Consider the following 221,210-nt stretch of genomic DNA (forward strand, 5'->3'; position numbering starts at 1 on the left):
CTGGCTAAGATACGGGAGGGGTCGGTTCCCCAAGGTGTCTCAAATGTAGTGGCCAATTACACCGGTATTGACCCGGCAATCAACATATGGTAGCCTCCCTGGCAGGACACCCAAAACTTGGGGTGTCCCGGCCGCGATGCCAGGCCGACAGGCCTGGACGCCTTCTGGCGGTGGGGGAAGTCCGGTGCAAGTCCGGCGCTGTCCCGCAACGGTAACCGGCCCCGTCCGGAAGCCCGAGTACCCGCTTCGCGGCCTTACCCCGTAGCCCTCGAGGCAAGGGTGAAGGTGGTGATGCCTGTGGGACCCTAGACCCTTAACCCCCTCACAAACTGTGGCCCAGAGCCGTGGGGCCAAGCGGCTATCGGCGTAAGGCAACAGGGGTTTGCCCTTCCCTGGCGAAAGGGGGTCATCCCTTCCAGAGAAGGATGCGGGGAGTTTCGCATGAAGGAAACGCGCATGGTGCATACCGTTTTCCCTGGGGAAACCAACCATTACGGAACCCTTTTTGGCGGCACCGCCTTGGCCTGGATGGACCAAGCGGCCTTCGTGGCCGCCACCCGCCATGCCCGGCGGAAGGTGGTAACCGTTCACTCGGATGCGGTGGACTTTAAGCGCCCGGTGCCCTTGGGCTCCATCGTGGAGCTCAGGGCCCGGGTGGTAGAGGTGGGCCACACCTCCATGCGGGTGGAGGTAGAGATGTGGGTAGAGCCCATAGAAGCGGGTAAAGAAGCCTATCTGGCGGCCAGGGGAGGCTTCGTGCTGGTGGCGGTGGACGAAAGGGGGCGTCCCGTTCCTGTGCCCCCCTTGGGAGGGGAGAGATGATCCGCACCCTGGGCTTTGGTCTACCCCGCCTGGGCCCTAACCTGGAGTACAAAAGGCTCCTGGAGGGTTTCTGGTCGGGGCTCCTCTCGCAAGAAAAGCTCCTAGCAGGCTTGCAGGAGCTGGAGGGCCTAAGGGCAACCGCCTATCGGGAGGCGGTGGACCTCCACCCCGCAGGGGAGCTCAGCCTCTACGACCCCATGCTGGACCTGGCGGTGGCCTTGGGCCTCTATGCGGCGCCCGCGGGGGACCTCGAGGCCTACTACGCCCTAGCCCGGGGCAATGGGGCTCTTCCCTTAAGGAAGTGGTTCGGCACCAACTACCACTACCTGGTGCCCCGCCTCCCAGAGAGGCCCCAGTACGCGCCAAGGCCAGGCTGGTTTCCCTACCCCATAGGTGCCCCTCAAGAAGAGGGGCTTCCCACCCTGATCGGCCCCTACACCTTGGTGCGGCTGGCGCAAAACCCGCCCGCCTCCCCCATGGAGGTTCAAGCCCACCTCGAGGCCCTAGGAGAGGCCTACGGGGAGCTCCTGGGGTGGGCCGGGGGCCGCACCGTCCTCCTACAGGAACCGGCCTTGGGGCTGGACGGCGCGGGGGACCACCTGTCCTGGCTGTTGCCGGTTTACCGCACCCTGGCGGAACGAACCCCCTTGGTCCTCCTCACCTACTACCTGCCCCTGGAGCCAGGGGTGGCTGAGGCCCTAGCCCAGTTGCCCCTGAAAGGGCTAGGCCTGGTGTACCAGCCGGGAAGCCCCCTGCCCCACCCCGCCCCGGGTACGGCCCTGGTCCTGGGGGTGGTAGAGGGGAACGGGGTGTGGCGTACGGACCTGGCCGCCCTCCAGGAGGCCCTAACTCCCGTGGTGGAGGCCGGGCAGGAGGTCTGGCTCACCAGCAAAGCTCCCCTCTTCCACCTGCCCTGGCGGGTGGCCGAACCCTTGCCCCCTGGGCTAGAGGGCCGGCTGGCCTTTGCCGTGGAACGGCTGAAGGAGCTCTCCCTCCTCAAGGGGCTTCTTCTGGGAGAGGGCAACCCTGAGGCCCAAGCCTGGCACACTCCCCCCCTCCCCTGGGACCGGGTTCCTTCCCCTATCCCCCCTTCCCGTCCCTCCCGGCAGGTTCGGCGCCAAGGGCAAAAGGACCTGGGCCTTCCCCCCTTTCCCACCACCACCATCGGCAGCTTTCCCCAGACCCAGGAACTGAGGGCGCTCCGCCGGCGCCTGCGCTCAGGGCAGCTGGACCCCGCGGCCTACCGGGCAAGGATACAGGAGGCCATCCGGGAGAACATCCGCCTTCAGGAGGAGCTGGGCTTGGACGTTCTGGTCCACGGGGAGCCAGAACGAAGCGACATGGTGGAGTTTTTTGCGGAGCGCTTGGAGGGCTTCCACACCACCCAGGGGGGTTTTGTCCTCTCCTACGGGAGCCGGGTCTGGCGCCCCCCCATCCTCTTTGCCCCGCCCAAGCGCCGGGGATCCTTGGTCCTGGAGGAAACCCTCTACGCCCAAAGCCTCACCCCCAAGCCGGTAAAGGCCATCCTCACAGGCCCCATCACCCTGGCCGCCTGGAGCTACCTGCCCCAGGGGGTAGGGTTCCGGGAAACCGTCTTGGCCCTGGCGGAGGCCCTGCGGGAAGAGGTGAAGGAGGTGGCCGCCCAAGGGATCCGCATGGTGCAGGTGGACGAACCCGCCCTGCTGGAAAAGCTCCCCTTGCGGGAGAGGGAAAGGCCCGGCTACCTAGAGGTGGTGAGGGAGGCCTTCTTGCGGGTGGTGGGGGATCTGCCTCCCGGGGTGCAGGTGCACCTCCACCTCTGCTACTCCGACTACGCCGCCTTAAGGCCCTTCCTGGAGGCCATGGACCCGGACGTGGTGAGCCTCGAGGGGGCCAGGCAGGACCCGAGCTTCCTGGAGGCCCTAGCGGACCTTCCCGTGGACCTGGGCCCCGGGGCCTTTGACGTCCACTCCCCCCTGGAGGCCAGGGTGGAGGAGATCCTAGCCCGGCTCCAGGGTTACCTGCGGCACCTGCCCCCGGAGCGCCTATGGGTGAATCCCGACTGCGGCCTCAAAACCCGGAAGCCGGAGGAGGCCGTGGCCAACCTCAGGAACATGGTGGAGGCCACCAAAAAGCTAAGGGAGCGCATGGGAGGAAAGGATGCTGACAGAACCTAGACCCCACTACCGCCCCTACGAGTACCCCAGGCTTCTGGACTATCGGGACGCCATCCGGCACAGCTACTGGCTCCACACGGAGTTTAGCTACACCGCCGACGTGCAGGACTACGCCCTCGCCCCCAAGGAGGTGCGCTCCCTGGTGGAGCGCTCTCTCCTCGCCATCGCCCAAGTGGAGCTTTCCGTGAAGCTCTTCTGGGCCAGGGTTTACGAGGTCTTCCCCAAACCCGAGGTGGCGGAGGTGGGCATGACCTTCGCCGAAAGCGAGGTGCGCCATGCCAACGCCTACGCCCACCTCCTGGACCTCCTGGGCCTCGAGGACCGCTTCCAAGAAGCCCTGGAAAGGGAAACCGCCCTCCGGGAAAGGCACCGCCGGTTGGGAGAGGTGCTGGCCCATGCCCACAAGGGTAGCCTTAGGGACTACGCCCTGGCCCTCCTCCTCTTTTCCGCCTTCACCGAGCACGCCTCCTTGTTCTCCCAGTTCTATGTGCTCATGGCCTTGAACAAGCGCCTAGGCCGGTTCAAGGGGATCTCCAACGCCATAGAAGCCACCAGCAAGGAGGAAAACCTCCACGGACTCTTTGGGGTGGAGCTCCTTCGCATCCTTAAGGAGGAGAGGCCCGACCTCTTCGGGCCCACCTTTGCCCAGGAGGTATGGGACCGGGTCCAGGCCTTCTTCCGGGCGGAGGAGGCCCTCCTGGACTGGATCTTCGCCCAAGGAGACGTGGCGGCGGTGGCAAGGGATGAGGTTCTGGAGTTCTTGAAGTGGCGGTACAACCAGACCCTCTCCCTCCATGGCCTCCCCGCCCCCTTCTCCGTGCAAAGGGATCTCCTGAAGGACACGGAGTGGTTTGACCTGGAGCTGTTGGCGGACAAGGAGGTGGACTTCTTCAACAAGAGAAGCGTGGCCTACGCCCGCAGGGTGCAGAGCTACGATCCGGAAAGCCTGTTTTGAGGGAGGGTAAGGATGCTAAAGACCAAGAGGGAGTACAAACCCTGGTACTGGGCCAACGAGTGGACCCGCCTCTACATGAGCCGGGGCTATCTCCTCCCCGGGGTGACCGTGGAGGAGCGTGTAACCCAGATCGCCGACCGGGCGGAGGCCCTTACGGGGATTGAGGGGTTTTCCCGCAAGTTCCAGGAGTACATGGCTAAGGGCTGGTACTCCTTGGCCACCCCCATCTGGGCCAACTACGGCCTCAGGCGGGGCCTACCCATCTCCTGCTACGGCACCTATGTGGAGGACGATACCGCCTCCATTCTCAAGGCGGTGGCCGAGATCGGCATGATGAGCAAGCAGGGCGGGGGAACCTCCGTCTACCTGGGCACCTTGCGACCCAGGGGGGCCCCCATTCGCGACAACGGGGAGAGCAACGGCTCCTACGCCTTTGCCTCCCTCTTTGACCGGGTGATTGAGGTCTTCAACCAGGGTTCCACCCGCCGCGGCCAGTGCGCCGCCTACATCCCCATAGAGCACCCTGATTTTGAAGAGTGGCTGAAGGTCCAACGGGAAGGAGGGGAGATCCAGTCCCTCTTCTGGGGGGTTTCCGTGGGGGACGTCTGGCTGGAAGCCATGGTGGCCGGGGATAGGGAAAAGCGGGAAAGATGGGCCAAGGTGCTCAAAAGCCGGGCCGAGGTGGGCATCCCCTACCTCTTCTTCCGGGACAACGCCAACCGCCAGGCCCCGGAGGTGTTCAGGAAGCTGGGGAAGACCATCCACGCCTCCAACCTCTGCACCGAGATCATGCTCCCCTCCGGCCCCGAGGAGAGCTTCGTCTGCTGCCTTTCCTCCTTAAACCTTCTCCACTTTGACGAGTGGAAGGACACGGATGCCGTGGAAACCCTCACCGTCTTCCTGGACTCGGTGCTGGACGATTTCATTGAAAAGGCGGAGGGCATCCCCTACATGGAACGCGCCGTGCGCTTTGCCAAGCGGTATAGGGCCATCGGCATCGGAGTCCTGGGCTGGCACAGTTACCTGCAGTCCAAGGGGATCCCCCTGGAGAGTCCCGAGGCCCTGTTCCTCAACAACCTCATCTTCAAGACCATCCGCGAGAAGGCGGAGGAGGCAAGCCGCTGGCTGAGAAAGCGCCACCCTGAGGACGAGCTGGCCCAGGTCATGGAAAGGCGAAACGCCACCCTTCTGGCCATCGCGCCCACCAAGAGCAGCTCCTTCATTCTGGGCCAGGTATCCCCTTCCATTGAACCCTACACCAGCAACTACTACCTCAAGGACCTGCAAAAGGCCCGGGTACCCTTCAAAAACCCCTTTCTGGAAGAGCTGCTTCGGCAAAAGGGCAAGGACGAGGAACGGGTGTGGCGGAGCATCCTGGAAAGGAATGGCTCCGTGCAGCACCTGGACTTCCTTACGGACGAGGAGAAGGACGTCTTCAAGACCTTCGCCGAGGTGTCGCAAAAGACCCTTATCAACCTAGCAGCCGCCCGGCAGAAGCACATTGACCAAGGCCAGTCCCTAAACCTGGTAATCCACCCCGAGGCACCCCCCAAGGACGTGAACGAGCTCTACCTGCACGCCTGGCGGAGTGGGCTTAAGGCGCTTTACTACCAGTTCAGCTCCAGCGCCGCCCAGGCCTATAGCCGCGACCTCCTCCTCTCCTGCCGGGCCTGCGAGGGCTAGCCCTTGAAAACCCCAAGGCGGTGGTAGAGGAGGGTGGCCCCCAGGGCTCCCAGAAGGGGGAAGAGGGCCGGGACCAGAAGATAGGGGCTAGCGGCTCCCTCTACCCCCAAAAGGCCCGCCAGAAGCCTGGGGGAAAGGTCCCGGGCAGGGTTGAGGGCAAAGCCGCCAGGCCCTCCCAGACCATAGCCCACCGCCGCCACGGTGAGGCCCAGAAAGAGGGGAAGAAGCCGGGTGTCCCGTGCGGCTACCAGGATGACGGCCATGAGGGCGAAGGTGCCCAGGGCCTCGGCCACCGCCGGGCCGGTCCAGCCATAAAGGGCCTCGGGCGCGGTGCGCAGGAAGCCCGGCCCCGTGGAGAACACGTTGGGCATCCCTTGGGCAATAAGCCCCTCCCGGTAGGCCAGGAAGGCCCCCAAAGCGCCCAGGAAACCCCCGGTAAATGCCCTATCAGGTAAAGGGGAACCAGGCGCCAGGGAAAGAGGCCAAAAGCCGCTAGGGCCAAGGTCACCGCCGGGTTCAAGTGAGCCCCGGAAAGGGGCCGACTGGCCAGAACCCCCACCAGCACCGCCAGCCCCGATCCCAAGGCGATGGCGTCATAGCCATAGGCACCCGGGGAGAGCCGGGGCTCCAGCAGCGCATCGGCCGCACTGCCCACCGTCAGAAGGACCAGGAGAAAGGTTCCAAGGAGCTCACCAATGAAAGCCTTTGTCACGCGCATCACCTCCTGTCGCTATAACCCACTCATACTAGCGGCCTTTCGTCAGGTAATGGTCAAAGAGAGGAAAGAGGGTTAAGCTTAAGAGGGTGCGGGTGGTCAGCCTGGTGCCCTCGGGAACCCTCCTCCTAAGGGCCTTGGGCCTCGAGCCCGTAGGGGTAAGCCACAGCTGTCCTAATCCCCAGGGCGTTCCCGTGGTGACGGAAGGCCTTATCCCCAAGGGCCTCCCCCAGGAGGAGATCGACCGGCGGGTGCGGGAGGCCCACGGGAGGGGGGAGCCCCTCTACAAGATCCGGGGGGAGGTGCTGGCAGCCTTAGAGGCAGACCTGCTGGTCAGCCAAGGGGTCTGCCAGGTGTGCGCGGTCACCCCCCAGCAGGCGGCCCTGGCCACCGCCTTCTTCCCAAGGCCCCCCAGGGTGTTGGAACTCCGGGGCACCCAGCTGGAAGGGCTCTTCCTGGATATATGGGCCCTGGCCCAAGCCCTGGACGTGGAGGAGAGGGGAAGGCATCTGGCTCAGGAGATTCGGGAAGGGCTTTCCCGTCTGCCCCCGCCTCCCCCTAGGCGTCCCTCCGTGGCCTTTCTGGAGTGGCTGGACCCCCCCTACCTGGGCGGGCACTGGGTACCGGAGCTGGTGGCCCTGGCTGGGGGCCGGTACCTGGGGCCTAAGCCGGGTACGCCCAGCCTGCGGGTGGACCCCATGGACCTTCCGGAAGCGGAGGTGGTCTTTATGGCCTTCTGCGGCTACAGCCTCGAGGAGGCCCTGGCCGCAGTGGCGGACCACCGGGCAAGAGGAGGGTATTTGGACCGCTATCTTCGGGGACGGCAGGCCTACCTTCTGGACGCTGGGCCCTTCCAGGCCCTGACCCACCGGGTGGCAGAGGGGGTCTGGACGTTGGCCCACCTTCTACGAGGGAAGGGGGTTTCGCCTCATCTAGCCAGGCCTCTTTGAGGGGTAGGCAAAAAGGGGGGTAGCCCAAGGGCTGCCCCCCCTACCCCGGGTCCTACGAGGTTCGGAAACGGCCGTTTAGGCCTTGGGGGAAGAATCCACCCATGCTGACGCCGGTGTTGCCGGTGAGGTAGACGATCCTAAGCACCTCGCTCACCGTGCGCCCGAAGGCCACCCCATTGGCATCCGCGGGGACCAGGTTGGCCTTCTTCATGGGATATCTCCTCCCTTTCCCATCTCCTACCGCACTTGGATTTGCCCCCGCAGCTCCCCGGCACGGAAGGCGGCGGTGTGGATGTCCAGGTAGAGCTCTCCCCGGAAAAGCCGGGAGCGGTCCTCGAGGCCAAGCTCAATCCGGTCCAAAAAGGTGGCGCTCCTCCCATCCGGTGCGGGGTTGACCCGCAGAGCCTGAATCAAGGGTCCGTTCTGTCCCCGGGGGCCCCGGTGGAGGTGAACGGCGCTGATGAGCCGAGCGTTGAGGGCAGGATCGTCCACCGGGTCCCGGGTGTAGTCGCGGAAGGAGCCGGCCAGGTTGGCCACCGCCCCCTGGAGCAGAAGGCTTGGCCCCTGCACCTCCACCCTCACCACCGCCAGGGCCGGGGTGTCCACGGGATTAGGCACCACCTCCGCCCCCGTCATGAGGACGGCCCGGACCAAGCCCCCCTGGGCCTGCGCCGAGTCCAGAAAGACCGCCACCCAGCCTGCTCCCAGTAGACCGGCCAGGGTCAGCGCGTCCCTACGGTTCACCCTACCCCCTATTTGCGGATGAAGCCCTGAACCGCCTTGGTGGCTTCCTCCGGGGTGATGGCCTTGGCGAAGGCCCGGCCCACGGGGGTCTGGGGACCCTCCACCTTACTCCCTAGCTCAAGCACGGCATCCCGGGCCAACGCCAGGTGGGCCTCCTCGTTCATGGCTATGCTGGCCGCCGCCGAAAGAACCGCCTTGTTCTGGATCAGGGGAATGGCCCCTAGATAAGCCCCGGTGAAGGCGGTTTCCAAGGCGATCAGGGTTTCCAAAACCTTAAGCCGGCTAGCCGCATCAAAGCGGAGGTCCCCATAGGTGAACTGGGGCCGGGCCACCGGGGTGGCCTTGAAGGGTCCCGCTATGGTGTCCCTCAGCGCCTGCACATGGGCCTCCTCGTGCTTGAGGGCCTCGGCCAGGTAGTCGCGGATATCCCCCGGGAAGGGAACCATCAAGGCCCGGGTGTAGAAGTCGCTGGCCAGGTACTCCGCGGTGAGGGCCAGGTTGAGGATGTCCAGGTCGCCGATCCCCTTGGACTGGGCCAAGGCCTGGCCAAGGAACCCCTTGGCAAAGGCCGCGGAGAGCCCGGCTGCGGTCAACACCTTCACAAACTGCCTGCGCACCATGGTTTTCTCCTGCATAACCTCACCTCCCTTGAGAAGGCCTCTTCGCCCCCTCGCTCTGCCCTTCGCAGGGAGGTGGGGTTTTGGACTTAGCGGGGAAGACCAAACAGGATGGTGGGCTTGGGGCTTCCCCCAGGTGGCTCCAGGGAAACCGCAACCGCGAGGGCTTCTGGTGGCAGGCGAAGGCTTTTTAGGGGCAGACGGAAGGTGGATAGGGGCGTGGGTTCGCCGTGGCCAAGACCCCAAGCTTGGAACACCCTTCCCTTGGGGGAAGACCGGTTCAACAGAACCAGGGCGGTCCGGTCAGCCTTTAGGATTACCCGGCCCACCATCTCCCCTTGAGGACTCACCAGGGCGAAGACCTGGGTAGCGGGTTCCCGCAGGGCCAAGAGCCAGGTTCCCCCCAGGAAGGCCCCATACCCCAGGGCTAGAAGCAGAAGGGCTGCCGCCACCCGCCCCAGCCAAGCCCAGGGAAAGGAACGGTGGGCACGGATGCGCCTCATGACCTTGGCTTCCAGCCCCGGGGGAACGGGTGCGGGCGGATCCCCCTCAGCCAGGTGAGCGGCAACCTCCATCAGGGCCTTGGCCTCAGGCCAAAGCTCGGGGTAACGGGCCAAGGCCTCCTCCACCCGGGAGCGCTCCTCCGGGGAAAGGGCGCCTAGGGCATAGAGGGGTAGGAGTTCGCGCACCTCCTCAGGGCTCACGGAGCACCTCCTTCAAGCGCAATAGGGCGCGCCTAAACCGGGTCTTTAGGGTGCCCAGGGGGATCCCCAAAAGCCTGGCCGCTTCCTGGTGGGAGTGGCCGTGGTAGTAGAGAAGCCGGATCGCCTCTCGCTCTTCCGGATCAAGGCGCCTCAGGGCCCCTTGGAGACGGATGCGGTCCAGATGGCCCTCCTCGTTCAGGCCGTCCCCCGGAAGGTCGAAGGCCTCCTCCGCCTCGTCCACCTGAGGCTCCAGGGGCTTAGGACGGGCCTGCAGACGGCGGACGAAGTCCACAGCGGTGTGGTGGCCGACGGCCAGGAGCCACGCCCGTGCCGGGGCCCGCCGGGGGTCAAACTGGCGAGCGTTCTTCCACACCCTGAAAAAGGCCTCCTGCACCACATCCTCCTGGGCGTTGGCGTCTAAGCCCATCCTCCTGGCTAGGGCCAAAAACGCTCCTGCATAGCGCCGGAAGAGCCACCGGAGGGCTTCCTCCTCGCCCCTAGCCACCAGGGCTAGGAGGGCTTCATCGGAGAGACCCTCGAGGCTCATCCTTCGCCCATCCTATCCTACGCACACCCCCTGGGGGTTGGTTTTAGCGCCCTTCCCGAAGCCAGCTGGCTCTAGAATACCATTCACTTCCTGCTCTCAAGAGCTCCTTGAACTTCTGCAAAGCTCTAGCCCGGCCATCCCGGCTTCCGAGTCGGGCTCCGGCGAACACCCTTAGGCCCTGTCTCCCTCCTGGAGGCCCGCAGCCGGTTCCACCGCCCACCCCCAGGGGAGGAGGCCCGCTACACCTTCCCGGTCCTCGCCCCCCAGGACCCCAGGCACTACGTGCGCCTGGCGAGCCGGATGGGGTACCGGAGGAGAGGGCACCTGGACTATCCCTCCCATGCGACCCGAGGGGATCCTCGCCTAACGCCAGGCACCCATTCCTGCGGCGTGGGGCCAGACCTTGGTCCACCGCCATTTCCCAGCCACCCCCCTTCCCTACCCGAGATCGTCGCCCCGCCTAAGATGCCCTCAGGAACCCCGCCCTACCATGGGGTTATGTTGGACGACGTCTTGAAGCCCATCCATGGCGGTCCCGACGGAGGGCCTGAACCCCTTTACGACTTCTCCACCAACGCCAACGCCCTGGGCCCCAACCCCGTGATCCTGGAGTACCTGGAGGCGAAGGACCCAAGCCGCTATCCCGACCCCCTTTACCGGAACCTTCGGCAAATGCTGGCGGAAGCCCACGGGGTCACCATGGAACAGGTGGCGGTGGGCACGGGCAGCAGCGAGCTCATCCACCGCCTGGCCCGCTGGAACTACCTAAGGGGCCCCATCCTCCTCCTGAAGCCCACCTTCAGCGAGTACGCCCGGGCCGCTAGGGCCCTGGACCTACCCCTTTGGGAGGCGGAAACCCCGGAGGACTTCCTAAGGCTTCTTCCGCGAAGCTCCCTGGCCTTTCTTTGCGTGCCCAACAACCCCACAGGGGAGGTTTACCCCTTTTTGGAGGAAGCGGCCGAAAGGGCGGGCGGAGCCTTGGTCCTGGACCTGGCCTATTATCCCCTCCTGGAGGGCCCTCCTCCCCTGCCCCAGGAAGCCTGGCTCCTCTTTGGCCCCAACAAGGCCCATGGCCTTACGGGGTTGCGGGCCGGGTACCTGGTAGCCCCCTTGGACCTCACCTATTTCCAGCACCTGGCCCCTTCCTGGCCGGTTTCCGTGTACGGGGAAGCCCTCCTGGAAGGCCAACTGGACCCCAGGGCCCAGGCGTGGCTGGAGGAGAGTAAAAGGGAGCTCCAAAGGCTTAGGCGCCTTCTGGCCCAGGGCCTGAGGGGCCTGGGCCTCGAGGTGCGGGAAAGCCCCGCCAACTTCCTCCTGGTGCGGGTGGGTCGGGCCACGGAGGTGGCAAGAGCCCTCCGAAAAGGGGGCATCCGAGTGCGGGACGCCACCAGCTTTGGCTTAGGGGAGTGGCTCAGGCTTTCCGCCCAAAGGGAGGAGGCCATCCAGGCCCTTTTGCAAGCCCTAAAGGAGGTCTTGGCCCGGGTACACTGAGGGGATGAAGGACCTAGCCCCTTGCCTCAAGGAGACAACTTGCCTATGGGAGGCCCTCTATCCCTTCGGCCCCCATGCCCACCCTTGAACCGGGGACGTTGCTGGGTCCCCACGGGGGTACGATGAGGGCCAAGGCGCTTGCCATCTGGGGCACGGGAAGCGGCGTGGGGAAAAGCCTCCTCACGGCAGGACTCCTCCGCCACTTCCGGCGCCTGGGCCTAAGGGTAGCCCCCTTCAAGGCCCAGAACATGTCCAACCACGCCCGGGTGGTGGCGGGGGGGGAGATGGCCAGCGCCCAGTGGCTCCAGGCCATGGCGGCGGGCGTTCCCCCTGAACCCCGCATGAACCCCGTGCTCCTGAAGCCCATGGGGGAAAGGGGTTCCCAGGTCATCCTCCTGGGCCGGGCCAGCCCGGAGCTGTCCCGCCTGTCCTGGCAGGAACGGCGGGCCCATCTGGATGGGACGGTGCGGGAGGCCCTAGAAGGGCTTCTCCAGGAGTACGACCTGGTGGTGATGGAAGGGGCGGGAAGCCCCGTGGAACGAAACCTTTGGCCCGACCTTCCCAACCTGAAGGTGGCCGAGTGGGCGGGGGCCAAGGCCCTGCTGGTGGCGGATGTGGACCAGGGGGGCGCCTTGGCCGCCCTTTACGGCACCTGGGCCCTCCTTGGGGAACACCGGAAGCGGCTACTGGGGTTCGTGCTCAACAAGTTCCGGGGAGACCTGGAGCTTCTAAAGCCCGCCTACGGGCTTCTGGAGGGGTGGACCGGGGTACCCGTTCTGGGAACCCTACCCATGCTGGGGCTGGAGCTTCCCGAGGAGGATGGGTTCCGCCATCGGCCAAGGCCGGGCCTGGGCCCCAAGGTGGCGGTGCTCCGTTACCCCCATGCCTCCAACCTGGATGAGTTCTGGCCCCTAAGCGAGTTGGCCCAACTGGTCCACGCCCGCACCCCCGAGGAGGCGGAAGGAGCCTGGCTCCTCATCCTTCCGGGAAGCCGGCTACCCGCAGAGGACCTCCCCTGGCTAAGGGGCTTCCTACCCCTGATCCAAGGCCACCTGGCCCAGAACAAGCCGGTGCTGGCGGTCTGCGGCGGAGCGGAGATGCTTTCCGAGGCCATCTGGGACGAGGAGGGGGTGGAGAAACGCGGCCACTTCCCTGGGCTTGGCCTACTCCCCTTCCAGGTGCGGCTGGAAAGGCCCAAGACGGTGAAGGAGAGGCGCATCCGCCTGGAGGGCTTGCGGGGCTTTTGGAGCAGCCTGAATGGCCTCGAGGTGGAGGGGTACGAGATCCACCACGGCCAGGGCCTGCCCCTCCTCCACCAGGAAGGCTCCCTCCTCGCCACCTGGCTCCACGGCCTCTTGGAAAACCCCGGGGTGCAACGGGCCCTCTTCGGTAAGGAGGCCAAGGGGCTGGAGGATTCCTTGGAGGAGCTGGCCCAAGCCCTGGAGAACCACCTGGACCTGAAGGCCCTTCACCGGGCCCTGGGGCTTGGGGGAAAACCCCAGTCCCTCGCCTCTTGGCCAAAGACCCCAGACCCTCCCCCTAGCCCCGGCCTCCTCCTTCTCCTAGGCGGGGCGAAAAGCGGCAAAAGCCGCCACGCCCAACGCCTGGCCGGGCCCTTGGCCACCCTCATCGCCACCGCGGAGGCCCGGGACGAGGAGATGGCGGCCAGGATCGCCCGCCACCAGGCCGAGCGCCCCCCCACCTGGCAAACCCTGGAGGAACCCCTGAACCTGGTGGAAGCCCTGGCCAAGGCCCACCACCCCACGGTGGTGGTGGATTGCCTGACCCTCTGGGTGGCCAACCTTCTGGAAAGGGGCCTGGATCCCTTGCAGGAGGCCAGGCGGTTCCTGGAAACCCTACGCCATAGCGGCAAGCGGGTCATCGCCGTGAGCAACGAGGTGGGCATGGGGATCGTGCCCGCCCACCCCTTGGCCCGGCGCTACCGGGACCTCTTGGGGGAGGTGAATGCCCTTTTCGCCCGGGAGGCGGAGGAGGTTTACCTCATGGTGGCGGGCCGGGCCCTTAGGCTTTAGTGCTCTATCCCCCTTTGCGCCGGAACCCCTTGGTCAAAGGCGTGCTTGACCTTGCGCATCTCCGTGACCGTGTCGGCCACGTCCAGCAGGGCCTCCGGGGCAAGCCGGCCCGTCACCACCACGTGCACGTGGGAGGGCCGGTGCTTTAGGACATCCACGAACTCCTCCAGGGAAACCCATCCGTAGCGCAAGGGATAGGTGGCCTCGTCCAGGACCACCAGGTCCCACTCCCCCGAGAGGATGGCCTTCTTGGCCCGCTCCCAGCCCTCTTGGGCCAGGGCCTTGGAGGCCTCCAGGTCCCGGCTTTTCCAGGTGAAGCCATCCCCCAGGCCCTCTATGGGGATGCCCAGCCGGGCCAGGGCCCGGTGCTCCCCAAAGCGGGCGCCTTGGTGCTTAAGGAACTGGAAGATGCGAACGTTTAGGCCCCGGCCATGGGCCCTGAGGGCCAGGCCGAAGGCGGCGGTGCTTTTGCCCTTGCCGTCCCCCGTGTAGACCAAAAGGAGGCCCCGCCGCTCCCCCCTGGGCTTCACCCGCTTAGGCTCTTCCATAGGGCATAGCCTAACAAGCCCCCAAGCTCCGAGAGGGCGATCATGGCCCCGAGGATATCCCCGTTGATCCCCCCCAGGCGGGCCACCGCGAAGCGGGCCACCCCATAAGCGGTGCCCAAGGCCAAAAGGGCCGGCCAGGGGTAGAGGATGGGGAAGGGAAGGGCAAGGAGGAAGGCCCCGAAGACCGGCCCCCCACGGATGAGGCTGGCCATCCCCGGGTGCAAGAGGGGATACCGGTTCAGGAAGGGCAGGATGGCGAAGCGGGCGAAGCCGGGGAGGAGAAGGAGGAAAAGGGGTTCGGGCCCCAGGGCCAAGGCCTGCCAAAGGAGGAGGAGGTAAAGCCCCCCCACCCCAAAGGCGAAAGGACCCAGGTGGGGGTCCTTGAGGATGCGAAGCCTTTCCTCCTTGGACCTCGAGGCCAAAAGGGCATCGGCGGAGTCCAGAAGCCCGTCCAGGTGCAAAAACCCCGTGAGGCCCAAAAGGCAGGCGAGCATCAAGGCCGCCAAAAACCCCTGGGGAAGGGGGAGAAGGGCCAAGAGGGATAGGGGAAGCCCCAGGGCATAGCCCGCCAGGGGGAAAAACAGGGTACTTCGCCGAAAGTCCTCCGGACTGGTCCCCTGGGGGGCCAGGGGATACACGGTGAGAAGGCCCAAGGCCAGGCGCAGGGCGCGGAGCATGGGCCTAGGCGCGGTCGGAAACCCCCGCCTCCTCGAAGGTGGCCATGTGCAGAATGCGGGCCGCCGCCCGCAGCAAAGGCATGGCCAGCACCGCCCCTGTTCCTTCCCCCAGGGCCAGGTCCAGGTCCAATAGGGGCCTTAGGCCCAGGGCCTCGAGGATGTACCGGTGCCCGGGCTCCCGGCTCTTGTGCCCAGCGAAAAAGTGGCCCCTGATCTGGGGGTTCAGCCTAAAGGCCAAAAGGGCCCCTGCGGAAACGGGAAAGCCATCCAAAAGGAGGGGAAGGCCCCTTTCGTACCCTTCCAGATAGATCCCCGCTATGGCCAAAAGCTCCAGCCCTCCCACCTCCGCCGCCACCTGCAAGGGTTCCATCCCCGGGCGTAGGCGGGACAGGGCCCTGGCCACCGCCTCCCGCTTCCGCCTAAGCCCCTCCTCCCCCACCCCGGTGCCCGGGCCCACCACCGCCTCCGGAGGAAGGCCCAAGAGGGCAGCGGTGAGGGCGCTGGCTGCCGTGGTGTTGCCGATGCCCATGTCCCCAGCCGCCAGCACCGTGGCCCCCCGGTCCACGGCCCACCAGGCCGCCTCCCTCCCCGCCCCCAAGGCCTTTTCCGCCTCCAGGAGGGTCATGGCGGGCTCCTTGCTCAGGTTCCCGGTCCCCGGGCGCACCTTGCGCTTAAGCAATCCGGGGTGGTCGGGTAACTCCCCCTTCACCCCCACGTCCAGGACGTAAACCTGGCAGTCCGCTGCCTGGGCCAGCTGGTTGATGGCCGCCCCTCCCCTTAGAAAGTTCAGGACCATCTGGTGGGTAACCTCTTGCGGGTAGGCGGAGACCCCTTCCGCCACCACCCCATGGTCGGCGGCGGCCACCACCACCGCCCCCGGGCCCAGCTCTGGCCTAAGCCGCCCCTGGATGGCGGCCAGGCGTACCGCCACCTCCTCCAGGTAGCCCAGGGACCTGGGAGGCTTGGTGAGCCGTTCCATGCGCCCCTTGGCTGCCTGCAAAACCTCCTGGTATCCCATATGGTAGGAAGTATAAGCTCTGGAGCATGGAGCTTTGGCTGGTGCGCCACGGCGAAACCCTCTGGAACCGGGAACACCGCCTCCTGGGATGGACCGACCTGCCCCTCACCCCCACAGGAGAGGCCCAGGCCCTAAGCCTCAGGGGAAGGCTCCCCTCCCTCCCCGGCTACAGCTCGGACCTTCAGCGGGCCCTTAAAACCGCCTCCCTGGCTGGCATCCCCTCCTTCCCCACCCCCGCCCTGCGGGAGATCCACTTTGGCGCCCTGGAGGGAGCCCGTTGGGAGGAGTTGGAACCCAGGTACCAGGAGGCCCTCCTCCGGTTCCAGGGCTTTCAAGCCCCTGGTGGGGAGAGCCTCGAGGCCTTCTTGGAAAGAGTTTTCCGCTTTCTGGAAGGGCTTAGAGGCCCCGCCCTTCTCTTTACCCACGGAGGGGTGATCCGGGCCGTGCTCCGGACCCTGGGGGAGGACGCCCTCCTCCCCCCCGGTAGCGCCGTGGTCCTGGACTGGCCCAGGCGGGTTTTGGACCGATTGGAAGGGGGCTCGTGAGCCTCCTTTTGGCCCTCCTTTTGGACGCCCTTTTCGGGGAACCCCCGGCCCGCCTCCACCCCGTGGTCCTCATGGGCCGGTACCTGGCCTGGGCCTGGCCCCGGGTGCAAGGCTTTTGGGGAGGAGCTTTCTACTGGTCCCTTGGCGCCTTCCTCTTCACCCTACCTGCCCTTCTTCTGGACCTCCTCCTTAGACCCATGGCCTGGGGCTTCCTGCTCCTAGGCCCTCTCCTCAAGCCCCTCTTCAGCCTAAGGATGCTCCTGGAAGAGGTGTGGGGGGTGGAAGCCTCCTTGGGCCGGGACCTGGAGGAAGCCAGGGCCAGGCTTTCCCGCATCGTGAGCCGGCCCACAGAGGACCTCTCCCCGGAGGAGGTGCGGGAGGCGGCCTTGGAAAGCCTGGCGGAAAACCTCTCGGATAGCCTCCTGGCCCCCCTCCTCTACTACGCCCTCTTTGGGCTTGCGGGAGCTACCCTTTACCGCTATGCCAACACCGCAGACGCCATGTGGGGCTACCGGGAGCATGGGAAAAGAGGTGCCTTCGCCGCAAGGGCCGACGACCTCTTGAACCTGGTCCCGGCGCGGATCACCGGCCTTCTCCTCTGCCCTCCCCGGCTTTGGTCCCGGCTTCTGGTGGAGGCCAAAAAGACCCCTTCCCCCAACGCCGGCTTCCCCATGGCCGCCTTGGCCTTAAGGCTTGGGGTACGCCTGCGCAAACGAGGGGCCTACGCCTTAAACGGACAGGCCCCCTCCCCCACCCACGAGAGCATGCCCAGGGCGCTGTTCCTGGTGGGTTCGCTGGGCTACGGGGTGGGGGTGGCGCTGGGACTCCTCCTATGATACCACCCCACCCTGGCTTGCGCCAGGGTGGGGGCCCCGGAAAGGGCCTTCGGTAGGCGTCATCTCGTTTGGGCTTAGAGAACGAAACAGGAGGAAAGGATATGAGGACCTTAGGGCATACCCTCTGGGGGATCCGCCTCCACCAGGCGGTGGACCACCACCGCCGCCCGAGCGCGGAGGTGTAGGTTCTCCCCGGCGTACAGCCTTCTTGGCGAACCTCACCTTAGGGCCAACCTGGAGCCCAAACGGTTCAGCCCAACCCCCCTTGCAGGCGGGCCAGCCCCTTGGCCCGCACCCCGGGTCTGAAGGAAAGGAGTCTCAAAACCTGCACCTCCCGCCCATCCTGCATAAACACGAGCTCCCTGCTCCCCTACCCGGGGGCCACCAGCCCAGCCAGCAAGGGACGAGCCCTGCACCCCGCCTCTCCCGCTAGGTCAGCCTCTCCTCTTCCCTCGCCGCCCGCACCCAGTGCGCCAGCAGGTAGGCCAGGAGGGAAGGCGCCAAAAACCGGTGCACCCCAGGAGGGCTCCGCCTGAGGTCCCCAAGACGCTTTCCCTCCCCTGTCCTTCGGTCCCACCAGGCCCATCCCCCTGACCCCCGCCAGGAAGGGGAGGGTGGCGAAGGCGGCAGAGGAGTATAGGTGCAAGTTTTGCGGCAACCGACTTCCCACCAGGCCAGGCCTGCTACCGGCCCAGATGGACCAGGTAGCGGAAGCCCAGGGGGGGTATGGTGACCTCTTTGCGATAGGTCCGCCCCTCCAGAGGATCCCGCCAGCCACCCGGGGGCAAGGGCAGGAGGGTGGCCTCGAGGCCGCTGTTAAAGACGGCAAGCACCTCCCCCTCTCCCGGCTCCCCCCGTAAGAAAGCCAGCAGGTGGCCCTCGCCGAAGTAGGTGCGGAACACCGCACTCCTCAAGGCGGGAAGCTCCCGGCGCAACCCGGCCAGAGCCTGGTAGAAGGCCAGGGTTTCCCCGTGGCACCTCTCCCACTGGAAGGGGTAGCGGTTGAGCTCGTGGGGGGGCTCGGCTGGCCTTTCCCCGGTAAAACCGCACTCGTCTCCTTGGAAGGTTACGGGAATCCCGGGAAGGGCATAGAGCATGGCTGCCGCCAGCCGCCCCCGGGCCCTGGCTTCCGGACTGGGGACATCCCTCAGGCCCCCACCCCCGAGCTCGGTGAGGAGGCGGGCGGTGTCGTGGGAAGTGATGAGGTTAAAGCCCATGCCCGCCACCGCCTCAGGGTAAAGGGCATAAACCCGGGCCAGGTCCGAAAGGACCCGGCGGCCGTTGTACAGGGCCAGGTTTCCCCCCTTGGCATAACGCAGGAGAATATCCCTCCCGATGGCGTAGTTCATAAGGGAGTCAAACTCGTCCCCCTTTAGCCAGCTTGGGTCCCTCTGCCATACCTCCGCCACCAGGTAGGCATCGGGCTTGATGGCCTTCAGTTCGGCCCGCATCTCCTTAAAGAAGGCGTGGGGGTTGAGCACATCCCCGGGCACATCCACCCGCACGCCGTCAAACCCGAACCGGATCCAGTACTTGGCCACCTCCATTAGGTAGCGCTTGACCCCTGGGTTGGCGGTGTTCAGCTTGGGCAGGCTTCCCAACCCCCACCACCCCTCGTAGGCCGATCCATCGCCCGGCAGGAAGGGCCACCGTTTGACAAAGTACCAGTTCCAGTACGGGGAGCGTGGACCCCGCTTCACCACGTCTTGGAAAGCCCAAAAGCCCAAACCGGTGTGGTTGGGCACGAAGTCAAAGATCACCCGCATGCCCAGGCGGTGGGCCTCGTCCAGGACCTTGCGCAAAAGGGCCTTGTCACCAAACTTGGGCGAAACCTTCAGGTAGTCGTGGGTGTCGTAACCGTGGGCTGAGCCCGAGTCAAAAAGAGGGTTGAAGTAGATCAGGGTCACCCCCAGGCTGTGGAGGTAAGGAAGCTTCAACAGGACCCCGGCGAGATCCCCACCGAAGTACTGGTGGCAGCAGTGCAAGGGCGAAGGGGGGTCGGTCCAACGGGAAAGATGGGGTTTGGGCCCCGAAGAGCGCTGCCATACCTGGTTGAAGCGGTACTCATCGGTTTCCAGGGCCAGGGCGTCGTTACCGAGGTCGCCATTGTAGAAGCGCTCCGGGAAAATCTGGTAACCCACCCCCTCGCCCACCCAAGCCACCTCGGCGAAGGGGCTTCCCGGAGGTTCAAAGGGGCCGAACACCTCCTCCTTCCCATCCTGGGTCCGCACCCGGATGCGGTAGGCCCCCAGGCCCTTGGCCAGGGTTCCACGCCAAACCTCGCTTCCCGGGAAACCCAGTTGAAGGTGCATGGGCAACCTCTCCCCTCCCACCTCCACCCAAGCAGCGGCCACCGCTCCCTCCCCTGCCCGAAAACGCAGGGACAGCTTGCCATCGGCAAAGGACACATACTGGGCGTCCGCTGGATCGTGGACGAAGTCCAGGGCTACAGGCCCCAGAGGAGGAGCGGAAGCCACCGGGGCTTGGACCACGATCAGGGCATTCTGACCCCCGAAGCCATCGTCCACACAGCCCGCCGCCATGGGGTCCACCATGGGGGTGCCGAAGGTGGGGTCGTGGCACATGTCCTTGGGCCACTGGCCGTTGATGAAGAACTTGTACTGGTGCTCCCCGGGGTCCAGGTCCACGGTCACCGCCCAGGACCCGTTCTCCTTCTGCATGGGGGTTTCCCCCCAGCCGTTGAAGGAACCCCGCAGGCTCACCGACCGCACCTCGAGCCCGGAGGGAGGGGTGTAGCGGAAGGTAACCGGTACCGCCAGGGCTAGGCTAAGCCATACCCATACCGCCAGGATCCTGCCCATACTGCCTCCTTTGTCGCCCCTGCATAGAAGCGCTTCCATCATACTGCCTCCACCCCCGTGGGCAACCCTTCACCTGGCGTAGCATGAAGCCATGCGCCTCATCGGCATCGCCACCCAGTACCGCACGGCCGAGGGCCTTATGGCGAAAAGGTTCTGGGGCCTTTTGGAGTTCTATCTGGAAGCCCTGTCCTCCCAAGGCCTGGCCTATGTGCTCCTCCCGCCCCAGGGCCCCGAGGCCCTGGAGAGGATCCTCCCCCACCTGGATGGGCTCCTCCTTCCCGGAGGGGGCGACGTGGATCCCCATCGCTACGGGGAGGAACCCCACCCCCGGCTGGGCGAGGTCAGCCCCGAGCGGGACGCACACGAGTTCCTTCTGGCCCGCTACGGAGCGGAGAAAGGGCTTCCCACCTTGGGGATATGCCGGGGAATCCAGGTGATGAACGTGGCCCTGGGCGGCACCCTTTACCAGGACCTCGAGTCCCAGGGCTATCACGGAGTCCAGCACTTCCAGAAAAGCCCACCCCCTGCCCTGGCCCACGGGGTGACCCTGGTGGCGGAAAGCCCCCTCTCCCGCCTCTTCCCCCCCAGTTTCCGAGTGAACTCCTACCACCACCAGGGGATCAAGGACCTGGGACGGGGCCTAAAGCCCCTGGCCGTGGCCCCGGACGGCCTGGTGGAGGCGGTGGCCCTGGAAGGCCACCCCTTTTTCCTGGGGGTCCAGTGGCACCCGGAGCTCCTTAAGGAACACTGGCCCCTGTTTGGCCTTCTCCAACCCTAGACCGTTCACCTTCCGTTCATAGAACCAGGCTCCCACCTTCACCTGACCAGGCCTACCCTTAAGCCGACCCTGGGTGAGGAAGCCGGGGTCGGAAAGGAGGAGGATCATGAAAGGCAAAGCTTGGATCGCTCTTGTAGGGCTTGCGGCGGTAGGGTTGGCGCTGGCCTACGGGCCCAGGGGAGGCTTGGGAGGTCCCAATATGCCGGGAGCTGGTGTAGGGGCTCCACAGCTTGGGGTGACGGCGGGACTTGCAGGTACCCTGCACGATGAGGTGGCCGCCCTTTTGGGCGTAACCCCGGAGGAGCTCATCGCCCTGCACCGGCAGGGGAAAACCCTGGCCCAGATCGCACAGGAGCTGGGAGTGGACCCCGCCAAGCTGGAAGCCCAGCTGGTGGAGATCCGTAACGCCGCCATAGACGAGGCGGTGAAGTCCGGAGCCCTTACCGAGGCCCAGGCCGCCCTGATGAAGACCCGCACCCAGGCGGTGGTACGGGCCATGCTCCAGCGGGAAATCGGACCCAATGCGGGCTTCGTCTACGGCCCCGCGTTTGGAGCCCAGGCCTACGGCCGCCGCACGGGCCAGCCCGTGGGCCCCGGCGCACCCCAAGGCCCAGGCTACCCCACCTGCCCCTATTTCCCTCAAGGGGGTAGCTTCGGCCCCTGGTGGGGTAGGTAAGCCAAAACCCAAGGGGCTCCCCCACGGTGGGGGAGCCCCTTCGCATAAGCTATGGGCATGCCCGGCGAACTGGTTTTGGTGGTGGAAGACGAGCCCCAGATCGCCGACACCCTGGAGCGCTACCTGAGGGCCAATGGCTTTCGGACCGAACGGGCGGGGGACGGAGAGAGGGCCCTGGAGCTCTGGCGGCGCGCGCGGCCCGACCTGATCCTCCTGGATCTCATGCTCCCCAAGGTGGATGGCCTCGAGGTCCTCAAGCGCATCCGACAGGAGGACCGCACCCCCATCATCGTCCTCACTGCCAAGGCGGAGGAGGTGGACCGACTCCTGGGTCTCGAGCTGGGAGCGGACGACTACGTGGTCAAGCCCTTTAGCCCCCGCGAGGTGGTGGCCCGGGTGAAGGCGGTCCTACGCCGGGCCCAGGGCCTGGTACGCTTACCCAGCCACGTACAGATAGGCCCTTTGCAAGTTGACCTGGAGGCTTTTCGCGTGCGGTGCCACGGACAGGAGCTTGCCCTAACTCCCTTTCAAGTGCGCCTCCTTTACCTGTTGGCCAGCCGGGCGGGAAAGGCCCTGACCCGAGAGGAGCTGCTTTCAGGGCTGGGTACCGAGGCCGACGAACGCACCGTGGACGCCCATGTGAAGAACCTGCGGGCCCGTTTAGGCCCCTGCGCCACCATGGTGGAAACCATCCGGGGCTACGGGTACCGCCTGAGGGAGACGCCATGAGCCTCACCACACGCCTCGCCCTATCCATGGCCCTGATAGCCCTCCTGGTGGCGGGTTTCTCAGGCTTCCTAGCCTACAGGATTGCCTCGAGCCACCTGGAAAGGGCCCTGGCCCTGGGTGCTCCGGGCAATCCCTTGGCTCCCCGTCAAGGGCTACGCCAGGGCAGGATGCTGGCCGAACTCAGGTCCTCCATCGCCCTCTCAGCGGGAGCCGCTTTGCTCCTCGGCTTGGGGACGGGGACCCTTTTGGCCTTTAGCCTAGTCCGACCGGTGCGGGAGCTTTCCCGGACTGCCGAGGCCTACCGTCAGGGGAACCGGGCCCGCCGGGCCCAGGTGAAGGGGCAGGACGAGCTGGCCCAGCTGGCCCAAGGGTTTAACCAACTCCTGGAGGAGCTGGCTCAGAAGGAAGCCCAGGAAAAGCAACTCCTCTCGGACATCGCCCACGACCTCCGCACCCCCCTCACCGTGTTGCAGGCGGACCTTGAGGCCCTAGAGGATGGCCTTCTTCCCTGCACACCCGAACACCTTAGGCGGCTACAGAGAGAGGTCCGCCTCCTCTCCCGTCTGGTGGAGGATATCCGCCTCTTGAGCCTGGCCGAAACTGGGGGGCTGCGCCTCTCCCTAGAGCCCTTGCATCCTGGGACCCTGGCCCAGGAAGTCCTTCAGGCCCATGCCTCCCGGGCCAAGGCCAAAGGGGTGCACCTGGCCTTGAAAGGGGAGGCTCCCCTTATCCGGGCCGATAGGGAGGCCCTCCTACGGATCCTCAACAACCTCCTGGACAACGCTCTCCGCTATACCCCGGAAGGCGGTGCGGTCACCCTGGAGCTTTGGCAGGAAGGGGGCTGGGTAAGCCTGGCCGTCCGGGATACGGGGCCTGGGCTGAAGCCCGGAGAGGAGGAGGCGGTGTTCCGCCGCTTTTACCGGGGTGATCCCGCCCGCACCCGGGGGGGAAGCGGGCTCGGCCTGGCCATCGCCAAGGCCCTGGTGGAGGCCATGGGAGGGCGAATCCAAGCGGGGAGCCATCCTGAAGGCGGAGCCGTGTTTACCCTCAGGCTCCCGCAGGCCTAGGCTGTTTACGCTCCGTTTACGGGAAGGGAGTAGGGTGCATCCCGGAGGTGGAGCATGGCAAAGAAAGCGCCTTCTTCTCGGCTGGTGTGGCTGGCGCTGGGTCTAGCCATCCTGGCCTCCTGCCAGATGAATCCCTCGGGGTCCACTCCCCAGGCGATCCAGGTGGCGGGAGTGGTGGGGGGCACGGAAACCAACCCTACCCTTCTGGGCAAGCCCTTGGACCTGCAAGGGGCATCCCTGACCCGGGAGGGGGAACCCTATAGCGGCCCGATTCTGCCGGGCATGGTGGTGGTGGCTCAAGGGACCGACCAAGGAAGTGCCCTCCGCCTCCAGAGCCTGGAGGTCCAGGTGGAGCTCAAGGGCCCCATAGCCGCCCTGGACGTGAACACCGGAACCCTCACGGTCCTCGGGCAGCAGGTCTTCACCGATGCCAACACCCAGATTTACGAAAAGGTAGGGGGTTCCTACCGCACCCTGTTACTTTCTGATCTGAGGGTGGGCGATTGGGTGGAGGTCCAGGGAACTGCCACCCAAACTGGCATCCTCGCCACCTACATCGAGCGCTACTCGGCCCAGGACTCCCAGGTGGAGCTGGAAGGCCGGGCCACGAACCTGGACCAGGCCGCCATGCGCTTCACCTTGAACGGCTACACGGTGGACTACGCCCAGGCCCAGGTGGTGGGAACCCCCACGGAGGGGGTGTGGGTGGAGGTGAAGGGAACCCTTTCCGGGACCACGGTCCTGGCCACCAAGGTGGTGTTCAAGACCTCGAGGAACAACGGGTATGGAGCCTCGAGGCGGGTGGAACTGGAGGGTCCCATCCTTGGCCTTGACCCCACCAACAAAACCTTCCAGCTCCTAGGCTACACCGTGGACTATAGCCAAGCCCAGGTGGTGGGTACCCTGACGGACGGGGTCTACGTGGAGGCCAAAGGGCAGGTGGACGCCAACAACCCCACCCTTTTCCACGCCCAGCTGGTAAAGGTGAAGTATCCCAAAAGCTACCCGGCCAAGGCCGAGGCCAAGGGGATGGTGAGCGCCCTTGACCCCAACCAGGGTACCTTCACCATAGGCAACATGGGCTTCTACGTGGACGGGAATACCCTTCTCAAGCGGGACGGTCCCGATGGGCCCATCGCCTTTGCCGAGATCCGGGTGGGGGATTATGTGGAGGTGCGGTACGATCCCACCCAAACGGATGCCGATGGCCGGTACTACGCCTTGAAGGTGGAGGTGAAGGGCCAGGGGGCGGGGGAAGCCCGGGAATGGGAGGGTGCGGTCTTTGCGGTGGACAGAACCGCCTACACCTTCCAGCTTTTGGGCTACACGGTGACCACTAGCCCCGCTACCCGCTTTGAGTGGCGCGACCAGGAATACACCCAGCAAGGCTTTTTCGCCCTTCTGCAAGATGGCGACCGGGTGGAGGTAAAAGGCGCCCTTTCCGGGACCACCATCACCGCCACCCAGGTGGAGCTCAAGCGCCGCTAGATGGGTGCCCATGGGGGCGGGGTTCTAGGGCCCCGCCCCTTGCTTACGCTCCGTTTACGCCATGGCTCCAAGCTATAGGGAGGAGGGTAAGCCATGAGGCGAGGACTCGGAGTTTCGTTCCTAATCGGCTGGGCCCTGGCCGCCAGCTTCCAGGTAAACGGGGAGGCCACCTACGAGGCTCGAGCCCCCTTGGGCGCCTGGCGCGGGGTTAACCCCACCCTCGAGGGCCAGGTGGTCTTTGAACCCAACCAGGGCCTGCTCCAGGGAAAGGTTTGCCTGGACCTTTCCGCTTGGGATTCCAAGGAGCCCCTACGGGACCGGCACACTCGGGACATGTTCCAGGTGGACCGCTACCCCAAGGCCTGTCTGGACATTCAGGCCTTTGAACCTGGAAAGAGCCTGGTCCAGGGAACCCTGAGCCTTCACGGCGTGGAGCGCAAGATAGCGGTTCCTGTCCGCTACACCTTGGAACAAGGGGGGAAAACCCTGCGCTTTGAGGCCGAGTTTGAGCTCCTCCTCAGTGACTATGGACTCAAGGCCCCCAGCTTCATGGGTATGCGGGTGCAAGACCGGGTGATGGTGCGGGTCAGGGGGCAGGGGGTGGCAAGGTGAAGCGGCTTTGGCCCCTCCTCCTTTTGGGCCTGGCCTTGGCCAGCGGGGGGGAGCGCTACCTCTATGTGCGCTGGGATGCGGATAAGGCCCGGGCATTCCTCTCGGATGGTTCCCCCCTGCCTCCAGAGCTCGCCGTCATTCCCGGGCAGTACGTGGAGGTGGAAGGAGGGCGTCTGAAGCCTAAAAAGCAGTGGCAACCCCCCCAGGACCTGGTGAAGGTTTATCAACCTACGGAGATAAGCCGGGTGGTCTTCAGCCATGAGCGCCACTTTGCCGCCCTTGGGGCCAAGGGAAGTTCCTGCGAAACCTGCCACAACGCCCTGGACGAGAACAAGACCTGGCGGAGCCTGGCGCCAAGCCCGGCCCTCGAGCCCCACGGGGCCACCTCCTTAGGCCGCTTCTGCGCCACCTGCCACGACGGCAAAACCCGCCCGAGCAAAATCCAGGGAAGCCAAAGCCCCCTCAAGGACCCCCTCTTCACCGCTTTCGGGCGCAAGGGGGATGCCTCCTGTGGCCAGTGCCACGCCCCCAAGGACCACGGACAAAACTTCACCTCAGGCCATGGGGACAGGGCGGAACACGGCGGGGCCAGGGAGTGTGCCGCCTGCCACCGGGGTGCCTTGGGCATCTCCCCAGGGGAAATCGCCCAGGTCCAGGCCTTCCAAAGGGCCCAGCTGGCCTTGATCCGAAACCCCGAGGACGAAAGGGCCTTCAACGCCGTCCTCCCCCCCAACTTCTGCGCCTACTGCCACGGGCTGGACGGAAAGGCCTGGAATAGGGAAAACTAAAGGAGGTGCCCATGCGCGAGGTTTTGGAGAAGCGCTTTCCCGAGCTGGTAACCCTCTTCACCGCCTTCGGTTGCCTAACCCTCCTGGCTGAGCTCCTCCTCACCGGCCACACCGAAGGCATCCAGGCCCTGGCCCCCTTGGCGGCGGGCCTGGGGGCCCTGGCTGCCCTTGCGGGCCTTGGAATGAGGGCAGGGCGGCCTTGGGCCATAGGCCTCCTCCTCCTCGTGGGAGGAATGGGGCTTGTGGGCCTTGTCCAGCATATGGAGGAGGCCCTGGAGACCGGGGTGCCAGCCACGGTCCAGCTGGTGGACGAGGAAGGGAGGGAGTACCCCGCCTACCCTGGGCTAGGGGAACCGGGGGAAAAGGAAACCCCTCCCCCGCCCCTGGCTCCCCTAGCCCTAAGCGGCCTCGGTCTCCTTGGAGCCCTAGCCCTTTACGTGCGCAGGCCATGAGGGTCTTGGTGGTAGAGGACGAGCTGGGCATTCTGGAACCCATCCTGGCCCTTCTCAAGCGGGAGCGGTACGAGGCCCTGGCAGCCAGGAACCTCGAGGCGGCCTGGAAAGCCTTCCTCGAGGGCGAGCCCGATGTGGTGGTCCTAGACGTCATGCTGCCCGAAGGGGAGGATGCAGGGTTCCGTTTCGCCATGGACCTCCGCCAAGGCGGCTTTCGCGGGGGCATCCTGTTCCTCACCGCCAGGGATAGCCTACGGGATCGGATCCACGGACTGGAACTGGGCGGGGACGACTATCTGGTGAAGCCCTTTCACCTGGAGGAACTCCTGGCCCGGGTCAAGGCCCTCGCCCGCAGGAATGCCGACTTCAAAGGGCGCCTGCTGCAAAGGGGCCCCCTCGAGGTGGACCTGGTGGCCAGGCGGGTTACCTTTGCCGGAAAAGAGATCGTCCTTTCCCCCAAGGCCTTTGCCCTTTTGGAACTCCTGGCGCAAAATCCCGACAAAACCTTCAGCCGTGAGGAGCTCCTAGAGAGGCTTTTCCCGGGAGCCGAGAGCGAGGCGGTGCTCCGGGTGTACGTGCAAAAGCTTCGCCAAAGCCTGGCCCCTTGGGTGGTGGAACGGGTCCCTGGGGGTTACCGTCTGGGGAAACCATGAGCCTACGGGCACGCTTGGCCTACGCATTTTTTCTTCTTTCCGCGGGCATCGGCCTTCTCTCCCTCCTTTCGGGCTACCTGGTCTTCCGCAACCTGGTGGAACGGGATATCGCCCTAGACCTGGCAGAGGTAACGGGCCGGGTGCTCAGGGCCTTGGAGATGACTGAAACCGGTCCTAGGCTCAGACAGGCCGATGTCTTTTTGGGTACCCATTATGTTTTCGGATTCCGCCTCCTTCAAGAAGGCGCGCCCATCCTGGAGGGAGGCTTCGTCCCTTTAGAAGGGGAGGCCTGGCGCACGTCCACCCTCCCTTGGGGAGAGTATCGCCTGGAGGTCCACCTCCGGGTGGAGGAGTACCAGAGGGCCCTCTCCACCTATCTGCGGGCAAGCCTGACCCTTCTCCTACCCCTACTGGTCCTGGCAGCTCTCCTTGGCTTCTACTTCGCCGGCCTCCTCTCACGACCCCTTCAGGAGCTGGCCCAAGCGGTGGAAAGCCTCTCCGCTCTCCGCTTTCCCAAACCCTTGGCCCCTGCCCGGGAAAGGGAGCTCGCCCGGGTGATCCAAGGTTTCAACCGCTTGGTGGAGGCCGTGCGGCGCGCCTTGGAACGGGAAAGGTTCTTCACCCGTTACGCCTCCCATGAGCTCCGTAGCCCCCTGGCCGTGTTGCGAAGCCAGTTGGAGGCGGTGTACGGGGGGCTATTGACCCTAGAACAGGCCCGGGCGCACCTGGAGGAGGCCCTGGCCCGCATGGAAAGGACCCTCGAGGGGCTCCTCACCTTAAGCCGGGCGGAAGCCGACCTGGAGGTGGACCTGGTGCCCCTAGACCTGCGGCGCTTTTTGGCCGAATACGTGAAGCAACAGGAAGGGCTATGGCTCCATCCCTCCCCTAAGGGCCCCTTGGGGGAAGAGCCCGTCTGGGCCTTGGCCCACCCCCTTGTTCTGGAAAGGATTCTGGACAATCTCGTAGAAAACGCTTTCCGCCACGGGGCACCCCCCGTGGAGGTGCACTGGGGCGTGGAGGGGGCCGAGGTGGTCCTGGAGGTAAGGGACCATGGACCTGGGGCGGACGAGGGGGCATTGGATCACCTTACCCAGCCCTTTTTCCGAAAGCAGAAGGGCCAGGAGGGGCTGGGCCTCGGCCTCGCCTTGGTAGAGCAGGCGGTGAGGCGCCTGGGCGGAAAACTGGAACTGGCCAACGCCGACCCAGGGCTACGGGTGCGCATAAGGCTACCGAGGTGGCAGCATGCAGCGGCGAACCCTTCTAGTTAAGCTTTTCCTCCTCCTGAAGATGGCCCTCTTGGCTTCCGCCTGGGGGGAAGAGGCGGGGAAAAAAGAAGAGGAACAGAAAAGGGAGGGGAGGAAGAAAAAGGAGGAGAAGGGGGATGGCAAAAAAGGAGAAGACCGCTCCGCCATCCGCTACTACGGGCAAGTGGAAGGGGTGGAGGACAACACCCTTTGGATGGGGGGCCGGGCTCTTTGGGTCCAGGCACCCCTCCTACCCTACCTGGCCCCCGGCATGGTGGTGGAGGTGGCACCCGAAGGGATTACCGTGCTGAGCCCCTCTTCCTGGGCCTATTACCAGGGTAGCGGAAGCCCTTTGGGGCTGGGGCAGGGGTGGGTGCGGATCTGGTGGAAGGAAGGGGGGGTTCCCTGGCGGGTTCTTTCCGGGAATCGCGGGCAGGCCTTGTTGGTAGCCCGTTACCAACAAGGAGTCTGGCAAGCGGTGCCCACGGGGTTTACCCTGCCCCGCCCTCCCCAAGAAGGCTGGTGGCTTTTGGCCATGGACGGGAAGGTGGGACGGCTGATCCAGCGTCTTGAGTGAGGGTAGCACTCCTCTCCTTCCCAAAGCCTCTCCCAGGACTCCCCTGCCCCGGAGCACTTCCCATGTTTCCCCGGTCCAGAGAAGTTCCAAGGACCTTGAGGTGTCCAGGTAGGTTAGGCTCATGCTGATACCGTAAGCGCCCGCCTCGAGGATGGCCAAGGCCTCCCCCTCCCGGGGCACGGGAAGGAGCACGTCCCGGGCCATGATGTCCCCAGCCTCGCAGGCGGGACCCGCCAGGTCGAACCTCCCCTCCTCCCGGCCTTCCCGAGGGTACAGGGGCAGAACGGGGTGGCGGGCACCGTAAAGGGCAGGCCGAATGAGGCTGGTCATCCCAGCGTCCAGGAGCACATAGCGCCTGCGGGTTTCCTTAAGGCCCACCACCCGGGATACGAGGACCCCGGCCTCGGCCACCAGGTACCTTCCCGGCTCCAGCCAGACCTGGGCCCCGTAGAGCTGGGCAAGGTCCTCCATGGGCTCCCCCAAGGCCTTAAGGTCCAGGTCCAAGCCAAACCCACCCCCTAGGTCCAGCACGGAAACGGGACCCACTTGGGAGTACAAAGCCCGCAACACCCGGTAGCCTTCCAGGAAATCCTCCACCCGGCTCAGGGCCGAGCCCAGGTGTAGGTGGAGGCCCAGAAAGCGTAACCCCCGCTCTCGGATCGCCCTCACCAGCCCCGGCACCGCCTCCGGCAACACCCCAAACTGGCTCTCCCCCCTCCCCGTGGCCAGGTGAGCATGGGTGTGCACCGGGAGATCTGGGTTCACCCGCAGCAAAACCCTGGCCTCGGGAAAGTACCGGGCCACCCGCCCCAGATCCCCTTCCGAGTCCAGCACCACAAGGGGTGCCCGCCCTTTAAGGTGGGAAAGGGCCTCCGGGGTCTTGACCGGGCCGTTCCACACCACCTCCTCCGGGCCAAAGCCTGCCCGGTAGGCCCGGAGTGCCTCCCCCAAGGACACCACCTCCGCCCCCAAGCCAAGGGCCCTGAGACGCCGAAGAAGCCCAAGGCGGGGGTTGGCCTTCAGAGCGTAGAAAAGGCGGGCAAAGGGAAAGGCCTCCCTGAGGTGCCCCAGTCGGGCCTGAACCCGCCCCCAGTCATAGGCATAAAAGGGGGTGGGATACCGATCCAGGGCCTCCCGCAAGGCGCTTTCAAAGGCGGGCTCCAGCATGCTACCCCTTCAGGCTCCCCAAGGTCAGGCCCTGGATGAAGTAGCGCTGGGCTAGAAGGAAAACCAGAATGGGCGGGATGGTGCCCAGGGTAAGCCCGGCCATGAGCACCGTCCATTCCGTGGAAAACTGCCCCTGGAAGACGGCCAAGCCCACGGTCAAGGGGCGCATCTCCAGGGAGTGGGTGACGATGAGGGGCCAGAGGAAGCTGTTCCAGCCCGCCAAAAAGGTGAAGGTCCCCAGGGTCGCCAAGGCGGGGGTCGCCAGGGGCAAGGCCACCTTCCAGTACACCTGCCAGGGGCTTGCGCCGTCCATGATGGCCGCCTCCTCCAGCTCCTTGGGCAGGTGCAGGAAGTGCTGGCGCATGAGGAAGATGGCGAAGGCATCAAAGAGGCCGGGAAGGATGAGGGCATAGAAGGTGTCCACCCAGCCCAGGTTCCGCATGAGGATGAAAAGGGGGATGATGAGCACGTGCACGGGGATCATCAGGGTGGCCAGGAAAAGGAGGAATAAGGCCCCTTGCCCCCTGAAGCGGAAACGGGCGAAGGCGTAGCCCGCCATGGCCCCGCTGGTGAGGTTCAGGAAGGTAAGGCCCAAGGCCACCCCCAGGGAGTTCAGGTACCAGCGGCCAAAGGGCACGCTGGTGAGGACCCGCTGGTAGTTCTCCCAGTGCAGTTCCTTGGGCCACACCTCCACCGGGAGGTCAAACACCGCCCCCGGTGCCTTGAGGCTGGTGGAGACCATCCAGAAGAAGGGGACCAGCATGCTGAGCCCCCCGGCCAAGAGGACCAGATAGACAAAGTAGTCCCAGAGCCTACCCAAAAGCCTCATACTTCCTCCACCACCCAGCGTTTGCGCAGGGTCCACTGCAGATAGGTGAGGGCAAACAGGATGAGGAAGAGAACCCAGGCGATGGCCGAAGCATACCCCATCTCAAAGGGAAAGACGCCAAAGGCTTTGCGGTACAGGTAGAGCATCAGCACGTTGGTGGAATCCAAGGGCCCTCCCCCGGTCATGGTGTACACGAGGCCGAACATCTGGAAACCCCCGATCATGGCGAGAAGGGTGTTCAGGAAAACCGTCGGGGAAAGGAGGGGCAAGACCACATACGCAAAGCGCTGCAGGCTGTTGGCCCCATCCAGGCTGGCCGCCTCCAGGTACTCCTTGTTGATGTTCTGCAGTCCCGCCAGGAAGATGAGCATCCTTAACCCCACACCGGCCCACACCGAAGCCAGGATCACCCCCCACATGGCCCAGGCGGGGTCGGAAAGCCATCCGGGCCCCTCCTTGGCCAGCCATCCCACCCAGGGGGGAGGGGTTATCCCCAAAAGGCCATAGACACCCTGGATCCTCTCCCCCACCCAGCGCAGGGAGAGGTTCACCGGCCCCACGGTGGGGTTTAGGACCCAACGCCAAAGCAGGCCCACCGCCACCACGCTGGTCACCGTGGGCAGGAGGTACAAGGTGCGCAGAAGCCGCACCCCAGGCAAGGGGCGGTTCAAACCCAGTGCCAGGAGCAAGGCCACAAGGATCTCCAGGGGAACCGCCACCCCCACGTAAAAGAGGGTATTGATGAAGGCCTTGTGGAAGACGGGGTCCTCGAGGAGCCGGCGGTAGTTCTCCAGACCTACCCAGTTTTCCCGGAAGGTGGCCAGGGTGAGGGGCCTGAGACCATCGTAGGAGATAAAGGAGAGAAGGAGGCTGGCCAGGATAGGCCCCAGGTTAAAGGCCAGGAAGCCCACCAGGGAAGGCAGGAGGAAGAGGAGGGGAAAGCGATAGTAGGCGCGCACTGGGCCTCCTGGCCTAAGGCCTTACCGCCTCTTCTTCCGCTCCGCCTGGACCTCGTCCAGAATCTTCTGCACCTGGGGGGCCACGCCATCCAGGGCCGCCTTCAGCTCCGCCTTACCCTGCCACACGGGTTCCAAGGCCTTGTTGATGAGCTGCAGGGCCTCGTTCCAGCGCTCAAAGGTTTCCGTGGGCCTTGCCGTGCGGTTTACCGTAAGGAAGTACTGCTGGTTCTTGGGGGGCGGGGGCACGAAGAAATCCCGCAGGTTCTGGATGCTCCGGTCCACGTTCCTCACATCCACCCCCCGGGCGGGGATGATGAGCCCGGTCCTGGTGAAGATGCGGCTGGCCTCGGGGCCGGCCAGGAAGGAGAGGAGCTTCCAGGCGGCCTCCGGGTTCCTGGTCCCGGCGGCCATCACCCAGCCGGAACCGTCGATGTCCACGATGCTCCCCGCCTTACCCCGAGGGAAGGGCACCACGTCGAAGTCGAACTTGGCCCGGGCCTTAAGGGTGGGCACCCGCCAGCGCCCGTCCACGATCATCCCCGTCTGCCCGTTTAGGAACATGGTGAAGGCCCCGCGGTCCTGGGCCTCCTCGGGGGTGGGGGCCACGTGGTGCCGGTAGCGGAGGTCCAGATAGAACTGCAAGCCCTCCAGGGAGGCTGGGCTATTCAGCAGGAACCGGCTGTGGTCAGGCGCATAAAACCGCCCACCTGCACTCCAGACCCAGGGTTGCCAGAAGAGGTAGAAGGTCTGGAAGGACACCCCCCACTGGACCCTCTTGCCATCCTTTTCCACGGTAAGGGCTTTGGCGTAGCCCAGGAAGTCCTCCCAGGTCCAGTCGGGCTTGGGGTCGGGAAGGCCCGCCCGTTTCAGAAGGTCCCGGTTATAGAAGACCACCAGGTTGGACACATCCCGGGGCAGGCCGTACTGTTTCCCCTCCCACTGGAAGGCCTTGAGGATGCCGGGGAAGATGTCGGCGGTGGGGTACCTGTCCCGCCCGATGAAGGCGTCCAGGGGAGCCAGAACGCCCCTGGAGGCCATCCCCGGGAAGTCGATGTTGTTGAGGAAAAAGACATCCGGCGGGGTGCCGGCCGCCATCATGGCGGTGATCTTGGCCAGGTACTCCCCGGAGGGGATGTTGATGTACTCCACCTGGATGCCCGGATTCCTCTCCTGGAAGACTTTGAGCACTTCCTGGTATGCCTTGATCTCCTCCTGGCTTCCCCAGCTGGCCAGGACCAGCCTCTGAGCGGAAGCCAGCCCCAGCAAGACCACCAAAAGCCCAATCCACCACCTCTTCATGGTTCACCTCCGTACACCCATTGCCCCGTGGGGGTGTAGACCCCCGCCAGGGCCTCCAACACGGCCCGGACCTGGACCGCGCGGTAGCCGTGGGTTGCCAGGTAGCCCGCAGGCCTCCCGGGGAGGAAGCGAAGATCGTCAGGATTGCCCAAGGCTACCAGGTAAAGGGGTTTGCCAAGGGCCAAAAGCTCCTTAACCAAGGCCCTTTGCCCCTCCTTGGATCCTCCACCAAGCCAGCGGTAGGTGGAGACCACCAGGCGCTCCGCCTTCCTGGCCTCCGTCAAGGCCTTTTGCATCTCCGCCGGGGTGGGGTCCTCGGAAAGGTTGAGCCCCCGGCTTCCGGGAAGGTGCTGGGGGGCAAGGTCCGCCAAGGTGGGCTCCGCCCCGTAGCGGTCGGAGATCCTCAGGCCCAAGACCAAAGTCCCCTGCCCGGGTATAGGCAGGGGGCCAAAGCGGTGCACCACACCCCGCCGGGCCGCCTCGAGGGCCAAAGCCTCCTCCTCCTTCGGGGTGAAGGGGCATTCCCCCTGGCCCGCCTTAAGGGCCTGGGCTCGCTTCCTGGCCTCCTCAGCCCGGGCAAAGGGGATCTCCTTGCCCAGGGCCTTGGCCATACGGGCATGCACTTGCCGAATGACCCCCTCGTCGGGTTCCAAAAGGAGGAGGTCCGCCCCCGCCTTCACGGCCAGGACCGCCGCTTCCCCCGCCCCGAAGTGGCGCCGGATGGCCCCCATGGCCAGGTCATCGGTAAGGATTGATCCAGAAAAGCCCATTTCCTTTCGGAGCAAGCCCGTGAGGATCCTGGCCGAAAGGGTGGCGGGGTATTTAGGGTCCAAGGCGGGAAAGAGGATGTGGGCAGTCATGAGGGCCGGCATCCCCGCGGCCACATAGCGGCGGAAGGGAAGGAGCTCTACCCCCTCCAAGGCCTCCTTGGGCTTGTCCACCCGGGGCAGGTCCAGGTGGGAGTCCACCCCTGTGTCCCCATGCCCGGGGAAGTGCTTGCCCACGGGCTTGGCCCCGGAGCGCAGCACCCCCCGGGCAAAGGCCAAACCCATGCGGGCCACCCGCTCGGGGTCAGCGCCGAAGGAGCGAAGGCCGATGATGGGGTTATTAGGGTTGGTGTTCACGTCCAGAACCGGCGCCAAGTTCACATCCGCCCCAAGCCGCCGCACCTGGCACCCCAAGGCCCATCCCACCCGCTGCACCAAGCCCTCATCTCCACTGGCGGAAAGGGCCATAGCCGAGGGAAAGCGCACCACCCCCTCCCGGTAGGAGGTAAAGGGTCCTCCCTCCTGGTCCACCAGGAGAAGCAAGTTGGGATCCAGGGCCCTGAGCCGGGCCACCACCCCCTGGGAATCCCGGCGGAGGTTGGAGGGGTAAAGGATGACCCCAGCGGGCCGGATTTCCTTGAGAAGGGCCACCGGCACCTCTTCCCCTTTGAAGCTCACGATGAGAAAGTTTCCCGCCTGAGCCACCGCTATGCCCATACCGGCCAAGAGGGCCAAAGGCCTCACCTCCCCACCTCCGCCAGCGCCCCTCGGACCCCCTTTTCCTCCAGCAAGGCCAGGGCCTTTTGGGGCTCTACTCCCAAGGCCACCAGGGCCGCCAGGGCCGGGTCGGGGTAGGCCTCGAGGAGGGCCCTTGCCTCCATCTCCCCTACCCCTGCCATCTCCCGTACCATGGCCACCCCCCGCTCCCAGAGCTTTTGGTTCTGCACCCGCATGCGGGCCATGCGGTTTCCGTACACCCTACCCAAGAGCACCATGACCAAGGTGGAGAAGAGGTTGAGGGCCGCCTTTTGGGCGGTGCCGGCCCCAAGCCGGGTGCTTCCCGCAATGGGCTCGGGGCCCGTGTCCAGGAGGACGGGGTGGCGCGCCTCGGCAAGCAAAGGAGTTCCAGGGTTGTTGGCGAAGGCCACGGTAAGGGCCCCTCCCTCCTTGGCCCCCCTTAGGGCCCCCAGGGTGAAGGGGGTTTGGCCGCTCGCCGCCACCGCCACCAAGACGTCCTTCCTCCCCAGGCTTCTGCCCTGGGCTAGGCCTTCCTCATACCGGTCCTCAGCCCCCTCCACCGCCTTAAAAAGGGCCTCATCTCCTCCCGCCAGCAGGAAGTGCACCCGGGAAAAACCAAAGGTGGGCCACAGCTCCACCCCGTCCAGCACGGCCAGCCGTCCACTGGTCCCGGCCCCGGCATAGGCCAAAAAGCCTCCCGCCCGAAGCCGCTTTGCCGCAGCCGCCGCTCCTTCCTTTAGGGCGGGGAGGGCTGGCCTCAAGGCGGCGATGGCCCGGAGCTGGGCCTCAAAAAGGGCCTCGAGGACCTCCTCCGCCGGCCATAGGTCCAGGTCCTGGTACCGCCGGGCCACCCTCTCCGTCATCTCGTCACCTCCGCCGCCAAGGCATTCCCCACCGCCCGGCGCAAGGGGGCGAGGGAAGGGCGGTGGCGGGTGGGGTGGATGGCGTTGGTGAGGAGGGCCCAAGCATACCCCCGCTCAGGGTCTACCCACACCCCCACCCCGGTGAAGCCCGTGTGGCCAAAGGCCCTTTCCGACGCTAGGCTTCCCCCATGCCAACCAGGCCGTTTCCTCTCCCAGCCCAGAAGCCGCTCCCCATGGGGCCTTTGCATTTCCTCCAAGGCGGCCCGGGAAAGCCAGGTGCCCTGGAGAATGGCTGCGAGCTGGTCCAAAACGCCCTCCAGGGTGCCGAAAAGCCCCGCATGGCCCGCTGTACCCCCCAAGGCAAAGGCGTTTTCGTCGTGCACCTCCCCCCGGAGCACCCGCTTCCTCCAAGGGCAAAGCTCCGTGGCCACGCTCCGTTCAGGAGGCGGGGAGAAGCTAAGGCCCTGGGGTAAAGGAAAAGCCGCAAGGGGCTTGCCCCGCAGACGTTCCAGGAGAAGACCCAGGAGGATGTAGCCGATGTCCGAGTACCCCGGTTCTCCCAGGGGCCAAGGATGCTGGAGCACCCGGGCCTTTAAACCCTCCCCTGTCCCCCAGGTGTACAAGGCCTCCCAGGCCGGGAGGCCCGCCGCATGGGCTAAGAGCGCCCGCACGCTCACCCCCTTGAGGGGGTGGTCCTTAAGCCAGAGCATCTCGGGAAGGTGCTGGGAGAGGGGGTCATCCAGATCCAAAAGGCCCTCCTCCACCGCCCGCAACACCTCCCGCAAGGTGAAAAGCGGCTTGGTAAGGCTCGCCAAGTCAAAATAGAAACCCTCTTCCAAGGGAACCGGCTCAGGTACCCTTTGGGCCCACCCCAGGTGGAGGACCTCCCTGCGGCCATCCCCATGAACCACCCCGAGGGCCGCCCCAGGAACCATACCCCTGGCTACCGCTTCCTCCACGAGGGCCTTGGCCAGCATAGCCCCAAGTGTATAACGGTCCGCTATTGGTAGGCAAGTGGTACAATGCGACCATGGCCCACGGTCCCCTGTACCTGGAACTGGCCCGGCGGCTAAGGGAAGGTATCCTTCAGGGCAACTTCCAGGATGCCCTTCCCCCAGAACGGGCCCTGTCCGAGGCCTTCGGGGTTTCCCGGGATAGCGTGCGCAAAGCCTTGGACCTTCTGGAGGAGGAAGGCTTGGTGGTGCGCCGGCAGGGGAGCGGTACCTTCGTGGCCAAAAGGGCCACCTTCCGCACCCGTCTTCGGGGTTTTAGCGAGGAGATGGAGGCCTTGGGCATGAAGCCCAGCACCAAGGTCCTGGGGGTGGAAAAGGGTCCTGCGGCCCCGGAAGAGGCCATGGCCCTGGGGCTTTCCCCGGGGGAGGAGGTGCTCCGCCTCCTCCGCCTGAGGCTTGCGGACGGGGAACCCATGGCCCTGGAGCGGGCCACCTTGCCCGCCTGGGCCCTGGCGGAACCGCCTGAGGGCTCCCTATACCGGGCCCTCGAGGCCAAGGGCCTAAGGCCGGTGCGCGCCTTGCAACGGCTCCGGGCCGTGGCCGCCCGGGAGGAGGCCAGGCCCTTAGGGGTGGAACCAGGAAGCCCCCTCCTCCATCTGGAGAGGATCAGCTATCTGCAGGATGGCCGGCCCATCGAGTGGGTGAAAAGCTGGTACCGCGCCGACCGGTACGAGCTTCTGGTGGAGCTCGCATGAGGGTCTTGGGTCTCATGTCCGGCACCAGCGCCGACGGGGTGGACCTGGTCCTGGCGGAGTTTTCCGGCCGCCCCCCCCACCTTTCCCACCGGGTATTGGAGCACCGGGAGGTGCCGTATCCAGAGGGGCTACGGGGGCGGGTGCTTAAGGCCATGCGCCAGGCCGACACCCGGGAGATCGCCCTTCTTCACCACGACCTGGGCCGGTTCTACCGGGATGCCGCCCTTCCCTTTCGGGGTAGGGCCGAGCTGGTAACCCTCTCGGGCCAGACCGTGTGGCACGAGCCCCCGAGGGCCACCTTCCAGCTGGGGGAGCCCAGCTACCTGGCCCTGGGCCTAGGGGTGCCCGTGGTCTTTGGCTTCCGGGCCGTGGACCTGGCGGCCGGGGGCCAGGGGGCCCCCCTGGTGGCCTACCCGGACCTTCTCCTCTACGGGGAGGCAGGCAAGCGCAAGGCCGTTCACAACCTTGGGGGCATCTCCAATCTGACCTACTTCCAGGGGGTAGATCCAGGCTCCCTGGTGGCCTTTGACACCGGGCCTGGGGTTTGCCTTTTTGACGAGGCGGTCCAGGCCCTGGGGCTCACCTGGGAAGAGGCCACGGCCTTGGCGGAGGAGGCTAGGCCCGATGAGGAGGCCCTTAAGGCCTGGCTTTCCCATCCTTACTTCCGGATCTCCCCACCCAAGACCACGGGACGGGAGGTGTGGCGGCTGGAAAACCTGCCCTCCCGGCCAGAGGAACCCGGCCGCCTCCTCCGCTCCCTCTTGGAACTCACCGCAAGGAGCATCCTCGAGGCCTACCGGCGCTTCGTGGGCCCGGTGGACCAGGTTCTCCTGGCCGGGGGTGGGGCGAGAAACCGGGTTCTGGTAGCCCTTCTTTCTCAAGGTCTTCCCGTGTCCGTGATGGAGAACCCTAAGGTGCGGGAAGCCCTGGCCTTCGCCATCCTGGGATACCTGTACGCCCTTGGGGAGGCCAATGTACTGGGCCGGGCCACGGGAGGCCAGGACCTAAGGGCAGGCCAAGTGGTACACCCAGGTTAGGAGGGAAGCATGCTTTTAGGCCGCATTCTCACCCCCCATGGCTTCCTGCGGGGCCGCCTCCACTTCTCCGAGCGCGTTGAGGCCATTGAGGAAGCCCCCGTGGATGGCCCCTACATCCTCCCCGGCTTCCTGGACCTCCACGTGCACGGGGGAGGAGGCAGGGAGGTGATGGAGGGCCAGGAGGGCGTGGAGGCCACCGTGCGCTTCCACCTCCGCCACGGCACCACCGGCCTCCTGGCCACCACCGTCACCGCCCCCCTGGACCAACTGGAAAGGGCCCTCCAAGGAATCCGGAGGGCCATGGAAGGCCCCTGGGGTAAGGCCCTCCTGGGTGTGCACCTGGAAGGCCCCTTCCTCAGCCCACACCGCCTGGGGGCCCAGCCCCCCTTTCCCCTCCCCCCGGACCCGGAGGTGGCCGAGCGCCTCCTCTCCCTGGCCCCCGTGCGGGTGGTCACCCTGGCCCCCGAGCTTCCCGGGGCCTTGGAGCTCATCCGCTTCCTGGCGGAGAGGGGGGTGCGGGTCCAGCTGGGGCACACGGAGGCGGGGTATGAGGAGGCCCGTGCGGCCCTGGAGACAGGAGCCGTGGGCTTCACCCATCTCTTCAACGCCATGACCGGCCTCCACCACCGGGCCCCCGGGGTGGTGGGCCTGGCCCTGGAGCGGGGGGCGTGGGCGGAGATCATCCCCGATGGCCTCCACGTGCACCCCGCCGCCATCCGCCTGGCCTTGAAGGCCATCCCCGGGCTTTACCCTGTGAGCGACGCCGTGGCGGCGGCGGGGATGCCGGATGGGGTCTACCCCTTGGGGGCCCACCGGGTGGAGAAGCGGAGGGAGGGGGTGTGGCTGGGGGAGTCCCTGGCGGGGAGCACCCTCACCCTGGACCAGGCCCTAAGGAACCTGGTGGCCTGGGGGGTACCCCTGGAGGAGGCCGCCCGGAGGCTATCCTTGTACCCAGCCCGTTACCTGGGCCTTTCCGACCGCGGGGAGATCGCCCCCGGCAAGCGGGCGGACCTGGTGGCGTTGGACGAGGCCCTGAGGGTGGTAGAGGTGTACCTGGAAGGGGAACGGGTGGCCTAGCGTCCCCGGGGATCCCACACGTCCCTTAGCCCATCCCCCAGGAGGTTGAAGGCTAGAACCGTGAGCAGGATCCCCACCGCCGGGGCCGTGGCCGCCCAGGGAGCCTCGTCCATGGACCACCCAGCTCCCGTCAACATCCGGACGTAAAATGGGGCCTGGAGGAAACCGTGAGCGAGGGGCCGAAGGAGCTAGCCCGGAGCTTTTTCTCCCGCCACGCCCAGGAGTATGCCCGAAGCAGCAGCCATGCTGGCGGCCCCGATCTGAAGAGGTTGCTGGAGCTTTTGGAACCCAGATCCTCGGAAAAAGTCCTGGATGTGGCCACGGGCCCGGGCCACACGGCTTTAGCGTTGGCCCCTTTTGTAAGGGAAGCTATCGGGATCGACCTAACTCCAGAAATGGCCATCCCCTTTGCCCAAGCCGCCTGCGAACGGGGCCTCCCCAATGTCCGCTTCCTGGTGGGGGACGCGGAGTCCCTGCCCTTCCCTGACCAGGAGTTCGATTTGGTTACCAGCCGGCGGGCCGCCCATCATTTCCCCCACATCACCAAGGCCCTGGCCGAGATGGCCAGGGTTCTGAAGCCTGGAGGCCGTCTGGGCATCGCCGACATGGTGGCCCCCGCAAACCCGGAGGCCGCCCGCCTCTTCAATGCCCTCGAGGCAGCCCGGGACAACTCCCATGTACGGTCGTACACCGTAGAGGAGTGGCGAAGGCTCGTTGCGGATACGGGCCTCAACCTCCTCCACCTAGAGGAGTTCGCAGAGGAGCTTCCCTGGTCCCGGTGGCTCTACCCCCTTGACCCGGAAGGTACGGAAGCCATGCGGGTAGAGGAGGTCTTGGCCCAGGCTTCCCCCGGCGTCCGCTCCCTGGTGGTGAAGGAAGAACCTGGAGGCCGCATCCTCATCAAGCATCGGATAGTCCTGGTGGCTATCAAGGGTTAGGGTTGGGAGCGCCCTAAAGGGGCGGGGTGAACCGCCCGTCCACCGCTGTCCAACCTCCATCCACCAAAAACAGGGTACCCGTCACGTAGCTAGAGGCCGGCGAGGCCAGGAACACCACCGCCATGGCCACCTCCTCGGGCCTTCCCCAGCGCTTAAGGGCGGTCTTCTCCCCATAGGCCCGGTACCAATCGGGGTGAGCCTTGATGGGGGCGGTGAGGGGAGTTTCTATGGGCCCAGGGGCCACAGCGTTGGCCCGAACCCCAAAGGGCCCGAGCTCTGCAGCCAGGGTACGCATGATCTGAAGAATCCCTGCCTTGGTGGCGGCGTAGACCCCTTGGCCTGGCTCCACCACCAGGGCCCGGATGGAAGCAAAGGCAATGAGGCTCCCCCCACCCTGTTCCCGCATTACCCTCCCCCCGGCCCTTAAAAGGCGCAGGGTTCCCTTCAGGTTGAGGTCTACCACCCGGTCGATCTCCTCATCGGTGTAGTACAGAAGGGGTTTGCGCACGTTGATGGCCGGGGTGGAAACCAGGGTGTCCAGCCGACCATGGACCCGGTATACCTCTTCCACCAGCCCCTCGGCCTTTCCCCTTTCCGCCAGATCAAGGAGGTGGGCCTCCGCCATCCCTCCTTGCCCACGGATAGCCTCGAGGGCTTCCTCCAGACCCTTTTCATCCCGGTCCGCCAGCACCACCTTGGCCCCAAAGGCCGCCAGGGCCTCCGCCGAGGCCCGCCCGATCCCCGAGGCCGCTCCCACCACCAAGGCCACCTGCCCCTCGAGGTTAAAGAGGTCCCGGTAGTCCTTCATGCTCTCCTCCTTTCCTTGGCCCCAGCATACCGCGGTATAATCAGCCCGAAGCCTATGGAAAAGGCCCTCCTGGCGGCGGAAGCGGTGGACGAAAGGGAGGTGGTGGAGCTCCTAAGGGCCATGGTCCGGATCCCAAGCCACTATCCTGGACCCGGGGAAGAGGGAGTGGTGGCCTTCCTGGAGGAGTACCTAAGGGAGCGGGGCCTCCGCCCCTTTCGGCAGGAAGCAGCCCCTGGCCGGCCTAACTTGATGGCCGATCTAGGGGAGGGAGAAGGGGGGTTGATCCTCGAGGGGCACACCGACGTGGTCACCCCCGGGGACGAAGATCTCTGGCGTTACCCCCCCTACGAAGGGGTGGTGGAAGGGAGGCGGCTGTACGGCCGGGGAGCCTGCGACATGAAGGGAGGTCTGGCTGCCCTGGTGGCCGCCCTGTTGGCCGTGAAACGGACCCTAGGCCGCCCCCGGCGTACCCTGCGCCTGGCCGCCTTGGCCGACGAGGAGGGGTTGATGCTGGGAGTGAAGGCCTTCATAAAGGGAGGGTTCGCCCAGGGCTTCCGGGGAGCCGTGGTGGCCGAACCCGAGGAGATGGAGATTTGCCTTTGGCAGAAGGGGGCCCTGCGCCTCCAACTCCGTTTCCCAGGAAAGATGGCCCATGGGGCCATGCCCTACGCCGGGGAGAACCCTATCCCCAAGGCCGCCCGCTTGGTACTGGAACTGGAGAGAATCCAAAAGGAGCTCCAGGAAACGCTTCCTCATCCCTTACTGGGTCCTCCCTACCTCACCCCTACCCGGCTCGTAGCCAGTGCGGGGGAGGGGCAGATGAACGTGATCCCCGCCCATGCCGAACTGGCCCTGGACGTGCGCACCGTGCCCGGGTTGGACCACCGGGAGTTGGTAGACCGCATCCAGACCCTGGCGGGAATCCAGGTGGAGGTCCTGGAGGACCGCCCCCCCGTGGAAACCCCCCGGGAGGATCCCCTGGTGCGGGCAGCAGAGAACGCCTTGGGGCTTCTCGGCCTCCCCGTACGCTTTGGCGGCGTGCCAGGGGCCACAGACGGTACCTTCCTCCGGGCCTGGGCAGGCCTTCCTGTGGTGGTCATGGGACCTGGCGGGAAAACCCTGCCCCATCAGGTGGACGAGTGGGTGGACCTGGAGGAGGTGGTCCAAGCCGCCCAGGTCTACGCCGCCTTGGCGGTGCTCTATCTGGAGTAGATGCCTCGGGCATGGGAGCCCCCAGGCATAGTATGGGGAAAGGGAGGGAAGATATGGGAAAGCGGTTAGGCTTGTTCCTTCTGGTTAGCCTAGGCCTGGCCTTGGCCCAGCCGAGAGGGGGGGAGCTTCGGGTGGCCATCCTGGCCGAGCCTCCCGTCTTAGACCCCACGGCCTCCACCAGCCAGGAGATCCCCCGCATGCTCTACGACAACGTCCTCCAGGGCCTAGTCAAGTTCAACGAGAAGGGGGAGAGCGTCCCCGCCTTGGCGGAGCGCTGGCAGGGAAGCCCCTCCAGCCTCACCTGGACCTTTTACTTGCGCCGGGGGGTGCGCTTCCATAACGGCGCCCCCTTCACCGCTGAGGACGTGATCTTCAAGTTTAACCGCGCCCGGGATCCCAAGTCCGGCCACACCCATCCCGAGTACTACCAGGACATCCAGAGCGTGGAGGCCAAGGACCCCTACACCGTGGTCTTCCGCCTGCGCCAGCCCAACCAGGACTTCCTCTTCAACCTGGCCCGGCCTGACTCGGTGATCGGACCCAAAGGCCGGGTGGAGGAGCAGAAGACCCAGCCCATCGGTACCGGGCCCTTCCGCTTCGTGGCCTGGGAGCGGGGCGTAGGGGTGAGGCTGGAGCGGTTTGAAGGGTACTACGAGCCCGGCCTACCCTATCTGGACCGGGTCTTCTTCCGCTTCCTGCCGGATCCAAACGCCCAGCTCGCCGCCCTCCGGGCAGGTGACATCCAGGTGATCGGCCTGGGGGTGAGCCCGGAAAACGCCCTGGTGCTCAGGCGGGACCCCAACTTCAAGGTGGTCACTGGCTTCACCACCACGGAGATCACTGTGGGGATGAACAATAGCCGCCCCCCCTTCAACGATCTCCGGGTGCGGCGGGCCATCCAGCACGCCGTGGACAAGAAGGCCCTGGTGGAAGGGGTGATGCTGGGCTTTGGCACCCCCATCGGTAGCCACCGCTCCCCCGGGGAGAGGTGCTACGAAGACCTCTCCGGCTATTACCCCTACGACCCTGCCCGGGCCCGGGCCCTTCTGCAAGAGGCGGGGTATGGACCCAACAATCCCCTGCGCTTCACCTTCACCCTGGCCGCTCCCTACCCTTACGAGAGGCGGCTTGGCGAGGCCATCGCCGCCCAGCTTGCCCAGATGGGAGTCCAGGCCCGGCTGGAGGTGGTGGAGTGGGCCACCTGGCTTTCTCGGGTCTTCCGGGGGGCCGACTACCAGATGACCATCATCGGTCACTCCGAGCCCCACGATATCGGCATCTACGCCAACCCGAACTACTATTTCCGCTACGATTCCCCCCGTTTCCGGGAGCTTTACACCCGCTACCTGCGCACCCCCGACCCCCAGCAGGCCTGCGAGATTATGAAGGAAATGCAACGCCTCCTGGCCCAGGATGCGGTGAACCTTTGGGTGATGAACGCCCCCTACATCGCCGCCATGCGCAAGGAGGTCATGGGCTGGTGGCAGAACCAGCCCACCCCGAGCCTCAACGTAACCCGGGTGTACTTAAGCCGCTAGATGCGAAGCTTTCTCCTGAGGCGGGTCCTCCTGGCCCTGGCCACCCTGTGGCTGGCCTCCAGCCTGGTCTTCGTCTTTCTCCTCCTCCTCCCGGGGGACCCGGTACAGGCCATCCTGGGCCTCGAGGCGTCTCCAGCCGCTCGGCAGGCCCTGGAACGGGCCCTCGGCCTGGACAAACCTCCCTGGGAACGCTATGCGGACTGGCTCACCCGCACCCTCCGCCTAGACCTGGGGGAGTCCATCCGCTACGGAAAGCCCGTGGGCGAACTCCTGGGCGAGCGGATCTCCCTCACTCTGGCCCTCGTCCTCCTAGGGCTTGGCGGCGCCCTTTTCCTGGCCCTACCCCTGGCCCTCCTAGCCCTTAGGTTTCCCATGTGGGACCTGGCCCTGAGTGGCCTTATGGCCCTTTTGCAATCCGTACCCACCTTCTTCCTGGGGGTGGTCCTCCTCTACGCCCTGGCGGTGCACCTGCCCCTCTTCCCCGCCAGCGGCTTCCCAGGGTTCTCCAGTCCATGGGAAGCCCTGCGCCACCTTTTCCTCCCCGCCCTCACCCTGGCCCTTTCCCGGGCGGCCATCCTCTTTCGCATGGCCCGGGGGAGCCTGCTGGAGGTGATGGGCCAGGACTACATCCGCACCGCCCGGGCCAAGGGAGTCCCCGAGACCTGGGTGCTCCTCAAGCACGCCCTAAAGCCGGCAAGCCTTCCCCTGATCACCGTGCTGGGCCTGGAAGGAGGGTTCCTCCTCACCGGGGCGGTGGTGGTGGAGGCGGTCTTCGCCCTACCGGGGATGGGAAGCCTGGCCCTCACCGCCCTCGAGGCCCGCGACTACCCCCTTCTCCAGGGCCTGGTTCTGGTCATGGCGGCCCTCATCGTCCTCTTCAACCTCCTGGTGGACCTCCTCTACGGCCTCTTGGACCCACGGGTGGCGTATGCGTAGCCCAAGCCTCCTCCTGGGAAGCCTCTTGGTGGGCCTCTTCCTCCTCATGGCCCTGGCCTCCTTCCTCTACCCCGTGGACCCCAACGCCCCCGACTTCCTCCACCGCCTTGCTCCCCCCTCCCCCAGCCATCCCCTGGGCACCGACCCCCTGGGCCGGGACCTTCTGGCCCGCCTCCTCCACGGGGCGAGGAATGCCCTACTGGTGGGAAGCATCGCTGTCTCCGTGGGTTTTACCCTGGGCGTGGCCACAGGCCTACTTGCCGGATACCTGGGCCGGCACTGGGACGGCCTCTTAAGCCTCCTCATGGAGGCCCTCTATGCCCTCCCTGGCTTGCTCCTGGCCCTCCTCTTCGCCGCCCTCATGGGGCCTGGCACGGTGAGCAGCATGCTGGCGGTGGGGCTTTCCATGGTGCCCGCCTTCTTCCGGGTGACCCGGGCTGGGGCCATGAGCTTGAAAACCACCCCCTTCGTAGAGGCCGCCTTGGCCCTGGGAGCCAGTCCAGGACGGGTGGTCTTCCGCCATCTCCTTCCCAACCTCCTAGGACCCCTCCTGGTCCAGGCCAGCCTGGCCTTCGCCGCTGCCTTGTTGGCCGAGGCCGCCCTTTCCTACCTGGGCCTAGGCGTCCAACCCCCTAATCCCAGCCTGGGCCGCATGCTGAGGGAGGCGCAGAGCTTCCTCCCCCTTTCCCCATACCCCGCCCTGGTCCCGGGGGTGGCCCTTTCCTTGGCCATCCTGGGCTTTAACCTCCTGGGGGACGGCCTCCGCGACCGCCTGGACCCCCGGCGCTAGGGCTTGCATACCTTTGCAGTCCCGTGGTAGCTTGCCCTAACAAGGGAGGAAACCATGTGTGCCCCTCTGGTGATGGAGGAAGTGGCCAAGCAGATCTCCCGCAGGGCCCTGTTGGGCGCGGGTTTAGGGCTTCTGGCAACCCGGGCCATGGCCCAGGTCCAGGTACCGGGGAAGGCCTTTAGCCGGGCGGTGGACCTCACCCACGAGCTTTCCCCGGAGATCCCTCTCTTCCCCGGGGCCGAGCCCATGCGCATCACCACCCTGGTCACGGTGCGGCAGAACGGCTACTACGGGAACCGCATTGACCTCTGGGAGCACTCGGGAACCCATATGGATGCCCCCGCCCACTTTGCGGAAGGGGGGCTTACCGCGGAGAAGCTACCCGTAGAGACCCTCATCGCCCCCCTGGCGGTGATCCACATCCACGAGAGGGCTGCCCGGGACCCCGATGCCCAGGTGACCGTGGACGACATCCTGGCCTACGAGCGCCAGCACGGCCGCCTGCCCAAAGGGGCCCTGGTGGCCATGCACTCGGGCTGGGAAGCCCGTTGGCGTGAACCTAAGGCCTTCTTAAACCAAGACGCCGCAGGGACCCTCCATTTCCCCGGCTTCTCCCCGGAAGCCGCTGAGTTCCTGGTGCGGGAGCGGGAGATCGTGGGGGTGGGGGTGGATACCCTGTCCTTAGATCACGGCCCCTCCAAAGAATTTAAGGCCCACGTGACCCTCCTAGGCGCCGGGAAATATGGCCTGGAAAACCTGGCCAACCTGGCCCAGGTGCCCCCCGCCGGAGCCCTCATCTTCGTGGGAGCCCCGAAGCATCGGGGGGCCTCTGGGGGCCCCATACGGGCGGTGGCGGTATGGTGATCTCCTGGCTCCGCGTCCCGGGGAATGAGGAGCTGAGCCCGGAGGTCCGGGAGCTTTTCGCCCGGTTCCAGGAGAAGATGGGTTTTGTCCCCAACGTGGCCCGGGCGACGATCGACCTAAAGCGCACCTACACCAACGAGTTCGTGGACCGGGTGCCCAAGCGGTAGAATGGGCTAGGAGGTGCATAGATATGCGGACCCTTTTGGCAGGCTTAGTCCTATTGGCCGTAGCGGCCCAGGCCCAGAGCTGGAACATGGCTACCCCGTATCCACCGGCCAACTTCCACACGCAAAACATCCAGCAGTTCGTCAAGGAGGTGGAGGAGGCCACGGGGGGCCGGCTCAGGATCACCGTGCACCCCGGGGGCTCCCTCTTCCCCCATCCCCAGATCCTGCCCGCGGTGAGGAACGGGCAGGTGCAGATGGGGGAGGTGCTCATGTCCCTTCTGGCCAACGAGAACCCCCTCTTCAACCTGGACTCCATCCCCTTCGTGGCCACCAGCTACGAGGAGGCCCGTAGGCTTTACCAGGCCCAGCGCCCCGAGGTGGAAAAGTGGCTGGCCCAACGGGGCGTGGTCTTTCTTTACGCGGTGCCCTGGCCACCCCAGGGGCTCTACACCAAACGGCCTGTAGGCTCAGGGGCAGATCTGAAAGGCCTGCGCTTCCGGGCCTACAACCCCGCCACCGCCCGGCTGGCGGAGCTTCTTGGCATGAACCCGGTGCAGGTGGAGGCTGCCGACATCCCCCAGGCCTTCGCCACCGGGATCGTGGAGGCCATGGTCACCTCCCCGGTAACAGGGGTAGACAGCCAAGCCTGGGACTTCGCCCGCTACTTCTACGATGTAAAGGCCTGGATTCCCAAAAACATGGTGGTCATTGGCCGGCGGGCCTTTGAAAGCCTCTCCTCGCAGGACCGGGAAGCCCTGTTGCAGGCGGCCAAGCGGGCGGAGGAGCGGGGCTGGCGGCTAAGCCAGGAGCAGGAGGAAAAGGCCCTCCAGACCCTGGCAAGCCGGGGCATGCAGGTGGTCAAGCCCTCCCCTGCCCTGCTGGCCGACCTCAAGAAGGTGGGACAGACCATGATCCTAGAGTGGCAAAAGCAAGCTGGGGCCACCGGGGTGAAGGTCTACCGGCAGTACCTGGGGCGATGAGGCTTCTAGGGAGGACCCTCGAGGGCCTTTTCCGCCTATCCGAGCTCCTGGCGGCCCTCATGGGTCTTTTCATCCTCCTGGTGATCCTGGCCCAGGTGGCGGGGCGGTATCTGGGCTTCGTGGTGCCCTCGGCCTTGGAGATGGCAGGGTTTGCCACCGCCGGGCTCATCTTCCTGGGGCTGGCCCCCACCCTCAGGGCCGGGGGGCACATCCGGGTACGGCTTTTGCTGGGGAAGCTTCCTCCCGGTGCCAGGCGCCCCCTGGAAACCTTCGCCCTGGGGCTCGGATTCCTAGCCACCCTGTATGCTTCCATTCAAGCGTGGCTAAAAGTGGCGGAGGGCTTCCGCTATGGAGACCTGGCTCCCGGGCTTCTCCCCCTTCCCCTCTGGCTTCCCCAGAGCTTTCTGGCGGTGGGCCTTAGCGTCTTCGCCCTGGCCCTCCTCGAGGCGGGCCTGAAAGCCTGGCAGGGAGGGGAGGAATGAGCCTCCTCTGGGAAAGCCTTATCCTGGTGGGCCTCCTTTTCCTCCTCCTGGCCCTGGGGGTTTACGTGGGCCTGGCCCTCCTCCTGGTGGGCCTGGCCGGCCTGGCTTTCTTTACCTCCGCCCCTCCAGGACCTAACCTGGCCACTGCCCTTTGGACCTCCACCTCGGGCTGGAGCCTGGCCGCTTTACCCCTTTTCGTCTGGATGGGGGAGATCCTCTACCGCTCCCGGCTGGCCCAGGGGCTTTTCCAGGGGCTTAGCCCCCTTCTTTCGCGTCTCCCAGGAGGGCTTCTCCACGTGAACGTGGTGGCCAGCGCCCTCTTCGCCGCCGTTATCGGCTCCTCCGCCGCCACCACCGCCACCGTGGGCCGCTTCACCCTGCCCGAGCTGCTGCGCCGGGGCTACCCCAAACCCCTGGCCCTGGGCTCCTTAGCCGGGGCCGGTACCTTGGGCTTCCTTATCCCTCCCAGCGTCATCATGATCGTCTACGGGGTCATGGCAGAGGTATCGGTGGCCCGGCTCTTCATGGCGGGGGTGGTGCCGGGAGTGGTCCTGACCCTCCTCTTCATGCTCCTGGTGGCCCTTTTGGCCTTTCTCTACCGGAAGGAGCTTCCCCAGGAGCCCAGAAAGCCCCTGCGCGAGACCCTGGCAGGCCTCTTGGCCATCCTCCCTGTCCTCTTCCTCATCCTCCTGGTCCTAGGCTCCATCTACCTTGGGGTGGCTACCCCCACGGAGGCGGCCGCCATAGGGGTAGCGGGAGCGCTTTTTCTGGCGGGCCTCAACCGGGAGCTTTCCCCCAGGATGTTCTGGGAAAGCCTCATGGGGGCCATCCGCACCACCAGCATGATCGGCCTGATCCTGGCAGGGGCCGGGGTTTTGACCTTGGCCATGGGGTTCACCGGCATCCCCCGGGCCTTGGCCGCTTGGGCGGTGGAGGCGGGGATTACCCCTGTGGCCCTCATCTTCTTCCTGAGCCTGGTCTACGTCATTCTGGGCTGGTTTCTGGATGGTATCTCCATCGTGGTCCTCACCATCAGCGTGATCCTGCCGGTGGTGAAGGCCATTGGAGTGGATCCCTTGTGGTTTGGGGTGTACCTGGTAATCATGGTAGAACTGGCCCAGATCACCCCCCCTGTGGGCTTCAACCTCTTCGTCATCCAGTCCCTGACTGGGGAGGACCTGTTCCACATCGCCCGTTACGCCTCTCCCTTTCTGGGAATACTCCTTTTCATGGTGGTTCTCCTCATGCTGTTCCCGGAAATGGCCACGTGGCTACCCCGCACCATGACGGGGGGATAACCTGGGGAAAGGAGGTGGCTATGACCGTAGACCTCAACGCCGATGCCGGGGAATCCTACGGGACTTTCTCTTACGGGCACGACCGGGAGATCTTCCCCTATGTAACCTCGGTCAACCTGGCCTGCGGCTTTCATGGGGGAAGCCCCTCCCGCATTAAAGCGGCGGTGGCCCTGGCCAAGGCCCACGGGGTGGCGGTGGGGGCCCACCCGGGCTTCCCTGATCTGGTGGGTTTTGGCCGTAGGGAGATGGCCCTAAGCCCTGAGGAGGTCTATGCCGACGTGCTCTACCAGATAGGAGCCCTCTACGCCTTCCTAAAGGCGGAAGGGCTACGCCTCCACCACGTTAAACCCCATGGGGCCCTATACCTCAAGGCCTGCCGGGACCGGGAAACCGCCCGGGCCATCGCCGAGGCGGTCAAAGCCTTTGACCCCGAGGTTCCCCTGGTGGTGCTCCCCGGCACGGTGTACGAGGAGGAGGCCCGGAGGGCAGGGCTCAGGGTGGTCCTCGAGGCTTTCCCCGAACGGGCGTACCTTAAAAATGGCCAGCTGGCCCCCCGCTCCCTGCCAGGAAGCTGGATCAGCGACCCAGGGGAGGCTGCCCGTCGCGCCCTAAGGATGGTTCTGGAGGGAAAAGTGGAGGCCTTGGACGGCGGGGAAGTAGAGGTCAAGGCCCAAACCCTCTGCATCCACGGGGACAACCCCAATGCTCCCGAGGTGGTACGGGCGGTGCGGAGGGCCCTAGAGGAGGCGGGGGTAGAGGTTAGGGCCTTCTGACACCAGCGAACTCCCCCAGGCCCAACCGCTATTGGGCAAACGCCTCACTGGCCTCGGCCCTCGAGGCCCAAAGCCCCGCCTGGGCCGCGGCCAGGCGGGCCGTGAGCACACGGAAGGGGCTCGCCGAGGTATAGTCCAGAAGCCCCGCCACAAAGGCCACGCTGCGGGCCTCCCCCCCGTGCTCCCCGCAAAGCCCCACCTTCAGCTGGGGATTGGCCCGCCTTCCCTCCTCCACGGCCATCCTTATCAGCCTTCCCACCCCCTTTTCGTCCAGGCGCTCCGTGGGGTCAAAGGGAAACAGGCCTGCTTCCACGTACTGGGGTAGGAACTTGCCGGCATCGTCCCGGGAAAGGCCAAAGGCCATCTGGGTGAGGTCGTTGGTGCCGAAGCTGAAGAAGTCCACCAAGGGAGCGATCTCCGAGGCCAGGAGGGCAGCCCTTGGGGTCTCGATCATGGTGCCGAAGGGGATGGGGCCGTACTCCTGGAAAAGCTCGTCTGCCAAGGCCCTGGCCCGCTCCACCTCCTTGGGATCCGCCACCAAGGGAACCATGACCTCGGGACGGGGGTCAAAACCCTCCTTCTTTAGCTCCTTGGCCGCCTCCAGGAGGGCCTTGAGCTGCATACGGAAGATACCCGGTCTGAGGAGCAAGAGCCGGATTCCCCGGAAGCCCAGCATGGGGTTCTGCTCGGAAAGGGTCTTGGCCCGTTCCCATAGGGCCTTAGCCTCCTCATCCCCCGCTGCGGCCTTTTCCCGAAGCTCTTCCAAAGGTGGCAGGAACTCGTGGAGGGGGGGGTCCAGAAGGCGCACGGTCACGGGCAGGCCATCCATGGCCCTCAAGATGGCCTTAAAATCTTCCTTCTGGAAGGCATAAAGCCTCTCTAGGGCCTCGGCCTCCTCCTCGGGGGTTTGGGCCAGGATCAGCCGCCTGACCCAAGGGAGGCGCTCCTCCTGGAAGAACATGTGCTCGGTACGGCAGAGCCCGATGCCCTCAGCCCCAAATGCCCTGGCCCTCTCGGCGTCCAAAGGGGTGTCGGCGTTGGCCCTAACCCCCAAGAGGCGGTGAGGCTCGGCCCAGGAAAGGAGCTTCTGCAAAAGTTCCTCACCCGCCGCCTCCGCCAAGGGCACCGCCCCCAGGAAGACCTCCCCGGTGCTCCCGTCCAGGGTGAGGAGGTCCCCCTCCCGGATTTCCAGGATTTCCAAACCGTCCACCCAGGCCCGGCCCTCCTCAGGGGCCACCCTCAGGGCCTCCGCCCCCACCACCGCCGGCACTCCCAGGCCCCGGGCCACCACCGCCGCATGGGAGGTCAAGCCCCCCCGGGCGGTGAGGATTCCCCGGGAAAGGTACATGCCGGTGATGTCCTCGGGGGTGGTTTCCGGGCGCACCAGGATGGCGGGCAACCCCTGGGCCGCATAGCGCTCTGCCCCTTCGTTGCTGAAAACCACATGTCCCACCGCGGCCCCAGGGCTGGCGGGAAGCCCCTTTAGGATAGGCTCTGGGGCTTTACTCCGGTCCACCGCAGGCCTGAGGAGGCCAGGGAGGGCATTGGCCTCCACCCTAAGCACGGCCTCTTCCCTGCTGATGAGACCCTCCTCCGCCATCTCCACGGCGATGCGCACTGCCGCCTGGGCCGTGCGCTTGCCCGAGCGGGTCTGGAGAAGGTACAGGCGCCCACGCTCCACCGTGAACTCGAAGTCCTGCATGTCCCGGAAATGGCGCTCCAAAAGATCCGCTACCCTTTCGATCTCCTGGTAGAGCTCGGGGGCGTACTCCCTCAGGCGGCTAAGGGGCTCGGGGGTGCGGATGCCCGCCACCACGTCCTCCCCCTGGGCGTTCCTCAGGTACTCCCCGTAGAGGCCCTTCTCCCCGGTGGCGGGGTTGCGGGTAAAGCCCACCCCGGTCCCCGAGTCCTCCCCCAGGTTCCCGTAAACCATGGCCTGGACCACCACCGCCGTGCCCAGGTCCTCCGGAATGCCGTAGATGCGCCGGTAGGCTTTGGCCCTGGGGTTTAGCCAGCTACGGAAGACCGCCTGGATAGCCCCTTGCAGCTGGAGCCAGGGGTCCATGGGGAAGGGGGTACCCCGTTCCTCCAGGTGGCGAAGGTAGTGGAAGGAAAGGGCCTCGAGGTCCTCGGCGGTAAGCTCGGTGTCGCTTTGCACGCCCCGCTTCTCCTTTAAGGCGGAAAGCAGGCCCTCAAACACCTCGGCCCTTTCCCCCAAGACCACCTCCCCATACATGGCAAGAAGCCGCCGGAAGGTGTCCCAGGCGAAGCGGGGGTTCCCTGAGGCCCGGGCCAGGCTTTCCACCCCCTCCAGGGTCAGGCCCAGGTTGAGGATGGTGTCCATCATCCCGGGCATGGACACCGGGGCCCCGCTCCGCACGGAAACCAGAAGGGGAGGGGTATTCCCCTCCCCTTTGCCAAAGCGTTTGCCTACTAGCCCCTCGAGGGCCGCCATTTTGGCCTGGACCTCCTCCCATAAACCTGGCACCTCCCCCTCCCTGAGAAAGCGGCGGCATGCCGCCGTGGTGATGATGAGAGCCGGGGGAACGGGAAGCCCCGCCCGGGCCATCTCCACCAGCCCAAACCCCTTGCCGCCCAAGAGGTCCCGGGAAAGACCCCGGGCCTCAGAAAGGAGATACACCTGCGTATCCGTGCCCACATCCCCAGTTTTCCCCGGGGTATGGAAACGTGGAAAGGTGTAAGGCCCGAAGGTCTACACTGCCTTGGGCCCTACCCACCCTCGCCCGGTTACGGGTAGGCTTTCCCCTTGGAGCATCTATCTCCCCCTGGGGATGGGGCGGGCCCTTTTCCCAGGGGCCAGCAAGGTCCTGGTCCTCTCCCTGGCCCGGGGAACCTCGAGGGGCTGGCCGCGGGCCCTTTCCGTGCCCGGGGGAAGCGGCCTAGCCGGGGGTTCCCTGACCTTCTTTTATGCCATCCTCCCCAACCGCGGCCTCGCCTTTGCCGCCACCCTCCCTCTCCTCACAGGCCTCATGGGCCTTTCCGCCTGGCTGGTGCGGGCCCGGTAGGAAACTGCCCCCCACGCGAGCTTCAAGCAGGGAAAGAGATGCTTTCAGTCCTTAAAGCCCCCATGGGCCTTCCACCTCTCCCGTAACCGGGCAAAGAGGCCCTCCACCTTGGCCTTGGGCAGGATCACCTGCTCCGTGCGCCCCCGGCCGATCAGGTCCCCCAGCTGGTTGTAGGCCTCCATGCTGGCGTAGACCCGGTTCCCCTCCGTGCGCTCGTGGCGGGCCACGATCCGCACCCGCATTCCCGGAAGGGCGGAGGCCAGGTGGTGCACCTCCACGTAGCTGCCGATCCCCTCCTCTCCCTCCTCCAGGAAAGGAAGGATGATCTTCCGCCCCGCCAGCTCCATGTGCTTGGCCATCCAGTAGGTGGCGTACACGGGATGGACCGGGCCCAGCTCCTCAAAGTTCACGGTCATCTCCGGGGTAACCACGGTCTCAAACACCGCCTCAAAACCGATGGGGATGGGGCGCATGGCCTACTTCCTCAGGTCCAAAACCCGCCGCAGCTTCCCCCCCTCGCTCCTGGGGGCCTCCCCGGGGGCCAGGAGGGTTACCTTCATGCTCACCCCGATGGTGTCCTTAATCTTGTGGGCCACCTTCTCCCTAAGGGCATGGAGGCGGTGGTCGGCCTCAATGACCTCATCGGAAAGGGCCTTGCGGCCAATCTCCTGGAAAAAGGCTAGGGAAACCTCCACCTTGAGCTCGGCCTCGTCCAAGGTTCCTTCCCTACGAACCACGATCTGGTAATAGGGTTCTACCTCGGGGATCCCTAGGAGCACCGCCTCCACCTGGGTGGGATAGACGTTCACCCCGCGGATGATGAGCATATCGTCGGTGCGGCCCAGGATGGGGCCCATCCGCACGTGGGTCCGGCCGCAAGCACAGGGCTCGTAGGTGAGGAAGGTGAGGTCCCCCGTCCAGTAGCGCAGGAGGGGCATGGCCTCCTTGGTGAGGGTGGTGAAGACCAGAACCCCCACTTGGCCCTCGGGAAGGGGCTCGCCGGTGGTAGGGTCCACCACCTCGGGAAGGAAATGGTCCTCCCAGATATGGCTTCCCTGGCGCTCCTCCACGCACTCGTTGGAAACCCCCGGACCGATGATCTCGGATAGCCCGTAGATGTTGGTACTCCGCACCCCCAGGCCCTCGTCCACCTGCTTTCTGATGGCCTCGGTCCAGGGCTCAGCCCCCAGCACGGCGTAGTCCAGGGAAAGCTCCTCCGGGGAAACCCCCCGCTTCCTGAACTCCTCCGCCAGGGTCTGGGCGTAGGAGGGGGTACAGGAGATCACCTCCGGGCGGAAGTCCTGAATCAGCATGAGCTGCCGCTCGGTCATGCCCCCGGAAACGGGGACCACGGTCATCCCCAAGGCCTCGGCCCCGGCGTGAAGGCCCAGGCCCCCAGTAAAGAGGCCATAGCCATAGGCGTTGTGGAGCATCATGCCCGGCTTGGCCCCGGCGGCGGCCAGGGAGCGGGCCACCACCTCGGCGAAGACCTGCAGGTCTTTCTTGGTGTAGCCCACCACCGTGGGCTTGCCCGTGGTGCCGCTGCTGGCATGGATGCGGGCCACCTCTTCCCGGGGCACGGCGAAGAGGCCAAAGGGGTAGTTTTCCCGGAGGTGGTCCTTCCTGGTGAAGGGGAGTTTGGGAAGGTCCTCGAGGGTCCTTATTCCCTTCGGGTCCACCCCCGCCTCATCCAGAAGCCGCCGGTAGAAGGGCACCCTCTCGTGCACGTAGGCCACCACGGCCCCAAGCCTTTCCTCCTGCAAGGTCCTAAGCTTTTCCCTGGACAGGGTTTCCAGTTCCGGCTGAAACATCATGCTGCCTCACCTCCCAGGCGAAACACCGTTCCCGTAAACAGGGCCACCAGCCTGCCCTCGGAGACCACCTCCACCCGGTAAGTGGCGGTGCGCCGGGAAAGGTTCACCTCATGGGCCACCGCCTCCACCCGGGCTCCCAGGGAAAGGGGCCGGAAGTAGTCCATACGGCAAGAAAGGGCCACCGCCGGACCCCGGGTGTTGCTGGCCAAGGCAAAGGCGCTATCCGCCAAGGCATAAAGGAAGGCGCCTTGAGCGGTGCCGTGGAGGTTCAGGTGCCCCTCCCCCACCACCCCGGCCACCACCGCCTCCCCCGGGTCTAGGCGCCGAACCTGGAGGCCCAAGGTGCGCATGAAGGGATCCTCCCGGATCACCCCTCCACCTCCCGGGATAGCCCCAAATAGGCCTCCACCACCCTGGGGTCCTGCCTCAAGGCCTCCGCCGGCCCCTCGAGGACCACCTCCCCCGCCTCCAGCACCAGCCCCCGGTCCGCCAGGGCCAAGGCCACCTTGGCGTTTTGCTCCACCAGAAGGAGGGTGGTCCCCTCGCCCTTAAGCTCCCCCAGGATGCGGTAGATCTCCCGCACCATCAGGGGAGCCAGGCCCAAGGAGGGCTCGTCCAGAAGGAGGAGCCGGGGCCTGGCCATGAGGGCGCGGCCGATGGCCAGCATCTGCTGCTCCCCACCGGAAAGGGTACCGGCGGGCTGCCTTCTCCTCTCCAAAAGCCGGGGGAAAAGGGCGTAGACCCTCTCCAGGTCGGGTCTGAGGTTCTCCCGCCGGCGGAAACGGGTAAACCCCCCCAGGAGGAGGTTGTCCTCCACGGAAAGCCCGGGAAAAAGGGCCCGGCCCTCCGGCACCAGAACGAGGCCCCGGGCAAGAAGGGCCTCCGGGCTTCTTAGCCGTACCTCCTCCCCATCCAGGAACACCTTCCCCTCCGCCTGGGCTAGGCCCAAAAGCCCCCTTAGCACGCTGGTCTTCCCCGCCCCATTGGGGCCGATGAGGGTGAGGGCCTCCCCTTGCTTCAGGGAAAAGGTTACCTCCCGGACCGCCTCCAGGGGCCCGTAGCGCACGGCAAGACCCTGAACGGAAAGGAGACTCATGCCACCTCCTCCTCTCCCAAGTAGGCCGCCCGCACCAAGGGGTTCCGCTGGACCTCCTTGGGCATGCCCTCAGCGATCTTCTCCCCGTAGTTCATCACCACCACCCGGTCCGCCAGGCCCATGATGAGGTCCATGTCGTGGTCCACGATCAGGACCGTATAGCCCTCCCTGGCCAGGGAACGGAGAAGGGAGGCAAGCTCCCTTTTCTCCTGGGCCCGCAGCCCCGCCCCCGGCTCGTCCAAAAGGAGCACCTCCGCCCCCGAGGCCAGGACCCGGGCGATCTCCAGAAGGCGCTGTTGGCCCACGGAAAGGCGCTCCGCCTTTTCCAAAGCCAAGGACTCCAGCCCCACCCGCTTCAGGGCCCGGTACGCGGTGGCCAAGGCCCGCTCCTCCTCCTTGCGGGATAGGCCCAAAAGGGCCTGCAAAAAGCCGGCCCGGGTACGGCTGTACGTGCCCAAAGCGGCGTTTTCCAGCACCGTTAGCTCCGGGAAGAGGTGCGGGTGCTGGAAGGTGCGGCCTAGGCCCAGGGCATGGACCCGGTGGGGGGGTAGCCCCGTGATCTCCTGGCCGAAGAGGTACACCTGGCCCCGGTCGGGGAGCAGGGCCCCGGCCACCAGGTTGAAGGTGGTGCTCTTCCCCGCCCCGTTGGGCCCGATCAGGGCCAGGATCTCCCCCCGCTTCAGGGAGAAGGAAACCCCAGCCACCGCCAAAAGCCCCCCGAAGGACTTCTGCAGGCCCTGGACTTCCAAAACCACCTCACCCCGGGGGCCCTCAGGGCTCCGGAGGGAGAGGGGTTCCGCCTTGGGCACCCCTGGTTCCCTGGTCGGCAGGTACCGCTCCACCAGGGGCCAGAGGCCCTTGGGAGCCAGGATAAGGATCAGGGCCAGGATCAGGCCATAGCCGATGGTCTCGTAGTTCCCCTGCCGCCCCAGGAAGAGGGGCAGGAGGTCCTTCAGCCAGTCCTCGAGGCCGGTGAAGAAGGCCGCCCCCAGGATCACCCCGGGAATGCTCCCCACCCCTCCCGCCACGGCCATCACCAGATACTTGATGGAGGCCTCCAGGGAAAAGGGCGTGGGGTTGACAAAGCGCAGGAAGTGGGCGTAAAGAAAACCGGCCAGGCCAGCGATGGTCCCGGAGAGCAAAAAGGCCTTGAGCTTGAGAGCTGCCGGATCCACCCCGAAGCTGGCCGCCGCCAGGGCATCCCCCCTAAGGGCCAAAAGGGCCCGGCCTATGCGGCTATGGCGCAGGTTATAAAGGGCTAGGATCAGGAGGGCCAAGAGGAAAAGGGTAAGGAAGGCGTAGCGAAAGCCCGTGTCCAGGGGGATACCGAAGAGGCCAAGCGGGGGGAGATCGGTAAGCCCGGTGTGCCCCCCCGTAAGCCCCACCAGGTTCCCCGCCAGGATGTACAGGGCCACCTGCCAGGCGATGGTGGAAAGGGGGAGAAAATGCCCCTTCAGCCGCACCGTAAGCCCCCCCAGGACCAAAGCCAGCAGGAACGCCGACATAAGCCCCGCCAGAAGCCCCATCCAGGGAGAAAGCCCCAGCTTAAGGGTAAAAAGGGCTGTGGCATAGGCCCCCATGCCCATGAAGGCTGCCTGGGCGAAGCTGGTCATCCCCGCCAGGCCCGTGAGCACGTAAAGGGAAAGGGCCACCATGGCGGAGAGGGCGAAAAAGTTCAGCAGGGTGAGGTAGTAGGGAAAGGGCGAGAGTAGCAAGGGCAAAAGGAGCAACAAAAACCAAAGGTAGCGCATCACTCCTCCACCGTCCTAGCCCTCAGGCTCTGGTAGAAAAGGGCGGGCACCAGGAGTAGGAAGACCAAGGCCTCCTTGTAGGCGCTGGCGTAGAAGCTGGTAAAGCTTTCAAATAGTCCCACGAGAAGCGCCCCCAAGAAGGCCACCGGGTAACTGGCAAGCCCCCCCAGGATGGCGGCCACGAATCCTTTAAGCCCCAGCATAAAGCCCATGAAATAGGCGGCATTGATGAGGGGGGCCAAAAGAAGCCCGGACAGGGCCGCCAGCAGGCTAGCGATGCTGAAGGCCACCATCCCCGCCTCCTCCGGGCCTATTCCCGAGAGCCTGGCCCCAAGCCGATTCTCCGCCGCCGCCAAAAGCGCCTTGCCGAAAAGGGAAAAACGGAAGAAGAGGTAAAGGCCCGCCAGGCTCGAGGCGGCGAAGAGGAGGACCAAGACCCCCTGCCAGGAAAGGCCCACCATAACCTCCCCAGAAAGGAAGGGAGCGGGACGGAACTGCTCGGGGCCGAAGAAGACGAGGCCAAGCCCCTGGTAGGCCACGTGGAGGCCCACGGCCATGATGAGGAAGGAAAGCACCGTGGCCCCCCGCATGGGCTGGAAGAAGACCCGGTAGGTGGCCACCCCCAGGTAGACCACCAGGAGCACCGCCGCCACGTAGGCCAGGGGCGGAGCCTCTTTAGCCAGAAGGAAGAGGAGGAAAAGCCCCACCCCGCCCAAAAGGGGCAGAAGGCCCCCCCGGCCCCGGGCCATCAGGGCCCAGGCCCCCCCCAGGGCCAGGGCCAGCCACAGGGTACCGGGAAGCTTCCCTTCCAAAAGCCACACCAGGGAGAGGGGGGCGAACATGAGAAGCTCCCCGATGGGCACCAGGATCACCCGGGTAACGGCGAAAACCAGCACCAGGGAGAGGGCCAGAAGCCCGTAGACCACCCCGTTTTGCAACCCGTCCAGGAGTAGGAAGCTGAGGATGGTGGCGTCCATGGCTTAGCGGAAGGTGCGCTCCAGCTTCCAGCGGCCTCCCTCAATGCGGACCATCACCGCAGCGTCCTCAAAGCGCAGGCCCAGGTGGTCCTCCTTGCTGAAGGTGAAGACCCCGTGGGTGGCCACCAGGTTCCGGGTAGCCTCGATCTCGTCCCGCAGGGCTGCCCGGAAGGCGGCCAGGTCCTTGGCGGGATCCGCCCGCTTTAAGGCCCGCTCCAGGGCCGGCTTCAGGATCAGCCAGGCATCCCAGGCATGGGCCCCGAAGGTGGAATAGCTGCCGATGCCGTACTTGGCCTCGTAGCGCTGGATGTAGTCCAGGGCCACCCGCTTGCTGGGGAAAGTGCTGGGAAGCTGCTCCGCCACCAGGATGGGGCCGGCGGGAAGGAGGGTGCCCTCCACGTCCTTACCCCCTACCCGCAGGAAGTCGGGGTTGGCCACCCCGTGGGTCTGGTAGATGAGGCCTGCGTACCCCCGTTCCCTCAGGGTGCGCTGGGGCAGCACCGCAGGGGTGCCGCTTGCCCCGATGAGAACGGCATCGGGCCGGCGGGCGATGATCCTGAGCACCTGGCCGGTCACCGAGGTGTCGGTACGGGCATACCGCTCGCTGGCCACCACCTGGAGGCCTTTACCCTTGGCCTCCGCCTCAAAGAAGCGGGCCCAGCCCTCCCCGTAGGCGTCGTTGAAGCCGATGTAGGCCACGGTCTTTATCCCGCGGGCCACCATGTCCGCCACGATGGCCCGGGCCATGAGCTCCTCCGTCTGCGGGGTCTTGAAAACCCAGAAGCGCTGGGCGTCCACCGGGTGGATGATGTCCTTGCTGGCCGCCAAGGAGATCATGGGCACCTTGGCCTCGGCCACCACGGGGATCATGCCCAAGGAGGCCGGGGTGGTGGTAGTGCCGATGATGGCCACCACCCCTTCCTCCACCAGGCGGCGGGTGTTGCGCACCGCCTGGGTGGTGTCCGAGGCGTCGTCCAGGATGACGAACTGCACCTTGCGCCCAGCCACCCCCCCCGTGCGGTCCAGCATCTCCTGGAGCATGAGGAAGGTGTTGCGCTCGGGAATCCCCAAGGAGGCGGCAGGACCGGTGGCGGAGACCACCACGCCCACCTTCAGAACCTCCTGGGCCACGGCCGAAAGGGCTAACACCAACAGGGCTACCAACCAGCGTTTCATGTGTTTCCCTCCTTGTCCTTTTCCCACCGGGCAAGACCCGGATTGGGTCTAACTAACGACCGTTTGCCTTCCAGTTTAACCAGGGACAACTGTCCCGTCAAGCTAGGTCACGTGCTCGGGGATGCCGGCCATGGGCGAAGGCCGCGTAGGCACGGGCTTCCCCTCGAGGTCCAGCAAGAGGCTTCCCTCCAGGAACCAGCTCCTTGGGGTCCTGTGCCCCCAGAGGGTCTGGCGCCTGGGGTCGTTCAGGCTCCAGCGCACCGGGGGCAGATCGGGGTCCACGGTGAGGTAGTCGGAGGTATAGAGCTCTATACGGTGCCCATCCGGGTCCTTAAGGTAGAGGAACATGGCGTTGGATATCCCATGACGCCCCGGGCCCCTTTCGATCTGGTCCGTCCTCCTGGCCCCCGCCAGGATGTCCGCCGCCTTAAGGATGGCCATGGGGTCGGGGAGCCAGTAGGCGAAGTGGTGGAGCCTAGGGCCTTCCCCATTGGTGAAGGCCACGTCGTGGACGTTTCCCTTGCGGTGGAGCCAGCTGGCCCAAAGCCTTCCCTCCTCGTCCTCCGTGTACTCGGTGAGGCGGAAGCCCAGGATCTCCTGGTAATAGCGGGTGGCCCTTTCCACCTCCGGGGAGAAGAGGTTCAGGTGGTCGATGCGCAAAATCCCCGGCCCGCGGTACAGGTGGTAGTCCTGAAGGACACGGGGAAGCTTCTCCGCCCCCGAGTAGAAGACCAGGGGATACCCGAAGGGGTCCTGGACGCGGAGCATCCTGAGCCTTCCCCAGTCGGTTTCCAAGCGGTGGGGAAGCCCCTCCTGTTCCGCCCAGGCCAGGGCTTGGTCCATCCCCTCTTCGTCCACCTTAAAGCCCAGGCTGCGCACGGCGGGGAGGCCCCCCTGGGTAAGCTTCAGGCTCCACTCCAGCTCCTCATAGCCCCGCAGGTAGGCGCTTCTTCCCTCCCTGTGCTCCAGGCGGAAGCCCAAAAGCCCCTGGTAAAACTCCAGGCTCCTCTCCAGGTCCTTAACCCAAAGCTCGATGAACCCCACCCTCACGATGGCCATACCAACCTCCTGTAGCCACGGCCGAAGTACACCAGGGGAAGGCCCGGTTCCCCCAGCTCAATGACCTCCACAAGGCCCACCACCAGGCGGTGGTCCCCTCCGGGGTAGACCGCCGCCAACCGGCAACGCAAAACCGCCAAGGCCCCTTCCACCCTCCCCTCCACCAGGACCACCCCCTCCTGGGGCTTCCCGGCAAAGTGCTGGGAAACCGCCTCCTGTTCCTCCCTGAGGAAGCTTACGGTGAAGGCCCGGGAGGCCTCCAAGATGGGCAGAAGCCTCGCCTTTTCCTGGATGCCCAAGGCCACCAGGGGAGGCTCGAGGCTCAAGGACATGAAGGCGGTGGCGGTCATGCCCCTCTCCTCTTCCCCCAACCGGGCGGACACCACCGTCACCCCGGCGGCGAAGCGACTTAAGGCCTCCCGGAACGCCTCTTGAAGGGCCTTCTCGGGCGTAGGCAAACCGCTGGATTCCTCGGGAAAGGCACCCGTCACGCCTCCACCTCTCTAAGCACGGAAAGCGCCCCCTTGAGGTAGGTGCGGATCCGCTCCTTGTAGGGTTCCTTATCGTAGACGCTAAAGAGGGTCTGGTACATGCGCACCGGATCCCCGAAGAAAAAGCGCTCGTAAAGCTCCTGCCGCGCCCCAAACCCCGAGAGGGTCATGTCCCAGGCCAGGCGGAAGAGGGCCACCCGCTCTTTAGCCTCCAAGCTGGCCCCTTGCAGGTACTTCTCCAACAGGGGAGCCAAGGGTCCCTTAAAGTCCCGTTCCGAGGGCAGGGTGATGAGGCCGCTGGCCCCGATCTGCTCCAGGATCTCCCTGAGGCGGGGGTAAAGCCTAGGGTAGAGGTTCCTGGCCCCATCCAACGCCCCCCGGTCGGGCACCAGGAGGCCAAAGGCGTTCTCCTTGGCCTCCTCCTCCGCCCGGGTCCAGAAGGCCCGCATGGCCTCCAGATAGACGATGATCTCGGCGATCTTCTCCTGCACGTGGCCGTAGGCATCGGCCCCGATCCCCTCGGCCATCAGGGCCGCCACCCCCAAAAAGGCCTCGGTCTTGGCGGTCTTCAGGGCCACCACCTGGTGGGCCATGTGGTTAAGGGCCCCCGTGGCGGCGTAGGCGTTGTTGCAAAGCTCCACGTTTCCCAGGATGAAGACCCGCTCCCAAGGGACCAGGACGTCGTCAAAGACCACCAGGCAGTCCATCTCCTCGAGGCGGCTACTAAGGGGATAGTCAAAGGGGCTATCCCCCCCCACCAAGGCCTCGCGGCAGAGGAAGTGGAGGCCCGGCGTGGAGGTGGGCAGGGCGAAGGCGATGGCGTACTTCTCGCTCCCCGGCCCCTCCTTAAGCAGGGTGGAAGGGAAGATAAGAACCTCGTCCGCCAGGGGAAAGGTGGCGGTCATGCGGGCTCCTCGCACCACGATGCCCTTTTCCGTCTGCCGCACCACCCCCACGGGGATATAGGGGTCGGGCTGGGCCGAGGGCGGCTTGGCCCGGTTCACCTGGGGGTTGGTGAGGGCGTGGGTGGTGGCCAGGTCATGGTCGCGGAGGTAGCGGTAATAGTTTCGCACGTTGTCGGCGAACTCGCCAAAGTACTCGGCGCTGGCGGCATAGGCCATGACCACGGCATTCAGGTAATCCGGGCTACGGCCCATCATCCCCAGGTTCTGATCCGCCCAAAGCTTGTAGGCCTGGCCCCGGCGCTTTAGGTCCTCCTTGGTCTTGGGGATGAGGAAGCTCATCCCGTGCCGCTTCCCCTCCTCCTCGTAGGTGAGGGCCTCGCGGTAGCGGGGGTCGTGCTGCAGGTCGTATAGGGCCGCCATGGTGCGCACGATTCCCCGGAAAACCGGGTGCGTGGTGGGATCCTCCACCTTTTCCCCCTTGTACCAGAGGTTAGGGGGGCGCTCCTTTAGGGCCTCCAGGTACTCCGCTCCTGTTCTTGCCATCCTCTCACCTCTTTCCGAACTTAGGCACGTGGGGGGGCCTTAGGGGAAGCCCCACGGCCTTGAGGTCGGTGTAAAACTCCAGGGCGTACAACCCCCCTTCCCGCCGGTCCCCGCTCTCCTTAACCCCGCCAAAGGGGGTGGGCAGGTGGCGCACGTTGTGGCTGTTCAGGTAGATGAGGCCCGCTTGCAGCTCTAGGGCCAGGCGGTGGGCCCTTTCCAGGTCCTTGGTGAAGACGTAGGCCGCCAGGCCGTACCTGGAATCGTTGGCCTTCCTAAGGGCCTCCTCCTCGTCCTTGAAGGGGATGGCCACCAAAACGGGACCGAAGATTTCCTCCTGGGCGATTTTCATGTGGTTTTCGCCCACGAACAGGGTGGGCTCCACGTAGTTCCCCCGGGAAAGGTCTTCCCCGCGGAAGGAGGTGCTGGCCTTCCTTCCTCCCACCAGAAGCCTTGCCCCCTCCCTAAGGCCCGCTTCCACATACCCCAACACCCTCTTTAGGTGCTCGGGGTGGATGAGGGGCCCCACCTCGGTCTCGGGGTCCAGGGGGTGGCCCACCCGGATGGCCCGGGCCCTTTCCGCCACCCTCCCCACGAAGTCCTCAAAGAGGCTCTCCTCCACCAACAGGCGGGAGCTGGCCGTGCACCGTTCCCCATTGAAGGAGTAAATCTGGAACACAACCGCATCCAAAGCCCGCTCCAGATCGGCATCGGCAAAGACCAAAGCGGGGCTCTTCCCGCCAAGCTCCAAAGAAAGCCGTTTCAGGTGCTTAGCGGCGTTTTGCATCACGATCTTCCCGGTTTCCGTCTCCCCGGTGAGGGTGATGAGGGGAACCAGGGGATGGGCCACCAGGGCGGCTCCCGCCTCCTCGCCAAACCCCTGCACCAGGTTGAAGACCCCAGGGGGGAGGTCCGCCTCCTGCACGATCTCCGCCAGTTTGCTGGCGGTTAAGGGGCTCCACTCCGCAGGCTTCAGGACCACCGTGTCCCCGAAGGCCAAGGCGGGGGCGATCCGCCAGGTGGAAAGCATCAAGGGGGCGTTCCAAGGGGTGATGATCCCCACGGGGCCAGCCGGGACCCGTAGGCTGTAGTAGAGCCAGTCCCGGTCCACGGGGAAGGTGCGGTCCTCCATGGCGTGCTCGGCGTACTCGGCGTAGAAGGCGAAGTTCTCCGCGGAGCGGGCCACCTGGGCCTTCACGATGCGCAAAACCTGCCCGGCATCCAAAGCCTCCACCACCGCCAGCTCATCCGCATGCTTTTCCAATAGCTCGGCGATCCTCAGGAGGTAGCGCTTCCGCTCCCGGGCCGGGGTGCGGCTCCATTTCGGGAAGGCCTCGTGGGCCGCCTTGGCCGCCCGGTCCACCTCCCTTTCCCCGCCCCGGGCCGCATGGGAAAGCACCTGGTTGACGGAAGGGTCCAGGGTAGGAAAGACCTCCCCGCTTTCCGAGGGGCGAAACTCCCCTCCGATGAAGTGGAGGGCCGTCCACCCCTTCAGGGCGTTCCGAATGGCCTCGATCCTTTCCCAGGAAATCCCCGCCACCTGGTCCTGGTACCTCATGCCTCCTCCTCAATGGGGTTTTCCAGGGTACCCAGCCCTTGGATCTCCAGCCGCATCACATCCCCAGGGAACACCCGGCTTATGCCCTTGGGGGTGCCGGTGAGGATCACGTCGTAGGGTTCCAGGGTCATGAACTCGGAGATGTACTCCAAAAGCTCCGCCACGGAGTAGAGCATCCTCGAGGTGTGCCCCTCCTGGCGAAGCTCCCCGTTCACATAGGCCCTTAGGGCCAGGTTCTGCGGGTCCTCCACCTCCCCCACCACCAGAAAGGGCCCAAGGGGGCCGAAGGTGTCCCGCCCCTTGGCCCGGATCGGGGGCCTAAAGGTGTTGGAAACATAGTCCCGCACCACCAGGTCGTTGGCGATGGTATAGCCCAGGACGTAGTCCAACGCGTCCTTAGCCTTTACCTTGCGCATGGGCCGGCCCACCACCGCCGCCAGCTCCACCTCGTAGTGCATGTACTCCGCCCCCTTGGGGTAGCGCACCACCCCCTTGTGGGGGAGAAGGCTGCTATTGGGCTTCCAAAAAAGGGCGGGCTCCTCGGGGCGGGAAAGCCCCAGCTCCTCCGCATGGTCGGCGTAGTTCAGGGCCACCCCAATCACCTTGCCGGGGGTAAAGGGGAGGAGCCAGGTGACCCCCTCGGGGTCGTGGCCCTCCCCTGCCTCGTCCAGGAGGAGGCCATCCCGATAGACCCCCTGGTGGACCCGGCCCTTGCTGATAAAGCGGCAAAGCTTCATGCGCCCTCCAAAAGCCCGTAGCGCTGGGCCATGGCCCTAAGCCTCGCCTCCACCTCGGGGGTGGTGGGGCCTAAGGGGAGGCGCCACTCCTTCTCTAGAAGGCCCATCCAGGAAAGCACCGTCTTTAGGGGGATGGGGTTGGTGTCCCAGAAGATGGCCTCGTTGGCCTCGAGGAGGTGGTAGTGGAGCTCCCTCGCCCCCTGGTAATCCCCCTTGAGGGCCAGCTCCGTGAGCCTCGCCACCTCCCGGGGAAGCCAGTTGGCGGTGGCGGCGATGGTCCCCACCGCCCCCAGGCTCATCATGGGCAGGGTGAGGCTTTCCAGGCCGCAAAAAACGAGAAAGTCCCGGCCCACCTCCTGGAAGAGCTGGGAGAGGTACTCCAGGTCCTTGGCGGAGTGCTTGAGCCCCACGATGTTGGGAAAGTCCCGCCGGAGGCGGGCCACGGTCTTGGGAGCGATCTCCACCCCAGCCCGACCCGGGATGTTGTAGAGGAGGATGGGAAAGTCGGGGACCGCCTTGGCCACCTCGGCGAAGTAGCGGTATAGCCCCTCCTGGTTGGGCTTCAGGTAGTAGGGAACGATGACCATGGCCCCTTGGGCCCCGGCCTCCTGGGCAAAGCGGGTGAGTTCCAGGGTTTCCTCAAGCCTAAGGGCCCCGGTTCCGGGGATGACGGGAACCCGTCCCGCCGTCTGGTCCAGGGCCACCTCTATGACCCGCTTCCTCTCCTCCAAGGTTAAGGTTCCGGGCTCCCCGGTGGTTCCCCCCACGCTGAGGCCGTGGGAACCCCCATGGATGACCCTTTCCACCAGGCGCCTTAGGGCCTCTTCGTCCACGTGTCCCTTGCGGAAAGGTGTGGGCAAAGGAGGAATGGAACCCTGAAACATGCTGCTCCTTTCCCCTTCAGGATGGGGGTGGGCAAGGGCAGCGGGCAACTGGTCAACACACGAGCACAACCATCCTTTTTGTGCAAAAGCACAAAAGGCCACCCTTTGCTTGCTCCCGCCTAAGGGTTTATTGTGCTTATTAACAATGGCCGGGTCACTTTTTGGTTCCTCCTCCATCGCCTTCCAGGCCTTGGCCGAGGCGCTGGGCCTCGAGGTTCTAGCCCCTTCAGACCGCCCCGTCCTTTACCTCCTGGAGGAGCCCAAGCCCCTTTTGCCCCTGGAAGGAGCCCTTCTCCTCTTCCGGCCCGAGGGGAACCTCTGGCGTTACCGCACCGCCTCGGGCTTCCTCCTTTCCCATCCGGACCCGGAACTTTTGGACTATGCCCGCAAGGAAGGCCTAGGGGTGGCCGCCCATCCCCCGTGGGTGAAACGGGAGGACCTGGCCAAGGCCGTGGCCCTGCGCCTCTTCCACCTGGGGGCAGGGATGAGCCTGGCCAGCCTCCTGGACCTCCTCATCAAGCTACCTGATAGACCCTTCTTAGAAGTTCTCCACCAAGCCACCGGCCTGGCCTTGGCCCGGGTGGCCCCCTGGGGGGAAGTGCTGGGCTTTGCCGGCCCCGTGCCCGCCCAGCATCCCAGGGAACCGGGGGAAGGCAGGGAATGGACCGCCTTGGAAGCGGGGGAAGGGTTCTTGGTGGCCTACGGGGAGGAAGGGGAGCGCAGGCGGGCTCGAGGCCTCCTGGAGGTGGCGGCCCGCCTGCTGAAGGTGCGGGCCTTGGAGCGCTCCTTGGAGAGGATGCGGGAGGAATCCTTGGGTGGGGCTTTGCTGGAAGGGCTCATCCTAGGGGAGGCAGAGCCCGACCGGCTCTTCGCCTTTGGCTTCACCGAGGGGGTGGAATGGGTCCTGGCCCTGGTGGAGCCCAAGGCGGTGCCCGGACGCCACCGCCTGGCGGAGGAAAGGAGGCGGGAGGCCACCCTGGAGCTACGCCGCCGGGCTGGCACCTTCCTGGACCGTCTGGGCGTCCCCTACCTCCTCACCATCCGCGGTAATCGCTTGGTGGCCATGTGGCAGGTGCATAACCCTAGGAAGGAGGCACAAAGCCTCCTTTCCGCCCTGCCCCCGGGAAGCCGCCTGGGGTACTCCGCGGTCCATGCCGCCGGGGAAGAGGTGCAAACCGCCTACCGGGAAGCCCTCATCGCCCTCAAGGCCGCCCGCCCAGGCGAGGCCCTTTCCTTCAGCGGCCTGGATCCCGTGGCCTTCGTGCTCCTGCAACAGTCCCCCGAGGACCTGAAGGCCCTGGTGGATCGCTACCTGCCCCTACCGCCCAAGCTTCTCAGGACCCTGGAGGTCTACATGGCCACGGGAAGCGTGGAGGAAGCCGCCTATACCCTCCACATTCACCCCAACACCCTGCGCTACCGCCTGAAGCGGCTGGAAGAGGTCCTTGGCCCTCTCTCCCGGCCCGAGGTCCTGGCCCAGGTGCACCTGGCCCTAAGGGCGCGCGACCTCCTGATGGGGTAAAATCCTTGTATGCGACAACCCAAGGTGGTTTTCCTGATCCTCCTGCTTTTGGGCGGGGCTGGCTTGGCCCAAACCCTCCTGGAGGCCACCGCCGTGGCGGCCCTGGCCTCCAGCCTGGACCCAGCCGTGCGCCTGCCCACGGGGAGCTATAAGGCCAAAAGCCCCGAGCCCCTCCTCCTTCGCTTCCCCGAGGCCAAGGGGTACGCCCTCGAGGCCTTCGTGGCCAAAGGGATCGCCAGCAGGCTCCACGCCGCTTTTGTCCAGCAGGTGCTCACCAGCTTCGCCGCCGCGGGCTACTTTGTGGAGAGGCAGGAGGAGAAAACCGTGGACGGCGAGGTGCGAAGCCTTTACCTGCTTAAAGACAGCCTCGGCCGTTCCGCCATCCTCCTGGTGGTGCGCAAAGGGGAGGAGCTGGTCTACGGGTTTGGGAAAAAGCGCTGAGCCCTGAAACTGCCCCCCGGACCCGGGCTTTCCCAGGCAAACCGGAAACGAAGCCCTGCCCAAGGCTTGATAACCGAAGGAGGAATCGCAGAGTTTGCGGATGGACCCTATCCCTAGCGCCGTTCCTCGCCCACAATGGCCCCGTCCTCCAGGCGTACGATCCGCTTCACGTGCTCAAGAAGCCTGGGGTCATGGGTAGAGAAGAGAAAGGTCACCCCCCGCTCCCGGTTCAAGGCCTTCATGCGCTCAATCAAGGCCAGGCCGTTCTTGGAATCCAGGTTGGCCGTGGGCTCATCCGCCAAGACGATGAGGGGCTCGGCAGCCAAGGCCCGGGCCACCGCCACCCGCTGCTGCTCCCCGCCCGAAAGCTGGCGGGGAAAGCGGCCCGCCTTCTCCTTCAGGCCCAAAGCCTCCAAGGCCGCAAGGGCCCTCCTCTCCCGCTCGGCCTTGGGGACACCCCTAAACTCCAGAATCAAGGCGGCGTTCTCCAAGGCGGTGAGGACGGGAAGCAGGTTGTAGGCCTGGAATACCAAGCCGATCCTCTCCAGGCGCACCCGGGCCCGCTCACTCCGGGACAGCCGGGAAAGCCATACCCCCCCTACCCAGACCTCCCCTTCCGTGGGCAGGTCCAGGCCCGCAAGGAGATGGAGAAAGGTGCTTTTCCCGCTACCCGAAGGCCCCACCAAGGCGGTGAACTCCCCCGCCTCCACCGCCAGGTCCACTCCCCTAAGGGCCACGGTTTCCACTCCGTCGCCCCGGTACACCTTCCGCACCCCTTTGGCCTCTATGATGGGCATACCTTCCTCCTAGGGCACATAGCGCATGGCTTCCACAGGCTCCAGCCTCGAGGCCACATACCCCGGCCACAAGGCGGCCAATAGGGCTACCCCCACCGCATAGCCCAGGGCAAGAAGCACCTCCTTCACCCCCAGCCGGCCGTAGAGCACCTCCGGCAGGCCGAACTCCCGGTACTGTTCCAGCATCCACTGGGGCAAGGGCAGGCGGAAACCATCGGCCAGCTCCAAATGCACCAGTAGCCCCGCCCCCATACCCACCAAGGCCGCCACCCCCACCAAAAGGAAACTCTCCCAGAAAACCAGGCCCAAAATCCGCCACCCGCTAAGGCCCAAGCCCGCCAATAGACCAAACTCCCGCACCCTTTCCACCAGGGAAAGGTAAAGGGCATTGAGGAGGATCAGCCCTCCCAGAACGAAGAAGATGCCCACGTAAATGGCCATGATGGTGTCGTATAAGGGGAGCAAGGCGGCGTAGACGGGGTTAGCCTCAAGCCACGTTTCCACCTTCAGCCCCTGCAAGTGGGGAGCCAGGGTCGTCTTAACTTCCTCCAAAGCCTTTAGATCGTAAAGCCCAAGCCCAGGAAGCCGAATCTCCAACCGGCTCACCCGGCCTGGGGCCAGAAGAGTCTGGGCATCCTCCAGGGGAACCATAAGGGTCTGGGCCTCCAGGTGGGTTTCCGGGAAATCCAAAAACCCCACCACGCGGAAGGCGTACACCCCAAGACCAAGCCCCCCGGGGGCGTAGACCACCACCTCATTCCCTAAGCCCACCTGGAGAGCCTTGGCCAAAGCCTCCCCCAAGAGGGCTTCTCCCGGAGCTCGAGGGAGGTCCCCTTCCTTCAGAAGGGCCTGCTGCCGGGCCAGGCCCCGGGGTACCATACCCGTGATCACCACCGTACGGTTCCGCTCCCCGGCGATGACCAGCCCCCCTCCCTCCAGCACCCCTTCCACCTCGGCCCCCGGGGGTAAGGGCAAGGAACGAGGGGGAAAGGTAAGGCCCTCAAAGTCCGTTTTGTCCTCATAACCCTCTACCCGGACCACCAAATGCCCAGTCCTTTCCAAAAGAAGGCGGTAAAATGCGTCAAAAGCCCCATAGGCCCCGGGCATGGGGGGCCGCCTCGAGGCGGGTTTTGCCCGAGCTCTGTGGGGGAGATATGTGCATTATCTCACGATATAATCTGCTTGTGCACTTCCTCTCCTCTTCTGTGAGCCACCCCTACAGCTCCGCCAGGTCCACCCGCTCCAAAACCGGCAAGGCCCTAAGCGCCTCCAGCACCTCAGGGGCGGGTTTCTGGTCCACGGTGAGGACAAAAAGGGCCCTTCCCCCCGGCACGTCCCGGCCCAGCTGCATCCCGGCGATGTTGACCCCGGCTTCCCCCAAAAGGGTCCCCACCTGGCCCACCACCCCGGGCCGGTCGTAGTTCACACAGACCAGCATGTACCCCTCCGGCACCACCTCGAGGGCGTAGTCGTCGACGCCCACCAGCCTGGGCTTGCCCGCCATCACCACCCCCCGGGCCCGGCGCTCCTCCTGGTCGGTGGAAAGGCGCACCTCCAGAAGCCTCGTGTACTCCCCGGCCTGCTCCTCCTTGCGGGTGACGAGCCGGATGCCCCGGTCCTTAAGAAGGGGCCTGGCGGAAACCAGGTTCACCATCTCCTCCCCCAAAACCCGGGAAAGGAAGCCCTTGGCCACGGCGCTGGCGATGGGTTCGGGATCCTTCTCAAACTGGCCCAGGAAGCTCACCTCTAAGACCTCGGGCCGACCCCGGGTGATCTGGGCAAGGAGCTTGCCCAGGGCCTCCCCCAGGGGTAGGAAGCCCCTTAGGGCCTGAAGGGCCTCGGGGTCAAACCCCGTGTTCAAGGCGTAGGAAAGATCCCCTTCCAGGGTGCGCACCACCCGCTCCAAGACCGCCTCCCCCACCCGGTCCTGGGCTTCTACGGTGTTGGCCCCCAGATGGGCGGTGAGGACCACCTTGGGATGCCTTAGGAGAGGGTGGTCCTTGGGGGGAGGCTCCTCCGCAAACACGTCCAAACCGGCGGCGAAGAGGTGGCCCTCCTCCAGTACCTCCAAAAGGGCCTTCTCGTCCACGATCCCTCCTCGGGCAGCGTTCACCACCACCGCATTCCGGGGCAGGAGGTAAAGCTCCCGCCGGCCGATCATCCCCCGGGTTTCCTCGGTAAGGGGGGCGTGCACGGAGAGGAAGTGGCTTTGGCGAAGGAGATCGGAAAGGTCCTCCAAAAGTTCCACCCCCAGGCTTTCCGCCCGGGTGCGGGGGATATAGGGGTCGTAGGCCAGAACCCGCATCTCAAAGCCCTTGGCGAAGCGGGCCACCTGGCCCCCAATCCGCCCCAGGCCGATGATGCCCAGGGTCTTACCCTTAAGCTCCAAGCCCAAAAACTTCCGGTCCCACTCCCCGGCGCGGATCTTGCGGTCGGAAAGGGCAATGCCCCGGGCCGCCGCCAAAAGAAGGCCAAAGGCCAGCTCCGCCGCCGAGCGGGTGTTGGCCTCGGGAACGTTCACCACCAGGATGCCCAGGCGGCTTGCCGCCTCGAGGTCCACGTTGTCCACCCCTACCCCGCCCCGGCCCACCACCTTAAGCCGCTTGCCCTGCTTTAGCAGCTCGGCATCCACCTGGGTTCGGCTCCGGGTGATGAGGGCATCGTAGGCAGGGATGATCTCCAAAAGCTCCTCCCGCCCAATCCCTGGCCGATAGTCCAAGAGCACTCCCGGGTACTTCGTATCCCCAAGCCGCATGTCGTCGGAAACCAGAACCCGCCACATATACCCTTGACCCTAGCAGAAACCCGCCCCTAGAGCAATAATTCCCCTGCATCCCAGGGCCCACCCGTGGTATCCTGTCCAGGACCAAGAGGAGGAGGTATGAAGGTAGCCCTGGTAACCGACTCCACCGCCGACCTACCCAAGCCCCTACGGGAGGGCCTGGGGGTGCGGGTGGTGCCCCTTTACGTGAACCTGGGGGGGCGCATCTATAAGGACTGGGAGGAGATCTCTCCCGCGGAGATCTTCCAAAAGGTCCGGGAAGGTACCGCCTTTCCCACCACCAGCCAGCCTTCCCCCGAGGACTTCCAGCGCACCTACCAGGAAGCCCTGATGGCGGCCGACCACGTGCTTTCCATCCACATCTCCGCCAAGCTTTCCGGTACGGTCCAGTCGGCGACGCTGGCGGCGCAAGGCTTTCCCGGCCGCATCACCGTCTTTGATAGCCAAGCCGCCTCCTTGGGGATCGGCATGATGGTGCTCCGGGCCCACGAGCTCCTCTCCCAGGGGCAGACTCTGGAGGACGTGCTTTCGGAACTAGACCGCATCCGCAAGGACCACTTCGTGCGCTTCAGCGTGGTCACCTTGGAGTTTTTGAAGCGGGGAGGCCGCATCGGCGGAGCCCAGGCCCTTTTGGGCACCCTTCTGGGTATCAAGCCGATTCTGACCCTCAAAGAGGGCCGGGTGGAACCAGCAGGCCGGGCCCGGGGGGAAAGGAAGGCCCGGGAGGAGATCCTTAGGGACTTCCAAACCTGGGCCCAAGGAAGGGAGCGCATCCGGGCCTTCTTCCTCTTTAGCGCCGAGGAGAACGCGGTCAAGGAGCTAAAGGAGATGGTCCTTTCCTCGGGCCTACCCGTGGAGGAGGCCCTGGTGAGCGAACTGGGGGCGGTGATCGCCAGCCACACCGGCCCCGGCACCTACGGGTTTTATGCCTACAGCCTCTAACGTGGCCTTCGTGGCCGACTCCACCCTGGGCCTAAGCCCAGAGGAAGCCCTGAACCGGGGGATCCACGTGGTGCCCCAGCAGGTGATCTGGAAGGATAAAACCTTCCGCGACCAGCTGGAGATCACCGACGAGAAGGTTCTGGACCTCTTGCGGCAGGGTGAGCGGCTTTCCACCAGCCAAGTGGCCCCCGAGGACCTGCGCACCACCTACAAAACCCTTTTGCAAAGCCACGAACGGGTGCTCTCGGTCCATGTTTCCGGGCACCTTTCCGGCACCGTGGCCACCGCCATGGCGGTGGCCCGGGAGTTTGGGGAACGGGTCAAGGTGCTGGACTCCTGGTCCTTGAACGGAGGCCTCTTGCTGCTTTTGGAGGAGGCCAGGAGGCTCTTGGCAAAGGGCGTGGCCTGGGAACGCCTCGAGGAAACCCTGGCCCCCTACCGGGAAAGGCTTCGGGGCTATGTCCTCCCCCAGACCCTCACCTACCTGCACCGCTCAGGGCGCATCTCGGGCCTGCAAAGGTTCGTGGGGGGGCTCCTGCAAATCCTTCCGGTCCTGGAGGTCAAGGGGGGCCGGGTCCTGGCTGGCCCCCGGGTGCGGGGCTTCAAGGAGGGCCTGCGCAGGCTGGCCGAGCTCTTCCGCCGAGACTTCCCGGGTGGGGGACCCGTCTACCTGGCCCATGCGGGCAACCCCGAAGGGGCCAAAGCCTTAGGCGAGGTTTTGCGGGCGGAAGGGGTGGAGGTCTTGGGTACGGTAAGGGCAGGGGCGGCGGTGAGCGTCCACGCCGGCCCCGGAACCGTGGCCCTCTTCGCCGGGCCCAGGGGGTGAAGGATGCGGGCGGTGGTGCAACGGGTTTCCGAAGCCTCCGTGGAGGTGGAAGGTGAGGTGGTAGGGCAAATCGGCCTGGGCCTTTTGGTGCTTTTGGGGGTCGGGCAGGGGGATACCGCCGAGGATGCCCACTACCTGGCCCGCAAAATCGTAAACCTGCGCATCTTTCAGGACGCTGCGGGCAAGATGAACCTCTCTCTCAAGGAGGTGAGGGGCGAGGTCCTTCTGGTGAGCCAGTTCACCCTCTACGCCGACACCCGCAAGGGAAACCGCCCCTCCTTCGTCAAGGCCGCACCCCCCGAGGTGGGCAAAAGGCTCTACGAGGCCGCCATAGAAGCCTTCCTGGAACAGGGGGTGCACGTGGAAACGGGCGTCTATGGAGCCCACATGCGGGTCCACCTGGTGAACGAGGGCCCGGTAACCCTCATCCTGGACTCAGCGGTCAGGCCCCGTTGATGGGCCTGGCTATTCCTAACAAGGGACCCACGTTTTAAGCCGGGACAAAGGTGAACGCCCTGCCTCCACCCCATGGATGCCCCTGAACGACCCAAAGGCCAGCTCCCAGGGGCGATGGCCCATGCTCCCCACTTGGGTTTAGACAACCCTAAGCCCACCCCATCCTCATGGTCCTCATCATCCCAGGGGTTACCCTGAAGCACTCCGAGGCAAGGAGTGCGTATGCGGAAAGTAGAACCCAAAGACTGGATCCCCCTCATCAAGCCCTATGCCAAGCCCAATACCTGGAGGAGTCTGCGCCAGGTAGCCAATACCCTTTTGCCCCTTCTTTTCCTCTTCTACCTGGCCCACAAGGCCCTCTCGGTATCGCTGGCCCTTACCCTCCTGCTGGACTTTGTAGCCGCCTTGTTCCTGGTGCGCCTTTTCATCCTGCAGCACGACGCCGGCCACGGCTCCTTCTTCCCCAAGAAGTGGGCCAACGACCTTTTGGGTTTCTTCACGGGGGTGCTCACCCTAGTCCCCTACCACCACTGGCAACTCTCCCATGCCCGGCACCACGCCACCAGCGGCAACCTGGACAAGCGGGGGGTAGGGGATATCTACACCATGACCCTCGAGGAGTACCTGCAGGCCAGCCCTTGGGAGCGGCTCAAGTACCGCCTGTACCGCAACCCGTGGATCATGTTCTTCCTGGGGCCCATTTACGTCTTCATGCTCTCCTACCGGCTTCCCCTGGGCTACGGCTCGGAAAAGCCTTCCGTGCGCAACTCCGTGGCCCTCACCAACCTCTTCCTCGCCCTTCTTTTAGCCGGCATCGTGGTCTTCTTTGGGGTGAAGACCCTTCTTCTGGTCTATCTGCCCATCCAGTACCTGGCGGGGATGATCGGGATCTTCCTCTTCTACGTGCAACACCAGTTTGAAGACGTCTACTGGGAACACGACCCCCGCTGGGAGTACCTGAAGGCGGCCATGGAGGGAAGCACCTACCTGAAGCTTCCCAAGGTGCTCCAGTGGCTTACAGGCAATATCGGTTTCCACCACATCCACCACCTGGCCCCCAAGATCCCCAACTACCTCCTGCCCAAGGTGCAGGAAGAGGTGGACCTGGTAAAGGTGGCCCCCACGGTTACCCTCAAGGATGCCTTCAAGATCGCCTTTGCCGACATGCACCTCTACGACGAGGAAAGCCGCAAGCTGGTGGGCTTTAAGGAAGCCCACCAGCGCCTTAAGGAAACCCAAGGCAAAAAGGCCTACTAGGCGCTCCCTTAGGCTTAAAGGAGCCCCCTAGGGCTCCTTTTTGCTACGCAAGGCCCCAATGCCCCCAAATCCCCATGCCCAAAGCCTCTAGAAGGCTCCCGGGAAGCCTCTCCAGGTGCGCCCTAACCTCTGCTGCGGTGAACAGCAGGACCCAAGCCTTGGTGTTCCGGTTCCACGGGCCTCCTCTAAACGCCTCCGGGCCAAGGCGGACACCTAGCTTCCCGTAAGGCCCAAGCGGGCGCGCGTCCCCCTGCTGCGCCAGGTTAGGCTTCAGGCTTATGGTGTAGCGCCCAGGGGCTTTTTGCGCCTAGTGCCTAAAGTGCCGCACCCCGGTGAAGACCATGGCCAGGCCCAGCTCGTCGGCGGCCCGGATGGAATCCTCGTCCCGCACGCTTCCCCCAGGCTGGATAATGGCCCGGATGCCAAACTCCGCCGCAAGCCGCACCACGTCGTCAAAGGGGAAGAAGGCATCGGAGGCCAAAACCGCTCCCTTAGCCTTTTCCTTGGCGGTCTTGAGGGCGTGCTTGGCAGCGGCGTAGCGGTTGGTCTGCCCCACCCCAATGCCCAGGGTCTGGCCCTCCTTGGCCACCACGATGGCATTGGAGCGCACATGCTTCACCACCTTCCAGGCAAAGAGGAGGTCTTGCCACTCGGCCTCGCTGGGGGCTTCCTTGGTCACCACCTGGGGCTTGATGGGGTCCAGGGTGTCGGCATCCTGAAGGAGGACCCCACCCCGCATGCGGCGGAGGTCCAGGTAGGGCCCCTGGGCGGGAAAGGGAACCCTTAGCAGGCGCAGGTTTTTCTTGCGGGAAAAGAGGGCTAGGGCCTCCTGGGTAAAGTCCGGGGCCAGGACCACTTCCAAGAACACCTCCTTCATGGCCTCCGCCGTGGCCCCGTCCACGGGCCGGTTCAAGGCCACGATACCCCCAAAGATGGAGATGGGATCCGCCTGGTAGGCCTTTTGGTAGGCCTGCAAGGGGCTCTCCCCAAGGGCTACGCCGCAAGGGTTCTGGTGCTTGATGGCGACACATGCGGGCTCGGCGAACTCGGAAACCAGGTTCCAGGCGGCTTCCGCATCCAGGTAGTTGTTGAAGCTCATGGCCTTACCCTGGAGGACCTGGGCCTGCAAAAGGGGCCCCCGCTCCCCTTCCACGCGATAAAGGGCCGCCTCCTGGTGGGGGTTTTCCCCGTAGCGCAAGGGGCTTTCCCGCCTTAGGACCAAGAACTTCTCAGGGGGGAACTTCTCCGCGGCCAGCCACTCAGCGATGGCGGCGTCGTAGGCTGCGGTGTGGGCGAAGGCCTTGCGGGCAAGCTCCCGGCGGAACTCGGGGCTTGGGCCCTCCTTTAAGGCCTCGAGGACCCGGGGGTAGTCCTCAGGATCGCACACGGGCAGCACCGCCCCATGGTTTTTGGCCGCCGCCCGCAGCATGGCCGGCCCCCCAATGTCAATCTGCTCCAGGGCCTCGGCAAAGCCCGCCCCCTGGGCCACGGTCTCCCGGAAAGGGTAAAGGTTTACGGCCAAAAGGGCGATCCTTTCAAAGCCTAAGGCCTTAAGATCCTCCTCCTGGTCGGGTCGGGCGAGAAGCCCCGCATGTACCTTGGGGTGGAGGGTCTTGACCCGGCCCTCCAGGACCTCAGGAAAACCCGTGAAGTCCGAGATGTAGGTCACGGGTAGCCCCGCCTCCCTCAAGGCCCTATAGGTCCCCCCGGTGGCCAAAAGCTTAAAGCCCAAGGGCAGAAGCCCCTCGGCAAAGGGCACAAGCCCCCTCTTATCGGAAACGGAAAGGAGCGCCCACATGAGGGGCATTCTACCGGCTAGACTAAGGGGGATGAGCATCTACGAGGCCATCAAGGAAACCATCAAGGAGGCCATGAAGGCCCGGGACCAGAAGACCCTGGACTTCGCCCGGGTGGTGAAGGCGGAGCTGGACCGCAAAGGGGATGGCAAACCCCTGCCCGACGCCGAAGCGGTGAAGGTGCTGAAGGCCTTGCGGGAAATCGCTTTGGAGCAGGGCAACGCCTTTGAGGTGGAGTTTCTGGACCGCTTCCTGCCCCAGGAGATGAGCGAGGAGGAGCTCGAGGCCTGGATCCGGAAAAACATCGACTTCTCCCAGTTCAAGACCCCCTTGGCGGCCATCGGGGTGGTGACCAAGGCCCTGGGGCCTAGGGCCCCCGGGGAAAAGGTGCGGCGGGTGATTGAGCGCTTGGCGAAATGAGCCCTTGGAAGCGGATAGAGCTGGAAGAGATCCTCACCGAGCCCGTCAGGCTGGTGAGGGAGAGGGTGCGCACCCACACCGGCAAGGAACTCACCTACATCTACCGCCCGGGGCCGGTGGCGGCCAGCTTCGTCCTGCCCGTGACCGATAGGGCCACCGCCCTCCTCATCCGCCAGTACCGCCACCCCACGGGGAAGTTCCTGTTGGAAATCCCTGCGGGCAAGGTGGACCCCGGGGAAACCCCCCTCGAGGCCGCCCGGCGGGAGCTTTTGGAGGAAGTGGGGGCCGCGGCCCAGCGCTTCCTCTCCCTCCCTCCCTTCCACCCCCAGCCCTCCTTCACCGCCGTGATCTTCCATCCCTTTTTGGCCCTTCAGGCGGAGGTGGTGGCCAAGCCGGCCTTAGAAGACGGAGAGCTTCTGGAAACCGTGGAACTCCCCCTTTGGGACCTCTACCGTCTCCTGGAGGCCGGAGAGATCCAGGACGCCTCCACCGCCCTCACCCTCTTCTACGCCCGCCCCCACCTGGAAGCCGAAGGGCTCCTGTAAAAAGCCAAGCCTGAACCGCATAAAATGCGCCTGGGAAGGGGGCCAAGGCCTTGGTAGACTGGCCCCGTATGAAACCCAGCATCCACACTTCGCTTCCCGGTCCCAAAGCCAAAGCCCTTTTGGAAAGGGGTCAGGCCGTCCTCTCCTCCTCCTACATCCGCCCTTACCCCTTCGTCCCCGCCCGGGGGCAGGGGGTGTTCTTGGAGGACGTGGACGGGAACGTCTTCCTGGACTTCATGGCGGGGATAGCGGTGAACACCACCGGCTACGCCCACCCTAAGGTACTGGAAGCGGTGAAGGCCCAGGCGGAGCGCTTCGCCCACGTGTGCTTCTCCGACTTCACCCACGAGCCCACCCTTTCCCTGGCGGAAAGGCTGGTGGGAAAGCTGGGCGGAGGGTATCGGGTCTTCTTTGGCAACTCAGGCACCGAGGGGATAGAGGCCGCCATCAAGCTGGTGCGCCATCACACGGGTAGGCCCTACCTCCTCGCCTTCACCGGGGCCTTCCACGGTAGAAGCCTGGGTTCCCTTTCCCTCACCGCCAGCAAGAGCGCTTACCGCAAGGGCTTCTCCCCCCTTCTTCCCGGGGTGGTGCACGTGCCCTTCCCCAACCCCTTCCGCCCCCCCCTGGGAGCAAGGCCGCAAGAGGCTGGGAAAACCGTGCTGGAATACCTGGAGCACCTCTTCCGCACCGTGGTGGCCCCGGAGGAGGTGGCCGCCTTTTTCTTAGAGCCCATCCAAGGAGAAGGGGGGTATCTGCTGCCGCCACCCGGCTTCATTCCCCAGCTCAAAACCCTTCTGGAGCGGTACGGCATTCTCCTGGTGGCGGATGAGGTGCAGTCGGGAGCGGGCCGCACCGGGCTCTTCTTCGCCCTCGAGCACGAAGGGGTCAAGGCGGACGTCTACGTCCTGGCCAAGGGCCTGGCCTCCGGCTATCCCATAAGCGCCCTCCTCTTCCGGGAAGAGCTTTCCAGCTGGCGTCCCGGGGCCCACGGCACCACCTTTGGCGGCCAGGCGGTGGCCGCCGCCGCCGCCCACGCCACCTTGGACCTCCTGGAGGCCGGCCTCATGGAAAACGCCAGAGAGGTGGGAGCCTACCTCCTCAGGGAGCTTAAGGCCATGCAGGACCGCTTCCCCTTCCTGGGGGATGTGCGGGGCAGGGGGCTCATGATCGGGTTGGACTTTGGCACGCCCGAGGAGGAACGGCCCGACCTCAGGGACAAGGCGGTGGAGCTGGCCTTCAGGAAGGGGCTTCTTCTCCTTCCCGCAGGACCCTCGGCCCTCCGCATCGCCCCGCCCCTCATCCTCACGGAGGAGGAAGCGGCTATGGGGTTGGAGATCCTCGAGGCGGTTTTCCAAGCCCTCTAGCCCCATCCCCCTCCCCCGGAGCCTTCTGGATCGCGCGCAATCCTACGTGAAGCCCTTCATTTCGGGGTTGGGCACAGGCGAAAAAGGAGCCAGGGAGGGCTCTCCCTGGCTCCACCCCCTGGGGTTCTACTTGGGTTCTCCGGGCCAATCCCCCACCACCCCAGGGGCCGCCCACTCCATGGTGAGGAGCTCCTCGAGGGTGGCCTTTTTGCCCGCCGGGATCCGCACCCCTCCCTTGCGGTCCTGGATGGGACCCGTGAAGGGGTCAAAGGCGGGCTTCGGGCTCTGCATATCCTTCAGAAGAGCCATGATGCGGTCGTAGACGCTGACCTTCTTTCCGCCCACCGTCATCTGGGCCTTCTTCAAGAGGGGCACATGCTTGGGATTGATGGGAACCCCATAGTCCGCCCCCATCTCCACCGCCTTGTGCTGCAGGAGCCAGAAGTAGTCCACGTTCTCCAGGTTCTTGGGGGTGTAAACACCCTCCTTCACCTTCTTGAGGAAGTCAATGTAGATCACATCCCAGTGGACGATCTGGCCGGAGACCACGTGGTCCGGGGCGAACTTCAGCATGGGGGTGTAGTGGCCAAAGGCGTAGGCCCCCTTCTTGGCCGCCGTCTGGATCACCGTGGGGGTGTCCTCGGTGAAGGCGAAGACGTCCGCCCCCTGGGCCAGAAGGGCCTCCGTGGCCTCCCTGGCCTTGGCCGGATCGTACCAGGCGTTAATCCAGCGCACCAGGACCTGGGTCTTGGGGTTCACCGCCCGAACCCCCAGGGTGAAGGCGTTGATGTGCCGCTTCACCTCGGGGATGGGGAAGGCGGCCACATACCCCACCTTGCCCGTCTTGGAAAGGGCCCCGGCGGCCAGGCCGTTCAGGTAGTAGACCTGGTAGAAGTCGGCCATGTAGGTGGCCACGTTGGGGGCCCGCTTGATCCCGGTGGCGTGGGCGAAGATGACGTTCGGGTATTTCTTCGCCCCCTCGAGGACCGCTTCCATGTAGCCGAAGCTGGTGGCAAAGATCACCTGGCACCCTTCCTTCACGAACCGGTCGATGACGGGAAGGGCCTGGGCTTCAGGAACACTCTCCACGTACCGGGTTTCCAACCAGGGAAGAGCCGCTTCCGCCTTTTTGCGCCCCACATCGTGGGCATAGGTCCACCCCGCATCCCCGATGGGGCCCACGTAGATGAAGCAGGCCTTCAACTTATCCCCTTGGGCCCATGCCAACCCCAGCGCCAACAACAGCAAACCTAAAATCCTCCGCATACTTTACCTCCCCCGGTCAAAGGGCTGGCCCAGGGCCTTGGGGGCCCGGGCGCGGCCCGAAAGGGCCAGGACCAGGATAACCAAAAGGTAGGGCATGGCGGCAAAGGCCTCCGACGGTATAGGTACACTGCCCTGCAAGCGGAACTGGAGAAAGAACAGGAGGCCGAAAAGGTAGGCCCCAAGGATGGCCCGCAAAGGCTGCCAGGCCGCCAGGATCACCAGGGCGATGGCCACCCACCCCAGCCCCGCCGTCATGCCGTCCGTCCAGGAGGGGCGGTAGGCCAGGGAAAGGTAGGCCCCCGCCAGGCCGATCATCCCGCCCCCCAGGGCCAGGGCCAGGTACCGCACCCCATCCACGCTAACCCCAAAGAGATCCGCCGCCTTAGGGTTCTCCCCCACACTCCTCAGGTAGAGACCAAAACGCGTGCGGGAAAGCAGGAGGTGGAGGCCCAGGGCCAGGATCAAGGCCAGCACGGCCAACATCCCTTCCGGCAGAGGGTTGGGCAAGGGGGTTCCCTCGTACCGCTTCCCCAAAAGCCCCGAGGCCCCAAGCCCCAAGGCCGCCAGGGCGAGCCCCGCCACGAACTGGTTCGCCCTTAAGGAAACGGCGAACACCCCCAGGAATAACCCCAGCAAAGACCCCACCCCCATCCCGGCCAGGACCCCCAACGCCGGATGGACCTTCAGCCCCACGGCAAAGGCTACCAGGGCGGAGAGGGCCATCATGCCCTCCACCCCCAGGTTCACCACCCCGCCCCGCTCGGAAAGAAGGGCCCCTAAGCAAGCCAGGAGGAGGGGAGTACCGAATAGAACCGCACGCAAAAGGGCTTCTTCCATCAGCGCCTCCAGACCAAGCGGCGGCGGCTTAACGCCTCCGCCCCGATGAAGCTCAGGAGCAAAAGCCCCGCCGCCACGTCCACCACCCGAAAGGGCATGGAAAGGGAAAGCTTTAGGGCATCCCCCCCCGCCAGGATGAGGCCCAAAAGGGGGGCGGTGAGGAGCACCCCAAGGGGCCTTCCCCTGGCCAACCAGGCCGCCAAGATGGCGGTAAAGCCATACCCCAAGGAAATCTGGGCTGGCTCCAGAAGCCTTAGATGGATTCCCGCCACCTCCCCCACCCCCGCAAGGCCCGCAAGGAAACCGGAAACAAGGGCCGAAAGGAGGATCAGCCTTCCCCCCTTAAGGCCCAAATACCGGGCAGCCTCCGGGTTTTCCCCCAGGATACGCCATTCAAAACCCAAGGGGGTGCGAAAGAGAAGAACCTGAAGCCCTAAGGCCGCCACCATCCCCAGAACCAAGGTAGGCCAGTGCACCAGGGTGTCCCCTAGCCGGGGAAGCTGGGCTTCAGGGGGGAAGCGGTCGGTGTAGAGAAAGCCAAAAACCATCTGGCCCTTCCAGGGCCCCGCCACCAGATAGACCACCAGGTAGTAGACCAGGTAGTTTTGCATGAGGGTGGTGAGGATCTCATTGACCCCGAAGCGCACCCGAAGCCAGGCGGCAAGCCCCGCCCATAGGGCCCCCAAACTCCCCCCCAACAGGAACATCAAGGGCAGGCTCCAAAGCCCGGGAGGCAGGAAAAGGGCCACATAGGCTGCCCCCACCGCTCCCATGAGGAGCTGGCCCTCTGCTCCAATGTTGAAAAACCCGATCCTAAAGGCCAGGGCCAGGCCCGCCCCGATCAGGAGAAGGGGGATGGTGCGCCGCATCACCTCCGCCAGGCCCAGGGTATCCGTCAAGGGAGAAAGGAGAAGGGCATAGGCCTTGAGGGGCGGTACCCCATAGAGGAGAAAAAGCAGGCCAAGGCCCAAAAGGGCAAGGCCAAGGAACAGGGCATAGGTGAGAAGAACCTTCCTGGGCGAGGGGCTAGGATCCAGCTCCCACCTCATACCCGCCCCTCCGTCATCATCCGGCCCAGGCGCTCCCGGTCCGCCTCCTCCCGAGGAATGGGCCCCACAAAGCGGCCATGGTACAAGGCGGCTACCCGATGGGAAAGGCTTAGGATTTCGTCCAGGTCCTCGCTTACCAAGAGAACCGACGAGCCCTCCCGCACCAAATCCAGGATACGTTCATAAACTTCTTCCGCCGCCCCCACGTCCACCCCGTAGGTGGGATGCATGGCCAAAAGCAAGCGGGGACCGCCCTGAAGCTCCCGGGCCAGGATCACCTTCTGCACGTTCCCCCCGGAAAGAAAACGCACCGGGGTGCGAGGGGAAGGGGTGCGGATGCCGTAGCGCCGGATCACGCCCTCCGCCTCCTTCTCCATGGCCCGGTAATCCAGTAGACCCCGGGGGGCAAAGCGCCGGTAGGTGCGCAGGGCCAGGTTCTCCGCCACGCTCATGCCCCCCACCACGCCCATGCTGCGCTCCTCGGGAATATGGGCCACCCCTAGGGCGAAGAGCCGGGCGGGATCCTGGGGCCACGCTGCCCCCAGAAAGCGCACCCTCCCCTGAAAGGGCCGAAGGCCGGCCAGGGCTTGCAAAAGCTCCGCCTGCCCACTTCCCGCCACCCCTGCGATCCCCAGCACCTCCCCCGCCTGCAAGGCGAAGGAAACCCCCTGTACGGGAAAACCATGCCGGGGCACCAGAAGGTCCTCCACCTCCAGGACCACTTCCGCCCGGGGTGGGGGAACCTTGGGGGGTGGGGCCAGGCTCCGGCCCACCATAAGGCGCACCAGGAGGTCCTTGTCCGCCTCCTGGCGTAAGACCTCCCCCACCTTCTCCCCAGCCCGGAGCACGGCGATACGGTCGGCTATGGCCAAGACCTCGTCCAGCTTGTGGCTGATGAAGACGACGGAAAGACCCAGACCCTTTAGCCGCCGGATCTCCTGGAAAAGGGCCTCGGCTTCCTTGGGCGTCAAAACGCTGGTGGGCTCATCCAGGATGAGGACCTTGGGGCGGTTCAGAAGGGCGCGGAGGAGTTCTACCCTCTGCTTCTCCCCTGCGGAAAGGCGGGCCACGGGCGCCTCGAGGTCCACCCCCAAGGGATGCCCTTCCAAAAGCTTTTCCAGCCGCCGCACCAGGGCTCGGCGGGAGAAGACGGGAGGCAGGTCAAGCCCCAGGGCCAGGTTTTCGGCCACGGTGTGGGCCTCTATGAGCTCAGGATGCTGGGGCACGAGGGCGATGCCCAGGCGCTGGGCCTCCTTGGGGGAAGGGATACGCACCTCCTTCCCCTGGAGAAGAATCCGCCCCTCATCGGGTGCGTACAAGCCATAAAGGATGCTCACCAGGGTGGTCTTCCCCGCCCCGTTCTCCCCCAAAAGGGCCAGGACCTCCCCAGGGGCCACCTCGAGGGTGATTCGGCGGTTGGCCACCACAGGGCCAAAGCGCTTGGTGATGTTCTCCAGCTTCAGCATGGACCGGGCCAAAGCCCGGCCTTGAGAATACCATGTGTGGGCTAAAGCCTCCCCTACGCCCAGTGGGTACCAGGCGACAAGCAGTAGCGAAGCCGTAGCAGGAACCCCCCGGCCACGCTACCGGGGGGTAAAGCATTGTGTCCTGGAGCTGGCGGGCCCGGAGGGATTCGAACCCCCGACCTACCGCTTAGAAGGCGGCTGCTCTGTCCCCTGAGCTACGGGCCCATAAACGAAGCCGGGGTGTGGGTTCACCCCGGCCATTTGGAGCGGGAGACGGGACTCGAACCCGCGACCCTCGGCTTGGAAGGCCGATGCTCTACCAACTGAGCTACTCCCGCGTGGTCGGGGCGGCCCGATTTGAACGGGCGACCCCCTGCTCCCAAAGCAGGTGCGCTACCGGCCTGCGCTACGCCCCGGGGCGGCCACCCCAAAGGCCACGATAACACTTGACCCTAAGAGGGTCAAGGCATGCTACAATGGCCCCATGCGCTTAGGTCCAGTGGAAATCCTCCTTATCCTTTTGGTCATCCTCCTCCTTTTCGGCGCCAAGAAGCTTCCCGAGCTGGCCCGGGGCATTGGCCAGTCGGCGAAGGAGTTCAAAAAGGGGCTTCAGGAGGGGGAGGAGAAGAAGGAAGAGCCTAAGGCCTGAGGATCTCCTCGGGTACGGGCATACCGCCTGGGGCATAGAGGCGGTAGCCGGTGGGGCGCACGTAGGAGGCCAGGGCCAGGCCGTAGCGCCGCGCCAGGCCTACCGCGGGAGCCGTCGCCCCCGTACGGCTTACCAGGAGCACCGCCCCCATCCCGATGGCCTTAGCCGCCATCTCCTGGCTTACCCGCCCCGTAACCGCCACCGCCACAGGGGGCCTGACCCCCTCCAAAAGCATGTAGCCGGCCAAGCGGTCCACGGCATTGTGGCGGCCGATGTCCTCGTTGAGATAGAGAAGCCGCCCGGCCAGGTCAAAAAGGGCCGCACCGTGGATGCCCCGCGTCTGGGCGTACCGAACCGCATTCTGGCGGAGCTGGGCCATAAGCCTTAGGGGAAGCTCAGGGTCCAAGGACACCGTGGGCAAAGGGACAAGCTGGGGTTCGCCATAGCGCAACCCCGCAGCGCAGCCGCTATCCCGCACCCCCACGCCCTTTTCGGGATCCGTGGGCAGGTCCACGGCCACCACCCCCTCGCCCACGCGCCAGCGCACCCCCTCGAGGCCCGAAAGCACCCCGCTCAGGAAAAGGTGGCCGAGGGCCAGATAGACCTCGTCCCCGGGGGTGTAACTGAAGGAAGCCCAGGGCTTGCCGTTCACCGCCAAGAGGAACCGCCCCTCCTCCGGCAGGGGGAAAACCTCCGGCGTAAAACGGCCCCCTTCAAACCTCCACATCCTCTTCCTCCGCCAGGGCATACCAAGCAGCCCGGGACCTAAGGGCGGGTAGATCCAGCTCCGCTTTGAGCCTTAGGTCCTGAGCCACAAAGCGCTCCCCGCAGGAGCGGCACATGTAAACCCGGTAAGGGCCCTCCTCGTAGTACGCCAGGTGGTCCGCCCGGGCCTCTCCGCAGTAGGGACAGGCTAAGCGCAAGGCCCGGAAGCTCGTATCGCAAAAGGCGCAGACGTGAAAGCGACGCCCCTCCGCATCCAGGTATCCCACATCCGGGAAACCCCCGCACGTGGGGCAACGCTCTGCCCAACCCTCCCCACGGAGGCCATTCCTCCCTTCTTCCGGCCAGTAAATAAGCCGCAAGGCCTGGTGAAGCCAAAAGGCGTAGGCGGCATCCTCCGGAACCTCACCCCTTCGCAAGCGTTTCGCGTCCTGCAAGAGCTTGTCTTGGGTGGGAAGCCGCACGCCCGAAAGAAGGCCTGGAGCCACCTGCTCCACCGCCTGCTGCACATCCCGTAGAGCTTCTTTTAAGGCTTCCGGCCAGGGTTCACGACGCTTCTCAAGCTGGCTCAACCTCCGGTGCACCGCCTCCAGGATTTCCACGGGCTTACCTCCTTTAGGGTAAAGGGTACCCCCGCCCCTATAGGGGCGGGGGCTTTAAAGTTACACTTGGCCTGCCATTACCACGAAGTAGCGGAGAAGGAAAGCCCCCACCAGGGTGAGAAGGGCCGCTAGGGCCACGTTCCTCCGCTCCAAGAAAAGGGGCAGACCCCACCCTACCACCACAAACCCCCAGAAGGCCCAGGCCAGAGGACCTACCAGGAGGGCCAAAACACCAGGAGTCGCAGCCGGATACGTCCAGATGAGGTGCAAAGCCAAGACTGCCCCTTCCACAAGGGCAGAGACGGTGACCAAACGGCTCAGCTTCTCGTGGGGGTACCAAAGCTGCAAAAGCGCCCCTCCCGCCGTGGCCGCCGAGGCCAGGAAGAGCCAGGGAAGCAGGGGGGAGGCATTCCAGAAGGGCTTGGCGGTTTGCATCAGGAGCACCGCGGTGTACCCCACCACCAAGGCCACCAGCACCGCCACTCCCTGCTGCACTCCCCTAGAGGTGGGCCCGAGGTAGACCCACAAAAGCCCAGCCCCAGCCAGGACCAAGAACCAACTGCCCAGCCACATGACCGAAGCCGGGTAAAGGCCATTCAAGAGAAGGTTGAGAAACCGCAAAGGCTGGCCCAGGTCTATGACCAGCAAACCGGCGCCCACCACCACCCCTAGAAACGCCCACAGGGCGCTACGGCGCACCAAGCCCTGGTCCTTGCCGTAGAAGAGGACGCTCAGCAGGTAAGCCCCCCCTGTGGTTCCCGCCAGGAAAAAGTAAAGGGCAATCCAAAGACCCCAGTGCTCCTCGCCTATAGGGTTAGGAAGGTTTACGGTGATCATTGGCCGCCTCCTTTAAGGGCTTCGCGCCGCTCCACGATGAACTTAAGCCCAGCCCCCAACACCGCAGCGGCTATACCTGCGGAAAGCCAGCCCGTAGCCGCCCGCTTCTCCGCCTCCCGCACCGCCTTGGGCAGGTCGTACTGGCTTGGGTGCTCGGTGAGCACATAGAGGACATGGGTGCCACCAAGCTCCGCCAGGCCGTACACATTGGCCCTGGCATAACCCCGCTCCTTGAGCGCCCGCACCCTTTCTTCTGCCATAGCCCGAATCTCCTGGTACGTCCCAAAGGTCAGGGCATCGGCGGGACAGGCCTTGACGCATGCGGGCTGGTCCCCATGGGAAATCCGGTCGTAGCACATGGTGCACTTGTGGACCACCCCTTTAGCCTCGTCAAAGTGGACAGCCTCATAGGGGCAGGCCTGGACGCAGGAACGGCAACCAATACAGGTCTTCTCGTCCACCGTAACCACCCCGCCCTCCCGGTGGGCCATAGCCCCCGTGGGGCAGGCGCTTACGCAGGGGGCATGGGTGCAGTGCATGCAGGAACCGCGGATGAAGTCAAAGTACGGGTCGCCTTCCGGCTTCAGGCCCTCGTAGTAGCGCATGGTGATCCAGGTGTGGGCCGTAAGCTTAGGCGGGTTGGCGTAGCTCCCCCGGTTTTTGGTCTTTTCGGCCTCGAGGTCGTTCCACTGCTTGCAGGCCACCTGGCAAGCTTTGCAGCCGATACAGCGGCTGGCGTCAAACAGGATGGCATAGTCCTTCGGGTTCGGCATTCCCCACCTCCTAGATCTTTTCAATCCTCACCAGGAAGGCCTTGGTCTCCTGGATGAAGGTGTTGGGGTCCAGGGCCTGGGGGGTAAGTTGGTTGGTGGAGTCGCCCGGGTTCCCGCCCTGGTAGCCCCAGTGGATCACGATGCCCACCTGGTGCAGGGTCTTGTCCCCCACCTTCACCGGCTGGACCCTGGGGGTAACCAAGGCCACCGCCTTCATCTCGCCGCGGGCGCTTTTGATGCGCACCCAATCCCCGTTCTTGATCCCCAGGCTCTTGGCCAGCTCCACGTCCATCTCCACGAAGGGATCCGGCTGGAGCTCCAAAAGCCAGGGAACGTTACGGCTCATCATCCCCGTGTGCCAGTGCTCGGTGAGGCGGTAGGTGGTGGCCACGATGGGGTACTCCTCGGGGGTGCCGTATACATCCAAGTCGCCCACCCAGACCTTACACACCGGGTTCTTGTCCTGGCCGGAGATCAGGTTAGCCAAGGCGCTTTCCCAAGGCTCGTAGTGCTCGGGGAAGGGACCATCCTTAAGCTGGGCGGCGAAGAGCCGGCCCACCCCTTCGGGCAACATGATGAAGGGCAAAGCCTTATCCGGCGGGGCTGCGCCGTCGGGAACATCCCCTTCCCACTTCTCCTCCTTAGGATTCCAGCGCACCAGCCATTTGGCAGGGTTCCTGGGCTGGCCGTTCAGGTCGGTGGAGGCCCGGTTGTAGAGGATGCGCCGGTTGGCGGGCCAGGCGTAGGCCCAGTTCTGGAAAAGCCCGAGGCCCAAAGGATGGGTATCCCTAGGGTCACGCCGGGCCATCTTGTTCCCCTCCTCGGTGAAGGCTCCACAGTAGATCCAGTTGCCGCAGGCGGTGGTGCCATCATCCCGGAGGTCGGCGAACTTGGCCATGAGCTTGCCGGTGGTAAGGTCGTAGCCGTTGTACTCCTTGGCCACCTCTTCGGCCATGTGCTCGGAGTGCTCCCACCAGGAGAGGTTCAGGATGGCCTCCTTGTTAGGCCCGCCCTCTTCCCCATAGAGCTTCTTGAGGCGCTGCACCAGCTCGGTAAGGATCCAAAGCTCGTCCTTGGCCTCACCGGGAGGATCCAGGGCCTTGTCGTACCACTGGGCCCAACGGCCGGTGTTGGTAATGCTCCCCGACTTCTCCGCCCACACCGCCGAGGGCAGAAGGAAGACCTCGGTCCGGATCTCCTTGGGATTAACCCCAGGCCGCTTCCAGTGGGCAGCGGTCTCGGTTTCCATGGGGTCCACCACCACCAACCACTTCAGGTTGTCCAAGGCCTTGCGGGCCAGGTTGGCGTTGGCCGCCGAGTTGGCCGGGTTCTGGCCGATGGCGATGAGCCCCTCTATACGCCCTGCCAACATGGCGTGGAAGATGGCGTAGTGGGAGTAATCGGCGCTCTTATCCGGGATGCCCCCTTTGTGAGGGGAAAGCTTGGACAGGTAGCCATAGGCCTCTTTCGGGTCCACCTCAGGCCACCACGCCTTGAGAAGGCTGATAAAATACTTGGGGTAGTTTTGCCACCAGTTAGCGGAAGGGGTGTAGTTGGCCTTGGGGGTCTTGGAGGCAATCCACTCTTCCAGGGTGGCCTTGTCGCCCGTGGGCAAGCCTAAGTATCCAGGAAGGTCATGGTAAAGAAGAGCAAAATCCGTGCTTCCCTGCACATTGGAGTGACCGCGCAAGGCATTCACCCCACCCCCGGGAAGACCGATATTTCCTAAGAGGAGCTGCACGATGGCATAGGTGCGGATGTGCTGGGTACCGTAGGTGTGCTGCGTGGCCCCCATGGCGTAGGTGATGGTCCCAGCCCGGTCCGGACGGCCCGTGGACGAGTAAAGATCGTAAATCGCAAGGAGTTTTTCCACGGGGATTCCGGTGATCCTGGACACCACCTCGGGGGTGTAGCGCTCGTACTGTTTCCTCAAAAGCTGGAAAACGCAGTGGGGGTCCTGCAGGGTGGGATCGGTCTTGACCTGGCCGTTCTCGTCCACCTGGTAAGCCCAGGTGGTGGTGTCGTAGGCGCGCTTCTCCGGGTCATACCCAGAGAAAAGGCCATCCAACTCGGTGGCGGTCTTGAAACCGGGGTTCACCAGGAAAGAGGCGTTGGTGTAGTGCTTAACATAAAACTCGTCGTAGCGCTTGTTCTCCAGGATATAGCGGATCATGCCGCCCATGAAGGCGATATCCGTACCCGGCCGGATCTGGGCGAAGATATCGGCCTTGGAAGCGGTGCGGTTGAAGCGAGGGTCCACCACGATAAGCTTGGCTCCGCGCTCCTTGGCCTCGAGGATCCAGCGGAAGGTTAAGGGGTGTTGCTCCGCCGGGTTACCCCCCTGGACCAGGATCACGTCGGCGTTCTTGAAGTCAATGGGGTGGTTGGTCATGGCCCCGCGGCCAAAGCTGGTTCCCAGTGCAGGAACCGTGGAGGAGTGGCAGATGCGGGCCTGGTGCTCAATGTAGACGATGCCCAGGGCCCGGAAGAGCTTGCTCATGGCGTAGGCTTCTTCATTGGAGCCCACGCTGGTGCCCAGGGTGGCGATGGCCTCTGTCCGCCGCACCACCTGGCCTTGGTCGTCCACCTCCACCCAACCCCGGTCCCGGGTGTCCTTGATGAGGCGGGCTATGCGGTCCAGGGCCCACTCCCAGTCCTTCTCCTCCCAGCGGTCGGAACCAGGAGCCCTGTAGAGGACCTTGGTAACCCGGTAGGGGCTTTGCACAAACCCCCGGGCCGCTTGGCCCTTGGAGCATAGGGCCCCTTGGTTGATGGGGTGGTCGGGGTCGCCCTCGAGGTTTACTAGCCTCCCCTCCTGCACCGCTGCGATCATCCCGCAACCCGTGGCACAGTAGGGGCAGATAAGGGGCTTTTCCCCGATGGGCTTGCGCAACACTGGCCGGGCACCTTGGGCCATCCCCCGCTCGAGAAGAAGGGCCCCACCCGTGACCGCGCCCGTTAACCCGATAAACTTGCGACGGGTGAGCATTTATTCACCTCCTTCCCGTCCTTTATACCCCCGCCCCGCTCACCTGTCAAGGAGCAAAAGTACTTAAAGAGCATCCCTGTCAGGATGCCCTTTATGTGCCCGCTTTCACTCTCTGGCCAGCTATACCCCCCTAAAGCCGCTTCAGCACCTCCTCCGCCTCCTTGTAGCCAGGCTTCAACTTCAAAGCCTCCTGGCACTGGTAGCGGGCTCCCTCCTTGTCCCCCAGCTTTTCATTGGCCAAGCAGAGCTGGTATCGGTACTCAGCCCGCTTGGGCTCCAGGCGCACCGCCACCGTGAGGCGGCTTTTGGCCCTCTGCGCATCCCCCAAGGCCAGGTAGATCTGGCCCAGGTAGTAGTAGGCAGCGGGAAAGCGCAAGGGAGCCAGGGCCACTCCGTTCTCCAGGGCCACCCCCGCCTCCTTGTGGCGGCCCAGGGCAAAATAGGCTTGGCCCAGGGTGTACCAGCCCTCGGCGTCCAGGGGCTTGAGCCGGTGGCCCTCTTCCAAAACCCTCGCCGCCTCGTCCACACGCCCCTTCACCATGAGGGCTGAGGCATAATGCACCCGAAGGTTCCCATCCTTAGGGGAAAGCCCTACCGCCTTGGCGTACTGCTCGAGGGCCTCGTCCAAGCGGCCCGCCGCCAGATAGAGCTCGGCCAAAGCCGCCCTCACCTCCGCCGAATCCTGCAAGCTGAGGGCCTTCTTAAAGGCCTCCTCCGCCTTGTCCGCCTGGCCCAAGAAGGCGTAGACCAAGCCCCGCTGGGCAAAGAGGGGGGCGTAGCGGGGGTTCACCCGTTCGGCATCGCGAAGCACGGTCAGGGCCTGTTCCAGATAGGCCTTTCCCTTTTCCCGGTCCTCCGAAGCCCGATAGAGGGCCACATAGGCCTCGGAAAGCACCATGTACCCCCCGATGTACCGGGGATTCCGGGCCACCAGGCCCTTGGCGTTCTCCAAAGCGGGGTTAAGGAGCCCCACCTTGAGCTGGGCCCGGGCCAGCCAGTAGACCACATCCGGGTCCTGGGGTCTTTCCTTTAAGGCGCGCTCAAAGAGCTCCAAGGCGGCCTCATACCGACCCAGGGCATAAAGCTGCACCCCAAGCCGGAAGGTATCCTGCTTCTCCACCTGGTTGGCCGCAGGGGGTGGGGTCTGGGCCAGGCTGGGTACCGCCAACAAACCTAAGGCCAAAAGAAACCAGCGCATCCTTCCCTCCTATAGCACGTACCGCGTCAGGTCCGGCGAGGCGAAGACCGCCTCCAGCCTCTGCTCCACATAGGCCCGGGTGATCTCCACCCGGCCCAGGTCCGTCTGGAAGCTCACCTCCTCCAACACCCGCTCCAAGACCGTGGCCAGCCTCCTGGCCCCGATGTCCTCCAGCTCCTGATTGGCCCGGTAAGCCGCTTCGGCAATGGCCCTTAGGGCATCCTCGTGGAAGTGGAGCTCCGTACCATCCGCCCTTAAAAGCTCCGTGTACTGGCGGATCAGGGAGTTTTCCGGCTCCTTTAGGATGCGGTAGAACTCCTCGGGGCCCAAGGGGGAAAGCTCCACCCGGATGGGGAAGCGGCCCTGAAGCTCGGGGATCAGGTCCGAGGGCTTGGCCACGTGGAAGGCCCCGGCGGCGATGAAGAGCACGTGCTCCGTGGAGACCGGGCCGATGCGGGTGGAGACCACCGTACCCTCCACAATGGGCAAGAGGTCCCGCTGCACGCCCTCCCCCGACACATCGGGCCCCACGGTGCCCTCCCGGCGGGCCACCTTATCGATTTCGTCTATGAAAACAATGCCGTCCTCTTGGGCCCGCCTCCTTGCCTCCTCCTTCAGCTCCTCCTTGTCAATGAGGCGTTCCGCATGCTGGTTCTTCAGTACCTCCCTCGCCTCCTTCACCGTCATGCGCTTGCGCACCGGGCGCTTAGGGAGAAGGCCTTTCAGCATCTCCCCCATGCCGCCAAAACCCTCCCCACCCAAAACCCCCATGAAGGGCAGGCTCATCTCCTCCTCCACCTGCACCTCCACGGAGAGGCTATCCAGCCGGCCCGAGCGCACCTCGGCAAGGGAGGCGCGAAGCAGGGTAGCAAGCTCCTCCTCGGCGAAGGCCAGGGCCTTTTCCTCCACTTTTTTCTTCATCTCCTCCAGGACCAGCCCGTAGCTGGCCTCCGCCAGGTCCCGCACAATAGCGTCCACATCCCGCCCCACATAGCCCACCTCGGTAAACTTGGTGGCCTCCACCTTCACAAAAGGGGCCCCCGCCAGGCGGGCCAGGCGCCGGGCGATCTCCGTCTTGCCCACCCCTGTGGGCCCGATCATGAGGATGTTCTTGGGGGTCACCTCCCGGGCCACCTCCGGAGGGAGCTTCTTCCGGCGGTAGCGGTTCCTTAGGGCCACGGCCACCGCCCGCTTGGCCGCCTCCTGGCCCACGATGTGCTTGGAAAGCTCGCGGACGATCTCTGCAGGCGTCAGGTTCATGCCTCCCCCAAGGTTAACACCGTCACCTGGCCGGAGGTGTAGAGGTCCACCTCGGCGGCAATCCTCAGGGCTTCCTCGGCGATCTCCCGGGCGGAAAGCCCCGAGTGGCGGTAAAGGGCCTTGGCGGCAGCTAGGGCGTAAGGGCCCCCAGACCCCACCGCCAAAAGGGGCTCCTCCGGGGTGATCACCTCCCCGCTTCCGGAAAGGAGCACCATGATCTCCCGGTCGGCGGCGATGATCATGGCCTGGAGGTGGCGCAAAACCCGATCCGTGCGCCAAAGCTTGGCGGTCTCCACCGCCCCCTTTAGCAGGTTGCCCTTGGCCTCCTTAAGCTTTTCCTCAAAGCGCTCCAGGAGGCTCAAGGCATCGGCCACCCCCCCGGCAAAGCCCACCAGGACGCCCTCCCCCACCTCGAGGCGCCGCACCTTCACCGCCCCCCGCTTGAGAACCGTCTGGCCGAAGGTGACCTGGCCATCCCCGGCCAAGGCGGTAACCCCGTCCTTACGAACGGCCAAGATGGTGGTGCCGTGAATCTCCACAAGAGGCACCTTACCGCCAGGGCATGAGAAGGGCGTTAGGCGGGGATTACGGGGAAGGGGATGCCAGGCTCTTCAGGCGGGCCCAAGCCCCCTCCCGTTCCCAAAGGGGAAGGCCCTCCTTCAAGGCCGCATGCACCAGGCCGTGCCCCTCCCAAAGACCCCTTACCGCCTCCTCCCAGGTGTAGGGAAAAGCCTCCACCCCCCGGATACCCTCCGGCCGGTAGAGGACCAGGCGCTCGGGAAAGGGCAAGGGGGAGCTTTCCAAAAGGATAAAGAGGTCCGCATCGCTCATGGCTGTGGCCTCCCCCCGGACCAAGGAGCCGAAGAGGACCACCGCCAGGACCTCCGGCCGCCCAGCCAGCCTAGCCGCCGCCTGTTCCAGCTCCTTGCGCCGGGCTTGGGGATCAAAGGCGAAAATCCGCATCACAGCACCTCCTCCACAAACCCTAGAATCCCCTCTGCCGAGCGGATGGCCTCCTCCGCCTCCCCACGGGTATAGGCTCTGGCGGCAGGTCCTGAGGGGTGGGCGTCCGGATACCGGGTGGGGATGTAATGCTTGTCCAAAATCTTGGCCGCTTCCCAGAGCTCTTCCGGCACCTCCATCCCCCCTGGCAAACCGGCCAGGAGATCCTGGATAGAGTGTCCCCAAACCACTTGGCCTCGGGCGAGATGTAGCCCTTTCAGCGCCGCTTCTGCAGCCTGCTGGGAGGCAAAGCAAGCCCAGGCGTAGTCCCCAAGGCCCAGGCTTCCCTTAGCGTGGCGCAGGTTGTACCTGGCCTGCTCCACCCAGTCCCTTGCCCGGTTCACCTCCTCATCCTAACCCCTTCCCGCCCCCTGCCACAAACCCTTCCTCCCCCTGGCCCTAAACTGGAGGGGTGAAGGCCAAGACCCTAGGCGAGCTCCGGGGCGTCTATCCCTGGGAGAAACTCAAGCGCACCGTCAAGGACGAGGCCCGGGAAAACCTTAAGGAAAAGCTCCGAAAAGGCGAGCCGCTCTTCCCCGGCATCCACGGGTACGAGGACACCGTCATCCCCGCCTTGGTCCAGGCCATCCTGGCCAAGCAAAACTTCATCCTACTGGGCACCCGGGGCCAGGCCAAAAGCCGCATCCTGCGTTCCTTGGTGAACCTTCTGGACGAGGAGATCCCCGCCCTGGCCACCGAGCTCAGGGACAACCCCTTAAGGCCCATCTCCCCCGAAGGGAAAAGGCTCTTGGAGGAGGCGGGGGATGAGGCCCCCATCGTCTGGATCCCCCGGGAGGAGCGCTATGTGGAGAAGCTAGCCACCCCTGACACCACCGTGGCGGACCTGCTCGGGGACATGGACCCCATCAAGGCCGCGCGAAGGGGTACGGGCCTAGCCGACCTGGAGAGCATCCACTTTGGCCTCCTGCCCCGGGCGAACCGGGGTATCTTCGCCGTGAACGAGCTGGCTGACCTGGCTCCCAAGGTGCAGGTGGCCCTCTTCAATATCCTGGAAGAGGGGGATGTGCAGATCCGGGGCTACCCCATCCGCCTGCCCTTGGACGTGTGGCTGGTTTTCACCGCCAATCCCCAGGACTACACCGCCCGCGGCCGGATCGTGACGCCCCTAAAGGACCGGATCGGCAGCGAGATCCGCACCCACTATCCGAAGAGCCTCGAGGAGGGTCTCCGAATCAGCGCCCAGGAGGCCTTCGTGCCGGAGGAGGTGGTGCTCCCCGAGTGGATCCGCCTTTCCGTGGAAGCGGTGGCCTTCGCCGCCCGGGAGGACCGCCGGGTGGACCAGACCGCCGGGGTTTCCCAGCGCCTTTCCATCAGCCTTTTGGAGGCGGTGGCGGCCAGCGCCGAAAGACGGGCCCTGCGAGAGGGGACAAGGCCCGTGGCCCGACCCCTGGACCTCTACGCCGGGCTTCCCGCCATCACCGGGAAGCTGGAGCTGGAATACGAGGGGGAACTCCAAGGGGCGGAAAAGGTGGCCCGGGACCTGGTGCAAAGGGCCTTTGGCCTGGTTCTCCCCCGCTACCGCCTTAAGACCGAAACCATCGTGGCCTACTTTGAGGAGGGGAACCTCCTCACCCTCCCGGAGGGAAACCTGGAGGAGGCCCTAAGGGCCATGGAAGAGGTGCCAGGCCTCCTGGAGGCGGCCCAGGTCTTGGCGGAAAGCCAGGAGGCGGAGGTGCTCCTTTCCGCGGGGGAGTTCATCCTGGAAGGGCTCGTGGGCAGGAGGAAGCTCTCCCGGGGGGAGATGAGCTACCAGGCAGCGGAGAGGACGAGGAGCTATGGCAACTAGTCTGGAGCAGGACAAGGAGGTGGTGGTGGCCACGCTGGCCCCATACCTACGGGGCAAGGGGGTGAAGCTGATCCTCTATGGCTCCCACGCCCGAGGGGAGGCAGGGCGGGGTTCGGACCTTGACCTGGCCCTTCTGGGCCCCCTCACCCTCAGGGAACTCCTCCCCCTACTACGGGAGGCCCTGGAGGAAGCCCCGGTGCTTAGACGGGTGGACCTGGTGGACCTGGGGGAAGCAGACCCCACCTTCCGCGAAAGGGTTCTAAAGGAAGGGATAGTATGGGCCGAGTTTTAGAACGCTTAGCGGTGGCCAAGAGGGCTCTTGGGACCTTAGAGGAGCTGGCATACCGAGAAGCACCAAGCCCGCTAGAGCGGGATGCCGCCATCCAGCGCTTTGAGTATACTTTTGAGGTCTTCTGGAAAGCTATCCAAGCTTTTCTGAAGGAGAGGGAAGGGTTGGAGGCCCCAAGCCCCAAACGGGCGTTCCGCCTGGCCCACGAGGTGGGCCTGATGGGGGAAGAAGAGGCCCGCTTGTCCCTATCCATGGCCGATGACCGCAACCTCACGGTGCACACCTACAACGAGGCTCTGGCCCAAGCCATCTTCGCCCGGCTGGGGGCGTACGCCCGGCTCATGGGCAAGGTTCTTGGGAGGATGACCGATGAGGGCCATCCGCTATAGCCGCTACGGGGGAGGCCTGGAAGACCTCTCCCCCGAAGAGATCCTGAGCCTCCTGGAGGATTTCCTTCTGGACTCGGGCTTTTCCGACCCCTTCCAGCGCTACGACCCCGACCCCAACCGGACCCCCACCCTCGAGGACCTTTACGACGCCCTCCTGCAAGCCCTCCTCAAAAGCGAGCTGGTGCCAGAAGACTGGATTAGAGAGGCCCGCTTCGCCGAGCGGAAGGAAGAAACCCGCCTACACCAGGCCATCACCCGCATGATGGAAAGGCTTCGGGAAGCCGGGTACATCCGCCTTCCCGGGGAAGACCCCACACACCCCGCCCAGGGTGGGTACAAGGGCGAGGCGGGTGAGGCCCGCTTTGAGCTCACGGAAAAGGCCTCGGATTTCCTGGGCCTGAAAAGCCTCCGAGAGCTCCTGGGAGCCCTGGGCCGGAATGCCCCAGGCCTCCACCCCACCCCCCACCACGCCCCGGGGGTGGAGAAGACGGGGGAAACCAAGGAGTTTGAATGGGGGGACCCCTTGGAGCTCAACGTACCCGAGACCCTCAAAAAGGCCATGGCCAAGGGGATTTCGGAACTCTCCCACGAGGACCTGGTCATGGACCTCTCCGAGTATACCGCCAGCATGAGCACCGTGGTCCTCCTAGACTGTTCCCACTCCATGATCCTCTATGGGGAGGACCGCTTCACCCCCGCCAAAAAGGTGGCCCTGGCCCTGGCCCATCTGATCCGCACCCAGTTCCCCGGGGACCGGGTGCGCTTCGTCCTCTTCCACGACACCGCCGAGGAAATCCCCCTCTCCCGCCTTCCCTTAGCCCAGGTGGGCCCCTACCACACCAACACCAAGGCGGGGCTGGAGCTGGCTAGGACCCTCCTGAAGAAGATGGGCGGGGAGATGCGGCAGGTGATCCTCATCACCGACGGCAAGCCCTCGGCCATCACCCTGCCCAGCGGGGAGATCTACAAAAACGCCTGGGGCCTGGACCCCTTGATCCTGGCGGAAACCCTAAAGGAAGCCACCCTGGCCCGTAAGGAGGGTATCCCCATCCACACCTTCATGCTGGCCCGGGAGCCCGAACTCCTGGCCTTCGTGAAGAAGCTTTCCCAGATCACCCGGGGCAAGGCCTACCTCACCCACCCCGGCAACATCGGTAGGTACCTCCTCCTGGACTTCTTGAACAAGAAGGTGCAGAGGAACTGAGCCATGAGGCCACCCAAAGACCCGGGAGTCGCTCCCCACCGGCAGGGGGCTGGGAAAACCCTCTGGGTTTTCCGCCTGAGCCTCCTTTTGGAAAAACTACGCCCTCGTCTTTACCCCAAGCCCCCACCCGCTCTAATACAGGAGTTCCGCCAAGTCCGCACACCCCTCCGCCTGGACCTTCCCTACTACCCCGCCCGATCCCAAGGAGGGTATGTCCTCATCCCCTGGGACCCCTACATGGAGGAAGGGGAGGAGATCCTCAGAAACCTCTAGCCGAAACACCCCATGGCAAGATGGGGAACATGGGAAAGACCCTCCCCTGGATACTCCTCTTGGGGCTCTTGCTCCCATCCCCAGTCCTGGCCCAGGACTGGCGGCTCACCCGAAGCCAAACCCTCTCCCAGGCGGGGGCCCGGGAGTGGCGCTACACCCTAAGCCCAACGGGTAAGGAAGCCCAGGAACTTTGGCGGAGACTCTCCGAGCAGTACCAGGACCACCTGCGGGCCGGGTACCGGGTGGACCTAGGGGCCTGGCGGGTTTACTTTTTGGGGGGAAGGCTAAGGGTGGAGCCCCACTGCCCGGCGGTAAACCCCGCCTGCTTCACCTTCGGCGCTCTTCCCGTGCCCAAGGAACGGCAGGACCGATTCCTCCTGGGGCTATCCCAACTCCTGCACCAGGCCCTAACCCAAGCCCAAGCCACTGGGGGTGTGGTCCTCCTCTCGCGGCTATTCCGCCTCGAGGTCCCCCGGGGAGCCAATCCCCCCTATCCCGCGGCCCCCTCGGGCTGGCGGCCCTAGGGCCTGCCTGGCCCTACGCTAAACTGGGGGCATGACCTTGGGCTTTAGAGCCAGCGTAGAGCACCCCGAAGGAGCCCCTCCCCTGGGCAAGGGTCCCATCTCCTTTCCCCTTTTGCGGGTTTGGGCGTGCAAGTGCTGAGGCTCGGCCTGGTGGCCTACCCTGGCCTCGGGGGTAGCGGCATTGTGGCCACGGAGCTGGCCCACCGCCTGGCCCAGATGGGCCACCGGGTCTATCTTTTCGCCACGGAAAGGCCCTTCCGCCTCCCCAAGGCCAGCCCTGTGGTCTACATCCCCGTGGACCTCCCCTTTTACCCCGTCTTCCCCGGCCCCCTCTACACCCTTTCCCTGGCCGGGGTGCTGGAACGGGAGGCCAAGGGGTTAGGGTTGGACCTGGTCCACACCCACTACGCCATCCCCCACGCCGCCGCCGCCTACCTGGCCCTGGGGGAGGAACTGCCCCTGGTGCACACCCTCCACGGCACGGACGTGTCGGTGTTGGGGATGGACCCCGCCTTCCACGGACCTACCCGGAAGGCCCTGCAAAGGGCCAAGGCCACCACCGCGGTCAGCCGGGCCTTGGCCCAGGAAGCAGAGAAGGCCTTTGGGATTAGCCCCGTGGTGATCCATAACGCCGTGGACCCGGACCGCTTCTACCCCAGGCCGGAGCGCAAGAAGCTGTATGCGGAAGAGGGGGAGTGGCTTTTGGTGCACGCCTCCAACTTCCGTCCCATCAAGAGGGTGCCGGATATCGTGCGGGCCTTCGCCAAGGTGCGGAAAAGGGTAAAGGCCAGGCTTCTCCTCCTGGGCAAGGGCCCGGAGGAGGGAGAGGCCAAGCGGGTGGCCGAGGAGCTGGGGGTGGAGCCCTGGGTTACCTTCCATCCCCCCACGCCCCACCCCGAGGAAATTCTGGGAGCCGCCGATCTATTCCTCCTGGCCTCAGAGGAGGAATCCTTTGGGCAGGCGGCCCTCGAGGCCCTGGCCAGCGGGGTTCCCGTGGTGGCCACCGCTGTGGGGGGGGTTCCCGAGCTGGTGCGGCCCGAGGTGGGGCGCCTGGTGGAGCTTGGGGACCTGGAGGGCTTCGCCCAGGCGGTGCTGGACCTCCTCGCCCATCCCAGGCTCCCCAGGATGCGCAAGTTAGCCCGGGAATACGCCATCGCCCATTTCCACCCCGAAAGGATCACCCAGGCCTACCTGGAGGTGTACCAGAAGGCCCTGGAGCCCCCCCCTTAGGGATCGGAAACCTAAACCCCGCCGGGGAAGGTCCCACGGCGGGGAGAATACGGGGTTCCCGTCCCCGACGGCTACCCCCTAGGCATGGGCCACCACTTCCTTCCTGGCCCGCCCCCTTGCACCCTTGGCCTTGGTCTTTCGGGCCCGTTCCTCCAGGGCCTTAAGCCCCCCCACCAAGGCCAGGTCCAGGACCTGGTCCAGGTGCTCCACAAAGTGGAAGGTCATGTTCTGGCGGAGGGGCTTGGGGATGTCGCTGAGATCGGCTTCGTTTTGCTTGGGAAGGATCACCTCCCGGATCCCCGCCCGCCTGGCCCCCAGCACCTTCTCCTTGACCCCGCCGATGGGAAGGACCCTGCCCGTCAAGGTGATCTCCCCGGTCATGGCGAGGTCGTGGCGGACGGGCACCTCCGTGAGGGCGCTCACCAAGGCGCTCACGATGGCCACCCCGGCGGAAGGACCTTCCTTGGGAATGGCCCCCGCCGGCACATGGATGTGGATGTCCGACTCCTCAAACCGCTTCAGGGGGATGCCGAAGCGCTCGGCGTTGCGCTTGGCGTAGGAAAGCGCCGCCCGAGCGGATTCCTTCATCACATCCCCCAGCTGCCCGGTGAGGATCAGGTTGCCCTTACCGGGCATTACCGAGACCTCCACGAACATGATGTCCCCGCCCACGGGGGTGTAGTACATGCCCGTGGCCACCCCCACCTGGGGCTCGCGGGCCTCGGTTTCCGGCAGGTGGCGGGGTGGACCCAGGTACCGTTCCAGGTCCTTTTCCGTGATGCGCACCCGCTTTTTCCCCTCTTCCAGGATCTGCCGGGCCGCCTTGCGCAACAAGGAGCCGATCTCCCGTTCCAGCTGGCGCACCCCTGCTTCGCGGGTGTAGTGGGTGATGAGGCGCATGAGGGCCGCCTCCGTGATCACCACCTGGCCCTCGAGGAGGCCGGTTTCCCGCATCTGCCGGGGTAGGAGGTAGCGCCTGGCGATCTCCAGCTTCTCCTGCTCAATGTAGCTGGTGAACTCTATGGCCTCCATGCGGTCCCAAAGGGGGGCCGGGATGTTCTGGGGGAAGTTGGCGGTGCAGATGAACATCACCTCGGAAAGGTCAAAGGGCACCCCCAGGTAGTGGTCCACGAACTCCTTGTTCTGGGCGGGGTCCAGGACCTCCAAGAGGGCCGCCGCAGGGTCCCCCTGGTAAGAGATGCCCAGCTTGTCCACCTCGTCCATGAGGAACACCGGGTTCTTGGTCCCTGCCTGGCGCAGGCCCTGGATGATGCGTCCGGGCATGGCCCCGATGTAGGTGCGCCGGTGCCCCCGGATGTCGGATTCGTCCCGCACACCCCCCAAGGAGATGCGCACGTATTTGCGGCCCAGGGCCTCGGCGATGCTCTTGGCGATGGAGGTCTTCCCCACCCCCGGGGGCCCCACAAAGAGGAGGATGGGCCCCTTGTTCACCTCGTCCGCTGGGATTTCCCCTCGCTTGGCCCGCTCGGCTTTTAGCTTCCGCACCGCCAGGTACTCCAACACCCGGTCCTTCACCTTCTCCAGGCCGTAGTGGTCCCTTTCCAGGATCTCCTTGGCCCGGGAGAGGTCCAGGTTGTCCTCGGTGCGCACGTTCCAGGGAAGGTTTACGATCCAGTCCAGATAGGTGCGGATGACGCTGGCCTCGGCGGAATCGGGGTGCATGCGGGCGAAGCGGTTGAGCTCCCGCTCCACCTCCTGCCGGACCACAGGGGGCAGGTTGAGCTCCTCCACCTTCTTGCGGAACTCCTCCACCTCCTCGGCGCCTTCCTCCCCGTGGAGCTCCCGCTGGATGGCCTTCATCTGCTCCCTAAGGAAGTACTCCCTTTGGTTGCGGTCGATCTCCTCCTTGACCTGTTGCTGGATGCGCCTTTGGGTTTCTATGAGCTCCAGCTCCGCCTCGAGGAGGACCAACACCCTTTTGAGCCGCTCCGCCACACTGGGGATTTCCAAAACCCGCTGCTTGTCCTCCAGGCGGAAGTCCATGTGGAAGGCAACGTAATCCGCCAGCTGGCTGGGGTCCTCCAGGTTCAAGATGAACTGCGCCACCTCGGGGGCCAGGTACTTGCCCTCCTTGAGAAGGGCCTGGAACTTGTCCTTCACCTCCCGCACCAGGGCCTTGACCAAGGTGGCCTCTCCGGGCTCGTCGGAGAGCACCTCCCCCTTGGCCTCGAGGTGGTCCCCCAGGTCCAGCCACTCCTTCACCCGCACCCGGGCAAAGGCCTGGACCAACACCTGGACAGAGCCATCCGGGTTCTTGCGCATCTTCAGGATGTTGCAGGCCGTGCCCACCTCGTAGAGGTCGGAAGGTCTGGGGTTTTCCACCTCTTTGTCCTTCTGGCTCACGATGAGAAGCACCCGCTCCCGGGCTAAGGCCTCGTCAATGGCCCGGATGGAGATCGGCCGGCCGGCATCGATGGGCATCACCATGGTGGGGTAGATGACGGAGCCCCTCACCGGGCAAACGGGCAGGGTTTCTGGCAGCATGGTTTCCCTCCTTTCCTCCATCTCGTCCATATCCTAAGCCTACCTATGTCAAGTTTACTGCATCATGGGCTTTAGCACAAAGCCCCTAACCCTGGCGTAAGCTTAAAGCCATGCGCCGCTTCCTCTGGGCCCTTCTCCTGGGACTGGCCATGGCCCTTGCCCAGAAAAGCGGGGGTGGGGTGGGCGGGCGCCCCTACAGCCCAAGCCCACCCCCCATGAGCCCTGGCCCCGCCCCCGTCTTCCCCACCCCGGCACCCTCCTATCCAGGCCCGGTGGTGGTCTACCCCGGAGGAGGTGGGGGAAGCTTGGGCATTGTACCCGTTTTGGTCTTCTTCGGCCTGATCCTGGTGACCGCCTATATGGTGCGGGGCCTGCAGCAGGCGGGAGCGGGTCCCACCGCCAGCGTGGCCAGGTTGCGCCTGGCCCTCCTGGCCCGTCCCCAGGTGCAAAGGGCCCTAAGGCGGTTGGCCGAGGAGGCGGACACCACCTCCGCCAAGGGCCTGGCGGACCTGGTGGACGAGGCGGCGCTTTTGCTCCTGCGGGAGGAGGCCGCCTGGCGCTTTGGCCATTACCAGGTGGCGGCGGGTTCCGAGGAGGAGGCCCTGGCCTGGTTTGACGCCTGGATGCTGGAGGAAAGGAGCAAATACCAGGAAACCTTCCGCCACTTTGAGGGGAAAAAGCAGGTGGCGGAGGGATACCAGGCCCAGGTGGAGCCCGGGGGACGCTACCTGGTGGTAAGCCTCCTTTTGGCCGACCACAGGCTTCTTCCTCCCCGGTCCCCCTTGACCCGGTCCCGGGCTCGGGAGGCCCTTATGGACCTGGCAGGCTCCAGCCCCTCTACCCTCATGGCCGCCTACCTCTCCTGGACCCCGGAAAAGGAGGGGGAGGCCCTCACGGAAGAGGAGCTTCTCCTTCTCTACCCCGACCTGGACAAGCTTTGAAAGGGGGAAGCCCTCCGGGTAGAGTGGACCCGTGGTACGGGTCTCTCGGCGCACCGTCACCTTCCTACCCCCTCCTGGGGCTCAGGCCTTAATCGGGGATTTCACCGACTGGGAGAAAAACCCCATTCCCCTCTCAGGCCCCGTCACCCTGGAGTTCCCGGAAGGAGCCTACGTGGAGTATGCCTTTTTGGACGCAAGGGGGCATCCCTTCCCCGACCCCGATAACCCCGAGCGGGCCGACAACCCCTGGTGGACCTACCCCCGGGCCGTCAGGCTTCCCGGCCATCGGTTTGAGGCCCCGCCCGAGCCGAGGGAGGAGCCCAAGGTGGCCCGGCACCGCCTGGGGGACAGGCGCTACTACGTGGCCGAAACCGGGGCAAGCCCCAAGGCCACCCTGGTGGCCCAGGATGGGGTGGCCTTTTACCGCACCGCAGGCCTGCACAAGGTGGCCCAAGCCCTGACCGAGGCGGGCGAAATCCCCCCGGTCCGCTTGGTCTTCGTGGAACCCATAGACCGGAACCAGGAGTACCGCTTTTCGGAACGCTACGAGGAGGAGTTTCACCGAGTGCTGGCGGAGGTAGAGGGATTCTATGGCTCCTTAGGGGATCTGGTCCTGGTGGGGGCCTCCTTGGGGGGGCTTTTCTCCTTGTGGCAGGCCTGGCGCCACCCGGATCGCTTCCCCAAGGTCCTGGCCCTCTCCCCAGCGCTAAGGGCCCACCCAGGTGGCACCGACGCCTATCGGGACCGGGAATGGCTTTTGGAGCAGTACGCCAACGCCAAGGTCCTACCCCGCATCTACCTGGAGGTGGGTCTTTTGGAATGGCTGTTAGCTCCAGCCCGCCGCTTTGCCGCTCTCCTGGCTGACCGCAAGGTTCCCCATGCCTACCGGGAAAGGGCCTCGGGGCACAACTGGGTCACGTGGAAGCAGGCCTTGGCCCCTGGGCTAAGGTACCTTTTGGGGGAGGCATGAGCGGGGAAGCGCTATTGGTGCTCCTTTCCGTGGCGGTCCTCGAGGCCCTCCTCTCCGGAGATAATGCCTTGGTGCTGGCGGTGATGGTCAAACCCCTGCCCACCCACCTCCGCCGCAAGGCCCTCTTCTACGGGGTCCTGGGGGCTTACCTCCTGCGGGGCCTAGCCCTCCTCTTCGCCGTGTACGTGATCCGGCTATGGTGGGTCCAGGTTTTGGGAGGGCTTTACCTCCTCTTCCTCATGCTGCAGCATTTCCGCAACCACCCGGAGGCCAAGCCGCTTCCCGAGGCCACCGCCCGGGAGTTCTGGCGGGTGGTGCTCCTCATCAACCTGGTGGACCTGGCCTTTGCCGTGGACTCCATCCTGGCGGTGGTGGCCTTTTCCAAGGACCTGGCCTTGGTTTTTTTAGGCGTGGCCCTGGGTATCCTCTTCATCCGCCTGGCCGCCAGCTACGTGGTGGCGGTGATGGAGCGGTACCCTGGCCTGGAAAAGGTGGCCTACGCCCTGGTGGGCTGGGCAGGGGTCAAGCTCCTCCTGGAGGGAAGCGCCACCCTGGCCGAGCTCTTACACCATCCCGAACTGGCCTGGCACCTGCCCAAGCCAGCCTTCTGGGGCGTAACCCTCCTCATCCTCCTGGGGGGAAGCCTTCTGGCCTTCCGGAAACATGCCTAGGGATTGGGATGCCTTTTACCGGGAAACGGAAGGGGAACGAGCCCCTGCCTTCACGGTGCGGGCCTATGGCCCCTTCGTACCCCCTGGGCCCATCCTGGACCTGGCCGGAGGCCTGGGGCGGAACGCCCGCTACTTCCTGGAAAGGGGCCATCCCGTGGTCCTGGTGGAAAGGAGCCTCGAGGCCCTAAGGAAACTGGCCGGCACCCCCGGGCTCACCCTGGTGGAGCTGGACCTGGAGGGCCCCAAAGCCCTCTCCCTCCTCCCCCCGGGCCCCTTCGCCGCCATCCTCATGAGCTATTACGTGAACCGCCCTCTTCTTAAGGCCCTCCCTCCCCGGGTGGCCCCAGGAGGGCTTGTCCTGGTGGAGGGCTTTAGCCGCCTAGAAGCCATCCGGCGGGGGAGGCCGGAAAGCCCCTACTACTGGGAACCCTACGAACTCCTCACCCCTCCCCCAGGCCTTGGGCTACGCGCCTTCGGGGAAGGGTGGATGGGGGGCTACCGGGTCTTTGCCGTCTACCAGAACCCTAGGCCCTAAGCCCCCGGGCCACCAACTCGGCGATGTCCAAAACCTCAGGGGGCTTCTCGTCCTGGGCCACCTCCACGTTCATCATGGCCATGCAGAAGGGGCACCCCGTGGCGATCACCTCCGCCCCCGTGCCCTTGAGCTCCCGGTAGCGGTTTTGCGAAACCCGCATGGCCCCAGGCTCCTCCTCCTTCCAGAACTGGGCCCCACCGGCCCCACAACAGAAGCTCCGCTCCCGGCTCCTTTGGGGTTCGCTGAGGGCCAGGCCCACCCCCTTGAGCACCTCCCGGGGCGCCTCGTACACCCCGTTGTGCCGGCCCAGGTAGCAGGGGTCATGGAAGACCACCCGCCGGGTTTCCTCCGAAACCTTAAGCCGGCCCGAGCGCAAGAGCTCGGCGATGAACTCCGAGTGGTGGACCACCCGGTACTCCCCGCCAAAGGCCTTGTACTCGTTGCCCAGGGTATGGAAGCAGTGGGGGCAGGTGGTCACGATGGTTTTGGGGGCCACCTGGTTCAAGGTTTCCACGTTCTCCGTGGCCAGCTGGAAGAAGAGGTACTCGTTTCCCGCTCGCCTTGCAGAATCCCCCGTGCACTTCTCCCTTTGGCCCAGGACCGCCCAGTCCAGCCCGCTGGCATTCAGGATCTCCACCATGCTCCTGGCGATCCTCTGGGCCCTGGGATCGTAGCTGGCCGCACACCCCACCCAGTAGAGGACCTCAGGGTGGGGCTTTTCCTCCACGGTGGGTACGTTAAGCCCCTCGGCCCAGTCCAGGCGCTTGTCCTGGCCGATGCCCCAGGGATTGCCGGAGCGCTCCATCCCCCTAAAGGCGTTGTTCAGCTCCTGGGGGAAGGCTCCCTCCATGAGCACCTTGGCCCGGCGCACATCCAGAATGTGCAGCATGGGCTCGTTGCCCACCGGGCAGACCTCCACGCAGGCCATGCAGGTGGTGCACGCCCAAAGGGCCTCCTCGTTCAGGGCAAAGTCCATGAGGGGCCTGGGGCTTTCCTGGCCGCTGGCGAAGGCGGGGAGAATCCCGTTTAGCTCGTACCGCTCAGAAATCACGATGGCCGCTGGGGAAAGGGCCTTTCCCGTGGTGTAGGCAGGGCAGGCCTCCTGACAACGGTTGCACATGATGCAGGCGTAAGCGTCCAAAAGCCGTTTCCAGGAAAGGTCCTCCAGCTTCTCCGCCCCGAACTTCTCCTCCTCCTTCTCAAAGTCCAGAGGCCGCAAGGCCCCGGGCTTTTCCTGGCCAAAGGCCAGGTTGATGGGGCCCATCATCAGGTGGATGTGCTTGGAACGGGGAAAGTAGGGAAGGAAGAGCAGGATGGAACCCAAAGCACCCCACCAGAAGACGTGTTCCAAAACCACCAGGCTAGAGGGGGCAAGCCCGGAAAGGAGGCCGGCCAGGAGGCTCGCCACCGGTTGGAAGGGATCGGGTTCCCCCTGGGCCAGGCCCGCCGCCTTGGAGAGGAGGCGGCTTCCCACATGAAAGGTGATAAAGGCCCCCACGATGGCCGAGTCCCGGGGTATCCCCTGGCGCACCCGCTCGTGGAGGAGCACCCTGGGGTTCCAGGTGAAGTCGTGGGGGGCCACCAGGTAGCGGCGTACCATGAGGCCCAGGATCCCCACCAAGATGGCCGCCGTCAGGATGTCGGCGATGAAGTTATAGGGGTTCCAAACGCCTCCTTGGGTGTGCAGGGGGAAAAAGCCCTCCAGGAGGTCCACCAGGTTGACCAAAAGGTAATAGACAAAGCCGTAGAAGACAAAGGCGTGCAGGAGGGACACCAAGGGCCGCCGCTTGAACACCGTCTGTTGTGTAAGGGTGAGCCACAGGGCCCTCCCTATACGCTCGGGTAGGCGGTCCAACCGGTCCTCAGGCCGTCCCCGGCGGATGGCCAGGTAGACCCGGCGAAACCCCGTGTAGGCGTAGTAAAGGCTTCCGACCATGAGCAGGATAAAGAGGATTTTCTCCGGTAAGGTCAGCATGGGTAAGACCTCCTTATACTCGGTAAAAGTTTACCCCACCCTGGCAAAGGCGTACAATGGTGCCCCATGGAAGCCGTGGCCTTTGGCATCCTCCTCTTCTTCGGCCTGCTGAACCTCTGGACCTTCCACCGCTTTAAGAAGCCCCTCCTACCCTTGGTGCTGGTCCTTTTTGCGACTTTCTTCGTCTTCTTTCTTTCCCCAATCCTAGGGCTTTTGGTCTTCCTCCTGGGGCAGACCCTGGCCTTCTACGCCGCCGGGAAAAGGTGAAAGCTAAGGAAGGCCACCAAAGCGCCCAAAAGGGCCCCCACCAGGACCTCCAGGTAGGTGTGGCCCAGGAGTTCCTTCAAAGGCTCCGGGGCGGGCCCCTTCTCCAACACCTGCTGCAGTTCCTGAACCAGCTGGTTGAGGAGCTGGGCGTGAAGCCCCGCCGCCCGGCGGATTCCCGTGGCGTCATACATGACGATGAGGGCGAAGATGGCGGCCACGGCGAACAGAGTGCTGGCAAAACCCTCCTGGAAGCCCACGCCCATGGCCAAGGCGCTCACGGTGGCGGAATGGGAGCTGGGCATCCCCCCGGTTTCCAAGAAACGCTCCCACTGAAACCGGCCCTCCAGCAGGTAATAGATGAAAAGCTTCAGGGTCTGGGCCAGGAGGTTGGCCAGGATGGCCGTCCAAAACACCTGGTTAGCCAAGAGGTCCATGCCGCCTGAGTATAGCCGCCTTCACGGTATTGGCCATCAGCATGGCCACGGTCATGGGCCCCACGCCCCCGGGGACCGGGGTGACGGCGGAGGCCACCGCGGCCACCTCCGGGTGCACATCCCCCAGGAGCTTGTCGTCCACCCGGTTCACCCCCACGTCCACCACAATGGCCCCGGGCCGCACCCACTCCTTCCGCACCAGGTGGGGCTTCCCCACCGCCACCACCAGCACCTCCGCCCGCCGGGTGATCTCCGGAAGGTTCCGGGTACGGGAATGGGCCACGGTCACGGTGGCGTCCTCCCGCAGGAGGAGGCCTGCCAGGGGCTTGCCCACGATGTTGGACCGACCCAGGACCACCACCTCCTTGCCCCTTAGCTCCACCCCGTAGTGCTGCAGGAGGCGGACGATGCCCAAGGGGGTACAGGGGAAAAGCCCCTCGCCCCCGCTCCAAAGCTTGCCCACGTTGAAGGGATGAAAGCCATCCACATCCTTGAGGGGAGAGATGGCCTCTAAAACCCGCTCCGTGCGGATGTGGGCGGGCAAGGGAAGCTGGACCAGGATACCGTCCACCTCAGGGTCTTGGTTGAGGGTCTCGATCCGCTCCAAAAGGGCCCCCTCGGGGGTATCCGCCGGGTACACCTCCACCTGGCTCAAGAGGCCCAGCTCCCGGGCCCTTTTGTCCTTCAGGCGCACGTAGGAAACCGAGGCGGGGTCCTCCCCCAAACGGATCACCCTGAGGGAGGGTACGAAAGGCAAGGAGCTAAGGGTCTGCCTCAGCTCCTGATACACGGTTCTCGCCACCTCGTGGCCGGAAAGAATACGGGCAAGGGTCATCTCAGTCCTCCTTGGGCACCGCCAGTAGCTCGCCCCCCTGGATCCGCCGGTACAAGCGGCCGAGAACCCCGTTGACAAATGCCCCTGAATGCTCCCCTCCATAGCGGTTGGCGATCTTCACCGCCACCTCGATCAGGGGAGCGAAGGGGGTGGGTTCGTAAAGCATCTCGTAGGTGGCCAGACGCAACACGGTGAGGTCGGTTTTGGACATCTGGGCAAAGTCCCAGCCCTCCACCGTTTCCCGTAACACCTGGTCCACCTCCTCCGCATGGGCCTTGTACCCCTCTAAAAGGCGCCGGGCAAAGGCCACCCCCTCCTGGTCCAGGGGATCGCCGTAGGCGTCCTCCTCCCCTCCCATCTCCTCCAAGGCGTGACGGAACGCCTCCTCCAGGTCCATCCCCCCCTGGGTGTGGGCGAAGAGGGCCCGCATGGCCAGCTCCCTGGCTCGCCTAAGCATGGGCCTCCTTTCGGTACTCCACCTGGGCCACGGTGAGGTTCACCGCCTGAACCTTTTCCCCGGTGGCCAGGAATAGGGCTTCGGCCACCGCCTTTTGCACCACCTGGGCCACCTCGGGAATGGAAACCCCGTAGTCCACGGAAAGAACCAGGTCCACCGTGAACCCCTCGGGAGCGCGCTCCACCTTGATGGGCTTCATCCGACGGAAAACCTCACCCAAAGAGCGGGGTGCGGTTTCCAAAAGCCGAACCCCCTCGAGGTCGGAAAGGGCATGGGCCACCAGGCCCTCGAGGGCATGGTCGCTGATCTCGTACTCCACCATCACACGCCCAGTCTACATCTCCATCCGCCGGGCCACGAAGTTGGTGTAGACCGCTCCCCGGCGGAAGAAGGCGTTTTGCAGCACCTTTTGCTGGAAGGGGATGGTGGTCTTGAGACCGGGTCCCTCGATGACCGTTTCCGAAAGCGCCCTTTCCATGCGCTTGATGGCCTCCTCCCGGGTGGGCGCCCAGGCGATGATCTTGGCGATCAGGCTGTCGTAGTGGGGCGGGATCTGGTAGCCCGCATAGAGGTGGCTGTCCACCCGGATCCCCGGACCCCCGGGGAAAAGGAGGGTTTCCACCTTGCCGATGGAGGGCCTAAAGCCCTTCTCGGGGTCCTCGGCGTTGATGCGCACCTCTATGGCATGCCCCCGGACCTCCACCTCCTCCTGCTCCATCCAGAGCTTCTCCCCCATGGCGATGCGGAACTGGGCCTGGACCAGGTCAATGCCGGTGATCATCTCGGTCACGGGGTGCTCCACCTGGATGCGGGTGTTCATCTCTATGAAGTAGAAATTCCCCTCCTTATCCACCAGGAACTCCAAGGTACCCGCGGACACGTACCCCACGTGCCGGGCAAGCCGGGCTGCGGCCTCGGCGATGGCCCTCCGGGTCTCCAGGGGCAAGGTGCTGGGGGCTTCCTCCAGGAGCTTTTGGTGCCGGCGCTGGATGGAGCAATCCCGTTCCCAAAGGTGGATGACGTTCTCCCCATCCCCCAGGAGTTGGATTTCGATGTGCTTGGGCTCTTCAATGTACTTTTCCAGGTAGACGGCCGGGTTGCCAAAGGCAGCCCGCGCCTCCTCTTGGGCCTGCTGGACCGCCCTCTCTAGCTCCTCTTCGGTGTGCACCAGCCGCATTCCCCTACCCCCACCCCCAGCGGAGGCTTTGAGGATCACGGGATAGCCGATCTCCTGAGCGGCCCGCTTGGCCTCCTCCACGCTGGCCAGCTCATCCGTTCCCGGAACCGTGGGTACTCCAGCCTCGCGCGCCACCTTCCTGGCGGTGGCCTTGTCCCCCAGGGCGCGCATGTTCTCCGGGGTGGGGCCGATAAAGGTGATGCCGTGGTCCCGGCACATCTCGGCAAAGGTGGCGTTTTCCGCTAGAAAGCCATAGCCGGGATGAATGGCGTCAGCCCCGGTCACGATGGCCGCGGAAAGCAGGTTGGGGATGTTCAGGTAGCTCTGCCCCGAGGGGGGCGGCCCAATGCAGATGGCCTCGTCGGCCAAAAGCACCGGCAGGCTCTTCTCGTCCGCGGTGGAGTGGGCCACCACGGTCTTGATCCCCAACTCCTTGGCGGCCCGGATAATCCTCAAGGCGATCTCGCCCCGGTTGGCGATCAGAACCTTTTTCATAGCGGCTGAATCAGGAAGAGGGGCTGCCCGTACTCCACGGGTTCCCCATTTTTCACCAGGATCTTTTTAATGATTCCAGATACTTCCGACTCGATCTCGTTCATCAGCTTCATGGCCTCGATGATGCAGAGCACCTGGCCCTTCTCCACCCGGTCCCCTTCCTCCACGTAAGGGGGGGCATCGGGGGCGGGGGCCCGGTAGAAGGTACCCACGATGGGGGCCCTCACCTCCACACACCCCGCACAGCTGTCCTCGGCTTGGGCGGCTTCCGGTTGGGGGGCTTCCGCAGGTGGAGACGGGGGTACCGGAGCCGGGCCGGTGGGCGCAGCTGAGGGCAAGGGAGCCGGTGGGCTGGCGGGGGTGGGTAAACCTTGGGGCACGGCCACCACCTGCACCTCACCCCCTCGGCGTACGGTCAGCTTGTAATCGGGAGTCTCCAGGGTGAGCTCGCTCACCCCATGCTCCACCAGGGCCTGCAGGATCTGCTTCAGTTCCTTAGGCGTCATGGGTGCACCTCGCGGCATAAAGCTTACCCTATCCAAGGGCCACCACCACCTTTGGACCCAGTAAAAGAAAGAGCCCGGGGGTGAACCCGGGCCATCCGGCCCAAAGGCCTTAGGCGCGGCCCACGTACTGGCCCGTGCGGGTATCCACCTTGATGACCTCGCCGGGCTCCACAAAAAGGGGTACCTGGACCACCGCTCCGGTCTCCAGGGTGGCGGGTTTGCTCCCGCCGGAGACCGTGTCCCCCCGCACCCCGGGGGGCGTGTCCACCACCTTGAGCTCCACCACGGTGGGCGGGGTGATCTTCAGGGGGCGCCCCTCGTACATGTCCCCCAGGACGGTCATCCCCTCCTTGAGAAACCGGGAAGCCTCCACCTGATCCTTGGGCAGGTGGAACTGCTCGTAGGTCTCGAGGTCCATGAAGACCAGGTCGTCCCCCTCCTGGTAAAGGTACTGGAGCTCCCGGGTTTCCACGTAGATGTCCTCCAGCTTCTCCCCGGAGTTGAAGGTGCGCTCAATGGTGGCCCCGGTTTCCAGGTTCTTGAACTTGGCCACCACCTTGGCCCCGCCGCGGCCGATCTTCTGGTGCTGGTATTCCACGCACTCCCAAAGGCCGCCCTCCATCTTCACCTTGGTTCCGGGTCTAAGGTCGGTCACGCTGATCATGCTTCCTCCTGAAGGTCCAAGACCTGGGGCGCAAGCCCTAAGAGGTCAATATACCGGAGATACTCCTCCTCCCCAAGCTCCCGCCCAGCCAGGGCTACCAAAAGGGCCTCCATGACGTTGGTGCCAAAGCTCCGCCCATTTAGGCGGGGGGTGGTGGTGATGAGGCGCCTTACCCCCCGTTCCCTGAGGAAGGCCACATCCTCCTCCGTGGTGGTGTTGGTGAGCACGGTTTTTCCCTCCATGGCGTCGGGCATATGGCGTTTGATGTAGTGCCAGTCCCCCGCCACCAGATCCGCCCAGAGGTAGTAGCGGCTTCGCCAGTCCACCACCCGCTTCTCCTGCTTTTCCCCTGTGGGGTAGAGGAGCTGGAAGGGAAGCTGGGTGAGGAGGGGGAGGAGAAGGGAGGCCAGCTTCTGCAAAAAGGAGAGGGAGTACAGGGGTATGGGTAGCCCCAGGGCAAAGATGAAATCCCCATAAAGAACCTTGGCTCCAGCCTCATGCAGGGCCTCAGCCAGGCCGAAGCGATCCACAGCGGAGGGCAACAATACCTTGGTTTCTTTCCAGTTAATCAGCCCGGCCAGCTGGGCCACCGCCCGGCGCTCCAAGGTGTGCTTAAGACCCGAGCCGTCCACCACCGGGGTTTTACGGGCAGCATCCTTAAGCCTTTGGGCGTCCCGGATGGTGTAGCGCCGCCCCCCTGCCCATAGGTAGAGGTCTATGCCCCCAAGGCCGATGGCGTCCACCTCCCCATCCAACTGGGCGATGAGGCGAAGCGCCTTCTGGAAATCCCCATCCGTGCCCCGTCGCTCTAGGAGCACCTTCTCCCCCAAAAGCTCCACCTCGGCCACCGAATCGCGCCGGCTGGAGCCCAAGGACACCGAAACCACACGCTTGGCCACGAAGGGCTATTGTAACCGAGCCCAAAGGGCTAGCGCCACCAGAGCCCCCGCCAGAAGAAGGAAGGGCCAGACCCTTTGCACCCCCAAAAGCCGGGCTAGGATGCCAAAGACTATGCTGCCAAAGGCCAGGGCCAGGAGGAGGGCCTCGAGGTTCGCCAACATGGTGCCCATGGCTCAAGGTTAGCGCAAAACCCGCCCGAAAAAGTCCAGGACCCCTTAGCGGAACCCCCGGTCCACAGGAGAAATAGGCCCAGGCTCCAGGGCACCCTAGCCCCAGGCTACGGACCCCTGGGGGCAGGGAATGTTAACCTACAGGCCCCTGGCCTCGAGCCAAGCTGCCTGTAACCCCTTCAGGCCGATGGCGTGGTAAACCAGTTGGGCCGCGGTCATCTCCGCATGGAACTGGCCACTTGGGGAAAGCTCCACAAAATCCATGCCCACCACCTCCTTTTCCGCAAAAACCGCCGCAAGGAGGTCCACCACCTGGCGGTAGGAAAGCCCTCCAGGCAAGGGGGTACCCACGCTGGGCATAAGGCTTGGGTCTAGGGCGTCAAAGTCCAGGCTGATGTAAACCCGCTCACCCAAAGCCCCCAGAATCTCCTTTAGAGGAAGCCCTTCCCGGTGCAGGCGATGGGCGGGGAAAAGGGCCACCCCCTTTTCCTTGGCGAAGGCCAAAGAGTCTTGGTCTATGGCCCTGATCCCCACCTGCACCAAGGAAAACCCTTCCTGAACCAAGCGGTAAAAGGGGGAAGCATGGGAATACACCGAACCCTGCCACATGGGGTACAGATCCGCATGGGCATCTATCTGGAGAAGGGAAAACTCCCCCAAGACCTCCCGATGGGCCTGGACCAGGGGGTGGGTGATGGAGTGGTCTCCCCCCAAGGCGACCACGAACTTCCCCGCCCGAAGGTGCGTAAGGGCGGCCTCCCGGATTAGGGCGTGGCTTGCCTCTGCGCTCCCCGCCACCCAAGGAACGGGCTCGGCCGCGTGGATCCCCACCTCCTCAGGGGCCACCTCCAGCTCCAAAAGAAAGGGCTCCAGCTCCTGGCTTGCCAGGAGGATGGCCTCAGGGCCCCGCCTGGCCCCGGGCAAAAAGGAGAGGGAAAGATCATAGGGCACGGGCAGGACCACCACCCGAGCCTCCTCGTAAGGGGTATCGCGTTCGCCAAAGAAAAGGCGCATACCCCTAAGAGCCTAGCAGATGGGCTAGCGCCCGAGGAAGAAAAGCTCTAAAAGCCTGAGAAGGGCTAGGGTACCCCGCTCAAAGTCCTGGATGCGGATGTGCTCGTTGGGGCTGTGTACCCGGCTACCCGGATACCCCACCCCCAGGCCCACCGCCGGAGCCTTGAGGTGGTGGAGGAAGGGGTGCATGGGACCGGACCCTGCCATGTTGGGATAGAGGACGGCCCTCTCCCCAAAGGCCTCCTCCAGGGCCCTCTTGGCCAGGTTCACGAAGGGATGGGAAAGATCCGAACGGGCGGGATGCTCCCCTTTCTCCAGGACCACCACCTCCACGTCGTGGAAGCCCTGGGCCTCCAAATGCCGCCTCAAAAGCCCAGGGATCTCCTCCGGGTCCTGATCCGGCACCAGGCGGAAGTCCAGCTTGGCCAAGGCCTCTGCGGGCAACACCGTCTTGGAACCCGGGCCACCGTAGCCTGAGTGAAAACCATTCATGTTGACGCAGGGCTCGGCATAAAGCCGCTGGTTGAACTCCAGGTTCCTGGCTCCACCCAAAAAATCCCGCACGCCAAAGGCCTCCTTTAGGGCCTCGGATTCGTCGGGGATCTCCGCCAGCACCTCCATCTCCTTGGGGGTTAGAGGGCGGACCCGATGGTAAAACCCCGGAATGAGGACCCTTCCCTCCTCGTCCCTAAGGCTGGCCACGGCCCGGCTTAGGCGGTAGATGGGGTTCTCCACCACCGCCCCGTAGGAAGAGTGCAGGTCAAAGGCTGCCGTGCGCACCCGAAGCTCCAGGGCCACGATCCCCTTAAGCCCCGCATAGAGGTAAGGACGCCCCTTGGCGTCCACCCCACCCGCCTCCCACACCATGGCCTCTGCCGCCAAGAGGTCCTTCTTGTCCCTCACGTAATCCCCCAGGTGGGGGCTTCCCACCTCCTCCTCCCCCTCCACCACGAACTTCACCCGGGGTAGGAAACCGTGCTTCTTCTGGAATAGGCTTAGGGCCACCACCCGGGCCACCAGCTCCCCCTTGTCGTCGTGGGTACCCCGGCCATACCAAGCACCCTCCCGTTCCACCAGGCGAAAGGGCTCCGTTTCCCAGAGTTCCAGGGGATCCGGAGGCTGTACATCGTAGTGATTGTAAAATAGGAGCGCCTTATCCCCCTCGCCTCCTTCAGCAAACACCACCGGGGGGCCGTAGCCGTGGTGTAGCTCCGCCCTTAGGCCCAACCCCCCCAATACCTCCGCCACCCTAGCCGCACCCGCCTCGAGGGCCCTTCCCTCTGCGCTCACCGTGGGCAGGGCCACGAGCTCCGCCAAAAGCGCCCTAGCCTCCTCCAAAAACGGCCCCATGATAAACTGAGCATACTATGGTGGAACCCTCCTTGGTCCTCTATGGGGCCCTGTACCAGCGGGCCATGGACGTGCTACAGGAAACCCTGCAGGAAACCGGGGCCCGTTATGCCCTCTTTGTAGACCGTAAGGGATTCGTTCTGGCCCACAAGGAAGCCCTATGGGCCCCCAAGCCCCCTCCTTTGGACTCCCTGGCCACCCTGGTGGCAGGTAACGCCGCCGCCACCCAGGCCCTGGCCAAACTGTTGGGCGAGGCCCGTTTCCAGGAAGTGGTGCACCAGGGGGAACGCATGGGGCTTTACGTGGACGAAGCCGGCGAGTTTGCCCTTTTGGTCTTGGTCTTTGACGAAAACGCTCCCTTGGGAAAGGTAAAGCTTCACGGCAAGCGGGCTGCGGAAACCTTAGCCCGCCTAGCCGAGGAAGCCCTTGCCAACCCACCCAAGCTGAACCTGGACACCCAGTACCGCGAGGAAGCCAAGGCCCTCTTGGACGAACTCTTGGGCAACTAGTATGAGCACCATCAACTTCGCCAACCGCGAGATCAACTTCAAAATCGTCTACTACGGCCCAGGGCTTTCCGGCAAGACCACGAATCTGAAGTGGATCTACAGCAAAATCCCCGAGGGGCGCAAGGGGGAAATGGTCTCCCTGGCCACCGAGGATGAACGCACCCTTTTCTTTGACTTCCTGCCCTTGGACTTGGGCGAGGTCAAGGGCTTCAAGACCCGGTTCCACCTGTACACGGTGCCCGGCCAGGTGTTCTACAACGCTAGCCGCAAGCTCATCCTAAGGGGCGTGGACGGCATCGTCTTCGTGGCGGATTCCGCTCCCAACCGCCTTCGGGCCAATGCCGAGAGCATGCGCAACATGCGGGAGAACCTAGCCGAGTATGGCCTAAAGGTGGACGATGTCCCCGTGGTGCTTCAGGTAAACAAGCGGGACCTGCCCGATGCTTTGCCCGTGGAGATGGTACAGGCGGTGGTGGACCCGGAGGGCCGCTTTCCGGTGTTCGAAGCGGTGGCCACCGAGGGAAAGGGGGTATTTGAAACCTTAAAGGAAGTGAGCCGCAGGGTCTTGGCCAGGGTGGGTAGCACCTAGGTGCTGTCCTTGCTGGGGGCGAGGTTGAGTACCTCGCCCTAATCTTTTTTGCAGCTATCTATAAGCAAACATCCGCAGTGGGGTTCTCCCTCTCATCTAATGGAAGGGACAAATGTACTTCACCTTTTTCTCAGCCTTGCACTAACATGGGCGCCGTATACGGCAACCTGCCGTAAAGGGAGGAAGGGTATGGAGGAAAAACCGGTGGGCGCCATGGGAGTGATAGTGGTTCTTACCCTCACCATCCTGGTCCTCTGGCTGGGGGTATACGCCATCTTCTTCTCCAGGGGGTAGGGTATGGTGGACGAGCACAAGGCCCACAAGGCAATCCTGGCTTACGAGAAGGGGTGGCTGGCCTTCTCCTTGGTCATGCTGGTGGTCTTCATCGCCCTCATCGCCTACACCCTGGCCACCCACACCGCCGGGGTCATCCCCGCCGGAAAGCTGGAAAGGGTCAACCCGGCCACGGTGCGCACGGAAGGTCCTTGGTCCGATCCTGCGCAGGCGGTGGTGCAGACCGGCCCCAACCAGTACACGGTTTATGCCCTGGCCTTCGCCTATGGATACCAGCCCAACCCCATAGAGGTACCCAAAGGAGCCGAGATCGTCTTCAAGATCACCAGCCCCGATGTCATCCACGGCTTCCACGTGGAAGGCACCAACATCAACGTAGAAGTCCTTCCAGGGGAGGTTTCCACGGTGCGGTACACCTTCAACAAAGCTGGCGAGTACCGCATCATCTGCAACCAGTACTGCGGCATCGGCCACCAGATCATGTTCGGCAAGATCGTGGTAAAGGAGTGAACCATGGCGGTGCGGATGTCGGACATTAGCCGGGTCTACGAGGCCTATCCGGAAAAGAAGGCCACCCTCTACTTCCTGGTCTTGGGCTTCATCGCCGTCATCATCGGAAGCCTTTTCGGCCCCTTCCAGGCCCTGAACTACGGGAACGTGGATGCCTACCCGTTGCTCAAGCGCCTGCTGCCCTTCGTCCAGTCCTACTACCAGGGCCTCACCCTGCACGGGGTGCTGAACGCCATCGTCTTCACCCAGCTCTTCGCCCAGGCCATCATGGTGTATCTGCCCGCCAGGGAGCTGAACCTGCGCCCCAACATGGGGCTCATGTGGCTTTCCTGGTGGATGGCCTTTATCGGTTTGGTGGTGGCCGCTTTGCCCCTTTTGGCCAATGAGGCCACCGTCCTTTACACCTTCTATCCCCCCCTCCAAGGCCACTGGGCCTTCTACCTGGGGGCCAGCATCTTTGTCCTCTCCAGCTGGGTGAGCATCTACCTCGTCCTGGACCTTTGGCGGCGCTGGAAGGCGCAAAACCCTGGGAAGGTGACCCCTTTGGTCACCTACATGGCGGTGGTCTTCTGGCTCATGTGGCTTATCGCCTCCATTGGCCTGGTCCTGGAGGCGGTGCTCTTCCTCCTGCCCTGGTCCTTTGGCCTCCTCAAGGGGGTTGACCCCCTGATCGCCCGTACCCTCTTCTGGTGGACGGGCCACCCCATCGTTTACTTCTGGCTCCTTCCCGCTTACGCCATCATCTATACCGTGCTTCCTAAGCAGGCAGGGGGCAAGCTGGTCTCCGACCCCATGGCCCGCTTGGCCTTCTTGCTCTTTCTCCTCCTTTCCACCCCGGTGGGGTTCCACCACCAGTTCGCCGACCCCGGCATCGACCCCACCTGGAAGATGATCCACTCCATCCTCACCATGTTTGTGGCCGTTCCCAGCCTGATGACCGCCTTTACCATCGCGGCCAGCCTGGAGTTTGCGGGCAGGATGCGGGGGGGTAAAGGCCTCTTCGGCTGGATCACGGCCCTGCCCTGGGGTAATCCCGCCTTCGTGGCCCCGGTGCTGGGCCTCATCGGCTTCATCCCAGGCGGAGCGGGGGGCCTGGTGAACGCCAGCTTCACCCTGGACTACGTGGTCCACAACACGGTGTGGATCCCTGGGCACTTCCACCTGCAGGTGGCAAGCCTAGTAACCCTCACGGGTATGGGGTCCTTATGGTGGTTGATTCCCAACCTCACCGGCAAGCCCATCAGCGATGGGCAAAGGCGGCTGGGGTTGGCGGTGGTCTGGCTTTGGTTCATCGGCATGATGCTCATGGCCCTGGGGCTCCACTGGCAGGGGCTTCTTAACGTGCCGCGGCGGGCCTACATCGCCGACCCCACGGTCCGGGACGCCGGTGCTTACGCCCATAGCGCCTTGCCCATGGTCTTCAACATCCTGGCGGGCATCATCCTGCTGGTGGCCCTTCTCCTCTTCATCTACGGCCTCTTCAGCGTCCTTCTGGGCCGGGAGCGTAGGGCAGAGCTGGCCGAGGCCCCGGTGCCCTTCGCCGAGGTCATCTCTGGCCCCGAGGACCGCCCCCTGGTGCAGGCCATGGACCGCATCGGCTTCTGGTTCCTGGTGGCGGTGATCCTGGTGGTGCTTGCCTACGGGCCCACCCTGGTGCAGCTTTTCAGCAACCTGAACCCGGTACCCGGCATGCGCCTCTGGTAGCCGGGCCGCACGGGTAGGCAGGGGCCGGGCCTTCCGGCCCTTGACCTTTTCTGGGTAAAAGGAAAGGCTATAGGGGTGGGCTTCATCCCCTCGCCCGGACTCCCTTGGATAGCGGGTCTTTCCCTCCTCCCCTTCTTCCTTCAGTTTCTGGGGCTGGGCCTCGAGGGGGTCCTGGGCCAAGGCCTATGCGGCAGCGCCCTAGGGGTGTCGGAGCTGGAGGCCGTAAAGTACGGCCTGGTGAGCGAGTATTACCTCTACGGACAGCTTTTCCTGGCCCTCTTGGCCCTAAAGGTCACCTACGCCCTGGTCCTGATGGCCCTCCGCTTGATGTATCCTGAAAAAGACCCGCCCTTTGCCCCTCTGGTCTGGAAGGTGGGCGTGGGGCTTTCCCTGGTCCTCCTCCTCCTTTTCCTCACCACCCGCACGCTACCGCTACCCTTCAGCACCCCTTTGGGCCCCGCCCTCCTCTCCCCTGCCCCCTTGGATCCCCTCTCGGTGGTGATGGTTCTGCCCGAGCCCCTCCTGCTGGGTCTTTACCTCCGCTTCCGACCATGAAGCTTCCTCTTCAGGTATACCTGTTGGGCCTTGTCAGCTTCCTCATGGACGTGGCCAGCGAGATGGTCTATCCCCTCCTACCCCTTTTTCTGACCAGCCTAGGGGCGGGCGCAGGGGTACTGGGCCTGGTGGAGGGCATGGCCGAGGCCACGGCCAGCCTCTTCAAGGTGGTGGGCGGAAGGATTTCCGACCGGTTGGGCCGAAGAAAACCCTTACTCCTCCTGGGATATGGGTTGCCCGCCTTCCTGAGACCCATTTTGGCCCTAGCCCAAAGCCCCGCCCATGTGCTCCTTTACCGTTTCCTGGACCGCACCGGTAAGGGCTTGCGCACCGCACCCCGTGATGCCTTACTGGCGGAGAGCGTGGACCAGGGTACCTTTGGCCGGGCCTACGGCCTGCACCGGGGCCTGGACACCCTGGGAGCCACCGTGGGCCCCTTCTTGGCCTTTCTCCTCCTACCCCACCTGGGAATCCGGGGCGTGTTTTGGGCGTCGGCTATCCCTGCTTTTCTGGCCTTTATGGCCCTCTTTTGGGTACGGGAGGCCAAGGCCCCACGGGCCAGGACCCCCCTACCCCCCCTCCGCCTCACCTACCTGGGTACCCTTCCCGTCCCCTACCGCCGGTTTCTCCTGGTCTCCGGCGTCTTCGCCTTGGCCCTCTCCTCCAATGCCTTTCTGCTCCTCCGCCTGAAGGAGCTGGGTCTAACCCAGGAGGCCGTGACCCTGGCCTACACGGGCTACAACCTTCTCTACGCTCTTTTGGCCTACCCTCTGGGTAGCCTGGCGGACCGGGTGGGCTTAAGGCAGGTGGTGGCATGGGGGTTTGGCCTCTACGCCCTGGTGTATTTAGGCTTTGCCCTGGCAAAAACCGCCCTCGCAGGTGTGGCCCTGCTACTCCTCTATGCCCTTTATTCGGCTGCCTTTGAGGGAGCCAGCCGGGCCTATCTGGCCACCTTGGTACCCCAGGAAACGAAGGCCACAGCCATCGGACTCTACCACACGGTGGTGGGGGTTTTGCTCTTACCGGCCAGCGTGATCTTTGGCTTTCTTTGGCAAAGCTACGGGCCCGGGCTGGCCTTCGGCGTGGGAGCGGGCCTGGCCCTTTTGGCCCTCACCCTCTTCCTGCTTGACGGAAAGAGGAGGAGGCCCTAACCTGGAGGAGGTCCTTCGGGACCTCGAGGAGGAAGGGGCCAAAAGCGCTTTCCCCCCTGACGGAGGTAAAGATGCCCATCAGCAAAGAGGAGAAGCAAAAGGTCATAGAGGAGTTCGCCCGCTTCCCCGGGGACACGGGGAGCACCGAGGTGCAGGTGGCCTTGCTCACCTTGCGCATCAACCGGCTATCCGAGCACCTCAAGGTCCACAAGCACGACCACCACTCCCACCGCGGTCTTTTGATGATGGTGGGAAAGAGGCGTAGGCTTCTTCGCTACCTGGAGCGGGAAGACCCCGAGCGCTACCAGGCCCTGGTTGAGAAACTGGGCCTGAGGAAGTAAACTGGTATCCAGGTCGGGGGCGGGGCCTTAGGGCTCCGCCTTTCGCTTGAGGACAACTATGGCAGAAGCCACAACCAACACCCCCATGGCTAAGCGGTACGAAACCCAGGTGGCCGGCCGCCTCCTGGTCCTAGAGACGGGCAAATACGCCAAGCAGGCTTCCGGCTCGGTCCTGGTACGCTATGGCGACACCGTGGTCTTGGCCACGGCCCAGGCCTCGGAGGAACCCATCGAGGCAGACTTTCTCCCCCTCACCGTGGAGTTTGAGGAGCGGCACTACGCCGTGGGCAAGATCCCGGGAAGCTTCATGCGCCGGGAGGGCCGGCCGGGGGAGAAGGCCATCCTCTCCGCCCGCATGACGGATAGGCCCATCCGCCCCCTCTTCCCCAAGGGGTTCCGCCACGAGGTGCAGGTGATCGTCACCGTGCTCTCCGCCGACCAGAAGAACCCCCCGGACATCCTGGGGCCCACGGCGGCCAGCGCCGCCCTCATGCTTTCGGACATCCCCTGGGAGGGCCCGGTGGCCGCGGTTAGGGTGGGCCTCATCGGAGGGCAGTTCGTCTTGAACCCCACCCTAAAGGAGCATGAGGAAAGCGCCCTGGACCTGGTGGTGGCGGGTAGCCGGGACGCCATCCTCATGGTGGAGGCCGGGGCCCAGGAGGTGGACGAGGAGACCTTGGTCCAGGCCTTGGAGTTCGCCCACCGGGAGATGCAACCCATCCTGGACCTGCAGGAGGAGATGGCCCGGACCCTGGGCAAACCCAAAATGGCCTGGAATCCCCCCGAAAGCCTCAGCGAGGAGGAAAAGGAAGCCTTCTACCGCTTGAGCTTGGAACGGGGGCTTTCCGCGGTGCTCCAGACCGCCAGCAAGGGGGAAAGGAGCCGGGCCCTCGAGGCCTTCGCCGAAAGCCTCATCGCCGAGGCCTTGCCCAAAGGGGAGGACGGCACCCCGGACGAGGGCAGGAAGCCCCTTTACGAAAGCGCCTTTGACGAGGTGGTGCGCAAGGAGCTCAGGCGGCTCGTGCTGGAGGAAGGCAAGCGGGCGGATGGCCGCACCCCCAAGGACCTCCGGCCCATCTGGATCGAGGTGGACGTCCTCCCCCGCGCCCATGGCTCCGCCGTCTTCACCCGGGGGGAAACCCAGGTCCTGGGCACCGTCACCCTGGGCACGGGCCGGGACGAGCAGATCATCGACGACCTGGGGATTGACGAGACGGAAAAGTTTCTGGTGCACTACAACTTCCCCCCCTTCTCCACTGGGGAGGTGAAGCGCCTTAGGGGGGTTTCCCGCCGCGAGGTAGGCCACGGCAACCTGGCCAAACGAGCCCTTAAGGCTGTCTTACCCCCTGAGGAGGCCTTCCCCTACACCATCCGGGTGGTGGGGGATGTGCTGGAGTCCAACGGCAGTAGCTCCATGGCCACGGTCTGCGCTGGATGCTTGGCCCTCATGGATGCCGGGGTGCCCCTAAGGGCCCCCGTGGCCGGGGTGGCCATGGGCCTGGTGTGGGAGGGGGACCGGGCGGTGATCCTCACCGACATCCTGGGGCTGGAGGATGCCCTTGGGGACATGGACTTCAAGGTGGCGGGGACCCGGAAAGGGGTCACGGCGCTGCAGATGGACAACAAGGTGGGCGGCCTTCCCCGGGAGGTGCTCAAAGAAGCCCTCATGCAGGCCCGGGAGGCCCGCATGCAGATCCTGGACCTCATGGAAAGCGTCCTTCCCGCTCCGCGCCCCGAGCTCAAGCCCTTCGCCCCCCGCATCCTCTCCCTGAAGGTGCCCGTGGAGAAGATCGGCTTGGTCATCGGGCCTGGCGGGAAGAATGTGCGGGCCCTCGAGGAGCTGGGTGTGGAAGTGGACATTGAAGAGGACGGGACGGTGCGCATCTACTCCAGCGACATGGAGGCTGCAAAGAAGGCCAAAAAGCGCATAGAGGAGCTCACCATGGAGGCCAAGGTGGGCGAGATCTACGAGGGCACCGTGACCAAGATCACCCCCTTTGGTGCCTTCATCAGCCTCTTCCCCGGGACCGAGGGCCTCTTGCACATCAGCCAGATCGCCCCAGGACGCGTGGAGCGGGTGGAGGACCACCTGAAGGTGGGGGATGTCATCAAGGTCAAGGTGCACCGCATTGACGAAAGGGGCAAGATCGACCTGATCCGCCCCGAGCTGGAGGGCAAGATTCCCCCCAGGCGGCGCAGCTAGCCCTGGGGGGTTCTCCTTAGGGTAAGGTCCCGGCCTAGCCGGGAAGATGGGAGGTTTATGGAAAACCAGGAACGCAGACCAAGAAAAAGACGGCGTAGAAGGCCATTGGAGGCCACTCCCATAAATCCGGGGGACGCCAGGGATTACCTGGAAATCATCCCCCTAGGGGGGATGGGGGAGATCGGCAAGAACATCACCGCCTTCCGCTTCCGGGACGAGATTTTTGTTCTGGATGGGGGGCTTGCCTTCCCCGACGAGGGGATGCCCGGGGTGGACCTCCTCATCCCCCGGGTGGACTACCTGATGGAAAACCGGCACCTCATCAAGGCCTGGGTGCTCACCCACGGCCACGAGGACCACATCGGGGGGCTCCCCTTTATCCTGCCCATGGTCTTCGGCAAGGAAAGCCAGGTGCCCATCTATGGCGCCAGGCTCACCTTGGGGCTCCTCAGGGGAAAGCTGGAAGAGTTCGGCCTAAGGCCCGGAAGCTTCAACTTTAAGGAGATCTCTCCCGACGACCGCATCCCCGTGGGCCGGTACTTCACCCTGGACCTATTCCGCATGACCCACTCCATCCCCGACAACTCCGGCCTGGTGATCCGCACCCCCATCGGCACCATCGTGCACACCGGGGACTTCAAGCTGGACGCCACCCCCATAGACGGAAAGGTTTCCCACCTGGCCAAGGTGGCCCAGGCGGGCGCCGAGGGGGTCTTGCTCCTCATCGCCGACTCCACCAACGCCGAACGCCCCGGCTACACCCCCAGCGAAATGGAGATCGCCAAGGAGCTGGACCGGGTCATCGGCCGGGCCCCGGGTAGGGTCTTCGTCACCACCTTCGCCAGCCACATCCACCGCATCCAGGCGGTGATCTGGGCAGCGGAGAAGTACGGGCGCAAGGTGGCCATGGAAGGGCGGAGCATGGTGCGCTTTAGCCGCATCGCCATGGAGCTGGGCTACCTGAAGGTGAAGGACCGCCTGTACACCCTCGAGGAGGTGAAGGACCTCCCCGACCACCAGGTGCTGATCCTGGCCACGGGAAGCCAGGGGCAGCCCATGTCCGTCCTCCACCGCCTGGCCTTTGAGGGCCACGCCAAGATGGCCATCAAACCCGGGGACACGGTGATCCTCTCCAGTAGCCCCATCCCTGGCAACGAGGAGGCGGTGAACCGGGTCATCAACCGCCTCTACGCCCTAGGGGCCTACGTCCTCTACCCTCCCACCTACAAGGTCCATGCCTCCGGCCACGCCTCCCAGGAGGAGCTCAAGCTCATCCTGAACCTCACCACCCCCCGTTTCTTCATGCCCTGGCACGGGGAGGTGCGCCACCAAACCAACTTCAAGTGGTTGGCGGAGTCCATGAGCCGCCCCCCGGAAAAAACCCTCATCGGGGAAAACGGCGCCGTTTACCGCCTTACCCGGGAAACCTTTGAGAAGGTGGGCCAGGTGCCCTCCGGGGTGCTCTACGTGGACGGCCTGGGGGTGGGGGACATCACCGAGGAGATCCTGGCCGACCGCCAACACATGGCCGAGGAGGGGATCGTGGTCATCACCGCCTTGGCAGCCCACGACCCCGTGGTGGAGGTGGTGTCCCGGGGCTTCGTCAAGGCTGGGGAAAGGCTTTTGGGCGAGGTGAAGCGCATGGCCCTCGAGGCCCTGCAAAACGGGGTGCGGGAGAAAAAGTCCTTGGAGCGCATCCGCGACGACATCTATTACCCGGTTAAAAAGTTCTTGAAAAAGGCCACGGGCCGCGATCCCGTAATCCTGCCCGTGGTGATTGAGGGGTAAAGCATGTACCAAAGCCTCCTCCTTCCCACCGATGGAAGCCCGGCAGCGGAAGCTGGGGTGAGGGAGGGCCTCCGCCTGGCCAAGGCCCTGGCGGCCCGGGTGGCCTTTCTCTACGCCCTCGAGCCCCTGGGGCCCAGGCTCCTCCTCGGCCCCGAGACCCTTCCCTACTACCAGGCCCTGGTGGAGGACCTGCGCCAGGAGGGCTTGGCCGCCCTGGACCGGGCCACCCGCATGGCGGAAAAGATGAGGGTGGGCTTTGAAGCCCATATCCTGGAGGGGCGGGCGGCGGAGGTGATCCTAAAGGAGGCCATGAAGCACGACCTCGTGGTCATGGCCACCCATGGGCGCACGGGTTTGGATTCGGTGCTTTTGGGAAGCGTCACCCAGGAGGTGGTCCGCCGAAGCCCCAAGCCCGTCCTGGTGGTGCCCTACCGCACCAGGGGGAGCCAGGCCGCCAGCAGGTAAAGGGCCAGGATGGCCCAGGAATCGAAGGCCAGAACCCATAGCTTCCTGAGGCTCTGGTACATGAGCCCGGTGAGCACCGTTCCCGCCATGCCCAGGAGGACCAGGACGCTCTGGAGGTGGCTTCCCCCCAGCTGGGAAAGAAGGGGGCCAGGGGTTAGGAGATCCGCATAGGAGAGGAGAAAGGTGTTGAACATGACGCTCCCCAGCACGTTGCCCAAGGCTAGGTCCACAGCCCCCAGGCGGGCGGCGGCCAGGGTCACGGTGGCCTCGGGTAAGGTGGTGACCAGGCCCACCAAAAAGGTGCCCACCCAGGCCTGGCCCAGCCCTGTGGTTTGGGCCAGGGCCTCGGCCAAACCCGGCAGTACCACCGCCGCCCCCACCAATACCCCTGCCCCTAGCAGGTAACGGCCGAGGGCCTTCGGTAAAGGGATATGGGCATAGGCTTCCTCCTCGAGGACCTCGTCGTGGGGAAAACGCCTGGCGTAACGGAAGGAAAGCCAAAGGGCAAAAAGGTAAAGGGGGAATAGCGCCAGAGCAAACCCCCCTATCCGCCCCAGGCCCCGCTCCGCCAAAAGGCCTAGCCCCACCACCGCCAGAAGTAGAACGATGAGTCCTAGGCTTAACCCATGCCTTTGGCTGGCCCGGGCGGTGAGGGGACGGGGGTGAACGGCATCCAGCACGGTGAGGAGCAAGAAGTTCACCATGCTGGCTCCCAAAAGGTTCCCCACGGCGATCTCGGGGAGGCCCTGAAGGGCCGCGCTGGTCACGTTGAAAAGCTCCGGCAAGCTGGTGGTGATGCCCACCAGAAAAAGGCCCATGAAGGTGCGGCCAAGCCCCGTTTTCTCCGCCAGGACGTCCCCGTAGAAGGCCACCTGCCGCCCGGCCAGCAGGATGACCGCCGCCACCGCCAAGAAGGCGATCCAGGTCATAGCCGGGGCTGGAGTAGGCGAAGCAGGTCAAACCGGGTGATGATCCCCATGGGTTTCCCCTCTCCATCCACCACGGGAACGTGGTTGATATCGTAGGCCAACATGAGGTCCAGAACGCGGGAAAGGGGTTCCTCCGGCCCCACGGCGTGCACCGGGCTGGTCATGATCTCCTCCACCCGGGTGCGCCTGGCCTCGGCCAAGACCTCCTCCAACCCGTCGGCCCCCATAAAGCGGCCCAAGAGCATGGGAGCCCGGAAGGTGGAAAAGGGCACACCCCGTTCCTTCAGGAAATCGCTTTCGGTCACGATGCCTATCAGGCGCCCCTCTTTGTCCACCACCAGGACGCTCCCAATGCCTTTTCCCAGCATCAGCCGGGCCACCTCCACCAGAGAAGTTTCGGGATGCGCGGTTACCACAGGACTGGTCATGGCGTCTTTGGCCTTCATCGCCTAGCCTCCTTTTGCCACACTAACCGGTCTACCCCCTCTGCCATAAGCCAGGCCAAAAGGGCCAGGCTCAACACCAATCCCCAGGTCCACGCCGGCACCAAAACGGCCTCCAACACCCCAGGGGCCAGGGTACCAAGGCCCATCTGGATGAGGATACCCAAGGCCACTGCCCCGTGTAGGTAGGGATTGGGAAGGGGCATGTGGTGGGTATGCCTGGCAGCATACGCAAAGAAGAGCTGGCCCAGGGTCATGAAGTGGAAGGTGGCGGTGCGGGCCACCTCCATAACCTCCCCCTGGACCCCAGCGCGGCCCATCCACCCGGGAAGCCCGGCCAGGATGCCCAGGGCGAAGACGGCCTTGACGCTTCCCGTAAGCAAGATAAACCTCCAAGAAGGCGCATCCAGAAGGGGGCTTTCCTTAGGCCTGGGTGGTCGGTCTAGGACCCCAGGGTTGCGGTCCAAAGCCAGGGCCAGGGCCGGTAGGCCATCGGTGACCAGGTTGATCCAAAGAATCTGCACTGCAGTGAGGGGAAGGAGCAGATGTCCAGCCTCGTCCCTCAAGTTTAAAAGGGCAGCAAATACCATTCCAAAGGTCACCACCAAGACCTCGGAAAGGTTGGTGGAAAAGAGGAAGCGGATGAACTTCTGAATGTTCTCATAGATGCTCCGCCCCTCCTCAATGGCCGCCACGATGGTGGCGAAGTTATCGTCCATCAGGACCAGATCCGCCACTTCCCGGGAGACGTCCGAGCCCCGTTGGCCCATGGCCACCCCCACATCGGCCCGCTTGAGGGCCGGGGCATCGTTCACCCCATCCCCGGTCATGGCCACCACCTCCCCCGCTTTTTGAAAAGCTTCTACTATGCGGAGCTTATCCTCAGGCTTGACCCTGGCGAAGACATCCACCTCTAGAAGCTCTTCGTCGGAGAGTTCCCCGATCTCGTCCCCGGTGACCACCACTTCCGCAGGAATGCCCACCTGGCGGGCGATCGCCAAGGCGGTGGCCGGGTGATCCCCGGTGACCATCACCACCCGAACCCCTGCCTTCAACACCCTGGCCACCGCCTCCGGTACCTCCGGGCGGGGCGGGTCCAGGAGAAGGACGAAGCCCAGGAAGCTTAACCCTTCCTCCCGCTCCCCCTCGCCATGGGCCAGGGCCAGGACCCGGAAGCCACGTTGCGCATGGGCCTCCGCCTCCTCCAAGAGGGAAGCCTTTTCCTCTTCGCCTGCGGCGAGGCGGGGGATAATGGCCTCGGGGGCCCCTTTCAGGAAGCTACCCTTGGGCGTGGTCACCCGCATGTACTTCCAGGCGCTGTCAAAGGGCCGTTCGGAAAGCCTGGGGTGTTCTTGGCGTACCCGCTTTATATCCAGGCGTTCGGCCGCATACCGCAAAAGGCCCAGTTCCAAGGGGTCGCCCGCTCCCGTTTCCAAATCGGCGTCGTTGCAGAGGGCCATGGCCAGAAGGGCCCCTTGGGGGTCCGGCCCCACCACCCGCTGCACCTCCATGCGGTTCTCCGTGAGGGTACCGGTCTTATCGGTGGCGATCAGGGTGACGCTCCCCAAGGCCTCCACCGCCGCAAGGCGGCGCACCACCGCCTTGCGCCGGGCCATGCGCTCCACCCCCAGGGCCAAGGCCAGGGTAAGCACGGCAGGAAGACCCTCCGGCACCGCCGCCACCGCTAAGGCTACGGCGAAGAGGAACACCTGGGCGGAAAAGCCTTCCACCAGAAAACCCAAGGCCACCAGCCCTGCGGCAAGGACCACCACCCAACGGGCCACCCTATGGCCAAAGGCCTCGAGGCGCCGCTCCAACGGTGTTTTTTCCTCCTCCATCTCCGCAAGAAGCCCGGCGATGCGGCCCATGGCGCTTCTTAGGCCGGTGCGGGTCACCTGCAAAAGGGCCCTGCCCCGCACCAGAAGGGTGCCGGAAAAGACCTCTTCCCCCTCTCCCTTTTCCACGGGCACGCTTTCCCCGGTGAGGACGCTTTCGTCCACCATGACCCCACTGGCCTCGAGGAGCACCCCATCTGCGGGAACACGATCCCCCGCCTCCAGGCGCACCACATCCGCCGGGACCAGGTCCCGGCTGGGAAGGCGCTGAAAACGCCCATCCCTGAGCACCCAGACCAAGGGTTCCGCCAAGGCTTTCAGGCGCCTTAAGGCCTCCTCTGAGCGCTTCTCCTGAAGAGTGCCCAAGGTGGCGTTCAAAAGGAGGATGGCCAGGATGGCCAAGGATTCCAGGGGAAGCCCATGGGCTCCCTCAAAGACCCAAAGACCCAGGTCCACCACCAAGGCGAAGAGGAGGATGTAGATGAGAGGGCTCTGAAACTGGCGCAGGAACTTCCGCCAAAGGGACTCAGGCGGCCTTTCGGGAAGGGCATTGGCACCGTATTCCGCCAAGCGTTTCCTTGCCTCCGGTGAGGTAAGTCCCTGCATGGGAGCATGATACAAAGTGCCCGCGGGCCTATTGTCCTGGGGAGGTGGGACCGGGTAGGATAACGCCATGTTGCAGTACCCTGAGCTACCCTTAGAAAGCCCCCTGATCGACGCCGAACTTCCCGACCCCAGGGGGGGACGGTACCGGCTTTCCCAGTTCCAGGAGCCCTTCTTGGCGGTGATCTTCATGTGCAACCACTGCCCCTACGTGAAGGGTTCCATCAAGGAGATCGTGGCCCTGGCGGAGAAGTACCGGGGCCAGGTGGCCTTCGTGGGCATCAACCCCAACGACTACCAGCGTTACCCCGACGACGCCCCGGACAAGATGGTGGAGTTCGCCAAGGAGCACGGCATCTTCTTCCCTTATCTCCTGGACGAAACCCAGGAGGTGGCCAAGGCCTACAAGGCCTTGCGCACCCCCGAGGTCTTCCTCTTTGACCAAAACCGCCTTCTCCGCTACCATGGCCGGGTCAACGACAACCCCAAGTTCCCCGACCAGGTGCAAAGCCACGATCTGGAGGCGGCCATAGAGGCCTTGCTCAGGGGTGAAGAACCCCCCCTTAAGGAGGCCCCCGCCCTGGGGTGCACCATCAAGTGGCGGCCCGGCAACGAACCTGAGGTAAAAATCGGCTAGCCAAGGCCCTGCCGCCAGGTACGATGGACGGGTTACCTGCCCTAGGGGCAGGCAGGAGGTAGGGATGCGCGTGCTGGTAACGGGTGGAGCGGGGTTTATCGGAAGCCATATCGTGGAAAGCCTTTTGCAGGAAGGCATAGAGCTGGCCGTCCTTGACAATCTCTCCACGGGTAAGCGGGAACATGTGCCCAAAGGGGTCTACTTCTACAAGGTGGACCTCAGGGACCGGGAGGGGCTGGAACGGGTCTTCCGGGAGTTCCGCCCCACCCACGTCTCCCACCAGGCAGCCCAGGCCTCGGTGAAGGTGAGCGTGGATAACCCGCTTCTGGACTTTGAGGTGAACCTCCTGGGAGGCCTCAACCTCCTCGAGGCCATGCGCAAGTGGGGAACGGAAAAAATCGTGTTCGCCTCCACGGGCGGGGCCATCTACGGGGAGGTGCCGGAGGGGGAAGAGGCCGAGGAAACCTGGCCCCCCAAACCCAAAAGCCCCTATGCCGCCAGCAAGGCGGGCTTTGAGCACTACCTTTCCGCCTACGGGCAGAACTACGGGCTCAAGTGGGTTTCCCTGCGCTACGCCAACGTCTATGGCCCCCGGCAAGACCCCCACGGGGAGGCTGGGGTGGTGGCCATCTTCTCGGAAAGGGTGCTCAAAGGGGAGCCGGTAACCCTCTACGCCCGGAAGACCCCGGGGGACGAGGGATGCGTGCGGGACTACATCTATGTGGGGGATGTGGTGCAGGCCCACAACCTGGCCCTAAAGGGCCTGGAGGGGGTCTACAACGTGGGGACCGGGGAAGGGCACACCACCTTGGAGGTCCTAAAGGCCGTGGCCCTGGCCGCCGGGCGGACCCCCCAGGTCAATCCTGCCCCCCCGCGCCCAGGGGACCTGGAACGAAGCGTCCTCTCCCCCCACAAGCTCATGGCCCATGGATGGCGCCCCCAGGTGAGCTTTGCCGAAGGCATCCGGCTCACCGTGGAATACTTCCGAGGCCGTTGACATACCCCCTACCCCTATCTCAAGATGGGGGCATGAGCGTCCGCTTTTTTCATCCCGCCTGGTTCGCCATGGTCATGGGGAGTAGCGGGGTCGCCGTGGTCCTGAAGCGCTTTGGCCTCGAGGACCTGGCCCAGCTGGCCTATGGCCTTACCGCCCTGCTCTTTTTGGCCAGCCTTGGCCTTTTCCTGGCCAAGCTCCTGGCCCACGCCCCGGCAGTCTGGCGGGAGCTCCACCACCCCCTCCTCTCCCAGCTCTACGCCACCTTCCCCTTAGCCTTCTTGCTCTTCGGCCTAGCCAGCCACCAGGTGGTGGGCTGGATAGGTTTGGCCCTGGGGCTCTTCGTGGTCGGTGCACCGCTGGTCCTCCTTTTGAACCTGGTGGTGACCTATATGATCGTCACCCGGCTGCGCCTTCCCCTCGAGGCCGCCAACGGCACCTGGTTCATACCCCCGGTTTCCGCCATCGTGGTGCCGCTGGTGGGGGGTCCTCTCCTCCCCCTGTTGGGCCGGGAGGCCTTCTATGGGATGCTGGCGTTTTTGGGGCTAGGCTTCCTGCTCTTCCTCCTGGTGGGGGCCATGCTCCTTTCCCGCCTCTACGCCCACGACCGCCCCGCCCCGGAAATGGTGCCCAGCCTCTTCGTGGGCCTTGCCCCGGTGGGCGTGGGGATTCTGGCGCCCCTTTCCCTGTTTAAAGGGGCCCAGCAAGCAGGGCTTTACGCCGGGAGCCTCGAGGGCTTCTACCTCCTGGGGGCCTTCCTTTGGGGATTGGGGGGGTGGTGGTTTGTCCTGGCCCTAGCCCTCCTGCTGGAAAACCTGGCCATCAAAAAGGTGCGTCTTCCCTTTGCGCCCGGCCTTTGGGCCCTGGTCTTCCCCATGGCCGCCTTCACCCTGGCTACCCATGCCCTGGCGGACGGCTTGGAAAGCCGATTTTTCAGGGTTATGGCCTGGTTCCTCTTCCTGGGGCTGCAAAGCCTATACCTCCCCCTGCTCCTCCGCAGCCTGGTGGCCTTCCTCCGCCTGGAGGTGCTAAGGTCCCCGCGCCAACCGGCGCCGGGCCAAGCGCACCCGGGCCCTTAGGGCCGCCAGGTCCTTCCCATCCTCCTTTAGGCGCCTTTGCGCTTCCTTTCGGGCCTCCTCCCTGGCCTTAGGGCCCACCCCTCCCAGAACCTCCCGGCGGGCAAAGAAGGACTCCAGGCCCATCCAGGCGATAAGTTCCTCCCGCTCCACCCCCAAGCGTTCCGGCCGCACCCCGGGCAGGGTCCCCTGAACCCGGCGGTAAGCCTCCCCCAAGGGCACGCCCTTCCGCACCAGAAGGTCCACCGCCTCCGAGGCCAGGACCTCGGGGGAGAGTTCCTCCAGGAGGAGGACGGGGTCAAAGCGGCTTTCCTCGAGGGCCACCCGGGTCAGCTCCACCGCCCCTTCTGCCCGCTCCAAAAGGTCGGCTAAAGGCTCCAATACCCCGGTGGAGTGGTCGTTTAGATCGGTAAAGGGGGTATTGTGGTTCAAAAAGGCCAGGGTACCCATTCCCCCCAGGAGCTGACCCGCATAGATGCGGGCGTGTTCCAAAACCACGGGATTCCGCTTTTGCGGCATAAAGCTGGAGCCCTGGGACACGCTTTCCCCCACCACAAAGGCCCCTCGCTCCGCCCAGAAAAGGAGGTCGGTGAGGAATCGGGAAAGGCTAGCCCCCATTCCCCCCAAGGCCGCGGCCAGCTCCAGGGCATAATCCCCCGAGGCCACGGCGTCCAAGGTGTTCTCCACGGGTCCGGCGAAACCCAAGAGGGCCGCCAGCCGCGCCCGGTCCACGGGATAGGGGTTTCCCGCCAGGGCGCTGGCCCCCAAAGGAGAGCGGTCCAGGGTATCCAAAGCCCTTCTTAGGCGGCGGAAATCCCTCTCCAAAAGCGCCGCTATCCCCAGGAGGTAATGGTCCAAGGTGGAGGGCTGGGCCGGCTGGTGGTGGGTGCGAAGGACCAAGGGCACCCCGGCGTGGGATTGCGCCACCTGCAAGACCGCTTCCCTTAGGCGCAGGAAGTCCCCCAGCAAGGCCACCACCTGGTCCCTGAGGTAGGCACGGAAAACGGTGAGGTCCAAATCGTTGCGGGAAAGCCCCCGGCGGATGGCCCCCGCCACCTCCTCCCCCCAGTGCTCGGAAAGCTGGGCGTAGATGGAAAAAAACACATCCTCCACCTCCCCGGTGAAGCTGGGAAGCGGTAGGGTGCGGAGCTCCCTCAAGGCCACCACCGCCTCTCCCGCCTGGGGAATGCCCAGCCGGGAAAGCTCCAGGGCATAGGCGGTCAGGGCATCAAAGAAATGGGGCACCAGGGCCTCGCGGGCAAAGCGGTATTGGCGGCCCAGAACAAAGCGGCGGTAAACGGCATGCCAACGCATGCTTTCATCCTAGACCTTGGCAAAGGACTTGCCGGGCGGCTTCGGGCATGGTATCTTTTCACCGAGTACAACCCGAAAGGAGGTAAGCGATGAAGCGCAGGGAGTTCTTGAAGAAGCTGGGTGTAGGTGCACTGGCGGCGGTGGGCATGCCTTATATCGCCACCGCCCAGGCTAGGCCGGTGAAGCTGGCGGTGCTCCTTCCCCTCACCGGGCCCTTCGCCTTTGCCGGGAATGCCGGGCGGGAGGGCTTCGTGGACGGGGTGGACTACGTGAACGAGGTTCTGGGGGGCGTTGGCGGCCGAAAGCTGGAGCTTATCGTGGAGGATACCGGCTACGACGTGGCCAAGGGTACCGCCGCCTTCAACCGGGTGGTGTCCCGGGAGCGCCCCGACGAGCTTCTTTTCGTCTACGGGGATTCCACCGGCCTTTCCAAGGCCCTGGCCCCGGAGATCGCCCGCATGGGCCTTCCCTACTCCGCCACCAGCTTCGCCAACGAGCTGGCTGACCCCAAGACCTACCCCACCATCTTCGTCTTCGGCCCCACGTACAACGACATGATGGAGGCCCTCTTGAGACAGATCCGTCTGCAGAAGGGCCGGGCTAAGATCGCCTTGGTCTACTCCAACACCGAGTTTGGCCGCGACCCCATCCCCTACGCCAAGGAAAGGGCCAAGGCTTTAGGCATGGAGGTGGTCCACGAGGAGGTAACCCCTCCCGCCTTCACCGATGCCACCCCGGTGGTCCTCAACCTCCGCCGGGCCAACCCCGACTTCGTGATCCTCCAGGGCTATGCCCTCTCCGCCGAACCCCTGATCCTGCGCACCGCCCGGGAACAGGGCTTGAGGGCGCAGTTTATGGGCACGTATTACTCGGCGGAACTGGCCCTGATCCAGCGGGCCGGTCCCGCTGCCGAGGGGTTCACCGTCACCTACCACAACGCCTACTGGTACGACACCCTGGTGCCAGCCGTGGATGAGATGCGGAAGTTCCGGCAGCGGAAGGGCCGGGACACCTCCTACCGCCCCACCTACTACATGGGCAGCCTGGCGGTGGTGCTGGCCATCGCCGAGGCCATGCGCCGGGCAGCGGGTGCGGGCAAGCTGAACCGGGCCGGGGTGGTGGAATACCTGGAGAAGCTGGGGGACTACAACGGCCTGGGGCTCTTGCATAACTTCCAATTCGTAAACCATCGCCTTCCCTACACCAAACTCTACCGGGCCAGCGTGAAGGATGGCCGCTTCAACGCCATCACCGACTGGATCAAACTGGCCTAGCCCCTATCCCGCCCCCAGGTTTTCCCACCTGGGGGCCTTGCTACACGCCCATGTCTGACCTTTTACCGTACCTCATCGGCGGCCTGGCCAACGGGGCCCTTTACGGCCTTCTGGCTTTAGGCTTCGTCCTGGTATACCGGGCCACCAGCGTGGTGAACTTCGCCGTCGGGGAGTTCCTGCTGGTAGGGGCTTACCTCACCTACACCTTCGCCCTATTCCTACCCCTCCCCCTGGCCATGCTGGCTGCCCTGCCCATGGCGTTTCTCTTCGGACTCCTGGTGGAGCGGGGTTTCGTGCGGCCCCTTTTGGGGCGGAACGTGGTGGCGGTGATCATGGCCACCATCGGGTTGGCCGCAGCCCTGGATGGCGGGGTGCAGCTCCTGTGGGGACCGGACCTCAAGTACCTCAGGGGGGAACTTCCCCAGCTGGGCTTCCAGCTGGGGGACACCTTCGTACCTTCCCGGGCTGTCTGGAACCTCCTTCTGGCCTTGCCCCTGGGATTGGGCCTCCTTTGGCTCCTCAGGAAAAGCCGCTATGGGGTCCTGGTGCGGGCCATCTCCGAGCGGGAGGTGGCGGCCCTGGCCCTGGGCATCCCCACCGCCCGCATCCTGGCGGGGGTCTGGGGCATCTCCGCCCTCCTCGCCACCCTGGCCGGAGCCCTTTTGGCCGTGGCCAGCGGGGTAGGGCATAACCTGGTGTTCTTTGGGCTTAAGGTCTTCCCCGTGGCCATCTTGGGCGGGCTGGACTCGGTGGGCGGGGCCCTGCTGGCAGGCTTTATGTTGGGGGTCCTGGAGGCTCTCTCCCAACGCTACCTGGAACCCCTCCTCCCCGGCTTCACCGAAGCCCTGCCCTTCGTGGTGGTGCTTCTGGTACTTCTGGTGCGGCCCTATGGTCTACTGGGCGAGCGGCAGATCGAAAGGGTGTGATACCACCCCACCCTGGCTTGCGCCAGGGTGGGGGCCCCGGAAAAGGCCTCCGGTAGGTGTCATCTCGTTGGGGCTTAGAGAACGAAACAGGAGGAAAGGGTATGAGGCCACCCCGGTAGCGGCCTCTTCCGGGCCTCATGGCCAAGGGGAAAGATGCTGAGAGAATGGGTATGATCCTGTCCGTAGAAAACCTCAAGGTGGTCTACCGGGGGGTAATCCTGGCCCTGGATGGGGTTTCCCTGGAGGTAAGGGAGGGGGAAGCGGTGGCCCTCCTGGGGCCCAACGGGGCCGGCAAGAGCTCCTTGGTGCGGGCGGTGGCGGGGCTTCTTCCCAAGTTTGAGGGGCGGGTGCTCGATGGGCATGTGCGGCTCTTTGGCCAGGAAGCCACCCACCTGGACCCGGTGCGCATCACGGGCTTGGGGCTTACCGCAGTCCTGGAGGGGCGCCCCCTTTTCCGCTACCTGACCCCCATGGAGAACCTGGTGGCCGCAGGGCACCGCCTTTCCCCCCGGGAGCTGAAGGAGGGCATGGAGGAGGTCTTCGCCCGCTTCCCCAGGCTTTACGAGCGTCGCCACGAACAGGCGGGTTACCTCTCGGGAGGCGAGCAACAGATGCTCCTTTTGGGCATGGCCCTCCTCACCCGCCCCAAGGTCTTGGTGGTGGACGAGCCCTCCTTGGGCCTCGCCCCTAAGCTGGTGGAGGAAGTGATGCGCACCTTGGACGCCCTGAGAAAGGAGAAAAAACTTAGCCTCCTCCTGGTGGAGCAAAACGCCCGGGCAGCCCTGGCCATCGTGGACCGCGTCTATGTTTTGGAGCGGGGCCGGGTGGTGTTTGCCGGCGACGCCAAAGCCGCCCAGGAAGACCAGGACGTGATGGAGTTCTACCTGGGCAAGGAGGAGGTGGGCTTCCGCCAAGCCAAGCGCTACCGAAGGAGGAAGCGGTGGGTGTGATCCTCGAGGCCAAGAACCTTCACCTCTCCTTCAAGGGGGTAAAGGCCCTGGTGGGGGTGGAGTTCAGCGTAGCTGAAGGAGAGTTCTTCGCGGTAATCGGGCCCAACGGGGCCGGGAAAACCACGCTTCTGAACGTGCTTTCCGGGGTGTATGAGCCCGACAAGGGCGAGGTGGTCTTCCTGGGCCAAAACCTCCGGGGGAAAAGCCCCCAGGATAGGGCCCGCATGGGCCTAGCCCGCACCTTCCAGGGCCTGGAGATCTTCCGGGGCATGAGCGTTTTGGAAAACGTGAAGCTAGGGGCCGAGCTGGCCCTGCCCGCCTACCCCCTGGCCCTACCCCGGGCCGAGCGGGAATGGCAGCTTAGGGCCTGGGCCGAGGAAGTCCTGGACTACCTCCACCTCTCCCCCTTCCGCCACGCCCCTGCAGGCATGCTTCCCTACGGGTTGCAAAAGCGGGTGGAGGTGGCCCGGGCCCTGTCTAGCCGGCCCAAGCTCCTCCTCCTGGACGAGCCCATGGCCGGGCTTTCCCTGGAGGAGAAGCAGGACCTGGCCCGGTTTCTCCTGGACGCCCGGGAGGAGTGGGGGGTAACCCTCCTCTGGGTGGAGCACGACCTCAGGGCGGTCCTGGAGCTTTCCGACAGAGTCCTGGTCCTCTCCTACGGGGAGGTGCTCTACTATGGCCCTCCCCAAGGGGTGCGCCAGGATCCCAAGGTGGCGGAAGCCTACCTGGGGCAAGCTTGAGGCGCTATGGAAGGGACGCTGCTTGCCTACCTGTACCAGCATGCCAAGCAGGAGCCAGAAGCCCCAGCCCTTAGGGTGAAGCGGCTGGGTATCTGGCAGAAGACCTCCTGGAAAGACCTTTTGGAACGCACCCTTAGCCTGGCGGGAGGGCTATGGGCCCTGGGCCTAAGGGAGGGGGAGGTCCTGGCCATCCTCGGCCACAATGCCCCCGAGTGGGTGGAGGCCGAGCTGGCCGCCCAGACCCTAGGGGCCTTGCCCATGGGCATCTACGCCGACGCCATGCCCGAGGAGGTGGGCTACTTCCTGGAGTTCACCGGGGCCAAGGGGATCGTGGTTTCCGACGAGGAGCAGCTGGACAAGGTCTATCCCCATCTGCACCTGGTGGACTTCGTCCTGGTCTGGGAGGAGGCGGGGATGTCCCGCCACTTCCAAGGCAAGGTCCAGCGTTTCAGCCAGGCCCTCGGGGACCCCAGGGTGGGGGAGGAGGCCTTAAAAAGGCGTCACCCCAAGGAGATCGCCCTTCTCGCCCCCACCTCGGGCACCACGGGGAGGAGCAAGCTGGCCATGCTCTCCCACGAAAACCTCTTGGCTGGCCACTTCGCCCTTCGGGAAGCCCTAGGCTTTCAAAGGGGCGCCTGGGTGTTCAGCTACCTGCCCTTACCCTGGATCGGGGAACAGATGCTCACCGTGGTCCAGGGCCTGGTGGAAGGCTCCACCGTGCACTTCCCCGAGGACCCCACCACCTTAAGGGAAGACCTTAAGGAGGTTCAGCCCGACTTTTTCCTGGCCCCTCCGAGGCTTTGGGAGGACATGGCCAGCCTCATCCAAAGCCGCATGGCAGATGCCGATCTTCTGAAGGCCTTCTTCTACCGGGTGGGGATGGGAGCCCTCTTGGAGGGGGCAAGCCGGGAGTTCCGGGGGGAGAAGGTGGGCCTTTGGCTGAACCTTAAGAGGGCCCTCTTTTACCCCCTCATCGCCAGGCCCCTTAGGGCCAGGCTGGGCCTTGCCGCCTGCCGCATCGCCGTCACCGGAGGAGCCCCCCTGGGCCCCGAGGTCTTTACCTTCTTCCGCGCCCTGGGCCTGGACATCCGCCAGGTCTATGGCCAGTCGGAAACCGCCGCCGCCACCACCGCCCACGCCACCGGGGACGCCCCGCCCGAGACCGTGGGGCCACCCCTTCCCCACACGGAGGTGCGCATCAGCGAGGAGGGGGAGATCCAGGTGAAAGGCCCCCAGGTCTTCCAGGGCTACTTCCGCCAGGAAAAGGCCACAGCGGAGAGCTTCGCGGAAGACGGCTTTTTCCGCACCGGGGATGCCGGCTTCTTTGACGAGCGAGGGCACTTGGTGATCCTAGGCCGGGTTAAGGAGGTGGGGGCCCTGCTGGATGGGACCCGTTTTGCCCCCCAGTTTTTGGAAAACCGTCTAAAGTACTCTCCCTACATTCGCGAGGCCGTGGTGCTGGGGCATGGGAAGCCCTTTGTGACCGCCCTCATAGAGCTGGATCCGGAAAACGTGCAGAACTGGGCCAGGAGGCGGGGGATTCCCTTCACCACCTACCTTTCCCTCACGGAAAGGCCCGAGGTAAGGGCCTTAATCGCCGAGGAGATCCGCATGGTAAACAAGACCCTACCCGAAAAGCTCAGGATCCAGCGCTTCGCCATCCTCCCCAAGGAACTCCACCCCGACGACGAGGAGATCACCCGCACCCGCAAGGTCCGGCGCCAGGTGGTGGAGGCCCGCTACGGCCCGGTGATCCAGGCCCTTTACGGCGAAGGTGGGCGGGTGGAGGTGGTGCTCCCCATCCGCTACCTGGAGGGGGAAGGGAGGCTCGAGGCCACCTTGGAGGTGCAGGAGGTCTAGGATGTATCGCCTTGCCAAAGGGCTGACCGATGCCTTTAGCCGCCGTTTCGCCCGGGCGGTGAGGGAAACCTACCGGGAGGACGAAGCGTACGCCAGCACGCCCCTGGGGCGCCTGGCCTTGGGGGTCTTCCTGCTTCTTCTCCTCCTCCTGCCTTTTCTTCTCTCCCCCTACCCCATGTACGTGGCCACCCTGGTGGCCATCGGCGCCTTAAGCGCCATGGGCCTGCACCTTCTGGTGGGAGGAGCGGGGCAGATCTCCTTGGGCCACGCCGCCTTCATGGGGGTGGGGGCCTACACGGCAAGCCACCTTTATGGCCCCTTGGCCCCCCTGGGCATCCTCCTGGGGGGGGTTATCGCCGCCTTTTTGGGCCTCATCCTGGGCCTCCCCTCCCTGCGCATCAAAGGGGTGTACCTGGCCATCGCCACCCTGGCCTTCCAGTTCCTGGCCGACTACGTCTTCAAAAACTGGGAGGCCGTCACCGGGGGCATCCGGGGACGGACCCTGCCCCCTGCCGAGCTTTTCGGCCTCTCCCTGGACACCCCGGAAAGGCTTTGGTACCTGGTCCTCCTCTTCGCCCTGCCCCTTTTCCTCTTCGCCAAGCGCCTTCTCATGACCCGGGCGGGCCGGGCCTTCATGGCGGTGCGGGACAACGACCTCTCTGCCCGGGTGGCGGGGGTTGACCTGGTGCGGGTGAAGCTTCTGGCCTTCGCCCTCTCCGCCTTCTACGCTGGGGTGGCGGGGGGGCTTTTGGCCCAGCTTTACAAGGCGGTGACCCCCGAGTACTTCCCTCTTTCCGTGAGCATCCAGTACCTGGCCATGGTGATCGTGGGGGGGGCAGGCACGGTGCTGGGGGCGGTTTTAGGGGCCTTTTTCGTGCTCCTGATCCCCGAGGTTCTGAATAGCCTGGTGGGGGCCCTGGGACCCCAGTACGCCGCCACCTTGGCCGCCTGGCGCAACGTGGTCTTCGGCCTTCTCATCCTGATCTTCCTGATCCTGGAGCCCTTGGGGCTTGTGGGGCTATGGGGGAGGATCCGCAGCTACTTCCGCACCTGGCCCCTGCCCTACTAACGGTCCCAGTCCCTAAGATGGCGCAGGGCCACAGGAAAGCCTAGCCCCAGGCCGAAAAGCAAAAAGGGGGGCGAAGGGTGGACGAGGGCTGCCAAAAGGGGCTGGGCCAGGGCCACGGCCAGGGCCACCCGGTAGGGTCTGGGAAAGAAGGCCAAAAGGAGGATGCAAAGGAGGAAGGAGGCGAGAAGCAACCGGGGGTCCACCGCTAGGAGTACCCCAGCCCCTGTGGCCAGGCCCTTCCCCCCCCTGAGGAAAAGCCAGGGGGAGAAGGCGTGCCCCCACACGGCCCCCACACCCCCCACCAGGCCCCCCACCGGACTTCCCGCCACCCCCTCCCCCAGGGCCACCGCCAGGATCCCCTTGAAGAGGTCCAAGAGGAGGACCATGAGCCCGGGCACCGGCCCCAGCACCCGGTAGGCGTTCAGGGCCCCGGGGTTGCCCGAGCCTTCCCTTAGGAGGTCCCTTCCCCTAAGGGCCCCGAACCAGTAGGCCACGGGAAAGCTTCCCAGAAAGTAGCCCAGGAGGAAGGCCTGGAACATGGCTATAAGGCCCTTCGCACTTGGTCCTGCAACCGCAAAAGGGCCGCCTCGAGGCCCCTTAGGCGCAAGGGGGTGAGGAGCTCCTCCAGCCCCGCCCCTTGGTAAAAGGTGGGGGGTACCGCCAGCACGGCCTCGGGAGGCTCGCCCTCGAGGCCCTCCTTCAGCAGGCCCGCAAAGGCCTTCACCGTGGGGGCTTCATCGGGAACAAAGAAGTAAAGCCTAACCCTGCCCTCCACCACCTCCGCCTTCAGGAAGAAAGGGGTCTGGCACTCGTGTACCCGTTCCAACTCCACTTCCTGGGGCGGGGTGGGCACCCTCTTGGCGTAGTCCAGGAGGACCTGGGCTTTGAGCTCCCTGGGCAAGGTGCGGATCAGGTCCAAAGCTTCCTGCAGCTTCTTGGGCAAGGCCATGGTCCCAGCTTAGCCCCCCTTGGGAGGGGTATGGGTGGGGCGGAGCTCTATCTCGCTCACCAAGGCCCTCTCCGGCATCTCTGCCGCAAAGAGCACCGCCTGGGCCACATCACGAGGGGAAAGCTTCCAGGAGGCGCCCAGCGCATTGCCGGCAAAGCCCGTGTCCACCGAGCCTGGCAGGATGTTCACCACCCGCACCCCTTCCTCCCTAAGCTCCAGCATGGCCGCCCCCATGAGGCCCAGGAGGCCAAACTTGCTGGCGTTGTAGGCGGCCCCGCCCTTAAAGGCGTTTTTGCCCGCCAGGCTGGCGATGTTCACCACCATGCCCCTGGAGGCCAAGAGGGCCGGCAAAGCCGCCTTGAGACCCAAAAAGGGGCCCACCAGGTTCACGTCCAGAACCTGGCGGAGCTCCTCCTCGCCAAGCTCCTGGATGGGCTTCATGAGGCCAATCCCGGCGTTGTTGACCAGGAGGTCCAGCCGGCCATAGGCCTGCAAAAGGCCCGCCACCGCCCGCTGCCAATCCGCCAAAGACCGCACATCGCCAGGGAAGGCCAAGGCCCCTTCCCCTAGCTCCGCCGCCAAGGCCTGAAGCCGCCCTTCGTCCCGGGCCAAGAGGCCCACCCGGTACCCCTTCCCGTGGAGGGCCCGGGCGATGGCCTCCCCGATTCCCCGGCTTGCTCCCGATACCAAGGCCACCCGCATGCCCTCTAGCTTAGCCCAAAGCGCTCCCGGATGCGGGTAAGAATCTCCCTTAGCCCCTCCTCCAACTCCTCCAATCCCCCCCGGTTCTGCAAAACCCAGGTGGCCCGCCTCCCCTTCTCCTCCTCGGGCATCTGGGCCTTCTCCCGGGCCAAGACCTCCTCCCGGGAAAGCCCAGAGCGCTCCATCACCCGCCGGATGCGCTCTTCCAAGGGGGCGACCACCAAAAGGGTCCCATCCAGGCGGGCCTCCCAACCCTTTTCAAAAAGAAGGGGGATCTCCAGGAAGACCAAAGGAGCCTTAAGCTGGGCAAGCTCCTGGGCCAAAAGCCGGCGGATTTCCGGGTGGAGGAGGTCCTCCAGGGCCTTTAGCCGTTCGCGATCGGAAAAGACCATCTGGGCAAGGGCCCTTCGGTCCAGCTCCTCCCCCTTGAAGGCCTCCGGGAAAAGCCTTTTCAGTTCCTCCTTCTTATTCTCCCTGGCCCTTTGGGCCAGCTCGTCCAGGTCCAACACCGGGTATCCCCAGGCCCGCAAGAGGGAAGCCACCGTGCTTTTGCCGCTGCCGATATTCCCGGTGATGCCGATAATAATGGGGTGCTTCGCCCGATCGCCCATAGGGACTTCCCCTTTTATACCCCCAAGGGGGCCATCCCCGTGGGGGGTGCTTTACGGGACCTTCTTCTGGGGAAAAGGCCCTGGGACCTGGACTTCGCCGCTTTAGACCCCGTGCGGGCGGCGGAGGAAGCCCAAGGGCACCTTGGGGGCACCCTTTTCCCCTTGGACCCAGAGCGGGGCCAGTACCGCCTGGTGACGGGAAAGCTCGTCCTGGACTTCTCCCCCCTGGAAGGCAGCCTGGAGGAAGACCTTCTTAAGCGGGATTTCCGCCTAAATGCCCTGGCCTGGAAGGGGGGGCGGGTGTGGGGGCTAAAGGGGGCGGTGGAAGACCTAAGGCAAAAGGTCCTGGTCCCGGTGCGGGAGGAAAACCTTTACCAAGACCACTTGCGAAGCCTAAGGGCGGTGCGCCTGGCGGCCAGCCTAGGCCTTGGCCTGCCCGGGAAAACCCGCAACGCCCTCTCCCGCCACGCCCGCTTCCTCAGGGGGCACCCGGAAGCCCTGCCGGCCCGGGAACGGGTAAAGGAGGAGCTCGCCCGCCTCCTCCTATCCCCGCGGGCGTCTTGGGGTCTACACGTATTGGAAGGGGTGGGGCTTTTGGACCCTTATCTTCCCGAACTCCGCCTTTTGGTGGGACTGGAGCAAGGAGGGGTCCACCACCTGGACGCCTGGCGGCATACCCTTTCCGTGGTCTTCCACCTCCTTTGGCTTTGGCCGGAGGCCCCTTTAGAGGCCCGGCTGGCCGCCCTTTTCCACGACATGGGCAAGCCCTTAACCCGCCGCTTTGACCCCCAGGTGGGCCGCTTTCGCTTCCTGGGGCATGCGGAGGTGGGGGCGGAGATGGCCAAGGCCGCCCTCCTTTGGCTCCGTTTTCCCAAGGAGGCCGTGGAAAAGGTGGAGGCTTTGGTGCGCCGCCACATGGACCGGTTACCGGACGAGGCCAAAGCCCTCCGGCGCTTTCTCTTTCGCCGAAAGGACCTTCTGCCCCACCTGGTTTACCTCATGGCCGCAGACCGCCTGGGCACAAGGGGGGTGGAGGAGGAGGCCTGGAGGGTCTTGGAAGCCTACCAAAAGGCCTTATCCCAGCCCCTGCCCACCCGTCCCCTCCTTTCCGGGGAGGAGGTGATGGCCCTCCTTTCCCTAAGGCCCGGCCCCCTGGTGGGGAAGGCCCTGCAAGCCCTCCTCTTGGCCCAGGTGGAGGGAAGGGTGACGACCCCAGAAGAGGCCAAGGCCTTTCTCCTATATTGGAAGGGGCATGGAGCGGATACGCCTGCGGGAACCCCAGATCACCCCTATTGAGGGGGGGTTCCTGGTTTCCGACCCCTACGGGGTCTTCCCCAAACCCCTGGCCCTTACGGAAGGAGGGCTTTTCCTCCTCTCCCTCCTGGAGGGACGCACCCTGGAGGAGGTGCAGGAGGAGGTATTTAAAACCCACGGGGTGCTAGTACCTAAGAAGGAGCTGGAGGAGCTGGTCAAGGCCCTGGAGGAGGCCGGACTGCTCCTTACCGAGGAGGTGGAGAGGCGGCTTAAGGAGGAAGAGGACAAGCTGAAAAAGGAGCGCCCCATGCGCCTTTCAGGCCTCTCCTACCCCGCTGGGCAGGAGGAGGCCAAAGCCTTCCTCGAGGCCTTCCGGGCCAGCTTCCCTGGGGAAGCCGGGCCCCGCCCCGAGGTCCTCCTCCTACCCCACCTGGAACCCAGCCGCGTGCCCGAGGTCTACGGGGCCGCCTTGGCGGCCCTGGAAAGCCTGCCTCCGCCGGAACGCCTCTACCTGGTGGGGGTGGCCCACCGGCCCCTCAAGGAAAAGGCCGCTGCCCTTCCCGTTCCCTTCCACACCCCCTTCGGCCCCGCCCTCCCCGACCTCCCTGCCCTCCAGGCCCTAGATACCCTCCTCCCCTACGAGCTTTTCAACACGCCCCTGGCCTTCCGGGAGGAGCACAGCCTCGAGCTACCCCTCTTCTTCCTCAAGGGGGTCTTTCCCCAGGCCAAGGTCCTGCCCCTTTTGGTGGGCCGGGGGGGCCTCGAGCTGGGGGAAGCCTTGCGGGTGGTCCAAAGGGACTACCCCGGCCTCTTGGTGCTGGCGGTGGACCTTTCCCACGTGGGACCCCGCTTTGGCGATCCCCCCCTTTCCCGTCCCCTGGCGGAGGAGGCCAGGAGGCGGGACCTAGGGTTTCTGGAGAGGCTGGCCCAAGGGGAGGTGGAGGCGGCTTTGGCCCACCTGGGGGCCAACCCCACCCGCATAGATGCGGTGGAGGTGGTGAGGAGCCTAGCCCCCCTCCTAGCCGGCAGGAAGGGGCAGGTTCTGGCCTACCGCCTGGACCTCGAGGCCCCTACCCTCTCCGCGGTGGGCGCGGGAACCCTGGTCCTTTAGCGGCGCCGCCGGCGCCTTCTGGTGCGGGTTTCCACCGGACGATGGGCTGGACCCTCGTCCTTAGGGGTCCACTCCCCGAAGTAGACGGTGTTCACCGTGGCCCTTTCCGGCCGTTCGTCGCGGTTCCTATCCTTGGGCGGTCCTACCACTTTGCGCATGGCTACCTCCTTGGCCTCCTTCCCCCGGGCCGGCTTGGCCCGGGCATCCTCTTGATGATCCTCCTCCCGGTAGGGCAGGAAGTCTATTTGCCGAAGCCTGGGATTGGCGGCGGCGATCACCACCTCCATCGCATCCCCCAGGCGGATCCTCTTGCCCTTGGGGCCCAAAAGGGCCAGGGCCTCCTCGCTATAGGTGTAGGGGCCTAGGGCCTCGAGGCGCACCAGGCCTTCCACCCCGTTTCGCAGCATGACAAAGGCGCCAAAGCTGGCCACCCCGGTCACCTTGCCCAGGAAGCGCTCCCCCAGGTGGAGCTCCGCCCACGTGGCCATGTAGTACTTGGTGAGCTCCCTCTCCGCCGCCTCCGCCTTCCTCTCCATCTCCGAGGCATGCTCGGCGATGGCGGGGAAGGTCTCCTGCCAGCGGGCCTTTTTGGCCGGGGTGAGGGTGCGCCGGAGGATGGCCTTCAGCACCCGATGCACCACCAGATCGGGGTAGCGGCGGATGGGGCTGGTGAAGTGCAGGTAGTGCTCCATGGCCAGGCCGAAATGCCCCAGGTTCTCGGCGGCATACCGGGCCAGGCGCAAGGAGCGGAGGACCAGGTTGGCCACCACGGGCTCCTCCGGGCGCCCCTTGGCCTCCAGAAGCACCCGTTGCAAGGCCTTGGAGGAAAGCTTCTCCGGCAGGGCGTACCCCAGCCGGGCCAAGGCGGTACGGAGCTTCCCATAGGCCTCCTCCAAGGGCTCCTCGTGCACCCGAAAGAGCCCAGGTAGCCCCTTCCTCACCAGGTGCTCGGCCACCACCTGGTTAGCGAGAAGCATAAGCTCTTCAATCAGGCTTCGCGCCTTGGGTTCCTCCTGGGGCAGGAGGTGGAGGGCACCGTTTTCCACCTCCACCTTGACCTCAGGGAAGCTGAAGTCCAAGGACCCCGTCTCGAGGCGCCTCCCCCTCATCCTTTGGGTGAGGTCCAGGAGAAGGTTCAGGTCCTCCGCCAAAAAAGCATGCTCTTGGGGCAGGCCAAACCCCTCAGCAAAGGCCTCCACCTCGGTGTAGGTGAGGCGGGCCACGCTCCTTATCACCCCTTCGGCGAAGCGGACCCGTTGGATGTTGAGCTCCTGGTCCAAATCTACCAACACGGAGAGCACCAGGCGGTCCTCATGGGGCTTTAAGGAGCAGACCCCGTTGGAAAGCCTTTCGGGTAGCATGGGCAAAACCCGCCCCGGCAGGTAGACGCTGGTCCCCCTCTGAAGCGCCTCCTGGTCCAGGGGGCTACCCTCCTTCACGTAATGGGAAACGTCAGCGATGTGCACCCCCACCCGGTAGCCGGTGGGAAGTACCTCCAGGTGGATGGCGTCGTCAAAGTCCTTGGCGTCCACCCCATCAATGGTGAAGACCCTTAGGCCTCGGAAGTCTTGACGCCTCCGAAGCTCGGCCTCGGGGATCTCCAGGGGGATGGCCTCCGCTTCCTTTAGCACCTCCTCCGGGAACTCGGCCCTCAGGCCATACTTGGCGATCACCGCCTCGGTTTCCGTTTCCGGGGTGTCCCCCTCGCCCAGGTACTCCAAGAACTCCCCATAGGGACGCCGGTGGTAGTGCACCTTGACCACGATCCGGCTCCCCCGCTTGAGGCCATGAAGCCCCTCGGGAAGTAGCCTCAGTTCCGGAAGCCCCGGCTCATCGGGAAGGAGCACCGCGTACCCCTTACGAAAATCCAGGGTACCCACAAGCCGCTTTCGGGCCCGCTTCAGGACCCTTTCCACCACCCCCCAGGGCTTCCCGTCCCGGCCAGGGGGCATGACGCGGGCCTCCACCAGGTCATCGGGCCAGGCATCCCCCGTGTGGCCCGGGGGGATGAAGAGGTCCTTCTCGGGAAGGCGTACGAAGCCATACCCGTCCCGGTGAAGGCTGATGGGCCCCTGCACCCGGGCAGGGAGGAAGTAGTGGCTTCCCTTCTTCTCCAAAAGCCCTTCCCGCACCAAGGCCTTAAGGTAGGCCTTGGCCTCCCGTTTCTCCAACCCAAACCGCCTTAGAATCTCCTCCAAACGGTGGGGTTTTCCGGTCTTTTTGAAGAACTCCAGTAAGGTTTCCCGCATCCTATCCCAGGAGGCCCTCCAGGGCCTTCTCCGTGGCCTTCAGGCTCTCCGAGAAGGCCGAAAGGGCCTCGTCCACATGCTCCTTGCCGATGATGAGGGGGGGCTCGAGGCGCACCACCTTGGGGTTATTGAGGCCAAAGGCGGTGATCACCCCCCTCTCCGCCAGCTCCGCCACCACCAAGGCACCGATGTCCGCATCGGTAAACTCCACCCCCAGCATCAGGCCCCGGCCCCGCACGTCCTCTATCAGGTGAGGGTACTGGGCCTTGAGGGCCTTAAGGCCCTCCATCAGGTACGTCCCCATCTCCAAAGCCCTTTGGGGCAGGTTCTCCTCGAGGGTCACCTCAATGGCCGCCAAGGCCGCCGCCGCCGCCAGAGGGTTGCCGCCGAAGGTGGAGGAGTGGAAGAGGGGGTTTTGCCGGAAGATCTCAAAGACCTCCCTTCTACCCACGCAGGCCCCGATGGGCATCACCCCGCCCCCCAAGGCCTTGGCCAGGGTCATGAGGTCGGGGGCCACCTCCTCCCAGTCCACCCCAAACAGCTTTCCCGTCCGCCCAAGACCGGTCTGCACCTCGTCGGCGATCATGAGAACGCCCTTTTTTCGGGTTAGCTCCCGCACCCCCTTTAGGTACCCCTCCGGGGGCACCCGGATGCCCCCCTCTCCCTGGATAGGCTCCACAATCACCGCGGCCGTTTCCCCGTCTATGGCGGCCTCCAAGGCCTCCAGGTCCCCATAGGGCACCACCTTGACCCCGGGAAGCAAGGGCCTGGCGGGATCCTGGTACTGGGGCCTGGGGGTGAGGGAAAGGGCCCCCATGGTCTTCCCGTGAAACCCCCCCTCCGTGGTGACGATGCCCGGCTTCCCCGTGTAGGCCCGGGCCAGCTTGATGGCCGCCTCCACCGCCTCCGCCCCCGAGTTGCCGAAAAAGACCATCTCCAAGCCCTCGGGGGTGATCTCCGCCAGTTTGGCCGCAAGCCTCGCCGTTGGCTCGGAGACCAGGACCCTTACGGACATGGGCATGCGCTCAAGCTGGGTCCTAACCGCCTCCACCACCTTGGGATGGCGGTGGCCCAGGTTCAAGGTGCCATAGAGGCCCAAAAAGTCCAGGTAGCGCTTACCCGTGGTGTCCCAGACGTAGGGGCCTTCCGCATGGGACTCTATCCGGTCCAGACCGGTGAAGCGAAGCAACCCTGCCAAGCCGGGATTGATGTGGCGCTCAAAAAGCGTAAAGGGGTCGTGGCTCATGCCCACAATGCTATCCTAAGTGTAGCACACTCAAGGCTTGGTAGATGTCTTCCGGAATGCGGCCAGCCCTCTCCCCCACCTGGCACAGATGCCGGGTAAAGCCTTCCGCCAACAGCGCCCCCTCCCGCTCTACCCGGTAGCGGAAAAGGAGGTCCCGCCGGGAAAGGTGGGCCAGGCGGGTTCGCACGGAGATCTCCTCCCCAAAGCGGGCGGGGGCGCGGAAGGTGATCCCTAGCTCCACCACCGGGAAGGCCACCCCCCTTGCCTCCACCTGGGGGTAGGGCAGACCCACCCTCTCCAGAAACTCCACGCGGGCCGCCTCCAAGTACACCGCATACACGGAGTGGTGGACCACCCCCATCTGGTCGGTTTCCGCATACCGCACCTTTATGCGGGTTTCGCTCTCCACGGCACAAACTCCAGGCGAGGCAGGTGGCGCAGGCGCACCCGCCGGGCGATCTCGGATAGTAGCCTTCTCTCGGCATGGCCTAAGGCCAAAAGGGCCCTCTCCTCGTCACGGAAGGCCTCCACGTACACCGTAAGCACCCTGCCGTCGGGGGAAAGGCGCACCGCTTCCACGGTGAGGAGGAAGAGCCGGGGGTCTTCCAGGCCATGGATGGCCTCGGCCAGCGCCCGCTTAAGGCGCTCCTCCAGGTGGGCCCTTCCGTAACTCACCACCTAAAGCTTACTCCCGGTCCAGGCGGGAAACCAGATCCGCCAGCTCCCTGGCCACCTCTTCCGCCCCCTCCTTGGCCTCCACCATCACCCGCACCACGGGCTCGGTGCCCGAGGGGCGCACGTTCACCCGGCCGAAGCCCTTAAGCCTCCCTTCCGCCTCCCGCACCGCCTCCTGGAACCTTGGGTGGGCCACCACCCGATTTTTGTCGGAAACCCGCACGTTCAAAAGCACCTGGGGATACATGGGCAGGGCCTCGTACCAGTCCGCAAGGTCCCCACCTAGGGCCTTCAGGGCCTTCAGGGTGAGGAGGGCGGTGAGAAGGCCATCCCCCGTGGTGTGGTGCCGGAGAAAGATCACGTGGCCCGAGGGTTCCCCGCCCAGGAAAAGCCCCCTTTCCTTCATCACCTCCAGAACGTACCGGTCCCCCACCGCCGCCCGGTGGAAACCAAGGCCCTTTTCCCTCAGGGCCACCTCGAGGCCCATGTTGCTCATCACCGTGCCCACCACCCCCTTTTCCCCATAGGCCAAGGCAGCGAGGTAGAGGATGTGGTCCCCGTGGAAAAGTCTTCCTTTCCGGTCTAGGAACTGCACCCGGTCCCCATCCCCATCCCAGGCGATGCCCAGGTCCAGGCCCAGCTCCACCACGAAGCGGGAAAGGGCCTTGGGATCCGTGGCGCCACATCCCTTGTTGATGTTGCGCCCATCGGGGGTGTTGAAGAAGGCCATCACCTCGGCCCCCGCCCGCTGGAAGAGCCTTGGCCCCAAGCGGTAGGTGGCCCCATGGGCCAGGTCCAGGCCCACCTTAAGGCCCGAAAGGTCGGGGGCGTGGGAGAGGAGGAAGTCCAGATACATCCTCTCCGCTTCCCGGAAATCCCCCACGGTGCCGATGCCCCGGGTGGGATGCTCCTCCTCCAGGAGGGCTTCTATCTCCTCCTCCACCGGATCGGGAAGCTTCTCCCCCTCGGGCCCGAAAAACTTGATGCCGTTGTCCTGGTAGGGGTTGTGGCTGGCGGAGATCATGGCCCCGGCGCTGGCTTTAAGGTGCCGGGTCAGGTAGGCAAGCCCGGGGGTGGGTAGCACCCCCAGGTGCTCCACCCTCACCCCCTGGCTCATGAGCCCCGCCGCCAGGGCGGCCTCCAGGAGGTCGCTGGACTCCCGGGTGTCCTTGGCCAGGAGGACCACAGGCTTAGGGTCCACTTGGCGGAAGTAGGCCCCCGCCGCCTGGCCAAGCCTGAGGACGAACCCGGGGGTCAGGGGGGGCTTGCCCGCCTCCCCCCGCACCCCGTCGGTACCAAAGTAGCGCCTCATGGGAAAGACTATACCGCTGCCAACCCCCTAGGTTATTCTAGGGGCATGGCTACAGCCTTTGGGCTCGTGAGCCTCGAGGCCTACCTGGCGAAGGAGGTCCGCTCCCGGCGCAAGCACGAGTATGTGGAGGGGGTAGTCTACGCCTTAGCCGGGGCCAACGCTCGCCATAACCTCTTGGTGAGCAACCTGCTTTACCTCTTTCGCAGAAGGGCGGAAGGTACCCCCTGCCGCGTGTTTCCCTCTGACATGCGCCTAAAGGTCGGGAACCGCATCTACTACCCCGACCTCAGCGTGGTCTGCCATCCCGTGGACCTAGAGGCCCTTTACTTGGAGGACGCCTGTTTGGTGGTGGAGGTCCTCTCCGCCAAAACCGCCAACATTGACGCTCGGGAAAAGCGCACCGCCTACCTTACCCTTCCTGGACTGAAGGCCTACCTTATGGTGGACAGCCGCCGGCCCTCCCTCATCCTCTACCGCAAAGGAGAAAGGGGCATTGAGGAGGCCAGGGACCGCATTCACCTCCCCTGCCTGGAGATGGAGCTCACCCCGGAAGAGGTCTACCGGTTTTAGGCCTTGGCGGAAAGCCAGTCCTCCCCGATGCCCACCTCCACCTCGAGGGGCACCGCCAAGGGCCACACCCCCTCCATGATCCTCTTGGCCTCTTGGGCCACTTCCTCTGCCCGGTCCTTGGGGGCCTCGAGGACCAGCTCGTCGTGCACCTGAAGAAGCATCCGGGCCCCCAGGGCTTTAAGCCTAGGGAAGAGCTTCACCATGGCCAGCTTCATGAGATCCGCCGCCGTCCCCTGCACCGGCATGTTGAAGGCCATGCGCTCGGCAGCCTCCCGGATGCTCTTCACCCGGGAAGTCAGGTCGGGCACGTAGCGTCGGCGGCCAAAGAGGGTCTCCACGTAGCCCCGCTCCCGCCCCGCCGCCAGGGTTCTTTCAATCCAAGCCCGCACCTTGGGGTAGCTGTGGAAGTAGCGCTCGATGAAGGCCACCGCCTCCTCGTAGGGGATGGAAAGCTCCCCCGAAAGCCGGTGAGCGGACATGCCGTAGAGCACGCCAAAGTTGATGGTCTTGGCCGCCCGGCGCATCAGGGGATCCACCCCTTCTGGGGGCACCCCAAACATCCAGCTGGCGGTTTGCGTGTGGATATCCTGCCCCTCCTGGAAGACCCGGATCAGGTTCTCGTCCCCGGAAAGATGGGCCAAAACCCTGAGCTCTATCTGGCTATAGTCCAAGGCCACCAGGGTCCACCCCTCTTCCGCGATGAAGGCGCGGCGGATCCTTTGGCCCAAGGGGGTGCGCACGGGAATGTTTTGCAGGTTGGGGTCGGAGCTGCTTAAGCGCCCGGTGGCCGTGGCCGTCTGGTTGAAGCGGGTGTGGAGCCGGCCCGTCTTGGGGTGGACCAGGCCGGGAAGGGGGTCAATGTAGGTGCCCTTCAGCTTGGCAAGCTCCCGGTACTGAAGGATGTGCTCCACAATGGGGTGGACATGCCTTAAGGCCTCGAGGACCGCCGCACTGGTGGAGCGCTTTCCCGTCTTCTCCGTCTTGCCGATGGCGGGAAGCCCGAGCTCGTCAAAGAGGACCCTTTCCAGCTGGTCCCGGGAGTTCAGGTTAAAGGGGTGCCCCGCCAGGCGATGGACCTCCCCCTCCAGCCGCCCAAGCTCCGCCTCCACCTCCAGGGAAAGGGCCCTCAGATAGGCCACATCCAGCCGAACCCCCGTGGCCTCCATGTGGGCCAGGACCCGGGATAGGGGCTTTTCCACCTCCTGGTAAAGCCAAAGTAGCCGCTCCTCCCCCTTAAGCCGCTTTAGGAGGGTGGCGTAGAGCCTTTCGGAAAGAAGGGCCCTTTCCCCCGCCTCCTCCGTCCACTCCCCCCCGTAGCGCCGGGCCACCCCCTCGGGGGTGGTGTTGGCGGGATCCAGAAGGTAGGCGAGGAGCATGGGATCATCCCCAGGCGCCAGGGAGATCCCTTCCCTTAAGGCCACCACCGCCAGGTCCTTGGCCAGCAGGCCCCGGGCCTCCCCCAGCTCCCCTAGGGCGGCCAAAGGGTTTTCCGCCCGGTACACCCGCCCCTCCAAGGCGGCCGCCAGGGCCCTGAGTTCGGCCCACATGGGCTCAGGCCTGGAGAGGACAAACCCCACGAAAGCCCCCTCAGGAGGTGGCCAAGGGGCTTCCTCCGCCGCTATGGGGCTTTGCAAAAGGCCAAACTCATGGAGGAAGCTTCCAAACTCAAGCCTCTCCAAAAAGGCTTTGAGGGCCTCCCGGTCCGGCTCCCGGCGCCGGGCAAAGTCCACCTCCAAGGGCAGGTCCGTGCGCACCCGGGAAAGCTCAAAGGAAAGCTTCAGGTCCTCCAGGTGCGCCTGGATCTTCTCGCGAAGGTGGGCGGGCTTCACCTGGTCCAGGTTCCTGAGCAGGTTTTCCAGGCTCCCCCATTCCCGGACCAGCTTGGCCGCCGTCTTCTCCCCAATCCCCTTGACCCCGGGGATGTTGTCGGAAGGGTCCCCGGCAAGGGCCCGGTAGTCCACCCACTGGGAGGGCTTCAGGCCATACTTTTCCCAAAGCCATTCCGGGGTGATGAGGTACCCTTCCGGGTGCAGGATGGCGATCCGATCCGACAGGAGCTGGTAGAGGTCCCGGTCTGCGGTAAGGATGCGCACCTCGTAGCCTTCCCCTTCCGCCTTTTTGGCCAAGGTGGCCAAGACGTCGTCGGCCTCAAAGCCTGGCACCTCGAGGCGCATGAGGCCCAGAAGGTCCACCAGCTCCTTGATGAGGGCAAGCTGCCGGGGGAAATCCTCTGGCGTAGGGGCCCGCCCCGCCTTGTAGGCCTCGTAGGCCTGGTGGCGGAAGGAGGGGGCCTTGGCGTCAAACACCACCATCACCACGTCCCCGTCTTCCTTGAGCGCCTTCAAAAGGCTTTTGGCGAAGCCGTACACCGCCTGCACCGGCTCGCCGCGGCTGGTGGTGAGGCCCTTGAGGGCGAAGAAGGTGCGGTAGGCCAGGTGGTGGCCGTCCACCAAAAGGACCCGGCCCTTGGGCTCAAAAAGGGGCAGCATCGCCCTTATGCTACCCTAGTCCTCCACCCGGACCTGCCCCCGGGTGAGGTTCCTCACCTCCCGCAAAACCTCCTCCTTCTCCCCGGCAGGAAGCCGCACGCAAAAGCGCACCCCTTCCGGCCGGTAGTCCTCCGTCACCGTAAGGGAACGGGAGCGTAAGAGTCCATGCACCCGGCCCACCTCGGAGAAAGGCACCCAAAAGCGCACCTCCTCCCACGCCACAAGGGGCACCTTAGGGGCTCGCCTCAAGGCCTCGGCGGCCACACCCCCATAGGCCCGCACCAACCCCCCGGCCCCCAGCTTGATGCCCCCAAAGTAGCGCACCACCAGGACCACCACCCCATCCAGCCCCTGGGCCTCTATGGCGTGAAGGATGGGTTTGCCCGCGGTGCCTGTGGGCTCGCCGTCGTCAGAGAAACGGTAGAGGTGGCCCAGCTTGTAGGCATAGCAGTTATGGGTGGCCTGGGGTTCACGGTTCGCCGCCAAAAAGGCCAAGGCCTCCTCCTCCGAGGCCACCGGAGCCGCCTTGGCGATGAAGCGGCTCTTCTGGACCGTCTCCTCGTGGACCACCGGGGCCGCCAGGGTGTAGGCCATCTATGCCCTTTCCTCCAAGGCCCGGCGGGCCGCCTCCTCCATGCCCCTGGGGTCTGGGAGAAGGCCTGTCCAGATGCGGAAGGCCAAGGCCCCTTGCCAGGCCAGCATGGGAAGCCCCGTCTGCACCCGAAGGCCCCTTTCCTGGGCCTCCCTTAGAAACCGGGTCCAAAGGGGGCGGTAGACCAGGTCCACCGCCGCCCCTTCCTTGGGGAAAAGCTCGGCCGGCAAGGGGGTGGCCCCTGGGTCCTTAAGCCCCACGCTGGTGGCGTTCACGATGAGCCAAGCCTCCTGGGCCTTCTCCAGGGGGACCGCCTCGAGGCCAAAGGCCCCCGCCAAGGCCTGGGCCTTTTCCCAGGTGCGGTTCCAAATCCATACCCTAAGGCCCGCCTCCCTTAGGGACCAGGCCACCGCCCGCGCTGCCCCTCCGGCCCCCAGGACCAAGGCGGGGCCCACCAGGGGAATCCCCCCGGCCTTTAGGGCTTCCAGAAACCCTGGGGCATCGGTGTTGAAGCCAAGAAGCCTCCCCTCCACGGAAAGCACCGTGTTCACCGCCCCAATGGCCTTTGCCTCCGGAGAAACCCAATCCAAAAGGGGCAAGGCCGCCTCCTTGAGGGGAATGGTCAGGTTTACCCCCCGGTACCCCTGACGCACCACCTCTAAGCGCTCCTTTAGGGCCTCGAGGGGGGTTTCCCAAGCCTCGTACGTTCCCTTAAGCCCCAAGGCGCTCAGGGCATGGCGGTGCATGGCGGGGGAAAGGGAATGGCCTATGGGATACCCCAAAACCGCCAAGCGCAGCATGCCCTTTAGGATACCCCACCCCACACCCCCGCCCAGGCCGTATAGAATGGAGGCGGTGAAAAGGCTATTGGCCTTAGGCATCCTCCTTTCCCTGGCCCTAGGGAAGACCTACCTCATCCCCATCCAAGGGGAGATAGACCCCGCCTTGGCCGTCTTTGTGGACCAGGCCCTGGCCCGGGCCGAACGGGAAGGGGCAAGCGGGGTGGCCTTCCTCATCGATACCCCTGGGGGCCGGGTGGACGCCGCCATCCGCATCTCCGACCGCATCCTGCAGACCCCCCTCCCCACCTTAGCCGTGGTGCAGAACGCCTTTTCCGCCGGGGCCTTGATCGCCCTTTCCTGCCGCCAGGTGGTCATGCTCCCAGGCTCGGAGATCGGGGCGGCCCTACCGGTGGTGGCCCTGCCCTTGCGGGAACCCCAGGCGGCGGACCAGAAAATCATCTCCGCCCTAAAGGGGAAGTTCCGCGCGGTGGCCGAGGCCCGGAGCAGGCCCGTGAACCTGGCAGAGGCCATGGTGGACCCCAGCCTGGAAATCCCTGGCCTCTCCGCCAAGGGGGAGCCCCTCACCCTTTCCGCCGAGAAGGCCGTGGAGCTGAAGGTGGCGGACTTCAAGGCGGGAAGCCTCGCCGAGGCCCTGCGCCAGGCGGGCTACACCTTGGAGACGGAAAGGCTGGAGCCGGGCCCCAGGGTGCAGGTGGCCCGTTTCCTCACCAGCTCCACCGTGGCCGGGCTCCTTTTGGCCTTGGGGCTTTTGCTCCTTCTCCTGGAGCTCTTCACCCCGGGGTTCGGGGTGGCGGGGGCCTTGGGGCTCGCCTTCCTGGCCCTTTACTTCGCCGGGGGGTGGCTGGCGGGGCTTTCCGGAGCCTTTGAACTTATCCTTTTCTTCCTAGGCGTGGCCCTTCTTCTCGCCGAAGCCTTCCTCTTTCCCGGTTTTGGCATCGCCGGAGCCTTGGGGGTGGGGGCTATTCTGGCCTCCGTGTACTTCACCTTTGGGGAGAATGCCCTTTTGGTCATCGCCATCGCGGTGATCGCCTTGGGCTTGGGCCTCCTCCTGGTCTTTCGCTTCCTGCCTAGAACCCGCCCGGCAAGGGCTTTGGTGCTGGAAAGCGCCATCTCGGAACACGCCACCGGGGACGAGGTGGAGGTGGGGGCTATCGGCGTGGCCCTCACGGACCTAAGGCCTGGGGGTGTGGCCCGCTTTGGCAACAAGCGCGTAGATGTGGTGGCCAACCGGGGCTTCCTGCCCAAGGGCACCACCTTAAGGGTGGTGGAGGTCAGGGGGCCCACGGTGGTGGTGGAAGCCTTGGAGGAGTGATATGGAAGGATTGGGTGTGCTTTTTCTGGCGTTTATCGTCCTGGTTCTGGTCTTCTTGTTCTTTAGCTTCATCCCCGTAGGCCTCTGGATCTCCGCCTGGGCCGCAGGGGTCCGGGTGCCCCTCATCACCCTGGTGGCCATGCGCCTCAGGCGGGTTCCCCCCGCCAAGATCATCTACCCCCTCATCAAGGCCACCAAGGCGGGGTTGGACGTGCGCCTGGACCGCCTCGAGGCCCACTATCTGGCCGGGGGCAACGTGGACCGGGTGGTGGATGCCCTCATCGCCGCGGACAAGGCGGGCATCAAGCTCACCTTTGACCGGGCGGCGGCCATAGACCTAGCGGGGCGGGATGTGTTGGAAGCGGTGCGGGTTTCCGTGAACCCCAAGGTGATCCAGACCCCCATGGTGGCCGCGGTGGCCAAGGATGGGATCCAGCTTCTGGCTACGGCCCGGGTGACGGTAAGGGCCAACATCGACCGCCTGGTGGGCGGGGCCGGGGAGGAAACCATCATCGCCCGGGTGGGGGAAGGCATCGTGACCACCATCGGCAGCGCCAACTCCCACAAGGAGGTGTTGGAGAACCCGGACCGCATCAGCAAGACCGTGCTGGAAAAGGGCCTGGATGCCGGCACCGCCTTTGAGATCCTCTCCGTGGACATCGCCGACGTGGACGTGGGCAAGAACATCGGGGCCCAGCTGCAAATAGACCAGGCGGAGGCGGATAAGAAGATCGCCCAGGCCAAGGCGGAGGAGCGCCGGGCCATGGCCGTGGCCGCGGAGCAGGAGAACCGGGCCCTGGTGGAGGCCATGCGGGCCAAGCTGGTGGAGGCCCAGGCCCAGGTACCCCTGGCCTTAGCGGAGGCCCTGCGTTCAGGAAGGCTTGGGGTCATGGACTACTACCGCCTGAAGAACATCGAGGCCGACACCGACATGCGGGAGTCCATCAGCCGGGCGGCCAAGCCCGAGGGTGAGGAATGAGCTTAGACGACCTTCTGGGTCTCCTTTTCCTCCTCTTCTTTATCGTCATCCCGGCCCTCCAGGGCCTAAGCCGCCGGGGCCAGCCTTCCCCCACCCCTCCAGGCTTCCCGGAGGACCTGCCAGAGCCGGAACCCCTACCCCGCCCCAAGCCCAAAGCCCGGCCCAAGCCAAAACCCCGGCCAGCTCCTCCCCCCGCCTCTCTGCCCTCCGAGGCCGCCTCCTTGGAGCGCTACCCCAGCCCGGAGCGCACGCCCTTGGAGGTCAGCTTCCGCGAAACCCCCTCCCCGGAAGAACCCCGCAAGAAGGCGCCCAAAAAGAGGCTCTCCACCGATGCTGAGAGCATCCTCAAAGGGGTGATATGGCACGAAATCCTGAAGAAGCCCAAAGGCTGGTAATCCCCCTAAAGCCCGAGGAAACCCTGGCCTTTTTGGGCCAGGCGGACCGCAACCTGAAAAAGCTCCGCTCCCTTTTGCGAGAGGCCTTCGGCGACCGGCTCAAACTCATCATGCGGGGCAACCAGGTGGAGCTGGAGGGCGAAGGGGAAGCCCTGGGGGTGGCCGAGCGGGCCGTGCGGGACCTCCTAGCCCTCCTAAGGCAAGGGGCAGAGCTGGATCCCCCCACCCTGGAACAGGCGGTGGCCCTGGCCCTGCAGGGGGAGGGCCTGTACCAGGCCACCACCCCGGAAACCGAGCTGGCGCTACCCGGCCGCCTCAGGCCCAAAACCCCGGGGCAGAGGCGGTACGTGGAGGCCATCGCCACCCATGACATCACCTTCGGCATCGGCCCTGCCGGTACCGGGAAAACCTACCTGGCGGTGGCCATGGCCGTGAGCCACCTCCGGGCCAAAAGGGTCAAGCGCATCATCCTCACCCGGCCGGCAGTGGAGGCGGGGGAAAAGCTGGGGTTTTTGCCCGGGGACATCCAAGCCAAGGTGGATCCCTACCTCCGCCCCCTCTACGACGCCCTCTTTGACATGATCGACGCCGAACGCTTTGAGCAGTACCTCCAGTCCGGGATCATCGAGGTGGCCCCCTTGGCCTTCATGCGGGGCCGGACCCTCAACGACGCCTTCATCATCCTGGACGAGGCGCAAAACACCACCCCCGAGCAGATGAAGATGTTCCTGACCCGTATGGGCTTCTCCTCCAAGATGGTCATCACCGGGGACATCACCCAGATCGACCTGCCCAAGCACCAAAGGTCGGGCCTCGTGGAGGCCACCCGCATCCTGAAGGGCATTGAGGGCATCGCCTTCATCTACTTCAAGGAGTCCGACGTGGTGCGCCACCCCCTGGTGGCCCGCATCATCAAGGCCTATGAGGAAGCCGAGCACAGTGGGGATCGTGGCCAATAAAAGGCCCCCCAAAGGCCTTATCCCCAGGCTCCGCCGGGCCCTTTCCGCCCTGATGGAGGAACTGGGGGTGGGGGAAAAGGCGGTCACGGTCATCCTTACCGGGGATCGCAGGATCCGAACCCTGAAACGGGAATGGTGGGGAGAGGATGAGGCCACGGATGTCCTTTCCTTTCCCCACTATGAGCCCGGGGACCCCTTTGTGCCCCTGCACCTGGGGGATATCTGGATCAGCCTGGACACCGCCAAAAGGCAGGCGGAGGAAAGAGGGGTTCCCCTGGAGGAGGAGGTGCTCACCCTGGCGGCCCATGGGCTATGGCACCTCCTGGGCCACGACCACCAGAAGGAGGAGGATTGGGAAGGGTTCCACCGCGTCCAAGAGAGGATCCTCAGCCTCTAAAGGGCGTTTGGCGCTCCCTGGGCTACGCCTGGGAGGGCATTCTGTACGCCTGGCGGGTGCAGCGCAACTTCCGCCTCGAGGCCTACCTGGCCCTCCTAGCCCTGGGCCTGACCTTCTGGCTAGGGATAAGCCCGGTGCCGATCCTCCTCGCTAGCGCCCTGGTGCTTTCCCTGGAACTCCTGAACACCGCCCTCGAGGCCCTGGCCGACCTGGTAAGCCCGGTGTTCCACCCCCTGGTCAAGCGGGCCAAGGACACGGCGGCAGCAGCGGTGCTTTTGGCCAGCTTCTTCGCCCTCCTCCTGGGCCTCTACCTCTTCCTGCCTCCCCTCCTGGGACGTTTTGGGCTAAGCTAGTCCTATGGACCACGAGGAAAGGGAGATGATCCTGGAGATTTTTCCAGGCACTCCCCCCGAACTTCTCCCCATTGGGGAGATTCTTTATTATCGCGACGAGGAAGGCCGGGTGATCATCCAGGAAAAGGGGCCGCCGGAGCTCCGCCTGACCCTGGACCCCCTGCCCGGAACCCTGGGAAGCCCCCAGGTGTGCGAGGCCTGCCGCCGCCACCTTTCGGGAAGCGCCTTGGGGTTCTTCCGCCACCCGGTGGGCGGAAGGGAAACCCACCTCCGCTACCTGGTCCTCTGCCTGGACACCGCCACCTGCGCCAGCCATGCGGAGCCCGAGCGTTTGAGGGAAATCCTCCTTCGCGGTATACTCACCTGAGAAGGAGGCCCTTGGGCCAAGGAGGTCGGCTTTGGCCGACCTTCATGACTTACGAGGTGAGCTATGGCGCGCGAGGTAAAGCTAACCAAGGCCGGTTACGAGCGGCTCATGCAGCAACTTCTGCAGGAACGGGAGCGCCTGCAAGAGGCCACCCGCATCCTGCAGGAGCTCATGGAGTCCTCCGACGACTACGACGACTCGGGGCTGGAAGCGGCCAAGCAGGAAAAGGCCCGCATTGAGGCCCGGATCGACAGCCTCGAGGACATCCTCTCCCGGGCGGTGATCATAGAAGGAGCCACCACCGAGGTGATCGGCCTGGGCTCGGTGGTGGAGCTGGAAGACCCGGTCAGCGGAGAACGCCTGGAGGTACAGGTGGTTTCCCCCGCCGAGGCCAGCGTCCTGGAGACCCCCATGAAGATCTCCGATGCCTCCCCCATGGGCAAGGCCCTCCTGGGCCACAGGGAAGGGGATGTGCTCAGCCTGGAAACCCCTAAGGGCAAGAAGGAGTTCCGGGTGGTCTCGGTGCGCGGCTAGACATGAACGAGCAGACACGGCAACGCCTACTCAACCTGGAAGCCCTGGTGGAGGCGGGTTTTCCACCCTACCCCTACCGCTACCCCAAAACCCACAGTGCAAGGGAAATCCTATCCGCCAAGGAGGGGGCCCCCCCGGAAAGCGAGTGGCCCGAAGAGGTGGCCTTAGCCGGGCGCATCGTGGCCCTTAGGCGCATGGGCAAGGTCACCTTTGCCCACCTCCTGGACGGAAGCGGCAAGATTCAGCTTTACTTTCAGAAGGATCTGACCCCCCAGTATGGGCTTCTCAAAAAGCTGGATGTGGGGGACATCCTGGGGGTCAAGGGCACGGTCTTCACCACCAAAACCGGCGAGGTTACGGTAAAGGTCCTCTCCTGGACCCCTTTGGTGAAAAGCCTCCACCCCCTCCCCGACAAGTGGCACGGGATCAAGGACAAGGAGGTGCGCTACCGGCAGCGCTACCTGGACCTGATCGTCAACCCCGAGGTCCGGGAGATTTTCCAACGGCGCACCGCCATGGTGCGCTATATTCGCCGCTTCTTTGAGGAGCGGGGGTTTTTAGAGGTGGAAACCCCCATCCTCCAGCCCACCACCGGCGGGGCGGAGGCCAGGCCCTTCAAGACCTACCACAATGCCCTGGACCACGAGTTCTACCTGAGGATCTCCTTGGAACTCTACCTGAAGCGCCTTTTGGTGGGCGGCTTGGAAAAGGTTTTTGAGATCGGTCGGAACTTCCGCAACGAGGGGATTGACCACAACCACAACCCTGAGTTCACCATGCTGGAGGCCTACTGGGCCTACGCCGACTACCAGGACATGGCCAAGCTGGTGGAGGAACTGCTTTCCGGCCTGGTCCTTCACCTCTTTGGCTCCTACCAGGTCCCCTACCAGGGCCGGACCCTGGACTTCACCCCACCCTTCCGCCGCATCTCCTTCGTGGAAGCCCTGAAGGAGAAAGCGGGCCTCGCCTTTGACCCCTTGGACCTGGAAAGGCTAAGGATTTTCGCGGATGCCCACCACCCGGAACTGGCCCATGTCCCCAGCTACAAGCTCCTGGACAAGCTTTTCGGCATCTACGTGGAGCCTGAGCTGCAAAACCCCACCTTCGTCTTTGACTTCCCCCTGGCCATCAGCCCCCTGGCCAAGCGGCACCGGGAAAAGCCCGGGCTTACCGAGCGCTGGGACCTCTATGCGGCCGGGATGGAGCTCGCCCCCGCCTACTCCGAGCTCAACGACCCCCTGGACCAAAGGGAGCGCTTCCTGGAACAGGCCAGGCGCAGGAAGGAAGGGGACGAGGAGGCCCCTGAGCCCGACGAGGACTTCCTCCTGGCCCTGGAGTACGGCATGCCCCCGGCGGCGGGGCTTGGCTTGGGCCTGGACCGCCTGGCCATGATCCTCACCGACCAGCCCTCTTTGAGGGATGTCCTCCTCTTCCCCCTCCTCAAGCCCAAGCGGGAGCTGGTGGAGGAAGAGACCTAGGTGGCGGAACGGGCTGCCCGCCTCAGCTTCCTGGTGGCCCTCCTGGTCTTAGGGCTTAAGGGGGTTGCCTACCTCCTCACCGGCTCGGTGGCCTTGCTTTCCGATGCCCTCGAGTCCACAGTGAACGTGGCGGCCGCGCTTCTGGCCCTCTTCGCCATCCGCTTCGCCCAGAGGCCCCCCGACGAAACCCACCCCTTTGGCCACACCAAGGCCGAGTACTTCTCCGCGGTGCTGGAGGGGGTCTTGGTGGCGCTGGCTGCCCTCCTCATCATCAAGGAGTCCATCCCCCGCCTCCTGGAACCCAAGCCCCTCGAGGGCCTGGGGCCTGGTCTCTTGGTCAGCCTCCTGGCCTCCCTCCTGAACGGCCTTTTGGCCTGGCACCTCATCCGCCAGGGAAAGCTTCTCCGCTCCCCTGCCCTCACCGCCGATGGGTACCACGTGCTTTCCGATGTCCTGACCTCCGTGGAGGTGCTCGCCGGCGTGGGCCTTGCCTGGGGCACGGGGTTATGGGTGCTGGATCCCCTCCTGGCCCTATTGGTGGCGGGGAACATCCTCCTCATGGGCTTCCGCCTGGTGCGCCAGTCCGTGGGGGGGCTTATGGACGAGGGCCTCCCCCCGGAGGAGGTGGGGCGGATCCGGGAAACCCTTGCCAAGGCCTTGGGGGGAAGGGCCCTGGAGGTCCACGACCTAAGGACCCGCAAGGCGGGGAACCGGGCCTTTTTGGAGTTCCACCTGGTGGTGCCGGGGTCCATGACGGTGGAAGAAGCCCACCGGCTCTGCGATGAGCTGGAAAGGGTTCTGGAGAGAACTTTCCCTGGCCTTGCCGTCACTATCCACGTGGAACCCGAAAGCGAGCGTAAACGCCCGGGGTGAGGAAGCTGGGGCCCAAGGCTCAGGGAAGACCCATCCCACGGCGTTCCCCCTACCCTGGCCACCTTGTCCCCTCGGAAAGGGGGCTTTCGGAAAGGCTGGACCCCAACCCCTGGATAGCCCTTGGCCGGCCGCCCCGGCAGGCGGGATGGCATAACGCTCTTTTCCTTAGGCGCACAAAAGCGTAGAATATGGCCCAAGGGAGGGCCCATGCGCAAGAAGCACGACTGGCTCAGGGAGACCTACCAGAAGAGCCTGGAGAAGATGCCCGAAAGGCCCGTGGCCCACCGCACCCTTTCGGACATCGCCCCAGAGCCCCTTTACACCCCCGAGGACATCGGGGTTCTGGACCCCGAGTACGAGGAGAAGCGGGGCTACCCCGGGGAGTACCCCTATACCCGGGGGGTCTACGGCTCCATGTACCGGTCCAAGCTCTGGACCATGCGCATGTTCGCCGGCTTCGGCACCGCCGAGCAGACCAACGAGCGCTTCAAGAAGCTTTTGAAGGCGGGCCAAACCGGCCTTAGCGTGGCCTTTGACCTGCCCACCCTCATGGGCTACGACTCCGACCACCCCCTCTCCCAGGGAGAGGTGGGCAAGTGCGGGGTGGCGGTATCCAGCCTGGCGGACATGGAGATCCTCTTTGAGGGGATCAACCTCGAGGAGGTCACCACCTCCATGACCATCAATAGCCCCGCCAACGCCATCTGGGCCATGTACCTGGCGGTGGCCAAGAAAAAGGGCTACGACTGGAAAAAGCTTGGGGGCACCATCCAAAACGACATCCTGAAGGAGTTCATCGCCCAAAAGGAGTTCATCTTCCCCCCAGAGCCCAGCGTGAAGCTGGTCATCGACACCTTTGAGTGGGGGCCTAAGAACGTCCCCAAGTGGAACTTCATCTCCGTATCCGGTTACCACATCCGGGAGGCGGGCTCCACGGCGGTGCAGGAGCTGGCCTGGACCCTGGCCGATGGGTTCGAGTACGTGGAAGCTGCCCTCAAGCGGGGCCTGGACATCGACGAGTTCGCTCCCAGGATCAGCTTCTTCTTTGACGTCCACAACGACTTTTTTGAGGAGATCGCCAAGTTCCGCGCCGCCCGGCGCATATGGGCCAAGGAGATGCGCCACCGCTACAGGGCCAAGAACCCCCAAAGCTGGGCCCTCCGCACCCACGCCCAGACCGCTGGGGTCTCCCTCACCGCCCAGCAACCCCTGAACAACATCGCCCGGGTGGCCATCCAGGCCCTAGCCGCCGTCCTTGGGGGCACCAACAGCCTCCACACCGACGCCTACGACGAGGCCCTGGCCCTGCCCACGGAGGAATCCGCCACCATTGCCCTGAGAACCCAGCAGATCATCGCCTACGAAAGCGGGGTCACCCACACCATTGACCCCTTGGCGGGGAGCTACTACGTGGAGTGGCTCACCGACGAGATGGAGCGCCAGGCCATGGCCATCATCGAGGAGATCCGCCGCATGGGCGGCGTGGTGCGGGCCATCGAGGAGGGCTACTTCCTCCGGGAGCTGGCCGAGGCCAGCTACCGCTACCAGCAGGAGGTGGAGCGCAAGGAGAGGATCATCGTAGGGGTGAACGCCTTCACCGACGAGATCCCCCTCAAGGTTCCCATCCAGCTGGTGGACCCCGAGGTGGAACGGGTCCAGGCGGAGCGCCTGGCCCGGGTGCGCCGGGAGCGGGACCAAAAGCGGGTGGAAGAGGCCCTGGCCGGCTTGCGCCGGGCTGCGGTGGAAGGGCAGAACACCATGCCCCACTTCGTGGAGTGCGCCTTGGCCTACTGCACCCTGGGGGAGATGATGAACGTCTTGCGGGAAGTGTACGGCACCTACCAGGAGCCAGCCTACGTTTAGGATGGGGTTATGGACCGGCGCATACGGGTGCTCATCGCCAAGCCCGGGCTGGACGGCCACGACCGTGGGGCCAAGGTGGTGGCCCGGGCCTTAAGGGATGCCGGCATGGAGGTCATTTACACCGGCCTACGGCAAACCCCCGAGATGATCGTCTCGGCGGCCATCCAGGAGGACGTGGACGCCATAGGGCTATCCATCCTCTCGGGGGCCCACATGCACTACTTCCGGGAGGTTAAGAGGCTTTTGGACGAGCAGGGAGCCTCGGACATCCTCCTCTTCGGGGGAGGGATCATCCCCGATGAGGACGTGCCCAGGCTGAAGGAGCTAGGGGTGGCGGCGGTGTTTGGCCCCGGGACCAGCACCCAGGAGATCGTGGACTTCCTGAAGCGGGCGGTGCCGGAGCGCTGGCGGGCCCAGGGGTTAGCGTGAAGGCCATCCAGCTCTACTACCCACCGGAGTGGGCCCACTGCTACGGGTGCGGCTACCTAAACCCCATGGGCCTTCACCTCAAGACCTACTGGAAGGCAGAGGCGGGCCATAGCGAAACCCGCTTCACCCCAAGCCCCCACCACACCGCCATCCCCGGGTTCGTCTACGGAGGGCTTCTCGCCTCCTTGGTGGACTGCCACTCCACCGCTACCGCCGCCGCCATTAAGGCCCAGGCGGAGGGCCTGGACCTGGAAACCCATCCCTTGCGGTTCGTGACCGCAAGCCTCAAGGTGGACTACCTGAAGCCCACCCCCCTTGGGCCCGAGCTCCTCTTGGTGGGCCGGGCCCGGGAGGTAAAGGGGAAAAAGGTGGTGGTGGAAACCGAGCTTTTTGCGGAAGGGGTCCTAACCGTGCGGGGCGAAGCGGTGTTGGTGCAGATCACCCAGGGTTTTGGTCTGGAAAATAGCGCTCCAAAACACGGATGAGCTCCGAAAGCGCCTCGGCCTTGGGCGAAGCCACCAACACCAGCTCCAGCCAAGCCTCTTCCAGCGTCTTTTTCAAGGCCAAAAGCTCGGGGCCGGGAAACACCTTGCCTAGGGCCACCGCTTGGGTGCGCTCATAACACTCCCGCTTGTCCGCCTGGAGGTGGCGAATGGTTTGCTGGGCATCGTAAAGGGCTGCCTCTAACCGGTTGATGCGGTCGTGCAAGGGCTTCTCCTCCTGGCGCCTCCTTTTGGCCTCCTGCAGGAACCACCTCTCCCACTCGTCATCCCAGCGCATGGCCTTAGGATAGGGTCGCCCCCAAAGCCTAGGGCGTGATCTACGCACAAGAGGGCCGAATCCCTGGCTTTAGGAGGGCCCTCACCTGGGAGAACCCCGTCGCGCCTCCCGAAAACGTTCCCAGAGGAAGAGGGCCAGGGCTAAGGCGATGAGGTAGGGGCGAAGGGGCAAGGAGGAAAGCGGCACCGTTCCCAAATCCTCGAGGGCCAAAAGCCTTCCCCCAGAGGCCTCGGCCAGGGCCCTGAGAATCCCTTTCCCATCCCTGGGGGTCCACTCCCCGGGAAGGGGCAGGGCTAGGGGAATGCGGCGCTTCCCGTCCAAGAGCACCCCCGGTTCCCCAGCCAGCACCTCGTACCGCTCCGGACCAGTGGGCACTAAGGGCACCTCCCTTCCCCCGCTAAGGAAAAGGGGGTTCTCCAAACGGCCCAGGACCACGGCACGCACCAGGTGCTCCTCAGGGTAGGTGTAGAGGGCCACGGCCTTTTGGCTTCCCATGAGGTAGCGGGCAAGCCCCCCGAGAAAGGGGGCAGCCCCTTCCCAGCCCCGCCAGGACCGGGAAAGGTCGGTGGCCAAGGCGGCCACCCGCCCTTCCCCCCGCTCCCCCACCGCCAAGACCGCCCGCCCCTCGCTTTCCAAAAGCACCTCCGCCCAGGGCTCGGCCCGGGCCGGCAGGAGAACGGCAAGGGGGGGTGGGGAAAGCCCTTGGGTCAGGGGATGGGGCCTGGTTTGGACGGGGAAGCGGCCCTCCAGGCGCTCGCCTTGGAACACCTCCTGCCCCTCCTTCAGGAAAAGCCGGGGAAGTTCCTGGGCGGTGGCCGCCTGGTAGTACCGCCCCCCACCCTGCTGGGCCAGCTCCTTCAAGAACGCCCGGTCGGCATCGGGCCCTAGGGCCATGGCGCTCACCTCGAGGCCCGAGGCCTCCGCCAGGGCCAGGATGGGCTCCTTAGAATCGGAGATGAGGCCATCGCTGAGCACCAGAACCCCCTTCCTATCCACCGGGACATCCCCAAGAAGCCCCACCGCCTCCCGAAAGGCAGGCCCCAACACGGTCCCACCCCCCGCCCGCACGGAGAGGAGGAGGCTTTCCGCCTCCTTCTTGCCCTGTTCCGTCATGGGCCTGGGGGGGAAAAGGACCCGATGGGTGGAGGAGAAGAGGACCACGCCCAGGTGGTCCTCCGCCGCCGCCGAGCGCACCAGTTCCAAGGCCCCGGCCACCGCCAGGGAAAGCTTCTCCCCCTCCATGCTTCCGGAAACGTCCAGGACCAGGACCAAGGCCGCCCCCTTACGGCCCAGGGGCTTTAGGGGGAGGTCCTGCGGCAAAACCCGGTCCCAGCCACCGAAGAAAAGGCCCTTGGGGGTGGCGGTGAAAAGAAGCCCTCCCCCCCGACGCAGATACTCCCTTAGGGCCTCGGGGGCCCCTGGGGGAAGGTCCAAAACCCCCAGGCCCACCACCACCAGGTCGGCCTCCAAGGGCATGCGGAAGGGGCCCTCCTCCACCTGAAAACCCTGGGCCTCCAGGTAACGGGCCAAGGCCGGATCCCCCAACACCAGGGCCTTGCCGCGGTCGGCAGGTTCCAGGCTCACCTGGGCCTCGCTCCTGCCCCAGGCGCCTTCCACCACCGCCCGCACCTGGGCCTCCTCCGTAAGGGAGAAGGTGTAGGCCAGGGTTTTGCGACCCTCCACCCAAAGACTCTTTTCCACGGACCCCCCAGGACCCTCCACCCTAAGCCGGGCCTCCACGGGAAGGGGCGCCTCGAGGACCACCCCCACCCCCACCGTCTCCCCATAAAGCGGGTAAGGCGGGGGCAAAAGCCCCACCGCCACATGGGGCTTGGGGGGCACGTACACCGCATCCAGGGGGAAAGGCGCCGGTATGGGGGCGAAAAGCCCATCGGAAACCAGCACCACCCGGTCGGGCTTCAGGGCCGCCACCTCCTGAAAAGCCACCCTCAGGTCCGTTCCCTCCCCCAGGTCCAGCCTGCGGGCCGTGGGAGAGGGAAGCCTCGCCGCACGCTCGGCGAAGGCCACATAGATCCCATCCCTCGGGAGCTTTCCCGCAATGGCGAAGACGCTCTCCCTAGCGGAGGGGGAAAAATCCAGAAGGTACACCACCCGCCCCGGTAGGGGCCATGCGGGGCCCAGGAAGGCCAAGACAAGAAGCACGAGAACCCCTAGCCGAAGCATAGCCTCATGCTAAGGGCTGGGGGAACCCCTCATACCCTTTCCTATTGTTTCCTTCGCTAAGCCCCAACGAGATGACGCCTACCGGAGGCCCTTTCCGGGGCCCCCACCCTGGCTTGCGCCAGGGTGGGGTGGTATCAGTCCATCCAGTGCCCGAGCTTCTCCTTTTTGGCCTGGAGGTACCGCTCGTTGTGGGGATTGTCCCCGGCCCGCAAGGGAAGGCGCTCCACGATCTCGATGCCGAAGCCGGACAGGGCCTTCACCTTGCGCGGGTTATTGGTGAGAAGGCGCATCTTGCGCACCCCCAGGTCGTAGAGGATCTGGGCCCCCACCCCGTAGTCCCTTAGATCCGGAGGAAATCCCAAGGCCAGGTTGGCCTCCACCGTGTCCAGCCCTTGGTCCTGCAGGTGGTAGGCCCGGATCTTGTTGACGAGGCCGATTCCCCGCCCCTCCTGCCTCAGGTAGACCAAAACCCCCTTCCCCTCCTGGGCAATCCGCTCCAGGGCCAGGTCCCGCTGGAAACCGCAGTCGCACCTCAAGGAGTGGAGGGCATCCCCGGTGAGGCACTCGGAGTGCATGCGCACCAGGATGGGCTCCTCAGGGTCCCAGCTTCCCATGACCAAGGCGGCGTGCTCCTCCCCGGTGAGGCTATCCCGAAAGCCCAGGATGCGGAACTCGCCAAACCGGGTGGGCAAAAGGGCCTCCGCCTCCCGCCTCACGTAGAGATCCCCCTTCTCCAGGCGATAGCGGATGAGGTCGGCGATGGTGCCCACCTTAAGCCCGTGGCGCCCAGCGAACGGCAAAAGATCCGGAAGCCGGGCCATGGTGCCGTCCTCCTTGAGGATCTCGATCAGGCTCCCCACCGGCCAGAGCCCCGCCAGGCGCAAAAGGTCCACCGTGGCCTCCGTGTGTCCGGCCCGCCTCAGGACCCCGCCGGGCCTCGCCACCAGGGGAAAGATGTGCCCAGGACGCCGGAAGTCTTGGGCAGTGGCCTCGGGATCAGCCAGAAGCCTAATGGTGGCCGCCCGCTCAAAGGCGGAAATCCCCGTGCTGGTCCCCCGGGCATCCACGCTCACGGTGAAGCGGGTGCCCTGGGGATCCTGGTTCCTCTCCACCATGAGGTGCAGGTCCAAGGCCTTGGCCCGCTCCTCCGTGAGGGCCACGCAAAGGAGGCCCCGGCACTCCTTGAGCATAAAGTTCACCCACTCCGGGGTCACGTGTTCCGCCGCCATGATGAGGTCGCCCTCGTTTTCCCGGTCCTCGTCGTCCACCAGGATCACCGGGCGGCCTTGGCGGAGTTCTTCCATGAGTTCCCTAACGCTGGCCAAACCCTCCATCATTCCCCCTTCATTAACCGTTCCAGGTAACGGGCGATGAGGTCCACCTCCAGGTTCACCCCATCCCCCACCCCTAGGCCCCCCAGGTTGGTGATCCTCAGGGTGTGGGGAATGAGGGTCACGAAGAAGGCATCCCCCTTAAGCCCCGCCACCGTGAGGGAAACCCCGTTTAGGGCCACGCTCCCCTTTTCGGCGATGTAGCGGGAAAGCTCCCGCGGCGGGCGGAAATAGTAGTCCAGGGCCCCTGGGGTCTCCCGGATGGCCACCACCTCCGCCACCCCATCCACATGCCCGGTGACGAAATGCCCCCCAAGCCTCTCCCCCACCTTAAGGGCCCGCTCCAGGTTGGGCCGGTGCCCTACCCGCCAGGTGGGGGCGGTGCGGCGCCGGGTTTCCTGGGCCAACTCCACCCAAAACCCCTCCCCATCCACCGCCACCGCGGTGAGGCAGACCCCATCCACGGCCACGGAATCCCCCACCTTAAGGTCGGAAAGCACCTCTTTGGCGGCAATTCGCACCCTGAGGAAGGGCCCTTCCTCCACCCGCACGATCTCGCCCGTTTCCTCCACCAGTCCCGTGAACATCATCCCTCCGGATAGGCCTCCAGCCAAAGATCCTCTCCTAGCCATTCCCTACGCACCAGCCTGAGCCCTTTGGCCTCGGCCATGCGCTCCACGGCAAACCCCTCCAAAAACCCTTTCCCCTCTCCCAAGACCTTGGGCGCCACGAAAAGGGCCAGCTTATCCACCAAGCCCCTTTGCCAGAAGGCTCCGGCCAGCCTCGGCCCGCCTTCCAACAAGACCCCGTCCAGGCCCTCCTCCAGCAGGAAGGCCAAGGCCGCTTCCAGGCTCACCCTTCCCCCTTCCCGGGGAAGCTCCACCACCCGGGCCCCCACCCCCTCGAGGGCCCTAAGCCGGTCCTTGGGAGCGCCTCTGCCCACCAGCACGTACACCTGGGCAGGCTCCTCCCGGGGCCCCTTGCGGAAGATGCGAGCGGTAGGGGGGGTGCGGCCTTCCGTGTCCAGGACCACCTTCACCGGGTCCCTAAGGGGCGGGGGCTCCAGCATGAGGGGGAAGGGGCGGAAGTCGGGCTCCCGCACGGTGAGCCAGGGATCGTCCTGCAAGACGGTTCCCACCCCCACCATCACCACGGGAAGCCACTGGCGGTAGGCCTGGGCCACGCGTCGGCTTTCCTCCGCGGAAACATAGCGGGCATCCCCGCTCAAGGCCGCCACCTTGCCGTCCAGGGTGAGGGCCGCCTTGAGGAGAACAAAGGGCCGGCCCTTTCTTTGCCGGTGGAAGAAGACTTCGTTCTGCTCCCGGGCCTCGGCCTCCAGAAGCCCCGCCTCCACCTCCACCCCCCCCGTCCGAAGGCGCCCTAAACCCCCTTGGGCCAAAGGGTTGGGGTCCTGGGCCGCCACCACCACCCGGGCCACCCCCGCCTGCAAAAGGGCCAGGGAGCAAGGAGGGGTGCGGCCATGGTGGTTGCAGGGCTCCAGGGAAACATAGGCGGTAGCCCCCCGGGCCAAGGGCCCCGCCCCCCTCAAGGCAAAGACCTCCGCATGGGGCTCCCCGGCCTTGGGATGGTACCCCTCCCCCACGATGCGGCCCTCCCGCACCAACACCGCCCCCACCAAGGGGTTGGGGTGGGTGTGGCCTCGAGCCCGTTCGGCCAGCTGCAACGCCCTACGAAGAAAGCGCTCGTCCAGCTCTCGCAAAGACCCTCCTTCTCCCATCCGGACTTTCACCGTCGGCCCCGGAATTCCACCGGGTCGGGCCCCAATGGGGCTTCGCGGGCTTTCACCGCCGGTGGGGACTTCCACCCCGCCCCGAAGGAGGTGCCAGCAGGCACCAACCTCACTTTACAACCATGAGGAGGGTCACACGTTGGGTCGCACTACCCTCAAGACCCTCGCTCCGGGCCAATACCAGAAACCGGGCATCCAGGGTGAGGACCGGAACCCCCAAAGCCAAAGCTGCTGCCGCCGCCATGGCGTCGGCGAAACCCAAAGGGAGGTCCTGGGACTGGCGCACCAAGGTGCGCGCGGCAGGAAGGAGGCTAACCCTCCTGTCCCCATGCCCTCTCCAACCAGGCCTCCGCCGTACGGCCTGTGACCTCGGTATCCTCCCCTAGGCCCAAGGACTTAGGAGAAGGGCGCTCCAACGCCTCCCTTACGGGCTCAGCCTGGGGGCAACTCTCCCGCCGGACCTTAAACGCTTCAAGGACCCAGGCAGATAAAGGGCGGTCTTTTCCATACCGCCCTACTACCACACATACAAAATCAGGGGCCCTTAGAGGCCCCTATCCCTTTGGTGGAGGTGGGGGGAGTCGAACCCCCGTCCGAAAGTCCCTACGGCAGGCCTCTACGCGCGTAGTCCGTGTTTTGCATGTCCCCCTGGCTTAGCCCACGGACAGGCGGCCAAGGGTAAGCCCCGCTGGTTTTCGCCTTGGGTTACGGAGCCTAGCCAAGGCTAGCCGGGTTTGTGTCCCCGCTACCGTGAGCCCCCGGCGGGGCTTCCGGGCGGGGTCGCGGTCTTAAGCCGCGAGAGCGTAAGCAGGCTTGTTGGCCTTTATTCGTTTGCGGGTTTTTACGGTCAGCCCTCTTAGGGGCTACCTTCGAGGCCACCCGCACCTCGGCGCGCCACCTGCCCTCGGCGACCCCCGTCGAGACCGTTCACCCCCATGTCTTGGCCGGGCTCGGACCGGCAAACTTGAGTGTAGCAGGCTAAAGGGGTTGTAGTCAAGGGGGTTTTGGGTGTAAACTGAGCCCAGTGCTCCCAAGGGAGGGGGGTGGGTGTAAGCCCACCCTTCCTTTGTGAAGGGAGGTAGGGAGGTGCCTGTGGACCTTTGGCGGTTGGTGGAGGAAGCGGTAGGGCCCCTGGACCTCGAGGTCCTGGAGGTGAGGGAAGCCCCCGGGGAGGTCCTGGTCCGCCTGGAACGGAAGGACGAAAAGCCCATCCGCGTGGCTGACTTGGAACGGGCCAGCCGGGCCATTGAGGCCGTCTTTGACCGGGAGGACCCCATCCCGGGAAGCTACCGCCTTTTGCTGGAGTCTCCCGGCCCCAAGCGCCCCCTCTTCACCCGCCGACACTTTGAGCGCTTCCAGGGCCTTAAGGCCAAGGTGCCGGGGCCGGAAGGCTTCGTGGGACGCATCCTCCGGGTGGAGGAGGATGTGGTGGTCTTCCAGGTGGGCCAGGAGGAAAAGCGCCTCAGGATCGGCACCTTCCGCGCCAACCTCGCCGAGTGGCCCGAGGAGCCCAGGTAGATAACACTACAGACGGGATACAGGGAGGAGAGATGAACCGGGAATTCATAGACGCCATGCAGCAGCTGGCCTTGGAGCGGGGGGTTACCACCGAGGAGGTCCTCGAGGCCTTCAAGGAAGCCCTGCGCAAGGCCTACATCAAGCGGCAGAAGGGATACCGCAAGGAAGAGATCGATGCGGGCAAGGGCCCGGAGGTGGACGTCTACATCGATCCCCAGACCGGGCGCATTGAGATGGTGGAGGTCCGCCGCGTGGTGGAGAAGGTGGAGGACCCCGACAAGGAAATCGCCCTCTCCGAGGCCCTCCAGTACGATCCCGAGGTCCAGGTGGGCGATGAGATGGAGTTCCCCATCGACCCCGAGGGCCTTTCCCGCATGGCCATCCAGGACCTGCGCCAGATCCTCACCCAGCGCCTCAAGGAGTCCGAACGCAACCGCATCTACAACGAGTACAAGGACAAGGAAGGCCAGGTCCTCACGGGGGTGGTGACCCGGGTGGACAACCGGGGCAACGTCTTCGTGGAGCTGGGCCGGGGAGAGGCTTACCTTCCGAAGAGCGAGCAAATCCCCACCGAGCGGTACTACCCCGGCCAGCGCCTCAAGGTGTACCTGAAGAAGGTGGACCGCTCGGCCAAAGGCCCTTCCTTGATCGTGAGCCGGGCCCACGAAAAGCTTCTGGAGCACCTGTTGAAGCAGGAGGTCCCCGAGATCGCCGAGGGCATCGTGGAGATCAAGGCCATCGCCCGGGAGCCTGGCCGGCGCAGCAAGGTGGCGGTGATGACCCACAACCCCAACGTGGATCCCATCGGGGCCTGCATCGGCCACAAGGGGCAGCGCATCCAGGCGGTTTCCGCTGAGCTGGGCCGGGAGAAGGTGGACATCATCCTCTGGGCCAAGGACCCCAAGGAGTTCATCCGCAACGCCCTCTCCCCCGCCCAGGTGGGTTCCATTGAGCTGGACCCGGATGGGCAGAAGGCCCGGGTCAAGGTGACCAAGGACCAGCATTCCCTGGCCATCGGCACCGGGGGGCAGAACGTCCGCCTGGCCTCCAAGCTCACGGGGTACGAGATCCACTTCGAGGAGGCGGAGATCTCCGACCTGGATGAGGCTATTCGCAAGGCTGCCCAGGAGGAAGCCGAAACCACCAGCCGGGCCAAAGAGGAGTTTGAGAAGCTCTTCCGGAATCTTTCCGAGTAATGGCCAAACACATCCCCATCCGCATGTGCGTGGCCTGCCGCAGAAGGCGGCCTAAGGGGGAGCTTTTGCGGATCCTCTTCACGGGGGAGGGGTTTCGCCTGGATCCCACGGGGAAACTGCCGGGCAGGGGAGCTTATGTCTGCCCCGACAACCCCGAGTGCTGGACGGAAAAAAAACTCAGGCGCTTTGCCGGAGGCCGGGCAAAGGCCTTGTCGGAAGCGCTAATCGCCCTTTTAGGAGGTAAGGATGGCCAAAATACGCATCTACCAGCTGGCTAAAGAGCTGGGCATGACCAACGAGGAGCTCTTAGAGCTCCTGGACCAGATGGGGGTTCCCTACAAGTCCCACGCCTCTACCCTTACCGAGGAGGATGCGGAGGCGGTGCGGGAACTGGTCAAGGAGCAACGGGGTCTAGAGGAAAAGCTGGCGGAAGAAGAGCGCAGGAAAGCCCTTCCTAGAAGGCCTCCCGTGGTGGTCATCATGGGCCATGTGGACCACGGGAAGACCACCCTGCTGGACTACCTGCGCAAAAGCCGCATCGCCGAGAAGGAGGCGGGGGGGATCACCCAGCACGTGGGCGCCTTTGAGGTGAAAACCCCCCAGGGCACCGTGGTCTTCATCGACACCCCGGGGCACGAGGCCTTTACCACCATAAGGCAGCGGGGGGCCAAGGTGGCGGACATCGCCGTTATCGTCATCGCCGCCGACGACGGGATCATGCCCCAGACGGACGAGGCCATCGCCCACGCCAAGGCCGCCGGGGCCAGGATCATCTTTGCCCTCAACAAGATGGACCTACCCCAGGCCAACCCCGACCGGGTCAAGCGGCAGCTCATGGAGCGGGGTTTCGTGCCCGAGGAGTACGGGGGGGAGGCCATCGTGGTGCCCATCAGCGCCAAGACCGGCCAGGGGGTACAGGACCTCTTGGAGATGATCCTTCTCATCGCCGAGCTGGAGGACTACCGGGCCGACCCCAACGCCGAACCTAAGGGGGTGATCCTCGAGTCCCGGCTGGATAAGCAGGCGGGGGTCATCGCCAACATGCTGGTGCAAGAGGGCACCTTCCGGGTGGGGGACTACGTGGTGGCCGGCGAGGTGTACGGCCGCATCCGGGCCATGATGGACGCCGACGGCAACCAGCGCAAGGAAGCGGGCCCGGGTAGCGCCGTGCAGGTCCTGGGCTTCCAGGAACTTCCCCACGCCGGGGATGTGGTGGAATGGGTGCCCGACCTCGAGGCGGCCAAGGAGATCACCGAGGAGCGCAAGGAGGAGCGAAGGGCCCGGGAAGAAGCGGAAAGGGAGCGCCGCCCCAGGACCATGGCCGACCTCCTGCGCGCCCTACAGGAGGAGGGGCAGAAAGAGGTGAACCTCATCCTGCGGGCGGATACCCAAGGGTCCTTGGAAGCTATCCAGCACATCCTGGCCAAGGAGAGCACCGAGGAGGTGAAGATCAACGTCCTCCTGGCCCAGGTGGGGGCCCCCACCGAGTCCGATGTCCTCCTGGCCCAGACCGCCAACGCCGCCATCCTGGCCTTTGGGGTAAACCCCTCCGGTGCCGTGAAGAAGGCAGCGGAGCAAAAGGGGGTCCTCCTCAAAACCTTCCGCATCATCTACGACCTCATCGACGAGGTCCGGGCCATGGTCAAGGGGCAAAAGGAGCCCACCTACAAGGAGGAGGTCCTGGGCCGGGCGGAGGTGCGGGCCATCTTCCGCCTGCCCGGAGGCAAACAGGTGGCAGGGTGCATGGTCACCCAGGGCAAGGTGGTGCGGAGTGCCGAGGTGAGGGTCTTGCGCAAGGGGGAGGAGATCTGGAAGGGCAAGATGGCCAGCCTCAAGCGCTTCAAGGAGGACGTGCGGGAGGTGGCCCAGGGTTACGAGTGTGGCATTGGCCTCGAGGGGTTCGACGACTTCCAAGAGGGGGATATCATAGAAGTTTTCCAGATGGTAGAGGTGGTGGCGTAGGAGGTCCCTTGCGGCAGATCCAGAGGTCTTTCCCCTGGTGGGTCCTCGTCCTGGCCAGCCTGGCCCTGGCCCTCCAGGGCCTAACCCTCCTGCCCCCAGGAAGGGGAAAGGCGGAAGCAGGGCTTCAGGCGAAGGGGCCCGCCTGGGTCCTGAAGGAGGAGCGGCAAGGAAGCGTAACCCCCTCCTTGGCCCAGGCTCCCACCCGTCCCCCTCATCCCACCCTCAAACCCCAAAGCCGGGAGGCCCCACCGCCCGTGCCAGGGACCTTTTCCCTAACCCACCTCTACCTTCTCTACGGCCGCCTGCAGATGGATGGAGGCTAAGCCTGGGTTCCCTCCCGCGCCGGCCTCAGCCCCAAAGGCCATCCGGCGCGCCTTAAGTAGGGTTTGGATTTGTCCTATGGCTTCAGGCGCTCCTGATACCGAATCAGGCACATGGGTAACCGAAGGGAAACCGCATGAACCGCAAGCTTCTCAACGGACTTCTGCTCCTTGGCCTTTTCCTGCTGGCCCTCCTCATGGTCTGGAAGCCCTGGGCCCCAGCCGAGCCCAAGGTCAAGCTGGGCCTGGACCTTAAAGGAGGTCTGCGCATCGTCCTCGAGGCCGCCGTGGAAAGCCCCACCCCCGACGATCTGGAAAAGGCCCGTACCGTCCTGGAAAACCGCATCAACGCCCTGGGGGTGGCAGAACCCCTGATCCAGATCCAGGGGCAAAAGCGCATCGTGGTGGAGCTACCTGGCCTCTCCCAGGCGGACCAGGACCGGGCCCTTAAGCTTATAGGCCAGCGGGCGGTCTTGGAATTCCGCATCCTCAAGGAAGGGGCCACCGGCACCACCGTGGCCCAGATCAACCAGGCTCTCAGGGAAAACCCCAGGCTTAAGCGGGAAGAGCTGGAAAAGGACCTCATCAAGCCCGAGGACCTGGGCCCAGCCCTTCTCACGGGTGCCGACCTGGCCGATGCCCGGGCGGTCTTTGACCAGTTCGGCCGCCCCCAGGTCTCCCTCACCTTCACCCCGGAAGGGGCCAAGAAGTTTGAGGAGGTCACCCGGGCCAACGTGGGGAAGCGGCTAGCCATCGTTTTGGACGGAAAGGTTTACACCGCCCCCGTCATAAGGCAGGCCATCACCGGTGGCCAGGCGGTGATCGAAGGGCTTTCCGGCCTCGAGGAGGCCAGCGAGATCGCCCTGGTCCTGCGTTCAGGGGCCCTACCCGTGGCCCTGGAAGTAGCGGAGATCCGCTCCATAGGCCCCACCCTGGGCCAGGATGCCATCCAAGCCGGCATCCGTTCCGCCCTCATCGGCACCCTGGCCATCTTCCTCCTCATCTTCGCCTACTACGGCCCAAGCCTGGGCCTGGTGGCTTCCTTGGGCCTCATCTATACCTCGGTGCTGATCCTGGGGCTCCTTTCCGGCCTAGGGGCCACCCTTACCCTCCCGGGCATCGCCGGCCTCGTCCTCACCCTGGGGGCGGCGGTGGACGGGAACGTGCTTTCCTTTGAGCGCATCAAGGAGGAGCTTAGAGCGGGGAAGAGGTTCCGCCAGGCCATCCCCGAGGGCTTCAAGCACTCCACCCTCACCATTCTGGACGTGAACGTTGCCCACCTGTTGGCCGCTGCCGCCCTTTACCAGTACGCCACCGGCCCCGTCAGGGGCTTCGCCGTGGTCCTGGCCATCGGGGTGGTGGCCAGCGTCTTCTCCAACCTGGTCTTCAGCCGCTACCTCCTGGAACGCATGGCGGACCGGGGTGAGATCAAGCCTCCCATGTGGCTGGTGAACCCCCAGTTCAACTTCATGGGCCCGGCCCGCTTCATCACTCTAGCCACGCTTCTCCTGGCGGTTCTGGCCGCCGGGGTGGTCTTTACCAAGGGGTTCAACTACTCCATTGACTTCACCGGGGGAACGGCGTATACCCTGCGCACGGGCCCTGAGGTGGGGGTAGACAGCCTAAGGCGCTTCTTAGAAGCCAAGGGTTTTCCCTCCAAGGAGGCCATCATCACCCAGGTGCAGGCGCCCACCGCCGACTACAGGGAGTTCTCCCTTAAGCTCCCGCCCCTTCCCGACGAAAAGCGCCTCGAGCTGGAGCAGCTCTTCACCACCGAGCTCAAGGCCAGCGTCCTCACCTCGGAAACCGTGGGCCCGGCCATCGGCTCCGAGCTTCGCCGCAATGCGGTAATGGCGGTCTTGGTGGGCCTGGGGCTCATCCTCATCTACGTGGCCTTCCGCTTTGACTGGACCTTCGGGGTGGCCAGCGTCCTGGCCGTGGCTCACGACGTGGCCATCGTGGCGGGGATGTATAGCCTCTTGGGCCTGGAGTTCTCCATCCCCACCATCGCCGCCCTCCTCACCATCGTGGGCTATTCCATCAACGACTCCATCGTGGTCTCCGACCGCATTCGGGAAAACCAGAAGCTCATGCGGGGGGTCCCCTACCGGGAGATGGTGAACCGCTCCATCAACCAGACCCTTTCCCGCACGGTGATGACCAGCCTCACCACCCTTTTGCCCATCATCGCCCTCCTCTTCCTGGGGGGAAGCGTCCTCAGGGACTTCTCCCTGGCCATCCTCGTGGGCATCTTCGTGGGTACCTACAGCTCCATCTACGTGGTGAGCGCCATGGTGGTGTTCTGGAAGGAGTTGCGCCAACAGCGGGCAAAGAAATCCGCCTAAGACCCGCAACGGAAGTAGACGGGAGACCCACCCCCCGGGACCACACTGCTTCCCGGGGGTCCGGTTTACCCTAAGGGAAAGGAGGCCTGGTGGCTCCCTAGTGTAGGCGTTCCTGAGGAGAGAGGATCATGGCCACAACCTCTTTCCGCCCTTGGCTCATTGTAGCCACCTTTCTTTACCCTGCGGCTTTGGGCCAACCCCTGCTGCTAGCCCACGAGCCGGAGGTACGGTGGCTCTTTGCCCTCGAGCTGATGAGGGCGGCCCTCGAGGCCCATGCCGAAGCCCCTTCCCCCGATTCCCTGCAGGACTTTGAGGAGGGTCTGCACCTGGTAAGGGAGAGCCTCCGCGCATGGTCCCTTCCCTTTTCCTCCCGATGGGAAGGCTTTCTGCAACGGGTGGAGCACCTTTCCCTGGCAGAGCCCAGCAACCTCCGCCCCCTTCTCCGCGAGGCCGAGGACCTCTTTCATCAAATCCAAGCGTCCTTGGTACCCCACCTGGATCCAGCCCTGCGGGCAGGGCTCGTAGTTCAGCTGGCCCTGGGGGATAAGGGGGTGGCCGCCAGCTACCAGGAGGGCTTCTTGGGAAGGAAGGCGGCTTACCGCCGTGGCTTTTTCCTCCTGTGGCAGCTCGAGCTCCAGGTGGCCGAGCTCAAGCCCTTCCTTTCCCCCGAAACCTGGTCCAGGATCGCCGAGGCCCTGGCCGCTTTGCGGGAGCTCTACCCCAGTTCGGGTTGGCCCGAGCGGTTCCGGGATCCGGAAAGGGCCAGGGAGGCCGCCCTAGACTTAGCCTTTGCCCTGGAAGCCGGCCTAGGCGTAGACCTTCTCCCCCGGGATCCCCGGCAAGGCCTAAGGTACCTGCGCCACTTGGTGCAGCCGGCTTGCCAGGCACCGCCAGGGCAAGGGGAAGAAGCCTGGGAAGCGGCGCGTCTCTTCTTCCGGTCCTACCTTCTTCTCCCCCTTGCCGCCAACGCCCCCACCCAGGCCGACGCCCTGGCCCAGGCCCTGGACGAACCGCCCTCCTGCGATAGGCTCCCCGCCCTTCTCCAAGAAGCAGAAGAGGCCCCCTGGGAGTAACGCTTCGTTGGACTCGCATGGAGCCCCTGCCTATTCTCCAGACCTAGCACCCGGCTTCAAAACCGGGCTGGTTGGGGGCGCCAGATAGGGGCTCATGCTTCCAAACCCAGCTCCTGCAAAGCCCTTTGTCGGAGGAGAAGGGCTTCCTCCTGGGCCGGGGTGCCGTAAAGCCGCCGTAGAACCTCCTCATCCAGGGGATCCAGGCGCAAGGCCAAAAGCCAGTCCTCGAACCTAGGGCTTTGCAAAAGGGCCTGCCGCCGTTCCTCCAGGTAGGCTCTGGCCAGGTCTTCCAGAAAAGGGTGGTCCAGACCCAGGTAGGGTGGGGCCAGGGGAGCCTGGGGATCCAAAAGGTCCAGGTAGAGTTCCGGGGCTTGGCGGAAGAGGCCATAGGGTTTTTGGCGCAGGAAGTAGGGCTTGGCGCCCCTGGGACGCCCCGGCTCCAAGAGGTTCACCACCTCCCACCACAGCACCCGGAACTCCCCCGGGGAGACCGCCAAGGCCTCCAGCAGGTCCTCCTTTTCCCAGTCTCCCGCCGTTAATAGGGCCAGGAGAAGCCGGGCCTTGTCCCGGCGGAACCGCACGGGGGATCCCTCCACCCGGACCTCAAACCCCCCAAGCACCCGGACCTCTACCCGGACCCCTGGATGGTAGGAAACCGCAAGGCGACCGAGCCGCCAAAGGGCCCGGCGCACCCGGGCAATAGGGGGAGAGAACAGCGTCCTTCCAGCCAAGAAGGGGTAAGCCACCAGCAGGTTTTCCCAGCCATCCCAGAAGGGGTAGGCCTCGGCCAAGGCCCGAAGGAAGGGATCCAGAACGGGCAGGGCCGGTAGGGGAAAAACCGGTCCCCGGCGAAGCCAGGCCACAGCCACCATGAGGGTGAGAAAACCCTCCACCCAGAGGTCCCCCGCCGTCCGGGCCAGGCGCACCATCTCCTTATAGGCTCCCTCATCCCCTAAAGCGGCTAGGCCCCCCAAAGCCTCCACCTTGAGCCGCGCCGGACCCCCCTCGGCCATGGCCAAGGCGGACCGATAGGCAGCCTTGGCCTCCTCAAGGCGCTCTAAAGCCAAAAGGGCATGCCCCCGCCTGGCCTGGGCCAGGCTCATGCCGAAGGGACTTCCCAGCACCTCGGCCTCCCTCAGACCCCGCTCCGCCCAGCGAAGGCCCTCTTCTGCATCCCCGGCCACACACTCCAAAAGAGCCCGGAGAAGCGTACCCTCACGATGGTTCTGCGGTGGCCGATGCAGGCCGGGGTCCTCGCTTTCCCGCAACAGGGCTAGGGCTTCCGCTGGCCTTCCCTGCCTAAGGAGAAGCCGGGGCCCGGAAAACCCCAGGGCCTCCGCTTCCTCCACCCGGCCCTCGTTTAGGAGGTTCTCCGCCAGAAGAAACCCGGCTTCTTGAGGGAAGAACCTCAAGGCCTCCTCCAGGTAGGGACGTCCTCGAGCCGGCTCCACCGTGTCCAGAAAAAGCCGGGCCAAGCCCAGGTAAGCCCGGGTCTCCCCTGCCCTCAGGGCCTTTTGATAAGCGGCCTCCGCCTCCTGGTAGCGCCCGGCCTGGCGCAAGGCCTCTGCTTCCAGGAGGTCGAGCTTATGCCGCCCTCGCCGCAACGCCTCCGGCAGGTGGGCCATAAGGCGCAAGACGGTGTAGGTGAGGCCACGGGCCAGCCAGGAAAACCCCTCCTGCACCAAAAGATCCGCTACATGGCCGAACCTTCCCGCCTCCAGGAGGAACTCGGCTGCCCGAACCCCTTCCCCGCGGGCTAGGGCCTCCTCCGCCGCCTTGGTGAGGAGCCCCCGGGCCTCCGCCTCGGGAAGAAGGGTTTTAAGGGCGCTGCGCACCAGGGGATGGAAGCAGAGCTTTCCCTCCCGCCTTTCCAGAAGCAAGTCTTCGGCGTAAGGCAAAAGGGCGTGGCCTTCCGCCTCCGGGACCTCCCCCAAAAGGGCCAGCCTCGAGGCCTCCCGCAGAACTTCCTCGGGAAGGCCGTACGCCAGGTAGGCCAGGAGCCCCTCGGCGCTTTCCAGCGCCAGCTCCGGCTTGAGCCCCCGGCGCATGGCCAAGACGGCCACCCGGAGCCCCAAGGGCCATCCCTTCACCAGGGAAAGGGCCCTTTCCACCTCAAAGGCCGGAAGCTCCGGGGCCAACGCCTTGGCCAGCTGGCAGGCCTCCTGGGGATCAAAGGCCAGCTCCCGTTCGGAAAACACCGTGAAAAAGGCAAAGGGCGTGGCCCTCCGTGAGAGGAGCAGAAGCCTTACACCCGGAAGGCGCACAAGCCCTTGGACCACCCTAAGCACCCCGGGACTCTCTGCCCGATGCGCCTCATCCAGAACCAAGAGGTGGGAACCCAGAGGCTCCAAGGCTTGGATCAAGGCCTCCAGAGCTCGAGGCCAGGCCCCCGCCTCCAAAAGCTCCGCCACCTCAGCCAACCCCACCCGCTCCCGGTAGGCCGCCAGGAGGTGCCAGAGGAAAACCGCCGGGTCCTTGGCCTCCTCCGCCAGGGCCAGGTAGACCCCCGTGAACTCAGAGGCCAGGCTGGTCTTCCCGTACCCCGCCCCTCCGGCTAGGACCACCCCTGGGCTATGGCGGAAAGCTTCCTCCACCAAGCGCCGGGGGCGGTCCCGCCGTACCTCCTTAGCCGTACGCGGAGGAAGGAGCCTCGAGGCGGGCACCGGATAGGGCATACTCACATTCTCCTGGTATCCAGGCCTCTAGGCAATGGCCGATTGACTCCGCCCCAGGCAGAAGACCTGGCCCCGTGGAGGCTACCCTCAGGGAAGGACATCACTCGTGTAACGGCGCTGTAACACCCAGAAGCTAACCTTGAGGCAAATGTTCGTCCGAGGGCTGGGGATTTACCTACCCGTCAAGCGCGTATCGGCAGAGGAAATCGCTGCATCCTCGGGGCTTCCTGCAGAGGTGGTGCGGGAAAAGCTGGGCATCTTGGAAAAACCGGTGCCGGGATCCAACGACCACCCCGCCGACATGGCCCTATGGGCTGCCCAAGCCGCCCTCAAAGTAGCGAGCATACCCCCGGACACCATCGATTGGGTGATCTCCATCGTGGAGGAGTACAAGGACTATCCCGTCTGGACCACAGCCCCGTATCTGGCCTTGGGCCTTGGGGCCTCGAGGGCCAAGGGGCTGGATCTAAACCAGAAGTGCGCCTCTCTCATGGGGGCCCTGGAGGTGGCCCGGGGGCTTCTCGCCACCCGCAAGGAGGCCCAGGTGATCCTGGTGGCGGGGGGCTACCGCAATGGGGACCTGGTGGACTACCAAGACCCCAGCACCCGCTTCCTCTACGACCTCGCCGCAGGGGGAGGGGCCATGGTCCTCACCCGGGAGGGACCTGGGCTACGGCTCCTGGGCCTTGCCCACCGCATGGACCCCACCCTGGCCCTTACGGTCAAGGTACCCGTGGGGGGAACGCGAAGCCCGTTAAATCCGGGCAACCTGGCCGAGTTCCGCCTGCGCGTGGAAAATCCTCAGACTATGAAGGAACGCCTAGACCGCACCTCCATTCCCACGTTCCTGGAGGTGATACGGGAGGCCTTGGGGGAAGCCGGCTATACCGAGGCCGACCTGGACTACCTGGCCCTTCTTCACATGAAGCGCTCCGCCCACCGGGCGGTGTTAGAAGGCCTGGGTTTGAGGGAAGACCAGTCCATCTATTTGGAACGCTTCGGGCACCTGGGCCAACTAGATCCTATCCTCTCCCTGAAGCTGGCCTGGGAGGAGGGGCTTTTGCGGGAGGGAAGCCTGGTGGCCCTGGCAGCCGCAGGGGTGGGGTACTTCTACGGGGCAGCGGTGCTCCGTCTGGAAGGAGGGCTTTATGCTTGAGCCCAACTGGCTAGGAAGGCTTGCCGTATACCACCCCAAGCGCCAGGCCCTATGGTTTCGCGGGGATTGGCTCACCTATGGGGAACTGTACCAAAGGGCCAGGAAGGCGGCCGGAACCCTGCAGAAGCTGAGGGTAGGCCCAGGGGACCGGGTGGGCCTACTGGCTTGGAACCATCCCGCTTACCTGGACCTCCTTTTCGCCGCCCCCCTCCTAGGCCACATCCTTACTCCCTTCAACCACCGCTTGAGTTTGCCTGAGTTGCAAGCCCTTTACGCCTATACCGAGCCCCAGGTGCTCTTCTACGGGGAAGGGTTCCAGGACATGGCCCAGGCCCTGGATGCAAGGGCCCTTCCCCTCGAGGTCCTCCTCGAGGGAGCGGAAATAGAGGAGGCTACCAGGGTAGACCTGGAAGACCCCGCCCTCCTCCTCTTCACCGGGGGCACCACCGGCCTGCCCAAAGGCGCCCTGATCCCCTACCGTCAGCTTCTGATCAACGCCATCCAGACCGCCTTTTCCTGGGGGCTTACCCGGGAGGACCGGTACATCCTAGCCACCCCCATGTTCCACGCCGCCCTGAACGCCCTGGCCACCCCTCTCCTTTACCTGGGAGGAAGCGTGGTGATAGAGGAGCGCTTCCGCCCTGAGGAGTACCTAGCCTTGGTCCAGGCGCACCGCCCCACCCTCCTCTTCCTGGTGCCCACCATGTTCCAGATGCTCCTGGAAACCCCGGGCTTTGCCGAAACCGACCTTTCCTTTGTCCGCTTCGCCATCTCTGGAGGAGCCCCCTGCCCCGGCCCGGTGCGGGAAGCTTTCCGCAGAAAAGGGGTGCGTTTCAAGCAGGGCTACGGCCTCACGGAGTGCGGGGTGAACTGCTTCACCCTGGAGCTGGAGGAAGCCGAGGCCTTTCCCGAGAGCGTGGGCCGGCCCATGCCCCACTTAAGGGCTCGCCTGGTGCGGGAGGATGGAGGCGAAGCCCAGGTGGGGGAAGCGGGGGAGCTTTGGCTTTCGGGAAGCGTGGTCATGAAGGGGTATTTCCGCCGCCCCGAGGAGAACGCCAAGACCTTCGTCTATGACGGGGAAAGGCTCTGGCTCCGCACCGGGGACCTGGCCTTCCAAGACGAGGGCGGGCGCTTTTATATCGCAGGGCGCAGGAAGGAGATGTTCATCTCCGGGGGGGAGAACGTCTACCCCGTGGAGGTGGAGCGGGTCCTCTACGACCACCCGGCGGTACGCGAAGCGGCGGTGGTGGGCGTACCGGACCCCAGGTGGGGCGAGGTGGGGGTGGCCTTCGTGGCCCTTAGAGAGCCGCTGGAAGCAGAGGCCCTTCGCGCCTTCCTGCGGGAACGCCTGGCGGGGTATAAGGTTCCCAAGCACATCGTCTACCTGGAGGAACTCCCCAAGTCCGGCCCGGGAAAGGTGCAGAAGGAGACTTTGAAAAGGATGTGGGAGGCAGAGCATGGTCAGGCTTAGGTACCGCATAGAGGGAAGGGGGCCAAGGGTGGTACTTCTCAACGGGATCTTTCAGCGTCTGGAGAGCTGGGATCCCGTGGTGCCCCACCTCGAGGGCTACACCCTTCTCCGCTACGACATGCGGGGCCAAGGGGAAAGCGAGGCCCCAGAGGGTTTCTACACCCCAGAGGTCCACGCCCAAGACCTCCTCGGGCTCCTCGAGGAGCTGGGCTGGGAAGACGCCACCTTAGTGGGCCTTTCCAATGGGGGGATCGTGGCCATAAAGGCCGCCCTCCTGGCCCCTCATCGCCTCCGGGGGCTGGTTCTGGCCTGCACCACCCCCTACCTGGACCCGGCCTTAAGGGCCAAGGTGGAGAGCTGGCTTTACGCCCTTAGGGCCGGGGGTACCCCCTTGCGCCTAAGGGTAGCCTTGCCCTGGGTTTTCGGGGCCCGTTTCCTCAACGCCCACCCCGAGCTCCTCCAGGAGAAGGGCCTTGCCACCCTGATGGCCCAGGCCCCGGATGACAAGGCCCAGGAAAGGCTTCTTCTGGGGTTTCTTGCCCTCGAGGACCTCAGATCCCATCTTCCGGACCTTGCCCTGCCAGCCCTGGTTCTCTACGGGGAAGAGGACCTGCTTTTTCCCAAGCCCTACGCCGAGGCCCTGGCGGGGGCCATGGGGGCTAGGCTCCAAGCCCTACCCACGGGACACGCCGCTCCCCTGGAAGCCCCCCAAGCCTTCGCCGAGGCCTTGAAAAGCTTTCTGGAGGTGATCTATGCTTAGTTATTTAGAAGGCGGGGCAGGAACCCCGGTGGTCTTGGTCCACGGTAACTTTGCCTCTAAGGAGTGGTGGCGGGAGCTTCTCCAGGAGCCGCCCAAAGGAGCCTGGCTTCTGGCCCCCGACCTCCCGGGCTTTGGGGAAAGCCCTGCCCCAGAGGACTTCATTCCCTCCATCCCCGCCTACGCTGCGGCCCTTCGGGCCTTTCTTCAGGAGAAAGGTTTAGAAGACGCCATCCTGGTGGGCCACTCCCTGGGAGGGGCGGTGGCCATGGAAGCGACGAGTGAGAAGACACGGGGCCTGGTTCTCATCAACTCTGCCCCGCCCTCGGGGTTAAAGACCCCGGAGGCCTATTACCCCATCTTGGAAAGCTACCGCTACAACCGGGAAGCCCTGGCCCAGGCCCTGGCCGCCATGGCCCCCACCCGTAGACCCCCCTGGTTCTCGGAGCTGGTGGAGAGGGCGCAAAGGATGCATCCCACCCACTTCCAGGGCAACGCCCGCGCCCTAGCGGAATGGCGGCTGGAAAGGGTGTACCCGGGACCGGTTCTGGTGGTCCATGGCGCCATGGACTCCCTCGTCACCCGGGCCATGGCGGAGGAAACAGCAGCTTTCTTTCCCCGAGGGAAGCTTCTCGGCCTCGAGAACATAGGCCACTCAGTGAATCTGGAAAATCCCGGACTGTTAAAAGGGATCTTAGAGGACTTCCTCAAGGAGGTGCACGGTGAAGTTCCAGGTGGGGGATAAAGCCAGCTACACCCAGACCATCTCCGAGGCCCACGTAGCCCTCTTCGTGGGGGCGGTAGGGGACACCAATCCCCTGCACGTGGACGAAGCCTATGCCCAGGGAAGCCGCTTTGGCCGGCGCATCGCCCAGGGAATCCTGGTGGCCGGCCTCATCTCCACCGTGATCGGCACCAAGCTCCCGGGCACCGGGGCCATCTACCTCTCCCAGAACTTGCGCTTTCTAAAGCCCACCTACCTGGGGGATACCATCACCGCCACCGCCATTGTCAAAGCGGTGCGGGAAAGGGAAAAGGGCGGCTTCGTTCTGACCCTGGATACCTTTTGCGAGAACCAGCGGGGAGAAAGGGTCATCGAGGGCGAGGCCGTGGTGCTGTACGAGGAACCTACGGGCGCAAGGCCCTAGGGAAAGGAGGCAAGTATGCGGAAGGTAGTAGGATTCTTGGTTCTTATAGCCGGTCTGGCCTGGGCCCAGATCCCCCTAAAGGTGGGGGTCATCCTCCCCCTCTCGGGGGCCTCTGCGGTTTCGGGCAAGGCGGCGCTGAACGGCATCCAGCTGGCCGCTGATGAGGTAAACGCCGCCGGCAAGGTAAGGCTGGAGCTCATCGTGGTGGACGACGGAACCGACCCTGCCAAGGCGGTCCCAGCCTTCACCAAGCTCATGACCGTGGACAAGGTGGACATCGTGATCGGCGGCCTGGCCAGCGGGGTTACCTTCGCCCTTTCCGGTCCCGTGAAGCAGTACGGCCCCCTCTTCCTGGTCATCGGGGCCGCCAGCTCGGTGGTAGAGCAGGCCTTTGAGGGTTATCCCCTGTTTTTCCACTACCACCCCTGGGACTACCATAACGTGGCCGCCGCCCTACAGTTCTTCCAGTACCTGAACCGGGAACACGGAGCCAAGAAGGTGGCCATTCTCTACGAGGACGGACCCTTCGGCTCCGCAGGCATCGGGGTGTACAAGCAACAGCTGGAGAAGCTGGGCTACCAGGTCCAGGCGGAACCCTTCAAGGCCGGGAGTGGGCAGTTCACCGCCATCCTTACCCGCTTCCGGGCCTTTGCTCCCGACATCCTTTACTGGATCGGATACGATGTCGACGCCTTGCCCATCGCCACCCAGGCAAGGCAGGTGGGGCTTAGACCCAAGCTGATCTACGGTGCACCCCCCTCCTGGCCCATCGGTTTCGAGAAGAATCCCCTTTCCAACGACATCGCTGGCATGACCGCGTGGTTGCCCACGGTGGCCAACCCCCAGTCCCGCCGCTTTGTGGAAGCTTACCGCAAGAAGTACGGGGAGGTAACCGAGGAGTACATGGCCCCTATGGGCTATACCATCGTCAACAGCCTGGCCCTGGCGGCGGAAAAGGCAGGCAGTGCCGACAAAAACCGCATCGCCGAGGCCCTGGCTGGCCTCAAAATGCCCACGCCCTTTGGCCTTTTGTCCTTCAAGCCCTCGGACACGGGCCGCACCAAGTACCAGGGGTTTGGCCCGGAGATCTGGTTCCAGTTCCAGTACCTCCAGGGAAGCCGTCGGCCTGTCTTCCCCAAGAATGTGGCCACAAGGCCCTTGCGCTATCCTGGGGAGTACTACCTAAGATAGAAAGTCTCTAGGAAGACCATGGAGCTCCTCCTGCAAACCCTCCTTAACGGCGTTCTCATGAGCGGGGTCTACGCCTTGGTAGCCACGGGACTGGCCCTTTCCCTGGGGGTGGTGGGCATCGTCAACTTCGCTCACGGCGAGTTCCTGATGATGGGCGCTTTTCTCTCCTACGTGCTTTTCGCCCTCCGCGGAATGGATCCCCTCCTCTCCCTGGGCCTTGCCTTCCTTGCCGCCTTCGTGGTGGGTGCCCTTACCTACCAGGGCTTGATCCGGCCGGTGCTGCGGGCCACCGAGCTCAACCAGATGCTCCTCACCTTCGGCCTGTCCATCCTCCTGCAAAACCTTGCCCTCCTCCTATTTGGGGCTGACACCCGGGTGGTGGCCCCGCCCTACCAGGCCACCACCCTCTCCTTGGGCCCCTTCTTTCTGGGGGGTGTGCCCTTGGGGGCCTTTTTGCTTTCCCTCGCCATCCTCTTGCTGCTCCAGGTCTTCCTCACCCGAAGCCGGCTTGGCCTGGCTATGCGGGCCGTGTCTCAAAACCGTGTGGCTCCTGGCCTTTTGGGCATCGAAGCGGACAGGGTTTATCTCCTGGCCTTTGGCCTTGCCGCTGCTTTGGCCGGGGTAGCCGGGGTGATGCTGTCGGTGATGCTTTACGCCAGCCCCACGGTGGGTTTTGTCTTCACCCTAAAGTCCTTCGCCATCGTGGCCCTGGCCGGGCTTGGCAACCTCAAGGGGGTGATGCCCGCCGCTTTTGTTCTAGCCCTGGCCGAGGCCTTGGTGAGCACCTACCTACCCGGAGGCGGGGGGCTCGTGGAGGCAGTGTTCTTTCTGGTTCTCTTTCTGGCTCTGGTGGTCCGAGCTTGGAGGCCGGCATGAGGGGTTTCAATCACCTCCCCTTGATCCTCCTCTTCCTCCTCCTCTTCGCCCTGCTACCCTTTCTTCCCTTGGGGGTTTGGCGGGCCTTTCTCCTGGACGTGGGTTTTTTCGTCCTGCTTTTTACCGCATTAGCCCTCTCCTGGGACCTGGTGGCCCGGACCGGCCAGCTTTCCTTGGCCCACGGTGCTTTCTTCGGTTTGGGGGCGTATGGGGCAGGGCTCTTGGCCCCTCAGGTAGGTACTCTCCCCGCCTTGCTCCTGGGGGCCCTGGTGGCGGGGGCCGGGGCTCTCACCCTGGGATCGGTAACCCTTCGCCTCCACGGCCTGTACTTCGCCATCGCCAGCCTGGCCTTTAGCGAGGTGTTGCGCACCCTTGCGTTAAAGTTACCCTTTACCGGTGGACCCATCGGCCTTCCTGTACCGCCTCCTTTTGCAGGAACCTGGCCATTGGCCGCTTACTACCTGAGCTTCGGCGTCTTGCTCCTGGCCACGGCTTTAAGCCTGTGGGCAGAGGCGAGCCCTTTCAGACTTGCGCAGGCCGCCACCCGGCAATCGGAAACTGTGGCCCGCGTTTTGGGCGTCCGGGTGGTCTGGGTAAAGCTCTGGTCCTTGCTCCTGGGGAGTTGGGTGGCCGGGCTTGCGGGTGGAGTTTACGGGATGAAAACCCTCTTCCTCTCCCCCTACGATGCCTTCAGCCTAGGGAGGGCCGTGGAAGCCTTGGTCATCCCCATCTTCGGCGGCCTTTACACCACCTTGGGACCCCTGGTGGGTGGCGCGGTGCTGGTGAGCCTCGAGCAGGCCCTGAGGCTTTGGATCAAGGAGGGTTACCTGGTGGTCTACGGAGCCATCCTTATCCTGGTCATCCTCTTCCTACCCCGTGGCCTGGTGGGCATTCTGGGGAGGCGCCGTGGGTAAGGTCCTGGAAGTCGTAGGCGTGAGCAAACGCTTCCTGGGGCTCCAAGCCCTTAAAGAGGTCCATCTCCACTTAGAGGAAGGGGAGATCCTGGCGGTCATCGGCCCCAACGGGGCTGGCAAAAGCACCCTCTTGAACCTTCTTTCCGGTCTGATAAAGCCCGATTGGGGCCGAATCCTCTTTCTGGGACAGGATATCACCCACCTCCCCCCGGAAGCCCGTACCCACCTGGGCCTGGGACGGGCCTTCCAGATTGTGCAACCCCTCCCTGAGCTCACCGTGCGGGAAAACCTCATGGTGGGGGCCCGCTTCGGCAAACCCCGGGTACGGCAGAGGGAGGCGGAAGCCTGGGTGGAGGAGGTGCTGCGCCTCACGGGGTTGGGGCCCCGGGCGGAGGCTTTGGCCGGGGATCTCACCCTTTTGGAGGACAAGCGCCTCGAGCTGGCCCGGGCCCTGGCCACCCGGCCCAAGGTCCTCCTCCTGGACGAGGTGATGGCTGGCCTCCGCCCCAAGGAGGCGGAGGAGGCGGTGGCCCTGGTTAAGCGGATCCGTGAAACCGGGGTTTCCATCCTTTTCATTGAGCACGTGATGCCGGTGGTGCGGACCTTGGCCGACCGGGTGGTGGTCTTGGATTACGGCGAGGTGATCGCCGAAGGCACCTACCAGGAGGTGGCGCAGGACCCAAGGGTGCAGGAGGCCTATCTGGGGAGGCGAACATGACGCTGGAGGTGAGGGACCTGGAAGCAGGGTATGGCAAAGCCCAAGTGCTCAACGGTCTGGACCTAGAGGTAAAGGAAGGGGAACTGGTGGCTCTCCTGGGTGCCAATGGAGCTGGTAAAACCACCCTGCTCCGGGCCATCTCCGGGCTGATCCCGCCCTGGCGGGGAAAGGTCCTTTGGAATGGAGAGGAGCTCCGGAGGTTTTCCCCTGCCCGTCGGGCCCGGTTTGGTCTCGGCCATGTACCTGAAGGCCGGCAACTCTTTCCCCTGATGACCGTGGAGGAGAACCTTCGTCTAGGGGCTGCTTTTCTGGCCCCGGAAAGGGAGAAGGAGGGTTTTGAACGGGTCTTTGCCCTCTTCCCCCGTCTATACGAAAGGAAGAGGCAGCTGGCAGGTACCCTCTCCGGGGGGGAGCAGCAGATGCTGGCCATCGCCCGGGCCCTCATGGGCTTCCCCAAAATCCTCCTGGTGGATGAGCCTTCTCTAGGACTTGCTCCCAGGTTAGCCGAGGAGGTACTCCTTACCCTCAAGCGGGTGGCGGAAGAGGGGGTAGGGGTGTTGCTGGTGGAGCAGAACGTGGCCCTTTCCCTGGAGGTGGCGGCCAGGGCCTACGTGCTGGAGCATGGGCGTATCGTGCTCCAGGGTCCGTCCCGTGTAGTGTTAGAAGATTCCCGGATCCGGGAAGCTTACCTAAGTCTCTAAACTATTCCTAAAGGGGTATCCGATGAGGCCTTTTGCTAGCAAAACCGTCCTGATCACCGGCGCGGGAAGCGGTATCGGCCTAGCCCTAGCCCGGGCCTTCGCCCAAGAAGGCGCCAAGGTGCTGTTGCATGACCTTAAAGACGCCTCCCCCTTGGCAGAGGAACTAGGCGGGGTATTTCTCCAGGCAGACCTCTCCGACCCCCAGGCCGTAGAGGAGCTAGGGAGGGAAGCGGCCCGGCAGGGGGTGGACATCCTGGTGAACAATGCGGGCTTCCAGCACATCGATCCGGTGGAAGACTTCCCCCTGGAAACCTGGCAAAGGATGCTCCAGGTGATGCTTACCGCCCCCTTCCAGCTCATCAGGGCTCTGCTTCCGGGGATGAAGGCCAAGGGCTGGGGGCGGATCCTCAACATCGCCAGCGTCCACGGCTTGGTGGCAAGCCCCTACAAGTCCGCCTACATCTCCGCCAAGCACGGGCTATTGGGCCTCACCAAGACCGTGGCCCTCGAGGCGGGTCCTTTTGGCATCACCGTAAACGCCATCGCCCCCGCTTACGTGCGCACCCCCTTGGTGGAGAACCAGATCGCCGACCAGGCCCGCACCCTGGCCATCCCCGAAAGCGAGGTGGTGGAAAAGGTTTTCCTGGCCCAGGCGGCCATCAAACGCCTCATTGAGCCAGAAGAAGTGGCAGCCCTAGCCCTCTTCCTAGCCTCGGAAAAGGCCTCCGCCATCACCGGGGCCGTCTTTCCCATCGACCTGGGATGGACCGCCCGCTAATACCACCCCACCCTGGCTTGCGCCAGGGTGGGGGCCCCGGAAAGGGCCTCGGGTAGGCATCATCTCGTTGCAGCCTAGAGAACGAAACAGGAGGAAAGGGTATAACCCCGCACGGCCCTGAGAGGAATCCCCTTCTCCCTGGCCCAGGCCTCCCACTCCCAGGCGGCCTTCCCCTGGAAGAAGGCCCGTAGCCGTTGGTAACCCGGGTTGCCCGGTTCCGCCGGGCTAAAGGCCAAGGGAAGGAGCTCAGGCAACCCCGCTGCCTCGCAAAACCAGGCCCAGAAATGGGGCTCCAAGGCCGCTAGGGCCACCCTTCCCTCCCGGGCAGGGTAGACCCCATAGCAGAGGGCGGAACCGTCCAAAAAGGGAATGGGGGGATAGGCCATGGCCTTGACCGCCTCAGAAAGGGCCACCTCGTATACCCCGCCCCCTAGGAGGAGCCCCTTGAGCGCCGCCAAGGCCAGAGCGTAGGCACCGGCCAGGTCGGCAAACTGGAAGGACTGCCAGGGAAAGCGCCCCAGAAGCCCCGCTTCCGCCAGGTAGGTAAGGTCGTGGCCCGGGTCCGGGGAATCGGGGTAGCCCCGAAGCCGGGCGTAGACCAGGCGGGGGTTGACCCTAAGGAGCGCTTCTGGGCCCAACCCCAGCCGCTCCATGGCCCCGGGACGGTTGGACTCCAGGAGGATGACGGCCTCCGGCAGCAAAGAGAGAAACCTTTCCCGGCCTTCCTTACCCTTCAGGTCCAGGGTCACAACCTCTTTGTTGCCGTTCAGGAAGGCGTAGGTTTCCGGGGCCCAGTCCCTTAGGGGATCCCCTTGCGGGGGCTCTACCTTGAGGACGGGAAAACCCAAATCCCTAAGAAGCTTCCCCGCCAAGGGCCCGGGGAGAAGCCGGGTAAGGTCCAGAACCCTACCTGGGGGCCATGCGCAAGGCGCCATCCAGGCGGATCACCTCCCCGTTCAGCATAGGGTTTTCCAGAATGTGGAGGACCAGTAGAGCGTACTCCTCCGGCCTGCCCAGCCGTTTAGGAAAAGGCACCTGTTCCGCTAAAGAGGCCTTGGCCTTTTCCGGAAGACCCTGGAGGAGGGGGGTATCGAAGAGGCCAGGGGCCACCGTCACCACCCGGATTCCCCAGTCCGCAAGCTCCCGGGCCGCGGGAAGGGTGAGGCCCACCACACCCCCCTTGCTGGCCGCGTAGGCCACCTGGCCCACCTGGCCTTCAAAGGCTGCCACGCTGGCGGTGTTCACCACCACCCCCCGCTGCCCCTCGGCGCCGGGAGGGTTCTCCCGCATGGCCCAAGCCGCCAGGCGCAGGACGTTAAACGTGCCGATGAGGTTCACCTCCACCACCTTGCGGAAGCCTTCCAGGTCGTGGGGGCCTTCGCGGCCCAAGACCTTGCGGACCAAGCCGATCCCCGCCGCATTCACCACGGCGAAAAGGGGAGCCCGGGAGGCGGCCAGCTCCACCGCCCGCCCGGCGTCCTCCTCCCGGGTCACATCCCCTTCCAGGTAAACAACGCCCGGATCCTCCCCCCGCCTGAGGTCCAAGACCACCACCTTGTAGCCCCTATCCCTTAGGGCCAGGGCCGCAGCCCTTCCGAGCCCCGAGGCTCCCCCTGTCACCAAGGCGCTTCTCTCCATAATCCACCCCTAGATCCTTTGAATGATGGTGGCCGTGGCCTGCCCATGGCCGATGCACATCACCTGCAGGCCAAACTCCCCCCCGGTGCGCTCCAGCTCGTAAAGGAGCTTAGTCATAAGGATGGCCCCTGTGGCCCCTAAGGGATGGCCATGGGCGATGGCCCCGCCGTTGGGGTTCACCTTCTCGGGGTCAGGGTGGAACTCCCGCAGGAAGGCCAGGACCACGCTGGCGAAGGCCTCGTTGATCTCGATGACGTCCAGGTCCCTAAGGGAAAGCCCCGCTTTCTCCAGGGCCCTTTTTGTGGCGGGGATCACCTCCAAAAGCTGCAGGGTGGGATCCCCGGCCACCACCACCCGGGCCAGGAAACGGGCCCTGGGGCGAAGGCCCAGGGCCAAGGCCTTTTCCCGATCCCCTAGGAGAAGGGCAGCGGCCCCGTCGGAGATCTGGCTGGAGTTGCCGGCGGTTACCACCCCATCCTCGCGAAAGACGGGTTTTAAGGCCAGCATCCTCTCGTAGTCCACGTCGAAGCGGACCCCCTCGTCCCGGTCCAGGAGGAGGGGCCTCCCCTCCCCATCCACCCCCTCCAGGGGAAGGATCTGGGTCCGGAAGCGGCCTTCCTGGATAGCCCGGGCGGCCCGTTTATGGGAGAGATAGCCCCACTCGTCCAGCTCCTCCCGACAAAGGCCATACTTCTTGGCGATGCGCTCGGCGCTCTCCCCCTGGTGGACGAGCTCGTAACGCTGGAAAAGGGCCGGGTTTAAGGTGCGGAAGCCGCCCCCGATGTCGGAGAACATGGGGGCCCGGGTCATGCTCTCTACCCCGCCAGCGATGGCGAAGTCCAGGTCGCCAGCGGCGATGGCTTGGGCAGCAAAATGCACTGCCTGTTGGCCCGAGCCGCACATGCGGTTTAAGGAGACCGCCGGAACCTCTTTCGGAAGGCGGGAAAGGAGAACGGCAAGCCGCCCGATATTGGCCCCTTGCTCCCCAGCTTGGGTCACGCAGCCCGTGACCACATCCCCGATGAGGCCGGGGTCGATCCCCGTCCGATCCAGAAGGCCATTCAAGACCTGGGCATAAAGGGCATCGGGCCGCCAGTCCCTTAAGGCTCCATTCCTCTTGCCGATGGGGGTGCGCACCGCCTCGAGGATCACGGGTTCTCCCATATCCGCCTCCTTGCCAGCTCCCGTAGGATGATGAGCCTCTGGATCTCGGAGGTTCCCTCGTAGATCTGCAGCACCTTGGCGTCACGGTACAGCTTGGCCAAGGGGTACTCCTCGCTGTAGCCGTTGCCGCCAAAGACCTGGAGGGCCTCGGATACCCCTCGCACCGCAGCGTCGGCGGCAAAGGCCTTGGCCGTGGCCGCTTCTAAGGCGTTCCCCTCCCCCTCTTCCGCCCGCTCGGCGGCCTTTAGGGTGAGGAGGCGGGCGGCCTCCAAGTCCATGTGCATCTCCGCCAGCTTAAACCCCACCCCCTCATGCTCCAGAAGGGGCCTGCCAAAGGCCTCCCGTATGGCGGCGTAGGCCAAGGCTTCCTCCAGGGCCCTGCGCAAAAGCCCCACCGCCAGGGCCGCCACCATGGGCCGGGAGCGGTTGAAAACCCTCATGGCCAGGGCAAACCCTTCCCGGGCTATCAGGCCCTCCTCGGGTACGAAGGCTCCGTCCAGATACACCTCCGCCGCCGGGGACGCCTTCTGCCCCAGCTTGGGCAAAGGGGGCCCCACCTCCACCCCCACCCCCCGCTCCACCAGGAAAGCGGCCATCCCCTCCCGGCCCTCCGCCACCTTGGCGAAAACCACGAAAAAGGCCGCCTCCGGGGCGTGGCTGATCCAGGTTTTCCGCCCGTAAAGGCGGTACCCTCCCGCCACCTTTTCCGCCCGGGTGCGGATGGCGGCCACGTCCGAGCCCGCATGCGGCTCGGTAAGGGCGTAGGAGGCCACCTCCTCCCGAAGCCGGGGGAGGAAGCCTCGGGCGTAGGGACTCCCCGAAAGGAGGAGGGCGTCCGCCACCAGGTTGTTGAGGAGCAAAGCCGCCGCTACCCCAGTGCAGGCATAGGCCAGTTCCTCCGCCACCAGGACCAGGCTCTTGGGCCCAAGGCCGGCTCCGCCCAGCTCCTCCGGGACTACCAGAACCGGAAAACCAAGCTCTGCCGCCTCCCGAAACAGGGGCCAGGGGAAACGGGCCTCTTGGTCCCAGGACCTGGCCTGGGGCAGGATGCGCTCCCGGGCAAAACGCCGGGCCAGCTCCCGTATGGATCTCTCCAGGTCCAAGGGAACCTCCAGGAAAAGTTTACCCGGTCCAAAACCCCGCTACAAGGGACCCTTCTGGCTCTTTTTGCGGTACATAAGCCCATCGGCCGCCTCGAGGACCTGCAAAAGCTCCCGCCCCCCTGCCGGGCTAAAGCCCACGGAAACCGAGGGAAACCGGGCGTGAACCCGGGCCTCCAAGGAGGCTCCATCCCTTAGGCCCAGGTGCAGGCCCACGAACTCGTCCCCCCCTACCCGGTACAGGGCATCCCCCTCCCGTACCTCCTCCCGCAGAATCTGGGCAAAGCGGAGCAGATGGGCATCCCCGGCCTGGTGCCCCTCCCGGTCGTTTACGGCCTTTAGGTTATCCAGGTCCCAAAGGGAAAGCACCAGGGAAAGCCCCTCCCGGGCCGCCAGGGCTTGGAGCCTGGAGAAGTCGCGCTCCAAGGAACGCCGGTTGGCCAGGCCCGTAAGGGAATCGGTGAGGGCCTCATTCTGGATGAGGCTTTGCAGGGCCTCTAGGCGCTGGATCATGGCCGCCACGCTCAAACCCCCTATGCCCGCCAAAAGCCCCCCCGCCGCCACCAGGAAGCGGGTTTCCTCCTGGGGCCAAGGGGCCAGGAGCACATAGGCCAGGCCCAACCCAAGCCCAGGCCAGCCGGCAAAGGCGGCAAAGGCATAGGCCCCCACGGTGTAGAAGGCCATCACCCCAAGGCGCCAGTCCTCCCCGGAAAGCCCCTGCACCACCCTCTCCGGCGGCGCCACCAGGCTCATGAGGGAGGTCAATAAGGCCACCCCCAGGTGCAGGGCCACCGCCAGGCGGTCCCTACCGGTAACCTTACCCAAGGTATAGGCGAAAACAAGACTCCCCCAGTAGAGCGCCGTGGCCCAGTACATCACCCGGTCCCCGTAGAGGGCCACCACGGGGATCCATACCGCAGGGACCAGGGCCAGACGCCAGTAGAGGCGAACCAACCCCGGCCAGATCTCGGGAGACATGCCGCATTCTAACCACCCCCCTAAACCGCAGGTAAAGCCAGCTTGACTTTGCCCCTCCTACCCTGGACGATGGAAAGGATGGATGGCAGGCGCATCCGCAACTTCTCCATCATCGCCCACGTGGACCACGGGAAGTCCACCCTGGCGGACCGCATCCTGCAGCTGACCCATGCGGTGAGCGAACGGGAGATGCGGGAGCAGTTTCTGGACTCCCTGGAGCTGGAACGGGAGCGGGGCATCACCATCAAGGCCAGCGCCGTGCGGCTGCAGTACCGGGCCAAGGACGGGGAAACCTACATCTTCAACCTGATCGACACCCCCGGCCACGTGGACTTCACCTACGAGGTTTCCCGGGCCTTGGCGGCGGTGGAAGGGGTTCTTTTGGTGGTGGACGCCAGCCAGGGGGTGGAGGCCGAGACCTTGGCCAAGTTTTACATGGCCCTGGAGCACGGCCACGTGATGATCCCCGTCATCAACAAGATCGACCTGCCCAACGCCAGGCCCCTGGAGGTGGCCCTGGAGGTGGAGGAGGTTTTGGGCCTTCCCGCCGACGAGGCCATCTTCGCCTCGGGCAAGACGGGGGAAGGGGTGGAGGAGATCCTCGAGGCCATCGTCGGGCGCATCCCACCCCCCAAGGGGGATCCCGAGGCCCCCTTAAAGGCCCTCATCTTTGACTCCCTTTACGACGCCTACCAAGGGGTGATCCCCTACCTCCGCCTCTTTGAGGGGCGGGTGCGCCCGGGGGACCGGATCCGCATCTACTCCACCGGCAAGGAGTTCACCGTGGACAAGGTGGGGATCTTCACCCCCCAAGGGCTCATCCCCGTGGAGGAGCTCACCGCCGGGGAGGTGGGTTGGCTTGTCGCCGCCATCCGGGATATCCACGACGTCCAGGTGGGGGATACCATCACCCACGCCCATCGGCCCACGGACGCCCCCTACCCGGGCTTCCGCCCTGCCAAACCCGTGGTCTTCGCTGGACTCTACCCCGTGGACTCTGGGGACTATAACAAGCTACGGGACGCCCTGGAAAAGCTGAAGCTAAATGACGCCGCCCTTTCCTTTGAGCCGGAGACCTCCACCGCCTTGGGTTTTGGCTTCCGCTGTGGGTTCCTGGGGCTTCTCCATGCGGAGATCGTGCAGGAGAGGTTGGAACGGGAGTTCGGCCTGGAGCTGATCGCCACCGCCCCCAGCGTGGTCTACAAGGTGCGCCTAAAGGGCGGGGAGGAGATGGAGGTGCTAAACCCCGCCGACCTCCCCGACCCCACGAAGGTAGAGGAGATCCTCGAGCCCTACGTAAAGCTCACCGTTTTCACCCCCGAGGAGTACGTAGGAGCCATCATGCAACTGGTGCAGGAAAAGCGGGGCCGTCTGGTCAACATGACCTATCTTCCCGGGGGAACCAAACGGGTGGAGCTGGTCTACGAGGTGCCCTTCGCCGAGATCCTCTACGACTTCCACGACCGCCTGAAGAGTCTTTCCCGGGGCTATGCTTCCATGGATTACGAGCAGATGGGCTACCAGCCCGGGGACCTGGTCAAGGTCAACGTGCTGGTGCACGGAGAACCCGTAGATGCCCTTACCTTTATCGCCCACCGGGACAAGGCCTATGGCCTAGCCCGGGCCATGGTGGACAAGCTGGCGGAGGTCATCCCCCGTCAGCTCTTTGAGGTGCCCATCCAAGCGGCCATCGGGGGGAAGATCATCGCCCGGGCCACGGTGAAAGCCCTGAGGAAGGACGTGCTGGCCAAATGCTACGGTGGGGACGTGACCCGGAAGAAGAAGCTTTTGGAAAAACAAAAGGAAGGGAAGAAGCGGCTCAAGGCCATCGGCAAGGTGGAGGTTCCCCAGGAGGCCTTCCTGGCGGTGCTTTCGGCGGGGAGGAATGAGCCTTAGGGCAAGGCTGGCCCTGGTCATCGCCCTTCTAGCCTTTCTGCCCAACCTGGTCCTGGCCCTCACCCTGGGCCTCATGGGGAATGGTCCATGGCTACCCTTGGTGCTCTGGCTTGTCCTCCTCGCCCTGGTTTCCGGAGCCGTGGGGTATCTCCTGGCCCGAAGCCTCCTAAGGCCCCTGGAGGAGCTCACCCGCACCCTGGCCTACCTCTCCTTAAAGGAGGGCCCGGTGAGCGAGCTGAGGCTTCCTGCCCCCAAGGAACCTCCGCCCAGGGAGATCGCCCTCCTCCGCACCCGCTTCGGGGAGCTTCTGCAACGCCTGCAACGCCTGATGGAGGCCAGGGAGGCCTTTTACGGGGCCCTGGCCCATGACCTTAAGACCCCCCTTCTCTCCGCCATCCGCGCCCTGGAGTACCTGGAAAGGGCCGACCACCTGGGCCGGGAAAAGCGGGTGGAGCTCCTTTTAGCCCTGAGGCGAGAGTTGACCCAGGCCCACCTCCTGGTGGAAAACCTCCTGGCCCTCTCCCGCCTCGAGGCCCGCACCCCCCAGTGGGAAACCCTGAACCTCCGGGCCCTGGCCGAGGATCTCCTCCTGCGCTACCAGGAGGAGGCGGCAAGGCGGGGGCTCGGCCTTGCGGTGGAGGGAGCAGGCCTGGCCCGGGGGGAGCGGCCCCTTTTGGAAAGGGCCCTGGCCAACCTTCTGGATAACGCCCTCCGGCACGCCAAGACCCGGGTGCGCATCTGGGTGGAGGAGGGGGCCTTGCAGGTGGAGGACGACGGGGATGGGCTTCCCCTGCCCCTCGAGGCCCTGGCCCAGCCCTTCCGCCAAGGAGGTCCGAACCGGGGAAGCGCGGGGCTTGGCCTCTACACCGCCAAGCGGGTGGCCGAGGCCCACGGGGGGAAGCTCTTAGCCTGCAAAAGCCCCTTGGGGGGAGCGTGTTTGCGCCTGGAACTCCCCTCCGCCAGGGGGCTTTAGTCCATAACCGGGGGAATCTGCCGCACCCAGAGGATGTAGGAGAGGTGCTCCAGGTACCTCAGGGGAACCTCGGAAAGGGGGCGGTCCACCTCCAGGCTCATCATGGCCTCCCCGCCCCGCTTCTTGCGGCTTACCGTGAGGTAGGCGATGTTGACCTCGTCATCGGCCAGGATCCGGGCCACCCGGGCCACCACGCCCGGGGTATCCACGTTGCGGATCACCAAGGTGGGAGCGGCCCCAGTGATGCGCACCTCAAAGCCATCCAGGTCAAAGATGCGCACCAACCCCCCTCCCAGGGAGCTACCCGTAACGGTGATGCGCTCCTTCTCCCCCTCCAGGACCATGCGCACGGTGTTGGGGTGCACATCCCCTAGCTCCACCGCCTTGAAGACCACCTCCACCCCTTCCTTCTCCGCCAGGCTCAGGCTTTCCTTAAGCCGCTCGTCGTCGGGCTTGAAGCCCAAGACCCCTGCCACCAGGGCCAGGTGGGTGCCGTGGCCCTTTCCCGTTTTGGCAAAGGAACCGTGCAGGCCAAACTCCACCCGCCTGGGCCTTTCCCCCAAGAGGTGGCGGGCCAGAAGGGCCAGGCGGCAGGCCCCGGCGGTGTGGCTGGAGGAAGGCCCCACCATCACCGGGCCGATCATGTCCAAAAGACCCATACCTGTAGAATAACCCCATGCGCACGTTCCTGACCCGGGCCATTGGCCTCCTCTTGGCCGTGGGGCTCCCGGTTTTGGGCCAAAGCCTGGTGGTCCCGAAGGAGGTCCAGGTGGGGCGGTCCGTGGTCCTGGAGGGGCGGGACCTGCCCGAGGGGCGCTTCCCCCTGGTGCTGGAGGGACCAGAAGGGCAGCAGACCCTGGAGGTGGAGGTCCAGAAGGGAAGGTTCCAGCTGGAGCTAAGCCCCAAGGCCCCCGGGGAGTACCGCATCCGACTTTCCCTTCCCGCCGGTGCCTTGGAAGCCCGCTTCACCGCCCTTGCCCCCACCACCCCCGAGCTGACCCAGGAGGGCCTTAAGCTCCCCTGGGGCCTCCTGGCCCTGCCCCCGGGGGACTGGTTGGGCCCTTTGGTCCAGGGGGATAAGGTGTTCGTGGCCCAGGGGATTTTGGTGGTGGAAACCAGCCTTAAGGGGGAAACCCTGTCCTTTCACTTCGCCCCGGACCGCATCCTGGCCCTCCGCCCAGGCCCCGAGGCCCTCCTACAGGGGGACTGGGTCCTGCCCATCCCCTTCCCGCGGCTGCCCTTTGAGGGCAGCGAGGAGGACATCCAGGCCCTGGGCGCCCTTCTCAAAGCCCTCACCCCCCCCAGGCCCTGGCCCTACTTCGCCTACTGGACCCAAGACCCCGCCACCCTCACCCCGGAGGACCTGGAGGCCTATGGCCAGGACCTCCTGGCCCGGGGCCACAGGCCGGAACTCCTCTTCGGCCAGGCGGAGGTGGCCCGCATGGCCGAAGCCTCCCGCTCCCTGCGGCAGAAGGACCCCGAAAAGGCCCTTCTCCTGGCCCAGACCCTTCTCCGCTACACTCCCCTTTTCCCCGGTTCCTTGGCCTTTTTCAGGGAAACGGCCCTGTACCTCGAGGCCCACGGGTACCCTGCCCAGGCCTTGCGCTTCCGCGAAGCAGAGAAACTCCTAAGGGCCTGGCTTCCCCCGCAGCTTACCCTGCTTCCCCCTGCCCTTTGGACCCTGGGCCTGGCCTACCTGGCCCTCATGCTCTACCTCTTCCTCTTCTACCTGCCCGCCCAGCTAAAGGACCTGAAGCCCCTTGGCGGCTACCTGGGCGGATTCTGGAAGCACCCACTCCTGCGCTTCAGGCACCTCCACCTGGCCTACGCCAGCCTGGGGGAACGGGTGCTGGCCCTGGCCCTCTTCCTAGCCCTCGGCCTGGGCCTCCTCCTCCAGGGATTGGACGCCCGGGTGCGGGGGGAGCTTTTCGCCCCCCCCTTGGACCAGGGGACCCTCCGCACCCAAAAAGCCCAGGACTGGCTGCGCACCCTGCCCCCCACCCCTGAGGCCAAGGCCCTTCTGGGCTACGCCCTCCTTTCGGAGGCCCCCAAGGAGGCCCTGGGCCTCCTGAAGGAAGCCTCCTTGCCCTTCGCCTTGGCCCTCAGGGGGGACGAGGCCTCCTTGGCCCAAGCCTACCGCCGGGCTCCCCTCGAGGGCCCCATCCGCACCGCCTTGGGGCTGGGCCAGGACCCCTGGGGAGCCAGGGAGCCTGGCCCCAGCTTGCGGACCCTTTACCTGGCCCTCCTCCAGGTGGAACTCAAGCGCCTCCAAGAGGATCCCTTCCGGGGATTCCTGCGCCTGGGCATTCCCCTTCCTGAAGGGGTGAGGCCCTGGGCCTTCGCCGGATTCTGGCTCCTTCTCCTCTACCACCTCCTCACCTTCCTCCTACCCCGGCGCAGGGCCCCGGTCCCCCCCTCCTGGGCCCTGGGGGTGCGCCTTCTGGTGCCGGGGAGTCTGGGGTTCTCCTCAGGGCTAGGCCTCGTCCTCCTCCTCCTTTTCGCCTACGGGCTTTTTGCCGTGCTGGAGGGCAAGACGCCCACCTTCCTGATCCTGGCCTATGGGCTCCACCTCCTGGCGCTGGTCTTTAGCCTAAGGAGGCCCGCATGATCCTTCCCCCCATCCCTACCCCCTTCGACCGGGAAGGACGCCTGGACGCGGAGGCCTTTCGCGAGCTGGCGGAAGCCCTGGAGCCCCTAGTGGACGGGCTTCTCATCTACGGCTCCAACGGGGAAGGGGTCCACCTCACCCCCGAGGAACGGGCCAAGGGTCTCCGGGCCCTAAGGCCCCGGAAACCCTTCCTGGTAGGCCTCATGGAGGAAACCCTACCCCAGGCGGAGAGAGCCCTCCTCGAGGCCCAGGAAGCGGGGGCCATGGCCCTCTTAGCCACCCCACCCCGGTACTACCACGCCAGCCTGGGCCAGGGGCTGGTGGCCTACTACCAGGCCCTGGCGGAGAGGATGCCGGTGTTCCTCTACCACGTGCCCCAGAACACCAAGGTGGACCTCCCCCTTTCTGCGGTGGAAGCCCTGGCCCAGCACCCTAGGATCCTAGGCATCAAGGACTCCAGCGGGGACCTCTCCCGTCTGGCCTTTTACCAGGCCCACCTGAGGGATTTCCGGGTCTATAACGGCCACGCCCCCACCTTCCTGGGGGCTTTGGCCCTGGGAGCCGAAGGGGGCATCCTGGCCGCGGCCAACCTGGCCCCTAGGGCCTACCGGGCCCTCGTGGAAGCCTTCCAAAGCGGACAGTTGGCGAAGGCCCAGGCCCTGCAAAAAGGGCTCTTCCCCTTAGGTAACCTCCTCTCCCAAGGAGGGGTACCCCTCCTTAAGCAGGCCCTCCGCCACCTGGGCCTACCTGCAGGGTACCCCAGGCCCCCCTATCCCCCGGAAAGCCCCCTTTGGCCCAGATTCCTTCCGATTCTGGATAAGCTAAAGGAAGAGGGGTGGATCCTATGAGAAAGGCTTCCCTGCTAGTCTTGGCCCTAGGCTTTCTGGCCGCCTGCGCACCCCAAGCCCTTACCCCGGAAGCCCGTTTCCTAGGGGCGGAGATCCGGGGTTTTGAGCTCAGCCCGGAACCCGCCCTCCTCCTGGGGGTAAGGGTGGAGTTCCAAAACCCCAATCCCTTCCCCCTGCCCCTTTCCACCCTCGGCACCCGGCTGCGGGTGGGGGAGGTGACGGTGCCCCTGGACCTCAGCCTACCCCCCGGAAGGAAAGAGGAGGTCCTCTTGGTTCGGCTTACCCCCAAGGGGGCCCTCTCCACCGCCCAAGCCCTCCTATCCCGGGAGGGGGTGGAGGTGGCCTTGGAAGGCCGCACCCTGGGCCAAAGCCTCACCTTCTTCCACACCCGGCTGGCCTTTCCCCTGGAGCCACCAAGGGTGCGCCGGGTAGGAGTGAACTTCTTCCTGGAAAACCCTAACCCCTTCCCCCTCAAGGTGGAGGGGAGCCTGGTTCTCCTGGGCCAGAGCTTCCGGGTGCAGGTGGATCTGCCCGCCCGGGGGGAGGGCCGGCTCCAGGTGGTGGGTTTTAGGCCAGGCCTGGACCGGGGCACAGGAAGGTTGGAGCTCATCCTGGAAGTCCCCGGTTTCCTGCGCCAAAACCTGGTCCTCGCCCTCTAGAGGCGAAAGCCCAAGGGCAAGAGCTCCTCCAGGGTCTTCACCACGTACCCCTCGGGCCCGTGCATCACCACCTCGGTCCTGGGGGTGCCGAACTCCAAGAGCACCTGGCGGCACCCCCCGCAAGGGGGGACAGGTCCCTTAGGGCTATAGATGTGCACCCGGTCGATGCGCCTCTTCCCCGCCAGGACCATGGCGGCCACCGCATTTCTTTCCGCACACTGGGAAAGGGGGAAGGAGGCGTTTTCCACATTGACCCCAAGGAAGTTCTCCCCTTCCGCCTCCACCAGGGCCACCACGGGAAAGCGGGAGTAGGGGGCGTAGGCCCTTTCCAGGTGGGCTATGAGAACCTCCCTAACCCTCTCCATGCTCCACCAGCCTTTCCACCCGTACCCGTTCTATGCGGCGCTGGTCCGCGCTTTCCACCACGAAGCGGAACCCCTGCCACTCCACGCTCTCCCCCACGCTGGGGATGCGGCCGAACTGCTCGTAGAGGAAACCGGAAAGGGTGTCGTACTCCCCTTCGGGAAGCTCCACCCCTAGGGCCTCGGAAACCTCGTCCACGGGGGTCTGGGCCTGGATGGAGAAGGAACCGTCGGGAAGCCTACGAATGGCCAGATCCTCCGGCTCGTCGGTTTCGTCGTAGATCTCCCCCACGATCTCCTCCATCACGTCCTCCAGGGTGACCAGGCCTGCGGTGCCCCCGAACTCGTCCACCACGATGGCCATGTGCACCTTGCGCCGGCGAAGCTCCCGGAGAAGCGTCCAGGCATCCATGTTCTCGGGAACAAAATAGGGAGGGTGGGCGATGGAGGCCACGGTGCGCCCCTTAAGATCCTCCTCGCAGTAGTAGTCCAGGAGGTCCTTGGCGTAGGCCACCCCCACGATGTGGTCCACGCTTTCCTTATAGACGGGGACCCGGCTGTAGCGGTGCTCGCGGAAGAGGTGCAAAAACTCCTCCAAGCTGGCCTCCGCCTCGATGGCCACCATCTCCACCCGTGGGGTCATGATCTCCCTCACGGGGGTTTCCTCCAGCTCCAGGATGGAGTGGATCATCTCCTCCTCCTGGGCCTCTATGGCGCCCGACTCCTCCGCCCCCGCCAGGATCAGCTTAAGCTCGCGCTCGGACACCAAGGGGGTATCCCGGGGCTCGAGGCCCAGCACCCTGAGGAAAAAACCCGAAACCAGGCTGAAGAACCGGCCCACCGGGTAGAGGAGGATGGAGAAGAGGTAGATGGGCCAGGCGGCCACCCGAGCCAAGGGCACGGCATGGTGGACGGCGATGGACTTGGGGGTGATCTCCCCAAAGAACAGGACGAGGAAGGTCATGGCCCCGGTGGCCACCCCCACCCCCAAAGAACCAAAGGCCCGGGTGGCCAGGTCCGTCACCAAGGCGGTGGCGGCGATGTTCACCAGGTTGTTCCCCACCAAAATGGTGGTGAGGAAACGGGTGATGTCCTGGGAAAGGAGCCGGAAAGGCCCCCCTTGGGTTTCCGAAAGCTCCCGTACCTTCCAGGGATAAAGGGTGGTGAAGGCGGTTTCGCTGGCGGAGAAGAAGGCGGAAAGGGCCAAAAGAAGGAGCAAAAGAAAAAGGTCCCCCGGGTGTGGGGCTTGGGATTGGGCCAGGGCTAGGGAACCGAAGGGCAGGAAGAAGAGCCACCGACTGGGAGGTCTGTCCATATCACCTTTCGCCATTCTACACCATGGGGAAGTGTGGGGTGCGCCCCCGTTTTTTCTTGACTTCTGTGTATAGTTGAGGAGTATGAATGGTCCTCCTGCCCCCCTGGTGGAAGAGCTTTCCCGGCTGGGCTACACCTTGATGCGCCTTCTCCTTGCCCGCGCTAAGGAAACCTTTGCCCAAGAAGGCCTCTCCCTCCTCCAGGCAGAGGTGCTCCGTTTGGTGAAGGAGGGAATCCAGGTTCCTTCCCGGATAGCGGAGCACCTCGAGGTCCTTCCCTCCCAGGTCTCCCACCTCCTGGCCTCTATGGAGGAAGCGGGCCTCCTCAGGCGCCAGCCCGACCCCGAGGACCGCCGTAGGGTGCTTCTGCGCCTCACCCCCAAGGGGGAGGCCGTGCAAAAGCGCCTGCAAGAGGCCTGGCTAAGGGCCTATGGCCAGCACCTGGCCCGCCTTTCCCCGGAGGAACTGAACCTCTTCCGCGACCTGCTGCGCAAACTCACGGAGGTGGAAGGTGCCTAGGCTCCTGAGCCTATTCCTCCTCTTCCTTCCTGCCTTGGCCCAAGGCGCCCTAGCCCCCTTGCGGAACCACCCCCTAGCCCTCCAGGCCCAGGCGCTTCTGGAGGCCAGCGCCAAGGGCTTGGAGGCCCAATCCTCCCCCCTGGCCCTGAACCTCCAGGGGAACTACGCCCGGCTGGGCTACGAGTGCACCCCTTCCTCCCTGTGCGCAAGCCTGCCCGGCACCGCCGGGAGCCTCACCCTGGCCCTGGTCCTCACCCCCTTTCCCTTTGGCGACACCCAAGACGCCCAAAAGCGGGCTAGGATCGCCTACCGGCGGGCCGAGCTGGCTTACCGCAAGGCCCTTACCGCCCTTCAGGCCCAGGCGGTGGCCGCATACGGTGGTTACCAGCTGGCCCTCTTGGGGGAAAAACTGGCGCAAAAAGGGTGGGAGCTGGCCCAGGCGGCCCTCGAGGCGGCCAGGAAGCGCCAGGCCAACCCCAAGGAACTCCGGGAGGCGGAACTGGCCCTGAAGGAAGCCGAAAACCGCCTCCTGGAAGCCCAAAGGAGCGTGGAGCTGGCCAAGAAGGGAGCAGAGGGCCTGGTGGACCTCACCCAGCCCCTCCCCGAGATCCCCCCACCCCAGGGCACCACGCCCCTTTCCCTGGAGGAGGCCCGGCTGAACCTCGAGGAGGCCAGGATCGCCTACTTTGCCTCCTTTCGCGCCCTCTTCCCCGAGGTCAAGGCCAGCTACCTCCTCTACCCCAGCGGGAACGACACCCTGGCCCTAAGCCTCTCCAGCCGGAGCTTGCAACCCACCCTGGCCTACACCCGGCAGGACCCGGCACAAAGGCCCACCAGCCTGCCCGGCGGCAGCTACCGCACCGCCGAGGAGCTTCGGCTTTCCCTCTCCCTCACCCTTTCCCCGGGTCTCTTCGCCGCCCTGGAGGCCACCGAGGCCCAGGTGCGGGGAGCAGAGGAGGCCCTAAGGGGGGCCGAGATGCAGGCCCGGCTCCAGGGGGAAACCCTGGAGAACTCCCTTAAGGCCTCGAGGATGGCCCTGGAACTGGCCCGCCTCCGCCTCGAGGCCCAGGAAAGGGCCTTGGCGGAAACGAAAAGGCGTCTGGAACTGGGCCTGGAAAGCCCCCTGGCCCTGCTGCAGGCGGAGCTTTCCCTTTTACAGGCTAAGCTGGCCCTAGCACAAGCAGAAAACGACCTCAGAAACCGCTTAATGGATTTATACCGGTTTTATGGCGAGCTTTTGCCGGAGGTGACCCCATGAAAAAAGCCCTGCTAACCCTCTTCCTCCTTTTGGCCCCTGCCCTAGCCCAGCCCCTCCCCGAAGCCCTCAAAAAGGCCCCCGAGGTAACAGGGGTGATCACGGCCCGGCTGGATTACGAGGCCAAGCAGAAGGACTTGGCCCGCACCCTAGAGGACCCCTTGCGCACCGCCCTAGCCGAGCTACAAGCACGCCAGGCCAGGGATTTGGCCGAGGCCAGGCTCAAAAGGGCCCTAGCCCAGGCGGAAAGCGAGATCGTTTCCGCCTATACCCAGGCCTTTGAGGCCCTCCTGCAGGTGGGCTTGGCGGAAAAGGCGTTGGAGGTGGCCGAGCTGGGGCTTAAGGCCACGGAGATCCGCCTCAAAGGGGGTGGCGCCACCAACCTGGACCTCCTGGAGGCGCAAAACCGCCTCCTGGAAGCCAGGAAGAACCTGGATCTGGCCCAAAGGGGGTGGGATAGCGCCTTGGCCGCCCTGGCCAACCTGGTGGGGGAATGGAAACCCCAAAGCGTGGGCGAACTACCTTCCCTTCCGGGAAAGGAGGTGCTGGAGGCCCTTTTGCAGGAACACGTGGACCTCCTCCAGCTAAGCCAGTCCCTGGGGCTTTTGCGCTTCCAAAGGGGGCTCATGGACGAAAGCTTCGTGGCCAGGAGGGAGATAGAGGCCCTCGAGGACCAGATCCGAACCCTGGAAACCAACCTGGCCAACCTGGAACGCACCCTCAGGCTGGGCCTGGAGGCCAGGTACCGCCAGCTCTCCCCCCTCCTCCAGGGGGTGAAGGCGGCGGAGGAGGCTTACCGGGCGGCCCAGGAGCGCTACCGGGCCGAGGAAAAGCGTTTCCAGGCAGGGCTCACCAGCCGGCTTGGCCTGTTGCAGCAGGAGCTTTCCCTAAGGCAAGCCCAACTGTCCTGGGAACAGGCCAAGCACGCCTACCTCAAGGCCTATTACGGCCTTCTTGCCAGCCGTTAAGGAGGATGGGATGCCCAACGCCCGTATCTTCCCCCTTGCCCTAGGCCTCACCCTCTTCCTCCTCTTCGCCTGCGCCCCCAAGAGGGAGGCCCCTTCCCAGGCCCCAGGGAAACCCCAGGCTCTGGAGGTTCGCACGGTTCCCGCCCAAAGGGGCCTTCTGGAGCGGGAGGTCCGGGCCTCCGCCACCTTGCAGGCGGAAAGGGATAGCCTGGTGGCGGCAGGCGCCTCGGGAAGGGTCCTAAGAACCCTTCCCCCCGGCACCCGGGTACAGGCGGGGGAGGGGGTGGTCTTTTTGGACCCCGCCCCCTTCCAGGAGGCCCTGGAGGCCGCGAGGCTGAGCCTCAAGCAGGCCGAGGCCAACCTGGAGCGCAGCCGAAACCAGCTTTCGGGGAACCAGGCCGCCCTCAAGGCCCAGCTCCAGGCAGCGGAGGCCCAGCTCCAGGCGGCCAAAAGGCGGTATGAGGAGGGCCAGGCCCTGCTTTCGCTGGGGGCCTTGGCCCCCTTGGACCTCAAGGCCCTCGAGGCCCAGTACCGCCAGGCGGAAAGCGCCTACCAGAATGCCCTCGAGGCCCTATCCCGTCTGGAGCGGGGAGAGGATCTACGGCTTCTTGAACTCCAGGTGGAGGCCGCCAGGCTCCAGGTGCGCCAGGCGGAACGAAATCTGCGGGAAACTGTGATCCGGGCCCCCTTCGCTGGGGAAGTGGTGGAGGTCTTGGTCAAGGAGGGGGAGTTCGTGGGCGCAGGTAGCCGGGCCTTCCGCCTGGCCACCACGGAGCGCCTCCTGGCCAGGCTCTACCTGCCCCCGGACCAGGCCAGCGCCCTAGGCCCCGAAACCCCCTTCACCCTTAGCCAAAACGGCCAGGAGGTGGCGGCCCGCCTCTTGCGCAAAACCGACCTGCCGGGGCAAAACCGGCTGGTGGAGGTGGTGCTAAAGCCGGAGGGCACGCTTCTCCCAGGCCCCGCCGAGGTGCGCTACCGCCTGAGGCTTTCCGAGGGCATCCTCCTTCCCTTAGCCAGCATCCAGATCCGGGATAGGGAGGCCCGGGTCTTCGTGGTCAAGGAGGGCAAGGCAAAGAGTCTTCCCGTGCGCCTCCTGGCCCAGGAGGCCGAGCAGGCAGCGGTGGAAGGCGTGGAGCCCGGTAGCCTGGTGATCCATCCCGTCCCCGAAGGCCTTAAGGAGGGCGACCCCGTGGAGGTGGTCCAGTGAGGGAAAACCCCCTGGTGGCCTTTTTCGTGGAGCGCTTCGTCTTCGCCACCGCCATCTTCGTGGGCCTGGTGCTGGTGGGCCTCCTCCTGGGGCTTGGGCTCGGGGTGGAGCTTCTCCCCCGTTTCAGCGTGCCGGTGGTGGCGGTTTCCACGGCCTACCCGGGGGCTGGCCCCGAGGAGGTGGCGGAGCAGGTGTCCAAGCCCTTGGAGGACGCCCTTTCCACCCTAAGCGGGGTGGATACCATCGGAAGCAGCTCCACCGAGGGCTTCAGCCTGGTCTTCATCCAGTTTCAGCAGGGGGTGGATGTGGACCGGGTGGCGGTGGAGGTGAGCCAGAAGGTGGCCGCCGCCCGGGCCCAGCTTCCCAAGGACGCCTCACCCCCCGTGGTGCAGAAGTTTGACCCCTCGGCAAGCCCCATCCTTTACGTCGCCCTCGAGGCTCCCGGGGAGGAGCTTTCCCAGGTACTCCGCTACGCCGAGCGCACCCTAAAGCCTAGGCTCCAGCTGGTCCCGGGGGTGGCGGATATCCGCCTCACCGGGGCACCCAGGCGGGCCATCCGGGTCTACCTGGATCCAGGCCGCCTCGAGGCCCTGGGCGTGGCCCCCGGCCAGGTGGTGCAGGCCCTTTCCACCTCGGCCCTGAACCTACCCTTGGGGAGCCTCACGGAAGGGGAAAAGCGCCTGGTCTACACCCTGCGCAACACCCCCGCCACCGCCAAGGAGGTGGCGGATCTCCTCCTGGACTCCTCCCGGGGCCTCCGGATCCGGGATGTGGCCAGGGTGGAGGAAAGGGCGGAGGAGGCCAGCACCCTGAACCGGGTAAACGGCCGCCCCGCCGTGCTGCTGGCGGTGGTGAAAACCCCGGACTCCAACGCCGTGGCCGTGGCCGATGGGGTCAAGAAGGCCCTAGGGGAGATCCAGCTTCCCAGGGGCTACCAGACGGAAATCGCCCTGGACAGCACCCGCTTTATCCGGGCCGCGGTCATGGACACGGTACGGGAGGCCTTCTTGGCGGCCTTGGCGGTTTCCGTGGTGGTCCTCGTCTTCCTGGGGAAGCTGAACTCGGTCTTTTCCGTGATCCTGGCCATCCCCATCACCCTCTCGGGGGCCATCCTGCTCTTTGGCCTCCTGGGCTTCACCTACAACCTCATCAGCCTCCTGGCCCTTACCGTGGCGGTGGGCATCGTGGTGGACGACTCCATCGTGGTGGCGGAAAACATTGACCGCTACCGCCGCCTGGGCTATAGCCCCAAGGAAGCGGTGCTAAAGGGCGCCAGCGAGGTTTCCGTGGCCGTGGCCGCCGCCACCTTGAGCCTCCTGGCCGTGTTCCTCCCCATCAGCTTCCTCCCCGGCATCATCGGCCAGATCTTCCAGCAGTTCGGCTTGGGCATGGCCGCCGCCATCGCCGTGAGCTGGCTGGAGGCCCTGCTCTTCCTCACCGTGCGCCTGGCCTACTTCCCCGACCCCGAGCCCCCAAGCCCCAAGGAGGCCTTAAGGGCCCTCCGCCTTCTGCCCCAGGATTTGGGCTGGGCGTACCGCCGGGGCCTGCTTAGCCCCTGGGGGCTGGGGTTGGGCCTCCTTTTCGCCTTCCTCCTCTTCCGGGAAAACCCCTTATACCTTCTCCTCCTTCCCCTTTACCCTGCCCTTCTGGGGCTGGTTCGCTACCTGGGCCGCTTCCTTTTGGACCTGGCAGGCGCCCTCACCCACCTCCTCCACGGAAGCGCCGAGGGCGGCATGCGCCGCCTCACCGAGGCCTACGCCCGGGGGCTTACCCGGGTCCTGGGGCAGCCTTGGCCCGTACTGGGTCTAGCCACCCTGGCCTTTCTCTCCCTCTTCCCCATCCTCCCCAGGATTCCCTTCAACTTCACCCCTCGCTCCGACACCGGGGTCCTCACCGCTACCCTCCTCCTACCCAAGGACACCCCCCTGGCGGTATCCGATCAGGCGGCGAGGGTCCTCGAGGCCTACTTCCTCTCCCATCCCGCGGTGAAGCGGGTGGTCACCACCGTGGGGGCCAGCGCCACCGGGGGGGCCCAGGTGGGGGACCCCAGCCGGGTCCAGCTCCAGATCGTCCTCAAGCCCAAAGGGGAACGGCAGGATATCTTCTCCCTCACCGAGGCCTTCAACCGCGAGGGGAAGGCCCTTCTGAAGGACTTTCCCGGGGCCGACCTCCGGGTGTTGGCCCAAACAGGCCCCGAGGCTGGGGATGCGGACCTGCAGTTCTTCGTGACCAGCCCTGACCGGGCCCTCCTGGAAAAGCGGGTGATGGAGATCACCGAGGTGATTGCCGAGAAACCCTATGTGCTCAACGTGAAGAACACCCTGGAGGCCACCCAGCGGGAACGGGTCTTCCGGCCAGACCCCGCCCGCCTTTCCGGCACCGGCCTCACCCCCTCGGACGTGGCCCAGGCCCTAAGGCTTTACCTCTCGGGCACCCAGGCGGCCACCGCCAGGAGAAGCGGCGAGGAGCTGGCCGTGGTGGTCCAAGCCGATCCCTTACGCCTGGGCCGGGAAACGGATCTCCTTTCCCTTCCCATCTATGCCCCCGCCCTGGGAAGCTTCCTGCCCTTAGGGAGCCTAGGACGGCTTGACGAGCGGCCGGGACCCACCTTGATCTCGAGGCGCAACCAGGCCTACGCCGCAGGCATCAACATCAACCTGAAGCCCGATGCCCCTGGAAGCTTCCAGATCCAACGGGAGCTGGAGGCCGAGCTCAAGGAGAAGGGGCTTCTGGGCGATGGGGTGGAGCTTTTGGCCACGGGGCTGGGGAGCTTCACCGGGGAACTGGCCCGCCTGGCCCCCCTGGCCTTCGCCCTGGCCCTGGTCCTCAACTACCTGGTCATCGCCAGCCAGTTCAACGCTTGGCGCTACCCCCTTTACCTCCTCCTCCCCGTGCCCTTAGCCTTGGTGGGCGCCTTTTGGCTCACCTACCTTTTGGGCACGGGCCTGGACGTGATCAGCGTCCTGGGGGTGGTGATGCTGATCGGCCTGGTGACCAAAAACGCCATTTTGCTTCTGGACTTCGCCGTGAAGCGCATGCGGGAAAAACCCCTAAAGGAAGCCCTGGTGGAGGCGGCCCGGCTCCGCTTAAGGCCCATCCTCATGACCAGCCTAACCGTGCTTATCATTAGCCTGCCTTTGCTTCTAGGCACCGGGGAAGGCGCCGAGTACCGTAGACCCTTGGGGGTGATCATCCTGGGGGGGCTCCTTTCCTCCACCCTCCTCACCCTCTTCGTGGTCCCCGCCGCCTTCTACGCCTTTGAGGGGCGGAGGGCCCGGGAAACCGTCCTGAGGTGAGCTATGGACGCTAAAAGGATCCTTCTCCTCTTCCTGGCCGCCGCCTTCCTCCTGGCCCTGGGCGTGGTGGGCGTGGCCCATTACTTTCTGAGGCCTCTCAAGGCAGAAGGCCTGGCTCAGGCCGTCTTGGAGCAAGGGGGCCTCGAGGTGCAGGAGGCCCCGTATGGCCTTGAGCTCATCCCCAAGACCCCCAAGGCCCTCCTGGCCTTTTACCCGGGGGCCCGGGTGGAACCCCTGGCCTACGCCCCGGTCCTGGCCCCCGTGGCCCGGGCGGGGTACCTGGTGGTCCTCCTTAAGGTGCCCTCCGGCATCGCCCTTTTGGGCAAGGAACGGGCGTTGGAGGCCCATAAGGCCTACCCCCACCTGCCCCTGGTGGTGGGAGGGCATAGCCTAGGGGGCGTGGTTGCCGCAGAGCTGGCCGCCCGGGAGGGGCTTCCCCTTATCCTTTTCGCCAGCTACCCCGAGGAGGACCTAAGCGGGGAAACCCTCCCCACCCTGGCCCTCTACGGCACCGAGGATGGCCTTCTGCCCCTCGAGGAAGCCCGACAAAAGGCCCAGCGCTTACCCAAGCATGCCCGGGTGGTTTTCATAGAAGGCCTGAACCACGCGGGCTTCGGGGCCTATGGCTCCCAGAAGGGTGACCGGCCCGCGGGAAGGCCCCGGGAGGCCCTTTGGCGGGAGATTGCGGAAGAGGTGCTCCTTTTCCTGGAAGGCTTGGACCTTACCGCACCACCCCCACCCCAGACCCTCCATCCGGGAAGTGGTATAGTGGGGAAAGCCGGGGCGGGCGCCCCCCCTCGGAACACTTCCCCCTAAAACCCATCCCTAGCCCAGCCCTGCCCCCATGGGGGTGGCCCTGCCGTCTAGGGAAAGGGGGGAAGGGAAAGGAGCACGCATGAAGGATAGTTTCCAAACACTTAAGACCCTTAACACCCCAAGCGGCACCTACGCCTACTTCGACCTTACGGAACTGGAGAGGAAGGGCCTTGCCGAGGTAAGCCGGCTCCCCTTCTCCATCCGTATCATGCTGGAAAGCCTCCTGAGAAACGAGGACGGCTACCAGGTAACCAAGGAGGACATAGAGGCCCTGGCCCGCTGGACTCCAGAGCCGGGGGAGATCAACGTGCCCCTGAAGCTGGCCCGCGTCATCCTGCAGGACTTCACCGGGGTGCCGGCGGTGGTGGACCTGGCGGCCATGCGGGACGCCGTGGCCGAGCGGGGCGGGGACCCCAGGCGCATCAACCCCGTGGTGCCTGCCGATCTGGTCATCGACCACTCGGTGCAGGTGGATGCCTTCGGCACCGCCTACGCCTTCTTTTACAACGTGGAAAAGGAGTACGAAAGGAACCGGGAGCGCTACCTCCTCCTCAAGTGGGCCCAAGGGGCCCTGGAAAACTTCCGGGTGGTGCCCCCCGGCACCGGCATCGTTCACCAGGTGAACCTGGAGTACCTGGCCAAGGTGGTGATGACCCAGCAGGTGGAGGGCCTCACCCTGGCCTTCCCCGATAGCCTGGTGGGCACCGACAGCCACACCACCATGGTGAACGGCCTGGGTGTTTTGGGCTGGGGCGTGGGGGGCATAGAGGCCGAGGCGGTGATGCTGGGACAGCCCTACTACATGCTGGCCCCGAAGGTGGTGGGCTTTAAGCTTTACGGGGAGCTTCCCGAAGGGGCCACGGCCACCGACTTAGTCCTCACCATCACCGAGATCCTGCGCAAACACGGGGTGGTGGGCAAGTTCGTGGAGTTCTACGGCCCAGGGGTGGCCAGGCTCTCCCTGGCGGACCGGGCCACCATCGCCAACATGGCCCCCGAGTACGGGGCCACCATGGGCTTCTTCCCCGTGGACGAGGAAACCCTGAACTACCTTAGGCTCACGGGCCGCCCCGAGGAGCTGGTGGAGCTGGTGGAAGCCTACACCAAGGCGGTAGGGCTTTTCCGCACCCCCGAGGCCGAGGAAAAGGTCCGCTACTCGGAAACCCTGGAGCTGGACCTCTCCACGGTGGAGCCCTCCCTGGCCGGCCCCAAAAGGCCCCAGGACCGGGTGGCCCTTAGGGAGGTGAAGGGAAGCTTCCTCGCCCACCTCACCAAGCCGGTGAAGGAACGGGGGTTTGGGCTTGGGCCAGACCAGCTTGGCAAGAAGGTCCTGGTCAAGCGGCACGACGAGGAGTTTGAGCTCGCCCACGGCTCGGTGGTTATCGCCGCCATCACCAGCTGCACCAACACCTCCAACCCCACGGTGATGCTGGGAGCCGGGCTTTTGGCCAAGAAGGCGGTGGAGGCGGGGCTGGACACCAAGCCCTGGGTGAAAAGCTCCCTGGCCCCAGGTTCCAAGGTGGTCACGGACTACCTGGAAGCCAGCGGGCTTTTGCCCTTCCTCGAGGCCCTGCGCTTCCACGTGGTGGGCTACGGGTGCACCACCTGCATCGGCAACTCCGGTCCCCTGCCCGAGGACATCGCCAAGGCGGTGGAGGAGGGGAACCTGGTGGTGGCCGCGGTGCTCTCCGGGAACCGCAACTTCGAAGGGCGCATCAACCCCCACGTGAAGGCCAACTACCTGGCAAGCCCCATGCTGGTGGTGGCCTACGCCCTGGCAGGGCGGATGGACATCGACTTCACCCAGGAACCCCTGGGCCACGACCCCAACGGCAAGCCCGTCTACCTCAAGGACATCTGGCCCTCCATGGAGGAGATCCGGGAGGCCATGGCCAAGACCCTGGACCCCGAGCTCTTCAAGAAGGAGTACGCCAAGGTCTTTGAGGGGGATGAGCGCTGGCAGGGCCTACCCGCCCCCACCGGGGAGCTTTTCGGCTGGGACCCCGAGAGCACCTACATCCAAAAGCCCCCCTTCTTCCAGAACCTGGGCCAGCACCGGGTGGGGGATATCCGGGGGGCCCGGGTGCTTCTGGTCCTAGGGGATTCCGTGACCACCGACCACATCTCCCCCGCCGGGGCCATCCCCGTGAAGAGCCCGGCGGGCCAGTACCTGATCTCCAAGGGGGTCAAGCCGGAGGACTTCAACTCCTACGGCTCCCGGCGGGGCAACCACCAGGTGATGATGCGGGGCACCTTCGCCAACATCCGCATCAAGAACCTGATGCTGGATGGGGTGGAAGGGGGCTATGCGAAGAAGCTTCCCGAAGGCGAGGTGGATTTCGTCTACCACGTGGCCATGCGCTACCAGGAGGAGGGCACACCCCTTTTGGTGATCGCCGGTAAGGAGTACGGCACGGGCAGTAGCCGCGACTGGGCCGCCAAGGGCACCTTCCTCCTGGGCATCAAGGCGGTGCTGGCGGAAAGCTTTGAAAGGATCCACCGCTCCAACCTGGTGGGGATGGGGGTCCTGCCCCTGGAGTTCTTGCCCGGGGAGAACCGGGAAACCCTGGGCCTCACGGGCTACGAGGTCTACGACATCCTAGGCCTTCAGGACCTAACCCCCCGCAAAAAGGTGGAGGTGGTGGCGAGAAGGGAAGACGGCACGGAGGTTCGCTTCCAGGCCACCGCCCGCCTGGACACCCCGGTGGAGGTGGACTACTACAGGAACGGGGGCATCCTCCAAACCGTGCTCCTCAACATGCTGAAGGAGGCCAAGGCCCAGTAGCCTAGGACAGGAAGGCCCCGGGGCATAGCCCCGGGGCCTTCTTATACCACCCCACCCTGGCTTGCGCCAGGGTGGGGGCCCCGGAAAACGCCTTGGGTGGCGGAGAACCCGGCGTAACTCAGGGAAGGATACCCGGTTATTAGGAGGGCGCTAAAGCCCTGCGCCGATCTCCAGATGGGGGTTGGGGCGGCCCCCCTCCTCCGCCTCCCGGGCCTCAATCTTGCCCTTGATGCGCTTTAAGCGGAAGGTATCCTCCCTTTCCCGTTGCTCCAGGACCTGCTGGATGAAGCGGATCTGGGAGCGGATCCCGGGGATCACCACCTGCTCCAGGGCGTTCACCCGGCGGGTGGTCTTCTTGATCTCCTCCCCGATCTTCTTGAGGCGGGTTTCCGTGTTGGCCACCTGGATCAGGGCCTCGGCGTAACGGCGGAAGGCCCGGGCGGCCTCCAGGGTGTAGGCGGGGGTGCCCACCGGGGAAAGAAGGGCCCCATCGGAAAAGGTGACCCTAAGCCTGGGCACCTTGCTCCCCCAGACGTTTTCCACCTCCGCCTCCACCTTTTCCAAGGGACGCACCCCCAGGGCCGCCGCGGCCACCGCCTCCGGCCCGTCAAAGGCCTGGGCCAGGATCAAGGCCCCGTAGGCTTCCTGGGCCGCCTGGTTCAGGGCCTTGCGGGCCTCGAGGGCCTCCCGCACCAGGCCGAAGAACTCCGCCACCAAGGCATCCCGCTTCTTCTTGAGGAGGTCCACCCCCTTCTGCGCCAGGCGCATCTGGCCGCGCCGCTGCAGAAGGTTCATGCGGGTGGGGCTTACCTGGCTCATGGGGCCTCCTTAGTCCAGGGCCTGGGGAGCACCCCAGATCTCCTCCAGCTTCTGCCCGTAGTACTTACCGATGTGGTCGCGGGAAATCCGCTTAAGCTCGCCCTGGGGCAGCATGGAAAGCAGGGCCCAGGCGATCTGCAGGCTCTCCTCAATGGAGCGGTTCTGCTGCCCCTGGTTGATGAAGTGCTTCTCAAAGGCGTCGGCGAACTGCAGGTAGCGCCGGTCGTTTTCCGTGAGGGCATCCTCGCCGATGATGGCCACCAGCTTGCGGATGTCCACCCCGTTGGCGTAGGCGGAGTAGAGCTGGTCGGAAACCTGCTTGTGGTCCTCCCGGGTCTTGCCCTTGCCCACCCCGTTGTTCATGAGCCGGGAAAGGGAGGGCAAGGGGTCGATGGGCGGGTAGATACCTTTGCGGTGGAGCTCCCGGGAAAGCTGGATCTGGCCCTCGGTGATGTAACCGGTGAGGTCGGGGATGGGGTGGGTGCGGTCGTCGTCGGGCATGGAGAGGATGGGGATCTGGGTCACGGAGCCCTTTTTGCCCACCACCACCCCGGCCCGCTCGTAGATGGTGGCCAGGTCGGTGTACATGTAGCCGGGGTAGCCCCGCCGGCCCGGGATCTCCTCGCGGCTTGCCCCGATCTCCCGCAAGGCCTCGCAGTAGTTGGTCATGTCCGTGAGGATGACCAGCACGTGGTAGTCGTGCTCAAAGGCCAGGTACTCGGCCACGGTGAGGGCCATGCGGGGGGTGAGGATGCGCTCAATGGTGGGGTCGTCCGCCTTGTTGAGGAAGAGCACGGAGCGGCTTAAGGCCCCGGTGCGCTCAAACTCCTGGATGAAGTAGGAGAGCTCCCGCTGGGTGATCCCCATGGCGGCGAAGACCACGGCGAAGGGTTCCTCCTTCTCCCCCTCCCCCGAGAGGTCGGGGCGCACCGTGGCCTGGCGGGCGATCTGGGCCGCAATCTCGTTGGCGGGAAGGCCCGAGCCCGAGAAGATGGGGAGCTTCTGCCCCCGCACCAGGGTGTTCATCACGTCAATGGTGGAGATGCCCGTCTGGATGAACTCCTCAGGCTTCCTCCGGGCCACGGGGTTCAGGGGAAGGCCCACGATGGGAAGCCGCTTCTCCGGGGTAATGGGGGGCAGGCCGTCGATGGGCTTGCCAATACCGTTGAAGCGCCGGCCCAGCATCTCCTTGGAAACCCCAAGCCGGGCCACATCCTCCACCAGGCTCACGCTGGTGGTGGCCAGGTCCAGCCCCGTGGTCTCCTCAAACACCTGGATGACCGCATACTCCTCGGAAACCTCGATCACCTGACCGCCGCGCACCCGGCCCGTGCCGTCTTTGATGTCCACGATGGCGCCGTAAGCCAGGTCCTTGGCGTTTTCCACGAAGAGGAGAGGCCCCGAGATATAGGTAATGCCCGTGTACTCCTTCTTAAGAAGATCCATCCTTCCCTCCCCTAGGCCAAGGCCTTGAAGGCTCCCTCAATCTCCTGCATGGCTTCCTCAAAGTAGCGGGGGAAGTCCTGCTCGCTCACGTAGCGGGCCCGGCCGATGCGCTCGATCATCGGGAGCTGCAGGATCTCGTCCACGGTCACCCCCCGCCGGATGGCCGCCTCCGCCTCCTTGTAGAAGCTGAGGATCATCTTCATGATGCCGTAGGCCTTTTGCATGGAGCAGTAGGCGTCGATCTCGTGGAAGGCGTTTTGTTGCAGGAAGTCCTCGCGGATGATCCGCCCCACCTCGATGACCAGGCGCTCGGCATCCTGAAGGGCATCGGGACCCACCAGCTGCACGATCTCCTGCAGCCCCGCCTCCCGCTGGAGAAGCTCGGAGATGGCGTCGCGAAGCTCGGGGTAGTCGGGGGCCACGTTCTCGCGGTACCAGGGGTCCAGGGCCGGGGTGAAGAGAGAATAGGAACCATTCCAGTTAATCGCCGGGAAGTGGCGCCGGAAGGCCAAGGAGGCATCCAGCCGCCAGAAGGCCCCCACGATGCGCAGGGTGGACTGGGTCACGGGCTCGGACATGTCGCCGCCCGGTGGGGAAACCGCCCCCACGATGGTGATGGCCCCCTCCTCCCCCGCCAGGGTGATCACCTTACCGGAGCGCTCGTAGAAGGCGGCCAGACGGGCGGCCAGGTAAGGGGGGTAACCCTCTTCCGCGGGCATCTCCTCCAGGCGGCTGGAGATCTCCCGCAAGGCCTCGGCCCAGCGGCTGGTGGAGTCGGCCATGAGGGCCACGGCGAACCCCTGGTCCCGGAAGTACTCGGCGATGGTCACCCCCACGTAGATGCTGGCCTCACGGGCGGCCACGGGCATGTTGGAGGTGTTGGCGATGAGCACCGTGCGGTGCATGAGGGGCCCGCCCGTCTTGGGGTCGGTGAGCTCGGGGAACTCCACCAAGACGTCGGTCATCTCGTTCCCCCGCTCCCCACAGCCCACGTAGACCACCACGTCCGCATTGGACCACTTGGCCAGGGCTTGCTGGGTCACGGTCTTGCCGCTGCCAAAGGGCCCGGGGATGGCCGCCGTACCCCCCATGGCCACGGGGAAGAGCACGTCCAGGATGCGCATCCCCGTGAGGAAGGGGGTATTGGGGTCCAGCTTGCGCTGCACGGGCCGGGCCCGGCGCACGGGCCAGGTGTGGTAGAGCTTAAGCTGGGTGCCATCCTCCAGGATCACCACTGGCTCCTCCACCGTGTACTCCCCAGCGGGCTTCACCTCCTTCACCCGGCCCTTCACATCCGGGGGCACCAGGATCTTGTGGGTGAAGTTGAACTCCGGCACCGTGCCCAGGACCATGCCCCCCTTCACCTCATCCCCCGGCTGGACCCTGGGGGTCCAGGCCCACTTCTTCTCCCGGTCCAGGGGGTGCACCACCACCCCCCGGGTGATGTAGATCCCGGTTCTCTCCTGGATGCGCTCCAGGGGGCGCTGGATGCCGTCGTAGATCCCGTTCAGCATCCCTGGACCCAGCTCCACCGCCAGGGGAAGCCCCGTGGAGACCACCGGCTCCCCCACCTTAAGCCCCGAGGTGTCCTCATAGACCTGGACGAAGGCGGTGTCCCCATCCAGGCGGATGATCTCCCCCACCAGGCCCTCGTGGCCCACCTTGCAAATGTCGTACATGCGAGCCCCGGTCATGCCCTTGGCAATCACCGCCGGGCCCGCAATCTTCTGGATCACGCCCTGGATCATCTTCCCTCCATTCTACAGCTTGATGTCAAAGCCTATGGTCCTCCGCACCAACTCCCGCATGTACCCCTCCACATCGGGGTTTTGGAAGGCGTCCCGCAAGCCCGCAAAGGGAAGGAGCACGGGGAGGCCCTTGCCCCGCATGAGCCTCTCCACCGCCTTTTCCGGCTCGGGAAGAAGCCCGCTGTCCACGGCCACCAGGGCATACCCCCCGGCCTGGACCAGTTCCTCCAACCGGACCCGGGCCTCCTCAAAGCTGGAGGCGGGATAGGCCTCGAGGCCCGCCAGGCGGAAGCCCTGGGCCGATTCGGGATCGGCGATCACCGCCACCTTCATTCGCAGACCACCTCCTCCTCCACCTGGGCCCGGGGAAGCCCGAAGTAGGCCCGCCGAGCCAGAAGCCTAAGCCGCATGGCCTCCCACTCCCTTTCCCTCACGTAGGCCAGGACCAGGCCCACCCCTAGGGGATCCGAAGCCCCCTTCCTGGCCTCCTTGAGGAGGACGCACCTTAGCCGCCTTTCCAGCACCTTTAGGTCCCGCACCCCGGCCAAAGGAGCAAAGGGCGTGCCCGAAAGCTCGTCCAAGACGGCGTAATCCCCCTCCAGGAGCCGGGCAAAGCGCACCCTGTCCACGAACCGGCCACCCCGGATAAAGACGCTTTCCACCGGCACGTCCTGCCCCTGGAGCTTAAAGGCGGTGCGCAGGTTCTCCGCGTCCACCTCGAGGGCCAGGTGGTCCCGCAAGGCCGGCTCCTCCAGGGCCTTGGAGGCCTTGGCCACATCCTCAAAGAAGTGCTTGGCCAAAAGGGCCTCCACCCGGGAAAGGTCCTGGGTTTCCCGCAAAACCGCCCTCAAGGCCCGGGCCAAGGGATGGCCCGGTACCGACAAAACCTGGGCCATCCCGGCTGCATCCTGGGCCTCGTAAGCTTGCCGCCAAAGGGTTTCCTTGAGGGTGCCGGGCAAGAGGGCAATCTCCTCAAAGGGCTTGCCCGTAGCCTTGGCCCGGAGGAGGGCCTGCAGGTTGGTAAGGTCATTCCTGAGAAGGAGAAGCCGGACCGCCTCCCGGGCCTCCCCCGTGACCAAGCCCGCCAGATCCCCCACCAACCGGGCCTGGGTAAGGGCTACCGCCCGGTCCACATCAGGGAGGCCCTGGCCG

At 65.0% G+C, this 221,210-nt stretch carries 219 protein-coding genes, 3 tRNA genes, 1 other RNA gene, 3 pseudogenes and 2 riboswitches (1 of these 228 running past the window's edge); of the genes and pseudogenes, 122 read left to right on the forward strand and 104 right to left on the reverse strand.

All coding sequences use genetic code 11. The features are described 5' to 3' along the window. Positions 1–132 precede the first annotated feature (132 nt). Positions 133–263, forward strand: a riboswitch (cobalamin riboswitch). Between the two features lie 178 nt (positions 264–441). From DK874_RS01845 to DK874_RS01860, 4 genes are read left to right on the forward strand one after another with little or no spacing between them, the layout of a single operon-like run. Further along, complete coding sequence (locus DK874_RS01845) at positions 442–822, forward strand: acyl-CoA thioesterase (RefSeq protein WP_114312285.1); 381 nt, start codon at positions 442–444, stop codon at positions 820–822. Continuing rightward, a complete protein-coding gene (locus DK874_RS01850) occupies positions 819–2,978 on the forward strand; it encodes a 5-methyltetrahydropteroyltriglutamate--homocysteine S-methyltransferase (protein ID WP_114312287.1) in 2,160 nt (719 codons plus the stop codon). Before DK874_RS01845 ends, DK874_RS01850 begins: the two co-directional genes overlap by 4 nt. Next, positions 2,962–3,933: a ribonucleotide-diphosphate reductase subunit beta gene (locus DK874_RS01855; protein ID WP_114312685.1), complete on the forward strand. Its 972-nt coding sequence runs from the start codon at positions 2,962–2,964 to the stop codon at positions 3,931–3,933. The genes DK874_RS01850 and DK874_RS01855 overlap by 17 nt, the downstream gene beginning before the upstream one ends. 12 nt (positions 3,934–3,945) lie before the next feature. Continuing rightward, positions 3,946–5,616: a ribonucleoside-diphosphate reductase subunit alpha gene (locus DK874_RS01860; RefSeq protein ID WP_114312289.1), complete on the forward strand. Its 1,671-nt coding sequence runs from the start codon at positions 3,946–3,948 to the stop codon at positions 5,614–5,616. On the opposite strand, the gene DK874_RS11965 is transcribed toward DK874_RS01860, so the two are convergent. Further along, positions 5,613–6,032 (reverse strand): aquaporin, encoded by a 420-nt coding sequence (locus DK874_RS11965; protein ID WP_275887328.1) that lies wholly within the window; start codon positions 6,030–6,032, stop codon positions 5,613–5,615. The two genes, DK874_RS01860 and DK874_RS11965, sit on opposite strands and share 4 nt — an antisense overlap. Before the next feature lie 74 nt (positions 6,033–6,106). Beyond that, positions 6,107–6,334 (reverse strand): annotated as a pseudogene (locus tag DK874_RS11970) (aquaporin); the annotation flags it as partial. A gap of 86 nt (positions 6,335–6,420) precedes the next feature. Between DK874_RS11970 and DK874_RS01870 the strand changes: the two are divergent. After that, entirely contained in the window at positions 6,421–7,281 is an 861-nt protein-coding gene (locus tag DK874_RS01870) for a TroA family protein (RefSeq protein WP_114312291.1), read from the forward strand. A 52-nt stretch (positions 7,282–7,333) separates the two neighbouring features. Here DK874_RS01870 and DK874_RS01875 read toward each other — a convergent pair whose 3' ends face one another. The 5 genes from DK874_RS01875 to DK874_RS01895 all read right to left on the reverse strand — a co-directional run bounded on the left by DK874_RS01875 (position 7,334) and on the right by DK874_RS01895 (position 9,893). Continuing rightward, on the reverse strand, positions 7,334–7,492 hold the full coding sequence (locus DK874_RS01875) for a hypothetical protein (protein ID WP_240307584.1): 159 nt from the start codon (positions 7,490–7,492) through the stop codon (positions 7,334–7,336). Between the two features lie 26 nt (positions 7,493–7,518). Further along, positions 7,519–8,025: a CHRD domain-containing protein gene (locus DK874_RS01880; protein WP_240307586.1), complete on the reverse strand. Its 507-nt coding sequence runs from the start codon at positions 8,023–8,025 to the stop codon at positions 7,519–7,521. Between the two features lie 8 nt (positions 8,026–8,033). Further along, positions 8,034–8,660 carry a ferritin-like domain-containing protein gene (locus DK874_RS01885; RefSeq protein WP_114312292.1) on the reverse strand — a complete coding sequence of 209 codons (627 nt, stop codon included), beginning with the start codon at positions 8,658–8,660 and terminating at the stop codon, positions 8,034–8,036. A 71-nt stretch (positions 8,661–8,731) separates the two neighbouring features. Continuing rightward, entirely contained in the window at positions 8,732–9,346 is a 615-nt protein-coding gene (locus DK874_RS01890) for an anti-sigma factor (protein ID WP_114312293.1), read from the reverse strand. Then, positions 9,336–9,893 (reverse strand): sigma-70 family RNA polymerase sigma factor, encoded by a 558-nt coding sequence (locus DK874_RS01895; protein WP_114312294.1) that lies wholly within the window; start codon positions 9,891–9,893, stop codon positions 9,336–9,338. The genes DK874_RS01890 and DK874_RS01895 overlap by 11 nt, the downstream gene beginning before the upstream one ends. A 498-nt stretch (positions 9,894–10,391) precedes the next feature. On the opposite strand from DK874_RS01895, the gene DK874_RS01900 reads away from it, so the two are divergent. Further along, positions 10,392–11,384, forward strand: a complete 993-nt coding sequence (locus tag DK874_RS01900; RefSeq protein ID WP_114312295.1) for a pyridoxal phosphate-dependent aminotransferase — start codon at positions 10,392–10,394, stop codon at positions 11,382–11,384. A gap of 122 nt (positions 11,385–11,506) precedes the next feature. Next, a complete protein-coding gene (locus tag DK874_RS01905; RefSeq protein WP_114312296.1) occupies positions 11,507–13,417 on the forward strand; it encodes a cobyric acid synthase in 1,911 nt (636 codons plus the stop codon). Here the strand turns inward: DK874_RS01905 and cobO are convergent. Genes cobO through cobT form a run of 3 tightly spaced genes read right to left on the reverse strand, consistent with a single transcriptional unit; the run spans position 13,414 to position 15,660 of the window. Then, positions 13,414–13,965, reverse strand: coding sequence for a cob(I)yrinic acid a,c-diamide adenosyltransferase (gene cobO / locus DK874_RS01910; protein ID WP_114312297.1), 552 nt, complete (start codon positions 13,963–13,965; stop codon positions 13,414–13,416). The two genes, DK874_RS01905 and cobO, sit on opposite strands and share 4 nt — an antisense overlap. After that, positions 13,944–14,642, reverse strand: a complete 699-nt coding sequence (locus DK874_RS01915) for an adenosylcobinamide-GDP ribazoletransferase (RefSeq protein ID WP_114312298.1) — start codon at positions 14,640–14,642, stop codon at positions 13,944–13,946. The genes cobO and DK874_RS01915 overlap by 22 nt, the downstream gene beginning before the upstream one ends. A 4-nt stretch (positions 14,643–14,646) precedes the next feature. Then, complete coding sequence (gene cobT, locus DK874_RS01920; RefSeq protein ID WP_114312299.1) at positions 14,647–15,660, reverse strand: nicotinate-nucleotide--dimethylbenzimidazole phosphoribosyltransferase; 1,014 nt, start codon at positions 15,658–15,660, stop codon at positions 14,647–14,649. A gap of 26 nt (positions 15,661–15,686) precedes the next feature. On the opposite strand from cobT, the gene DK874_RS01925 reads away from it, so the two are divergent. Both DK874_RS01925 and cbiB read left to right on the forward strand, forming a co-directional pair. After that, positions 15,687–16,205, forward strand: coding sequence for a histidine phosphatase family protein (locus DK874_RS01925; RefSeq protein ID WP_114312300.1), 519 nt, complete (start codon positions 15,687–15,689; stop codon positions 16,203–16,205). Continuing rightward, positions 16,202–17,041: an adenosylcobinamide-phosphate synthase CbiB gene (cbiB, locus tag DK874_RS01930; protein WP_114312301.1), complete on the forward strand. Its 840-nt coding sequence runs from the start codon at positions 16,202–16,204 to the stop codon at positions 17,039–17,041. Before DK874_RS01925 ends, cbiB begins: the two co-directional genes overlap by 4 nt. Before the next feature lie 683 nt (positions 17,042–17,724). Here cbiB and DK874_RS01935 read toward each other — a convergent pair. Beyond that, positions 17,725–19,863 carry an alpha-amylase family glycosyl hydrolase gene (locus DK874_RS01935; RefSeq protein WP_114312302.1) on the reverse strand — a complete coding sequence of 713 codons (2,139 nt, stop codon included), beginning with the start codon at positions 19,861–19,863 and terminating at the stop codon, positions 17,725–17,727. Positions 19,864–19,954: 91 nt separating this feature from the next. Here DK874_RS01935 and DK874_RS01940 point away from each other — a divergent pair, with 91 nt between their 5' ends. From DK874_RS01940 to DK874_RS01985, 10 genes are all read left to right on the forward strand, one after another. Continuing rightward, positions 19,955–20,641 (forward strand): gamma-glutamyl-gamma-aminobutyrate hydrolase family protein, encoded by a 687-nt coding sequence (locus tag DK874_RS01940; RefSeq protein WP_114312303.1) that lies wholly within the window; start codon positions 19,955–19,957, stop codon positions 20,639–20,641. Positions 20,642–20,876: 235 nt separating this feature from the next. Beyond that, entirely contained in the window at positions 20,877–21,317 is a 441-nt protein-coding gene (locus DK874_RS01945) for a winged helix DNA-binding protein (protein ID WP_114312304.1), read from the forward strand. A gap of 57 nt (positions 21,318–21,374) precedes the next feature. Further along, positions 21,375–22,046, forward strand: coding sequence for a response regulator transcription factor (locus DK874_RS01950; RefSeq protein WP_114312305.1), 672 nt, complete (start codon positions 21,375–21,377; stop codon positions 22,044–22,046). Next, entirely contained in the window at positions 22,043–23,113 is a 1,071-nt protein-coding gene (locus DK874_RS01955; protein ID WP_114312306.1) for a sensor histidine kinase, read from the forward strand. Before DK874_RS01950 ends, DK874_RS01955 begins: the two co-directional genes overlap by 4 nt. Before the next feature lie 54 nt (positions 23,114–23,167). Next, positions 23,168–24,601, forward strand: a complete 1,434-nt coding sequence (locus DK874_RS01960) for a DUF5666 domain-containing protein (protein WP_162798690.1) — start codon at positions 23,168–23,170, stop codon at positions 24,599–24,601. A gap of 93 nt (positions 24,602–24,694) precedes the next feature. Then, positions 24,695–25,213 carry a YceI family protein gene (locus DK874_RS01965; protein ID WP_114312308.1) on the forward strand — a complete coding sequence of 173 codons (519 nt, stop codon included), beginning with the start codon at positions 24,695–24,697 and terminating at the stop codon, positions 25,211–25,213. Beyond that, complete coding sequence (locus tag DK874_RS01970; RefSeq protein ID WP_114312309.1) at positions 25,210–26,001, forward strand: cytochrome c3 family protein; 792 nt, start codon at positions 25,210–25,212, stop codon at positions 25,999–26,001. The genes DK874_RS01965 and DK874_RS01970 overlap by 4 nt, the downstream gene beginning before the upstream one ends. An 11-nt stretch (positions 26,002–26,012) precedes the next feature. Then, the gene (locus DK874_RS01975; RefSeq protein WP_114312310.1) at positions 26,013–26,453 is read left to right on the forward strand and encodes a hypothetical protein; all 441 of its coding nucleotides are present in this window, start codon (positions 26,013–26,015) and stop codon (positions 26,451–26,453) included. After that, a complete protein-coding gene (locus tag DK874_RS01980; protein WP_114312311.1) occupies positions 26,450–27,106 on the forward strand; it encodes a response regulator transcription factor in 657 nt (218 codons plus the stop codon). Before DK874_RS01975 ends, DK874_RS01980 begins: the two co-directional genes overlap by 4 nt. Further along, a complete protein-coding gene (locus tag DK874_RS01985; protein ID WP_114312312.1) occupies positions 27,103–28,374 on the forward strand; it encodes a HAMP domain-containing sensor histidine kinase in 1,272 nt (423 codons plus the stop codon). The genes DK874_RS01980 and DK874_RS01985 overlap by 4 nt, the downstream gene beginning before the upstream one ends. A gap of 226 nt (positions 28,375–28,600) precedes the next feature. On the opposite strand, the gene lysA is transcribed toward DK874_RS01985, so the two are convergent. The 7 genes from lysA to DK874_RS02020 are packed head-to-tail and all read right to left on the reverse strand — an operon-like array spanning position 28,601 to position 36,526. Further along, complete coding sequence (gene lysA / locus DK874_RS01990) at positions 28,601–30,094, reverse strand: diaminopimelate decarboxylase (RefSeq protein WP_114312313.1); 1,494 nt, start codon at positions 30,092–30,094, stop codon at positions 28,601–28,603. 1 nt (position 30,095) lies between these two features. Continuing rightward, positions 30,096–30,923: a carbohydrate ABC transporter permease gene (locus tag DK874_RS01995; protein WP_114312314.1), complete on the reverse strand. Its 828-nt coding sequence runs from the start codon at positions 30,921–30,923 to the stop codon at positions 30,096–30,098. After that, positions 30,920–31,882, reverse strand: a complete 963-nt coding sequence (locus DK874_RS02000) for a carbohydrate ABC transporter permease (protein WP_114312315.1) — start codon at positions 31,880–31,882, stop codon at positions 30,920–30,922. The genes DK874_RS01995 and DK874_RS02000 overlap by 4 nt, the downstream gene beginning before the upstream one ends. A 21-nt stretch (positions 31,883–31,903) precedes the next feature. Beyond that, complete coding sequence (locus DK874_RS02005) at positions 31,904–33,181, reverse strand: ABC transporter substrate-binding protein (RefSeq protein WP_114312316.1); 1,278 nt, start codon at positions 33,179–33,181, stop codon at positions 31,904–31,906. Further along, entirely contained in the window at positions 33,178–34,692 is a 1,515-nt protein-coding gene (locus DK874_RS02010) for a glycoside hydrolase family 3 N-terminal domain-containing protein (RefSeq protein WP_114312317.1), read from the reverse strand. Before DK874_RS02010 ends, DK874_RS02005 begins: the two co-directional genes overlap by 4 nt. After that, complete coding sequence (locus DK874_RS02015; protein ID WP_114312318.1) at positions 34,689–35,549, reverse strand: N-acetylmuramic acid 6-phosphate etherase; 861 nt, start codon at positions 35,547–35,549, stop codon at positions 34,689–34,691. Before DK874_RS02015 ends, DK874_RS02010 begins: the two co-directional genes overlap by 4 nt. Further along, positions 35,546–36,526, reverse strand: coding sequence for a serine hydrolase domain-containing protein (locus DK874_RS02020; RefSeq protein ID WP_114312319.1), 981 nt, complete (start codon positions 36,524–36,526; stop codon positions 35,546–35,548). The genes DK874_RS02015 and DK874_RS02020 overlap by 4 nt, the downstream gene beginning before the upstream one ends. A gap of 53 nt (positions 36,527–36,579) precedes the next feature. Here DK874_RS02020 and DK874_RS02025 point away from each other — a divergent pair, with 53 nt between their 5' ends. Genes DK874_RS02025 through nagA form a run of 3 tightly spaced genes read left to right on the forward strand, consistent with a single transcriptional unit; the run spans position 36,580 to position 39,371 of the window. Beyond that, positions 36,580–37,257, forward strand: a complete 678-nt coding sequence (locus tag DK874_RS02025) for a GntR family transcriptional regulator (RefSeq protein ID WP_114312320.1) — start codon at positions 36,580–36,582, stop codon at positions 37,255–37,257. Continuing rightward, complete coding sequence (locus DK874_RS02030; protein WP_114312321.1) at positions 37,254–38,294, forward strand: anhydro-N-acetylmuramic acid kinase; 1,041 nt, start codon at positions 37,254–37,256, stop codon at positions 38,292–38,294. Before DK874_RS02025 ends, DK874_RS02030 begins: the two co-directional genes overlap by 4 nt. A gap of 9 nt (positions 38,295–38,303) precedes the next feature. Then, a complete protein-coding gene (gene nagA / locus DK874_RS02035) occupies positions 38,304–39,371 on the forward strand; it encodes an N-acetylglucosamine-6-phosphate deacetylase (protein ID WP_114312322.1) in 1,068 nt (355 codons plus the stop codon). On the opposite strand, the pseudogene DK874_RS02040 reads toward nagA, so the two are convergent. Beyond that, positions 39,368–39,484: pseudogene (locus tag DK874_RS02040) on the reverse strand (D,D-dipeptide ABC transporter permease); the annotation flags it as partial. The gene nagA and the pseudogene DK874_RS02040 overlap by 4 nt on opposite strands. 54 nt (positions 39,485–39,538) lie before the next feature. Here DK874_RS02040 and DK874_RS02045 point away from each other — a divergent pair. Continuing rightward, positions 39,539–40,309, forward strand: a complete 771-nt coding sequence (locus DK874_RS02045) for a class I SAM-dependent methyltransferase (RefSeq protein WP_162798691.1) — start codon at positions 39,539–39,541, stop codon at positions 40,307–40,309. A gap of 13 nt (positions 40,310–40,322) precedes the next feature. On the opposite strand, the gene DK874_RS02050 is transcribed toward DK874_RS02045, so the two are convergent. Continuing rightward, positions 40,323–41,117 carry an SDR family NAD(P)-dependent oxidoreductase gene (locus tag DK874_RS02050; protein WP_114312324.1) on the reverse strand — a complete coding sequence of 265 codons (795 nt, stop codon included), beginning with the start codon at positions 41,115–41,117 and terminating at the stop codon, positions 40,323–40,325. Positions 41,118–41,171: 54 nt separating this feature from the next. Between DK874_RS02050 and DK874_RS02055 the strand changes: the two genes are divergently transcribed. Genes DK874_RS02055 through DK874_RS02095 form a run of 10 tightly spaced genes read left to right on the forward strand, consistent with a single transcriptional unit; the run spans position 41,172 to position 50,157 of the window. Then, positions 41,172–42,329, forward strand: a complete 1,158-nt coding sequence (locus tag DK874_RS02055; protein ID WP_114312327.1) for a M20 family metallopeptidase — start codon at positions 41,172–41,174, stop codon at positions 42,327–42,329. Between the two features lie 53 nt (positions 42,330–42,382). After that, a complete protein-coding gene (locus tag DK874_RS02060; protein ID WP_114312687.1) occupies positions 42,383–43,867 on the forward strand; it encodes an ABC transporter substrate-binding protein in 1,485 nt (494 codons plus the stop codon). Further along, positions 43,868–44,803: an ABC transporter permease gene (locus DK874_RS02065; protein WP_114312330.1), complete on the forward strand. Its 936-nt coding sequence runs from the start codon at positions 43,868–43,870 to the stop codon at positions 44,801–44,803. Then, positions 44,796–45,593 (forward strand): ABC transporter permease, encoded by a 798-nt coding sequence (locus tag DK874_RS02070; protein WP_114312332.1) that lies wholly within the window; start codon positions 44,796–44,798, stop codon positions 45,591–45,593. Before DK874_RS02065 ends, DK874_RS02070 begins: the two co-directional genes overlap by 8 nt. A gap of 54 nt (positions 45,594–45,647) precedes the next feature. After that, on the forward strand, positions 45,648–46,457 hold the full coding sequence (locus DK874_RS02075) for a cyclase family protein (RefSeq protein WP_114312334.1): 810 nt from the start codon (positions 45,648–45,650) through the stop codon (positions 46,455–46,457). Continuing rightward, positions 46,451–46,624 carry a hypothetical protein gene (locus tag DK874_RS11720; RefSeq protein ID WP_240307588.1) on the forward strand — a complete coding sequence of 58 codons (174 nt, stop codon included), beginning with the start codon at positions 46,451–46,453 and terminating at the stop codon, positions 46,622–46,624. Before DK874_RS02075 ends, DK874_RS11720 begins: the two co-directional genes overlap by 7 nt. A 23-nt stretch (positions 46,625–46,647) precedes the next feature. Further along, positions 46,648–47,604, forward strand: a complete 957-nt coding sequence (locus tag DK874_RS02080; RefSeq protein ID WP_114312337.1) for a TRAP transporter substrate-binding protein — start codon at positions 46,648–46,650, stop codon at positions 47,602–47,604. After that, positions 47,601–48,086 (forward strand): TRAP transporter small permease, encoded by a 486-nt coding sequence (locus DK874_RS02085; protein ID WP_114312339.1) that lies wholly within the window; start codon positions 47,601–47,603, stop codon positions 48,084–48,086. The genes DK874_RS02080 and DK874_RS02085 overlap by 4 nt, the downstream gene beginning before the upstream one ends. Beyond that, positions 48,083–49,384, forward strand: coding sequence for a TRAP transporter large permease (locus tag DK874_RS02090; RefSeq protein WP_114312341.1), 1,302 nt, complete (start codon positions 48,083–48,085; stop codon positions 49,382–49,384). Before DK874_RS02085 ends, DK874_RS02090 begins: the two co-directional genes overlap by 4 nt. A gap of 20 nt (positions 49,385–49,404) precedes the next feature. Then, positions 49,405–50,157: a LamB/YcsF family protein gene (locus tag DK874_RS02095; protein ID WP_114312343.1), complete on the forward strand. Its 753-nt coding sequence runs from the start codon at positions 49,405–49,407 to the stop codon at positions 50,155–50,157. A gap of 28 nt (positions 50,158–50,185) precedes the next feature. On the opposite strand, the gene ppdK is transcribed toward DK874_RS02095, so the two are convergent. Beyond that, a complete protein-coding gene (gene ppdK / locus DK874_RS02100; RefSeq protein ID WP_114312346.1) occupies positions 50,186–52,816 on the reverse strand; it encodes a pyruvate, phosphate dikinase in 2,631 nt (876 codons plus the stop codon). Positions 52,817–52,880: 64 nt separating this feature from the next. Here ppdK and DK874_RS02105 point away from each other — a divergent pair, with 64 nt between their 5' ends. Then, positions 52,881–53,183 carry a hypothetical protein gene (locus tag DK874_RS02105; protein ID WP_205387547.1) on the forward strand — a complete coding sequence of 101 codons (303 nt, stop codon included), beginning with the start codon at positions 52,881–52,883 and terminating at the stop codon, positions 53,181–53,183. Between the two features lie 44 nt (positions 53,184–53,227). Here DK874_RS02105 and DK874_RS02110 read toward each other — a convergent pair whose 3' ends face one another. The 13 genes and pseudogenes from DK874_RS02110 to hpaI all read right to left on the reverse strand — a co-directional run bounded on the left by DK874_RS02110 (position 53,228) and on the right by hpaI (position 66,171). Beyond that, complete coding sequence (locus DK874_RS02110; protein WP_114312348.1) at positions 53,228–53,656, reverse strand: thioesterase family protein; 429 nt, start codon at positions 53,654–53,656, stop codon at positions 53,228–53,230. A gap of 3 nt (positions 53,657–53,659) precedes the next feature. Continuing rightward, positions 53,660–54,994, reverse strand: coding sequence for a phenylacetate--CoA ligase family protein (locus DK874_RS02115; RefSeq protein ID WP_114312351.1), 1,335 nt, complete (start codon positions 54,992–54,994; stop codon positions 53,660–53,662). Then, positions 54,951–55,347, reverse strand: a pseudogene (gene paaI, locus DK874_RS02120) (hydroxyphenylacetyl-CoA thioesterase PaaI). Before paaI ends, DK874_RS02115 begins: the two are co-directional and overlap by 44 nt. 17 nt (positions 55,348–55,364) lie before the next feature. Continuing rightward, positions 55,365–56,093 (reverse strand): ABC transporter ATP-binding protein, encoded by a 729-nt coding sequence (locus DK874_RS02125; protein ID WP_114312353.1) that lies wholly within the window; start codon positions 56,091–56,093, stop codon positions 55,365–55,367. Beyond that, a complete protein-coding gene (locus tag DK874_RS02130) occupies positions 56,090–57,844 on the reverse strand; it encodes a branched-chain amino acid ABC transporter ATP-binding protein/permease (RefSeq protein ID WP_114312355.1) in 1,755 nt (584 codons plus the stop codon). The genes DK874_RS02125 and DK874_RS02130 overlap by 4 nt, the downstream gene beginning before the upstream one ends. After that, positions 57,844–58,821, reverse strand: coding sequence for a branched-chain amino acid ABC transporter permease (locus DK874_RS02135; protein WP_114312357.1), 978 nt, complete (start codon positions 58,819–58,821; stop codon positions 57,844–57,846). The genes DK874_RS02130 and DK874_RS02135 overlap by 1 nt, the downstream gene beginning before the upstream one ends. Positions 58,822–58,824: 3 nt before the next feature. Further along, positions 58,825–59,997 carry an ABC transporter substrate-binding protein gene (locus tag DK874_RS02140; RefSeq protein ID WP_114312360.1) on the reverse strand — a complete coding sequence of 391 codons (1,173 nt, stop codon included), beginning with the start codon at positions 59,995–59,997 and terminating at the stop codon, positions 58,825–58,827. A gap of 102 nt (positions 59,998–60,099) precedes the next feature. Beyond that, entirely contained in the window at positions 60,100–61,056 is a 957-nt protein-coding gene (gene hpaD / locus DK874_RS02145; RefSeq protein WP_114312362.1) for a 3,4-dihydroxyphenylacetate 2,3-dioxygenase, read from the reverse strand. Further along, complete coding sequence (gene hpaC, locus DK874_RS02150) at positions 61,044–61,547, reverse strand: 4-hydroxyphenylacetate 3-monooxygenase reductase subunit (RefSeq protein ID WP_114312364.1); 504 nt, start codon at positions 61,545–61,547, stop codon at positions 61,044–61,046. The genes hpaD and hpaC overlap by 13 nt, the downstream gene beginning before the upstream one ends. Then, on the reverse strand, positions 61,544–62,995 hold the full coding sequence (gene hpaB / locus DK874_RS02155; protein WP_114312366.1) for a 4-hydroxyphenylacetate 3-monooxygenase, oxygenase component: 1,452 nt from the start codon (positions 62,993–62,995) through the stop codon (positions 61,544–61,546). The genes hpaC and hpaB overlap by 4 nt, the downstream gene beginning before the upstream one ends. A 4-nt stretch (positions 62,996–62,999) precedes the next feature. Further along, the gene (hpaE, locus tag DK874_RS02160; RefSeq protein WP_114312368.1) at positions 63,000–64,550 is read right to left on the reverse strand and encodes a 5-carboxymethyl-2-hydroxymuconate semialdehyde dehydrogenase; all 1,551 of its coding nucleotides are present in this window, start codon (positions 64,548–64,550) and stop codon (positions 63,000–63,002) included. After that, entirely contained in the window at positions 64,547–65,287 is a 741-nt protein-coding gene (locus tag DK874_RS02165) for a fumarylacetoacetate hydrolase family protein (RefSeq protein WP_114312370.1), read from the reverse strand. The genes hpaE and DK874_RS02165 overlap by 4 nt, the downstream gene beginning before the upstream one ends. Further along, entirely contained in the window at positions 65,284–66,171 is an 888-nt protein-coding gene (gene hpaI / locus DK874_RS02170; protein ID WP_114312372.1) for a 2,4-dihydroxyhept-2-ene-1,7-dioic acid aldolase, read from the reverse strand. The genes DK874_RS02165 and hpaI overlap by 4 nt, the downstream gene beginning before the upstream one ends. Before the next feature lie 145 nt (positions 66,172–66,316). On the opposite strand from hpaI, the gene DK874_RS02175 reads away from it, so the two are divergent. Continuing rightward, on the forward strand, positions 66,317–67,693 hold the full coding sequence (locus DK874_RS02175; RefSeq protein ID WP_114312374.1) for a PucR family transcriptional regulator: 1,377 nt from the start codon (positions 66,317–66,319) through the stop codon (positions 67,691–67,693). A 9-nt stretch (positions 67,694–67,702) separates the two neighbouring features. After that, entirely contained in the window at positions 67,703–68,134 is a 432-nt protein-coding gene (locus tag DK874_RS02180) for a hypothetical protein (RefSeq protein WP_114312376.1), read from the forward strand. 113 nt (positions 68,135–68,247) lie between these two features. Here DK874_RS02180 and DK874_RS02185 read toward each other — a convergent pair whose 3' ends face one another. From DK874_RS02185 to serA, 3 genes are all read right to left on the reverse strand, one after another. Next, positions 68,248–68,931 carry an ABC transporter ATP-binding protein gene (locus DK874_RS02185; RefSeq protein ID WP_114312378.1) on the reverse strand — a complete coding sequence of 228 codons (684 nt, stop codon included), beginning with the start codon at positions 68,929–68,931 and terminating at the stop codon, positions 68,248–68,250. 9 nt (positions 68,932–68,940) lie between these two features. Next, entirely contained in the window at positions 68,941–70,038 is a 1,098-nt protein-coding gene (locus tag DK874_RS02190) for an ABC transporter permease (protein ID WP_114312380.1), read from the reverse strand. Positions 70,039–70,147: 109 nt separating this feature from the next. Further along, complete coding sequence (gene serA / locus DK874_RS02195) at positions 70,148–71,713, reverse strand: phosphoglycerate dehydrogenase (RefSeq protein ID WP_114312382.1); 1,566 nt, start codon at positions 71,711–71,713, stop codon at positions 70,148–70,150. A gap of 99 nt (positions 71,714–71,812) precedes the next feature. On the opposite strand from serA, the gene DK874_RS02200 reads away from it, so the two are divergent. The 4 genes from DK874_RS02200 to DK874_RS02215 all read left to right on the forward strand — a co-directional run bounded on the left by DK874_RS02200 (position 71,813) and on the right by DK874_RS02215 (position 75,194). Beyond that, on the forward strand, positions 71,813–72,655 hold the full coding sequence (locus DK874_RS02200; protein ID WP_114312384.1) for a DegV family protein: 843 nt from the start codon (positions 71,813–71,815) through the stop codon (positions 72,653–72,655). Then, positions 72,639–73,481, forward strand: coding sequence for a DegV family protein (locus DK874_RS02205; RefSeq protein WP_162798692.1), 843 nt, complete (start codon positions 72,639–72,641; stop codon positions 73,479–73,481). Before DK874_RS02200 ends, DK874_RS02205 begins: the two co-directional genes overlap by 17 nt. A gap of 3 nt (positions 73,482–73,484) precedes the next feature. Continuing rightward, positions 73,485–73,937, forward strand: coding sequence for a D-aminoacyl-tRNA deacylase (dtd, locus tag DK874_RS02210; protein ID WP_114312389.1), 453 nt, complete (start codon positions 73,485–73,487; stop codon positions 73,935–73,937). 222 nt (positions 73,938–74,159) lie between these two features. Beyond that, a complete protein-coding gene (locus DK874_RS02215; RefSeq protein WP_114312391.1) occupies positions 74,160–75,194 on the forward strand; it encodes a fatty acid desaturase in 1,035 nt (344 codons plus the stop codon). Positions 75,195–75,501: 307 nt separating this feature from the next. On the opposite strand, the gene purH is transcribed toward DK874_RS02215, so the two are convergent. Continuing rightward, the gene (gene purH / locus DK874_RS02220; RefSeq protein ID WP_162798693.1) at positions 75,502–76,992 is read right to left on the reverse strand and encodes a bifunctional phosphoribosylaminoimidazolecarboxamide formyltransferase/IMP cyclohydrolase; all 1,491 of its coding nucleotides are present in this window, start codon (positions 76,990–76,992) and stop codon (positions 75,502–75,504) included. A gap of 31 nt (positions 76,993–77,023) precedes the next feature. Here purH and DK874_RS02225 point away from each other — a divergent pair, with 31 nt between their 5' ends. From DK874_RS02225 to DK874_RS02235, 3 genes are all read left to right on the forward strand, one after another. Then, positions 77,024–77,410, forward strand: a complete 387-nt coding sequence (locus DK874_RS02225) for a GatB/YqeY domain-containing protein (RefSeq protein WP_114312396.1) — start codon at positions 77,024–77,026, stop codon at positions 77,408–77,410. Beyond that, entirely contained in the window at positions 77,407–77,955 is a 549-nt protein-coding gene (locus tag DK874_RS02230) for an NUDIX hydrolase (RefSeq protein WP_114312398.1), read from the forward strand. Before DK874_RS02225 ends, DK874_RS02230 begins: the two co-directional genes overlap by 4 nt. A gap of 68 nt (positions 77,956–78,023) precedes the next feature. Continuing rightward, positions 78,024–79,322, forward strand: coding sequence for an acetyl ornithine aminotransferase family protein (locus DK874_RS02235; protein WP_114312401.1), 1,299 nt, complete (start codon positions 78,024–78,026; stop codon positions 79,320–79,322). Between the two features lie 126 nt (positions 79,323–79,448). On the opposite strand, the gene DK874_RS02240 is transcribed toward DK874_RS02235, so the two are convergent. The 7 genes from DK874_RS02240 to DK874_RS02270 form a co-directional block, all read right to left on the reverse strand. Continuing rightward, the gene (locus DK874_RS02240; protein WP_114312403.1) at positions 79,449–80,588 is read right to left on the reverse strand and encodes a BMP family ABC transporter substrate-binding protein; all 1,140 of its coding nucleotides are present in this window, start codon (positions 80,586–80,588) and stop codon (positions 79,449–79,451) included. Between the two features lie 3 nt (positions 80,589–80,591). Then, the gene (locus DK874_RS02245) at positions 80,592–81,425 is read right to left on the reverse strand and encodes an ABC transporter permease (protein ID WP_114312406.1); all 834 of its coding nucleotides are present in this window, start codon (positions 81,423–81,425) and stop codon (positions 80,592–80,594) included. Next, complete coding sequence (locus tag DK874_RS02250; RefSeq protein WP_114312409.1) at positions 81,425–82,474, reverse strand: ABC transporter permease; 1,050 nt, start codon at positions 82,472–82,474, stop codon at positions 81,425–81,427. The genes DK874_RS02245 and DK874_RS02250 overlap by 1 nt, the downstream gene beginning before the upstream one ends. Further along, positions 82,471–83,940, reverse strand: a complete 1,470-nt coding sequence (locus DK874_RS02255; protein WP_114312411.1) for an ABC transporter ATP-binding protein — start codon at positions 83,938–83,940, stop codon at positions 82,471–82,473. Before DK874_RS02255 ends, DK874_RS02250 begins: the two co-directional genes overlap by 4 nt. Positions 83,941–84,089: 149 nt before the next feature. Further along, positions 84,090–84,165: transfer RNA gene (locus DK874_RS02260), tRNA-Arg, on the reverse strand. Positions 84,166–84,202: 37 nt separating this feature from the next. After that, positions 84,203–84,278: transfer RNA gene (locus DK874_RS02265), tRNA-Gly, on the reverse strand. Position 84,279: 1 nt separating this feature from the next. Further along, positions 84,280–84,356 (reverse strand) — tRNA-Pro (locus DK874_RS02270). A gap of 68 nt (positions 84,357–84,424) precedes the next feature. On the opposite strand from DK874_RS02270, the gene tatA reads away from it, so the two are divergent. Further along, positions 84,425–84,589, forward strand: a complete 165-nt coding sequence (tatA, locus tag DK874_RS02275; RefSeq protein ID WP_038030191.1) for a twin-arginine translocase TatA/TatE family subunit — start codon at positions 84,425–84,427, stop codon at positions 84,587–84,589. On the opposite strand, the gene DK874_RS02280 is transcribed toward tatA, so the two are convergent. From DK874_RS02280 to DK874_RS02325, 10 genes are all read right to left on the reverse strand, one after another. After that, positions 84,579–85,316 carry a formate dehydrogenase accessory sulfurtransferase FdhD gene (locus DK874_RS02280; protein ID WP_114312413.1) on the reverse strand — a complete coding sequence of 246 codons (738 nt, stop codon included), beginning with the start codon at positions 85,314–85,316 and terminating at the stop codon, positions 84,579–84,581. The two genes, tatA and DK874_RS02280, sit on opposite strands and share 11 nt — an antisense overlap. Next, the gene (locus tag DK874_RS02285) at positions 85,303–85,914 is read right to left on the reverse strand and encodes a formate dehydrogenase accessory protein FdhE domain-containing protein (RefSeq protein WP_114312415.1); all 612 of its coding nucleotides are present in this window, start codon (positions 85,912–85,914) and stop codon (positions 85,303–85,305) included. The genes DK874_RS02280 and DK874_RS02285 overlap by 14 nt, the downstream gene beginning before the upstream one ends. 60 nt (positions 85,915–85,974) lie before the next feature. Then, positions 85,975–86,751, reverse strand: coding sequence for an NrfD/PsrC family molybdoenzyme membrane anchor subunit (nrfD, locus tag DK874_RS02290; protein WP_114312418.1), 777 nt, complete (start codon positions 86,749–86,751; stop codon positions 85,975–85,977). Continuing rightward, positions 86,748–87,524, reverse strand: coding sequence for a 4Fe-4S dicluster domain-containing protein (locus DK874_RS02295; RefSeq protein ID WP_114312420.1), 777 nt, complete (start codon positions 87,522–87,524; stop codon positions 86,748–86,750). Before DK874_RS02295 ends, nrfD begins: the two co-directional genes overlap by 4 nt. A 10-nt stretch (positions 87,525–87,534) precedes the next feature. Further along, the gene (gene fdnG / locus DK874_RS02300; protein WP_114312422.1) at positions 87,535–90,513 is read right to left on the reverse strand and encodes a formate dehydrogenase-N subunit alpha; all 2,979 of its coding nucleotides are present in this window, start codon (positions 90,511–90,513) and stop codon (positions 87,535–87,537) included. A gap of 130 nt (positions 90,514–90,643) precedes the next feature. Next, the gene (locus DK874_RS02305; RefSeq protein WP_114312425.1) at positions 90,644–91,711 is read right to left on the reverse strand and encodes a tetratricopeptide repeat protein; all 1,068 of its coding nucleotides are present in this window, start codon (positions 91,709–91,711) and stop codon (positions 90,644–90,646) included. A gap of 9 nt (positions 91,712–91,720) precedes the next feature. Then, positions 91,721–92,971, reverse strand: coding sequence for an ATP-dependent protease ATPase subunit HslU (locus DK874_RS02310; RefSeq protein WP_114312427.1), 1,251 nt, complete (start codon positions 92,969–92,971; stop codon positions 91,721–91,723). After that, positions 92,968–93,510 (reverse strand): ATP-dependent protease subunit HslV, encoded by a 543-nt coding sequence (gene hslV, locus DK874_RS02315; protein WP_114312429.1) that lies wholly within the window; start codon positions 93,508–93,510, stop codon positions 92,968–92,970. The genes DK874_RS02310 and hslV overlap by 4 nt, the downstream gene beginning before the upstream one ends. Positions 93,511–93,556: 46 nt before the next feature. Then, on the reverse strand, positions 93,557–93,937 hold the full coding sequence (locus tag DK874_RS02320) for a nucleotidyltransferase domain-containing protein (protein ID WP_162798694.1): 381 nt from the start codon (positions 93,935–93,937) through the stop codon (positions 93,557–93,559). Further along, positions 93,934–94,317, reverse strand: coding sequence for a HEPN domain-containing protein (locus tag DK874_RS02325; protein WP_114312434.1), 384 nt, complete (start codon positions 94,315–94,317; stop codon positions 93,934–93,936). The genes DK874_RS02320 and DK874_RS02325 overlap by 4 nt, the downstream gene beginning before the upstream one ends. Before the next feature lie 68 nt (positions 94,318–94,385). Here DK874_RS02325 and DK874_RS02330 point away from each other — a divergent pair, with 68 nt between their 5' ends. From DK874_RS02330 to bshA, 7 genes are all read left to right on the forward strand, one after another. Beyond that, positions 94,386–95,780 (forward strand): sigma 54-interacting transcriptional regulator, encoded by a 1,395-nt coding sequence (locus tag DK874_RS02330; RefSeq protein ID WP_114312436.1) that lies wholly within the window; start codon positions 94,386–94,388, stop codon positions 95,778–95,780. Beyond that, a complete protein-coding gene (locus tag DK874_RS02335) occupies positions 95,770–96,072 on the forward strand; it encodes a nucleotidyltransferase domain-containing protein (RefSeq protein ID WP_114312438.1) in 303 nt (100 codons plus the stop codon). Before DK874_RS02330 ends, DK874_RS02335 begins: the two co-directional genes overlap by 11 nt. Further along, a complete protein-coding gene (locus tag DK874_RS02340; protein ID WP_114312440.1) occupies positions 96,057–96,458 on the forward strand; it encodes an HI0074 family nucleotidyltransferase substrate-binding subunit in 402 nt (133 codons plus the stop codon). Before DK874_RS02335 ends, DK874_RS02340 begins: the two co-directional genes overlap by 16 nt. Then, positions 96,439–97,662, forward strand: coding sequence for a vWA domain-containing protein (locus DK874_RS02345; RefSeq protein WP_114312442.1), 1,224 nt, complete (start codon positions 96,439–96,441; stop codon positions 97,660–97,662). Before DK874_RS02340 ends, DK874_RS02345 begins: the two co-directional genes overlap by 20 nt. Before the next feature lie 3 nt (positions 97,663–97,665). After that, the gene (locus DK874_RS02350; RefSeq protein WP_114312443.1) at positions 97,666–97,935 is read left to right on the forward strand and encodes a hypothetical protein; all 270 of its coding nucleotides are present in this window, start codon (positions 97,666–97,668) and stop codon (positions 97,933–97,935) included. A gap of 29 nt (positions 97,936–97,964) precedes the next feature. Next, positions 97,965–98,459: a hypothetical protein gene (locus DK874_RS02355; protein WP_114312444.1), complete on the forward strand. Its 495-nt coding sequence runs from the start codon at positions 97,965–97,967 to the stop codon at positions 98,457–98,459. A 126-nt stretch (positions 98,460–98,585) separates the two neighbouring features. Continuing rightward, positions 98,586–99,689, forward strand: coding sequence for an N-acetyl-alpha-D-glucosaminyl L-malate synthase BshA (bshA, locus tag DK874_RS02360; protein WP_114312445.1), 1,104 nt, complete (start codon positions 98,586–98,588; stop codon positions 99,687–99,689). A gap of 78 nt (positions 99,690–99,767) precedes the next feature. Here bshA and lon read toward each other — a convergent pair whose 3' ends face one another. Further along, positions 99,768–102,194 (reverse strand): endopeptidase La, encoded by a 2,427-nt coding sequence (lon, locus tag DK874_RS02365; protein WP_114312689.1) that lies wholly within the window; start codon positions 102,192–102,194, stop codon positions 99,768–99,770. Between the two features lie 110 nt (positions 102,195–102,304). Between lon and DK874_RS02370 the strand changes: the two genes are divergently transcribed. The 4 genes from DK874_RS02370 to DK874_RS02385 are packed head-to-tail and all read left to right on the forward strand — an operon-like array spanning position 102,305 to position 105,311. Next, complete coding sequence (locus DK874_RS02370) at positions 102,305–103,135, forward strand: DUF1517 domain-containing protein (RefSeq protein ID WP_114312446.1); 831 nt, start codon at positions 102,305–102,307, stop codon at positions 103,133–103,135. A 31-nt stretch (positions 103,136–103,166) separates the two neighbouring features. Then, complete coding sequence (locus DK874_RS02375) at positions 103,167–104,105, forward strand: alpha/beta hydrolase (RefSeq protein ID WP_114312447.1); 939 nt, start codon at positions 103,167–103,169, stop codon at positions 104,103–104,105. Then, the gene (locus DK874_RS02380; protein WP_114312448.1) at positions 104,102–104,776 is read left to right on the forward strand and encodes a TerC family protein; all 675 of its coding nucleotides are present in this window, start codon (positions 104,102–104,104) and stop codon (positions 104,774–104,776) included. Before DK874_RS02375 ends, DK874_RS02380 begins: the two co-directional genes overlap by 4 nt. Continuing rightward, entirely contained in the window at positions 104,769–105,311 is a 543-nt protein-coding gene (locus DK874_RS02385; RefSeq protein ID WP_114312449.1) for a class I SAM-dependent methyltransferase, read from the forward strand. The genes DK874_RS02380 and DK874_RS02385 overlap by 8 nt, the downstream gene beginning before the upstream one ends. Here the strand turns inward: DK874_RS02385 and DK874_RS02390 are convergent. After that, entirely contained in the window at positions 105,301–107,286 is a 1,986-nt protein-coding gene (locus DK874_RS02390; RefSeq protein WP_114312450.1) for a (Fe-S)-binding protein, read from the reverse strand. The two genes, DK874_RS02385 and DK874_RS02390, sit on opposite strands and share 11 nt — an antisense overlap. Before the next feature lie 66 nt (positions 107,287–107,352). On the opposite strand from DK874_RS02390, the gene DK874_RS02395 reads away from it, so the two are divergent. Beyond that, positions 107,353–107,553 carry a hypothetical protein gene (locus DK874_RS02395; RefSeq protein ID WP_114312451.1) on the forward strand — a complete coding sequence of 67 codons (201 nt, stop codon included), beginning with the start codon at positions 107,353–107,355 and terminating at the stop codon, positions 107,551–107,553. On the opposite strand, the gene DK874_RS02400 is transcribed toward DK874_RS02395, so the two are convergent. From DK874_RS02400 to DK874_RS02445, 11 genes are all read right to left on the reverse strand, one after another. Further along, the gene (locus DK874_RS02400) at positions 107,532–107,987 is read right to left on the reverse strand and encodes a divergent PAP2 family protein (protein WP_114312452.1); all 456 of its coding nucleotides are present in this window, start codon (positions 107,985–107,987) and stop codon (positions 107,532–107,534) included. The two genes, DK874_RS02395 and DK874_RS02400, sit on opposite strands and share 22 nt — an antisense overlap. Continuing rightward, the gene (locus DK874_RS02405; RefSeq protein ID WP_114312453.1) at positions 107,971–108,822 is read right to left on the reverse strand and encodes a bifunctional 5,10-methylenetetrahydrofolate dehydrogenase/5,10-methenyltetrahydrofolate cyclohydrolase; all 852 of its coding nucleotides are present in this window, start codon (positions 108,820–108,822) and stop codon (positions 107,971–107,973) included. The genes DK874_RS02400 and DK874_RS02405 overlap by 17 nt, the downstream gene beginning before the upstream one ends. A 1-nt stretch (position 108,823) precedes the next feature. Beyond that, positions 108,824–109,279 carry a transcription antitermination factor NusB gene (nusB, locus tag DK874_RS02410; protein WP_114312454.1) on the reverse strand — a complete coding sequence of 152 codons (456 nt, stop codon included), beginning with the start codon at positions 109,277–109,279 and terminating at the stop codon, positions 108,824–108,826. After that, positions 109,272–109,601 (reverse strand): Asp23/Gls24 family envelope stress response protein, encoded by a 330-nt coding sequence (locus tag DK874_RS02415; RefSeq protein WP_114312455.1) that lies wholly within the window; start codon positions 109,599–109,601, stop codon positions 109,272–109,274. Before DK874_RS02415 ends, nusB begins: the two co-directional genes overlap by 8 nt. A 12-nt stretch (positions 109,602–109,613) precedes the next feature. Further along, the gene (gene accC / locus DK874_RS02420) at positions 109,614–110,951 is read right to left on the reverse strand and encodes an acetyl-CoA carboxylase biotin carboxylase subunit (RefSeq protein WP_114312456.1); all 1,338 of its coding nucleotides are present in this window, start codon (positions 110,949–110,951) and stop codon (positions 109,614–109,616) included. Then, on the reverse strand, positions 110,948–111,457 hold the full coding sequence (gene accB / locus DK874_RS02425) for an acetyl-CoA carboxylase biotin carboxyl carrier protein (protein ID WP_114312457.1): 510 nt from the start codon (positions 111,455–111,457) through the stop codon (positions 110,948–110,950). The genes accC and accB overlap by 4 nt, the downstream gene beginning before the upstream one ends. Positions 111,458–111,566: 109 nt before the next feature. Continuing rightward, positions 111,567–112,121: an elongation factor P gene (gene efp / locus DK874_RS02430; RefSeq protein WP_114312458.1), complete on the reverse strand. Its 555-nt coding sequence runs from the start codon at positions 112,119–112,121 to the stop codon at positions 111,567–111,569. Beyond that, a complete protein-coding gene (locus DK874_RS02435; RefSeq protein ID WP_114312459.1) occupies positions 112,118–113,020 on the reverse strand; it encodes a DUF8754 domain-containing protein in 903 nt (300 codons plus the stop codon). The genes efp and DK874_RS02435 overlap by 4 nt, the downstream gene beginning before the upstream one ends. A gap of 6 nt (positions 113,021–113,026) precedes the next feature. Beyond that, the gene (locus DK874_RS11725; protein ID WP_205387549.1) at positions 113,027–113,191 is read right to left on the reverse strand and encodes a hypothetical protein; all 165 of its coding nucleotides are present in this window, start codon (positions 113,189–113,191) and stop codon (positions 113,027–113,029) included. Positions 113,192–113,329: 138 nt separating this feature from the next. Then, positions 113,330–114,205: an agmatinase gene (speB, locus tag DK874_RS02440; RefSeq protein WP_114312460.1), complete on the reverse strand. Its 876-nt coding sequence runs from the start codon at positions 114,203–114,205 to the stop codon at positions 113,330–113,332. 24 nt (positions 114,206–114,229) lie between these two features. Next, a complete protein-coding gene (locus DK874_RS02445; protein WP_114312461.1) occupies positions 114,230–115,555 on the reverse strand; it encodes a M20/M25/M40 family metallo-hydrolase in 1,326 nt (441 codons plus the stop codon). Between the two features lie 17 nt (positions 115,556–115,572). Here DK874_RS02445 and mglB point away from each other — a divergent pair, with 17 nt between their 5' ends. From mglB to DK874_RS02500, 11 genes are all read left to right on the forward strand, one after another. Beyond that, complete coding sequence (gene mglB, locus DK874_RS02450; RefSeq protein ID WP_114312462.1) at positions 115,573–116,064, forward strand: GTPase-activating protein MglB; 492 nt, start codon at positions 115,573–115,575, stop codon at positions 116,062–116,064. 1 nt (position 116,065) lies between these two features. Beyond that, on the forward strand, positions 116,066–116,653 hold the full coding sequence (gene mglA, locus DK874_RS02455; RefSeq protein ID WP_114312463.1) for a GTPase MglA: 588 nt from the start codon (positions 116,066–116,068) through the stop codon (positions 116,651–116,653). 189 nt (positions 116,654–116,842) lie between these two features. Further along, a complete protein-coding gene (locus DK874_RS02460) occupies positions 116,843–116,947 on the forward strand; it encodes a cytochrome c oxidase subunit 2A (protein ID WP_114312464.1) in 105 nt (34 codons plus the stop codon). Between the two features lie 3 nt (positions 116,948–116,950). Further along, positions 116,951–117,457, forward strand: a complete 507-nt coding sequence (locus DK874_RS02465; RefSeq protein WP_114312465.1) for a cupredoxin domain-containing protein — start codon at positions 116,951–116,953, stop codon at positions 117,455–117,457. 3 nt (positions 117,458–117,460) lie between these two features. Then, positions 117,461–119,161: a b(o/a)3-type cytochrome-c oxidase subunit 1 gene (locus DK874_RS02470; RefSeq protein ID WP_114312466.1), complete on the forward strand. Its 1,701-nt coding sequence runs from the start codon at positions 117,461–117,463 to the stop codon at positions 119,159–119,161. A 75-nt stretch (positions 119,162–119,236) separates the two neighbouring features. Further along, a complete protein-coding gene (locus DK874_RS02475; protein WP_114312467.1) occupies positions 119,237–119,716 on the forward strand; it encodes a hypothetical protein in 480 nt (159 codons plus the stop codon). After that, on the forward strand, positions 119,713–120,867 hold the full coding sequence (locus tag DK874_RS02480) for an MFS transporter (RefSeq protein WP_114312468.1): 1,155 nt from the start codon (positions 119,713–119,715) through the stop codon (positions 120,865–120,867). The genes DK874_RS02475 and DK874_RS02480 overlap by 4 nt, the downstream gene beginning before the upstream one ends. Positions 120,868–120,938: 71 nt before the next feature. Next, complete coding sequence (rpsO, locus tag DK874_RS02485) at positions 120,939–121,208, forward strand: 30S ribosomal protein S15 (RefSeq protein WP_114312469.1); 270 nt, start codon at positions 120,939–120,941, stop codon at positions 121,206–121,208. A 58-nt stretch (positions 121,209–121,266) separates the two neighbouring features. After that, positions 121,267–123,411, forward strand: coding sequence for a polyribonucleotide nucleotidyltransferase (pnp, locus tag DK874_RS02490; protein WP_114312470.1), 2,145 nt, complete (start codon positions 121,267–121,269; stop codon positions 123,409–123,411). 57 nt (positions 123,412–123,468) lie between these two features. Next, entirely contained in the window at positions 123,469–125,199 is a 1,731-nt protein-coding gene (locus tag DK874_RS02495) for a ribonuclease J (RefSeq protein ID WP_114312471.1), read from the forward strand. A 3-nt stretch (positions 125,200–125,202) separates the two neighbouring features. Further along, on the forward strand, positions 125,203–125,664 hold the full coding sequence (locus tag DK874_RS02500) for a universal stress protein (protein WP_114312472.1): 462 nt from the start codon (positions 125,203–125,205) through the stop codon (positions 125,662–125,664). Here DK874_RS02500 and DK874_RS02505 read toward each other — a convergent pair. From DK874_RS02505 to DK874_RS02515, 3 genes are read right to left on the reverse strand one after another with little or no spacing between them, the layout of a single operon-like run. After that, entirely contained in the window at positions 125,628–126,593 is a 966-nt protein-coding gene (locus DK874_RS02505; RefSeq protein WP_114312473.1) for a sodium:calcium antiporter, read from the reverse strand. The two genes, DK874_RS02500 and DK874_RS02505, sit on opposite strands and share 37 nt — an antisense overlap. Next, entirely contained in the window at positions 126,590–127,039 is a 450-nt protein-coding gene (locus tag DK874_RS02510; protein ID WP_114312474.1) for a CBS domain-containing protein, read from the reverse strand. The genes DK874_RS02505 and DK874_RS02510 overlap by 4 nt, the downstream gene beginning before the upstream one ends. Next, positions 127,036–129,477, reverse strand: coding sequence for a cation-translocating P-type ATPase (locus DK874_RS02515; protein WP_114312475.1), 2,442 nt, complete (start codon positions 129,475–129,477; stop codon positions 127,036–127,038). Before DK874_RS02515 ends, DK874_RS02510 begins: the two co-directional genes overlap by 4 nt. A 67-nt stretch (positions 129,478–129,544) precedes the next feature. On the opposite strand from DK874_RS02515, the gene DK874_RS02520 reads away from it, so the two are divergent. The 3 genes from DK874_RS02520 (at position 129,545) to DK874_RS02530 (ending at position 132,184) form a co-directional block, all read left to right on the forward strand. Then, positions 129,545–130,111 carry a thioredoxin family protein gene (locus DK874_RS02520; RefSeq protein WP_114312476.1) on the forward strand — a complete coding sequence of 189 codons (567 nt, stop codon included), beginning with the start codon at positions 129,545–129,547 and terminating at the stop codon, positions 130,109–130,111. Between the two features lie 64 nt (positions 130,112–130,175). After that, positions 130,176–131,108, forward strand: a complete 933-nt coding sequence (locus DK874_RS02525; RefSeq protein ID WP_114312477.1) for an NAD-dependent epimerase/dehydratase family protein — start codon at positions 130,176–130,178, stop codon at positions 131,106–131,108. Between the two features lie 32 nt (positions 131,109–131,140). After that, positions 131,141–132,184 carry an SLAC1 family transporter gene (locus DK874_RS02530; protein ID WP_114312478.1) on the forward strand — a complete coding sequence of 348 codons (1,044 nt, stop codon included), beginning with the start codon at positions 131,141–131,143 and terminating at the stop codon, positions 132,182–132,184. On the opposite strand, the gene DK874_RS02535 is transcribed toward DK874_RS02530, so the two are convergent. Further along, the gene (locus DK874_RS02535; protein WP_114312479.1) at positions 132,134–133,495 is read right to left on the reverse strand and encodes a lyase family protein; all 1,362 of its coding nucleotides are present in this window, start codon (positions 133,493–133,495) and stop codon (positions 132,134–132,136) included. The two genes, DK874_RS02530 and DK874_RS02535, sit on opposite strands and share 51 nt — an antisense overlap. Positions 133,496–133,584: 89 nt before the next feature. Between DK874_RS02535 and DK874_RS02540 the strand changes: the two genes are divergently transcribed. The 6 genes from DK874_RS02540 to DK874_RS02565 all read left to right on the forward strand — a co-directional run bounded on the left by DK874_RS02540 (position 133,585) and on the right by DK874_RS02565 (position 140,314). Then, a complete protein-coding gene (locus tag DK874_RS02540) occupies positions 133,585–134,769 on the forward strand; it encodes an ABC transporter substrate-binding protein (RefSeq protein ID WP_114312480.1) in 1,185 nt (394 codons plus the stop codon). A 50-nt stretch (positions 134,770–134,819) separates the two neighbouring features. Continuing rightward, positions 134,820–135,695, forward strand: coding sequence for a branched-chain amino acid ABC transporter permease (locus tag DK874_RS02545; protein ID WP_114312481.1), 876 nt, complete (start codon positions 134,820–134,822; stop codon positions 135,693–135,695). Between the two features lie 173 nt (positions 135,696–135,868). Continuing rightward, positions 135,869–136,645, forward strand: coding sequence for an ABC transporter ATP-binding protein (locus DK874_RS02550; protein WP_114312690.1), 777 nt, complete (start codon positions 135,869–135,871; stop codon positions 136,643–136,645). Further along, positions 136,642–137,385 (forward strand): ABC transporter ATP-binding protein, encoded by a 744-nt coding sequence (locus DK874_RS02555; RefSeq protein WP_439144802.1) that lies wholly within the window; start codon positions 136,642–136,644, stop codon positions 137,383–137,385. The genes DK874_RS02550 and DK874_RS02555 overlap by 4 nt, the downstream gene beginning before the upstream one ends. Positions 137,386–137,391: 6 nt before the next feature. Then, on the forward strand, positions 137,392–139,245 hold the full coding sequence (locus DK874_RS02560; RefSeq protein WP_114312483.1) for an AMP-binding protein: 1,854 nt from the start codon (positions 137,392–137,394) through the stop codon (positions 139,243–139,245). Between the two features lies 1 nt (position 139,246). Further along, positions 139,247–140,314, forward strand: coding sequence for a branched-chain amino acid ABC transporter permease (locus DK874_RS02565; protein WP_114312484.1), 1,068 nt, complete (start codon positions 139,247–139,249; stop codon positions 140,312–140,314). Here DK874_RS02565 and DK874_RS02570 read toward each other — a convergent pair. From DK874_RS02570 to coaE, 4 genes are read right to left on the reverse strand one after another with little or no spacing between them, the layout of a single operon-like run. Next, positions 140,311–140,853 carry a glycerol-3-phosphate acyltransferase gene (locus tag DK874_RS02570; RefSeq protein ID WP_114312485.1) on the reverse strand — a complete coding sequence of 181 codons (543 nt, stop codon included), beginning with the start codon at positions 140,851–140,853 and terminating at the stop codon, positions 140,311–140,313. The two genes, DK874_RS02565 and DK874_RS02570, sit on opposite strands and share 4 nt — an antisense overlap. Before the next feature lie 2 nt (positions 140,854–140,855). Then, the gene (locus DK874_RS02575; protein ID WP_114312486.1) at positions 140,856–141,263 is read right to left on the reverse strand and encodes a SufE family protein; all 408 of its coding nucleotides are present in this window, start codon (positions 141,261–141,263) and stop codon (positions 140,856–140,858) included. A 9-nt stretch (positions 141,264–141,272) separates the two neighbouring features. Further along, positions 141,273–141,965, reverse strand: coding sequence for an SDR family oxidoreductase (locus DK874_RS02580; RefSeq protein ID WP_114312487.1), 693 nt, complete (start codon positions 141,963–141,965; stop codon positions 141,273–141,275). A 5-nt stretch (positions 141,966–141,970) separates the two neighbouring features. Continuing rightward, positions 141,971–142,576: a dephospho-CoA kinase gene (gene coaE / locus DK874_RS02585; RefSeq protein WP_114312488.1), complete on the reverse strand. Its 606-nt coding sequence runs from the start codon at positions 142,574–142,576 to the stop codon at positions 141,971–141,973. Between coaE and DK874_RS02590 the strand changes: the two genes are divergently transcribed. Together DK874_RS02590 and amrB are read left to right on the forward strand one after the other, a co-directional pair. Continuing rightward, complete coding sequence (locus DK874_RS02590; protein ID WP_114312692.1) at positions 142,556–143,872, forward strand: HDIG domain-containing metalloprotein; 1,317 nt, start codon at positions 142,556–142,558, stop codon at positions 143,870–143,872. The genes coaE and DK874_RS02590 overlap by 21 nt on opposite strands. After that, positions 143,829–144,941 (forward strand): AmmeMemoRadiSam system protein B, encoded by a 1,113-nt coding sequence (gene amrB, locus DK874_RS02595; protein ID WP_162798696.1) that lies wholly within the window; start codon positions 143,829–143,831, stop codon positions 144,939–144,941. The genes DK874_RS02590 and amrB overlap by 44 nt, the downstream gene beginning before the upstream one ends. Here the strand turns inward: amrB and rnr are convergent. The 5 genes from rnr to glmM are packed head-to-tail and all read right to left on the reverse strand — an operon-like array spanning position 144,938 to position 150,423. Next, positions 144,938–147,190, reverse strand: coding sequence for a ribonuclease R (gene rnr, locus DK874_RS02600; protein ID WP_114312489.1), 2,253 nt, complete (start codon positions 147,188–147,190; stop codon positions 144,938–144,940). The two genes, amrB and rnr, sit on opposite strands and share 4 nt — an antisense overlap. Before the next feature lies 1 nt (position 147,191). Then, entirely contained in the window at positions 147,192–148,436 is a 1,245-nt protein-coding gene (locus DK874_RS02605) for an aspartate aminotransferase family protein (protein ID WP_114312490.1), read from the reverse strand. Between the two features lie 10 nt (positions 148,437–148,446). After that, a complete protein-coding gene (locus DK874_RS02610) occupies positions 148,447–148,845 on the reverse strand; it encodes an acyl-CoA thioesterase (protein ID WP_114312491.1) in 399 nt (132 codons plus the stop codon). Then, on the reverse strand, positions 148,824–149,111 hold the full coding sequence (locus tag DK874_RS02615; protein ID WP_114312693.1) for a ribosome-binding factor A: 288 nt from the start codon (positions 149,109–149,111) through the stop codon (positions 148,824–148,826). The genes DK874_RS02610 and DK874_RS02615 overlap by 22 nt, the downstream gene beginning before the upstream one ends. 10 nt (positions 149,112–149,121) lie before the next feature. Beyond that, a complete protein-coding gene (gene glmM, locus DK874_RS02620) occupies positions 149,122–150,423 on the reverse strand; it encodes a phosphoglucosamine mutase (RefSeq protein ID WP_114312492.1) in 1,302 nt (433 codons plus the stop codon). Positions 150,424–150,468: 45 nt separating this feature from the next. On the opposite strand from glmM, the gene DK874_RS02625 reads away from it, so the two are divergent. Further along, positions 150,469–150,993 (forward strand): Uma2 family endonuclease, encoded by a 525-nt coding sequence (locus DK874_RS02625; protein WP_114312493.1) that lies wholly within the window; start codon positions 150,469–150,471, stop codon positions 150,991–150,993. Here DK874_RS02625 and polA read toward each other — a convergent pair. From polA to aroE, 3 genes are read right to left on the reverse strand one after another with little or no spacing between them, the layout of a single operon-like run. Next, on the reverse strand, positions 150,990–153,491 hold the full coding sequence (polA, locus tag DK874_RS02630) for a DNA polymerase I (protein ID WP_114312494.1): 2,502 nt from the start codon (positions 153,489–153,491) through the stop codon (positions 150,990–150,992). The genes DK874_RS02625 and polA overlap by 4 nt on opposite strands. 6 nt (positions 153,492–153,497) lie before the next feature. After that, on the reverse strand, positions 153,498–154,076 hold the full coding sequence (locus tag DK874_RS02635; RefSeq protein WP_114312495.1) for an IMPACT family protein: 579 nt from the start codon (positions 154,074–154,076) through the stop codon (positions 153,498–153,500). Further along, positions 154,077–154,874, reverse strand: a complete 798-nt coding sequence (gene aroE, locus DK874_RS02640; RefSeq protein ID WP_114312694.1) for a shikimate dehydrogenase — start codon at positions 154,872–154,874, stop codon at positions 154,077–154,079. Positions 154,875–154,920: 46 nt separating this feature from the next. Here aroE and DK874_RS02645 point away from each other — a divergent pair, with 46 nt between their 5' ends. The 13 genes from DK874_RS02645 to DK874_RS02710 all read left to right on the forward strand — a co-directional run bounded on the left by DK874_RS02645 (position 154,921) and on the right by DK874_RS02710 (position 165,301). After that, positions 154,921–156,189: an NfeD family protein gene (locus tag DK874_RS02645; protein ID WP_114312496.1), complete on the forward strand. Its 1,269-nt coding sequence runs from the start codon at positions 154,921–154,923 to the stop codon at positions 156,187–156,189. A gap of 1 nt (position 156,190) precedes the next feature. Continuing rightward, positions 156,191–157,168: a flotillin-like protein FloA gene (gene floA / locus DK874_RS02650; RefSeq protein WP_114312497.1), complete on the forward strand. Its 978-nt coding sequence runs from the start codon at positions 156,191–156,193 to the stop codon at positions 157,166–157,168. Further along, positions 157,165–157,563 (forward strand): hypothetical protein, encoded by a 399-nt coding sequence (locus DK874_RS02655; RefSeq protein WP_114312498.1) that lies wholly within the window; start codon positions 157,165–157,167, stop codon positions 157,561–157,563. Before floA ends, DK874_RS02655 begins: the two co-directional genes overlap by 4 nt. Beyond that, positions 157,527–158,522, forward strand: coding sequence for a PhoH family protein (locus tag DK874_RS02660; RefSeq protein WP_114312499.1), 996 nt, complete (start codon positions 157,527–157,529; stop codon positions 158,520–158,522). Before DK874_RS02655 ends, DK874_RS02660 begins: the two co-directional genes overlap by 37 nt. Further along, positions 158,485–158,919, forward strand: a complete 435-nt coding sequence (gene ybeY, locus DK874_RS02665; protein ID WP_114312500.1) for an rRNA maturation RNase YbeY — start codon at positions 158,485–158,487, stop codon at positions 158,917–158,919. Before DK874_RS02660 ends, ybeY begins: the two co-directional genes overlap by 38 nt. Then, positions 158,874–159,272 carry a diacylglycerol kinase gene (locus tag DK874_RS02670; RefSeq protein ID WP_114312501.1) on the forward strand — a complete coding sequence of 133 codons (399 nt, stop codon included), beginning with the start codon at positions 158,874–158,876 and terminating at the stop codon, positions 159,270–159,272. Before ybeY ends, DK874_RS02670 begins: the two co-directional genes overlap by 46 nt. A gap of 4 nt (positions 159,273–159,276) precedes the next feature. Further along, the gene (locus tag DK874_RS02675) at positions 159,277–159,639 is read left to right on the forward strand and encodes a hypothetical protein (protein ID WP_114312502.1); all 363 of its coding nucleotides are present in this window, start codon (positions 159,277–159,279) and stop codon (positions 159,637–159,639) included. Positions 159,640–159,702: 63 nt separating this feature from the next. Next, positions 159,703–160,173, forward strand: a complete 471-nt coding sequence (locus tag DK874_RS02680; RefSeq protein ID WP_114312503.1) for a GreA/GreB family elongation factor — start codon at positions 159,703–159,705, stop codon at positions 160,171–160,173. 2 nt (positions 160,174–160,175) lie between these two features. Further along, positions 160,176–161,651, forward strand: a complete 1,476-nt coding sequence (gene lysS, locus DK874_RS02685) for a lysine--tRNA ligase (protein ID WP_114312504.1) — start codon at positions 160,176–160,178, stop codon at positions 161,649–161,651. Next, positions 161,652–162,524, forward strand: a complete 873-nt coding sequence (locus DK874_RS02690) for a cation diffusion facilitator family transporter (protein WP_114312505.1) — start codon at positions 161,652–161,654, stop codon at positions 162,522–162,524. 207 nt (positions 162,525–162,731) lie between these two features. Next, a complete protein-coding gene (locus DK874_RS02700; protein ID WP_114312507.1) occupies positions 162,732–164,387 on the forward strand; it encodes an acyl-CoA mutase large subunit family protein in 1,656 nt (551 codons plus the stop codon). 9 nt (positions 164,388–164,396) lie between these two features. Next, complete coding sequence (locus tag DK874_RS02705) at positions 164,397–164,816, forward strand: cobalamin B12-binding domain-containing protein (protein WP_114312508.1); 420 nt, start codon at positions 164,397–164,399, stop codon at positions 164,814–164,816. Further along, positions 164,813–165,301, forward strand: coding sequence for a PaaI family thioesterase (locus DK874_RS02710; RefSeq protein ID WP_114312509.1), 489 nt, complete (start codon positions 164,813–164,815; stop codon positions 165,299–165,301). Before DK874_RS02705 ends, DK874_RS02710 begins: the two co-directional genes overlap by 4 nt. Here DK874_RS02710 and DK874_RS02715 read toward each other — a convergent pair. The 6 genes from DK874_RS02715 to ssrA all read right to left on the reverse strand — a co-directional run bounded on the left by DK874_RS02715 (position 165,255) and on the right by ssrA (position 171,796). Beyond that, positions 165,255–165,596, reverse strand: a complete 342-nt coding sequence (locus tag DK874_RS02715) for a hypothetical protein (RefSeq protein WP_114312510.1) — start codon at positions 165,594–165,596, stop codon at positions 165,255–165,257. The genes DK874_RS02710 and DK874_RS02715 overlap by 47 nt on opposite strands. Before the next feature lie 81 nt (positions 165,597–165,677). Beyond that, positions 165,678–167,780, reverse strand: coding sequence for a VWA domain-containing protein (locus DK874_RS02720; protein ID WP_114312511.1), 2,103 nt, complete (start codon positions 167,778–167,780; stop codon positions 165,678–165,680). A gap of 134 nt (positions 167,781–167,914) precedes the next feature. Then, entirely contained in the window at positions 167,915–169,114 is a 1,200-nt protein-coding gene (locus tag DK874_RS02725; protein WP_114312695.1) for a bifunctional 3,4-dihydroxy-2-butanone-4-phosphate synthase/GTP cyclohydrolase II, read from the reverse strand. Beyond that, complete coding sequence (locus DK874_RS02730; RefSeq protein ID WP_114312512.1) at positions 169,114–169,698, reverse strand: riboflavin synthase; 585 nt, start codon at positions 169,696–169,698, stop codon at positions 169,114–169,116. Before DK874_RS02730 ends, DK874_RS02725 begins: the two co-directional genes overlap by 1 nt. Next, on the reverse strand, positions 169,698–170,831 hold the full coding sequence (gene ribD, locus DK874_RS02735; RefSeq protein WP_114312513.1) for a bifunctional diaminohydroxyphosphoribosylaminopyrimidine deaminase/5-amino-6-(5-phosphoribosylamino)uracil reductase RibD: 1,134 nt from the start codon (positions 170,829–170,831) through the stop codon (positions 169,698–169,700). The genes DK874_RS02730 and ribD overlap by 1 nt, the downstream gene beginning before the upstream one ends. A gap of 2 nt (positions 170,832–170,833) precedes the next feature. Then, positions 170,834–170,954, reverse strand: a riboswitch (FMN riboswitch). A gap of 470 nt (positions 170,955–171,424) precedes the next feature. Further along, positions 171,425–171,796: a transfer-messenger RNA gene (gene ssrA, locus DK874_RS02745) on the reverse strand. 157 nt (positions 171,797–171,953) lie between these two features. Between ssrA and rimP the strand changes: the two genes are divergently transcribed. The 7 genes from rimP to DK874_RS02780 all read left to right on the forward strand — a co-directional run bounded on the left by rimP (position 171,954) and on the right by DK874_RS02780 (position 179,275). Continuing rightward, positions 171,954–172,379: a ribosome maturation factor RimP gene (gene rimP, locus DK874_RS02750; protein WP_240307590.1), complete on the forward strand. Its 426-nt coding sequence runs from the start codon at positions 171,954–171,956 to the stop codon at positions 172,377–172,379. Positions 172,380–172,411: 32 nt separating this feature from the next. Next, positions 172,412–173,575: a transcription termination factor NusA gene (gene nusA, locus DK874_RS02755; RefSeq protein WP_114312515.1), complete on the forward strand. Its 1,164-nt coding sequence runs from the start codon at positions 172,412–172,414 to the stop codon at positions 173,573–173,575. Next, the gene (locus tag DK874_RS02760) at positions 173,575–173,853 is read left to right on the forward strand and encodes a YlxR family protein (RefSeq protein WP_114312516.1); all 279 of its coding nucleotides are present in this window, start codon (positions 173,575–173,577) and stop codon (positions 173,851–173,853) included. The genes nusA and DK874_RS02760 overlap by 1 nt, the downstream gene beginning before the upstream one ends. After that, a complete protein-coding gene (gene infB / locus DK874_RS02765) occupies positions 173,822–175,537 on the forward strand; it encodes a translation initiation factor IF-2 (RefSeq protein WP_114312517.1) in 1,716 nt (571 codons plus the stop codon). The genes DK874_RS02760 and infB overlap by 32 nt, the downstream gene beginning before the upstream one ends. Before the next feature lie 8 nt (positions 175,538–175,545). After that, on the forward strand, positions 175,546–175,860 hold the full coding sequence (locus tag DK874_RS02770) for a hypothetical protein (protein WP_114312518.1): 315 nt from the start codon (positions 175,546–175,548) through the stop codon (positions 175,858–175,860). A gap of 134 nt (positions 175,861–175,994) precedes the next feature. Further along, a complete protein-coding gene (gene secD, locus DK874_RS02775) occupies positions 175,995–178,202 on the forward strand; it encodes a protein translocase subunit SecD (protein ID WP_114312519.1) in 2,208 nt (735 codons plus the stop codon). Positions 178,203–178,330: 128 nt separating this feature from the next. Continuing rightward, the gene (locus DK874_RS02780; RefSeq protein WP_114312520.1) at positions 178,331–179,275 is read left to right on the forward strand and encodes a hypothetical protein; all 945 of its coding nucleotides are present in this window, start codon (positions 178,331–178,333) and stop codon (positions 179,273–179,275) included. 92 nt (positions 179,276–179,367) lie between these two features. Here the strand turns inward: DK874_RS02780 and DK874_RS02785 are convergent, their stop codons facing one another. Further along, positions 179,368–181,950 carry a hypothetical protein gene (locus tag DK874_RS02785; RefSeq protein ID WP_114312521.1) on the reverse strand — a complete coding sequence of 861 codons (2,583 nt, stop codon included), beginning with the start codon at positions 181,948–181,950 and terminating at the stop codon, positions 179,368–179,370. Between the two features lie 148 nt (positions 181,951–182,098). On the opposite strand from DK874_RS02785, the gene DK874_RS02790 reads away from it, so the two are divergent. The 11 genes from DK874_RS02790 to DK874_RS02840 are packed head-to-tail and all read left to right on the forward strand — an operon-like array spanning position 182,099 to position 191,660. Further along, a complete protein-coding gene (locus tag DK874_RS02790) occupies positions 182,099–183,106 on the forward strand; it encodes a 3-oxoacyl-ACP synthase (RefSeq protein WP_114312522.1) in 1,008 nt (335 codons plus the stop codon). Beyond that, the gene (locus DK874_RS02795) at positions 183,099–184,577 is read left to right on the forward strand and encodes an acyl-CoA synthetase (protein WP_114312523.1); all 1,479 of its coding nucleotides are present in this window, start codon (positions 183,099–183,101) and stop codon (positions 184,575–184,577) included. Before DK874_RS02790 ends, DK874_RS02795 begins: the two co-directional genes overlap by 8 nt. Beyond that, positions 184,564–185,337: an alpha/beta fold hydrolase gene (locus DK874_RS02800; RefSeq protein ID WP_114312524.1), complete on the forward strand. Its 774-nt coding sequence runs from the start codon at positions 184,564–184,566 to the stop codon at positions 185,335–185,337. The genes DK874_RS02795 and DK874_RS02800 overlap by 14 nt, the downstream gene beginning before the upstream one ends. Continuing rightward, positions 185,330–186,079, forward strand: coding sequence for an alpha/beta fold hydrolase (locus tag DK874_RS02805; protein WP_114312525.1), 750 nt, complete (start codon positions 185,330–185,332; stop codon positions 186,077–186,079). The genes DK874_RS02800 and DK874_RS02805 overlap by 8 nt, the downstream gene beginning before the upstream one ends. After that, a complete protein-coding gene (locus DK874_RS02810; protein ID WP_114312526.1) occupies positions 186,057–186,482 on the forward strand; it encodes a MaoC family dehydratase in 426 nt (141 codons plus the stop codon). The genes DK874_RS02805 and DK874_RS02810 overlap by 23 nt, the downstream gene beginning before the upstream one ends. Before the next feature lie 15 nt (positions 186,483–186,497). Then, complete coding sequence (locus DK874_RS02815) at positions 186,498–187,673, forward strand: ABC transporter substrate-binding protein (RefSeq protein ID WP_114312527.1); 1,176 nt, start codon at positions 186,498–186,500, stop codon at positions 187,671–187,673. 18 nt (positions 187,674–187,691) lie between these two features. Continuing rightward, on the forward strand, positions 187,692–188,549 hold the full coding sequence (locus tag DK874_RS02820; RefSeq protein ID WP_114312528.1) for a branched-chain amino acid ABC transporter permease: 858 nt from the start codon (positions 187,692–187,694) through the stop codon (positions 188,547–188,549). After that, on the forward strand, positions 188,546–189,463 hold the full coding sequence (locus tag DK874_RS02825) for a branched-chain amino acid ABC transporter permease (RefSeq protein WP_114312529.1): 918 nt from the start codon (positions 188,546–188,548) through the stop codon (positions 189,461–189,463). Before DK874_RS02820 ends, DK874_RS02825 begins: the two co-directional genes overlap by 4 nt. Continuing rightward, positions 189,456–190,181, forward strand: coding sequence for an ABC transporter ATP-binding protein (locus DK874_RS02830; RefSeq protein ID WP_114312530.1), 726 nt, complete (start codon positions 189,456–189,458; stop codon positions 190,179–190,181). Before DK874_RS02825 ends, DK874_RS02830 begins: the two co-directional genes overlap by 8 nt. After that, the gene (locus DK874_RS02835) at positions 190,178–190,882 is read left to right on the forward strand and encodes an ABC transporter ATP-binding protein (RefSeq protein WP_114312531.1); all 705 of its coding nucleotides are present in this window, start codon (positions 190,178–190,180) and stop codon (positions 190,880–190,882) included. Before DK874_RS02830 ends, DK874_RS02835 begins: the two co-directional genes overlap by 4 nt. A 22-nt stretch (positions 190,883–190,904) precedes the next feature. Continuing rightward, entirely contained in the window at positions 190,905–191,660 is a 756-nt protein-coding gene (locus tag DK874_RS02840) for a 3-hydroxybutyrate dehydrogenase (protein ID WP_114312532.1), read from the forward strand. 74 nt (positions 191,661–191,734) lie between these two features. Here the strand turns inward: DK874_RS02840 and DK874_RS02845 are convergent, their stop codons facing one another. The 5 genes from DK874_RS02845 to DK874_RS02865 are packed head-to-tail and all read right to left on the reverse strand — an operon-like array spanning position 191,735 to position 196,540. Beyond that, positions 191,735–192,595 carry a CoA transferase gene (locus DK874_RS02845; RefSeq protein ID WP_114312533.1) on the reverse strand — a complete coding sequence of 287 codons (861 nt, stop codon included), beginning with the start codon at positions 192,593–192,595 and terminating at the stop codon, positions 191,735–191,737. Next, positions 192,567–193,298, reverse strand: coding sequence for a 3-hydroxyacyl-CoA dehydrogenase (locus DK874_RS02850; RefSeq protein WP_114312534.1), 732 nt, complete (start codon positions 193,296–193,298; stop codon positions 192,567–192,569). The genes DK874_RS02845 and DK874_RS02850 overlap by 29 nt, the downstream gene beginning before the upstream one ends. 9 nt (positions 193,299–193,307) lie before the next feature. Continuing rightward, positions 193,308–194,462, reverse strand: coding sequence for a thiolase family protein (locus tag DK874_RS02855; protein ID WP_114312535.1), 1,155 nt, complete (start codon positions 194,460–194,462; stop codon positions 193,308–193,310). Beyond that, positions 194,447–195,565: an acyl-CoA dehydrogenase family protein gene (locus DK874_RS02860; protein ID WP_205387550.1), complete on the reverse strand. Its 1,119-nt coding sequence runs from the start codon at positions 195,563–195,565 to the stop codon at positions 194,447–194,449. Before DK874_RS02860 ends, DK874_RS02855 begins: the two co-directional genes overlap by 16 nt. Positions 195,566–195,604: 39 nt before the next feature. Further along, positions 195,605–196,540 carry a GGDEF domain-containing protein gene (locus DK874_RS02865; protein WP_114312536.1) on the reverse strand — a complete coding sequence of 312 codons (936 nt, stop codon included), beginning with the start codon at positions 196,538–196,540 and terminating at the stop codon, positions 195,605–195,607. A gap of 69 nt (positions 196,541–196,609) precedes the next feature. Between DK874_RS02865 and lepA the strand changes: the two genes are divergently transcribed. Next, positions 196,610–198,436 carry a translation elongation factor 4 gene (gene lepA, locus DK874_RS02870; RefSeq protein WP_114312537.1) on the forward strand — a complete coding sequence of 609 codons (1,827 nt, stop codon included), beginning with the start codon at positions 196,610–196,612 and terminating at the stop codon, positions 198,434–198,436. Further along, entirely contained in the window at positions 198,426–199,409 is a 984-nt protein-coding gene (locus DK874_RS02875; RefSeq protein WP_114312538.1) for a sensor histidine kinase, read from the forward strand. Before lepA ends, DK874_RS02875 begins: the two co-directional genes overlap by 11 nt. On the opposite strand, the gene sdaAB is transcribed toward DK874_RS02875, so the two are convergent. Beyond that, complete coding sequence (sdaAB, locus tag DK874_RS02880) at positions 199,406–200,068, reverse strand: L-serine ammonia-lyase, iron-sulfur-dependent subunit beta (RefSeq protein WP_114312539.1); 663 nt, start codon at positions 200,066–200,068, stop codon at positions 199,406–199,408. The two genes, DK874_RS02875 and sdaAB, sit on opposite strands and share 4 nt — an antisense overlap. Positions 200,069–200,085: 17 nt before the next feature. Between sdaAB and DK874_RS02885 the strand changes: the two genes are divergently transcribed. Genes DK874_RS02885 through DK874_RS02895 form a run of 3 tightly spaced genes read left to right on the forward strand, consistent with a single transcriptional unit; the run spans position 200,086 to position 203,524 of the window. Next, the gene (locus DK874_RS02885) at positions 200,086–202,017 is read left to right on the forward strand and encodes a hypothetical protein (RefSeq protein ID WP_114312540.1); all 1,932 of its coding nucleotides are present in this window, start codon (positions 200,086–200,088) and stop codon (positions 202,015–202,017) included. Beyond that, positions 202,014–202,865 carry a dihydrodipicolinate synthase family protein gene (locus DK874_RS02890; RefSeq protein ID WP_114312541.1) on the forward strand — a complete coding sequence of 284 codons (852 nt, stop codon included), beginning with the start codon at positions 202,014–202,016 and terminating at the stop codon, positions 202,863–202,865. The genes DK874_RS02885 and DK874_RS02890 overlap by 4 nt, the downstream gene beginning before the upstream one ends. Next, the gene (locus DK874_RS02895) at positions 202,862–203,524 is read left to right on the forward strand and encodes a hypothetical protein (protein ID WP_439144801.1); all 663 of its coding nucleotides are present in this window, start codon (positions 202,862–202,864) and stop codon (positions 203,522–203,524) included. Before DK874_RS02890 ends, DK874_RS02895 begins: the two co-directional genes overlap by 4 nt. Here the strand turns inward: DK874_RS02895 and cdd are convergent. Next, positions 203,521–203,889, reverse strand: a complete 369-nt coding sequence (gene cdd / locus DK874_RS02900; protein WP_114312543.1) for a cytidine deaminase — start codon at positions 203,887–203,889, stop codon at positions 203,521–203,523. The two genes, DK874_RS02895 and cdd, sit on opposite strands and share 4 nt — an antisense overlap. Beyond that, positions 203,876–205,201, reverse strand: a complete 1,326-nt coding sequence (locus tag DK874_RS02905) for a hemolysin family protein (protein WP_114312544.1) — start codon at positions 205,199–205,201, stop codon at positions 203,876–203,878. The genes cdd and DK874_RS02905 overlap by 14 nt, the downstream gene beginning before the upstream one ends. An 82-nt stretch (positions 205,202–205,283) precedes the next feature. Here DK874_RS02905 and DK874_RS02910 point away from each other — a divergent pair, with 82 nt between their 5' ends. The 7 genes from DK874_RS02910 to acnA all read left to right on the forward strand — a co-directional run bounded on the left by DK874_RS02910 (position 205,284) and on the right by acnA (position 216,045). Next, a complete protein-coding gene (locus DK874_RS02910) occupies positions 205,284–205,718 on the forward strand; it encodes a MarR family winged helix-turn-helix transcriptional regulator (RefSeq protein WP_114312545.1) in 435 nt (144 codons plus the stop codon). Next, the gene (locus DK874_RS02915) at positions 205,711–206,976 is read left to right on the forward strand and encodes a TolC family protein (RefSeq protein WP_114312546.1); all 1,266 of its coding nucleotides are present in this window, start codon (positions 205,711–205,713) and stop codon (positions 206,974–206,976) included. The genes DK874_RS02910 and DK874_RS02915 overlap by 8 nt, the downstream gene beginning before the upstream one ends. Further along, a complete protein-coding gene (locus DK874_RS02920) occupies positions 206,973–207,941 on the forward strand; it encodes a TolC family protein (RefSeq protein ID WP_114312547.1) in 969 nt (322 codons plus the stop codon). The genes DK874_RS02915 and DK874_RS02920 overlap by 4 nt, the downstream gene beginning before the upstream one ends. 10 nt (positions 207,942–207,951) lie before the next feature. Next, entirely contained in the window at positions 207,952–209,148 is a 1,197-nt protein-coding gene (locus DK874_RS02925) for an efflux RND transporter periplasmic adaptor subunit (RefSeq protein WP_114312548.1), read from the forward strand. Further along, the gene (locus DK874_RS02930; RefSeq protein WP_114312549.1) at positions 209,145–212,444 is read left to right on the forward strand and encodes an efflux RND transporter permease subunit; all 3,300 of its coding nucleotides are present in this window, start codon (positions 209,145–209,147) and stop codon (positions 212,442–212,444) included. Before DK874_RS02925 ends, DK874_RS02930 begins: the two co-directional genes overlap by 4 nt. Positions 212,445–212,447: 3 nt before the next feature. After that, the gene (locus DK874_RS02935) at positions 212,448–213,260 is read left to right on the forward strand and encodes an alpha/beta hydrolase (RefSeq protein ID WP_114312550.1); all 813 of its coding nucleotides are present in this window, start codon (positions 212,448–212,450) and stop codon (positions 213,258–213,260) included. A 79-nt stretch (positions 213,261–213,339) separates the two neighbouring features. Continuing rightward, positions 213,340–216,045 carry an aconitate hydratase AcnA gene (acnA, locus tag DK874_RS02940; RefSeq protein WP_114312551.1) on the forward strand — a complete coding sequence of 902 codons (2,706 nt, stop codon included), beginning with the start codon at positions 213,340–213,342 and terminating at the stop codon, positions 216,043–216,045. Between the two features lie 150 nt (positions 216,046–216,195). Here the strand turns inward: acnA and atpD are convergent, their stop codons facing one another. The 5 genes in view from atpD to DK874_RS02965 are tightly spaced (at most 12 nt apart) and all read right to left on the reverse strand, a layout consistent with a single transcriptional unit that may run on beyond the window. Then, a complete protein-coding gene (gene atpD, locus DK874_RS02945) occupies positions 216,196–216,864 on the reverse strand; it encodes a V-type ATP synthase subunit D (RefSeq protein WP_114312552.1) in 669 nt (222 codons plus the stop codon). A 9-nt stretch (positions 216,865–216,873) separates the two neighbouring features. Next, positions 216,874–218,310, reverse strand: a complete 1,437-nt coding sequence (locus DK874_RS02950; protein WP_015716781.1) for a V-type ATP synthase subunit B — start codon at positions 218,308–218,310, stop codon at positions 216,874–216,876. A gap of 11 nt (positions 218,311–218,321) precedes the next feature. Continuing rightward, a complete protein-coding gene (locus DK874_RS02955; protein WP_114312553.1) occupies positions 218,322–220,058 on the reverse strand; it encodes a V-type ATP synthase subunit A in 1,737 nt (578 codons plus the stop codon). Between the two features lie 12 nt (positions 220,059–220,070). Beyond that, a complete protein-coding gene (locus DK874_RS02960) occupies positions 220,071–220,385 on the reverse strand; it encodes a V-type ATP synthase subunit F (RefSeq protein ID WP_205387555.1) in 315 nt (104 codons plus the stop codon). Positions 220,386–220,387: 2 nt separating this feature from the next. Continuing rightward, positions 220,388–221,210, reverse strand: the 3' portion of a protein-coding gene (locus DK874_RS02965) for a V-type ATPase subunit (protein ID WP_114312555.1). The gene runs 149 nt beyond the window's last position; 823 of the gene's 972 nt are visible here — the last part of the coding sequence; its start codon lies beyond the right edge, outside the window; the stop codon is at positions 220,388–220,390.

The sequence above is a fragment of the Thermus caldifontis genome, assembly GCF_003336745.1.
Taxonomy (GTDB): domain Bacteria; phylum Deinococcota; class Deinococci; order Deinococcales; family Thermaceae; genus Thermus; species Thermus caldifontis.

Coding starts and splice junctions, on each gene's coding strand:
- DK874_RS02380 (WP_114312448.1), top strand. CDS start 104,102: ATGAGCGGGGAAGCGCTATTGGTGCTCCTTTCCGTGGCGGTCCTCGAG.
- ybeY (WP_114312500.1), top strand. CDS start 158,485: ATGAGGAAGCCGAGCACAGTGGGGATCGTGGCCAATAAAAGGCCCCCC.
- DK874_RS02715 (WP_114312510.1), bottom strand. CDS start 165,596: ATGCGCTGGGATGACGAGTGGGAGAGGTGGTTCCTGCAGGAGGCCAAA.
- DK874_RS01900 (WP_114312295.1), top strand. CDS start 10,392: ATGTTGGACGACGTCTTGAAGCCCATCCATGGCGGTCCCGACGGAGGG.
- DK874_RS02895 (WP_439144801.1), top strand. CDS start 202,862: ATGAGAAAGGCTTCCCTGCTAGTCTTGGCCCTAGGCTTTCTGGCCGCC.
- DK874_RS02720 (WP_114312511.1), bottom strand. CDS start 167,780: ATGCTTCGGCTAGGGGTTCTCGTGCTTCTTGTCTTGGCCTTCCTGGGC.
- DK874_RS02345 (WP_114312442.1), top strand. CDS start 96,439: ATGAGGGCCATCCGCTATAGCCGCTACGGGGGAGGCCTGGAAGACCTC.
- DK874_RS01905 (WP_114312296.1), top strand. CDS start 11,507: ATGAGGGCCAAGGCGCTTGCCATCTGGGGCACGGGAAGCGGCGTGGGG.
- DK874_RS02280 (WP_114312413.1), bottom strand. CDS start 85,316: ATGTGGAGGTTTGAAGGGGGCCGTTTTACGCCGGAGGTTTTCCCCCTG.
- DK874_RS02005 (WP_114312316.1), bottom strand. CDS start 33,181: ATGAAGAGGTGGTGGATTGGGCTTTTGGTGGTCTTGCTGGGGCTGGCT.
- mglB (WP_114312462.1), top strand. CDS start 115,573: ATGGTGGAACCCTCCTTGGTCCTCTATGGGGCCCTGTACCAGCGGGCC.
- DK874_RS02395 (WP_114312451.1), top strand. CDS start 107,353: ATGGAAGCCGTGGCCTTTGGCATCCTCCTCTTCTTCGGCCTGCTGAAC.
- DK874_RS02680 (WP_114312503.1), top strand. CDS start 159,703: ATGGCGCGCGAGGTAAAGCTAACCAAGGCCGGTTACGAGCGGCTCATG.
- nusA (WP_114312515.1), top strand. CDS start 172,412: ATGAACCGGGAATTCATAGACGCCATGCAGCAGCTGGCCTTGGAGCGG.
- DK874_RS02085 (WP_114312339.1), top strand. CDS start 47,601: ATGAGGCTTCTAGGGAGGACCCTCGAGGGCCTTTTCCGCCTATCCGAG.
- DK874_RS02400 (WP_114312452.1), bottom strand. CDS start 107,987: ATGGACCTCTTGGCTAACCAGGTGTTTTGGACGGCCATCCTGGCCAAC.
- pnp (WP_114312470.1), top strand. CDS start 121,267: ATGGCAGAAGCCACAACCAACACCCCCATGGCTAAGCGGTACGAAACC.
- DK874_RS02445 (WP_114312461.1), bottom strand. CDS start 115,555: ATGGGGCCGTTTTTGGAGGAGGCTAGGGCGCTTTTGGCGGAGCTCGTG.
- lysA (WP_114312313.1), bottom strand. CDS start 30,094: ATGCTGGAGCCCGCCTTTGAAAGCGCCTTGCGGGAGGCCCTGGATCGG.
- hpaB (WP_114312366.1), bottom strand. CDS start 62,995: ATGGCAAGAACAGGAGCGGAGTACCTGGAGGCCCTAAAGGAGCGCCCC.
- DK874_RS02070 (WP_114312332.1), top strand. CDS start 44,796: ATGCGTAGCCCAAGCCTCCTCCTGGGAAGCCTCTTGGTGGGCCTCTTC.
- DK874_RS02385 (WP_114312449.1), top strand. CDS start 104,769: ATGCCTAGGGATTGGGATGCCTTTTACCGGGAAACGGAAGGGGAACGA.
- mglA (WP_114312463.1), top strand. CDS start 116,066: ATGAGCACCATCAACTTCGCCAACCGCGAGATCAACTTCAAAATCGTC.
- DK874_RS01960 (WP_162798690.1), top strand. CDS start 23,168: ATGGCAAAGAAAGCGCCTTCTTCTCGGCTGGTGTGGCTGGCGCTGGGT.
- DK874_RS02225 (WP_114312396.1), top strand. CDS start 77,024: ATGAGCATCTACGAGGCCATCAAGGAAACCATCAAGGAGGCCATGAAG.
- DK874_RS02390 (WP_114312450.1), bottom strand. CDS start 107,286: ATGCTGACCTTACCGGAGAAAATCCTCTTTATCCTGCTCATGGTCGGA.
- DK874_RS02825 (WP_114312529.1), top strand. CDS start 188,546: ATGAGGGGTTTCAATCACCTCCCCTTGATCCTCCTCTTCCTCCTCCTC.
- DK874_RS02580 (WP_114312487.1), bottom strand. CDS start 141,965: ATGCGGGTGGCCTTGGTATCGGGAGCAAGCCGGGGAATCGGGGAGGCC.
- cdd (WP_114312543.1), bottom strand. CDS start 203,889: ATGGAGAGGGTTAGGGAGGTTCTCATAGCCCACCTGGAAAGGGCCTAC.
- DK874_RS02905 (WP_114312544.1), bottom strand. CDS start 205,201: ATGGACAGACCTCCCAGTCGGTGGCTCTTCTTCCTGCCCTTCGGTTCC.
- DK874_RS02910 (WP_114312545.1), top strand. CDS start 205,284: ATGAATGGTCCTCCTGCCCCCCTGGTGGAAGAGCTTTCCCGGCTGGGC.
- DK874_RS02185 (WP_114312378.1), bottom strand. CDS start 68,931: ATGCCCATCATAGAGGCCAAAGGGGTGCGGAAGGTGTACCGGGGCGAC.
- glmM (WP_114312492.1), bottom strand. CDS start 150,423: ATGAGGCGCTACTTTGGTACCGACGGGGTGCGGGGGGAGGCGGGCAAG.
- DK874_RS02495 (WP_114312471.1), top strand. CDS start 123,469: ATGGAAAACCAGGAACGCAGACCAAGAAAAAGACGGCGTAGAAGGCCA.
- DK874_RS02240 (WP_114312403.1), bottom strand. CDS start 80,588: ATGCGGAGGATTTTAGGTTTGCTGTTGTTGGCGCTGGGGTTGGCATGG.
- DK874_RS02510 (WP_114312474.1), bottom strand. CDS start 127,039: ATGAAGGCCAAAGACGCCATGACCAGTCCTGTGGTAACCGCGCATCCC.
- hpaI (WP_114312372.1), bottom strand. CDS start 66,171: ATGTTTCAGGGTTCCATTCCTCCTTTGCCCACACCTTTCCGCAAGGGA.
- DK874_RS02840 (WP_114312532.1), top strand. CDS start 190,905: ATGAGGCCTTTTGCTAGCAAAACCGTCCTGATCACCGGCGCGGGAAGC.
- DK874_RS02795 (WP_114312523.1), top strand. CDS start 183,099: ATGCTTGAGCCCAACTGGCTAGGAAGGCTTGCCGTATACCACCCCAAG.
- DK874_RS02180 (WP_114312376.1), top strand. CDS start 67,703: ATGCGACAACCCAAGGTGGTTTTCCTGATCCTCCTGCTTTTGGGCGGG.
- DK874_RS02335 (WP_114312438.1), top strand. CDS start 95,770: ATGGCAACTAGTCTGGAGCAGGACAAGGAGGTGGTGGTGGCCACGCTG.
- DK874_RS01955 (WP_114312306.1), top strand. CDS start 22,043: ATGAGCCTCACCACACGCCTCGCCCTATCCATGGCCCTGATAGCCCTC.
- DK874_RS02015 (WP_114312318.1), bottom strand. CDS start 35,549: ATGACGGAGAGGGTGGCCCGGCGGTACCAGGACCTGGACCTATGGCCG.
- accC (WP_114312456.1), bottom strand. CDS start 110,951: ATGAAAAAGGTTCTGATCGCCAACCGGGGCGAGATCGCCTTGAGGATT.
- DK874_RS02065 (WP_114312330.1), top strand. CDS start 43,868: ATGCGAAGCTTTCTCCTGAGGCGGGTCCTCCTGGCCCTGGCCACCCTG.
- DK874_RS02760 (WP_114312516.1), top strand. CDS start 173,575: ATGGCCAAACACATCCCCATCCGCATGTGCGTGGCCTGCCGCAGAAGG.
- DK874_RS02835 (WP_114312531.1), top strand. CDS start 190,178: ATGACGCTGGAGGTGAGGGACCTGGAAGCAGGGTATGGCAAAGCCCAA.
- DK874_RS01950 (WP_114312305.1), top strand. CDS start 21,375: ATGCCCGGCGAACTGGTTTTGGTGGTGGAAGACGAGCCCCAGATCGCC.
- DK874_RS02090 (WP_114312341.1), top strand. CDS start 48,083: ATGAGCCTCCTCTGGGAAAGCCTTATCCTGGTGGGCCTCCTTTTCCTC.
- DK874_RS02215 (WP_114312391.1), top strand. CDS start 74,160: ATGCGGAAAGTAGAACCCAAAGACTGGATCCCCCTCATCAAGCCCTAT.
- DK874_RS02725 (WP_114312695.1), bottom strand. CDS start 169,114: ATGGAGGGTTTGGCCAGCGTTAGGGAACTCATGGAAGAACTCCGCCAA.
- DK874_RS02340 (WP_114312440.1), top strand. CDS start 96,057: ATGGGCCGAGTTTTAGAACGCTTAGCGGTGGCCAAGAGGGCTCTTGGG.
- tatA (WP_038030191.1), top strand. CDS start 84,425: ATGCGCTTAGGTCCAGTGGAAATCCTCCTTATCCTTTTGGTCATCCTC.
- speB (WP_114312460.1), bottom strand. CDS start 114,205: ATGCGCCTTTTCTTTGGCGAACGCGATACCCCTTACGAGGAGGCTCGG.
- nagA (WP_114312322.1), top strand. CDS start 38,304: ATGCTTTTAGGCCGCATTCTCACCCCCCATGGCTTCCTGCGGGGCCGC.
- DK874_RS11725 (WP_205387549.1), bottom strand. CDS start 113,191: ATGGGCACCATGTTGGCGAACCTCGAGGCCCTCCTCCTGGCCCTGGCC.
- accB (WP_114312457.1), bottom strand. CDS start 111,457: ATGACGCCTAAGGAACTGAAGCAGATCCTGCAGGCCCTGGTGGAGCAT.
- DK874_RS02075 (WP_114312334.1), top strand. CDS start 45,648: ATGTGTGCCCCTCTGGTGATGGAGGAAGTGGCCAAGCAGATCTCCCGC.
- DK874_RS02815 (WP_114312527.1), top strand. CDS start 186,498: ATGCGGAAGGTAGTAGGATTCTTGGTTCTTATAGCCGGTCTGGCCTGG.
- DK874_RS02530 (WP_114312478.1), top strand. CDS start 131,141: ATGAGCGTCCGCTTTTTTCATCCCGCCTGGTTCGCCATGGTCATGGGG.
- DK874_RS02110 (WP_114312348.1), bottom strand. CDS start 53,656: ATGCGCCCCATCCCCATCGGTTTTGAGGCGGTGTTTGAGACCGTGGTT.
- DK874_RS02030 (WP_114312321.1), top strand. CDS start 37,254: ATGAGGGTCTTGGGTCTCATGTCCGGCACCAGCGCCGACGGGGTGGAC.
- DK874_RS02055 (WP_114312327.1), top strand. CDS start 41,172: ATGGAAAAGGCCCTCCTGGCGGCGGAAGCGGTGGACGAAAGGGAGGTG.
- lon (WP_114312689.1), bottom strand. CDS start 102,194: ATGCTGCCAGAAACCCTGCCCGTTTGCCCGGTGAGGGGCTCCGTCATC.
- efp (WP_114312458.1), bottom strand. CDS start 112,121: ATGATCAGCGTGACCGACCTTAGACCCGGAACCAAGGTGAAGATGGAG.
- DK874_RS02540 (WP_114312480.1), top strand. CDS start 133,585: ATGAAGCGCAGGGAGTTCTTGAAGAAGCTGGGTGTAGGTGCACTGGCG.
- DK874_RS01850 (WP_114312287.1), top strand. CDS start 819: ATGATCCGCACCCTGGGCTTTGGTCTACCCCGCCTGGGCCCTAACCTG.
- DK874_RS01975 (WP_114312310.1), top strand. CDS start 26,013: ATGCGCGAGGTTTTGGAGAAGCGCTTTCCCGAGCTGGTAACCCTCTTC.
- DK874_RS02370 (WP_114312446.1), top strand. CDS start 102,305: ATGCGCCGCTTCCTCTGGGCCCTTCTCCTGGGACTGGCCATGGCCCTT.
- DK874_RS02520 (WP_114312476.1), top strand. CDS start 129,545: ATGTTGCAGTACCCTGAGCTACCCTTAGAAAGCCCCCTGATCGACGCC.
- DK874_RS02675 (WP_114312502.1), top strand. CDS start 159,277: ATGGACCACGAGGAAAGGGAGATGATCCTGGAGATTTTTCCAGGCACT.
- DK874_RS01925 (WP_114312300.1), top strand. CDS start 15,687: ATGGAGCTTTGGCTGGTGCGCCACGGCGAAACCCTCTGGAACCGGGAA.
- DK874_RS02020 (WP_114312319.1), bottom strand. CDS start 36,526: ATGCTGGCCAAGGCCCTCGTGGAGGAAGCGGTAGCCAGGGGTATGGTT.
- DK874_RS02820 (WP_114312528.1), top strand. CDS start 187,692: ATGGAGCTCCTCCTGCAAACCCTCCTTAACGGCGTTCTCATGAGCGGG.
- DK874_RS02535 (WP_114312479.1), bottom strand. CDS start 133,495: ATGCGTTGGCATGCCGTTTACCGCCGCTTTGTTCTGGGCCGCCAATAC.
- DK874_RS02645 (WP_114312496.1), top strand. CDS start 154,921: ATGGAGGCGGTGAAAAGGCTATTGGCCTTAGGCATCCTCCTTTCCCTG.
- DK874_RS02660 (WP_114312499.1), top strand. CDS start 157,527: ATGGCACGAAATCCTGAAGAAGCCCAAAGGCTGGTAATCCCCCTAAAG.
- coaE (WP_114312488.1), bottom strand. CDS start 142,576: ATGGGCGATCGGGCGAAGCACCCCATTATTATCGGCATCACCGGGAAT.
- atpD (WP_114312552.1), bottom strand. CDS start 216,864: ATGAGCCAGGTAAGCCCCACCCGCATGAACCTTCTGCAGCGGCGCGGC.
- DK874_RS02505 (WP_114312473.1), bottom strand. CDS start 126,593: ATGACCTGGATCGCCTTCTTGGCGGTGGCGGCGGTCATCCTGCTGGCC.
- DK874_RS02730 (WP_114312512.1), bottom strand. CDS start 169,698: ATGTTCACGGGACTGGTGGAGGAAACGGGCGAGATCGTGCGGGTGGAG.
- DK874_RS02935 (WP_114312550.1), top strand. CDS start 212,448: ATGGACGCTAAAAGGATCCTTCTCCTCTTCCTGGCCGCCGCCTTCCTC.
- DK874_RS02875 (WP_114312538.1), top strand. CDS start 198,426: ATGAGCCTTAGGGCAAGGCTGGCCCTGGTCATCGCCCTTCTAGCCTTT.
- hpaE (WP_114312368.1), bottom strand. CDS start 64,550: ATGAGGTACCAGGACCAGGTGGCGGGGATTTCCTGGGAAAGGATCGAG.
- DK874_RS02310 (WP_114312427.1), bottom strand. CDS start 92,971: ATGAACCTGACGCCTGCAGAGATCGTCCGCGAGCTTTCCAAGCACATC.
- DK874_RS02865 (WP_114312536.1), bottom strand. CDS start 196,540: ATGTCTCCCGAGATCTGGCCGGGGTTGGTTCGCCTCTACTGGCGTCTG.
- DK874_RS02255 (WP_114312411.1), bottom strand. CDS start 83,940: ATGCTGAAGCTGGAGAACATCACCAAGCGCTTTGGCCCTGTGGTGGCC.
- DK874_RS02460 (WP_114312464.1), top strand. CDS start 116,843: ATGGAGGAAAAACCGGTGGGCGCCATGGGAGTGATAGTGGTTCTTACC.
- DK874_RS02205 (WP_162798692.1), top strand. CDS start 72,639: ATGCCTACAGCCTCTAACGTGGCCTTCGTGGCCGACTCCACCCTGGGC.
- DK874_RS02095 (WP_114312343.1), top strand. CDS start 49,405: ATGACCGTAGACCTCAACGCCGATGCCGGGGAATCCTACGGGACTTTC.
- amrB (WP_162798696.1), top strand. CDS start 143,829: ATGGAGCGGATACGCCTGCGGGAACCCCAGATCACCCCTATTGAGGGG.
- DK874_RS02350 (WP_114312443.1), top strand. CDS start 97,666: ATGAGGCCACCCAAAGACCCGGGAGTCGCTCCCCACCGGCAGGGGGCT.
- DK874_RS02250 (WP_114312409.1), bottom strand. CDS start 82,474: ATGAGGTGGGAGCTGGATCCTAGCCCCTCGCCCAGGAAGGTTCTTCTC.
- DK874_RS02705 (WP_114312508.1), top strand. CDS start 164,397: ATGGACCGGCGCATACGGGTGCTCATCGCCAAGCCCGGGCTGGACGGC.
- DK874_RS02135 (WP_114312357.1), bottom strand. CDS start 58,821: ATGGACGCCACCATCCTCAGCTTCCTACTCCTGGACGGGTTGCAAAAC.
- nusB (WP_114312454.1), bottom strand. CDS start 109,279: ATGCTTAGGCGAGCCAGGGAGCTGGCCATGCGGGCCCTCTTCGCCCAC.
- infB (WP_114312517.1), top strand. CDS start 173,822: ATGGCCAAAATACGCATCTACCAGCTGGCTAAAGAGCTGGGCATGACC.
- purH (WP_162798693.1), bottom strand. CDS start 76,992: ATGTGGGCGCTCCTTTCCGTTTCCGATAAGAGGGGGCTTGTGCCCTTT.
- DK874_RS01845 (WP_114312285.1), top strand. CDS start 442: ATGAAGGAAACGCGCATGGTGCATACCGTTTTCCCTGGGGAAACCAAC.
- DK874_RS01985 (WP_114312312.1), top strand. CDS start 27,103: ATGAGCCTACGGGCACGCTTGGCCTACGCATTTTTTCTTCTTTCCGCG.
- DK874_RS01940 (WP_114312303.1), top strand. CDS start 19,955: ATGCGCCTCATCGGCATCGCCACCCAGTACCGCACGGCCGAGGGCCTT.
- DK874_RS02855 (WP_114312535.1), bottom strand. CDS start 194,462: ATGGGAGAACCCGTGATCCTCGAGGCGGTGCGCACCCCCATCGGCAAG.
- DK874_RS02785 (WP_114312521.1), bottom strand. CDS start 181,950: ATGCCCTATCCGGTGCCCGCCTCGAGGCTCCTTCCTCCGCGTACGGCT.
- DK874_RS02245 (WP_114312406.1), bottom strand. CDS start 81,425: ATGGAAGAAGCCCTTTTGCGTGCGGTTCTATTCGGTACTCCCCTCCTC.
- dtd (WP_114312389.1), top strand. CDS start 73,485: ATGCGGGCGGTGGTGCAACGGGTTTCCGAAGCCTCCGTGGAGGTGGAA.
- DK874_RS02405 (WP_114312453.1), bottom strand. CDS start 108,822: ATGACCCTTGCCCGTATTCTTTCCGGCCACGAGGTGGCGAGAACCGTG.
- cobO (WP_114312297.1), bottom strand. CDS start 13,965: ATGGAAGAGCCTAAGCGGGTGAAGCCCAGGGGGGAGCGGCGGGGCCTC.
- DK874_RS02060 (WP_114312687.1), top strand. CDS start 42,383: ATGGGAAAGCGGTTAGGCTTGTTCCTTCTGGTTAGCCTAGGCCTGGCC.
- DK874_RS02355 (WP_114312444.1), top strand. CDS start 97,965: ATGGGAAAGACCCTCCCCTGGATACTCCTCTTGGGGCTCTTGCTCCCA.
- DK874_RS02235 (WP_114312401.1), top strand. CDS start 78,024: ATGAAACCCAGCATCCACACTTCGCTTCCCGGTCCCAAAGCCAAAGCC.
- DK874_RS02415 (WP_114312455.1), bottom strand. CDS start 109,601: ATGGTGGAGTACGAGATCAGCGACCATGCCCTCGAGGGCCTGGTGGCC.
- floA (WP_114312497.1), top strand. CDS start 156,191: ATGGAAGGATTGGGTGTGCTTTTTCTGGCGTTTATCGTCCTGGTTCTG.
- DK874_RS01855 (WP_114312685.1), top strand. CDS start 2,962: ATGCTGACAGAACCTAGACCCCACTACCGCCCCTACGAGTACCCCAGG.
- DK874_RS02190 (WP_114312380.1), bottom strand. CDS start 70,038: ATGCCCGGGGCCTATGGGGCTTTTGACGCATTTTACCGCCTTCTTTTG.
- DK874_RS02655 (WP_114312498.1), top strand. CDS start 157,165: ATGAGCTTAGACGACCTTCTGGGTCTCCTTTTCCTCCTCTTCTTTATC.
- DK874_RS01895 (WP_114312294.1), bottom strand. CDS start 9,893: ATGAGCCTCGAGGGTCTCTCCGATGAAGCCCTCCTAGCCCTGGTGGCT.
- DK874_RS01915 (WP_114312298.1), bottom strand. CDS start 14,642: ATGCTCCGCGCCCTGCGCCTGGCCTTGGGCCTTCTCACCGTGTATCCC.
- DK874_RS02790 (WP_114312522.1), top strand. CDS start 182,099: ATGTTCGTCCGAGGGCTGGGGATTTACCTACCCGTCAAGCGCGTATCG.
- DK874_RS02635 (WP_114312495.1), bottom strand. CDS start 154,076: ATGGCCTACACCCTGGCGGCCCCGGTGGTCCACGAGGAGACGGTCCAG.
- DK874_RS02125 (WP_114312353.1), bottom strand. CDS start 56,093: ATGAGTCTCCTTTCCGTTCAGGGTCTTGCCGTGCGCTACGGGCCCCTG.
- DK874_RS02165 (WP_114312370.1), bottom strand. CDS start 65,287: ATGAAGCTTTGCCGCTTTATCAGCAAGGGCCGGGTCCACCAGGGGGTC.
- sdaAB (WP_114312539.1), bottom strand. CDS start 200,068: ATGGGTCTTTTGGACATGATCGGCCCGGTGATGGTGGGGCCTTCCTCC.
- lysS (WP_114312504.1), top strand. CDS start 160,176: ATGAACGAGCAGACACGGCAACGCCTACTCAACCTGGAAGCCCTGGTG.
- DK874_RS02605 (WP_114312490.1), bottom strand. CDS start 148,436: ATGAGCCACGACCCCTTTACGCTTTTTGAGCGCCACATCAATCCCGGC.
- secD (WP_114312519.1), top strand. CDS start 175,995: ATGAACCGCAAGCTTCTCAACGGACTTCTGCTCCTTGGCCTTTTCCTG.
- DK874_RS02295 (WP_114312420.1), bottom strand. CDS start 87,524: ATGCCGAACCCGAAGGACTATGCCATCCTGTTTGACGCCAGCCGCTGT.
- DK874_RS02950 (WP_015716781.1), bottom strand. CDS start 218,310: ATGGATCTTCTTAAGAAGGAGTACACGGGCATTACCTATATCTCGGGG.
- rpsO (WP_114312469.1), top strand. CDS start 120,939: ATGCCCATCAGCAAAGAGGAGAAGCAAAAGGTCATAGAGGAGTTCGCC.
- DK874_RS02545 (WP_114312481.1), top strand. CDS start 134,820: ATGTCTGACCTTTTACCGTACCTCATCGGCGGCCTGGCCAACGGGGCC.
- rnr (WP_114312489.1), bottom strand. CDS start 147,190: ATGCGGGAAACCTTACTGGAGTTCTTCAAAAAGACCGGAAAACCCCAC.
- DK874_RS02920 (WP_114312547.1), top strand. CDS start 206,973: ATGAAAAAAGCCCTGCTAACCCTCTTCCTCCTTTTGGCCCCTGCCCTA.
- DK874_RS02800 (WP_114312524.1), top strand. CDS start 184,564: ATGGTCAGGCTTAGGTACCGCATAGAGGGAAGGGGGCCAAGGGTGGTA.
- DK874_RS02465 (WP_114312465.1), top strand. CDS start 116,951: ATGGTGGACGAGCACAAGGCCCACAAGGCAATCCTGGCTTACGAGAAG.
- DK874_RS02230 (WP_114312398.1), top strand. CDS start 77,407: ATGAGCCCTTGGAAGCGGATAGAGCTGGAAGAGATCCTCACCGAGCCC.
- DK874_RS02780 (WP_114312520.1), top strand. CDS start 178,331: ATGGCCACAACCTCTTTCCGCCCTTGGCTCATTGTAGCCACCTTTCTT.
- DK874_RS01860 (WP_114312289.1), top strand. CDS start 3,946: ATGCTAAAGACCAAGAGGGAGTACAAACCCTGGTACTGGGCCAACGAG.
- DK874_RS01965 (WP_114312308.1), top strand. CDS start 24,695: ATGAGGCGAGGACTCGGAGTTTCGTTCCTAATCGGCTGGGCCCTGGCC.
- DK874_RS02140 (WP_114312360.1), bottom strand. CDS start 59,997: ATGAAACGCTGGTTGGTAGCCCTGTTGGTGTTAGCCCTTTCGGCCGTG.
- hpaD (WP_114312362.1), bottom strand. CDS start 61,056: ATGGCCATCGTGAGGGTGGGGTTCATCGAGCTTTGGGTTAAGGACCTG.
- DK874_RS02890 (WP_114312541.1), top strand. CDS start 202,014: ATGATCCTTCCCCCCATCCCTACCCCCTTCGACCGGGAAGGACGCCTG.
- DK874_RS02925 (WP_114312548.1), top strand. CDS start 207,952: ATGCCCAACGCCCGTATCTTCCCCCTTGCCCTAGGCCTCACCCTCTTC.
- DK874_RS02850 (WP_114312534.1), bottom strand. CDS start 193,298: ATGGAGAGAAGCGCCTTGGTGACAGGGGGAGCCTCGGGGCTCGGAAGG.
- DK874_RS02560 (WP_114312483.1), top strand. CDS start 137,392: ATGGAAGGGACGCTGCTTGCCTACCTGTACCAGCATGCCAAGCAGGAG.
- DK874_RS02575 (WP_114312486.1), bottom strand. CDS start 141,263: ATGGCCTTGCCCAAGAAGCTGCAGGAAGCTTTGGACCTGATCCGCACC.
- DK874_RS11720 (WP_240307588.1), top strand. CDS start 46,451: ATGGTGATCTCCTGGCTCCGCGTCCCGGGGAATGAGGAGCTGAGCCCG.
- DK874_RS02515 (WP_114312475.1), bottom strand. CDS start 129,477: ATGCAGGGACTTACCTCACCGGAGGCAAGGAAACGCTTGGCGGAATAC.
- fdnG (WP_114312422.1), bottom strand. CDS start 90,513: ATGCTCACCCGTCGCAAGTTTATCGGGTTAACGGGCGCGGTCACGGGT.
- DK874_RS02175 (WP_114312374.1), top strand. CDS start 66,317: ATGGCCGGGTCACTTTTTGGTTCCTCCTCCATCGCCTTCCAGGCCTTG.
- DK874_RS01935 (WP_114312302.1), bottom strand. CDS start 19,863: ATGGGCAGGATCCTGGCGGTATGGGTATGGCTTAGCCTAGCCCTGGCG.
- nrfD (WP_114312418.1), bottom strand. CDS start 86,751: ATGATCACCGTAAACCTTCCTAACCCTATAGGCGAGGAGCACTGGGGT.
- DK874_RS02305 (WP_114312425.1), bottom strand. CDS start 91,711: ATGCGCTGGTTTCTTTTGGCCTTAGGTTTGTTGGCGGTACCCAGCCTG.
- DK874_RS02200 (WP_114312384.1), top strand. CDS start 71,813: ATGAAGGTAGCCCTGGTAACCGACTCCACCGCCGACCTACCCAAGCCC.
- DK874_RS01885 (WP_114312292.1), bottom strand. CDS start 8,660: ATGCAGGAGAAAACCATGGTGCGCAGGCAGTTTGTGAAGGTGTTGACC.
- DK874_RS02025 (WP_114312320.1), top strand. CDS start 36,580: ATGGCCCACGGTCCCCTGTACCTGGAACTGGCCCGGCGGCTAAGGGAA.
- DK874_RS02955 (WP_114312553.1), bottom strand. CDS start 220,058: ATGATCCAGGGCGTGATCCAGAAGATTGCGGGCCCGGCGGTGATTGCC.
- DK874_RS02570 (WP_114312485.1), bottom strand. CDS start 140,853: ATGTTCCAGGCCTTCCTCCTGGGCTACTTTCTGGGAAGCTTTCCCGTG.
- aroE (WP_114312694.1), bottom strand. CDS start 154,874: ATGCTGCGCTTGGCGGTTTTGGGGTATCCCATAGGCCATTCCCTTTCC.
- DK874_RS02845 (WP_114312533.1), bottom strand. CDS start 192,595: ATGGCGCCTTGCGCATGGCCCCCAGGTAGGGTTCTGGACCTTACCCGG.
- DK874_RS02885 (WP_114312540.1), top strand. CDS start 200,086: ATGCGCACGTTCCTGACCCGGGCCATTGGCCTCCTCTTGGCCGTGGGG.
- DK874_RS02700 (WP_114312507.1), top strand. CDS start 162,732: ATGCGCAAGAAGCACGACTGGCTCAGGGAGACCTACCAGAAGAGCCTG.
- serA (WP_114312382.1), bottom strand. CDS start 71,713: ATGTGGCGGGTTCTGGTTTCCGACGACATGCGGCTTGGGGATACGAAG.
- DK874_RS02565 (WP_114312484.1), top strand. CDS start 139,247: ATGTATCGCCTTGCCAAAGGGCTGACCGATGCCTTTAGCCGCCGTTTC.
- DK874_RS02130 (WP_114312355.1), bottom strand. CDS start 57,844: ATGCGCTACCTTTGGTTTTTGTTGCTCCTTTTGCCCTTGCTACTCTCG.
- DK874_RS02805 (WP_114312525.1), top strand. CDS start 185,330: ATGCTTAGTTATTTAGAAGGCGGGGCAGGAACCCCGGTGGTCTTGGTC.
- lepA (WP_114312537.1), top strand. CDS start 196,610: ATGGAAAGGATGGATGGCAGGCGCATCCGCAACTTCTCCATCATCGCC.
- DK874_RS02625 (WP_114312493.1), top strand. CDS start 150,469: ATGGCTACAGCCTTTGGGCTCGTGAGCCTCGAGGCCTACCTGGCGAAG.
- DK874_RS02480 (WP_114312468.1), top strand. CDS start 119,713: ATGAAGCTTCCTCTTCAGGTATACCTGTTGGGCCTTGTCAGCTTCCTC.
- DK874_RS01980 (WP_114312311.1), top strand. CDS start 26,450: ATGAGGGTCTTGGTGGTAGAGGACGAGCTGGGCATTCTGGAACCCATC.
- DK874_RS02080 (WP_114312337.1), top strand. CDS start 46,648: ATGCGGACCCTTTTGGCAGGCTTAGTCCTATTGGCCGTAGCGGCCCAG.
- DK874_RS02115 (WP_114312351.1), bottom strand. CDS start 54,994: ATGTTTCAGCCGGAACTGGAAACCCTGTCCAGGGAAAAGCTTAGGACC.
- acnA (WP_114312551.1), top strand. CDS start 213,340: ATGAAGGATAGTTTCCAAACACTTAAGACCCTTAACACCCCAAGCGGC.
- DK874_RS02525 (WP_114312477.1), top strand. CDS start 130,176: ATGCGCGTGCTGGTAACGGGTGGAGCGGGGTTTATCGGAAGCCATATC.
- DK874_RS01995 (WP_114312314.1), bottom strand. CDS start 30,923: ATGAGGCTTTTGGGTAGGCTCTGGGACTACTTTGTCTATCTGGTCCTC.
- DK874_RS02470 (WP_114312466.1), top strand. CDS start 117,461: ATGGCGGTGCGGATGTCGGACATTAGCCGGGTCTACGAGGCCTATCCG.
- DK874_RS02050 (WP_114312324.1), bottom strand. CDS start 41,117: ATGAAGGACTACCGGGACCTCTTTAACCTCGAGGGGCAGGTGGCCTTG.
- DK874_RS01875 (WP_240307584.1), bottom strand. CDS start 7,492: ATGAAGAAGGCCAACCTGGTCCCCGCGGATGCCAATGGGGTGGCCTTC.
- cobT (WP_114312299.1), bottom strand. CDS start 15,660: ATGGGATACCAGGAGGTTTTGCAGGCAGCCAAGGGGCGCATGGAACGG.
- DK874_RS02500 (WP_114312472.1), top strand. CDS start 125,203: ATGTACCAAAGCCTCCTCCTTCCCACCGATGGAAGCCCGGCAGCGGAA.